This is a genomic window from Mesorhizobium hunchu, assembly GCF_040081975.1.
GTDB lineage: Bacteria > Pseudomonadota > Alphaproteobacteria > Rhizobiales > Rhizobiaceae > Mesorhizobium > Mesorhizobium hunchu.
Genome location: NZ_JBEBMG010000002.1, coordinates 168,965 through 396,311, shown reverse-complemented (window position 1 = coordinate 396,311; position 227,347 = coordinate 168,965). Strand labels below are relative to the sequence as shown.

The window sequence follows — 227,347 nt, the reverse complement described above, 5'->3', positions numbered from 1 at the left end:
GAACGCCGCGGCGCCAAGCTGAAAGACAATCCCGACCTGTTCACCGGTCTGTTCTGGACGGCCGGAAAGGGGCTGGATCTCGGATTGATCGACGGGCTCGGCGACATGCGCTCCACCCTCAAGCAGCGGTTCGGAGCGAAGACGCAGCTCAAGCTGATCACCGCGCAGCGCGGCCTGCTCTCGCGCTTCGGCCTGTTCGGCCAGAAGGCCCCGGCGAGCGCGATCGCCGGGGCCGCCGCATCCGGCCTAATGGATGCGGCGGAAGAACGTGCGCTATGGAGCCGCTTCGGCCTTTGAAAAGCCACGCGAAACGGCTACCATGTCGATATTGACCATCGAACGATCGCCCGGATATCCGGGCCGGTCTCACGGGAGACCCTGAATGCCACAGATGATCTTTCTTGCCCTGGTCGGCGCCGCGGCCTATTTCGGCTATCGCTCCTTCGTGCGCGAGGCCGACCGGGTGACCGCCAAGGTGCGCCGCACCGAGCGCCAGCACGCGACGGGCGCCAACGGCACGCTGGTGAAAGACCCGAAGACCGGCGAATACCGTCTGGCCAAGGATTGAGCGCCGACCTTCTCCAGCCGAGCGCGCCCCAGCCGGCCGCGGACGCCGCCTCGATCACGGAACTGGCTCCGGCCAAGATCAACCTGGCGCTGCACGTCACCGGGCAGAGGCCCGACGGCTATCACACGCTGGAGAGTCTGGTGATCTTCACGCGGTTCGGCGACCGGGTAGAGGTCCGACCTGCCGTGGAAGACCGCTTTTCGGTGACGGGGCCGTTCGCCGCCGACGTGCCGCCCGACGACGGCAATCTGGTGGTGAGAGCACGGGATTTGCTTCGGCGGTATGTTGAAAGCCGGTGCTCTACAGCGCCCCCCTCTGTCCTGCCGGACATCTCCCCCACACGGGGGGAGATTGGCAGTTCAACCGTTCGTGCTCCTTTCGCTACGATGGACAGTGGTAAAAGCAACGCGGACCAGGTGATCTCCCCCCTTGTGGGGGAGATGTCCGGCAGGACAGAGGGGGGCGTGAAGAAACGCGCCATCTCCGCCTTTCCCGTTTCCATTCATCTCCAGAAGAACCTGCCGGTCGCGTCCGGCGTCGGCGGTGGGTCGAGCGACGCCGCGGCCGTGCTGCGCGCGCTTGGCCGGTTGTGGGCCATCGATATCGGCGCCGACAGGCTGGCGGCCATCGCGCTCGGCCTCGGGGCCGACGTGCCGATGTGCCTGACGGCGAAGCCGTTGGTCGCGGGCGGCATCGGGGAGGAACTGATTATCGTGCCGCATGTGCCCGCGCACGGGCTGGTCCTGGTCAATCCGGGCCGGGCCATCGCGACGCCGCAGGTTTTTGCGGCACTCGCCCGTCGCGACAACGAGGGGCTGCCGCCTCTCCCCAAGGCTCATGATTTCCACGGCCTGCGCAACTGGCTGGAGCTGACGCGCAACGATCTGGAGTCAGCCGCCTGCGCCATCGAGCCGGCGATCGGGCGGGCGCTGGCGGCACTGAACCGCGCCGGCGCGGGGTTCGCGCGCATGTCCGGCTCGGGCGCGACCTGCTTCGGCCTGTTCGAGACCGGCAACGTCGCCAAGCGGGCGGCGCTTGAGCTGCGCGCGCGCCATCCCGACTGGTTCGTGGCGGCGACCAGAAGCATCGCCTCGGAGACGGAAGCTCATGGCAACGACTGAGGCGAAGCGCGCCTTCATTCCCATCCGCATCGCCGTGCTCACTGTCTCGGACACCCGCACGCTCGCCGACGACAAGTCCGGCCAGACGCTGGCCGACCGTATCGCGGACGCCGGCCATATCCTCGCCGACCGCGCCATCGTCACCGACGACCGCGAGAGAATCCGCGAAAAAGTGCTGGCATGGTCGAAGGACGAGAGCGTCGACGTCGTCATCACCACCGGCGGCACCGGCTTCACCGGCCGCGACGTGACGCCGGAAGCGCTGGAGCCGATCTTCGAGAAGCGCATGGACGGCTTCTCCGAGGTCTTCCACCGCATATCCTTCGACAAGATCGGCACCTCGACGATCCAGTCGCGGGCGACGGGCGGCGTCGTCAACGCCACCTTCGTCTTCGTGCTGCCGGGCTCGCCCGGCGCCTGCCGCGACGCCTGGGACGGCATCCTCAAGGCGCAGCTCGACTATCGCCACATGCCCTGCAATTTCGTGGAGATCATGCCGCGGCTGGACGAGCACCTGAAGCGCGGCGCGTCCGGTCCTTCCTGAGGGGTATCGGAGACGGCGGGCAGTCCCACGTTACAGACGCCGGAAACCCGTGGGGCCGCCGTACAGATAGCCGATGCGCTCCACCGCCTCGGCCAGCCCTTCGCGCGCCACCGTCATGGTGTGGCCGCTGGCGTGGATCATGTCCCTGTCGCCGGTCATGATGGCGACATGGCCCTTCCAGAAGACGAGGTCGCCGCGCCTGAGCCCGGCAAGGCCGGGTCCCGGCTCGAACGGCTCGCCGATCGAGGCCGCCTGCATGTCGGTATCGCGCAGCACGTCGGAGCCGGCCATGTGCAGCGCGAGCTGGACGAGGCCGGAGCAGTCGATGCCGAAACCGGAGGCCCCGCCCCACAGATAGGGCGTTTCGAGGAATTTTTCGGCGACGGCGACGTAATCGGCCGCATGCTCGCCGAGGGGGCGAAGGTGGCCGGCGATCACCGCCTCGCCCGAGGACAGCACGGCGTAGCGCGTGCCGCGCGTCTCGGCCGCGCCGGCCACGCAAACGCGCGAGCCCATGGAAAGACGGCCGCTGACGGGAAAGCGCAGGTCCGGACCGGGATAGAGGAACGTGCGCGGCATGCGGACGACATGCGTCGGCGGCGCGTCGCGTCCGGCCAGGCGATCCTGTGCGACATAGCCGACATAGCCGTCGCGCTCGCCCTGAACCCACGACCAGCCCTTCTCGGTCTCGAAGACCAGCACGTCGTCGCCGTAGAGGAATTGCGTGTTGACGCCGGCATCGCTGGACGCCGCCTTGCGCACGTCGGCCACGGCGACGCCGATGCGCGCCGGGCGGCCGGCGACGAAGCGGCCAGCCTCCACGGTGCCCTGCAGGCGGGCATCGGCGAGATCGGGTCGATAGGCATGGAGGCGGGGATCGCGGGCGGTCACGGCGTTTCCTGTTCGGGCGATGATGTGGTCAGATCGGCAGACCCAGAGCCTTGGCGATGATAGCATCGCCGAGGCGTTCGACATAGAGCGCACCCTCGACCGTTCGGCGGACCAGGACGTTGCGCCTGTCGAGTTCGTCGCGATGGCGCGACACCAGCTTGAGCGACCCCATCGTGTCGAGCGCGCGGGTGATGACGGGCTTGGTGACGCCGAGCCGCGCCGCCAGAGCGCGGATCGTGTGCGGCGGCGGGTCGAGGTAGATGGTGAGCAGGATCGCCATCTGGCGCGTGGTCAGGTCGAGCGCGTCGTCGCGCACCTCGGCCAGCAGAACCTGCTGCCAAAGTCGCAAGGCCTGGCTGGGACGCATGGTGATCGCCATGCCGCCACCATGACGAAAAGACGTTTCGCTTCCGTTACATTTTCGGCCGAGACGCGCGCCGCTGCCGGCGCGGTGTCGGAAGCTCAGTTGGTGCTGGCAGCTTTCTTGTCGCCCTTCTTGAGCTGGTTCCAGGCGTTCTGCTGCGACAGCATGGAGCGGAGATAGGCGACGTTGGCCTGCGCCTGGTCCGGCGGCAGTTCCTGCGCGGCGATCTTCTCGGCCTCGTCGAAGCGGCCCTGCAGGCCGACGGCCAGCGCCAGGTTCTGGCGGACGCGGCTGTCGGCGCCGGGCTGCGCGGCGGCCGAGCGCAGATAGGTCTCGGCGGTGCGCAAATCGCCTTCCAGCAGGTAGGACATGCCGAGATTGGACAGGACCGACGGCTCGTTCGGCTTCAGCTCCAGAGCCTTGCGGTAGAGCTGGCGCGCATCGTCCTTCTGGTTCATCTGGTCGAGAATGGCGCCTTCGGCCGAGACGAGCCGCCAGTCCGGATATTCGGGCGTCTGGGCGCGGCGCACGGCGTCCAGCGCCGGCGCGAGCTGGCCGTTGGCGGCCAGAGACTTGCCGTAGGCGGCGAGCACGTCGCGATCCTTCGGATAGGCGATGGCGAGCTTGCGCATCACCGCCAGCGACTGGTCGGCATCGCCGTCCATCTGCAGGACGGTGGCATATTTGATGGCGATGCGCTTGTCGCTGGGATTGCGCGCGTAGGTCTGGCCGATCGCGACGGCCGCCGCATGGATCTGGCCGCTGGACATCGTCTCGACCGGCTGGCTGCTCGTGCGGCCGATCGATCCAGTCGACATCTTGTCGGTGCCGCAGCCGCTGACGCCGAGCGCAAGCGCCATCAGGATCGCCGTGGCCGATAGTCCCCTGCTCAACCGGACCCGCCTTGCCCGCATGGACGTCACTCCGTTCCCGTTCCGGCCGCAAACGGCCTTGTCCCGGTTCGAGAAATATTCTGTTAACCCTAACGCATCGTTAAAATGCCCGAGTCGCGCACCGAGGAACGTCCATGCCCGTCGAGCTCATAGCCAGAAAGTCCAGGCACTCGCTGCCCATCCATGTCGTTTCCGGCACTGAGGACATGCCGGACGATGCGCGCGCGTGGGCGCGGGCCAACGGCTTTGCCGCGGAGAGCGGCAAGGCGTTGATTCTTCCCGGCGAAAAAGGCGCGCTGGCCGGCGCCCTGTTCGGCCTCGATCCCGCACAGGGCAATCTGGGGCTCGGAGCGCTGGCGAAGGCCCTGCCCGAAGGCGAGTGGCATTTCGCCGAGCCGCCCGCCGATCCGGATCTTGCCGCGCTGTCGGTGGTTCTGGGCGGCTACGGCTTCACCCGCTACGGCCGCAAGCCCGGCAAGGCGCTGCGCCTCGCCCTGCCCGCCGGTGCCGACGGCGACCGGGTGAAGCGGCTGGCGGACGGCGTCTTCCTCGCCCGCGACCTGATCAACACGCCGGCCAGCGACATGGGGCCGGACGACCTGGAAAAGGCCGTCCGCACGCTGGCGCGCGCGCACGAGGCCACCGTGTCCGTCGTCACGGGGGACGCGCTTCTCAAGAAGAATTTCCCGATGATCCATGCCGTCGGGCGCGCGGCCGCGCAGGCGCCGCGCCTCATCGACCTCTCCTGGGGGCCGAAGGCCGCGCCGAAGGTGACCCTCGTCGGCAAGGGCGTGTGCTTCGACACGGGCGGGCTCGACATCAAGCCGGCCAGCGGCATGCTGCTGATGAAGAAGGACATGGGCGGCGCGGCCAATGTGCTGGGCCTCGCCTCGATGATCATGGCGGCGGGCCTGAAGGTCCGGCTCAGGGTGCTGATCCCGGCGGTCGAGAACGCCATTTCCGCCAATGCCTTCCGCCCCGGCGACGTGCTGGCCAGCCGTAAGGGCATCACCGTCGAGATCGGCAACACCGACGCCGAGGGCCGTCTGGTGCTGGCCGACGCGCTGGCGCTGGCCGACGAGGAGGCTCCGCACCTGCTGATCGACATGGCGACGCTGACGGGCGCGGCCCGCGTCGCGCTCGGCCCCGACCTGCCGCCCTTCTACACCGACGACGAGGCGCTGGCGGCGGAGGTCGCGACGGCCTCGCATTCGCAGGAGGACCCGCTGTGGCGCATGCCGCTGTGGCAGCCCTACGCCGCCAGGCTCGCCTCCAAGATCGCCGACATCAACAACGTGACCACGGACGGCTTTGCCGGATCGGTCACCGCGGCCTTGTTCCTCAAGCGCTTCGTCGAGAAGGCCGATGCGTGGGCGCATTTCGACATCTACGGATGGAGCCCGTCCGACCGGCCGCATGGTCCTGCAGGCGGCGAGGCCCAGGGCATCCGCGCCCTCGAAAGGATGCTGTCCAACCGTTACCGGTAACGGTCTGATCGAGCCGCACCGGCCTACTGCGAGTTGTTCTCGGTCGTGTTGTGCTGGTCGCCGAAGATGCCGCGCTGGCTGATCTGGATGCCGGCCGGCCCCAGGATGATGGCGAACAGGACCGGCAGGAAGAACAGGATCATCGGCACGGTCAGCTTCGGCGGCAGCGCCGCCGCCTTCTTCTCGGCCGCGTTCATGCGCATGTCGCGGCTTTCGGCGGCCAGCACGCGCAGCGCGTGCGCCACCGGCGTGCCGTAGCGCTCCGCCTGGATCAGCGCCTGCGAGACCGATTTCACCGAGTCCAGGCCGGTGCGGTTGGCGAGGTTCTCATAGGCCTGGCGGCGCTCCTGAAGGTAAGACAGCTCGGCGTTGGTGAGCACGAACTCCTCCGCGAGATCGACCGACTGCACGCCGATCTCGTCGGCGACGCGGCGCAGCGCGGCTTCGACGGACATGCCCGATTCCACGCAGATCAGCAGCAGGTCGAGCGCGTCGGGCCACGCCATCTGGATCGACTGCTTGCGTTTCGTCGCCCGGTTGGAGACGTAGAGAACCGGCAGGTAGAATCCGGCATAGGCGCAGGCGATGCAGACGAACATGCGCACCAGGAACGGCTTTTCGGCGAGACCGCCGAGCACCATGATATAGACCAGCGCCAGCGCAAAGCCGACGAAGGGCAGCACGAGCCGGAAGAACAGGAACTTGGTCAGCGGGTTCTGGCCGCGGAAACCGGCCATCCTGAGCTTCTGCATCGTGCCTTCGTCGGCAAGGGCGCGCCTGAGGTCGAGCCGGTCGACGATGCTGCGCATGCCGAGCGATTCCTGCTCGCGCAGGCCCTTGCGGCGGCGATCCGCCTCGGCCGCGAGGCGCGCGCGCTGCTTGGCGCGCAATTCGTCGCGCTCCAGCGCCACCGATTTCATGCGGGCCTTGAGCGGATTGCCGCCGAAGGCGGGCAGCAGCGTGATCATGGTCGCGAAAACGGCGACGGCCACGAGCAGCGCGATCAGGAAGGACGGATCGACCAGGGTCTTGATGGCTTGCGAGGACATGCCTGCTCTTTCCGTTAGACTTCGAAATTCATCATCTTGCGCATGACGAAGATGCCGATCGACATCCACACCCCGGCCACGCCCAGGATCAGGTGGCCGATATTGGTGGTGAACAGCGGCATGATGTAGGTCGGGCTGGTCAGATAGACGAGAAGGGCGACGATGAAGGGCAGCGCGCCGATGATGGCGGCGGACGCCTTGGCCTCCATCGACAGCGCCTGCACCTTCGCCTTCATCTTCTTGCGGTCGCGCAGCACGCGCGCCAGATTGCCGAGCGCTTCCGACAGATTGCCGCCCGCCTGGCTCTGGATCTGGATGACGATGCCGAAGAATCCCGCTTCCGGGCACGGCATCGTCTCGGGCATGCGCAGCGCGGCGTCGGGAATGGACATGCCCATCTGTTGGGAGTCGACGATGCGACGGAACTCGGTCTTGACCGGCTCGCGCGCCTCGTTGGCGATCAGGCGGATGCCGTCGTTGAGGGGCAGGCCCGATTTGACGGCGCGCACGATGACCTCGAGCGCATTGGGGAACTCTTCGAGGAACGCCTTGACGCGGCGGGCGCGGCGGAAGGACACGAACCAGCGCGGCAGGCCCAGGGCGCCGGCAAGCAGCACGCCGGGCAGGACGATGAGCGGCGCGCCGACGATGTAGGCAAGCAGCGTCAGCACCAGCCCGCAGACGATCGAGTAGATGTAGAACCGCTCGATGGTCACGCTCATGCCGGCCTGGCGGATCTGCACCTTGAGGGGCGGCTTCTTGACGTTGGCGTCCCTGGCCTTCTGCTTCTCATCCAGGTCCTTGAGCGAATCCTGCACGGATTTGCGCCGCTTGGCGGCTTCGGCCAGCCGGTCGCGCGAGGCCTTGACGACGGCGCGGTCGGTCTCGGCCGCCTTGATCGTCTCGAGGCGCTTGCCGACCTGCTTCTCGCTGCTGATGCGGCCGAACAGCAGCGCATAGGCGACCGCGCCGGCGCTGAAGCCGGCGAGGACGACGAATGCCAGGACCGTGGTGTCAATTCCGAACATCGGCGAAAGCCCCTGCGCCTTGCGGAAACTCAGTCAGCGCGTTTCTCCATCGCTTCCAGCGCATTGGCGAGCCGCTGTTCCTCGCCGTAATAGCGGGCACGATCCCAGAAATGCGGCCGGCCGATGCCGGTCGAGACGTGCTCGCCGATGAGGCGGCCGTTCTGGTCTTCGCCCTTGATGTTGTAGACGACCAGGTCCTGGGTGATGACCACGTCGCCTTCCATGCCGACCACTTCGGTGATGTGGGTGATGCGGCGCGAGCCGTCGCGCAGGCGCGCCGCCTGGACGATGACATCGATGGAGCCGACGATGATCTCGCGCACCGTTCTCTGCGGCAGCGAGAAACCGCCCATGGCGATCATCGATTCCATGCGGTTCAGGCATTCGCGCGGGCTGTTGGAGTGGATCGTGCCCATCGAGCCGTCGTGGCCGGTGTTCATGGCCTGCAACAGGTCGAACACCTCGGGTCCGCGCACCTCGCCGACGATAATGCGCTCGGGACGCATACGCAGGCAGTTCTTGACCAGGTCGCGCATGGTCACCTCGCCCTCGCCCTCCAGGTTCGGCGGGCGGGTTTCCAGGCGCACGACATGGGGCTGCTGCAATTGCAGTTCCGCCGAATCCTCGCAGGTGATGACGCGCTCGTCGCGGTCGATATAGTTGGTCAGGCAGTTGAGCAAGGTCGTCTTGCCCGAGCCGGTACCGCCGGAAATGACGACGTTGCAGCGCACCCGGCCGATGATCTTGAGGACCTCGGCGCCCTGCGGCGAGATCGAGCCGAACTTGACCAACTGGTCGAGGGTGAGCTTGTCCTTCTTGAACTTGCGGATGGTGAGCGCGGTGCCGTCGATGGCGAGCGGCGGCGCGATGACGTTGACGCGCGAGCCGTCGGGCAGGCGCGCGTCGCAGATCGGCGAGCTCTCGTCGACGCGCCGGCCGACCTGGCTGACGATGCGCTGGCAGATGTTGAGAAGCTGCTGGTTGTCGCGGAAGCGGATGCCGGTCTGCTCGACCTTGCCGTTCACTTCGATGTAGACGTTGCGCGAGCCGTTGACCATGATGTCGGCGATGTCGTCGCGCGCCAGCAGCGGCTCCAGCGGTCCGTAGCCGAGAACGTCGTTGCAGATGTCCTCGAGCAGTTCCTCCTGCTCGGAGATCGACATCGCGAAATTCTTGATCGCGATGATGTCGTTGACGATGTCGCGGATTTCCTCGCGCGCGCTCTCGGGATCGAGCTTGGCGAGTTGCGACAGGTCGATCGTGTCGATGAGCGCGGAAAAGACCTGGCTCTTGGTGTCGTAGTAGCTTTCGGACTTCTCGCGTTGCGTCTTCCTCGGCTCGGCGGCGAGCGGCGGCGCCTCGACGGCACGCCGCGGCGCGACGGGAACCGCCGTCGGCGCCGGCGCCCTCGGGACGGTCAGCGCCTCGGCGGACGCAGCCGGCGCGGCCACCGGCGCCGGTTCGGGCGCCGCGGGCTGCCGGAACTCCGGGATCGCCCGGCTGCCGTCGTCATTGCCTCTTTTGCCAAACATGATCGATTACCGGTTTCTCGACGGGATCACTTCTTGTTGCGCTTGAGCTTGTCGATGAGGCTGCCGAGGCCGGGCTTCTTCCTGGCCTTGAGCTCGCTTCGGCCGGTGAGCACATGCGCGATCTCGCCGATCGTGCCGACGATCGGGCTCTTGGCGTCCATCTCGCCGAGCATGCGGCCGTTATTGGCGGCTTTGCCGAACAGGAGCGGCTCGAACGGAATGACCGCCATCGGCGTGATGCCCAGCGGCTCGGCGAAATCCTCGACGGAGATTTCGGGCCGCTTCGGCACGCCGGCCTGGTTGATGATCAGCTTCGGCGCGGGATCGTTGGGGCGCAGCTTGGCGAGCATGTCCACCAGGTTCTTGGCGTTGCGCAGGTTGGCCAGTTCGGGCGTGACGGTGATGACCACGTCGTCCGCCTTCATGAGGACGGTCTTGGACCATCCGCTCCAGATATGCGGCACGTCCAGGACCAGCATGGGCGCGCTGCGCTGCGCGGTGTCGATGATCTGCGTGAAGGCTTCCGAATCGAAGTCGTAGACCCGGTCGAGCGTCGAGGGCGCGGCGAGCAGCGACAGGTGCTCGGCGCACTGGGCCAGAAGACGGTCGAGATAGACCTCGTCGATCCGCTCCGGCGCGAACACCGCCTCGGCGATGCCCTGCGCCGGGTCCTGGTCGAAATTGATGTTGGCGGTGCCGAAGGCGAGGTCGAGATCGGCCACGACCACTTCCGACTTGAACAGCGAAGACATCGTCCAGGCGACGTTGTGCGCGATGGTCGAGGAGCCGACGCCGCCCTTGGCGCCGACGAAGGCGATCGACCGGCCGATCGGCTCGGCTTCCGGATCGACGAAAATGGTCGAGATGACGCTGACGATGTCGACCATCGAGATCGGCGCGATGACGTATTCCGAAATGCCGGAACGGATGAGCTCGCGGTAGAGCCCGACATCGTTGTAGTGGCCGATGACGACCACCTTGGTGGTCGGATCGCAATGTTCGGCAAGCCGGCCGAGCTGGGCCAGCAGTTCCTTCGGCTCGGCGCGGGATTCCAGCACGATCAGGTTCGGGGTCGGCGCCGACTGGTAGAATTCGATCGCCGTGGGTATCCCGCCCATATGCACCTTCAGATGCGCCTTCGCCATGCGCCGGTCCTCGCCGGCGCGTTCGATCGGGCCGGCGACGCCTTCCGTCTCGCAGAAGGCCTGGACGGAAATGCGCGGGATCGGCCGCAGCGCCTGCATGGCCGCCACGGTCTGCGCGGTGGTCTCTTCGGCTTCGGCGGCGGCGTCGTAGGCAACGTTGCTCATGGCTGCTCTCTCTTGGAGAAATGCGGCTTAGTAATCGACCTCGGAATTGCCGAGGAACTCGTCGGAAATCGCCCGGTTGCGGTAGACGTCGATCACCTTGTCGCGGTTCTCGGCATCGATCTCGGTCTGCTTGCGCGGTCCGAGCAGGTCGGCGGGATTGGCGACCTGGGCGGCGAGGTTGTTCTGGTAGGAGCAGCCGAAATCGGCGTAATGCTTGTTCTCGCTCGTCTCCAGCATGTCCGCCGGCCAGCGCCCGCATTTGTCGGTCTGGGCGCGCATCGAAACGAAGGCGACGCGCACCGGCGCGGAGAGCTCCGCCGAGGAGGCTTCATAGGAGATCATGGCGATGCGGTTGGCGCGAACGCCGCTGGCGACGGCCAGCCGCTTGAAGTCATGCGCCACCGCGCGCGCGGCCGACTGGTTGGCGGACCCCGACGGCGCCGCGATGGTCAGCACGGGTGCTGCGCTGCGGTCATAGCCGTCGAGGAAGCCGGCGAGCGTCTCGCGCTGCGACTTGGTCATGCCCCGGTCGCTGGCGCCCACCGGCAGGTCGATATGCTCGTCCTTCTCCGAAATGACGATCGGATGATTGGTCCGGTAGTCGTCCGGCACGGAGCCGACGGTGATGGAGTCGCGATTGGCGCATCCCGACAGAAGCGCGACCGCGCCGACCGCCAGGAGGGGAAGAACCAATCCGGATATCCGCAGCCGATCGGCGCTCAGCTGAGCGGCGAAGGCGCTTGCCTTGAAAGTTGAAACAGACATGTCCATTCCCCGCATTACTTGTAGATGAAGCCGACGACGCCGTGATAGCGCCCGGCAGGCAGGTCGGTCTGCATGGTGCCGTAGACGCGGTTGACGCGGCCAAGGAACATGCCCGCGCCGTCGCTTGCCGGCGTGAAGTTGTCGTCCGGCTTGGCCAGGTCGTTGCGCGCGACCGGGCGCGACAGGTATGGCGTCACGATGACGACGAGTTCCGTCTCGTTGCGGACGAAGTCGCGGCTGCGGAAGAGCGTTCCGAGCACCGGGATCTTGGAGACGCCGGGGAGGCCCGTCAGGACCTGGCGCACGTCGTCGCGAACCAGGCCGGCAATCATCATCGATCCGCCGGAGGGCAGCTCGATCGTCGTGTCGGCAAGGCGCTTGCGCAGTGAAATGACGCTGCCGCCGCCGGCCACCACGGCTCCCTCGTTGGTCGGTTCCGAGACGCTGGTCCTCACCTTCAGGCTGATGCGGCCTGGCGACAGGACGACGGGCTGGAATTCCAGACCGATGCCGTACTCGATCTTCTCATGGCTGTAGGTCGGGTCGCCGTCGCGGTTGTCGTCCGACTTGTTCTCGGTATAGCCCGAGATCATGTTGAACTCGCCGCCGACCTTGAACGTGGCCTTTTCGCCGGACACCGCTGTCAGCGTGGGTTCGGCCAGCGTCTTCATGGCACCGGCCTGCTCCATGGCGTTGAGGTAGCCGGAGAGGTTGCTCGATCCCAGCGAGAAGGTCGGGCTGGTGGACCCCGTCATCGGCATGCCGAGACCGAACTGCTGCGCGCTGACGGCGCCCCAGGTGATGCCGTTCGAGCCGCCGTTGCCGATCATGTTGACGCCGAGCTGCTTCATCACGTTGCGGCTGACCTCGGCGACCGTCACCTTCAAGGTGACCTGATCGTCGCCGATGATCTGCAGCAGGTTGATGATGGCGCTCTTCTGGCGGGTCGAGTCCGGGTTGTTGATGTCGACGCCGCTGTCGGCCGAACCGCCGGCGGCGGTCTGCGAATACTGGCCCGTCGTCGCCTCGCCGCCGGTGACGAAGGCGTTGGCGAGATCGACGGCGCGCTTGGCGTCCAGCGGGGTATCGACCGTGCCCGTCAGGACGACGTTGTCGTTGACGAGCTCGACATGGATGTCCGACCCCGGAATGAAGCGCTTGAGGTTGCGCTCAAGGCCGGCGACGTCGCGCTCGATATCGAGGTCGAGGCTGACGATCTGCTCGCCGTTGGGGCCGAACACGAAGATGTTGGTCTGGCCGACCGCCTTGCCGAACAGGTAGATGCGCCGCGACGTGCGCGTGACGGCGTCGGCGACCGCCGGATTGGCGACCAGGATGTCGTAGGCGTCGGCGGGCAGGTCGATGACCACCGACTTGTTGAGCCCCAGCTTGATGCGCTGCGACGCCACGGAGGTGCCTACTGCGGCCTTGCCGGCGGCCAGCGCATCGGAAACCGTCAGGGGGGCGCCTGCAAGAAGCAAGCCGACGGCGGCCAGCGCGACCCGCGTTTTAGCGTTCAACCTCATTTCCTTGCCCCTACTTCGGAAATTTCGCCGGATTTGATGAGACGTACCGTGCCCCGGCGGCCGTTGCCCGAAACCAGGTAGTCGGCCTCGTCGGTCACCTTCTCCTGCGCGTCGGTGATGGGGCGAAGCGCCAGCGTCAGGCGGTCGGCCATCTGCTGCGCGACCGTGATGATCTCGGCCTGCTGCGGGGTCAGCTCGAGCGTGGCGGTCTGGCCGACGCGCGTCTTCTTGCCTTCCTCATCTTCCTGGATCGTCTGGTCGATCGCCAGCACCTTGATGTTCTTCAGGATCGTCTCGGTGATGAAGCCGGAGGACGCGCCGCCGTTCTGGGCGTCGGCCCGCCGGGTCATGATGACGTCGACATAGTCGTTGGGCAGGATGAAGCCGCCCGCCGAGGTGTCTGCCGCGATCGACGTCGCCACGGCGCGCGTGCCGGACGGCAGGATCGACGACATGAAGCTCTGGCCCTCGCCGATCAGCTTGGAGCGGCGAACCGGTTCACCGCTGTACATCGCCACCCGCGCGACCGAATTCTTCAACTGGTCGACGGCTTCGGGATCGTTGGCGCGCGTTATGAAGTTGGCGTTGACGTTGTCGGCCGGCCAGCGCTCCCATCCGATATTGCTGCCCAGCGTGGTGCCCATCGGCACGTCGCCGGAAAGGACGAGAACGTCCTGCAGCGGGATCGACGGCTGCTTCTTGCCGCTCTCCACCACCGGCGGCGGGGGAACCACCATCTTCTTCGCCACGTAGCCGGCGCCGCCGGCCGCGGCGACCGCCACGCTCAATATTATCAGCCGAGATGCTGGCATCTGTCCGAACCTCGCCCCTGGCAAACCACCTAGCCAGGCCAGACATTGCAGCGCCAATCGTCAAATTAGGGTTAATGCAATGCTTACGATCGTGATTAATTTAACGTTTATACGAATTCTACTGATTGCCGCCGCAACAAAAAAGGCGGCCTTTGCCGCCCTTTTCTTGAAGAATACGTCGGACCTCAGCTCGCGAGCTGGTGCAAGGCCCACAGCATGAGCGGCGAATCGGGATAGGAAATCAGACCGCCCAGGCCAAGCGCGATGCCGTAGGGCACTCCGCCCTTCTCGTTGGCGAAATGATGCAGGACCGGGCTGTGACGCGTGAAGACCGCGATGGTGGACTTTCTATAGGCCAGGATACCGATGGTCAGCAGGCCGCCGAGCATCGCCGACGTGACCAGATACTGAAGCAGGCAGAAATTCAGCCCCATCCAGACGGAGGTCGCGGCCAGCAATTTCGCGTCGCCTCCGCCCATCCCGCCGAGGGCGAACAGGCCGAAGGTCACGACCAGGACGGCGGCGCCTGCCGCGAAATGCAGGCCGAAATCGGACCAGGCCATTCCCGTCAGCGGCGCGACCACCGCGAAGGCGGCCAGGAGCAGCAGCGGCACGCGGTTGGCGATCGTCATGGACAGGGCGTCCGAGATGGCCGCGAACAGCATGCAGAAAGGAAAGACGACGAAAATCAGCGCTTCGAGCATGGTACCCGCCGGACGATTGCGATCACGGTTCTCCTTCCTCCTAGCGCAATTCCGTTAAGGATCGATGAGCCGCGCGCTTGAAATTGCGCCGGTTCTGCCTGCCCTGACCCTTCGCTTAACGCTTGGTTCACCAATCTCGTTCATTGTCCGTTGAGCAGTTTTGTCGCGGGGTCGCAGATGAGCTTCTCGAGATCGTACCTGATCGCAGGCGCGGCGATTGCCGCGCTGTCGGTCGCGCCGGCGCATGCGCAAGCCGGCATCGAAGTGGTCATGAACCAGGCCAAGATCGTCAAGCTGGCGCGCGCCGCCGACACGGTCGTCGTCGGCAATCCCGCGATCGCCGACGCCGCGGTCCAGGACGCGTCGACGCTGGTGCTGACCGGCAAGGGATTCGGGGTCACCAATCTCGTGGTCCTCGACCAGGACGGCGCCCCCATCATCGATGAGCAGGTCACCGTCACGCGCGGAAGCAATTCCACAGTGCGCATCTACCGCCGCTCGCAGGTGCAGACGATGTCGTGCTCGCCCTATTGCGAAAGCTCCTACAAGTCGGACGCCGAAAAGGCCTCCGAGGCCGAGATGAGCGCGGGACAATAACGGGCCGACGCGACCCGCGCGCCCGCCGGCCGGGCTGGTTAACCTGTCGTAAGCGGACTTCCTGCAAGTTTACCGACCATCCAAACCGGACTTCAATCGGTTTCGTCTACAGTCCCGTCATTGTCGAACGGGACAGGCAACGGACATGGCTGACGAAAATCGATCGTCGAGGGCAACGCGTAGGATCGCCGGCTTTCTGCGCGATCGCAGCGGCAGCACGGCGATCGAATTCACCGCGCTGGCGATTCCCTTCGCCCTGCTGGTCTTCGCCATATTGGAAAGCTGCATCTCCTTCGCCAGCCAGGAGGTCATGGCCAACGCGACCGACGACGTGGCGCGCGAGCTTCGCACCGGCCAGCTCAAGGCCGCACAGGTCAATGGCGACCAATTGAAGGACCTGATCTGCGACAAGCTGAGCATCATGGCAGGGCAAAGCTGCACCCAGCGCCTGTCGATCGACCTGCGCCATTTCGACACGTTCACGGACGCGGCCTCCCTGCGCTTCACGATAGCCGACGGCGATGTCGTGCTGACGAAGAACGGCGCCAGGGACCCCAAGCAGTTCGTCGTCGATCCCGGCGTGTCGACGACCAAGAACATGCTGAGGGTCTTCTACAAATGGCCGGTGATGACCGATTTCATGGCCAAGTCGCTGGCCAATCTCAACGACAACGCGACGCTGCACTATGCGTCCGTCACCTGGCAGAACGAACCGTTCGACGACTAGAGCGCATTCAAGACTGGGACGCATTCAGAAAGCTTGCGGGAAGCGGGGAAAGGACAGGACGATGTCGTTTCGTGCGGGGGCACAGGAACTGTTTGCAAGGGTTCGCACGGGGGTCCGCGCCGGCGTCGCCGGCTTCGGGCGCGATCGCCGCGGCATCGCAGCGATCGAATTCGCCCTTATCGCGCCGATCCTGCTCGCGTTGTACTTCCTCACCATGGAGGCCTCGCAGGCGATCGAAACCAACAAGAAGCTGAACCGCGTCTCCTCGATGGTCGCCGACCTCGTCACGCAGCAGCAGGGCGCGGTCACCAAGGACGATCTCGACGCGATCATGAAGATCGCCGATTCGACGCTGCTGCCCTACCAGCGATCGAAGCCGACGATCATCATCACCGGAATCAAGATTTCCGACGAGGCCTCGCCGAAAGCCACCGTCGACTGGTCGAGAAAGGTCGTCAACGGCGCTTCGAGCGCCGCGGAGGCGAAGGACAGCAAGATCACCGTGCCGGCCTCGCTGCTGGTCAAGAACACCTTCCTGGTGCGTGTGGAAGGCCAGCTTGCTTACAAACCCGTCATCACCTGGTCCGCGAACGACAAATCCTTCCTCGGCCTGACCGGCGCATTCGACAGCATCTCGATGGGCGAGACCTATTACCTGCGCCCGCGCATGACCGCGGCCATCACCTGTTCCGACTGTTACAAGTGACGTCGCCCTCCCGGGCGCCGCGGCACGACCGGACGGCAAATTCATCCCGAGGCAGGCCGAGCCGGCTTCGCCTCCTGCCCCTCCGTCATTTGCCAAGCGCAGTCGGCGAGCCTATGTCTTGCACGTTTCATGGACATGATCCTGCATGGCGCGCGCTTTCGTCTTCGTTCTCGACTCCTTCGGCATCGGCGGCGCAGCAGACGCCGCACGCTACGGCGATGACGGCGCGGATACGTTCGGGCATATCGCGCAGGCCTGCGCCGCCGGCCGCGGCGACCGCGAAGGCTTGCGCAAGGGACCGCTGCGTCTTCCCGCCATGACGGCGCTGGGTCTGGTGGACGCCGCCAGGCTGGGCAGCGGATTTTCCTTCGACGGCGAGACCGGCCAACGGCTGGAGTCGAGCTTCCACGGCGCCGCGCAGGAAGTGTCCAGCGGCAAGGACACGCCGTCCGGCCATTGGGAGATCGCCGGCCTGCCGGCCCGCTTCGACTGGGGGTATTTCCCCGACACCGTTCCCGCCTTTCCGGCCGAACTGACGGAAGCGATGATCCGGGAGGGCGGGGTGCCGGGCATCCTCGCCAATCGCCACGCGCCGGGAACGACGGTCATCGAGGATTTCGGCGAGGAGCATATCCGCACCGGCATGCCGATCTGCTACACTTCCGTCGACTCCGTTCTGCAGATCGCCGCGCATGAGGAGCATTTCGGGCTCCAGCGCCTCTACGATTTCTGCAAGGTGGTGCGGCGCCTGTGCGACCCGCTGCATATCGGCCGCGTGATCGCCCGGCCTTTCGTGGGCGAGACCCGCGAGACCTTTATTCGCACGCCTCACCGCAAGGATTTTTCCGTGCCGCCGCCCGAGCCGACCCTGCTCGACCGGGTGGTCGCACAGGGCGGCAAGGTCATCGCCATCGGCAAGATCGGCGACATCTTCGCCCATCGCGGCATCTCGGAGGTGCGCAAGGGCGCCGGCAACATGGCCATGTTCGATCACGCCCTGACGGGCATCGCCGATGCCGCTGACGGCGACTTCGTGTTCGCCAATTTCGTCGACTTCGACACCGAATTCGGCCACCGCCGCGACGTGCCGGGCTACGCGGCGGCGCTGGAGGCGTTCGACCGGCGCCTGCCCGAGGCGCTGCAAATGCTGAAGCCCGGCGACCTCTTCGTGCTGACAGCCGATCACGGCAACGACCCGACCTGGCGCGGCACCGACCACACGCGCGAGCGCATCCCCGTCATAGGCATCGCGCCCGGAATGAAGGGCGGCGACGTCGGGCTGCGGCCCACCTTCTCCGATATCGGCGAAACGGTCGCCGAGCATCTGGGAATTCCCGCCGGCAAGCACGGCACCTCTTTCCTGAACACGCTGCGCGGCAATGCCTGAACTGCCGGAGGTCGAAACCGTCCGGCGCGGATTGCAGCCGGTGCTGGAGGGCGCGCGCATCGTGCGGGTGGAGGCGCGCCGGCCCGACCTGCGGTTTCCCCTGCCCGACCGTTTCGCCGCAAGGCTGGAGGGCAAGCGCGTGGAGGCGCTCGGGCGGCGCGCGAAGTACCTGCTCGTCCATCTGCAAGGCGGTCCGGTGCTGATCTGCCATCTCGGCATGTCGGGATCGTTCCGCATCGAGCAGGACCAGGACAGCCGGCAGCCGGGCACGTTCCATCACGAGCGCTCCAGGAACGCCGCGCATGACCATGTCGTGTTCCATGTCGAGCCGAGACAAGGCCCGCCGGCCCGCATCGTCTTCAACGATCCGCGCCGTTTCGGCTTCATGCTGTTTTCAGAAGGACCGCCGGACGAGCATCCGATGCTGCGCGATCTCGGCATCGAACCGACCGGCAACAGTCTCGACGGTGCCCACCTCGCCGCCATGCTGAAGGACCGCAAGGCCCCGCTGAAGGCGGCGCTGCTCGATCAGACGACCATCGCAGGGCTCGGCAACATCTATGTGTGCGAGGCGCTGTGGCGGGCGCATCTGTCGCCGCTCAGGGCCGCCGGCACGCTCGGCAAGGCGAGCGGCAAGTCGCGCGAGATGGCGGACGCGCTGGCAACGTCGATCCGCGCCGTCATTGCCGATGCGATCGCGGCGGGCGGCTCGTCGCTGCGCGACTATGCCCATGCGGACGGCTCGCTCGGCTACTTCCAGCACTCCTTCGCCGTCTACGACCGCGAGGGCGCGCCCTGCCCTACCCCCGGCTGCGGCGGCCATGTCGAGCGGATCGTCCAGTCCGGGCGCTCCACATTCTATTGTCGCACCTGCCAGAAGTGATGTAGGCCGAGAAAAACCGAAGACGGAGGACCGGGCATGGCCTACGAGACCATCATCAGCGAAACCCGCGGCAAGGTGGGCCTGATCACGCTCAACCGGCCGAAGGCGCTCAACGCGCTCAATTCGCAGGTGCTGGCCGAGCTCGTGGCGGCCGTGCAGGCGTTCGACGCCGACGAGAGCGTCGGCGCGATGGTCGTCACCGGGTCCGAAAAGGCCTTCGCGGCCGGCGCCGACATCAAGGAGATGCAGGCCAAGACCTACGTGGACGCCTATCTTGGCGACTTCTTCGTCGGCTGGGAAGAGCTGACGCGGGCACGCAAGCCGATCATCGCCGCGGTCGCCGGCTATGCACTCGGCGGCGGCTGCGAACTGGCGATGATGTGCGATTTCATCATCGCCGCCGACAGCGCCAAATTCGGTCAGCCCGAGATCACGCTCGGCGTCATGCCCGGCATGGGCGGCTCGCAGCGCCTGACGCGCTTCGTCGGCAAGTCGAAGGCGATGGACATGGTGCTGACCGGGCGCATGATGGATGCGGCCGAGGCCGAGCGCTCCGGCCTGGTCTCGCGGGTGGTGCCGGCGGCGGATCTTGTCGACGAGTCGCTGAAAGCCGCGCAGAAGATCGCCGAGTTCTCGCTGCCGGCCGTCATCATGGCCAAGGAGGCGGTCAACCGCAGCTTCGAGACGACGCTCGCCGAGGGATTGCGATTCGAGCGGCGCCTGTTCCACTCCATGTTCGCGCTGGAGGACCAGAAGGAAGGAATGGCGGCCTTCGTGGAGAAGCGCAAACCGGAATTCCGCAACCGGTAGGGTTCACCGGGACGGGGCAGTCATCGTGTTCCTGAATCCGGAACTGTGACGGCGATCCGACCCCCCGCTCCGTGCGCTTCGCGGCTACCTCTCCCCCGTTCGACGGCAGGGCTATCGCATATGGCGTTGTACCCCCACCCCTGACCCCTCTCCTCAAGGGGGAGGGAGACGCCGACACCCCGTTTCGTCTTAGATCGGCAACGTTGGTGGATTGTGGCAGCACCGCAAAATTCCCCTCCCCCTTGAGGGGAGGGGTCAGGGGTGGGGTTCCTGTCCGCGACCCTCGATGAAAATTTCATATGCGATAGCCCTTCGCTCGGCAGAGGAGAGGTCGTTTGCGAAGTAAACCGGAGTGGGGTGACTTGCCCCACCGCGAGTCCGCAAAAAGGCGCCTGTCGGCGTTGACGCGTCGATCAAGCTGCACTATAAGCCGCACCAACCGAGGCGGCCCGTGGCTGCCCGTTTGTTTTTTGCGCCTTGCGGCCTGCCGCGCGGCCACCCCAGAAGAGATCGGAAGAGAGGCATCATGGCCAATACCTCGTCGGCCAAAAAGGCAACGCGCAAGATCGCCCGTCGCGCCGCGATCAACAAGAACCGCCGCTCGCGCGTTCGTACCTATGTCCGCCAGGTCGAAGAGGCGCTGGCCTCCGGCGACAAGGCCGCGGCGGAAGCCGCCCTGAAAGCCGCACAGCCGGAATTGATGCGCGCCGCCACCAAAGGCGTGCTGCACCGCAACACGGCGTCCCGCAAGGTTTCGCGACTCGCTCACAGGGTCAAGACGCTGAGCGCCTGAGCCGCCTCGCAGCATATTCGAATTTCAGGAAGCCCGGCGCTCGCGCCGGGTTTTTCTTTTGCCGGCAAGGACTTAAAATTTTAAGCCGCAAGACCCGCTGAAGCGCCGTCCCGGACAGGCCCGGAATTTTGCCGGCATATTCAAAATTCCTTACATTTGATCGCGCCTGCCCGAGGTAATCCGCGGCAGAAAAACTATCGCATTTTCAATTTGTTACGAGAGGTCATCCACAAGTTACTCACGGCGGGTGTGACGGAAAGGGGACAATTCCGTGTCAAGAAAAATATTAAAATATTTTTTGCCCTGGGCGCGCTTTTTCACATTCCGGGAAAAAGGTTTTGAATCACAAGAGCTTTGTCTCGGGCAGTCGCCGGCAGGACGGATCGGAGACCTCTCAGGCTAACCAGATTCGTTAAAAATCCGTTAGACCCGACCTTGCCCTCTCCACAGCGATTTTTGTAGTGTCGGTCCATCGAAAGGGACGGGCCGTTGGCCCTCGACCCAGCCAAAATCGGTAACGTTTGTGGCGCGGACGAAAGTCCGTGAACGGGTGGGGTGTGCCTTTCGACATGCGTGGGGATCAGGGGGTCCGTAAGTACCTTGGCGGCATTTCGACCGGCATTCGCCGGAGGTTTTGTTGCGCCTTGATCCCACCGACGCGCCGCGCTTCGCGGGCGGCGCGTGAAACATGGCAGCGGCTTTTCGCCAGCGGCGGCGGGAGCCACGGTCGACAGGTGCCGGAAGAGAGCGGGCGCATAAGCCCGACGGTTCGGCGGACGAGGCAAGAAAAACGAGGAACACAATGCAGAACGCTATCGGCAGGGAGACAGGCGGCAACTTCGCTTTTGTTGAGAACATGGCGGAAGGAAACAACGCGGGCAGCGAGGCCGATCACCGGTTCGAGCGCGTCAGGACGCAGTTGAAGGCGCGGCTGGGCAGCGAGGTCTATTCCAGCTGGTTCGGCCGCATGAAGCTGGCCGAAGCCTCCAAGGGCGTGGTGCGCATGTCCGTGCCGACGGCGTTCCTGCGCTCCTGGATCACCGGCCACTATGGCGACCTGATCGCCGAATTGTGGAAGCACGAAGACCCCGACATCCTCAAGGTCGACATCGTGGTGCGCACCGCGACGCGCCAGACCAAGGCGATCGACGTCGAACCGGCGCCGGCCCGCAAGATCGCCAGCAAGGCGCAGACGGCGCTCGCCACCGGCACGCTCGGCGGCAGGCAGGATCGCGCACCGGCGCTGCATGGCGGGGCCGAGAGCGGCGAGCATCGCCACAGCGTCCTCGGCTCGCCCCTCGACGGCCGCTACACCTTCTCCTCCTTCATCGAAGGCCCGTCGAACCGCGTCGCCTTCGCGGCGGCCAAGGCCGTGGCCGAGCAGGCGCCGAGCGCCGTGCGGTTCAATCCGCTGTTCCTCCATGCCTCGGTAGGGCTGGGCAAGACCCACCTTCTGCAGGCGATCGCCGCGGAGTCGCTCAAGCAGAACCCGAAGTCGCGCGTCGTCTACCTGACGGCGGAGTATTTCATGTGGCGCTTCGCCACCGCCATCCGTGACAACAACGCGCTGACGCTGAAGGAGCAACTGCGTGACATCGACCTCCTGATCATCGACGACATGCAGTTCCTGCAGGGCAAGTCGATCCAGCACGAGTTCTGCCACCTGATCAACATGCTGCTCGACAGCGCCAAGCAGGTGGTGGTGGCCGCCGACCGGCCGCCGTCCGAGCTGGAGTCGCTGGAGCCGCGCGTGCGCTCGCGCCTCAATGGCGGCGTCGCGCTGGAAATGGCCGCGCCCGACTACGGCATGCGCCTCAGCATGCTGAAGCTGAGGCTGGCGGCCGCCAAGACCGACGATCCTTCGCTCGACATCTGCGAGGACATCCTGGCGCATGTGGCGCGCACCGTGACGGCCAGCGGGCGCGAACTTGAAGGCGCCTTCAACCAGCTGCTGTTCCGCCAGTCCTTCGAGCAGATCACGGTCGAGCGCATCGACGAGATCCTCGGCCATATCTACCGCAGCGGCGAGCCGAAGCGGGTGCGCATCGAGGATATCCAGCGCATCGTGGCGCGCCACTACAACGTGTCGAAGACGGAGCTGCTGTCCAACCGGCGCACGCGCACCATCGTCAAGCCGCGCCAGGTGGCGATGTATCTTTCCAAGGTGATGACGCCGCGTTCGCTCCCCGAGATCGGCCGGCGCTTCGGCGGCCGCGACCATACCACTGTGCTGCACGCGGTGCGCAAGATCGAGGGCCTGTCGGGCGCCGACAACACGCTGGCGCAGGAACTGGAGCTGTTGCGGCGGCTGATCAACGACCAGGCCTGAGGGGCTTTCGCAGGCGTCCTGGACGACAACCGGCGACGGCCGGGCATCGCCGCGCCGGTTATCCCCGACAAAGCCCGCGCGTTCGGTCGCAACCGGCGTCGCGGGCTTGCTTTTCAAGGGGTTTTCTTGTCAGTCTGACCGGAATTTCGAACGAGTTGGAAGCAAGTCGCGGGACCCCGCATGCCGGAGACCCGCTTTGTCAGTCGAAGCGAGCCTGTCGTCATGCGCGTCATCCTGGAACGGTCGAACCTTTTGAAGTCCCTCAACCACGTCCATCGCGTGGTGGAGCGGCGCAACACCATTCCGATCCTGTCGAACGTCCTGCTCTCGGCGGACGGCGCCAGCCTCGAGATGAAGGCGACCGACCTCGACCTCGAGATCACCGAGGCGACGCCGGCCAAGGTCGAGCAAGGCGGCGCCACCACCGTGCCCGCCCACCTGCTCTACGACATCGTGCGCAAGCTGGCCGAAGGCGCGGAGGTCATGCTCAAAACCGACGAGGACGGCAACGCCATGACGGTGACGTCGGGCCGGTCGAGCTTCCGCCTGCAGTGTCTGCCGCAGTCGGATTTCCCCGAACTTTCGGCCGGCTCGTTCTCCCACATCTTCCGGCTGGATTCGACGGCGCTCAGGACGCTCGTCGACAAGACCCAGTTCGCCATCTCCACGGAGGAGACACGCTACTATCTCAACGGCATCTATCTCCATGCCGTGGAAGCCGGCGGAAAGCTCAAGCTGCGCTCGGTCGCGACCGACGGTCACCGGCTGGCGCGCGCCGAGATGGAAGCGCCGGCCGGCTCGGAAGGCATGCCGGGCGTCATCATTCCGCGCAAGACGGTGAGCGAACTCCAGAAACTCCTCGACGATCCCGACGTCGCGGTGACGACGGAACTGTCCGACACCAAGATCCGCTTCACTATCGGCTCGGTGGTACTGACCTCCAAGCTGATCGACGGCACCTTCCCCGACTACCAGCGCGTCATCCCGACCGGCAACGACAAGCAGATGATCATCGACCGGCAGAGCTTCGCCGCCGCCGTCGACCGCGTCTCGACCATCTCCTCGGAGCGCGGCCGCGCGGTCAAGCTGTCGATGACGGAAGGCCAGATGACGCTGGCCGTCAACAACCCCGATTCCGGCAGCGCCACCGAAGAACTCGCGGCCGACTATTCCTCCGATCCGCTCGAGATCGGTTTCAACGCCCGCTACCTGCTGGACGTGGCGAGCCAGCTCGCCGGCGGCGACGCCAAGTTCATGCTCGCCGACGCCGGCTCGCCGACGCTCATCTACGACACCAGCGACGAGAACACGCTCTACGTTCTCATGCCGATGCGGGTGTAGCCCGCGATCCCTGTGCACGCCCCGCACATTACGCGCCTGACGCTGAGCAACTTCCGCAACTACGCGGCGCTTTCTCTCGACCTGTCGCCCGGCATGGTTGTGCTGACGGGCGACAACGGCGCCGGCAAGACCAATCTGCTCGAAGCCGTGTCGTTGCTGACGCCCGGCCGTGGCCTGCGCCGCGCCGCCTATGGCGAGATCGCGCGCGAGGGCGGCGACAGCGGTTTTGCCGTGCACGCCGGCCTGGAGAGCGAGGCGGGCGACGTCGAGATCGGCACCGGCGTGAGCGGCGGCGAGGCGGCGGGCGATGGCGGGCGCAAGGTGCGCATCAACGCAGCATCGGCGCGCTCTGCCGACGCGCTGCTGGAATGGCTGCGCGTGGCCTGGCTGACGCCGGCGATGGATTCGCTGTTCCGCGGCCCGGCGGGTGACCGGCGCCGCTATCTCGACCGGCTGGTGCTGGCGATCGACCCGCAGCACGGCCAACGCGCGCTCGACTACGAGAAGGCCATGCGCGGGCGCAACCGGCTTTTGGCCGAAGGCTCGCGCGACGACAACTGGTTCGACGCGATCGAGGCGCAGATGGTGGAGACGGGCGTGGCGATCGCGGCCGCGCGCGCCGAACTGGTGCGCCTGCTGGCGGCAATAATCGAAAAACTGCCCTCCGACGGCCCCTTCCCGCAGGCCGACATCGGCATTGCCGGCGACCTCGAAGCCGATGCCGGCCGGTTGCCGGCGGTCGAGATCGAGGAGAAGTTCCGCCAGGCGCTGGCGCATGGCCGCGCCCGCGACCGCGCCGCCGGGCGCACGCTGGACGGGCCGCACCGCTCCGACCTGATGGTGCGGCACCGGCCGAAGGACATGCCGGCGGAGCTTTGTTCCACCGGCGAACAGAAGGCGCTGCTGGTCGGCATCGCGCTGTCGCATGCGCGGCTGACCGGCGAGATGGCGGGCATGGTGCCGATCCTGCTGCTCGACGAGATCGCCGCCCATCTCGACGCCGGCCGCCGCGCGGCGCTGTTTTCCATCATCGAGGACCTCGGCGGCCAGACCTTCATGACCGGCACCGACGCCGCCCTGTTCTCCAGCCTCGAGGGCCGGGCGCAGTTCCTGACCGTGGGACATGGCGCGGTTTCGCCGACGGAAGGGTACTGATTCATTGCGGGTTCACCTCCTTAAACCCGGCCGTCCAGCACCCCCACCCCTAGCCCCTCCCCACAAGGGGGAGGGAGACGCCGACACCACTTTCGCCCTAATATCCCCAGCGTTGGCGCTCTGTAGCGCCGTCGCAAAGTTCCTCTCCCCCTTGTGGGGAGGGGCTAGGGGTGGGGGTGCATCGCCAAATGCGATTGCCTCAGAGGGTGGAGAGGTTCGCACGAGAACGACGGAGAGGTGGCAGAAGGAAGTTCAGGCAAGGCCAAGCCACTTGATACCCATTGCTCCTGACAGAACCGGAACAGCATTCTATGGTTCGCCCCATGACCATACCCCCTCCTCCGCTTTCCGATGAAGAACTCGAACGCTATGCGCGCCATATCGTGCTGCCGGAAATCGGCGGGGCGGGGCAGCAGAAGCTGAAGCGCGCGCGCGTGCTGGTGATCGGCGCCGGCGGGCTCGGCGCGCCAGTGCTGGCCTATCTCGCCGCCGCCGGCGTCGGCACGCTCGGCATCGTCGACGACGACACGGTTTCCCTGTCCAACCTGCAACGGCAGGTGATCCACGACACGCAAAGCGTCGGATCGGCGAAGGGTGAGAGCGCAAAGGTGGCGATCGGGCGCATCAACCCGCATGTCACCGTCGAACTTCACCAAGAGCGGCTGACGACGGACAGTGCCCCTGCCCTCGTCGGCGACTACGACATCGTCGTGGACGGCTCGGACAATTTCGAGACGCGCTATGCCGTGGCCGACGCCTGCGCGGCGGCGCGGAAGCCGCTGGTCCATGCGGCGGTCGGGCGCTTCGACGGGTCCATCACCGTGCTGATGCCCTTCGCAGCGGGAGCAGACGGCAGGCCCAACCCGTCCTATCGCGACCTGTTTCCCGAGCCGCCGCCGGCGGGCCTCGTGCCGTCCTGTGCCGAAGCCGGCATCGTCGGCGCGCTGACCGGCGTCATCGGCACCTTGCAGGCGATGGAGACGATCAAGCTGATCGCCGGCATCGGCGAGCCGCTGGTCGGGCAGCTGCTGCTCTACGACGCGCTGGCCACCCGCTTCGACACGATCCGCTACAGGAGCCGCCGGCCGTGAGCCTCGCGCTGACGCCGCAGGAGCAGGCCGTCGCCGCCGGACGGGACGGTGACGGCGCGGCGATGGCCATGCGCATCGTCATCGAGGCCGCGCGGCTGCTCGGCGCGCCGCGGCTGATTCGAATAGCCTCGGCGCATATCGACGGCGCGCTCTATCACGGCGATTCCGGCACGCTGTTCGCCGAAAAGCTGGTGCAAGGGCGCGCGACGGTCGCCGTGCGCGCTACGCTCAATGTCGGCGCGCTCGACCTCACGGGCTGCTCGAAGGTGCGGCTGGAAGGGCACGAGCGCGACATGGCGCAGCGCATGATGGGTGCCTACCGCGCGCTCGGCTGCGAGCCGAGCTGGACCTGCGCGCCCTATCAGGCCGGGCACCGGCCGGCGCGCGGAACCGACGCCGCCTGGGGCGAATCCAACGCCGTGGTGTTCTGCAATTCGGTGCTCGGGGCGCGCACCAATCGCTATGGCGATTTCCTCGACATCGCCTGCGCGATCGCCGGGCGCGCGCCCGATTACGGGCTGCACAGGCCGGAAAACCGCCGGGCGCGGCTGGTGTTCGACGTCTCCGCCCTGCCCCGCGCCTTTCTGGCTTCGGAAGCGGCATGGCCGGTGCTGGGCAGCCTCTATGGCCGCGAGACCGGCAGCGCCGTCGGCGTGGTGACGGGGGTGGACGCGCATCCGGGCGAAGACGCGCTGAAAGCCTTCGGCGCCGCGGCCGCGTCCTCCGGCGCGGTCGGCCTGTTCCACATCGCCAGCGTGACGCCCGAGGCGCCGGATGCCGAAACCGCGCTGGGCGGCGACACGCCGGAGGCTGTCATTCGCGTCACGCCGGAGATGGTGGCGGCGGCGCGCAGCGGCCTTTCGACTGCCGGCGGGGCCGAACGGATCGATGCCGTCGCCATCGGCAGTCCGCATCTGTCGGCGACGGAGTTCGAGGCACTGGAGCGGCTGATAGCCGGCAGGAAGCTCGCCGTGCCGCTTTACGCCTGTACTGGCCGCTACGCGCTGGCCGACCTGGACAGGAACGGCCGGCGCAAGGCGCTGGAGGCGACCGGCGTGGTCGTCGTCGCCGACACCTGCGTGGTGGTGACGCCGATCCTGCCCGACCTGCCCGGAGGCGGCGTGCTGATGACCAATTCGGGAAAATTCGCGCATTATGCGCCGGGCAATACGGGCTACGGCGTGGTGTACGGCTCGCTGGCGGAATGCGTGGAGAGCGCGGTGGCGGGCCGGCCGGTGTTTTCGGATGCCGTGCCTGAACTGAACAACCGGCGCACCCCCACCCCTAACCCCTCCCCACAAGGGGGAGGGGGACTTTTCGGTTCGGCCCATCGTCGACAGCCTGCATCAGGTTCGAGCGAGACGGCGGAGAAGGAATCCCCCTCCCCCTTGTGGGGAGGGGCTAGGGGTGGGGGTGCGCTATCTGAGACAAAACACAAAGACTATGAACACGAAGACGAAAGCCAGGACCGGAACATCGCCCCCCAAATCCTGGTTCCCGGCACACTCGCCACCGGCGAGGCCCTCATCCTTTCCGCACCGATCAGCTTCTGGGGCGGCGTCGATCCGAAGACGGGCCGCATCGCCGACGTGCGTCATCCGCAGCATGGCGAAACCGTCGCGGGAAAGGTGCTGTTCCTGCCCGGCACGATCGGCTCGTCGTCCGCATCCGCCGTGCTGCTCGAACTGGTGAAGAACGGTCACGCGCCGGCCGCACTGGTGCTGCACGAGCCGGACGCCATCCTGTTGCTCGGCCTGATCGTGGCGCGGGAAATGGGCTGGGAGACGCCGATGGCGGTGAGGATGGATCGGAGCCGGTTCGAACCGTTTCGCGGAAAGAGCGTGACCGTCGACGGCGAGGGGCTGGCAACAAAGGAAGGACCATCGCATATGGCGTCGCACCCCCACCCCTGACCCCTCCCCACAAGGGGGGACTCTGCGGTCCAGCCTCCGCCCGCCAGCCCGAATTGCTTCGAGCGAGATGGCGAGGCCTGAATCCCCTCCCACCTGTGGGGAGGGGTCAGGGGTGGGGGTGCGCCACGGCCAGGTTCCAGTGCAACCCAAATACGATGGATTGCCCTTCCCAGCGAGGGGAACGGCGAAGATCTAAGCCCGCGACGGCAGCACGCGGTCCGGCGGGCGGTGGCCGTCGAAGAAGGCGCGGATGTTGATGATGACCTTCTCGCCCATGTCGATGCGGCCTTCCAGCGTTGCCGAGCCCATATGCGGCAGGAGGACCACCTTGCCCTTTGCGGCGAGCTTCAGAAGCCTTGAATTCAGCGCCGGCTCGTTCTCGTAGACGTCGAGGCCGGCGCCGGCGATCTTGTCGTCCTGCAGGAGCTTGATCAGCGCTTCCTCGTCGATGATGTCGCCGCGTGCGGTGTTGACCAGATAGGAGGTCGGCTGCATCAGCGCCAGTCGCCGCGCCGACAGCAGGTGGAAGGTCGCCGGCGTCGAGGGGCAGTTGACCGAGATGATGTCCATGCGCGCCAGCATCTGGTCGAGGCTTTCCCAGTAGGTCGCCTCCAGCTCGTCCTCCAGCGCCGGCATGACGCGGTGGCGGTTGTGGTAGTGGATCGACAGGCCGAAGGCCTTGGCGCGCCGGGCCACCGCCGTGCCGATGCGGCCCATGCCGACGATGCCGAGCCTTTTGCCCCAGATGCGGCGGCCGAGCATCCAGGTCGGCGACCAGCCGGTCCATTTCTTTTCGCCCGGCAACACGTTGGCGCCTTCGGCGAGCCGGCGCGGCACGGCCAGGAGCAGCGCCATCGTCATGTCGGCGGTGTCCTCGGTGAGCACGTTCGGCGTGTTGGTGACCGTGATTCCGCGCTTGGCGGCGGCGGCGACGTCGACCTTATCGACGCCGTTGCCGAAATTGGCGATCAGCTTGAGATTGTCGCCGGCCTGCTCGATCAGGGCGGCGTCGATCGTGTCGGTGATGGTCGGCACCAGCACGTCCGCCTCCTTCACCGCAGCCACCAGCTCGGGCTGGGTCATGGGGCGGTCCTCGACGTTGAGGCGCGCGTCGAAGAGTTCGCGCATGCGCGTCTCGACCGGGTCCGGCAGTTTGCGCGTGATGACGACGAGCGGTTTCTTCTTGCCGGCCATTCCCACCCTCGGATTCGGGTCTGTTGAGACCTCTTTAACCAAGACGGGCCAAACTGGAAATCGGTCGCAGCCCGTTTGCCTCATGTAACAAGCGGGGCGACGGAAGACAAAGAAAAAGGGGCGTCTGCCGGCTCCGCCAGGCCCGCCCAGCAAGCAAAGGAAACGAGAGTGTCCGGTTCAGCGTCGTATCGTCTTCTTCTCGGCGCCGTCCTCGCGGGAATGGTCACGGGCGTGCCGCAGGTCTCGGCCCAGAGCGCCGCCCAGACCGTGACGCTCGGCCCCAGCGGCCTGCCGCTGCCGCGCTTCGTCAGCCTGAAATCGGGACGCGTCAATTCCCGGATCGGACCCGGCCTGAACTATTCGGTCGACTGGATGTACACAAAGGCCGGGCTGCCGATGGAGATCGTCCAGGAATACGACACCTGGCGCAAGGTGCGCGACGCCGACGGCGCGGAGGGCTGGGTCAACCAGTCGCTGCTGTCGGGCAAGCGCACGGCGCTCATCACGCCCTGGCAGCGCGACAAGGCCGACCACGTCAAGCTTCTCAGCGAGCCGGACAAGGATGCGTCCGTGGTCGCGCTGATCGAGCCCGGCGTGATGGGAACGATCAAGTCCTGCAACGGCGAATGGTGCGAAATGACGCTCGGCGGCCATACGGGCTGGCTCAACCAGTCACAGCTCTGGGGCGCCTATCCGGGCGAGAAGGTCAAGGACTGATCGCGGGACCGATACCGAACGGCTGAGCCCGGGCGATCAGGCCACCGGCCTGCCGAAGCCGCAACCGGCATGGCCGCGGATCAGCGCCGCTGTTTCGGCCGCAGGCGCACCACCACGTCGACATTGACGATTTCCATGCCTTCGGGAGGCTCGGGGAGATTGCCGACGGCGACCGGGCCGGTCTCGATGTCGAAGATGCGGTTCTCGCCCTCGACGAAGAAATGGTGATGGTCGGAGGTGTTGGTGTCGAAATAGGTCTTCGACCCTTCCACCGACAGGATGCGCAGCAGGCCGGCCTGGGTGAACTGGTGCAGCGCGTTGTAGACGGTCGCGAGCGAGACCGGAACGCCGGCGGCGGCCGCTTCCTCGTGCAATTCCTCCGCCGACAGATGACGCTCGCCCTTGGCGAACAGCAGCTCGGCCAGCGCGACGCGCTGCCGGGTGGGACGCAGACCCGCGTCGCGCACCTGCTTGTCGATCGGGTTCCTGTGCCTTGGCTGGCTCGAATCCATCAACTTCTCTTCAACGTCCGCTTTACTCGGCGAAAGACGCCATACCGGTATGGGCCAGATATATTCCGTCGCCCGAATACGATCAATAGCGCGCATTGACCCGGCCCGACCGGCAGGCTAATCGCAAACGTCGGTTTCCGGCCGCAAGCGGACCGTGTTAGGTAAGGGCCGAACGCGGCGTGCTGTTCGCCGGTCAGACGGGGAGAAGAAAATTCATGGCTGAACGGAAGTCGAGCTACGGCTACGAGGAACTGCTTGCCTGCGCCCGCGGCGAGCTGTTCGGACCCGGCAACGCCCAGCTCCCGGCGCCGCCGATGCTGATGTTCGACCGCATCACCGAGATCAGCGAGACGGGCGGCGCCTTCGACAAGGGCTTCATCCGCGCCGAATTCGACATCAAGCCGGACCTCTGGTTCTTCCCCTGCCACTTCATCGGCAATCCCATCATGCCCGGCTGCCTCGGTCTCGACGCGCTGTGGCAGATGACAGGTTTCTTCCTCGGCTGGCTGGGCGAAGAGGGCAAGGGCATGGCCCTTTCCACCGGCGAGGTGAAGTTCAAGGGCATGGTGACGCCTTCGGTGAAGAAGGTGGAATACGGCGTCGATTTCAAGCGCGTGATGCGCGGCCGCCTCGTTCTCGGCATCGCCGACGGCTGGCTGAAGGCGGACGGCGATCCCATATACGCGGCCACCGACCTCAAGGTCGGCCTGTCGAAACAGCCGGCCGCCTGAGCGGCAGGCCCCTCACGAGGAGCGAGAGCATGAGACGAGTCGTCGTAACGGGCCTCGGCATCGTGTCGTCCATCGGCAACAACGCCAACGAGGTGCAGTCCTCGCTTTACGACGCGAAATCCGGCATTTCCTTCTCGCCCTCCTTCGCCGAGCACGGCTTCCGCTGCCAGGTCTGGGGGGCGCCGACGCTCGACCCGACGCCGATGATCGACCGGCGCGCGCTGCGCTTCCTGTCGCAGGGCGCGGCGTGGAACCATGTCGCCATGGACCAGGCGATCGCCGATGCGGGGCTGGAGGAAGGCGACGTCAGCAACGAGCGCACCGGCATCGTCATGGGCTCCGGCGGACCGTCCACCCGCACCATCGTGGAAGCGGCCGAGACCACGCTGAAGAACGGCTCGCCGAAGCGCATCGGCCCCTTCGCGGTGCCGAAGGCGATGTCGTCCACCGCGTCGGCGACGCTCGCCACCTGGTTCAAGATCCACGGCGTCAACTATTCGATCTCTTCGGCCTGCTCGACCTCGGCGCACTGCATCGGCAACGCCGCCGAACTGATCCAGTGGGGCAAGCAGGACGTGATGTTCGCCGGCGGTCACGAGGATCTCGACTGGACGATGTCGGACCTGTTCGACGCGATGGGCGCGATGTCGTCGAAGTTCAACGACAACGCCGCGGTAGCGTCCCGCGCCTATGACGTCGACCGCGACGGGTTCGTCATCGCCGGCGGCGCCGGCGTGCTGGTTCTTGAGGAACTGGAGCGCGCCAAGGCGCGCGGCGCGAAAATCTACGCCGAAATCGTCGGCTACGGTGCGACCTCCGACGGTTACGACATGGTGGCGCCCTCCGGCGAAGGCGCGGTGCGCTGCATGCGCCAGGCGCTGGCGACGGTGAAGGGTCCGGTCGACTATATCAACACCCACGGAACCTCGACGCCGGTGGGCGACAGCAGGGAAATGGGCGCCATCCGCGAGGTGTTCGGCGACAAGATGCCCCACATCGCCTCCACGAAGTCCCTGACCGGCCATTCGCTGGGCGCGGCCGGCGTGCAGGAATCGATCTACTCCATCCTGATGATGCAGGGCGGTTTCATCGGCGAAAGCGCCCATATCCAAAATCTCGACCCCGAATTCGAAGGCATGCCGGTGGTGCGCAAGCGCATCGACAATGCCAGGATCGACACCGCGCTGTCGAACTCCTTCGGCTTCGGGGGCACCAACGCAACGCTGGTCTTCCAGCGCTACGCTGCATAGGGGCCGTTGCCATGACCGGATTGATGCAAGGCAAGCGCGGTCTCGTGATGGGCGTGGCCAACGATCACTCGATCGCCTGGGGCATCGCGAAGAAGCTGCGCGAACAGGGCGCCGACCTCGCCTTCACCTATCAGGGCGAGGCGTTCGGCCGCCGGGTGAAGCCGCTGGCCGAGCAGGCGGGCGCTTCGCTGGTCGTTCCTTGCGACGTCGAGGACAGCGCCTCCGTCGCCGCGACATTCGAGACGCTCAGACAAGAATGGGGCGGCATCGATTTCCTCGTCCACGCCATCGGCTTCTCTGACAAGAACGAGCTCAAGGGGCTTTATGCCGACACCACGCGCGACAACTTCGTGCGCACCATGGTGATCTCCTGCTACTCCTTCACGGAAGTCGCGCGCCATGCCGCCGCGCTGATGCCCGAAGGCGGATCGATGCTCACGCTGACCTATGCCGGCTCGGTGCGCGTGATGCCCAATTACAACGTCATGGGCGTGGCCAAGGCGGGGCTGGAGGCGAGCGTGCGCTATCTCGCCAACGACTACGGCCCGCGCGGCATCCGCATCAACGGCCTTTCGGCCGGGCCGGTGCGCACGCTGGCCGGCGCGGGCATTTCCGACGCCCGGTACATGTTCGGCTACCAGCAGCGCAATTCGCCGCTGCGCCGCAACGTGTCGATCGACGAGATCGGCGGATCGGCGCTCTATCTCCTGTCCGACCTGTCCTCGGGCGTGACCGGCGAGATCCATTATGTGGATTCGGGCTATCACATCGTTTCCATGCCGACCCTGAGCGAATTGAAGCGGATGGACGAGGCACACGACTGACGGCACCTGCCGTCTTCGCGCTCAGGTTGAGAGCGCGGTGACAGAAACCTGTTGGTAGGGGTTTTGCTGTTAGAAAGTCCCGTTGCGCAGGGACCTTCAAGCATGTCCGCGAGCCGGAATCCGAGCCGCACGCCTCTCTTCAGGCTGCTGACCATCGCCAGTTCCGGCACGGGCAGCTTCCTGCTCGGCATCTGGGGGCTGAAATTCGGATTCGGCGACGGCCTCGCCGGCATGCCGGCGTCCTCCATCGTCGGCATCATCGCGGCGCTCTGCGCCCTGGCCGCCGCCGGCGGCGCCATGTCGTTCTTCGCCGGCGTCGATGAATCCGCGGAATATGTCTACAACGAGACCAATTTCGACAAGCTGACCGGCACGTTCACGCGCGCCGCCATGATCGGGCGCATCGCCGAGGCGGCGGCCGAAACGATCCGGACAGGCAAGCCGATCTATCTCATCGACCTGGACATCAACCGCTTCAAGCAGATCAACGACGCCATCGGCTATACGGCGGGCGACGAGCTGGTGGCCCTCTTTGCCCGGCGGTTGAAAAGCGGTCTTCCCGACGACGTCGTCGTCGGGCGCATCGGCGCAGGCGAATTCGCCCTGCTCTATCCGGACCATCTCGTAACGGCGCCGATGGAAGAGCTGATTGAAAATCTCATCGAAAAGACGACGCGTCCGTACCAGCTTACCACCCATCTCCAGTCGATCAGCATCTCGGCCGGGTTGGTCGCCATGCCGAAGGACGGCGTGGACCCGATCCTCGTCATGCGCCGCTCGAACCTGGCGCTCCAGCATGCGCGCGCCGGTGGCCTCGGCAACTGGGCGATCTTCCATCCCGACATGGGCAAGGTCGCGGACCAGCGCCAATGGATCGAATCGGAACTCCATACCGCATTCGAGCGCGGCGACTTCGACCTGCATTACCAGCCGCAGTTCGACCTGCCCACAGGCCGTGTCGTCGGCTACGAAGCGCTGATCCGCCGGCGCCATCCCGAGCGCGGCATGATCGCGCCGATGGAGTTCATCCCTATCGCCGAGGAGACCGGCATGATCCTGCCGATCGGCGAATGGGTGCTGCGCAAGGCGTGCAACGACGCGCGCTACCTGCCGCAGGACTGCTTCGTCGCCGTCAACATCTCGGCCGCCCAGTTCATGGGCAGGAACTTCATCGGCCTCGTTCGGTCCATCATGGCTGCATCGGGCATCGATCCGCACCGCCTTGAACTGGAAGTCACCGAGACGGCGATGATGCAGGATCGCGACCATGCCGCCGATATTCTCAAGAACCTCGCGGAAATGGGGGTTTCGGTCGCCGTGGACGATTTCGGCACCGGCTATTCGAACCTGAGCTATCTGGTCGATTTTCCGTTCCGCAAGCTCAAGATCGACAAGTCCTTCGTCAGCCGCATGGATTCGGATTCCAGCTCAGGTGCCGTCGTCTCGACCATCGTGGGCCTGTCGCGCGCGCTGGGCGTCAGCACCATCGCCGAAGGCGTGGAGACCGAGCACCAGGCGACGCTGCTCAAGGCAGCTGGTTGCCAGGTGGTGCAGGGCAATTTCTACGGACGGGCCGCGCCGCTCATCAAGATCGAGGAAGCCCATCCTGTCGTCATGCCGGATGCCCTTGGGTCGGATGCCCCTAGGCCGGATGCCGCCCGGCCGGACAGGCAGCAGGCGCTGCGGGTCGCGAACCTGCATTGAGCGCAGCCCCGTCGCGGCGGGCCGGCACGCCGCCGATCAGCGGCGCGCCGACAGCACCTTGAAGCCGGAATCGCGCGCGACCTCGCCCGAGCTTGCGAAGCAGGTCTTCAGCACCGCTTCATAGGGCAGCTGCCGGTTCGCCACCATCACCAGCCGTCCGCCCGGCTTCAAGGCCTTCGCCGCCGCGTGGATCATGCCTGCGCCGATGCCGGGATCGGCGGCATGGCCCTTGTGGAAGGGCGGGTTCATGACGACGGTGTCGTAGCGCCGCTCCACCGGTTCGGCCAGCAGATCGGTCCAGAAGAATTCCTTCCGCTGCGGCGTCGCGGCGAGGTTCAGCTTCGCCGCTTCGAGCGCCTCGAAATCCGCCTCGTAGAGATCGAGCGCCGATACGGCAGGGCATCGGGCCGCGACCTCGGCGGCGACAAAACCCCATCCGGCGCAGAAATCGGCCACGGCGCCGGACAGGTCGGCGGGGAGGTTTTCGACCAGAAGCCTGGACCCGGCGTCGACGCGGTCGTGCGAGAACATGCCCGGCAAGGTATGGAAGCGGTTCTCGACCAGCAGGGCCGGATTGGCGGCACGCAGCGCCAGGGCAGCCTCCCCTGCCCCGCCCTCGCGGCGAAACCAGAAAGCAAGGCCGTGGTATTTCGGCAGCGCGCCTTCGATCCCGAGAAGCCCGGCCAGACGCTTGCGCAGGCTGGCGATGCCGTCGTCCTTCGCGCCGGCGACGACGATCAGCCCACCTTCCTTCGTGCGCCCGACGGCCTCCGCGATGCGCAACTCGTTCTGTCCGCGATGGCGGTCGGCGAGGATCAAGGCCACGTCATACCCCTCCTCTTCGGGCCGTGGCGTAACCGTAAGGCCCGAACGCTCGAGCGCCAGGAAATCCGGACGGAAGCCTTGCACAGCGCGGACCGGCGCCGCCCAGCCCTGCGGCAGGCGAAAACCCGGCGCGGCGCCGAGGAAGAGCACACGGTCTTCCTGTCGCTGCGGTTCGAGAGAACCGGCATCGAAGGGGTGAAAAAGCGTCTTCAGCGCATCATCGGCCATGACCGACACCTAACAGCAATCGAACTTCGGTTCACGCCGGCGGCCAAATGAAAACGGGCGCGGCCTTGCGGCCACGCCCATCGAAAGACTGCCGGAAAGCGCCGATCAGGCGGCGTCTTCCTCGCCTTCGGACTTCTTCTCCTTGGCGATCTCCTTGCCGGTCGCCTGGTCGACGACCTTCATGGAGAGGCGGACCTTGCCGCGCTCGTCGAAGCCCATCAGCTTGACCCAAACCTTGTCACCTTCCTTGACCACGTCGGTGGTCTTGGCGACGCGCTCGTTGGAAAGCTGCGAGATGTGGACGAGGCCGTCCTTCGGGCCGAAGAAGTTGACGAAGGCGCCGAAGTCGGCGGTCTTGACGACCGTGCCCTCGTAGATCTCGCCGACTTCCGGCTCGGCCACGATGGTGTGGATCCACTTCTTGGCCGCCTCGATCTCCTTGGCGTTCGACGACGCGATCTTGACCGTGCCGTCGTCCTCGATGTTGATCTTGGCGCCGGTCTTTTCCACGATCTCGCGGATGACCTTGCCGCCCGAGCCGATCACGTCGCGGATCTTGTCGGTCGGGATGTGCATGACCTCGATGCGCGGCGCGAACTCGCCCAGTTCATGGCGGCCCTCGGTGATGGCCTTGGCCATCTCGTCGAGGATATGCAGGCGGCCGTCCTTGGCCTGGCCGAGCGCGACCTTCATGATCTCCTCGGTGATGCCGTCGATTTTGATGTCCATCTGCAGCGAGGTGATGCCGCCGGCGGTGCCGGCCACCTTGAAGTCCATGTCGCCGAGATGGTCCTCGTCGCCGAGGATGTCGGAGAGCACCGCGAAGCGCTCGCCTTCCTTGATCAGGCCCATGGCGATGCCGGCCACCGGCTTGGACAGCGGAACGCCCGCGTCCATCAGCGCCAGCGACGTGCCGCAGACGGTCGCCATCGAGGACGAGCCGTTGGACTCGGTGATCTCGGAGACGACGCGCAGCGTGTAGGGGAACTGCTCCGCCGAGGGCAGCATCGGATGGACGGCGCGCCAGGCGAGCTTGCCGTGGCCGATCTCGCGGCGGCCGGGAGAGCCCATGCGGCCGGTCTCGCCCACCGAATAGGGCGGGAAGTTGTAGTGCAGCAGGAAGGTTTCCTTGCGGGTGCCGGTCAGCTCGTCGACGAACTGCTCGTCCTCGCCGGTACCCAGCGTGGCGACGACCAGCGCCTGGGTCTCGCCGCGGGTGAACAGCGCCGAACCGTGGGTACGCGGCAGGACGCCGACTTCGGAGACGATCGGACGGACCGTCTTCAAATCACGACCGTCGATGCGCGAGGAGGTGTCGAGGATGTTCCAGCGCACGACCTTGGCCTGGAGTTCCTTGAACACGGTGCCGATCTGCTCGGAGGTGTACTTCGCCTCCTCGCCCTCCGGAGCGGCGAACGCGGCCTTGACCTTGGCCTTGACGGCGTCGACGGCGGCGTAGCGGGCCTGCTTGTCGGTGATCTTGTAGGCGTCGCGCAGCTCGTCGCCGACGACCTTGAGCATCTCGCCCTCGAGCTCGGAATAATCCGGCGAGGTGAAGTCGCGCGGGTCCTTGGCAGCGACCTCGGCCAGCTTGATGATGGCGTCGATGACCGGCTGGAAGCCCTTGTGGCCGAAGGTGACGGCGCCGAGCATCACGTCCTCGGACAGCTCCTTCGCCTCGGACTCGACCATCATGACCGCGTCGGACGTGCCGGCGACGACCAGGTCGAGTTTCGATTCCGGCATCTCGTCGATGTGCGGGTTGAGCACGTATTCGCCGTTGATGTAGCCGACGCGGGCGCCGCCGATGGGGCCCATGAACGGCACGCCGGACAGCGTCAGCGCCGCCGATGTGGCGACGATGGCGAGGATATCGGGGTCGTTCTCCAGATCATGCTGGACGACGGTGACGACGATTTGGGTGTCGTTCTTGTAGCCGTCGGCGAAGAGCGGGCGGATCGGGCGATCGATCAGGCGCGAGGTCAGCGTTTCCTTCTCGCTCGGACGGCCTTCGCGCTTGAAGAAGCCGCCGGGGATCTTGCCGGCTGCGAAGGTCTTTTCCTGGTAATTGACCGTCAGCGGGAAGAAATCGAGGCCGGGCTTCGGCTCCTTCATCGAAACGACGGTGGCGAGAACCACGGTCTCGCCGTAGGTGGCGAGCACGGCGCCGTCGGCCTGGCGGGCGATCTTGCCGGTCTCCAGGGTGAGCGGACGCCCGCCCCATTCGATTTCCACTTTGTGGTGATTGAACATGTCTTGTCCTTGCATAATGCGGCCGGGCCGCCGCCGCCCTTTGCGACGCGGTCCCAACCTGCTGGCTTCGTTCGGGCAGCCACGGGCAAGACAACGGGAGGTCCGGGCTGTCGGCACCTTTGGTGCGTCCGGGCGTCCTGCAATCCTGCCCCATGACCGTCCATGGGCGGCTCCGCGCAATGGTGCGGCGGGAACCGGGTTCGGGCCGGCAGATGCCTAGGCCCGCATGCGCGACCGGCGGACCCTCCTCAGGAGAGCCCGCCGGCCAAAGGGTCAGCGACGCAGTTCGAGCTTTTCGATCAGCGTCTGGTAACGCGCCTCGTCCTTGCGCTTGAGATAGTCAAGCAGGCTGCGGCGCTGGGAAACGAGAGCGAGCAGGCCACGACGGGAATGGTTGTCCTTCTTGTGGTCCTTGAAGTGCTCGGTCAGGTTCTTGATACGCTCCGAAAGGATGGCGACCTGGACTTCCGGCGAACCGGTGTCGCCCTTGGCCGTGGCATACTGCGCCATCAATTCCTGTTTGCGTTCAGCAGTGATCGACATCGTGCTTTTCCTTTCTCGAATGGAGGAAACGGGACGCCTTGAGCCGGGATGTCGTCCAGCAAAGGCCGATGCAAAACATGCGCGTTTTCGCGATGTTGCGGCGCATATAGGGTATTTGGGGCGGAAAAGATAGGGGGATTTCGTGGGGGGAGGGGTTGGACGGCGGCTGAGGGGTGGAATGCGGACTGACAGCCTCCCGCACTCACTCCGCGAAAGCCGTCGTCAGGCCGACCGGTGGGATGCCTTAATCTCCCTAATGAACCCAAGGCCCATTTATAGACAAGTTGAAGATAATTTCTTGATTGAATTGAGCTCTCTTTAAGAAAGCCTACGCACAATGGGAGTATGACTAAGATACCGCACTCGGCGAGAGCGGAAATGGCGGTTGACCACCCGGCAAAATCGCTGATTGCCTTGCAAACGGATATTCTTGAGAAGGTAGCCTACGGGGAGCCGCTGGCATCGGTCACCGATCATCTTTGCAGGCAGGCCGAGACGATAGCCGCAGATGTTATCTGCTCGGTTCTCACCGTCGATAGAGATGGCAGGCTGCGGACGCTTGCAGGTCCAAGCCTTCCAGAGCAGTACTCGCGGGCGATCGACGGAATTCCGATCGGGCCTGACATTGGTTCCTGTGGCGCGGCGGCGTATCGCGGCATGGCAGTGGAAGTCACGGATATCGAGTGTGACCCGCTTTTTGACGACTACAGGTCGCTTTTACTCCCGCTTGGCTTGAAGGCCTGCTGGTCCAGTCCAATCAAGGCTCGGGACGGCCGCGTCGTCGGGACTTTCGCCTTTTATTTTCCTACCCCCCGAGGGCCGACGGACGTCGAAAGGGAAGTGGTTGCGCGCTGCACTCATATTTGCAGTATCGCCATTGAACACGACGAGAACCGGCGGCGCATGCATGAACTGGCGTTCGTGGACACCTTGTCGGGAGCACCTAACCGCGCCAGCTTCAATCTCCGTATCGGACAACTGACGGGAGCAACTCCAAAATCTTTCGCTCTGATGTTGATCGACCTCGATCATCTGAAGGAGATCAACGACACGTTGGGACATGCCGGCGGTGACATGCTGGTGCGTACTACCGCGCTGCGTCTCAAAACCGCGCCGATCGCTGTCGAGGTCTTTCGTATCGGAGGTGACGAATTTGCCGTGGTCGTGCCGGGTTGCAGCACGGCATCCGAGATGACCAAGGCGGCACATGGGTTGATCGAAGCGATCAGTATGCCATTCCAGTATGGCGAACACACGATCGTTTCTTCCGTGACCGTCGGCGGCGCACTTTACGGATGCGACGGCATCGACGCCGAAACCTTGTACCAGAACGCCGACTTTGCCCTCTATCACGCAAAGGCGGAATGCAGAGGCGGTTTCGTTCCCTTCGTGCCCGGGATGCGCACGGCTATCACACGTAGGATTCAAACCATACGTGAGGTCGGCGACGCACTATCCGAAGGCCGCGTCTTCGCGGCCTATCAACCGATCGTGCGGATCGACACTGCCGAGATCGTTGGCGTGGAGGCGTTGGTGCGCATGCGTACCCCGGAGGGGCGGATTGTACCGGCCAACGAGTTTCACGAAGCCATCTCGGACCCGCGTATCGGCGACAACCTGACGATGCAGATGCTGTCGGAGGTGACCGCTGACGTAAGAGCCTGGCTCGACAGCGGTATTTCACTCCAGCATGTCGGCATTAATGTTGCGAGCCCAGACTTCCAGAAAGGCGGTCTCGAAGACCGGATCGTAGAGAAGTTCGCAGCCGCCAACGTCCCGCTCGAGCATGTCATCCTGGAAATCAACGAAACGGTTTTTATGGGCGGTCACGACAATCACATCGCCCGAGCAGCGGAAAATCTGCGGGCCAAAGGAATGCGTGTTGCGCTCGATGATTTTGGCACCGGTCACGCCTCGCTTACCCATCTCCTGAACTTCCCCGTGGACATCATCAAGATCGACAAATCATTTGTCGACCGCATGATTGAAGACCACCGGAGCCTGGTAATCGTCGAAGGGTTGATCGAAGTGGCACATAAGCTCGATATGAAGATCATTGCCGAAGGAATCGAGACTGAGGAACAGGCCAACAAACTGGCATCCCTCGGCTGCATACTTGGCCAGGGGTACCGCTACGGGCGTGCCGCCTCAGCGGCGACCACCCTCGAACTCCTGCGTCGCTTTTCACAAAAGCCTGACAGTCCGTCAGCATATCAGGTGCCTTATCGGTTAACAGCATGACGCATTTCGGCGTTCGAGACGCACCGGGGGCCGTCTGCTGACAGTCCGCCTCGCGGTGGCATTTGTAGAAGCTGCCGTTCCGCATACAGCCCCGGCTCCGCCGTCCATGGGAACCGAGCGAATGGCAATTTTCGGGCGGCGGCGGAAGCGCCCAGAACGGCGACAATGAGGTCGGAGGCCGACATTCAACCTGTGACGCCATCTCGAACGCCCTTTTTATCCCCACCCTCTCCTCCCCTGCGATAATCCCGCCGCGTGAAAGGAGCGAGGTTTGGATAGTCGGGCGGGAATCGAGAGGAACGTCGAGGCGCTGAAGCGCATCCTTGTCTCGCTCGTCGCCATGGCCGGGTTCGCGGCCACTTTCACCTCCCCCTTGTGGGGAGGTCGAAGCGAAGCGTCGGGTGGGGGTAATTCTCAGCCCGACACCCCCACCCCTAACCCCTCCCCGCAAGGGGGAGGGGAACTCCGCCCTACCCTGCCGCGCCATCTGCACCGGGCCATCCTGCGGCTGCTCAGGCCGGCGGAATCGGCGGCGCGGCGGCTGATCATCGCAATGGCGATGACCGCGACGCCCGAGGCGCGCGAAACGGGACATGGCGCGACGCCGCTCGGAAACGGCGATGCCATAACAGTTCCGCGGTGGCGCGGGCCGGTGCAGCAGGTGGAGGTTCGGAGCAAGCGCCATTTCCGGCCGACATCGCCGCGCCAGCCGGATGCCCTTCCCGCCCCACGGCGGCTTTCGCTGCCGCTGCTCGACCCGATGACCCGTCCGTTTCGCAGCGCCGCGCCTGTGCGACCGACGACCCTTCCGCGCCTTTGGGCGCCGGGCATGACGGCGCCGCGATTTCCACTCCCCGCGCCGCCGGCGCCTCACGATCCGCTCGACGCCACGCGGCTGAGGCTGAGGCTCGACGCGCTCGGGCGCGCGCTGGACGATCTGCCGGGCCAGACGCTGCGCTTCGCGCGCTGGCGGGCGCGGCAGGCCTCCATGCGCGAGCGCGGCCGTTTTCGCCGGCCGCTCAGGCCGGGCCGTCCGCCCGGCGCCCTGCCGCCTGGAAACCGGCGGCGGGAACACGAGGTCCACGCGGTGCTCGCCCATGCGCATTCGCTCTGCTGGTGGGCGCTGGAGCGGCGGGACACGTCGTGACGGGCGGGGTGTGCCTGCATTCTGTTTGGTGGGCGCCGTACCCCCACCCCTAACCCCTCCCCACAAGGGGGAGGGGGAACTGCCGCGCGCCCGGATTCCCCTCCCTTGCGGGGGTCCGAAGGACGGGCGAGACCCGTGGCCCGCCCCGGCAAGGTTAGGGGTGGGGGTACTGGCTCCGCCCTGGCAAGGTTAGGGGTGGAGGGGCCAGCCTCTATCGCCAATCGTCAAACGAGGCACCTTCCTGCAAAGAAAGCGTGGTTTGGAAAGGCAGGCCGCTCGCGGGTTCCGGTTCCTCGCCCCTCTGGGGAGAGGTGGCTCGGCGAAGCCGAGACGGAGAGGGGCGGCACCTTACACAATGGGCTTCCCCTCAAGCAGAAAGGCTCACAGCCATTTCTTCCACTTGAAGAAGCCGACCAGCGCGAGCGCCACCGCGGCCATGAAGATGAGTGCTGCCGGGTAGCCGTAATAGGCGCGCAGTTCGGGCATGTTCCAGGGCGAGGCGTCGGGGTCGAAGTTCATGCCCCAGACGCCGACCAGGAAGGTCAGCGGGATGAAAATCGCCGAGACGATGGTGAGCAGCGAGATGACGTCGTTGGTGCGCGCCTGGGAGAGCGACAGGTGCATCTCGATCAGGCCGCTCATGGTGTCGCGCTCGGTCTCGACCATCTGGATCAGGCGGATGGCGTGGTCGAGCGTGTCGTTGAAGAACACCTTGGTCTCGGCCTGCACATAGGGCGCGTCGTTGCGGATCAGGGTGGCGAGCGCGTCGCGCAGCGGCCACAGCACGCCCTTCAGCATGTTGATGGAGCGGCGCATCTGCTGAAGCTCGGTCATCTGCTGCTTGTGCGGCGAGCGCAGCATGGCGTCCTCGATGCTGTCCGCCACCTCGGCCGAGGCTTCGATCGGCGGAAAGTAGCTGTCGACGATGGCGTCGATCAGCGCGTAGGCAAGGTAGTCGGCGCCGCGCGTGAGCAGACGGTTCGGCGCCGGACTGTCGATGCGCCTGCGCACCGGGTCGAACGGATCGCCCTCGTGCTCCTGGAAGGTGAGGACGAATTTCTCGCCGAAGAAAACGGAGACCTGCTCGTAGCGCAGCGTGGACACGTCGTCGATCATCGAGAGCGTCATGAAGGCGTGGTCGTCGTAGAAGTCCACCTTCGGGCGCTGGCCGGTATTGACCACGTCCTCGAGCGCCAGCGGATGCAGGCCGAAGGTCTTGCCGATCTCCTCGATCAGGGGAATGTCGGCGAGGCCGGTGCAATCCAGCCAGATCACCGGCCAGTGGTCGAGGTTCTTGACCACGTCGCCGATGGCGGCCTTGCGGATGGTCTTCGACTTCGCGGCCGAGATCAGCGTCAGTGTGAGGCGCGTCGGCTCAGCCGAGGGATCGGCGATCAGCGTGCCCGGCGAGGCACCGACCGGTGAGCGGCGTGTCTTGAAAACCCTGCGCTTCTTCTCGCCCGTCTTCGCCATGACCGCTCCGTCTCCCGACTCACCGGTCAATCTAGGGCCAACGCCTTATCCGGCAAAGACGCGCCGCGGCTTGAACATGCCGCGCTCGATGGAGCCGATGGCGACGAGGCGGCCATGCGCGGTGGCGCAGGCTTCGTCGGCCTCGACGGGGGCGTCGCGGCCGCGCACGATGACGGGATTGCCGAGCCTGATCTTGGTCGCCGTATCGTCGCTGACGGCGACCTGCGGCAGGCAGTCGAGCGCCGCGACCGTATCGATGACGAGACCGTCGATCGCCGCGAAATCCATCGGCAGGTCGCCCTCCTGCGGCTGGCCGGCCTCGCCGAAGCGCGCCGTCTCCAGTTCCTTGACGGTGACGAAATCGTCCGGCGTGAAGGGGTCGACCTCGGTGCGGCGCAGGTCCGCGATATGGCCGTAGCAGCCGAGGTCGCGGCCCATGTCGCGGGCCAGGCTGCGCACATAGGTGCCCTTGCCGCACTCGACCTCGAAGACCGTCCGGTCGCCGTCGTGGCTGACGATGTCGAGACGGCCGATCTCGACCTCGCGGGCGGGGATGTCCACCGCCTCGCCGCCGCGCGCCAGGTCATAGGCGCGCTCGCCGGCGATCTTGATGGCCGAGAACTGCGGCGGCGTCTGCATGATGACGCCGGTGTATTTCGGCATGACGGCGCGGATGTCCGCTTCCGAGGGACGCTTGTCGGAGTTGTTCGTCACCGGCCCTTCGAGGTCGTCCGTCGAACGCTCCTCGCCCCAGGCGACGGTGAAGCGGTAGATCTTGGCGCCGTCCTGGACATAGGGCACCGTCTTGGTCGCATCGCCCAGCGCGATCGGCAGCATGCCGGACGCCAGCGGGTCGAGCGTGCCGGCATGGCCTGCCTTCTCGGCCTGGAACAGCCACTTGACCTTGGAGACCGCCTCGGTCGAGCCCATGCCGACCGGCTTGTCCAGGATCACCCAGCCGGAAACCGGCCGGCCCTTCTTCTTGCCGCGACGGGCCATTCAGTCCTCTTTGTCGTCGTCGTGCTCCAGGTCACGCGCCACTTCGGGCGAATGCAGGAGCTCGTTGATCTTCTGGAAATTGTCGTAGCTGGTGTCGAGCCGGAAGCGGAACTCGGGCATGTACTTCATCTGCCTGAGCGCCGGCGAAATGCGGCCGCGGATGAACTTCGCGTGCCGGTTCAGGGCCTCGACCACGGCGGCATCGTCCTTGGCGCCCATCGGCGCGACGAAGGCGGTGGCGATCTTCAGGTCCGGCGACATGCGCACTTCCGACACCGAGATCACCGTCGCCTCGATCAGGTCGTCGCGCACCTCTGCGCGCTGCAGCATCTCGGCCAACGCGTGGCGCACCTGCTCGCCGACGCGCAGGACGCGCTGCGAGGGACCGGAATTATGGGAACGGGCCATCTTTCAATCCTGAAACCCGGCATGGAATGGAACCGCGCCGGAGGTTTCAAATATAGCGGGCGGCGGCTTCACGGCCACCGCCCGGACTCTGCAAAGTGCTCGAACTCAGAGCGTGCGCGTCACCATCTCGACGCGGAAACACTCGATGACGTCGCCGACCTGGATGTTCTCGTAGTTCTGGAACGCCATGCCGCATTCCTGGCCGACGGGAACCTCCGGCACCTCGTCCTTGAAGCGCTTGAGCGTCTTCAGCGTGCCTTCGTGGATGACGACGTTGTCGCGGATCAGGCGCACGCCCGCGCCGCGCTCCACCTTGCCTTCGGTGACGCGGCAGCCCGCGACCTTGCCGACCTTGGTGATGTTGAACACCTCCAGGATCTCGGCATTGCCGATGAAGGTCTCGCGCCGCTCCGGCGACAGCAGGCCCGACATCGCCGCCTTCACGTCATCCACGAGGTTGTAGATGATGTTGTAGTAGCGGATCTCGATGCCCGCCTGCTCGGCGGCGGTCCTTGCCTGCGCGTTGGCGCGGACGTTGAAGCCGATGATGACGGCTCCCGACGTCTCGGCGAGCGTCACGTCGCTCTCGGTGATGGCGCCGGCGCCCGAATGGACGATGCGCGCCCTGACCTCGTCGGTGCCGAGCTTCTCCAGCGCGGCATCGATCGCCTCGATGGAGCCCTGCACGTCGCCCTTGACGATGAGCGGGAACTCCTTGAGGCCGCTCGACTGCAACTGCGACATCATCTGCTCGAGCGAGCCGCGCTGGCCGGCGTGCTTGGCCACCGCCTTGTCGCGGGCGAGCCGCTGGCGGTACTCGGTGATCTCTCTCGCGCGCGCCTCGTTGGTGACGATGGCGAAGCGGTCGCCGGCATGCGGCGTGCCCTGAAGGCCGAGCACCTCGACCGGCATGGCCGGCGGCGCCTCGGGCACATGCTCGCCGCGGTCGTTGACCAGCGCGCGCACCCTGCCCCATTCGTTGCCAGCCACCAGGATTTCGCCCGGCAGCAGCGTGCCGGTCTGCACCAGCACGGTGGCGACCGGACCGCGGCCCTTGTCGAGGCGCGCCTCGATGACCACGCCTTCGGCGGTGCGGTCGGGATTGGCCTTGAGGTCGAGGATCTCGGCCTGCAGCAGCACGGCTTCCAGAAGCTTGTCGATGCCTGCACCCGTCTTGGCGGAGACCTCGACGTCGAGCGTCTCGCCGCCCATCTCCTCGACCACGATCTCGTGCTGGAGAAGCTGGGTGCGCACCTTCTGCGCGTTGGCGCCGGGCTTGTCGATCTTGTTGATGGCAACGATGATCGGCACTCTGGCGGCGCGGGCGTGGTTGATGGATTCCACCGTCTGCGGCATCACGCTGTCGTCGGCCGCGACCACCAGGATGGCCACGTCGGTAGACTGGGCGCCGCGCGCACGCATGGCGGTGAAGGCCTCGTGACCGGGCGTGTCGATGAAGGTGATCTTCTGCCCGTTCCTCTCGACCTGGTAGGCGCCGATATGCTGGGTGATGCCACCGGCCTCGCCGGACACCACATTGGCCTGGCGGATGGCGTCGAGCAACGAGGTCTTGCCGTGGTCGACGTGGCCCATGATGGTGACCACCGGCGGGCGCGATACCAGATCCTCCGGCCGGTCGGGAATATTGAACAGGCCTTCCTCGATATCGGACTCGGCCACGCGCTTGACCGTATGACCGAATTCGGTGGCGATCAGCTCGGCCGTATCGGCGTCGATGACGTCGCCCGGCTTCATCATCTGGCCCTGCTTCATGAAGAACTTGACGATGTCGACCGCCCGTTCCGACATGCGGTTGGCGAGTTCCTGGATGGTGATCGTTTCTGGAATGGTGACCTCGCGCATGACCTTTTCGCGCGGCTCATTGTGCATGGCGCGCTTGAATTTCTCCTGTCGGCGGCGGGCGGCGGCGAGCGAACGGCCGCGCGCCGAATCCCCGTCCTCGGACGACAGTGCCGAGGTCAGCGTCAGCTTGCCGCGGCGGCGATCGTCTTCGCGTGTGCGCGTCGGCTTGGGAACCTCCGGCGTGGGAAGGCGGCGCGGCGGCAGGGACGATGCGCCGCGGCTACGCGGCTTCTCCTCTTCCTCGGCGCCATCGGCGGTCTGCGGCGCGCGTCGGCGCGCCTCTTCCTCGGCGCGCTTGCGCGATTCCGCTTCCTTCTGCAGACGCGCTTCCTCCTCGGCCTGACGGCGCGCGGACTCCTCGCGCTCGCGCTGGCGGCGCTCCTCTTCCTCGGCGCGGCGCCTGGCATCCTCGGCCGCGCGGACACGGTCTTCCTGCTCGCGGGCGACGGAGCCTTCGAGCGCCCTGCGGCGGGCTTCCATCTCGTCGCGCGACAATTCGTTGAGTACCAGCCGTTCGGGCGGCGTCTGACGCGGCTGCTGCGGTTCGGCTGCCGGCTGCTGCGCAACGGGGGCAGGCGCGGCAGATCTCGCCTGCGGCTTCGGCGTGAAGACCGGGGCAGGTTCGGGCCGCTCGCCCGGCTTGACGAACTTGCGCTTGGTCTCGACGACGACCTGCTTGGTGCGGCCGTGCGAGAAATTCTGCCGCACGGTGCTCTGCTCCACACCCGGGCGCTTCAGCGTCAGCGTCTTTTTGGGCGTTACGCTCAGCGTCTTGTCGTCGCCCGATTTCGTATCACTCATTCCACATCCTCTGCGGCGTCTTCGTCGCCGGCAACGGCCGCAAGCATTGCCAGATCGTCCGGGGAACCGCCCCGGTATCGGTCGAGCGCAACCATGCGCTTCCCAACCGCCTTGCCCGCGTCACCCGCGAGAACGGCAGCATGTATCACATTTGTCGCCCCGAATGCCAAACCCAATTCGGCCTGCGAAAAAAGTTTGTAGGCAGGGATGGCCGGGCCGCCGAGATGAACGGTGGCCCGGCGGGCCTGGGCGATCTTGCGCACTCCGTCCTCGGCCGCTTCCACGGCATGGAGCACGAGCGAGGCCTTGCCGGACCGGACCGCCGCCTCGACCTTCGCGGCGCCGAGCACGACCTGACCGGCCTTGCGCGCCAGTCCCAGCGCGCCCGCTGTCGATTTCACCAGAAGGGAATCGACCATGCCGCCCAAATCCGGCGGCACGGCAACCGGCCGCTTGAAGGCACGGCTGAAATGGTTCTTCTGGGCCGCCTTTTCAACCGTGGCACGGTCGGCGCCCACCCAGCAGCCACGGCCGGGCAGGTTTCGCTTGAGATCGGGGACGACGGACGAATCCGGACCGACCACGAACCGGATCAATTCATCCGGCGCGGCGGTCTTTCGCGTGACGATGCAGGTGCGATCGTTCATTTCGTCCAAGGGCGGCCCCGATCCGTCTCATCTCAGGCGCCGACGGTTTCGGCTTCCGCAGCCTCGGCGGCTTCGGTCTGGGCTTCCTCTTCGGAAATCCAGCCGGCCTTGAGACGGGCAGCCAAAATCATCTGCTCTGCATCGGCCTTGGAGACGCCGTGATCGGCGAGAACGCCCGGAAAGACCTTGGTCTCGCCGTCCTTGCGCTCCTTCCAGCCGACGAGGTCGTCGGCGGCGTAGCCGGCGAAATCCTCGATCGTCTTCACGCCGTCTTCGCCGAGCGACACCATCATGGCGGTGGTGATGCCGGGAATCTCGCGCAACTCGTCCTCGACGCCGAGCTTCTTGCGCGCGGCGTCCTGCTCGGCCTCGACCTTTTCCAGATGCTCGCGGGCGCGGGTCTGGATTTCGGTCGCCGTGTCCTCGTCGAAACCGTCGATCGAGGAAATCTCGTCGGGCTCGACATAGGCGACTTCCTCGACGGAGGTGAAGCCTTCCGAAGCCAGCACCTGGCCGACCATTTCGTCGACGTCCAGCGCTTCCATGAACAGGTTGGAGCGCTCGGTGAACTCCTTCTGGCGACGCTGCGATTCCTCTTCCTCGGTCAGGATGTCGATGTCCCAGCCGGTGAGCTGCGAGGCGAGGCGCACGTTCTGGCCACGACGGCCGATGGCGAGCGAGAGCTGGTCGTCGGGAACCACCACCTCGATGCGCTCGGCATCCTCATCGAGCACCACCTTGGCGACTTCCGCCGGCTGCAAGGCATTGACGATGAAGGACGCGGCCGAAGGAGACCACGGAATGATGTCGATCTTCTCGCCCTGCAACTCGCCGACCACGGCCTGGACGCGCGAGCCGCGCATGCCGACGCAGGCGCCGACGGGGTCGATCGAGGAGTCGCGGGAAATCACCGCGATCTTGGCGCGGGAACCCGGATCGCGGGCGACCGACTTGATCTCGATGATGCCGTCGTAGATCTCCGGCACTTCCATGGTGAACAGCTTGGCCATGAACTGCGGATGGGTGCGCGACAGGAAGATCTGCGGACCGCGCTGCTCGCGGCGCACGTCGTAGACGTAGGCGCGGACGCGGTCGCCGTATTTGTAGTTCTCTCGCGGGATCAGCTCGTCGCGGCGGATGATCGCCTCGCCGCGGCCGAGGTCGACGATGACGTTGCCGTATTCGACGCGCTTGACCGTGCCGTTGACGATCTCGCCGATGCGGTCCTTGTATTCGTCGTACTGGCGGTCGCGCTCGGCCTCGCGCACCTTCTGGACGATGACCTGCTTGGCCGACTGGGCGGCGATGCGGCCGAAATCCATCGGCGGAAGCTGCTCGGCGATGAAGTCGCCGACCTGCGCGTCCGGATTGCGCTCGCGCGCCGAGGACAGCGCGATCTGGGTCGCGTAGTCTTCGACGTTCTCAACGACTTCCATCAAGCGCTGCAACTTCATCTCGCCGGTCTGCGGGTTGATGTCGGCGCGGATGTTGGTCTCCTGGCCGTAGCGCGAGCGCGCAGCCTTCTGGATCGCATCGGCCATGGCGGCGATGACGATTTCCTTGTCGATCGACTTTTCCCGCGCGACCGCATCGGCGATCTGCAGGAGTTCCAGCCTGTTGGCGCTGACTGCCATGTCTTTCTCCCTGAACGGGGCCGCGCGACGCGGCCGCTCAAAAATCCAAATCAGTTCTGTGCCGGAGCCTCTTCGACGCCGGTGTCTTCCTCGTCGTCGTGATGCTTCCTGGCTTCCTTGCGGGCGCGGTTGTCCTTGGACAGCGCGTCGCGGATAAGGTCGTCGGTCAGGATCAGCCGCGCCTCGGCGATGGCGTCCCACGGCACCAGCAGCGTCGGCGCCTCGCCATAGGCCGCCTGGTCGCGGCGGATGGTGACGCCGTCCTCGCCGCTTGCCTCGATCAGGCCGCGGAAGCGCTTGCGGTCGGCGACGAGCGTCGCGGTCTCCATCTTCACCAGATGGCCCGTCCAGGCGGCGAAGTCGGACTTGCGCACCAGCGGCCGGTCGATGCCGGGCGACGAGACCTCCAGATGGTATGCCTTCTCGATCGGATCGTCCACGTCGAGCGCGGGTGAGACGGCGCGGCTGACTTCCTCGCAGCCTTCGACATCCATGGTGCCGTCCTCGCGCTCGGCCATGATCTGCAGCGTCAGGCCGTTCTGGCCCAGCAGCCTGACGCGCACCAGGCGAAAGCCCATGGCGCGCATGACCGGCTCGACGATCATGGCGATGCGCGCATCGATGCCGCTTTCGCGGATGATGCGGTCGTCCTCAGCATTCGGATTCGGCGTCGCCGTCACTGCAACCAGGTCTCCCGAGGTCGGCGGGTAATAAAAAAGAGCGGGACCGGGTGGACCCACTCTTCGTCATACCGACCAAGAATTTGATGCCGATATAGACGATCATGCTCACCGATTCAAGCCTCGGCGAAAGCGGGCCGCCGAAACCTGCGCGAAGCCTTGCGCCCGACGCACGGCCGGTGTGCGCAAACGGCGGTTTTGGCCGCGCTTCCCCGTCCCTATTTATGTTGCAGCGCACACATCTTGTTGCAATGCAGAATCACGAAAGGCCAATATCATGAAGAAGCGGGCGAGATTTTCGGCAATCGGCAATTTCCTCTCCGTGTTCGACAGCGCCGTTTCCGTGTCGGCGGCGGTCGAAGCAGGCCGTCGGCCCAAGGCCAGCGACCTGCATACGCTGGGCATAGCACCGACCGCCTTCGACAACATGCGACTTCGCTGAAACCACCACGGGCCGGCGGCTTTCCCGCTGCCGGGCCGCACATCCCCCCGAAGACCTCCGCGCCGCGAAAGCGCGCCTGCGGGAATTCTCAGTCGTCGTCGCCGCTCATCGCGGCCAGCACCTTGCCCTGCCCGCGATAGCGCAGGTAGATCGGCAACAGCACGGCTCCGGCCGCAAGCGCCCACAGCACGACAGCGATCCAGGAATGGAACAGCGCGGTGGGGTCGCCCTGGCTGATGGCCAGCGCGCGGCGCAGTTGCTGCTCGGCCAGCGGGCCCAGGATCAGCCCGACGACCACCGGCGCGATCGGATAGCCGAACAGCCGCATCATGTAGCCCAGCAGGCCGAAGACAAGCAGCATCGCCAGTTCGAAGCTCGAGGGATTGGCGCCGATCGTACCGAGCGTGGCGAACAGCAGGATGCCCGCGTAGAGCCACGGCTTGGGCACTTCCAGCAGCTTGATCCACAGACCGACCATCGGCAGGTTGAGCACCAGAAGCATGAAGTTGGCGACGAGCAGGCTGGCGATCAGCCCCCAGACCAGCGAGGCGTTGTTGACGAACAGCAGCGGCCCGGGCTGGAGGCCGAACTGCTGGAAACCGGCCAGCATGATGGCGGCGGTGGCCGATGTCGGCAGGCCGAGCGTCAGGAGCGGCACCAGGGTGCCGGCGGCGGAGGCGTTGTTGGCCGCTTCCGGCCCTGCGACGCCCTCGATGGCGCCGTTGCCGAACTCCTCGGGATGCTTGCTGAGCCGCTTTTCCGCAGCATAGGAGAAAAACGTGCCGATCTCGGCGCCGCCGGCGGGCATGGCGCCGATCGGGAAACCGATGATCGTCCCGCGCAGCCAGGCCTTCCAGGAGCGCGCCCAGTCCTGCGCCGTCATCATCGCCGAGCCGCGGACCTTCTCGACCGAGCCGGGGCCGGATTCGCCCTGCCCGGCGACGTAGAGCGTCTCGCCGATGGCGAACATGGCGACGGCCAGCGTCGTCACCTCGACGCCGTCGAGCAGATCGGGGATGCCGAACGTCAGGCGCGCCTGTCCTGTCTGGAGGTCGATGCCGATCAGGCCGAGCGTCAGGCCGACGAACAACGCGCTGAGGCCGCGCAGCGCCGAATCGCCGAAGGCCGCCGACACGGTGACGAAGGCCAGCACCATCAGCGCGAAATATTCCGCCGGCCCGAAGGACAGCGCGAACTTCACGATCCAGGGGGCGATGAAGGCGAGCGCGACGGTGGCGATCAGCCCGGCGACGAAGGAGCCTATCGCCGCGGTGGCAAGCGCCGGCCCGCCCCGGCCCGCCCTCGCCATCTTGTTGCCTTCCAGCGCCGTGACGATCGACGCGCTTTCGCCAGGCGTGTTCAGCAGGATCGAGGTCGTCGATCCGCCGTACATGCCGCCGTAGTAGATGCCGGCGAACATGATCAGCGATCCGCCGGGATCGAGCTTGTAGGTCACCGGCAGCAGCAGCGCGACGGTAGTGGCCGGGCCGATGCCGGGCAGCACGCCGACGGCGGTTCCGAGCGTCACGCCGATCGCCGCGTAAAGCAGGTTCAGCGGCTGCAGCGCCGTCAGAAATCCCGCTCCCAAAAGGGCAAATGTATCCACCCCGGCCCCTCCCCTCTTTCAGCTAAATCAGACGCTCGATCGGGCCGGCCGGTAGGGACAGTTGCAGCCCCTTGGCGAACAGCACCCAGATGGCCAGCGACAGGACGATGCCGATGGGGATCGTCTTCCACAACGGACCGCGCCCGAAGCCGCGGGCCGTGGCGGCGAACAGCAGCCCCGTGCCGATCGAGAAGCCGACCGGCTTCAGCAGGATCATCTGAGCGAGCAGCCCACCGACGATCCAAAGCACTGGCGGCAGGCTTTGCGGCTCCCGTTCGGGAAACTCGCCCCGCCAGGCGGCAATTGCGGTCCAGACGGCCAGCGCGAACAGGCAGATCGCCACGACGTAGGGGACGGTCGCCGGCCCGACGCGCGCATAGCCTGCGGCGCCCGACATGGTCGAGGTGCTCCACGCCATGACGATCGAAACGACGGCCAGCCCCAGGGCAATGGCAAGCGCCGCCCGATCCGGGCGGCGCGTGGAGCCGTCGCTCTCGCTCATTTCACCAGGCCGATGTCTTTGAGGATCGTCTCGGTAGCTTCGGTGTCCTTCTTCAGCTCGGCATCGAATTCATCGCCGGCCAGGTACGTGTCGGCCCAGCCCTTGTCGGCGAGCGTCTTCTGCCATGTCGCCGACTTCGCCATCTTCTCGATATCGGCGCTGACGGCCGCCTTCTGCTCGGGCGTCAGGTCCGGTCCGGCCGCGACCATGCGCCAGTTCTGGATCGAGACGTCGGTGCCCGCTTCCTTGAAGGTCGGGGCGTCGATGCCGTCGATCCTGGCGTCCGACGAGATGCCGAGCAGGCGCAGCTGGCCGGCCTTGACCTGCGATTCGAACTCGCTGTAGCCGGAAATGCCGGCCGTCACCTGTCCGCCGAGGATCGCCGCGAGCGCCTCGCCGCCGCCGGAAAAGGCGATATAGTTGATCTTGGTCGGATCCACGCCGGAGGCCTTCGCGATCAGACCGACGGTGATGTGGTCGGTGCCGCCAGCCGAACCGCCGCCCCAGGCCACGGCGCCCGGATCGGCCTTCAGCTTCTCGACCAGGCCCTGCAGGTCCTTGATGTCGGAATTCGCAGGCACCACGATCGCCTCGTATTCGCCGGTCAGGCGCGCGATCGGCGTGACCTGGTCGAGGGTGACGGGGGAATTGTTGGTCAGCAGCGCGCCCAGCATCACATAGCCGCTGACGATCAGTTGCGAGGGGTCGCCCTTCGCCTGGTTGACGAACTGCGCCAGGCCGATCGCACCGCCGGCTCCGGGCACGTTGGTGACCTGCACGTTGCCGGAAATCTTCTCGTCCTGCAGGGTCGCCTGCATCGACCGCGCGGTCTGATCCCAGCCGCCGCCCGGCGCCGCCGGCGCCATGATCTTGTAGTCCGCGGCAAGGGCATGGCCCGTCGCCAGCCCCGTTGCCAGCAACGTCAATCCGGCGAACGCCGACAATAGTTTACGCATTGAATTCTCTCCCTTGAAAAAGACGAAAACCAAATCATCCGCCGCCTCTGCCGGACCGCTCCCTCGGCAATCCGTCGTTTCGCGTCCGCACGCAAACATTCGGCGCATGGGCAGATAAGCTTTGGCGGCGGGACCTTGTCAACCGCGTAACGGTTCTATCGCCGGATGAAGGTCAGATAGGCGGGACGGCGGCCTTCGCGCAGGGCCTTGGCCTCGTAGCGCGTTCCCGGCCACCCGGGATAAGGCTCGTTCCAGTCAACGGCCTCGCCTGCCCGCCAGGAAAACGCATCATGGCGACGACAGGCAAGCAGCGTCCAGTTGACGTAGCTGTCGATGTCGGAGGCGAAACAGAATTTTCCGCCGGGCTTCAGCACGCGGGCGAAGCGGTCGAGATTGGCGGGACCGACGAAACGGCGCTTCCAGTGCCGCTTCTTCGGCCACGGGTCGGGATAGAGCAGGTCGATCCAGTCGATCGACGCCGGCGGCAGCCAGTCCAGCAGTCGCGTGGCGTCGTCGTGATAGACCCTGGCGTTGTCGAGCGGCTGGCGCGCCAGCGCGGCCATCGTCTTGGCCATGCCGTTGACGAAAGGCTCGACGCCGATGAAGCCGGTCTGCGGATGCGCCGAGGCTTCATGAAGGAAGTGCTCGCCGCCGCCGAAGCCGATCTCCAGGCGAACGGTCGAAACGGGCGCGGTGAAGAGCACGCCGGGATCGGCCGGAGCCGGCTGGCCGAGGTCGACGGCGTAGCGCGCCAGTCCCGCCTCCAGCGCCTGTGCCTGGCCCGGCCGCAACGGCTTGCCGCGCCGGCGGCCGAAAAAGGCCTCGCTGGCGCGGCTCGGATGCTCTTGCGCTGGCGAGGCCATTTTTCCGGTCAGGCGGCGAGCGCCTGCTCGCGCGTGACGGCTTCCTTGAGGGCCTTGACCAGATCGGTCTTCTCCCAGGAGAACGAGCCGTCGCGGCCGGGCTTGCGGCCGAAATGGCCGTAGGACGAAGTCCGCGCGTAGATCGGCTTGTTGAGGTCGAGATGCTTGCGGATGCCGCTGGGCGACAGATCCATCACCTCGCGCAGGGCCTTTTCCAGCACCGCTTCGTCGACTTTGCCGGTGCCGTAGAGGTCGACATAGATCGACAGAGGCTGGGCGACGCCGATGGCGTAGGAAAGCTGGATCGAGCAGCGATCGGCCAGCTTGGCCGCGACCACGTTCTTGGCGAGGTAGCGCGCCGCATAGGCCGCCGACCGGTCGACCTTGGTGGTGTCCTTGCCGGAGAAGGCGCCGCCGCCATGCGGGGCCGCGCCGCCGTAGGTGTCGACGATGATCTTGCGGCCGGTGAGGCCGGTGTCGCCGTCGGGGCCGCCAACCACGAACTTGCCGGTCGGGTTGATGTACCAGTTGCAGTCATGAGCGATCCTGAGATCGCCGAGCGCCTCGCGGATGTAGGGCTCGACGACCTGACGGACCTTCTTCGAATCCCAGCTTCCATCGAGATGCTGGGTCGACAGGACAATCTGCGTGACCTCCACCGCCTTGCCGTTCTCATAGCGGACGGTGACCTGGCTCTTGGCGTCGGGGCCGAGCTTGCCGACCTCGCCCTTGCCCTCGTGACGGGCGGCGGCGAGCAGTTCGAGAATCTTGTGGCTGTAGTAGATCGGCGCCGGCATCAGGTCGGGCGTCTCGGTGCAGGCGTAGCCGAACATGATGCCCTGGTCGCCAGCGCCTTCCTCGCCCTGGCGGTCGGAGGCGTTGTCGACGCCCTGCGCGATATCGGCCGACTGCGGATGCAGGAGCACGTCGATCTTGGCGGTCTTCCAGTGGAAGCCGTCCTGCTCGTAGCCGATGGCCTTGATCGCCTTGCGGGCAGCCGATTTGAACTTGGCGGGATTGATGACCTTGTTGCCCTTCTTGTCGGTCTTGAAGAGCGTTTCGGGAATGCGTACCTCGCCGGCGATGACGACGCGGTTGGTGGTGGCGAGGGTCTCGCAGGCGACACGAACGTCGCGCGGATCCATTCCGGTTTTCCTGGCTTCGCGATAGACCAGATCGACGATCTCGTCGGAGATGCGGTCACAGACTTTGTCGGGATGTCCCTCGGAGACGGATTCCGAGGTGAAGAGATAGTTTTGCCGCGTCACGGGTGTCCCCACTTGAAAGAGGCCGGCGGGCTGCCGGCCAAGGCGGGGCACGTGTTACCGGGCCGGGCCACGCCTCGTCAAGACGAATGGCCCGGCTGGCTCAAGCGTTCGGCATGCAAAATGCGTAACGGGATGACACAGGCCGTGCCGGCGCCGCCGGCATTCGGCCGGCAGCGCCAGGAGGCGGCGCTCAGTCCGGTTCGTCGTCGGAAAGCGACTTCACGAGGTCGACGATACGGCGGCGCACCTTCGGATCGGCGATCCTGTAGAAGGCGCGATTGAGCTGCAGCCCCTCCGGCGTCGAGCAGAATTCGACCGCGAAGGCGGTGGGCGATTCTTCGGCAAAGCCGCCGGCGGCGGTGTCCTGTCCCGGCGCATCCTCGAAGAAGAAGGCGACAGGCACGCCCAGGATGGAAGCGATCGCCTGAAGCCGGCTTGCGCCGACCCTGTTCGTGCCTTTCTCGTATTTCTGGACCTGCTGGAATGTGATACCGAGATTCTCGCCCAGTTTTTCCTGGCTCATCCCCAGCATGTTGCGGCGTAGCCGGATCCGGCTGCCCACATGCGTGTCGATAGGGTTAGGCTTCTTCTTGTTTTCTTCTACCATTTTTTCCCTCGCCGAATTTGTCTCCGGCTGTGTGTTCTTTTCATGCATTCATGGGCGCGCGGCGGTTCCACGAGCCCATGAATCGACCGACTTCGAGAGAAACCAGACACTACAGTATGAGTTTCTAATATACCCCCTGTCAATTCAGCGGTAGCCGCTGCCTTACATTTAGAGCAACTGCCGCAAGGGCAAGGACGAGCAATAGAACAAACCCGTTAATACGGCGTTGGTCAGCCGAGACGACCCATTGCCGCACGACGGGCACGCGCACATCCAGAATGCCTTTCGCATCGATCGCCAGGGCATCGACGATCCTGCCGCGCGGATCCACCACCGCCGATATGCCGGTGTTGGCCGCCCGCAGAAGCGGTATGCCGTTTTCGACGGCACGGACCTGGGCTTGCCTGAAATGCTGGTAAGGCCCCGGCGTGTCCCCGAACCACGCATCGTTGGTGACGTTTACAATAAGCTCGCCTGACGTAACGTCAACTGCCACCAGTCGCGGAAAGATCACCTCGTAGCAGATGAAGGGCACGGCCTTGACGCCGCCCGGAACGGTGATCGCGTGGCGCGCCGCGCCGGCCGAGAAATCCATCGGGCCGGCGACGAACTGCTCGATGCCGAGCCGCTCGAGAAGTCCTGAAAGCGGCAGGTATTCGCCGAACGGCACCAGATGGACCTTGTCGACCGCATCGACGATCTGGCCGGTGTCGTCGATGGCCACCACAGAATTGTAGTAGCGGTCCTCTGCCCCCGTCCCGCTCTCCTCGCGCACGGCGCCGGCCAGCAGCAACTGGCCGGGCTTCAGCATGTCGCCGAGCGCCGTCAGCGCGTCGGGGCGCTCGTTGAACAGGAAAGGCACCGACGTTTCCGGCCACAGGATGAGCTGCGGCTCGGCATGGGTGAGATCCGGTTTCTGCGCCGAAAGCGTCAGCATGGTCTTGAAGATCCGGTCGCGCACCGCGGCGTCCCACTTCTCCGACAGGTCGACCGACGGCTGGACGATGCGGACGTCGAGGCTGCGGGACGCCGCCGGCTCGGGCTGCGTAAGCCGGAACCAACCAAAGCCGATATCGGCGCAGATCAGAACGACGAAGAGGACGATACCGAGGCGCAGATGGCGCCGCCCCGCCAGCAGGGCCGGCAGGGCGAAGACGACGACGGCCAGCACGTTCATGCCGACCATGCCGATCACCGACACGCCCTGCATGAGCAGCGGTACGGGCATCACGGCATAGCCGACCTCATTCCAGGGAAAGCCGGTGAAAAGGAAGCCGCGCAGCCATTCGGCGACGCCGAAGCCGAAGGCGAGTGCGGCGATCCTGCCGATATCGCTGCTCCAGAACAGGCGCGCCAGCGCCGTGGCGACGGCGTAGAAGAAGGCCAGCACCAGCGGGATGCCGACGACGGCGAGCGGCAAGGCCCAGGCGAACTCGTCCGCCTCGACCAGCAGCGCGGAGCCTATCCACCATAGGCCCGCCAGAAAGTAACCGAAGCCGAACCACCAGCCGACAGCGAAGGCGGGCCGCAGGCGCCTCAGCCGCCCGGCGGACGCATCGCCGGTGGCGCCGTCGAGCAGCCACACCAGCACCGGGAACGAGACGAACCCGACAGCCGGAAAGTCATAAGGCGCCTGCGCCAGGACCAGCAGGGCGCCGGCAAGGAACGCCGCCAGGGACCGGCGCCAGCCCCACAACAGAATTATCCGGCCGGCAAGGCGCTGCATGAAGCCGTCCCAAGGTCCCGCGAATCACCGCCTGATTTGTATCAGCCGGCGCGCCGCCCCCAAACCGCGCCGACGCGCCGATCCCCGACTTTCGCGCTCAATTTTCGCGGAGCGGCCGGTCAGGCGGCCTCCTGAGGAAGCGTCCTGCCGGTTCGTGCTTGGTCAGGCGTGGCCGACGGAGGAAACATTCGGTGCGGTCCCGTCCGCCTTGAGCCGCTCGCGGGCGACCGCCACGCTCGGCGCGAAAACGGCCGGGTCGCTGCCGAGGCCGTGGGTGGCCAGCATGTGCTCGACCTGCTGGGAGGCGCCGGCGATGACGAAGCGCACGCCTTCGCGCGCGGCTTTCCTGGCCACGCCCTCGATCACGTTAGCGGCGGTCGAATCGATAAACGGCACGCCCGAGCAATCGAGCACGAAATTGTGCCGCCGGTCGGCGATGCGGTCCAGCACATTCGCCAGGGTCGCCGCCGCGCCGAAGAAGAAGGCGCCGGAGATGCGATAGACCACCGTATCCGGGTCGGCGGCGCTGGCCGGATCGTAGGCGGCGCGCGCGCCGCCGGCGCCGTCACTGTCGTCGTCGGCGCGGTCCTCGGCGACCGGCGGCACATGCGTCTCGACCGCCACCTCGCGCGCCATGCGGCCGATGAACAGCAGCGCGCCCAGCGCGAAGCCGACCACGATGCCGGTCGTCAGGTCGCGGAAGATGACCAGCGCGAAGGTCGCCAGCAGAACCAGCGCATCGCCGCGCGACGATTTCACCAGCGCGGCCACCGCCGGCTTTTCGACCATGTTCCACGCAACGGTCGCCAGCACGCCGGCCAGCGCGGCCAGCGGGATGTAGCTGGCGAGCGGGGCGGCGACCAGCATGAACAGCAGGATGAACAGGGAATGGAAGATGCCGGACGCCGGGCCGTGCGCGCCGGCGCGGATGTTGGTCGCGGTGCGCGCGATCAGGCCGGTCACGCAGATGCCGCCGAACAGCGACGAACCGATATTGGCGACGCCCTGCGCCACCAGTTCGCAGTTCGAGCGGTGGCGGCGGCCGGTCATGCCGTCGGCAACGACCGCCGACAGCAGCGACTCGATGGCGGCCAGCAGCGCGAAGGAGAATGCGTCGGGAAGAACGGCGACCGCCTTGTCGAGGCTCAACGCCGGCAACGCCGGCTCGGGAAGGCTGCGCGGGATGCCGCCGAACTGGCTGCCGATGGTCTGGACGGGAAGATGGAGGATGGCCGCCGCCAGCGACGCCACCGCGACCGCGATGAGCAGGCCCGGCCATGTCGGCCGCCATCGCTTGAGGCCGACGATGATGGCCACGGTCAGCACGGCCAGCACGATCGCCGCCGGATTGGCCGTGCCGGCCGCGCCCGTCAACGCTTCCAGTTTCGGCACGAGATCGGCCGGCTCCTTGCCGGGCAACGTCAGGCCGAACAGGTCGTGCAGCTGGCTGGCGAAGATGATGACGGCGATGCCGGCGGTGAAGCCCACGGTAACGGGATAGGGAATGAACTTCACATAGGTCCCGAGCCGCAGATAACCGGCGGCGATCAGGAACACGCCGGCCATGAGCGTGGCCAGCAGAAGCCCGTCGAGGCCGTGGCGGTCAGCCGTCGAGGCCACCAGCACGATGAAGGCGCCGGCCGGCCCGCCGATCTGGAAGCGGCTGCCGCCGAGCGCACCGACCAGGAAACCGCCGATGATGGAGGTGTAGAGGCCGCGCGCCGGGTCGACGTGCGAGGCGATGGCGATGGCCATGGAAAGCGGCAGCGCCACGATGGCGACGGTCAGCCCGGCGATGAGATCGGCCCGCAATTGCGCCGCGCCGTAGCCTTCGCGCAGCACCGTCACCAGTTTCGGGGTGAACAGCTCCGCGAAGGTCGCGCGCGCCTGACCTGTTGGTACTTGTCCTGTTGGTGCCTGGCCTGTTGCCGCCTGCCCGCTTCGCGCCTGACTGATATCGCTCATCGCCTGCCTTCCGGACCGATGGCGGCGGGATCGTCGGCTGAAGCCTGCTGCGGCTGGAGGTCGGCGGTCGCCGTCGCGACTGGGACGCCGACTCGAAACGGAAATGCCGTTACGCGCTGCCCTTGAGCCGCACGCCGCGTCCGCCGCGCTCGCTGGACTGGTTCTCGCCGATGAGTTCCACCCCGGCCTCGTCGAGTGCCTGAATGACCTTCACCAGCGTATCGACCACGCCCCGCACCACGCCTTCGCTCGCCTCCATCCGCTGGATGGTCGGCAAGGACACGCCGGCGCGCTCGGCGAGCGTTTTCTGGTCGATGCCAGCCAGCGCCCTGGCGGCGCGCATCTGCGCAGCCGTGATCACCGGTCAGCACTCCCGTTTGAGTCTGCAAGATCAATGTATATTGTTGTCATAGTGATGTGTCAAACATTAGTATCGATAAACAAAACCTGACTAGTCCTCTTCCTCGGCGACGATGCGCCCACGCTGCAGGAATCGGGCCGCCAGCCAACACAGCAAAGCCCAGACGAGGCCGGCACACCAGCCGGCCAGCACGTCCGACGGCCAGTGGACGCCGAGATAGACCCGGCTGACGCCCACCATCAACGTCACCAGGATCGCCAGCGACAGTACGTAAATCCGCGTGACGCGGCCGCGCAGGAAGCGGGCAGCAAGCACTCCGAGGGTCAGGTAGGTCACCGTCGACAGCATCGCATGGCCGCTGGGAAAGGACATGGATGTCTCCGTCGCCAGATGCGACACGAGTTCGGGGCGCGGCCGGCTGACGCTGAATTTCAGCAGGCTGGAAATACCCTGGCCCAAAGCGACCGCGAGGAAGATGAACAGCGCGGTGCGTGCCTGTGCCGCCAGAAGGAAATAGATCACGGTCGCCGCGACGATGAGGACAAGCACGCTGACGCTGCCCAGCGCTGTGATGTCGCGCACCGCGCCTTCGAGCCAGGGAGGGCCGATCGGGATGTCGGGGTGACCCGGCTGACGGAAGGCGAGCAGGATACGCGTATCGAAATCATCCGGTGCGGACGCCAAAGCCACGTCCATCAGCCCGACCAGCGCCCACAGGCCCGCGGCGATCGCCAGGCAGGCCAGGAGGATGTCAAGCTCGATCCAGCGCGGCAGCCACGCTCCGCTTTTCGAGGGCGGCGTTTCGGGGTCGGAGGGTGTCGTCATCGTCCCTGAAGATAGGGGCCGAGCGTGATCAGCGCTACCGCCGCGATCGCCAAGACGACGCCGGCGCCCTGCAGCGCACCTATGCGCTCACTGTAGAAGGCAATCGCCACGATATTGACGGCGACGAGCTGGATGACCGCCGAGAGGCTGAAGGAGATCGACATGCCGAACTCGCGGATCAGCCGCAGCATCACGAGATTGCCAAGCGAATAGAGCGCCAGCGTCAGCACGATCTTGCCGAAGCTCGGCGACAGGCCCCATTGCTTGGCAGCGGTCGCGGCCAGCAGGAAGATGACGGTCGAGACAACAAGCTGCGCCAGCCCGAACAGACTCACGGAAGTGCCCTCCAGGCATGCCCGCCGACAGCGGAACCGGCTCAGGGACCGGGGCATGCGCGAAACCAGAATGACTGAAGCGTACAGGCCGATTTTGAAAGCGCGCGACGCGCCTCGGAAAACCGCCCTATCGCCACGCTTCTTTCCGAACCCGCGTCCACGGTCAAGAGGGTGCGGTGCGGATGTCGCCTGGAAAGCCCCGCGAAAGTCTGGTCCGATAGAGGTGAGCGCCCTATTTCGCTATCACGCGTTTCGGTATCGGAGCCGAAAGATGCCAAAGCCCATCCATGACAGGGGCCTTTTGAGGCCGGTCGACGTATCGCGCCTCCAAAGCGTCTTCGACGAGGTCTGCAGTCGCCGCAACATCGTTCCCGAGACCGAAGAGGCGCGCGAAGTGGCGCTGACGCTGCTGGCGCTCTACGAGGGCGGCATGACCGACAAGGCCATGCTGATTTCCGCGCTCGCCTTCAGGCGCCCCGAGCAGAATTCGGCCTGAGAGCCGGGTGTCGTCCGGGAGTCAGGTGCGCAGCCTGTAGCCGGTCCTGAATATCCAGGCGATGACCGCCACGCACGCAAGCAGGAACACCACCGTCATGCCGAGGCTGACGGAGACCGACACGTCGGAAATGCCGAAGAACGCCCAGCGGAACCCGCTCACCAGATAGACGACCGGGTTGAACAGCGTGATCGTGCGCCAGATGCCCGGCAGCATGTCGATCGAATAGAACGAGCCGCCGAGGAAGGTAAGCGGCGTCACGATCAGCAGCGGCACGAGCTGCAACTGCTCGAAGCTCGCGGCCCATATGCCGATGATGAAGCCGAACAGCGAGAAGGTGACGGCCGTCAGGATCAGGAACACCAGCATCCAGACCGGGTGCTGGATATGCAGGTCGACAAACAGCGCAGCGGTGGCCAGGATGATGAGGCCGATCGCAACCGACTTGGTGGCGGCGGCGCCGACATAGGCCACCACGATCTCCAGATAGGAAATCGGCGCCGACAGGATCTCGAAGATGGTGCCGACGAATTTCGGGAAATAGATGCCGAAGGACGCATTCGAGATCGACTGCGTCAGCAGCGACAGCATGATCAGGCCCGGCACGATGAAGGCGCCGTAGCTGATGCCGTTGATCTCGGAAATGCGCGAGCCGATGGCCGCGCCGAAGACCACGAAATAGAGCGATGTCGAGATGACGGGCGACACGACGCTTTGCAGGATGGTGCGCAGCGTGCGCATCATCTCGACCTTGTAGATCGCCCATATTGCCTGACGGTTCATGGCTCTTTTCTCACCAGCGAGACGAAGATTTCTTCCAGCGAACTTGCCTTGGTGTCGATGTCGCGGAACTGAACGCCGGCCGCCTCCAGGTCGCGCAGCAGCGAGGCGACGCCCGGCCGGTCCGCCTGATTGTCGTAGGTGTAGGTGAGCGCGTCGCCGCCGGGCGAAAGCTCCAACCCGTACTGCGAAAGCTGTTCCGGTATCGTATCGAGCGCCGAGCGCAGTTCGACCACGAGTTGCTTGCGCCCGAGCTTGCGCATCAGCTCGGTCTTGTCCTCGACGAGGATGATCTCGCCCTTGTTGATGACACCGACCCGGTCGGCCATCTCCTCGGCCTCCTCGATATAGTGGGTGGTGAGGATGATGGTGACGCCGCTGTCGCGCAGCCGGCGCACCAGCGCCCACATGTCCTTGCGCAATTCGACATCGACGCCCGCTGTCGGCTCGTCGAGGAACAGGACCTTCGGCTCGTGCGCCAGCGCCTTGCCGATCATGACGCGGCGCTTCATGCCGCCGGACAGCGTGATGATCTTGGAATCGCGCTTGTCCCACAGCGACAGGTCCCTCAACACCTGCTCGACGAAGGCCGGGTCGGCCGGCTTGCCGAACAGGCCGCGGCTGAAGGAAAGCGCGTTCCTGACCGTTTCGAAGGCTTCGACGGTGAGTTCCTGCGGCACCAGCCCGATCAGGCCGCGCGCCGCGCGGTAGTCGCTCGATATGTCGTGGCCGTCCACCGTGACGGTCCCGCCCGAACGGTTGACGATGCCGCAGACGATCGAGATCAGCGTCGTCTTGCCGGCGCCGTTGGGACCGAGCAGCGCGAAGATCTCGCCGCGCCTGATGTCGAGGTTGATGTCCTTGAGGGCCGTGAAGCCGGTGGCGTAGGTTTTCGAGACGCCGGAAATGGAGATGACGGAAGACATGGGACGAAAGGGCTTTTTGAAAAAGGGGAATGCCTTGTGCCGCTGAATGTCGGTCGGCACAACCCGGTTTCAATGCCCTTCCTGACATATCTCGCCAGTCCTGCCCATCCGGGCAGGAAGACCATACCGGTCGCTCCGGATCGCGTCTATCTACTGCTTCGGCGCCTGCGGCCTGACCTGGCCGGGCTTGATGATCGGCGTCTTGCCCTGGTCCGGGGCCGGCTCGGTCATGCCCTCGTCGCCCGTCGGCGGTGGCTTGAGGACGCCGTTGCACGGGTCGAGTTTCCCGCTCAGGCCGCCGGAGCGGTTGCCCTGCCCCGCTGACGCGCCAGCACCGCCATTGTCGTTGCCGGTGTTGGTGTTCGCATCCGGTTCGGCCTGGCACGGCGAAGCGGGCGCGGGTTGCGAACCGGTGCCCGTCTGGGCGCCGGCCGTCTGCGCCGAAAACAGGAGCACCGGAACCGCAAGCATGACGATCGGTCTCATGGTCGCCTCCATCGAATGACTGTCATCCTGGTCAAGACGGCCCGACCGGTTTGGTTCCGCGCCAGGCGCCGTCCATGATGCCGCAGCGGGGAACGAACAGGCGGCGGCGTAGTTGAAAGGGATCACGCGAGCGAAGGAAATTTCCATGGGACCTTTGAGAAAGCCGGTCGATCGCGACCGTTTCGACAGGGACAGGCCGCGCGGCGACCGGTCCGGCATCGAGGCAGGCATCGAGGACGATGCGCCCGAAATGACCGATCAGGACTGGGAAAGCCTTGAAGGCGCGGCGCCCGATGACGAAATGACGGAAGGTGACGGCGACGCGGGCGACGGCATCGAAAGCGCGGTGCGGTCCGGCATCGAGGTTGACGGCGATCTTCCCGAGGAGGACGACGACAATCCCGATCAGGACAGCGACGAGGCGCTGCCAGACGACGAGGAGGAACAGGCCCTGCGCCGCGACATGTCCGGCATCGGCACGCGCTACGAGCCGGAATGAAGAGACATCCGATCCAATTTCCGTGAAGACCATATGAGGGAAAACATGCTCAAGATCGTATCCGCCGCCGGCGTCGCTTCCATGCTTCTCGCCGGAACCGCGTTTGCGCAGGATGCCTCGCGCTTCCCGCCGCCGAACGCCAAGAAGCTGTCGGAAATCATCGCCAAGGTCGAGAAGCGGCCCGACTTCCGCTACATCCACGAGGTCGAGTGGGACGACGGCGGCTATGAGGTGACCTACTACACCACCGACAACGCCAAGGTGGAAATCAAGTTCGATCCCGTCAGCGCCGAGCCGCAGAGCCTGCGATAGCGCAGGGGTCGCGCTGAGGCTGCCTTTCACAGCAGCCGGTGCTACACGCAGGGCCGGCACTTCACGCGGGCCAGCACTTCACGCAGGCCGGCACTTCACGCAGGCTGGCACTTCACGCAGGCTGGCACTTCACGCAGGCCAGCACTTCACGCAGGATTGTGGAACGAGAGGCTGCGGACGCGGGAGAAGTCTGCCAGAATTACCGGATGGACGCTTCGACCGAACAGGCGCAGCACGCGCTTCTCAGCGATCTCCAGCGCCTCTCGCTCGACTATTTCGCCAAGGAAGCCAATCCGCAGAACGGACTGGTGGCCGATCGCACGGCGCCGGGCGCCCCGGCCTCGATCGCCGCGACTGGGCTTGCGCTGACCGCCTATCCGGTCGGCGTTGCGCGCGGCTTCATGAGCCGCGCCGACGCGGTCGCCCGCACGCTGGCCACGCTGCGCTTCTTCCGCGACGCGCCGCATGGCCCCGAGCCCGACGCCACCGGCCATAAGGGCTTCTACTACCACTTCCTTGACATGCAGACGGGGAAACGGGTCTGGAAGTGCGAGCTTTCCACCGTCGATACCGCCCTGCTCCTCGCCGGCGTGCTCGCCGCAGCCGCCTATTTCCGCGAGGACGATCCGGACGAAGCCGAAATCCGGCGGATCGCGGACGACCTCTATCGCCGCGCCGACTGGCGCTGGGCGCAGAACGGCGGTGCCATGGTCACGCATGGCTGGCGGCCCGAAAGGGGCTTTTTGCGCTATCGCTGGCAGGGTTACGACGAGGCGCTGATCCTCTATATACTGGGGCTCGGCTCGCCGACCCATCCGCTGCCGCAGGAGAGCTACCAGGCATGGCTGTCGGGCTACCGTTGGAAACGCGTCTATGGGCGCGAGTTCCTTTACGCCGGCCCCCTCTTCATCCACCAGCTCTCGCATATCTGGATCGATTTCCGCGGCATCCGCGATGCCTTCATGCGTGAGCGCGGCAGCGACTATTTCGAAAACAGCCGCACCGCCACCTATGTCCAGCGCGACTATGCGATCCGCAACCCGCGCGGCTTTGCCGGCTATGGCGAAAATTGCTGGGGCATCAGCGCCAGCGACGGACCGGGACCGCTGAGGCGCCGGATCGCGGGGCGCGAGCGCACCTTCTCAGGCTATCTGGCGCGCGGCGTTCCCCACGGCCCCGATGACGGCACGCTGTCGCCCTGGGCGACCGCCGCCTCGCTGCCCTTCGCGCCGGAGATCGTGGTGCCGGCACTGCAACATTTCCACGCGCTCGACCTCAAGGACGACAATCCCTACGGCTTCACGTCGAGCTTCAACCCGACGCTGCCGGCCGCCGACGGCCATCGCCGCGGCTGGGTGGCGCCCGACCATATCGGCATCAACCAGGGGCCGATGGCGCTGATGATCGAGAACCACCGCTCCGACTTCCTGTGGACGCTGATGCGGTCCTGCCCGCACGTCGTCCGGGGCCTGCGCCGCGCCGGCTTTTCCGGCGGCTGGCTGGACTGACCACGACCTTGCCCTCTCCCGGCGTTGCGCTAGACTTTCGGCGTTGATTCCGGCGTGGCCCGCGCCGCCTCCCTCCATCGGGAAGTGCCTGACGCACGGGGCGATCCGAACTCTCGACCAACTGTTTGAGCTCGAAGCATGAGGGGGGATTGCGTGACCGGCTCGCAACAGGAGGTTGCCATGAAACTGTCCAAACCCGTCCATCGGCTCAAGGACGAAGCCAGACGCCTGTCGCGCGACTTGCGCCTGCCGCTCCATGCCGCGCTCGACCGCATCGCCGCCCGCGAAGGCTTTGCGCGCTGGAGCCTGCTTGCCGCCAGGGCTTCGCAGCCGGAACCGGCAGCAGGTTTCCTTGCCGGGCTGCAACCGGGCAATCTGCTCCTGATCGGCGCCCGGCCGGGCCAGGGCAAGACGCTGATGGGGCTGCGGCTTGCCATCGAGGCCACGCGCCTCGGCCGGCGCGCCTTTTTCTTCACGCTGGAGTATACCGAGCGCGAGGTGCGCGAGCGCCTCGACAGGCTGGACGCGGACTGGACGACGCTTGCCCCGCTGTTCGAGATCGACGCCTCGGACGCCGTCAGCGCCGGCCATGTCATCGACCGGCTGGCCACCGCGGCAAGCGGCGATGTCGCGGTGATCGACTATCTGCAACTGCTCGACCAGCGGCGGGCAAATCCGGGGCTCGGCGAGCAGGTCCGCATGTTGCGCGCTTTCGCACGGACGCGAGGGCTGACAATCGCCTTCCTGTCGCAGATCGATCGCCGCTACGACCCGGCGGCGAAGGACCTGCCGGACCTGGAGGATATCCGGCTGCCGAACCCGCTCGACCTCGGCCTGTTCGACAAGGCCTGCTTCCTCGGCAACGGGCAGGCGCGGTTTCTTGCGGTGGCGTGAGAGGCTGGAGTTTCCGGCGACCGGCCCTGGCGCTTGTCACAACCCTGGCAGGCGGGCTTCCGGCCGTCGAGCACCCCCACCCCTGTCCCCTCCCCACAAGGGGGAGGGAGACGCAGACACCGCCCTTTCACCAAAGATCGCCAGCATTGACGCATGTGGCTCCACCGCAGAGTCCCCCTCCCCCCTTGCGGGGAGGGGTTAGGGGTGGGGGTACGCCGTCACCTGAACAGGTATCGAGAAGGCGCCCAAAGAGGCGCCTCAACTCTTGTTCTGCGCCATCACCAGCACCGGCTTGTCGCGGTAGAGGTTCGGAAAGAGCCGCTTCAGGGCCGCGACCTTGGGCAGGTCGTTGTAGACGATGTAAGGGTAGGTCGGGTTGAGCGTCAGGAAGTCCTGATGGTAGGCCTCGGCCGGATAGAAGGTCTTGCCGGTCTCGATGGTGGTGACGATCGGTTCGCCGAACAGCCTGCCTTTGCCGAGCTGGGCGATATAGGCCTCGGCGATCTTCTTCTGCTCGTCATTGGCGGCAAAGATGGTCGAGCGGTACTGGGTACCGTAGTCCGGCCCCTGGTAGTTCAGCTCGGTCGGATTGTGCGCCACCGAGAAATAGATCTGCAGCAGCTTGCCGTAGGTGACCTTGGCGGGATCGTAGGTGATCTTGACCGATTCCGCATGGCCGGTGCGGCCGGTGCCCACGGTCTCGTATTCGGCGTCGTCCTTTGCCCCGCCGGTGTAGCCCGAGACGGCATCGGAAACGCCGTCGACATGCTGGAAGACGCCCTGCACGCCCCAGAAGCAGCCGCCGGCCAGCACCGCCGTCTCGGTGCCCGACGACGCCTTCTCGTCAATGGCGGGCGGAGGAATCTTCACCGCCTCCTCGGCCGAGAGGGCCGGCGCCTGCCACAGCGCAAGGGCCGCGGCCGACAGGGCGAACAGGCCAAGGGCGCCGCGCGCCAATCCGGAGTTCGGACGTTTCAGAAACTTGATCGCGGTCATGACGAAGCTCCATCGAGTTCAGGAGGTATTGCATTGTAGGCCAGGAACGGCGCCGGCGCGCGTCACGATGCCGTGCATCAGGGGCCGTGCATCGAAGAACGGCGCCGGCGAGACGCCCTCAAGGGCGCATCAAGCGGATATCAGTTGGACTGCGCCGGCTTCATGGCGTCGCCGGACTTCATGGCGTCGGAGCCCATCGAATCCGACTTCATGCCCATGTCGTCGCAGGCCTTCATGGCTTCGTCCTTCTTCATCTGGTCGCTTTCCATGCCGGCCTTTTCCTTGCAGGCGGCCATCGCCCCTTCATCGGCCTTCATCGAGGAGTCGGACTTCATCATGGCATCGTCCGATTTCATCATGCCCCCGTCCGACTTCATGGCGTCGCCGGCAGGCTTCATGGCGTCGTCGGCGAAGGCGGCGCCAGACAGGGCGGACAGGCCGGCGAAAGCGGCGAAGGCCAGCATCGGCAGGGTCTTGGCGGTCAGAATGGTCATGTCGGTCTCCTCTTGCGTTGTGGCGCGCTCTTTCCGCGGGCCTCCTGGGTTCGGCCGCGAAACGGCCCTCTCCGTGCCACCGGTCCCTCTCGGAGAACGACCGCCGGCATCGAACTTCTATTCGGCCGCGGCGGCGGCCAGGATCGGGCCGCCGTCGTGATGCTGAACCAGAACGGCCGTCGCCAGCCCGCCCTCGCCGGACGGCAAGGGCAGCGCGGCCTTTGCGCCGGTCCACGATCCGAGGCGGACCAGCGAGCGCACGACATTGGCGTGGCCCAGCGTGTGGCCGCGGTTCTCGCCGCGGGCGACCGGGACCTGGACGACGCCGGGCCGGTAGCGCACCAGCCAGACATCGGCACCGCCGGCCGGGGCCGCGCCTGCTCCGATCTCTATCGCATCCTTGGCAAACCGCAGCGACGGGCCTTCGGCCGCCGGGCCGCGCTCCAGCAGCGCATCGATCTTGGAAAGCTCGTTGCCGACCGTATCGGCAGCGCCGTTGACCACGATCTGCGGGGTGAACGGCCCGGATTCGCCGAGCGCCGGCTCATAGGTGACCTGCCGCTCGGTGAACTCCTTCTTGCCGAAAGTGTCCTTCCAGCCGAGATAGTCCCAGTAGGTGACGTTGAAGGACAGCGCCAGCACGCCTGGACGGTCCTTGATCCTGATCAGGTTTGCATTGGCCGGAGGACAGGACGAGCAGCCCTGGCTGGTGAACAGCTCGACGACGGTCAGCGGCTGCGCGCGAACCGCGCCGGTCGCCGACACGGCTGCGAGGGCAAGGCCCGTTCCAATCAGGATACGCCCCAAGAGACGTCTGCCGGCAGCCTTCATGATGGATGTCTCCGCTCGCTCGGAGGCCGTCGCGACCTCGATTGCCACCGGTTCGCGGCGGACGTGGCGGGCGTTACAGCGATCACCGCTTCGTGATCCGCAAGGTCGAGGCGGCGGCCATACCAAACGAAAACGCCGCCCGGAAACCGGACGGCGCTTTATCTGGCAAGCCTTGCGTCGGTCGCCCGACGCTGCTGTGCAGGCGGGTGCTACCGTGTCAGCGCAACTTCCGAAGGCCGCTGGCTGAAATTGCACTTGCCGGTGACGTCGTAGAAGAAGTCGGCATTGCTGACGGGAGCGGGAACCGCATTGCCGCCGTCCTCCCAGGCTTGCGTGCTGGTATTGCCGCACGGCACGGCCGAGAAGATGTCGACGGTCTTGTTGGCCGGCGATTCGACGCCGTCGATATAGAGGCGGTCCGACGTGGCCGGATCATTGGTCTTCAGGAGCTTGGGATTGCCCGAAGGTACGTTCATTTCCAGATACATCGTGTTCATCTGGCTGACGTCGATAGTGGCGCCTGTTCCGTCGCCCTTGGTGAAGGTGCAGGTGACCAACCTGTTGCCATCCACGAAGGAGCCGGCGGGAACCGAATCCCAGGAACTGGCGCTCGTGCATTTCTGCTGCTGCTGAACGGTCTTCAACTTGCCGTTCTTGTTGGGCGTATAGACAGTGGTGGTGCCGTAGCCCTTGGAACCGCCGTTGCCGTTATACTCGTACGTGATCTGCATCAGCGGCTTGGGATCGGTCTCGCCGAACTCGACGCCGTAAAGCGTCATGGTCTTGTTCCAGTATCCAGAGACCTTGTTGATCTTGAAGGCCGCCTCGACCAGCGCCGGGTTCTTGCGCGCGGCGGCGGCGACGCTGATCGCCACCGTGTTGATTCCGGCCATCGACATGAAGTCGGTCGGCATGGCGTAGCTTGCGGAGGAAGTCATCGTGGAGGTGCCATCGGCGGTGATATCGAAATCGCCGAGGGTCGCCGTGCCGTTGCCGCCGTTGAGCACATAGGCGGCCTGCAGCGCCTTCTGGCGGTCCGCCTTGGCCGTGTCCTTCGACATCGTCATGATCGACAGAGACGCCGCATCGAGCGCGCTCTGCATGGATGTCCTTTCGGCCGTGCCGCGCGAATAGTCGGACACCATGCCGACGGCCGCGACCAGCGGCACCATCGCGACGGCGAGCGCCGGCGCGAACGAGCCGTCCCTGGATTTCAGAAAGCCTTTTTTCAGGCCGGACATTGCGATCCCCCGAGGCATATTTCACCTGTTCAGGCTGCCAGTAGCACATCAGCCGCAACCACATCGCTAAGGGAACGCTTAAAGATTTAACGGTCGATTACGCCGTCTCCCGCATCACGGGGGCGGGAGACGGTGATGGAGGGAACGCCGCCCGCCTAGCTGCCAGAATTGCCCGCCGCCCATTTGCCGCGTTCGCAAATGCAAAACCGGTTTCCCCTTTGGGCGCGAATGCTTTATAGGCCGCGCCCAGCAGAGGACCAGAATGACCACGCCGCTGAAGAACATCCGCAACTTTTCCATCGTCGCCCATATCGACCATGGCAAGTCGACGCTCGCCGACCGGCTCATCCAGCTCACCGGCGCGCTCGACGCGCGCGAGATGGCCGGCAAGGAGCAGGTGCTGGACTCGATGGACATCGAGCGCGAGCGCGGCATCACCATCAAGGCGCAGACGGTGCGCCTCGCCTACCCCGCCAAGGACGGCGAGACCTATATCCTCAACCTGATCGACACGCCCGGCCACGTCGACTTCGCCTACGAGGTATCGCGCTCGCTCGCGGCCTGCGAAGGCTCGCTCTTGGTGGTCGACGCCTCGCAGGGCGTCGAGGCGCAGACACTGGCCAACGTCTACCAGGCGATCGACAACAACCACGAGATCGTCGTGGTGCTGAACAAGATCGACCTGCCGGCAGCCGAGCCCGAGCGCGTCAAGGAGCAGGTCGAGGAGGTCATCGGCATCGACGCCTCGCAAGCCGTCGAGATCTCCGCCAAGACCGGCCTCGGTATCCCCGACGTGCTGGAGGCGATCGTCCACCAGTTGCCGCCGCCGCGCGAGGGCGATGCGTCCGCGCCGCTCAAGGCGATGCTGGTCGATTCGTGGTACGACGCCTATCTCGGCGTCATCGTGCTGGTGCGGGTCATCGACGGCGTGCTCAAGAAGGGCCAGACCATCCGCATGATGGGCACCGGCGCGAAGTACCCGGTGGAGCGCACCGGCTTCTTCACGCCCAAGATGATACAGGCCGACCAGATCGGCCCCGGCGAGTTCGGCTTCATCACCGCCTCGATCAAGGAGGTTGCCGATACGCGCGTCGGCGACACCATCACCGAGGACCGCCGCCCGACCGCGAAGGCCCTACCGGGCTTCAAGCCGGCGCAGCCCGTCGTCTTCTGCGGCCTGTTTCCCGTCGATGCGGCCGATTTCGAGGATCTGCGCGCGGCGGTGGGCAAGCTGCGCCTCAACGACGCTTCCTTCTCCTACGAAATGGAGACCTCGGCCGCGCTCGGCTTCGGCTTCCGCTGCGGCTTCCTCGGCCTGCTGCACCTGGAGATCATCCAGGAGCGGCTGGAGCGCGAGTTCGACCTCGACCTGATCGCCACCGCGCCCTCGGTCGTCTACCGCATGAACCTCATCGACGGCACGGTGAAGGAGTTGCACAACCCGGCGGACATGCCGGACGTGGTCAAGATTTCTTCCATCGAGGAGCCGTGGATCCGCGCCACCATCCTCACCCCCGACGATTATCTCGGCGGCATATTGAAGCTCTGTCAGGACCGGCGCGGCGTGCAGGTGGACCTTTCCTATGTCGGCAAGCGCGCCATGCTGCAATACGACCTACCGCTCAACGAGGTGGTGTTCGACTTCTACGACCGGCTGAAGTCGATCTCCAAGGGCTACGCCTCCTTCGACTACCACCTGACCGACTACCGCGAGGGCGACCTCGTGAAGATGTCGATCCTGGTCAACGACGAGCCGGTGGACGCGCTGTCCATGCTCGTCCACCGCACGGCGGCGGAAAAGCGCGGCCGCGCCATGTGCGAGAAGCTGAAGGAGCTGATCCCGCAGCACATGTTCAAGATCCCGATCCAGGCGGCCATCGGCGGCCGCATCATCGCCCGCGAGACCATTTCGGCGCTGCGCAAGGACGTGACCGCCAAATGCTACGGCGGCGACGTGACCCGCAAGCGCAAGCTGCTCGACAAGCAGAAAGAGGGCAAGAAGCGCATGCGCCAGTTCGGCAAGGTGGAAATCCCGCAGGCGGCGTTCATCGAAGCGCTGAAGATGGGGGATTGAGAAGCCGGTTGGCGCCAAGCGAAGCGCGGCGCCAAGTCATCGATCCGGCGGATCGATGACAGGCTTCGAAAGGGCGGGAGCTACCGGAGGCAGCGGGACCCGCCCCGGCGCGGCGCTGGAACTGCAGGGCGGAGGTAGGCAGAGACCTTGAAGAAGCTCATCCTGACCCACCACGCTGAAACTAAAATGCACGAACGTAGAATCCGGCTGGAATGGATCGAGCGCACGATCCGTAACGCCGACTGGATCGAACCGGAGCCACGCGACCCGTCTGCGGAACGTCGTTTCGCTCCGGTCCCGGAATTCGGTGGCCGCATCCTGCGCGTGGTATGCGTGGAGACCGAAAGCGCGATCCGTGTTATAACAGTGACATTCGACAGAGGCGCGAGGAGCGGCCGATGATTGACATGACCTACGATCCGGAAGCCGATGCCGTCTACATTTATCTCGGGCGCGGCAAGATTGACCACACCGAGGAAGCTGGCCCCTTCATTTACGACGTAGACGCAGAAGGTCGCATGATCGGAATAGAGATTTTGCATGCCAGCCAAGTTCTTGCGCAGGGCGATTGGCAGAAGGCGCGACTGCCCGGAAGACCCAACGAAGCAGCGGAATAGCAGAACACACAAACCAGATCAGCGCGGTGGCCACCGCCTTCCTCCCGCCACCATCCTCGCGCTAATCCTGCCGCGCCATGCTTCGCCTGCTCGCGCTGATTCCGCTCATCCTTTTGTCCGCCTGCGCCTCCTCCCGGCCTGTGCCGCCGGCGCAGATAGAGTCAGTCGCGCCCGCACCGCGGGTGGAGCCGGTAGAGCCGCCTGATCCACGCATCCATCCGCTCAGCCGGGAGGAAGAGGATTTGGCAAGATAGGCGTACAAACGCCGGTGTCGTCGCGCAGCCAACCTGGCGGGCGGGCCGCCCGACAGCGTAACTGGCCTAGCCAAGAGCGCTTCCGCAGCGCGTCGGGATGGTCTAAAGCCGGTCATCGTCCACGCCCGCAATGCCGCAGGAAATGACCGCTCAGCCAGACGCCGCCCGACCCGCTTCCGCCGCGCCCCTTCCCGGTCCGATCTCCCCCGGTCCCATTTTCCTGGGCATCGACACCGGCGGCACCTACACCGACGCAGCGCTCTGGAGCGAGGCAGGTGGGCCGAAAGGCACGGTGCTTGCGAAAGCCAAGGCGCTCACCACGCGGCATGACCTCGCCGTCGGCATTTCCGGCGCGGTCGACGCAGTTCTGGAAAAGGCGGGCGTCGATCCGGCGGCGATCAAGCTGGTGTCGATGTCGACCACGCTCGCCACCAACGCCCTCGTGGAAGGGCAAGGCGGACGGGTCGCGCTGGTGATGGTCGGCTTCGCGGAAGACGATCTCGCCCGCGACGGGCTGAAGAGCGCGCTCGGCACCGACCCGGTGGTGTTCTGCCCCGGCGGCCACAACGTCCACGGCGATGCCGCGGACCTCGATCTTTCGCCGCTGGAAGCTGTGTTGCCTGAATTGGCGGAAAGCGTGTCCGGCTTTGCCGTCTGCGGCTATTTCGCCACCCGCAATCCCGAGCACGAGCTTGCTGCGCGCGACCTGATCCGGGCCAGGACCGGCCTGCCGGTCACCGCCTCGCATGAACTGTCCGCCAAGCTCGGCGGGCCGCGGCGGGCATTGACGACGCTCCTCAATGCGCGGCTGATCGCCATGATCGACCGGCTGGTGGCGGCGACCGAAGGGTTCCTGGAGGCGAGGAACATCCATGCGCCGCTGATGGTGGTGCGCGGCGACGGCGCGCTGGTATCGGCGGCGTTCGCGCGCCAGCGACCCATCGAGACGATCCTGTCCGGTCCCGCCGCTTCCCTCGTCGGCGCCCGCCACATGACCGGGCTGGACGACGCGCTGGTCTCCGACATCGGCGGCACCACCACCGACGTCGCGGTGCTCGACAAGGGCCGGCCGCGGCTGGACCCCGAAGGCGCCACCGTCGGCGGCTACCGCACCATGGTCGAGGCGGTCGCCATGCGCACCTTCGGCCTCGGCGGCGATTCGGAAGTGGCCTTGCAGGAGGGCGCGCTCGATCCGCGGCTGGTGCTCGGGCCGCGCCGGCTGGTGCCGCTGTCGCTGGCGGCCGCGCAGCACGGCCGCACGGTGACCGACCAGTTGGAACGCCAGTTGCGGGCGCCGAACGCCGGCCGCATGGACGCCCGCTTCGCCTTCCGCACAGGCATTCCGGAGCGCTATGCCGCCGGGCTCGGCAAGTCGGAAGCGCGGCTCTACGCCGACATCACCGAAGTGCCGCAGCCGATCGATCTTCTGCTGTCCTCCAACGCCCAGAACGCGACGCTGAAGCGGCTGGTGGCGCGCGGGCTGGTGCATGTTTCCGGCTTCACGCCGTCCGATGCCGCGCATGTGCTGGGCAAACAGGCGAACTGGAACCGGGAGGCGGCGGCGCTCGGCGCCGAACTCTTCGCCCGCAAGCGCGACGGCCGCGGCCAACTCGTCGCCGCTTCGCCGGAAGCGTTCTGCGAGCGCGTGCTGAGGGCGCTGACGCGCTGGTCGGCCGAATACATCCTCGAAACCGCCTTCGCCGAGGACGGGCTGGACGGCGCCGCAACCGTGGCGCATGCGCTGGTGCAGCGCGCGGTCGATTCCTACGACGGCATCGTGCGCCTCAAGGTTGCGCTGGACCGCCCGGTGATCGGGCTAGGGGCGTCGGCGCCGCTGCATTACGCCGGACTGCCGGCCCTGCTCGGCAACGAGTGCATCGTGCCGGTGGACACCGACGTCGCCAACGCGCTGGGCGCCGTGGTCGGCCAGGTCAGGGTCACGGCCGAAATCCGCGTCAGCCAGCCGCAGGAAGGGCTGTTCCGCTTCTCAACCGCACGGGGCATGCACGATTTCGACGAGGAGGCGCCGGCGATAGCGGCCGCAGAGGCCGAGATGCGTGCCCTGGCCACCAGCCGCGCCAGTGAGGCCGGCGCGGATGACGCCGAGGTCGAGGTGGCGACCGAGTTCAAGGTCTCGACCATCGAAGGCCAGCGCATGTTCATCGAAGCCCATGTCGTGGCCACCGCCTCCGGCCGGCCGCGCATTGCGGTTTGAACGATGGCGTGGGACCTTAGCCGAATTGACCGCAACGGGCCGCCATGCCAAAGGCCGGCATCCATTCTTACGTCCTGGAAGTGAGACCAAATGACCGATCGCATCGAGATCGCCGGCTTACGCATCGCGCCCGAGCTCCACGCCTTCGTCGCCGGTGAGGCGATTCCCGGAACCGGCGTCGACGCCGACGCCTTCTGGAACGGCTTTTCCGAACTGGTCCACGACCTTGCGCCGAAGAACCGGGCGCTGCTGAAGAAGCGCGACGACATCCAGGAGAAGATCGACGCCTGGCATCGCGCCAACGGCGCGCCCAGCGACCTCGCCGCCTACAAGGATTTTCTCACTGAGATCGGCTATCTGCTGCCCGAGGGTCCGGCCTTCTCGGTCGAGACGGACAATGTCGATCCGGAGATCGCCATCGTCGCCGGGCCGCAGCTCGTCGTGCCGGTGATGAATGCGCGCTATGCGCTCAACGCTGCCAACGCGCGCTGGGGCTCGCTCTACGACGCGCTCTACGGCACCGACGCGATCCCCGAGAGCGACGGCGCGGAGAAGGGCAAGGGCTACAATCCGAAGCGCGGTGAGAAGGTCATCGCCTGGGCGAAGGGCTTCCTCGACGAATCCGCGCCGCTGGACGGCGCCAAATGGGCCGATGCGACCGGCCTGAAGATTGCTAAAGACGCACTCGAAGTCGCTACCAGGACGGGAACCGCGACACTCAAGGACGCCGCGCAGTTCGCCGGCTATCGGGGCGACGCGGCGCATCCGGACGCCGTGCTGCTTGCGCGCCACGGCCTGCATGTCGAGATCGTGATTGACCGCGCCAACACCATCGGCAAGACCGATCCGGCCGGCATCGCCGACATGATCCTGGAGTCGGCCGTCACCACCATCCAGGACTGCGAGGATTCGGTCGCGGCCGTCGATGCCGAGGACAAGGTGGCGGTCTACCGCAACTGGCTCGGCCTGATGAAGGGCGATCTCGAAGAGACCTTCGAAAAGGGCGGCCGCACGATGACGCGGCGGCTGAACGACGACCGCGCCTACACCGCGCCCGACGGCTCCACGCTCACGCTGCCGGGCCGGGCGCTGATGCTGGTGCGCAATGTCGGCCACCTGATGACCAATCCCGCGATCCTGCTGGAAGACGGCTCGGAAGTGCCGGAAGGCATCATGGACGCGGCGATCACCGCGCTGATCGCCTTGCACGACGTGGGTCGACCTGGGGGCCCGAACGGCCGCCATGCCAACAGCCGCGCAGGCTCCATGTATGTGGTGAAGCCGAAGATGCACGGACCGGAGGAAGTCGCCTTCGCTGCAGAGATCTTCGACCGGGCGGAGAAGCTGGTCGGCATGAAGCCGAACACGATGAAGATGGGCATCATGGATGAGGAGCGGCGCACCACCGTCAACCTCAAGGAGGCGATCCGCGCGGCGAAGGACCGCGTCGTGTTCATCAATACCGGCTTCCTCGACCGCACCGGCGACGAGATCCACACCTCGATGGAAGCCGGCCCGATGATCCGCAAGGGCGACATGAAGCAGGCAGCGTGGATCGGCGCCTACGAGAACTGGAACGTCGACACCGGCCTGGAATGCGGGCTGGAAGGCCGCGCCCAGATCGGCAAGGGCATGTGGGCGATGCCCGACCTCATGGCGGCGATGCTGGAACAGAAGATCGCGCACCCGAAGGCCGGCGCCAACACCGCATGGGTGCCCTCGCCCACCGCCGCCACGCTGCACGCCACGCACTACCACAAGGTCGACGTGCATGCCGTTCAGGACAAGCTCAAGTCACGGCCGAAGGCGAAGCTGGACGACATCCTGTCCGTGCCGGTGGCGGTGTGGCCGAACTGGACGGCCGACGACATCCAGAAGGAACTCGACAACAACGCGCAGGGAATCCTCGGCTATGTCGTGCGCTGGGTGGACCAGGGCGTCGGCTGCTCCAAGGTGCCGGACATCAACGATGTCGGCCTGATGGAGGACCGCGCCACGCTGCGCATCTCCTCGCAGCACATCGCCAACTGGCTGCATCACGGCGTCTGCACCGAGGCGCAGGTGATGGAGACGATGAAGCGCATGGCGGCGGTGGTGGACCGGCAGAACGAAGGCGATCCCCTCTACCGACCGATGGCGCCGGATTTCGATGCCTCGATCGCCTTCCAGGCGGCCTGCGACCTCGTCTTTAAGGGGCGGGTCCAGCCCAATGGTTATACGGAACCGGTTCTGCACAAGAGGCGGCTGGAGTTGAAGGCGAAGATGGCCTAGCGGCCGATTTTGAAGTCATGTCTGAGATGACGGCGCTCGACGTTGCCCCCCTCTGTCCTGCCGGACATCTCCCCCACAAGGGGGGAGATCAGCCCTTGCGTCGGCCTTTGCCAATCGCCAGCGTTGCAGGAAAAGCGGACAGGCGGAAGCTGCCGATCTCCCCCCTTGTGGGGGAGATGTCCGGCGGGACAGAGGGGGGCGCGACAGAGCGTCGGTCTCTTTTTGCGTTGGCAAGGTGGAGGTTACCCCTCCCGACCCACTGCGCGGGCCACCCTCCCCTCAAGTGGGAGGGGAGACGGTGATTCTCGCCATCGATTGCTCCGCCAATCTCTGCGCCGCCTGCGTGTATGACGCGGACGCCGCCGGGGAACTCGGCCGCGAGGTGCGCGACCTCGGCAAGGGTCATGCCGAGCACCTGATGGCGGTCATCGAAGAGGCGCTGGAAAAATCCGACAAGATCTTTGCCGACCTCACCGCCGTCGCCGTCTCGGTCGGCCCCGGTTCCTTTACCGGCATCCGCGTCGCCGTCGCCACCGCGCGCGGCCTGGCGCTGGCGCTGAAAATTCCGGCCATCGGCGTCACGACGCTCGAAGCGCTGGCGGCAGAAGCGCGGCAGGACTTTGCGGGTCGGGCCATCCTGGCGGCGCTCGACGGCGGGCGTGGCGACATCCACGCCGCGCTTTACGATGAATTGGCGGTTTTGCGCTACGGTCCGGCGGCAATCACGCTGGAGGAGGCCGTGGCCATGATTTCCGCCGCAGGAGCGCCGCCCGTACTGACCGGAACCGCCGCGCGCCGCATCAGCGAGGCGGCCGGCCATCCCTTCGACCTGGGGCCACTCGCGGCGACGGCCGATATCGCGACCTATGCGCGGCTCGCTGCCGGGAAGGGTCCGGGCGAAAAGCCGAAGCCGCTCTACCTGCGCGACGCCGACGCCAAACCGCAGGCCGGCTTCGTGCTGCCGAGGGTCGGGGGATGAGCGGCGCTACCCGCTCCATGGTCCGCTTACCCCCACCCCTAGCCCCTCCCCACAAGGGGGAGGGGAAGCTGCCGCACGCCAAGTCCCCCTCCCCCTTGTGGGGAGGGGTTAGGGGTGGGGGTGCCGGACTGCTCTCTTCATGCGCGTCCGGTTCGCCCCACGAAACCGGAACCGGCTGATGCGCATTCCCTTCCTCTCGCCGCGCGGCCGGGACTATGCGCTGGAGCGGCTGACCGTCGACGACGCGGCCGCCATCGCCGTCCTGCATGAGGAGGACTTCGTGCGGCCGTGGTCGGAAGCCGAATTCGCCAGCCTGCTCGAACAGGACACGGTGTTCGGCTTCGCGGCGAGGGAAGTGGGCAATCCGCGCGCCGGCATCGTCGGCTTCGTTCTGGCGCGGCTCGCAGCGGACGAAGGCGAGATCCTGACCGTGGCGACCGCCCGTTCGCATCGCCGCCAGGGTATCGGCTGGCGCCTGATGGACGCGGTGCTGCGGCAACTGCACGGCGACCGTGCCGAGGCGCTTTTCCTCGAGGTCGACGAGACCAACGCGGCCGCGATCGCACTCTATCGCCGCTTCGGCTTCCGCCAGGTCGGCCACCGGCCGAATTACTACCGTTCCGTCGAGCACGGCCCGACCGGCGCGCTTGTCATGCGGCGCGATCTCCGCTAGCCGCGATAGGCAAGCAGGACGATTGCAATTGAACATCTCATCGTTTGCATATGGCGATGTACCCCTACCCCTTCCCCTCAAGGGGGGGTGGACAGGGCAATCGCATATTGAATTTTCGACGCTCCCGCACCCCCACCCTTATTCCCTCCCCACAAGGGGGAGGGAGACGCCGACACTGCCGTCTCGTCCAAGATCGCCGGCGCTGGCGCGCTGTAGCACCGTCACAAAATCCCCCTTCCCCTTGTGGGGAGGGGTTAGGGGTGGGGGTGCATCGCTCCGTGCGATTGCCCTGCCCTTATGGGAATCCGAAGGACGGGCGAGACGACGAGCCGGCTCCGGCAAGGTCAAGGGCGGGGGTGATCCGGACGCAGCCGCCGCTGTTTCGAGACCTTCGGAAGCGCAATGATCGGAAAACTCAGGACAGGGCTGGCGGTGGTCTTTGCTGCGACAAGCACGCTGGTGCTGGCGCTGGCGCAGGCGGTTGTGCTGAAGACCGGCATCGGCAACCCGCACCGCCTGCCAAGGCTCTGGCATCGCTGTGTGCTCAAGGCGCTGGGCATCCGGGTCCATGTCGTGGGGTCGCCGGCCGCGCGACGGCCGCTGCTGATCGCCGCCAACCATGTATCGTGGACCGATATCGGTGTGCTCGGCTCCATTGCCGACGTTTCCTTCATCGCCAAATCGGAGATGGAAGGATGGCCGCTGATGGGCTGGCTGTCGACGCTGCAAGGCACTGTCTTCGTCGAGCGCGAGCGCCGGCACCGCTCCGGCGACCAGGCGGGCGAGATCGCGGGACGCCTCAACGACGGCGACGTGATGGTGCTTTTCGCCGAAGGTACGACAGGCGACGGCAACGCGCTCTTGCCTTTCAAGAGCACCCTGTTCGGCGCCGCGACGATGGCGCTCAGGCAGAGCGCGGGCGGGCGGGAAGAAGCCGGAGAGGAAGGGACCGGACAGACGGGTGCCAGGAAAGGCGGGCATGCCGAAATCGCCATTCAGCCGGTGTCGATCGCCTATACCGCGCGGCAGGGACTTCCGCTCGGCCGGGCCGGACGCATGGCGCTGTGCTGGATCGGCGACCAGGACCTCCTGCCACACATTTCGGGACTGCTGCGCGCCGGTGCCGTCGATGCCGAAGTGCGCTTCGGCGAGCCGGTGATCTTCGATGCGCGGTCGAACCGCAAGGAGACCGCGCGGCTGGTCGAAGCCCGCGTCAGGGACATGCTGGAAGCCTCGTTGCGCGGGAACGGGCGGCAAGGCTGACGCCAAAGCGGCGGAATCGGTTGTCCCTGCCCGCCAAAACGCGATAGAAGCCGCCGCATGGATATGCCAACGACACACCGGACGCCAGCCCGCGCAGCGGCCACGGGCGACGACACAACAGGCGACGACAGGGACCGCAAGGTCTTCATCAAGACCTATGGCTGCCAGATGAATGTCTACGATTCGCAGCGCATGGCCGACGCGCTGGCGGCGGACGGCTATGCCGCGACCGAGCGGATGGAGGACGCCGACCTGGTGCTCCTCAACACCTGCCACATCCGCGAGAAGGCGGCGGAGAAGGTCTATTCCGAACTCGGCCGCATCCGCGACCTGAAGACCGAGCGTGCGCTGGAGGGAAAGACGCTGACCATCGGCGTCACCGGCTGCGTGGCGCAGGCGGAAGGCAAGGAGATCATCCGCCGCGCGCCGGCCGTCGACCTCGTCGTCGGCCCGCAGACCTATCACCGCCTGCCCGACGTGCTTGCTCGCGTGCGCGGCGGCGCGCGGGTGGTGGAGACAGATTACGCCATCGAGGACAAGTTCGAGCACCTGCCCGCGCCGAAGAAGGCGGTGGTAGCGAAGCGCGGCGTCACCGCGTTTCTGACCGTGCAGGAAGGTTGCGACAAGTTCTGCACCTTCTGCGTGGTGCCCTATACGCGCGGCTCCGAGGTGTCGCGACCCGTCGAGCAGATCGTGGCGGAGGCCGAGCGGCTGGCGGCGGCGGGCGTGCGCGAGGTGACGCTGCTCGGCCAGAACGTCAATGCGTGGCATGGCCAAGGGCCGGACGGCAAGGCATGGGGCCTGGGACGGCTCCTGTTCAGGCTGGCTGAAATCCCCGGCATCGCGCGGCTGCGCTACACGACCAGCCATCCGCGCGACATGGACGACGAGTTGATCGCCGCGCATGGCGACCTTGAAACGCTGATGCCCTATCTCCATCTGCCGGTGCAGGCGGGCTCGGACCGCATCCTGAAAGCGATGAACCGCAAACATGCCGCGTCGGACTATCTGAGATTGATCGAGCGCATCCGCGCCGCGCGGCCTGACATCGCACTGTCGGGCGACTTCATCGTCGGGTTTCCCGGCGAGACGGACGCCGATTTCGAGGACACGCTGCGGCTGGTGCGGGAGGTCGGCTATGCCTCGGCCTTCTCGTTCAAATATTCGCCTCGCCCCGGCACGCCCGGCGCCGAGATGGATGGCCATGTGGCGGAACAGGTGAAGGACGAGCGGTTGCAGCGGCTGCAAGCGCTGCTGGTGGACCAGCAGCAGGCCTTCACCGTTTCCATGGTCGGCAGGACGATGCCGGTCCTGATCGAGAAGCCTGGCCGGCAGGCGGGCCAGCGGGTCGGTCGCTCGCCCTGGCTGCAGCCGGTGATTGTTGATGAAAAGGCCGGTGGAATCGGCGACATTATCGATGTGCGAATCATGGAAGCGGGCTTCAACAGCCTGCATGCCGTGCCCGCCTGAGGGCGGGCCAGACAGGAGAGACGGTTGAGCCCTGCCGAATTGAAGAACGCGCCTCCCCTCGCACCGTCAGTGCCGTCGTCGGGAGCGTCCTCTTCGGCGGCGACGTCTTCCGGCGCGTCGGACATGGCGCATATCGTGCTCACCTTCGACAACAACCGGCTGGCCAGCGCGCTCTACGGCCAGTTCGACGAGAACCTGGCGCGGCTGGAGCAGAAGCTCGGCGTGGATATCCGCTCGCGCGGCAACCAGTTGACCATCAAGGGCTCGTCCACGGCTGCCGAGCAGGCGCGGCGCGCGCTCGACAGCCTCTACGCCATCCTCCAGAAGGGCGCCGACATCGGCCAGTCCGACGTCGACGGCGCGGTGCGCATGGCGGTCGCCGCCGACGACCAGCTCACCCTGCCGACGCTGGAGCGCAAGGGCAAGGTTTCCGCCGCCCAGATCGCGACGCGCAAGAAGACCATCTACGCCCGCTCGCTCAACCAGGACGCCTATATGCGCGCGCTGGAGCGCTCCGAGCTGGTCTTCGGCATCGGCCCGGCCGGCACCGGCAAGACCTATCTGGCGGTCGCCCACGCCGCCATGCTGCTGGAACGCGGCATGGTCGAGCGCATCATCCTGTCGCGCCCGGCCGTCGAGGCCGGCGAGCGGCTCGGCTTCCTGCCCGGCGACATGAAGGAGAAGGTCGATCCTTACCTTCGTCCGCTCTACGACGCGCTTTACGACATGATGCCGGGCGACAAGGTCGAGCGCGCCATCGGCGCCGGCGTCATCGAGATCGCGCCGCTCGCCTTCATGCGCGGCCGCACGCTGGCGCATGCCGCCGTCATCCTCGACGAGGCGCAGAACACCACGACCATGCAGATGAAGATGTTTTTGACGCGGCTCGGCGAAAACTCGCGCATGATCGTCACCGGCGACCCCAGCCAGATCGACCTGCCGCCCAACACGCGCTCAGGCCTGGTGGAGGCGCTGCGCGTGCTCGACGGCGTGCCCGGCATCGTCACCGTACGCTTCAACGACACCGACGTGGTGCGCCACCCGCTGGTCGCCGAGATCGTCCGGGCCTACGATCGCGACGGCAAGGTTGCGCGCGGGCTGGGCGCAGAGGGGTGAGGATCGGTTCTTTTCCGATGCCTTTTATGGATACTGTCTGCGCACCTATAAATGCCGGCGCCGCACCCCCACCCCTAACCCCTCCCCACAAGGGGGAGGGGGAGCTGCCGCATGCCAAGTCCCCCTCCCCCTTGTGGGGAGGGGTTAGGGGTGGGGGTGCGCAAACGCTGCTCTTGGTGGGCTGCCATGTCCGCTGAGCCAAACTCTCCGATCGATTTCGACCTCACCGTCGAAGCCGGTGACTGGCCTGAGGAGGCCACTCTCGCCGCCCTGGTCGAGCATGCAATCACCGCGACCTTCGCCGAACTGTCCCCTGCCCGTCCCGGCGAATCCGAACTCGGCGTGATCTTCACCGACGACGCCCATATCCGAGACCTGAACGCCGGCTGGCGCGGCAAGGACAAGGCGACCAACGTGCTGTCCTTTCCCGCCTTTCCCGAGACGAAATCCGGACCCTTGCCGCCGCTGCTCGGCGATATCGTGCTGGCTGCAGAGACCGTCGCCGGCGAAGCCGCACTGGAAGACAAGCCGTTCGAGAACCATATCAGCCATCTGGTAGTGCATGGCTTGCTGCATCTGCTGGGCTACGACCACGAGACCGACGCGGAGGCGGAGGAGATGGAGGCGCTGGAGCGCCGCGTGCTGGCGAGGCTTGCCATTCCCGACCCTTATGCGTAACTACGAAGTCCAACCGATCGAAAGACGATGACCGAGAGACAAGACGCCGCCGCCCGTACAGACGCCGGCAGCGCGCCCAAAGCTTCCGAAGCGCCGGAAGACCCTTCCAGTCCGAGTACCAGCACGAGCGTTGCGGCCCACGAGCCCGCCGCCGGCCCCTCGCTGCTCGACCGCCTCCTCGGCCTGTTCCGGCAGCGCAACGGTACCAGCCTGCGCGAGGAGATCGCCGGCGCGCTCGCCGAGACGGGGACCAGCGACGCCGAATCCTTCTCGCCCGGCGAACGGGCCATGCTCAACAACATCCTGCGGCTGCGCGAGGTCCGCGTCGAGGACGTGATGGTGCCGCGCGCCGACATCGAGGGCGTGGAGATCGGCACGAAGCTCGGCGAATTGATGGGACTGTTCGAAAAGTCCGGCCACTCGCGCATGCCCGTCTATGCCGAGACGCTGGACGATCCGCGCGGCATGATCCACATCCGCGACGTGCTGGCCCATATCACCCGCACCGCCACCGCGAAGAAGGGGCGCGGCCGCAAGGCGCAGGCCGCCGTGGCGCTCGACCTCGCCCAGGTGGACCTGACGCGCACCATCGGCGACCTAGGCCTGATCCGGCCGGTGCTTTTCGTACCGCCCTCCATGCTGGCGTCCGACCTTATGGCGCGCATGCAGGCCGCGCGCACGCAGATGGCGCTGGTCATCGACGAATACGGCGGCACCGACGGACTGGTCTCGCTTGAGGACATCGTCGAAATGGTCGTCGGCGACATCGAGGACGAGCACGACGACGACGAACCGATGATCACCAGGGCCGGCGACGGCATCTATATCGTCGACGGCCGGGCGGAGATCGACGATGTCGCCGAGATGATCGGTGGCGATTTCGCGGCCGGCGAACATGGCGAATCCGTCGATACGATCGGCGGCATGATCTTCAATACGCTCGGCCGGGTGCCGGCGCGCGGCGAAGTGGTGCAGGCCATTCCCGGCTTCGAGTTCCATGTGCTCGACGCCGATCCACGCCGCGTGAAGCGGGTGCGCATCGTCGAGACGGGCAAGGGCGAGCGCCGCCGCCGCGCGGCGCGCGCGGAGCAGGCGTAGCACCGCTTTCCCGGCCTGCTTTCAGCCGTGGCCGATCGCCGCGGCGAAGGTCTCCAACGCCCCGCGCAACTGCGCCGACAGGTCCGGATCGGCGACGATGCCCTCTGCATCGAGATTGCGACCGAGCAGAGGCAGGGTGATCGAGGCGTCCTCCACCAGCCGGGCCGACATGGTGGTGAGGGTGAGCCTGAGCGCCGCGTCGGCGTCGGTGGCGCGCTGCGACGCGTTGATCACCGCTACCGGCTTATCCGGAAACTCCGAGCTCGATACCAGCCAATCCAGCGCGTTCTTCATGACGCCGGCGACGCCGCGCGCATATTCGGGGCTGCAGACGAGCAGGCCATTTGCGGCCCCTACCGCCTCGCGCAGCGCCTTCACCGATACAGGCGGCGTGTCGGTATCGATGTCGGGATTGAAATACGGCAGGCCTGCGAGACCGTCGAAAACCACGATGTCCATGCCCGCAGGCGCGAGCCGCCGCGCCGCCTGCAGCGCGGCGAGGTTGGACGAGCGGGCACGCAGGCTTCCGCAGATGGCAAGAATGCGCATTGTCGGGAGACTCAGATTTGACAGGCTTTTTATAGCGCACGGACCGGACAGGCCAAACCGGCCGGGATGGACGGCGCGTTGTTCCTCAGCCGGGCAATGCCGGGAACCGGCGCGGGCATGGCGAGGTTATCGGTTGAAAGGAGACCGCCATGATCCGCAAGCTCAAATCCGGCGAATACCGGCTCTATTCACGCAAGGTCGATCCGAAGACCCACAAGCGCCGCAATCTCGGCACGTTCAAGACGCGCGAGGCGGCTGAAAAGCACGAACGCGAGGTGCAGTATTTCAAGCGCCATTAGGAGTCCGTCCCACCCGACCGAGAGACTTGCCGAAAGCCCTGGTCGGTCACGGCGCCGGTTCCGGCGGCTCCGCTGTCTCGGCGGCTTTGGCGGCGGCAACCGCGATCTCGTCCTCGCTCCAGTGCAGTCGGCGGTAGTCGAAGCCGTATTCCAGGGTCGGCTTGACGATCAGGAAATAGGGCGACAGATCGAAATCCCGCGGAGTGAACAGGGAATGGTGGCGGATGTGCAGGATCTCGCCGCGTGAATAGCGCGACTTTGCCGAGGCGCGGCCAGGCGCATGGGTGACTTCGGGCAGGATCGGATAGCGGATTCGTTCGTAGGCCTCGGCGATCAGTGTCGAGCAGATCGCCCGCGTCGGATCGCCCGAGCCGAAGGCGATCATGCGGCGGCGCCAGCGCACCGGCACCGGCGGCGTCGGAAAGAAATAGCGCAGCATGTCGAGGATGTTCTTCAGATCGTATCTGAGGCCGATCTTGCCGATCATGAAGGAAACGACGGCGGCGCGATCCTCCGGCCCGAGTCCGCTCGCCCGGCAGATACGGGTGTTGTAGGTGCTGTAGCGCGACAGCGGCACGGCAACGCAGCCCTCGCCCAGCGTCACCTCGATCAGGCGCGGCCGTTCCGAGCCGTCCTCGGGCTCGGGCATTGCGTCGCCGACATAAAGGGCAGCGTGCGACCAGGTCGACTGGGTCAGGTATTTGATCGCCGCCGAGATCTTCTGGTTGCCCTCGACGAGCAGCACGTCGCCCGGCTGGAGCACGCGGCGCAGCGTTTCGGGATCGGAGGGCGTGTAGGGCTCGTAGCCGGAGGATTCGTCCTGAAGGCGGCCCGCCAGCCAGCGCCCGATGCGGTCGAGCAGCGTGTCGACGGGCGCGGTCATGAGCGGGCCGGCAATGACGCCCGGACCCGGCGCGCGCGCCTGCCGATTTCGTTGCCGGCAACAGGTATCGCCCCGACGCGCAAAAACCGTTGCGGGGCGATGCGGAAGCTCACGCGGTCATCTCCGGAAAGCCGTTCAGCGCGAGCGAGGCGTTGGAATAACGGATTTCTCCCGTCACCTCCCGCCCGAGCCAGCCGGGCAGGCGGCCGTCTTCGACGGTGTCGGCAGTCTCGAGTTCGGCAACGATCAGCCCGTCGAGATCGCCGTTGAACACGTCGATCTCGTAGAGATAGCCTTGATGGCGCACATTATGGCGCGTCTTGCGGATGAGCGTGCCGATGGCGAACTGCATCATCTCGCGCGCTTCATCCAGCGGCACCGGGTATTCGAACTCGTCGCGGATGCGCGTGTCGGAGCCGAATTTCAGCGTCAGCCTGGCGGTTCGGCCGTCCTTGATGCGGATGCGGACCGACCGCTCGGACGAAATGGCAAGATAGAACTGGACGATGAGCGCGCTGGATTCCACCGCCCCGCGCCATGCGTCGCCCTGCACCAGGAACTTGCGTTCGATTTCCTTGGCCATCGGCCGAACTAAAGCGTGGCCGGGGCCGCAAATCAACCGGTCTGCAATACGAGACCGCGTCGCCGCCGTATGATAGGGTCATGGGCATTGACTTTAATCATTCGATTGATCAACTTACGTGGATGGCCACCCCACTCCGCCCCGCAGGCTCAACCGGCAGGCAACCCGCCTCGCCCGCCGACATGACCCGGATCGCCCTGATCAGGGCGGCGCTGAAACTGTTCGGGAAGCAGGGCTTCGAGGGCACGTCCACGCGCGAGATCGCGGCAGCGGCGAGGGCCAACATAGGCTCCATCGCCTATCATTTCGGCGGCAAGGAAGGCTTGCGGGCGGCCGTCGCGGAACAGATCGTCGAAACGATCCAATCGATCGCCAGCCAAGCGCTCGGTCCAGGCGAGACCGCCGTGGCCGACACCATGACCGCAGAAACGGCCGGGAGCCAGCTCGTCGTCGCGCTGGAGCGCATGGTCGCCTTCATGGTGGCAAGACCGGAAGCCGGCGAGATCGTGCAGTTCATGCTGCGCGAAATGGCCAATCCGTCCGCCGCGCTCGACCGTATCTACGAGGGCGTTTTCGCACCCACGCACGAGCGCCTTTGCGAGATATGGGAAAAGGCGACGGGCGAGCCGGCCGAATCGGAGCGCACCCGCATAGCCGTCTTCACCATGATCGGACAGGTCCTCTATTTCCGCATCGGCCAGGCGGTGGTGCTGCGGCGCATGGGCTGGGACGCCATCGGCGACGCCGAGGCGGAAAAGATCCTCGACGTGACGCGCGACAACCTCCTGGCGATCCTCGCATCGCGCAAAGGGACAAGACCATGAGTTTCCTCTGTTCGCTGCCGCTTGCCGCCACCCTGTTTTCCGCCTGCGCACCGGCTGCGCCCTTCGCGGTCGGCTATGTCGAGGGCGACTACGTGCTGCTCGCGCCGACCGAGGTGGCGCAGGTCGAGGCCGTATCCGTCCGGCGCGGCGACAGGGTGGAGCCGGGCCAGGAACTGGTGACGCTGGAGAAGGACGACGCGACGATCGCCGTGGCGCAGGCCGAAGCCGCCTTGGCTGAGGCGCAGGCGCAGCTCGCCAACCTCAAGGTCGGCAAGCGCCCCGAGGAGATCGCGGTGCTGGAGGCCAGCGTGCGGTCCGCCAAAGCACAGGCCGACGAGGCGGACAGGGTACTTTCGCGCACCAGGGACCTGTCCGGACGCGGCATCTCCACCCAGGCGCAACTCGACGAAGCCACCACCTCCGTGGAGGTCGCACAGGCGGCGATCGGCCAGAGCGAGGCGAACCTCGCGGTCGCCAGGCTGCCGGCGCGGCCCGAGGAGATCAAAGCCGCCGAGAACCAGGTCAAGCAGGCCGAGGCGGCGCTGGACGAGGCACGCTGGCGGCTATCCAAACGCACGCTGGCGGCGCCTTCGGCCGGCCGCGTCGACGACGTCATCCGCAATCCGGGCGACACCGCCGGCCCGAGCGCGCCGGTGCTGTCGATCCTGCCGGACGGCGCGGTGAAACTGACCCTGTTCATTCCCGAGACCGCCTTCTCCTCCGTCAAGGTCGGCAGCGAGATCAGCGTGCGTTGTGACGGCTGCGGGCCGGACATCAGGGCGCGCGTCTCCTACGTCTCGCCCGATCCCGAATTCACCCCGCCGGTCATCTACTCGCTGGAGAACCGCCAGAAGCTCGTCTACCTGGTCGAGGCCAAGCCGGAAGGCGGCGCCGGGCCGCTGCAGCCGGGGCAGATCGTGGATGTGGAACTGTCGGGCGACGGCAATAAGGCAGTAGGGGAATAGGGCAATATGTTTGCTTCCCTCTCCTGCGGTGGCAATCTTCCTATTGCCCCAATGCTCTACTCCCCTAATGCCTTGCCGACCGCAGGTCGGCTGCCATGAACGTCATCGACGTCCGCAACCTCACCAAGCGCTTCGGCGACAGGACCGTGGTGGACCATGTCACCATGACGGTCGAGGAAGGCGAGATCGTCGGCTTCCTCGGGCCGAACGGGTCGGGCAAGACCACGACGATCCGCATCATGTGCGGCCTGCTGACCCCCGACGAGGGCGAAGGCACGGTGTTCGGCTTCGACATCCGCAAGGACGAGCTGAAGATCAAGCGCGAGGTCGGCTACATGACGCAGCGCTTCTCCTTCTACGAAGACCTGACCATCGAGGAGAACCTCCAGTTCGTCGCCCGGCTCTACCAGTTGAAACCTGTCGCGAAGCAGGTGGCCGACACGCTCGAGGACCTGGGCCTGACCTCGCGCAAGAACCAGCTTGCAGGCACGCTTTCGGGCGGCTGGAAGCAGCGGCTGGCGCTGGCGGCCTGCATCATGCACAAGCCGAAGCTGCTGCTGCTCGACGAGCCGACCGCCGGCGTCGACCCCAAGGCGCGGCGCGAGTTCTGGGACGAGATCCACCGGCTCGCCGGCGGCGGGCTGACGGTGCTGGTCTCCACCCACTACATGGACGAGGCGGAGCGCTGCCACCGCATCTCCTACATCTCTTACGGCAAGATGCTGGCCACCGGCACGGTGGAGGAGGTGGTGCGGAACGCCGGGCTGACCACCTTCGTCGTGCACGGCCCGCGCCTGGAGAACGTGGCGAACGAATTGCGTAAGAAGCCGGGCGTCGACCAGGTGGCGCCGTTCGGCGCGACGCTGCATGTCGTCGGCTCGGACGAAAAGGCGCTGAAGGCCGCACTGGCCGACGTGGAGAAGGAGCACAAGGGGGTAACGGTCGAGCCCGGCGAAACCAGCCTGGAGGACGTCTTCATCCAGTTCATGTCGGGATCGAAGGACAATATGGGATGAGGACGCACGGCTCGATCCTTTCTTCCGACGGCGCACCCCCACCCCTAACCCCTCCCCACAAGGGGGAGGGGGACTTTGCAGCGGCACCGCGACGCATCGACAATCTTGAGCGAAACGACGATGTCGGCGTCTCCCTCCCCCTTGTGGGGGTCCGCAGGACGGGCGAGACGCGTGGCTCGCCCCGGCAAGGACAGGGGTGGGGGTGCGCCGCCGAAGACAATTGCCCTGCCGCCTACGCGGAGAAGCGCGCTCTCAACGGGGCAGCCTCATGAACACCATCTTCTCCTTCTCCCGGCTCGGGGCGCTGCTGGCCAAGGAATTCATCCAGATGCGGCGCGACCGCGTCACCTTCGCCATGATGCTCGGCGTGCCGCTGATGCTGCTTATCCTGTTCGGCTTCGCCATCAACAATGACCCGAAGAGCTTGCCGGCGGCGCTTCTGGCCATGAGCAACGACCAGTACACCCGCGCCATCGTGACGGCGCTGGAGAACACCAACTACTACCGCTTCGACCATATCGCCGAGACCGAGGCGGAAGCCGATCTCCTGCTGGCGCGCGGCGACGTCGCCTTCGTGGTGACCATTCCGGCCGATTTCGGCACGCGGGTCCAGCGCGGCGACCATCCGCAGATCCTCATCGAGGCCGACGCCACCGACCCGGCCGCCGCCAGCGGCGCCATCTCGACGCTGGGCACCGTCGCCGGCCAGGCGCTGCTGCGGGCACAGGGCATGCAGGCCGCGGCCGAAGAGAACGCTGCCAGCCGGCTCGACGTGGTGGTGCACCGGCTCTACAACCCCGAAGGCATCTCGCAATACAACATCGTTCCGGGCCTGCTCGGCGTCATTTTGCAGATGACGATGGTGATGATGACGGCGATGGCGCTGACGCGCGAGACCGAGCGCGGCACGATGGAGAATCTGCTCGCCATGCCGTCGAGCCCGCTGGAGATCATGCTCGGCAAGGTGCTGCCCTACGCTGTGGTCGGCGCGGTGCAGGTGGTGGTGGTGCTGATCGCGGCCAAGCTGCTGTTCTTCGTGCCCTTCGTCGGCGGGCTGCCGCTGCTTTTGACCAGCATCCTCATCTTCGTGCTCGGGCTGGTGCTTCTCGGCTATACGATCTCGACCGTGTCGCGCACGCAGATGCAGGCCATGCAGCTCACCTTCTTCTTTTTCCTGCCGTCGATCCTGCTGTCGGGCTTCATGTTCCCCTATCGCGGCATGCCTGGCTGGGCGCAGTCGCTGGGCGAGATCTTCCCGCTCACGCATTTCCTGCGCATCATCCGCGCGGTGATGCTCAAGGGTGCGCAGTTCCCGGCCGTCGCCAACGAGATCGTGTGGCTGATCGGCTTCGTGGTGGTGTTCGCCACGCTTGCGCTGCTGCGCTTCCGGCGCACGCTGGACTGAGCCGAAGCGCCGCTTCAGGCCGCCTCGGCGATCAGCCGTGCATAGGTCGCGAAATCGACATTGCCGCCGGAGAGCACGACGACCACGCATCTGCCTTCGGTAGCGATGGCACCGGAGGCGAGCGCCGCCAGCCCCACCACGCCGCCCGGCTCGACCACGAGCTTGAGGCCCGCCATGGCGTCGCGCATGGCGGCGGCCACCGCCTTTTCCGACACGGCGACGCTGCCGGCCAGGGTGCGGCGGTTGATCTCGAAGGTGATGGCGCCCGGCTCCGCCGTCAGGATGGCGTCGCAGATCGAGTCATGGCCGGGATCGTTCGCCACGCGGCGGCCCTCGGCGAGCGAGCGGCGCGTATCGTCGAAATGCTCGGGCTCGGCCGCCCAGACCTCGGTGGACGCGGAAGCGTCCTTCACCGCGATCGATATGCCGCCGGCCAGCCCGCCGCCGCCGCAGGGCATGACCACGGCGTCGGGCGTTACGCCCAAAGCCTTCGCCTGGCGCATCAGTTCGAGTCCCACCGTGCCCTGGCCGGCGATGATGGCCGGGTCGTCGAAAGGCGGCACCAGCACCATGCCTTCGTCGAGCCAGCGCCTGACGACGGTCATACGGTCGTCTCGGAAGCGGTCGAACGGGATCACTTCTGCGCCCATGCGGCGCACATTGCCGACCTTCGCCTCCGGCGCATCGACCGGCATGGCGATGACGGCGCGGATGCCGAACAGCGCGGCCGACGCCGCCACGCCCTGAGCATGATTGCCCGAAGAAAAGGCGACCACCCCCCTCGCCCGTTCCGCGTCCGAAAGCGAGGCGATCTTGTTGTAGGCGCCTCGGAACTTGAACGATCCGGTCCGCTGCAAGGTCTCGGGCTTGAACAGCACCCGTCCGCCGAAGCGCTCGTTGAGCGCAGGCGATTCCAACAGCGGCGTCTCGACGATGAGACCCGCAAGGCGCCGTGCGGCGTCATGGATGGCGGCGATATCGGGAAGATCGGTCATGCGGGGCGATTCCATTGCGGGCGACGCATCATTTCCTCAAGCCGGCGAATGCACCAGTCAAAAGATGTGATGCTTCGCCAACCGCAACGCGACAGGCCGCCGATCGCCCGCGCGCGGCTCAGCCGAGCAGCGTCTTCTGACGCTTCGAGCCCCCCACCTTGCGCCATTGGTTGAAGCGATGGGTCGCGGCGGCGAAGGAAATCTTCATCTGCTGCGCCACGGTGTAGCGCGACTTGCCCTCGTCGAACATGCGGTAGCAGCATTCGACGCCTTCCTCCGTCAGCTTGCCGTCCGACGTCTTGTTGTGCGGGTTGGCCGGATCGAACTTCTCGGCCTGCTGCTCGATCATCGCTTTCAGGCGCTGCAGGTCCGCCTCGATGGAGGCGATCAGGTCGAGAACGGGCTTCGGGTCGAATTGCTGCTTGTGTTTGGCTGTCACGGCTGTGTCCTCGGGGGAAACGGAACAAGCTTCACTATATAGGCGAACGTTCGGCGATAAAAAGCCCATGCTTTATATCGATAAAGGTATCGTCGTGCGCGTGTCTACATTGACGGCCGGCTTCTGGAGTCATAGTTTAGAATTATTCTAAACTAGAGATTTGCCGTCATGCTTTCCCGCGTCTTCGGCTTCGGCCGCCGCTCCTTCGATTCGCTTTCCGAGCAGGAAATCCTCGCGCTCGCCATCTCGTCCGAGGAGGACGACGCGCGCATCTACCGCTCCTATGCGGACGGCCTGCGGCAGGAGTTTCCGCATTCGGCCGGCATGTTCGAGGCCATGGCGAAGGAAGAGGACGGCCACCGCGACGCGCTGATCGAGCTTCACCGCAAGCGTTTTGGCGAAACCATCCCGCTGATCCGGCGCGAGCACGTCAAAGGCTATTACGAGCGCAAGCCGGACTGGCTGGTGCGGCCGCTGGGCATCGACAAGGTTCGCGGCCAGGCCGAGGAGATGGAGCGGCAGGCGCGCCTTTTTTATCTCGAGGCGGCCAAGCGCAGCGCCGACGCCTCGACCCGCAAGCTGCTCGGCGACCTCGCCGCCGCCGAACAGGGCCACGAGAACCTCGCCGCGCATCTCGAAAAGGAGCATGTGCCGCAGGACGTGGCCGAAGAAGAGCGCGAGAGCGAGCGCCGGCAATTCATCCTCACCTATGTGCAGCCGGGGCTGGCCGGACTGATGGACGGCTCGGTCTCGACGCTGGCACCGATCTTCGCCGCCGCCTTCGCCACGCAGGACACATGGAGCACCTTCCTGGTCGGCCTGTCGGCCGCCGTCGGCGCCGGCATCTCGATGGGGTTCACCGAAGCCGCGCATGACGACGGCAAGCTGTCCGGGCGCGGATCGCCGCTGAAGCGCGGCATCGCCAACGGCGTGATGACGACGCTCGGCGGGCTGGGACACGCATTGCCCTACCTGATCCCGGACTTCTGGACGGCGACGAGCGTCGCGGTGGTCGTGGTCTTCTTCGAGCTTTGGGCGATCGCCTTCATCCAGAACCGCTACATGGAAACGCCGTTCTGGCGCGCCGCCTTCCAGGTGGTGCTCGGCGGTGCTCTGGTGTTCGCGACGGGCGTGCTGATCGGCAGCGCCTGACGCGCGACCTATCCATGCAGCACCCGGCTGTCGGCCGGCGCCTCGGCGCGCTCGGTCATGCCGTAGTCGCGCACCACATGGGCGATGCGCAGCCGGTAGCCGGAAAAGACGCCGCCGCGGCCGGCCTTCTGCGCCTGCCTGTGTTCCTCGGTGGTGCGCCAGGCCTTCACCGCGTCCTCGTCGCGCCAGAAGGAGAGCGACAGCACGCGATTTGGGTCGGCGAGGCTCTGGAAGCGTTCGATCGAGATGAAGCCGTCGATGCCGTCCAGCATGGGGCGCAGGTCGGCGGCGATACCGAGGTAGGCGTCGCGCTTTCCCTCGGCAGGCTGCACTTCGAAAATGACCGCGATCATAGTTCGATCCTCGCTGCATGGGGCGCCGAGGCCAACTTCAGGAAGATGCGGTCTTCCTTCAGGATGAAGCGCTCGCGCCGCGCGAATTCGTAATTCTCCCGGCCAAGCCTATGCTCGCGCAGCCGTTGGCGGTAGGCCTCGTAGGCCGCAAGACTGTCGATGGTATAGACGCCGTAGGCCGTCGTCGCAGACCCCTCATGCGGCGCGAAATAGCCAATCAGGTCGGCACCGCAAGACGGGATGGCCTGACCCCAGTTGCGGGCATACTCCTCGAACGCCTCCCGCTTGAACGGGTCGATCTCGTAGCGGATGAAGCAGGTGATGGACATTTGCGGTTTCTCCTTCGTCATATCGGGGACAGTTTGATCGGCATCGAAACGTCATTTGTCTGGAGCCGGTAGGGTCAGTCGCCGCGCCAGAACCGTTTCGCGCATTCCCGGCGGGCTTCCTGCCGGGTCACGCCGATGTCGCGCAGCAGGTGATCGTCGAGATCGGCGAGGTCCAGCCGCTGCTTACGACGGCCGGCCCAGACAGCCAGCGTGCGGAGCAGGAAGGCGACGATGCCGCGAGTTCCGGTTGCGGCGATGTGGTCGATCGAACGGGCGGACATGGTGGATACCTCTTCTTGATCCACCGCCAGAATAGTGGTTTGTTGGCGAGTATGCTTCGATGGAGATCGAACAATGAATGACAGCCTGAAGGACGGCCCCGACATCGCCCGCATCGCCAGCCTGGTCGGCGATCCGGCCCGCGCCAACATGCTGACCGCGCTGATGGCGGGGGCAGCGCTGACCGCCAGCGAACTGGCGCTGGAGGCCGGCGTGACGCTCTCGACCGCGAGCTCGCACCTGACCAAGCTGATGGAGGGCGGGCTGCTCACCGTCGCCAGCGAGGGCCGGCACCGCTACTACGGCCTCGCCGGGCCGCAGGTGGCCTCGATGCTGGAAGCGATCATGGGGGTCGCGGCAGGCGTCGGCCCCAAGCGGGCAAGGCCCGGTCCGCGCGAACCGAAGATGCGCGAAGCGCGCGTCTGCTACGACCACCTTGCCGGCGAGCACGCGGTCAGGATGCTGGATTCGCTGGTCGAGAGAAGAATCCTCGTCCGCGACGGCGGGTCCATCGGGCTCGGCAGGACCGGCGCAACGCATTTCGCCGCCATCGGCATCGACGTCGAGGCGGGCAGGAAATCCCGGCGCCCGGTCTGCCGCGCCTGCCTCGACTGGAGCGTGCGCCGCTCGCACCTGGCCGGAACGCTGGGCGCTGCCATCCTCGACAAGATCCTCGCCGAGAAATGGGCACGGCGGGAGAAGGACAGCCGGGTGGTGACGTTCTCGCCGAAGGGCAGGATGGAATTCGAACGGGTGTTCTTGGGGTGAACGTCCGCTCCCTGTTGCGGCTACGAAGCCCCTTGTCCCCCTGAATACAGGCGTCGCACACCCCCACCCCTGTCCCCTCCCCACAAGGGGGAGGGAGACGCCGACGCCGCCGTTTCACCGAACATCGCCCATGTTGGCGATCTGTGGCGCTGCCGCAAAGTCCCTCTCCCCCTTGTGGGGAGGGGTTAGGGGTGGGGGTGCGCGGCGGTGGAACCTATAGCTTCAACGCCTTCGCCTTCTCGAAAAAATCCTTCCAGGGATCGTCGCCGGCAAGGCGTTTCAGCGTCGTCCCGTCGCCGATGGGAAAGGCGTTGGGCGCCACGCCGGCCTCGACCTCCTTCCACGTCACCGGCATGGAGACGGTCGCGCCTTTCTTGGCGCGGGAGGAATAGGGCGCCACCGTGGTCGAGCCACGGCCGTTGCGCAGATAGTCGATGAAGATTTTGCCCGTGCGCGCCTTTTTCGACAGCGTGGCGGTGAAGCGGTCCGGCTCGGCCTGCTCGATGGCGCGGGCGAAGTCGTGCGCGAAATCCTTGACCTTGTCCCATTTGGCCGACGGCTTCAGCGGCACGATGACGTGATAGCCCTTGCCGCCCGAGGTCTTGACGAAGGTGGGCAGCGACAGGTCTTCCAGTTTGTCGCGGATATCCAGCGCGGCCCGGCGCACGTCGTCGACCGAGACGCCCTCGTCCGGATCGAGGTCGAAGACGACTTGGTCGGGGGTGTCTATCCTGTCCACCGTGCAGCCCCAGATGTGGATTTCCACCACGCCCATCTGCACCAGCGCCGCGACGCCGTCGAAATCCTTCACATAGAGGATTTCCTCGTTGTCTTCCGGGTCCTTCGACTTGAATATCGTGTCGCTCATGCCCGCTGAAGCGTGTTTCTGGAAGAACCGCTGCCCGCCAACGCCGTCCGGGGCGCGCACCAAAGCCAGCGGCCTGTTGACGACGAACCGTTCCATGCGCGGCCAGACGCGGTCGTAGTGCTCCAGCAGGTCCTGTTTCGATACTTTCTCGTCCGGCCACAGCAGCTTTTCCGGATGAGTGAGCTTGATCGAGGTTTTCACTTGGGATGTCCCCTTCCCTTTCGCTGCGGACTTCGCTGAAGACCCGCCGTCTGCCGGCCCGCTTTCGGTCGCCCTGCTGCGCGTCGCCTTGCCCTTGGTGTCGGCGGGTTGTTCCTGCACGACCTCGTCGGCCGGCTTGTCCTCGCGCAGGCCCTGGAAAGAGGCGTGGCGGATGATGCGGTCGGCCGTCCAGGAACGGAACTCCACTTCGGCGACGAGGTCCGGTTCGACCCACACCAACCCCTTGCCGCCGGGGACCTTGCCGGCGAAAGGCGACTTCTTCGCTTTCAGCCCGTCCAGCTTCTTCCTGAGATCGTCGCCCGCCTTGGTGGAAAAGCCGGTGCCGACGCGGCCGGCATAGTGCAGCTTGCCGCCTTCGTGATAGCCGACCAGCAGCGAGCGCAGGCCGCGCCCGGTCTTGTCGGAGGGCAGGTAGCCGCCGATGACGAATTCCTGCCTCTGCGTGCATTTCGACTTGATCCAGGCCCCTGTGCGGCCCGAGCGATAAGGCGCGTCCGCGCGCTTGGAGACAACGCCTTCCAGCCCCATGCGGCAGGCATGCTTGAGCATGACCCTGCCCGGCTCCACGAAGTGGTCCGAAAAACGCACAGCCGCATCGTCGGGCAGGGTGTCCAACAGTTCCGACAGCCGCTGCTTGCGTTCCACCAGCGGCTCGCCGCGCAAATCCTCGCCATCGAGCCGGAGCAAGTCGAACACATAGTAGATCATGCGGTTCGTGCGCTTGGCCGAAAGATCGGCCTGCAGCAGGGAGAAGGAGGACACGCCGTTGTCGGCGAGCACGACGATCTCGCCGTCGAGAATGGCGTCGGAACATTTCAGCGCAGCCAGCGCTTCCGGGATTTCCGCGCCGAAGCGCTCCGTCCAGTCCAGCCCGGTGCGGGTGAGCAGGCGGATTTCCGTGCCGGCGATCTGTGCCTGCATCCTATAGCCGTCGAACTTCACCTCATGCAGCCATTCCTTGCCGGGCGGCGCGTCGCGCTCCAGCGTCGCCAGCGCAGGCTCGACGAAATCGAGCTTCGCCGCCATCTCCCGCTTCGCCTTGGCCGTCGCGGGCTTGTTGGAGTGCCACACTTTCGGCTTCTCGCCCTTGGCAGCCTTGCCCTCGCCGACGTCTTCGACGGTCAGGCCGGATTTCACCGATTCCGGACGCTCCTTGAGGATGTCCTCGCCAGGTCGCGCGGCCGCGTCGTCGGACTTGATCAGGAGCCAGTTGTCCTTCTTCTCGCCGGGACGGGGCTTCAGCCGCACGAGATGCCATTTGCCGGTCAGCTTCTCGCCATGCAGCTCGAAGTCGATATGGCCCTTCTTCATTCCGGCGGCAGGGTCGTGCTCCGGCGTCCAGGTGCCCTCATCCCAGACGATGACGGAGCCGCCGCCATATTCGCCTTTCGGGATCGTGCCCTCGAAGGGCGCATAGTCGATCGGATGGTCCTCGACATGCACGGCCAGCCGCTTCTCGTGCGGGTCGAGGCTGGGCCCCCGCGTCACCGCCCAGCTCCACAGAACGCCGTCATGTTCGAGGCGCAGATCGTAATGCAGGCGCGTCGCCGCATGCTTGTGGATGACGAAGATGCCGCCGCCATCCTTCGCGGCCTTGCGGCGCGGCACCTTGCCGGCAGGCTCCTTCGTCTTGGAAAAATCGCGCTTGGCGCGGTATTTTACGAGGCTATCAGGCAAAGATACCCCCACCCCTAACCCCTCCCCTCAAGGGGGAGAGGAAGCTGCCGCATGCCAAGTCCCCCTCCCCCTTGAGGGGAGGGGTTAGGGATGGGGGTCGGCGCAAGCGTACCGGCATAGGGTCACGCCGACTTCTTCTTCGGCGCGGCCTTCTTCGCCGCCGGCGCCTTTTTCTTTGCCCCCTTCGTCGCCTTCACAGCAGGCGCGCTCTCGTCATTGTCGGCCGCAAGACTCTTCTTAAGCGCATCGAAGAGGTTGACGACGTTGGACGGCTTGGCGGCAGCCTTGGCCTTGGGTGCCTTCCTGCCGGCCTTCTTTGCGCGGATCAGCTCGATCAGCGCTTCCTCATACTTGTCGTCGAATTTCGAGGGATCGAATTTGGTCGCCTTCTTGTCAATGATGTGCTGGGCGAGATCGATCATCTCCTTGTCGAGCTTCACTGTCTTGATCTCGTCGAACACGGTATCTGGCTGGCGCACGGTGCTGTCATAGCGCAGCGTGGTCAGCACCATGCCCTTGCCGAGCGGCTCGATGACGACCGGCCGCTCGCGGCGATAGAGCACGATGCGCGCCAGCCCCGCCTTCTTCTTCGCGGACATCGCCTCTCGGATGACGGCGAAAGCGTCTTCGGAGACCTTGTCGGCGGGCGCGAGATAATAGGGCGTGTCGAGATAGATCTGCTGGATGGAGGATTTGTCGACGAAGCCGTCGAGGGAAAGCATGTTGGAAGAGTCGACCTGCACCGCCTCGATCTCGTCCTCCTCGATGTGGACGTAGTCGCCGCCCTCGACCTCGTAGCCTTTGATCTCGTCTTCGTTCTCCACCGGCTTGCCGGTCTCGGCATCGACATAGATGCGTTTGACCCGGTTGCCGGTGTCGCGGTTCAGCACATGGAATGAAACCTTCTCCGCATGGGTGACCACGTTGGTCAGTTCGACCGCACAGGTCACCAGCGAGAGCTTGAGATAGCCTTTCCAGGCCGGACGCGGCGCCATGACAGGTTCTCCTTACGGGCGGGCTTCACAGGCGGGATTGCCTCCGCAACGGGAAAGAACGCCTCCGGTTCCATGAAAGCCTGACTATCGCGCCGAGTGTAAGCGAAAAGGAAGCCAATGAAACGGCCCTCGCGCGGGGGGCCGATCCCGGCCGCTCCAACCCGTCCGGACCCGCTCCGGCAGATACGCGCCGCCGCTCGCGGCGACACGCACACGAAACCCATGTGATCCAAAAACCACAGCGGAACGAAAGCCGGCGACGGGCACGGAAAGACCGCCAGTTCGCCGCAATCCCGCCACGAAGTGACTGATTTCGGAGAGAAAATTAACATCGTATTCACGGGGGATTCACCTCTTTGAACTACGATACCTGGCAATTCGGAAGGGACTCCGAAAACGGGACAGGGACTGGTGTTCACATGCGTATCCTGAAGCACATCGCCTTCTATATCGCCGCCATGCGCGAATTCATTTCGCCGACCTATCGGCCGGAGCGCCACTATATGCGCGGCCCCGGACCGGCCTGCGCGCGCCGCGGCACGACCATCGGCGCCCACTGACCGGGCCGCCTAGGGATCATGACCGTCACAAGCCGTCACGACAGTCGGGTCTGCCGCCCGACGGCCGATCACCGCGCAACGATCTTCCGCGCACAGCGTCCAGCCGCCGCCCGTCGCCCCTGAGGCGGCGAGCACCAGCCTTTTCTGCGGCCCCACCGTGGGCCGGTAGACCCACCAGCCATCCTTGAAGACCGAGCCGTCGGGCGGGTCCATGCCCGCCCCAGACCCCTGGATGCGCGCCTCGACCACCTGCAGACCGGCCGGCGTGACGCGCCAGTGCTCTTCCCAGCGCGTCTTCTCCACCGAATGGGTCCAGGCCAGCGTGAAGGCCGACGCGGCATAGACCGTGGTCTTGCCCGCCGCGAGCAGGCAGAACCCCATCGTCACGCACCGTCCGGAGCGGCGGCCTTGTCGGACATGCCGCGGGTCCGATGCCAGTGCAGGCCGAAGAACACCACGGCCAGCGCGAAGCCGATCTGGTCCGAGATCGGGACCGCAGCAATCAGCGAGAACGCCGCCACTGTGGCCAGCAGCCGCTCCCACCAGGTGAGATGCGTACGCAGGTAGCCGACGACCGCCGCGCCCCAAAGCACGATAGCGAGCGATGTCTTGAACACGATGTAGACCACCGCCGGATAGAAGCCGATGGACGCTTCCAAGGCGCCTCCCGATTGCAGCATCAGCGCCGGCGTGTAGACGGCCATGTAGGGGATGACGAAGCCTGCCGCCGCCACCTTGATCGCCTCGATGGCGATCTTCAACCCGCTTTCCCTAGCGATCGGCGCCGCCGCGAAGCAGGCGAGCGCCACCGGCGGCGTCAGATCCGCCATGATGCCGAAGTAGAAGACGAACATGTGACTGACCAGCAGCGGGATGCCGAGCGACAGAAGCGCCGGACCGGCGATGGTCGAGGTGATGATGTAATTCGGGATGGTCGGGATGCCCATGCCGAGGATCAGGCAGGTGATCATAGTCAGGATCAGCGACAGGATCAGGCTCGATTTCCCGATCGAGACGATGTAGTCGCCGAAGGTGTTGGCGATGCCCGTCAGCGTCATGGTGCCGACGATGATGCCGACGATGGCGCAGGCAATGCCGACCGGCAGCGCCGTCTTGGCGCCTTCGGCCAGGGAGTCGCGGCAGGCGGCGAGCGTTGCCAGACCGCCCTTGATGAACAGATTGATGACGATGAGCACCGCGGCCGCCGCGAGCACGGCCCAGATGCCGAGTTTGAAGAAGGATGCCGCGACCAGTCCGAGGAATATCCAGAAGATCGCCCTCAGCACCATATTGGGCAGGCCGAGCGCCACCGAACCGCCGAGGATGAGCAGGCCCGTCATGGCGAAGCCGATGGTGCCGGCATAGAGCGGCGTGTAGCCCGAAAACAGCAGGTAGACGAGCGCCGCCAGCGGCAGCAGCAGATACCAGCGCTCCGTCAGCGCCCGCGCCGCCGAAGGCAGTTGCGCGCGCGGCAGGCCGACGAGGCCGGCGCGGCCAGCCTCCAGATGGACCATCCAGAAGGCCGAGGCGAAATACAGGATCGCCGGGATGACGGCCGCCTTGACCACCTCGCGGTATTCGACGCCGAGCGTCTCGGCCATGATGAAGGCGACAGCGCCCATCACCGGCGGCATGATCTGGCCGCCCATCGAGGAGGTCGCCTCGACGCCGCCGGCGAAGGCGGCGCGATAGCCGAACCGCTTCATCAGGGGAATCGTGAACTGCCCGACGGTAACGACGTTGGCGACGCCCGAGCCGGAAATCATGCCCATGAAACCCGACGAGATGACCGCCACCTTTGCCGGACCGCCGCGCATGTGGCCGACCAGACCCATGGAGACATCAGTGAAGAGGCGGATCATGCCGGCGCGTTCCAGGAAGGAACCGAACAGGATGAACAGGAAGATGTAGGTCGCCGAGACGTAGATCGGCGTGCCGTAGATGCCTTCGGTGCCGAAGGCCATGTGGTCGATGACCTGCGAGAAATCGTAACCGCGCGTGTCGAACGGAGCAGGCAGGTATTCGCCGAACAGGCAGTAGAGCAGGAAGATGCCGCAGATGATCGGCAGCGCCGGTCCCATCAGCGTGTAGGTGGCGGCGAACAGCACCAGCAGCGAGATGACGCCGACGACCGTGTCTATCGGCAGCGGCTCGCCCGCGCGCAGGATCAGCGCTTCATATTGGGTGAACTGATAGAGCGCCACCGCCATGCCGGCGATGCCGAGCGCCCAGGCGCAGGTCCGCAGCGGCCGGCTCGCACCGCGCAGCGTCGCCAGCAGCGGAAAGACGAGCAGCAACAGGAAGCCGAGATGGATGTCGCGGACCTGCTGGCTCGGCAGATTGAGAAGGCTGGCTGCCGTCGCCAACTGGAACACGGAGAACGCGACGGCGATCCAGAAGAGGATGCGCCCTTCGATCGTCGGCGGAAAGGTTTCGGCCAACGGGTCGTGGACCGAAACGGCCGCGCCTTCCGGAGGCGTATGAGTTGCAGTTTCGGTCATGGTTCCTCCCCAGGGACCTGATGGCGATGCAAAATTTGGACGACGCGCCGCATCTGTCGCCAGCGACAATACGATCGCAAAAGACGCAATCCCCTCTCCGTCTCGGCTTCGCCGATCCACCTCTCCCCACTTCGTGGGGGCGAGGAACCGCTGCCGCGACGCCGGCGCTTCTCCAGCCCAGGCTCCTCGCCCCGCTTGCGGAGAGAGGTGGCGCGCGAAGCGCGACGGAGAGGGTATTCTTCAAGCGGCTAGCCTGCCAAATTCGGCAAGGCTTTGCCGCTTCACTCCATCCTTACAGCAGGCCCTTTTCCTTGTAGTACTTCTCGGCGCCCGGATGCAGCGGGATCGGCAGGCCCTTCGGCCCGTTCTCCAGCTTGATGGCGGTCGCCGCCTTGTGCGCCGCCGTCATGGTGTCGAGGTTCTCGAAGAGCTGCTTGGTCATCTGGTAGGCTTCCTCGTCCGAGACGTCGGAACGGGTCACCAGGATATTGGTGATGGCGACCGTCGGCACGTCTGCCGTCTGGCCTTCATAGGTGCCCGACGGAATGGTCGCGGCGATGAACGGCGCGCCGAGCTTTTCGGGAATGGCGGCGGGAACGGCGACGACCGTGATCGGAAGCGAGGTGGCGAGATCCTTGATCGACGCCACGCCGAGGCCGGCGGACTGCAGCGTTGCGTCGAGCTGGCGGTTCTTGATCAGTTCGACCGACTCACCGAAGTCGAGATACTCGACCTTGGCGAGGTCCTTGTAGCTCATACCGGCGGCTTCCAGGATGGCGCGGGCATTGAGCTCGGTGCCGGACTTGGGCGCGCCGACCGAGACGCGCTTGCCCTTGAGGCTGGCGAGGTCGGTGATGCCGCTGTCCTTCGAGGCGACGATCTGGATGTAGTTGGGATAGATGGCCGCGATACCGCGCAGCTTGTCGAGCTTCTTCTTGAAGCCGGCCTCCTCGTTGCCTTCCCACGCGGCCTGTACCGAATCGCCCAGCGCGAAAGCAATCTCGCCCTTGCCCTGCTGCAACAGGTTGAGGTTCTCGACCGAGGCCTTGGTGGCCTGCACCTGGGTGCGGGCGCCTTCGATCTTGTCGCCGTAGATTTTCGCCAGCGCCGCGCCGAGCGGATAGTAAACGCCGCTGGTGCCGCCGGTGAGCACGTTGATGAACTCGCTCGCTCCGGCGGAGAAGGCGCCGGTACCGAGCGACAGGGCGACGGCCCCGGCGACGAACAGGTTTCTGATATGGTGCTTCATGGAAGTCCTCCCTTTCGATTCAACGATGCCCAATACGGACATGCCTCCACCCTGCGACTTTGCAGGTTGCGTGCCAAGTGGAAAAATCCAAGAAAAATTCAATCCTTTCAATGAATTGAAAATCCGGGCCGATTGCCGCCCGGCTGAATTGCGGCGAAATTCCGCCCGTCCGGCGGACGTTTCGGCGGAATCTTGCCGAACTCAGGAGGCGGCGCGCCGACGCAAGCGATAGCGCGCGATCTTCTCGTTGAGCGTGCGCAACGGGACGCGCAGATGATCCGCGGCCGCCTGCGCATTGCCGCCGGAAAGGTCGAGGGCCGCATGGATCGCCTGCGCCTCGAAGGCGGCGACGCGCTCGGGCAGGGACGCTGCCTCGTCCATGCCGAGGCTTTCGCCCGCTTCCACCGGCAGGCCCAGCACATAACGCTCGGCGGCAGCCTTCAACTCGCGCACATTGCCCGGCCAGTCGCGCGCCGCGAGCGCCGCCAGCAGCGCAGGCGGCGGGGTCGGCCGGTCGAATCCATGGCGAGCCGCCGCGTCGGCCGCGAAATGGCGGAAAAGCAAGGGAATGTCGTCGCGCCTGCGATCGAGCGGCGGGATCGCCACCTCGACGGTCGAGAGGCGGAAATACAGGTCCGAACGGAAGCGGCCGGCATCGCTCTCGGCCTTGAGATCGGCCTTGGTGGCGGCGACGAAGCGCACGTCGACCGGCACCTGCCGGTTCGAGCCGAGCGGCTCGACGATCCGGTCCTGGATGACGCGCAGGAGCTTGGCCTGCAGCGGCAACGGCATGGCGTCGATCTCGTCGAGGAAGACGGTGCCGCCGTCGGCGTGCTCGAGGCGGCCCACGCGCTTCGCCGCCGCGCCGGTGAAGGCGCCGCGATCGTGCCCGAACATCTCGCTTTCGAAGATGGTGTCGGGCACGGCCGCGCAGTTGATGGCGACGAACGGGCGGTGCCGCCGCTTGCCGAGATCGTGCAGGGCGCGCGCGGCGACCTCCTTGCCCGCGCCCGTTTCGCCGCGCAGCAGCACGTCGATGTCGAGGTCGCGCAGCTGCGTCAGGCGCTCGCGCACCGAGGCGGCCGCGCGCGACACGCCGACGAAGCGCTGCTCGATGTCGGGGCCGGCGCTCTCGCGCAGCCGTTCCAGCTCGTCGTTCATGCGCCGGGTCGCCACGGCGCGGCGCAGCACGGCGACCAGATGGTCGGCATCATAGGGCTTTTCGAGGAAGTCGTGCGCGCCGGCGCGCATCGCCTCGACGGCCAGCGCCACGTCGCCGTGACCGGTGAGCAGCACCACCGGCAGGCCGGGATCGGCCTCAAGCGCGGCGTTGAGCAGCGCCACCCCGTCCATGCCCGGCATGCGCACGTCCGAAACCAGCGCATCGAAGCGCCGCTGCGCCAGCCGCGCCAGCGCGGCGTGGGCATCGGCGGCCGTGTCGGTCTCGAAACCGCTCAGCGTCAGCCACTCGGCCGTGGACTGGCGCATGGTCTCCTCGTCGTCGACGATCAGCACGCTTCCCAGGCTCATTCGGCGGCCTCCGCCGTGGCCGTGACGGCCTCGGGCAAGGTGATGGTGAAGGTGCAGCCCTCGCCCGCTATCGAACGGAAGTCGAGCGAGCCGTCTATCTCGGTGACGATGGCCCGCGAGATCGACAGGCCGAGCCCCAGCCCCTCGCCGCCGACCTTGGTGGTGAAGAACGGCTCGGCGATGCGCTCGCGCACGGACTCGTCGATGCCGGAACCGTTGTCCTCGACATGGATGAGGATCTTGCCGTCCATCCGCTCGGGGATGATGCGGATAGCGGGCCGCTCGCGTTTCGCCACGGCGTCCAGCGCGTTGGCGATGAGGTTGAGGACCACCTGCTCGAGCCGGACGGCGTTGGCGCGCACCTCGGCGGGAACGGCCAGCGTCTCGACGCGAAGATCGACGTTTCCGGCCGTGAAGCGATGCGAGGCGACCTCCACCGCCGCAGCCACGGCGCGGTCCACGTCCACGGTTTCCAGCCGCTCGGGCTCGTTGCGGGCAAAGGATTTCAGCGATTTCACCGTGCGCTGGATGCGCCGCACCAGGTCGCGCGCCTGCCTGACCTTGCCGGCGACGGCTCCGGTCTCGCCACGTTCGGCCAGGAGGCCGGTGGAAGCGAGCGTGTTCTCCATCGCCGCAAGCGGCTGGCTCACCTCGTGCACGATCGCCGTCGACATGCGCCCGAGCGCGGCGAGCTTGGCGGCGTGGATGAGCGAAGCCTGCGTCTCGCGCAGCTCCTCCTCGGTGCGGCGGCGTTCCTCGATCTCGCGGTTGAGCTCGGCGGTGCGCTCGACGACGCGACGTTCCAGCAGTTCATGCTGCTCCAGCTTGGCGCGCAGCAGCAGCCGGCGCTGGCGCAGATAGAGGCCGACGCCGGAGGCGAGCATACCGGCCAGCGCCGCGATCAGGGCGAACAGGAAGGCGTTGGCGCGCACCGGCGCCAGGCTGGAGGCCGTCCACAGCCGCCAGCCGTCGGGCGCCATCTCGACGGAGCGCAGCAGATGCGCGCCGCCCGATTCCGCGATGTCGATGACCTCGCCGGTCCTGCCGGAGGTGAAGATCGGCGTGGCGTGCGCGAGGTCGACGCCGTCATATTTGCGCGTCGCCGCGATCTCGGAAAGCGTTTGCACCGACAGCGGATGCAGGGGACGATATTTCCATTCGCCGTGGCCGGTCAGGAAGACGACGTCGTCACGGTCGGAGACGGCGGCGAAGGTGCCGGCCCGCGACCATGTCTGCTCGAGCGGGCGCATGTCCACCTTGACCACGACGACGCCGATGATCCGGCCCTTCTCACGGATGGCGGACGACAGGAAATAACCCGGTTCGCCGGTGGTGACGCCGACCGCGTAGTAACGGCCCGCGCCGCTGTCCAGCGCATTGCGGTAATAGGGCCGGAAACGGTAGTTCTCGCCGACGAAGCTGGACGGCTCGGCATAGTTGCTGGCCGCGATCGTGAGCCCGTCGGCGGCCATCACATAGAGTTCGGCGGCATGCGAGTCCGTCCTTATGTCCATGAGATAGCGGTCGGCTGCCTCGATATCGCCGGCCGAGCGGGAGGCAAGTGCTGCGCGGATGCGGCCGTCGCGCGCGATGACGGAAGGAAGATAGCGGAAGCGCTCGATCTCGCTGTCCACCGAGCGCACCAGCACGGCGAGTTCCGAATCCATCTGGGTCAGCAGGCGCCGCTTGCCGGCTTCCATCGCGCCGAACCAGGCAAGCACCGCCGCCGCCAGCACGGCAACGACGACAAGAGCGCCAAGATAGGCTGAACGTGCACTCATGATCCTCCAGACAGTTTTCGCGCGCGGACCGAAAGGCGGCATTGTCCGCTATCGGCACCGCAATGCCAACGGCCAATGCGACAACGCACCCCTCTCCTCTCTTGCCGTATGGCGCGGGCGCTGCAAAGAATTTTCGTCTCGTCGTCGAAACAGCGGGGCGTCGCGCGACATCGTAGCGGCCGACGACAATGCGGCCCCAACCCGGAGATGAACTCATGCGCTACATGCTTCTGATCTACGGCAACGAAAACGCCATGGGCAGCGCGCCGCCGGAGGCGGTGACCAAAATGTCGGCCGCCTATTCCATCTACACGCAGGCCATGAAGGACGCCGGCGCGTTTCTCGCAGGTGACAGGCTGCAACCGACCCGGCTCGCCACGTCGGTCCGGACCGCCGGGGGCAAGCCGAACGTGATCGACGGGCCGTATGCCGACACGAAGGAGCAGCTGGCCGGCTTCTACATGATCGAGGCGCCGGATCTCGACGCCGCGATCTCGTGGGCCTCGCGCTGTCCCGGCGCGGAGCGCGGCACGATAGAGGTCAGGCCGGTCTGGGAATTGCAGGCCGGCTGATGCGGGACCCAGCCGAAGCGGCTGCGCGGGCGGCCGCCGAAAAAGCCGCCCGGCAGAGCTACGGAAAGCTGGTCGCCTATCTTGCCGCCGGCACCCGCGATGTGGCGGGCGCGGAAGACGCACTGGCCGAGGCCTTCGCCGAAGCGTTGCGGCGGTGGCCGAAGGCCGGAATCCCGGACCGGCCGGAAGCGTGGCTGCTGGCAGTGGCGCGCAGGCGCGGGATCGACGCGGCAAGGCGGCGGGCGACGGCCAGCGCCGGGCAGGCCCATCTCGAACTGCTGGCCGAGGAAGCGGAGGCCGACATGCACGGGCACCACATTCCCGACGAACGGCTCCGGCTGATGTTCGTCTGCGCCCACCCGGCGATCGATCCGGCGGTCCGCGCGCCGCTGATGCTCCAGACGGTCTTCGGCCTCAATGCCGCCGCCATCGCCCAGGCGTTCCTGGTGCCGCCGGCAACGATGAGCCAGCGGCTGGTGCGGGCCAAGGGCAGGATCCGGGACGCCGGAATTCCCTTCCACGTGCCTGAGCAAAACGACTTCGGCGACCGGCTCGACGCCGTCCTGGAGGCCATCTACGCGGCCTATTCGACAGGCTGGGCCGATCCGGCAGGCACCGACGCGCAGCGCCGCGATCTCGCGGAAGAGGCGATCTGGCTCGGCCGCGTCGCGGTGGCGCTGATGCCGGGCGAAGCGGAGGCGCTCGGCCTTCTGGCGCTCATGCTCCATGCCGAATCACGAAACCGGGCGCGCCGCGACGCGAGCGGCGATTTCGTGCCGCTCGCCGACCAGGATTGCGGCCTGTGGGACATCTCCATGATCGACGAGGCGGAGCAGATCCTCACCCGCGCCGGACAGTCGGGGACGATCGGCCGCTTCCAGATCGAGGCGGCGATCCAGTCCGCGCATGCAGCGCGCCGGCTGACGGGGGAAACGGATTGGCCGGCGATCCGGCAGTTCTACGAGATGCTTGCGGTGCTTTCCCCATCGCCGGTGGTGGACATCAACCGGGCGGCGGCGCTGGCCGAAACCGGCAATGCGTTGGCCGCGCTCGACCTGCTGGATTCGCTTGCCAGCGATCCGAAACTGGCCGGCTACCAGCCCTATTTCGCGGCGCGCGCGGCCGTGCTGGAAAGGCTCGGCCGCAGCGCCGATGCGGGCGAAGCCTATACGCGCGCCATCGCGCTGGAGCCCGACCCGGCCTTGCGCCGGTTTCTTGAGCAGCGGCGGGACCGGCTGACCGTGTGAGCGGTCAGCCCAGGCCGTCGAACAGGACGGTCGAGAGATAGCGCTCGGCAAAATCGGGAATGACGACGACGAGGGTCTTGTCCTTGTTCTCGGGGCGCGAACCGACGACGGCGGCGGCCTGCAAGGCGGCGCCCGAAGAGATGCCGACCGGCACGCCTTCCAGCCGCGCGACGAGGCGCGCATTGGCCACCGCGTCCTCGTTGGAAACCTTGACGATCTCATCATAGATCGAGGTGTCGAGCACCTTCGGCGCGAAGCCGGCGCCGAGACCCTGGATCTTGTGCGGGCCGGGCTGTCCGCCCGACAGGATGGCCGAGGCCTCCGGCTCCACGGCCACGATCTGCACCGAGGGCTTGCGCTTCTTCAGCACCTGGCCGACACCGGTGATGGTGCCGCCGGTGCCGATGCCGGCCACGACGATATCGACGCCGCCATGCGTGTCGTTCCAGATCTCCTCGGCGGTCGTGGTGCGGTGGATCTGAGGGTTCGCCGGATTCTCGAACTGCTGCGGAATGACGGCGTCCGGCAGCGAGGACACCAGTTCCTCGGCCTTGGCGATGGCGCCCTTCATGCCCTTGGCGCCCTCGGTCAGCACCAGTTCGGCGCCGAGCAGCGCCAGCATCTTGCGCCGCTCTATCGACATGGTCTCCGGCATGGTGAGGATCAGCTTGTAGCCCTTCGCCGCTGCCGTGAAGGCGAGCGCAATGCCGGTGTTGCCGGAGGTCGGCTCGATCAGCGTCGTCCTGCCGGGCGCGATGCGACCTTCGGCCTCCATGGCCTCGATCATCGCCACGCCGATGCGGTCCTTGACCGAGGCGATCGGGTTGAAGAATTCGAGCTTGGCGATCAGCTTGGCGACGATGCCCTTCTCCGCGGCGAACCTGTCGAGCCGCACAAGAGGCGTGTCGCCGATCGTCTCGGTGATGGACGCATAGACGCGGCCACGGCCGGGGACAGGGCCGGAATTGGCTGATTGGGTCATGGCTTCGCTCCCCCAAGGTTTGGCAGGCAGGATTGTTTCGGCCGAAGATAGGGTCGGGGGTGGCAAAATCCGAGTGCGGGACGTACTGAAAACGTCACTTCAAAGGAACAATATTCTATAAAATAACTCTTCTGCAGTATTTTTTGTCGCAAACAACAAGCAACACGAGCATCAGCGGCCTCAGGCGGACGGATTCGAATTGCGTTACCGTCGCTGTCTGGCGAGCAGCGCCTCGTCGCCTTACCCGGCGGCCGGTCTCGACATTTGCGCCCGTTCGGGTTAGGCGCGGCACCCCGGCGCCCGCCGCCGGCATTTCCACCGACGGGACTTCCCAGACAGGACGGGACGAGACGATGCGAACAGTCATCGGCGGCATCGATTTTGGCACGTCGAATTCGACCGTCGGCCTGGCGCAGGACGAGCGCGCCGGCCTCGTTCCGCTGGAAGGTGATGAGACGACGCTGCCCAGCGCCATCTTCTTCTCCTTCGACGGCGACCGCGCCCGTTTCGGCCGCGAGGCGATCACCAATTATGCCGATGGCGTGGAAGGGCGGCTGATGCGGGCGCTGAAGAGCGTCCTCGGCAGTTCGCTGGTCAATGAAAAGACGCGCATCCAGAAGCGGTCGATGGCCTTCATCGACATTGTCGGGCTTTTCATCGCCGAGTTGAAGCGCCGCACCGAGGCTTTCGCCGAAGCGCCTTTCGAAAGCGCCGTCCTCGGCCGCCCCGTGCATTTCGTCGACGACGACGCGCACGCCGACCGCAAGGCGCAGGACGAACTGGAAAAGGCCGCGCGGGCACAGGGTTTCACCGACATCGCCTTCCAATACGAGCCGATCGCGGCGGCGCTCGACTACGAGCAGGCCGTGCGCGGCGAGGAGACGGTGCTGATCGTCGACATGGGCGGCGGCACCTCCGACTTCTCCATCGTCCGCGTTTCGCCGGAGCGCGCCAGGGCCGCCGACCGCAAGGACGATATCCTCGCCAATCGCGGCGTGCATATCGGCGGCACGGATTTCGACCGGCTGGTATCGATCGCCCATGTCATGCCGGAACTGGGCTATCTGACGCCGACCAAGGACGGCAAGCGCAACCTGCCTGCCGGCTATTTCATCGACCTCGCCACCTGGCACCGCATCAACCTGCTCTATACGCCCAAGGCGATGAACGACCTCAGGCAAATCCGCTTCGAGGCGGCGCGACCTGATCTGGTCGAACGCATGATCACCATCGTCGACCATCGGCTGGGCCATGCGCTGGCCGGCACGGTCGAGCAGGCCAAGATCGCGCTGACCGACGCGGACGAGACGGTGATCGCGATGCCCTACGACATTGCCACCCCTCGCCTGACCCGGCGCGACTTCGACCAGACGATCGCGCAGGCGGTGCAGCGCGTCGCCGCCACCGTTTCGGCGACGATCGAGGATGCGGGGCTGAGCGCCGGAGACATCACCGCCGTGTTCCTGACCGGCGGCTCGACGGCCATTCCGGCGGCCCGGCAGGCGATCCTTCAGTTGGTGCCGCAGGCGCGGGTGGTCGACGGCGACCGCTTCGGCAGCGTCGGCATGGGGCTGGCGCTGGAGGCGCGGCGCAAGTTCGGTTAGCTTTTACTTACCATTGTAAGCCACGCGCCAGATCGTGCCCGACCCGTCCTCGGTGACGATCAGCGCGCCGTCCTTCGCGACAGCGACGCCGACGGGCCGGCCCCAGACGGCGGCATCGGAAACGACGAAGCCGGTCATGAAATCCTCATAGGCGCCCGTCGGCCTGCCATTGTCGAACTTCAGGCGCACGACCTTGTAGCCGGTGCGCGTGCCGCGGTTCCAGGAGCCGTGCAGGGTGACGAAGGCGTCGCCGCGATACTCCGCCGGAAACTGGCTGCCTTGGTAGAAGGCGATGCCGAGCGGCGCGGAATGGGCCTGTATGAGAACGTCCGGGACGGTCACCTTGCCAGCGAGGTCCGGCCGCGCGCCGGCATGGCGCAGATCCTCGTTGGACCCGATATAGTACCAGGGCCAGCCGTAGAACGCGCCCTGCTTCACGCTGGTGGCGTATTCGAAAGGCAGGTCGTCGCCCAGCCCGTCGCGCTCGTTGACGACGCACCAGAGCGCGCCGGTGGCGGGTTGCAGCGTCATGCCCGAGCAGTTGCGCAGGCCCGTCGCCACGACGCGGCCGTTGCCGCCGTCCGGATCGTAGGCGCGCACCTCGGCCCTGCCCTGTTCCGATCCCCACGCGGCTCCCGGCGCCTCGCCGGCCGCCCATGCCCCGATGCCGCCCTCGGGCGCCTTGCCGATGCCTTCGGCCACGTTGGAGCCGGACCCGACCGACAGGTAAAGCGTCCTGCCGTCGGACGAGAAGACGATGTCGCGCGTCCAGTGATGGTTGGCCGGGATGCCGGACACGATCGTCTCGGGTTTTCCGGACGCCTTCAGGTCGCCGTCGCGATAGGGAAACCGCACGATGCTGTCGGAATTGGCGACATAGACCCATTCCGGCCTGTCCGCTGGATGGAAGGCAATGCCATAAGGCTGGCGCAGGCCATCGGCGAAGGTTCCCTTTTCGGCGACCTTGCCGCTGCCGTCCAGACGATAGACGAGGACGCGGTTCGCACGGCTGTCGGCGACGAACAGGTCGCCGTTCGGCGCGACACGCACGACGCGCGGGCCGCGCAGGCCGGAGGCGATCATGGTCGCCGAGAACCCCTGCGGCAGTCGGGGAGCGGCCGCCTGCGGCACCGCCACCTTGTCCGCGCTGTTGGAAGCCGAGCCGCCGAGATCGGGCGCGGTCAGATCGCCGGGCCGGATCAGGCGCCACACTCCCGGCTTGTCGTCGCGCCAGCCGCCGAAGGCGTCCTTTCCCTGCAGGGGGCTCGCTTGCTGCTGGGCGCTCGCGAAGCCGGCAAATGCAAAGGAAGCCAGTATTGCCAGGGCGATTGTTTTCACGCTGCTCTCCCTTGCGTTCAGGGCAAGCTCGGATGCGCCCGCCGAAGGATCAGTCGTCGCTGTCGCCGTCCTCGGCGCGATCGAGCTTCGATTCCAGCGCCACCAGATCTGCCGGCAGCGGCATCCCCATCGCACGCAATTCGTTCAGCTTCTCGCGCACCTGCTCGCGAATCTCGCGCGCGTCCTCGGGCTGGTTGATCATGGCGGCCAGCAGCAGGTCGATTTCAGCCTTGATCGATTCGAACGCCATGATGTTGCTCCTTGCGCGGCAGGCCTGTCGGTCAACGCAGCATGCGCGAGATGAGTTGCGCCGTATAGTCCACCATCGGCACGATGCGGGCATAGTTCAGCCTTGTCGGGCCAATGACGCCGAGCGCGCCGATGACGCGGGCATCCTTGTCGCGGTAGGGCGCGACCACCAGCGAGGAACCGGAGAGCGAGAACAGCTTGTTCTCCGAGCCGATGAAGATGCGCACGCCCGAGCCCTGCTCGGCCACGTCGAGAAGCTGGATCAGGCCGTCCTGCGTCTCCAGGTCGTCGAACAAATGACGCAGCAATTCGATATCGGCCTGCGCAGTGACGTTCTCCAGAAGGTTGGCGCGGCCGCGCACGATCAGCCGTGCCGGCAGGCCGCTGTCGGCGCCGGCCCATACCGCAAGGCCCTTTTCCACCAAGTCCTGCGACAGCGAATCGAGCGCCTGGCGGGTTTCCTCCTTCAGCCGCTCGATCTCGCCGCGCGCTTCCGACAACGTGCGGCCACGGATGTGCGCGTTGAGGAAATTCGACGCCTCGTGCAGTTGCGAGACGGTGACGCCGGGCGGCAACTCGACGATGCGGTTCTCGACATCGCCGTTCTGGGACACCAGCACGCACAGCGCCTTGCCGGGCTCGAGCTGGATGAATTCGATATGCTTGAGCGCGGCCTCGCTCTTGCCCGCCAGCACGAGACCGGCTCCGCGCGACATGCCCGACAGCATCTGGCTGGCCTCGGTCAGCATATGCTCCAGCGACGCGCCCTCGCCGGACGCCTTGATCTGGGTCTCGATGACACGGCGCTCCTCATCCGCCAGATCACCCAGTTCCATGAAGGCGTCGACGAAGAAGCGCAGGCCCTGCTGGGTGGGCAGGCGGCCGGCCGAGACGTGCGGCGCGTAGATCAGCCCAAGATGCTCCAGGTCGCTCATGACGTTGCGGATCGTGGCCGGAGACAGCGACGAAGGCAGGATGCGCGAGAGCGAGCGAGAGCCGACCGGCTCGCCGTCGTGCAGATAGGAATCGACGATGCGGCGGAAGATCTCGCGCGAGCGCTGGTCGAGCGACTGCAAGGCGGGCGACTGCAGCGCCGCGGCCTGAAAGATGGGATCCGTGATCGGCTTCGTCATCGGTCAACCTCCGAGACAAGGATATAGACCTGGGCACAGGCGGCGCAAGCGCGGGCGGTTTTCCTTTGCGCCGTCTGCGCGGGGGGGCTACAAGCCCGGCACGATTCAGAACAGAGAGCGACCCGGATGCGTCCTTCCAAGCGCCAGAACGATGAAATGCGCGCCATCTCCTTCGAGCGCGGCGTGTCCAAGCACGCCGAAGGCTCGTGCCTGGTGAAATTCGGCGACACGCATGTGCTGTGCACGGCGAGCCTGGAGGAGAAGGTGCCGGGCTGGATGCGCAATTCCGGCAAGGGCTGGGTGACGGCCGAATACGGCATGCTGCCGCGCTCGACCGGCGACCGCATGCGCCGCGAGGCGTCGGCCGGCAAGCAGGGCGGCCGCACGCTCGAAATCCAGCGCCTGATAGGCCGCTCGCTGCGTGCGGTGGTGGACATGCAGGCGCTGGGCGAGGTTCAGATCACGGTCGACTGCGACGTCATCCAGGCCGACGGCGGCACGCGCACGGCCTCCATAACCGGCGGCTGGGTGGCGCTGCACGACTGCCTGCGCTGGATGGAGGCGCGCCAGATGGTCAAGGTGGACAGGGTGCTGAGGGACCACGTCGCCGCCATTTCCTGCGGCATCCATGACGGCCAGCCGGTGATCGACCTCGACTATCTGGAGGATTCGTCGGCCGGCACCGACGCCAATTTCGTCATGACCGGCAAAAGCGGGATTGTCGAAATCCAGGGCACGGCCGAGGGCGAGCCATTTTCCGAGGAGCAGTTTTCCGCGCTGATGGGATTGGCCAAGAAGGGCATCGCGCGGCTGGTGGATTTGCAGAAGCTGGCGGTTTCGTAGATCGGTCGATGAACTTTCCGACGTCCTACCACACACTCCCACCCCTGGCTCCTCCCCTCAAGGGGGAGCTGCCGCACGCCAAATCCCCCTCCCCCTTGAGGGGAGGGGCTAGGGGCGGGGGTAAGGTTCCTCGATCCGTGGGGATCTAGATGCAACCTTCCGCCATCCTCGAATCCGCCCTCTACGTCGCCGACCTCGATGCGGCCGAGGCGTTCTATGCCGATGTCCTCGGGCTGGAGCGGATCGCCAGGGCGGATGGCCGGCATGTGTTCTTCCGCTGTGGCGCGGGCGTGCTCCTGCTGTTCAACGCCGAGGCGACGAGAGAACCGCCCTCCCCCGATGCGAAGCTGCCGGTGCCGCCGCATGGCGCAGCCGGCGAGGGACATCTGTGCTTTGCAGCGACGGAAGATGAGATCAAGCGCTGGAAAGCGAAACTGGGCGAGCGTGGCGTCGCCATCGAAGCCGATTTCCACTGGCCGCCCAAACCGGGCCAGGAACAAGGCGGCCGCTCGATCTATTTCCGCGACCCATCCGGCAATTCGCTGGAATTCGCCGAACCGAAAATCTGGGGCCTTTAAGTCCGGAGACCATGATGCACCCTCTCGAAGGCAAACGCTTTGTCGTCGCCAGCCACAATGAAGGCAAGCTGCGCGAATTCGCCGATCTTCTGGCGCCGTTCGGCTTCGAGGCGAAGTCAGCCAGGGAATACGGCCTGCCGGAACCGGAAGAGACCGGCACGACCTTCGAGGAGAATGCCTACATCAAGGCCTTCGCCGCGGCAAAAGCCACCGGCCTGCCGGCCATGTCGGACGATTCCGGCTTGGTGGTCGATGCGCTGGACGGCGCGCCCGGCGTCTATACCGCCAACTGGGCCGAGAAGCCGGACGGCAGCCGCGATTTCGGCATGGCGATGCAAAAAACCGAGGACGCGCTGCAAAAGGCCGGCGCGACCGAGCCGGCGCAGCGCACCGGCCGCTTCGTCGCCGTCATCTGCCTGGCCTTCCCGGACGGCGAGGCGGAATATTATCGCGGCGAGGCGGAAGGAAAGCTGGTGTGGCCGCCGCGCGGCGAGCTCGGCTTCGGCTACGATCCCGTCTTCGTGCCCGACGGCTACGACAAGAGCTTCGGCGAGATGACGGCAGAGAAGAAACACGGCTGGAAGCCGGGAGACGCCGAAGCGCTGTCGCACAGGGCGCGGGCGTTCAAGAAATTCGCTGAGGCGCGGCTGGGTTCGGCCTGAATATGCTCCTATCGACGCTATTTACCCCCACCCCTAACCCCTCCCCGCAAGGGGGAGGGGGATTCCTGGCATGCGGCAGCTCCCCCTCCCCCTTGCGGGGAGGGGTTAGGGGTGGGGGTAGTCTGCTTTTGCAGAACGAAAGCTCCGGTCTCCTGGAGACGTTCAGTTGATCCTCGACCGCACGCCCGGTTTCGGGGTCTATGTCCATTGGCCGTTCTGCGCGGCGAAGTGCCCGTATTGCGATTTCAACAGCCATGTCCGCCATCAGCCGGTGGATCAGGAGCGGTTCTCCCGCGCCTTCGCGACCGAGCTTGCCACGATGCGCGCGCGTAGCGGGCCGCGCGAGGTGACGTCGATCTTCCTCGGCGGCGGCACGCCTTCGCTGATGAAACCGGAGACGGTCGGCGCCGTGATCGATGCGATCGCGTCCAACTGGACCGTGGCCGCCGGCGCGGAGGTCACGCTGGAGGCAAACCCTTCCTCTGTCGAGGCCGAACGCTTCCGCGGCTACCGGGCGGCCGGCGTCAACCGGGTGTCGCTCGGCGTGCAGGCGCTCAACGACCGCGACCTGAAGTTCCTCGGCCGGTTGCACAATGTCGAGGAGGCGCTGAAGGCGATCGGGCTGGCGCGCGACATCTTTCCGCGCCTTTCCTTCGACCTGATCTACGCCCGCCCCGGCCAGACGCCGGACGACTGGGCCGCCGAACTGGAGGAAGCGATCGGCCACGCCGCAGACCATCTGTCGCTCTACCAGCTCACCATCGAGGAAGGCACGCCCTTCCATGCGCTTCACGCCGCGAAGAAATTCGCCATGCCCGACGACGAGCACGCGGCGGAACTCTACGCCGTGACGCAGGCCATCACCGCCGCGCGCGGCCTGCCGGCCTACGAGATTTCCAACCACGCCAGGCCGGGAGCCGAAAGCCGGCACAATCTGACCTACTGGCGCTATGGCGAATATGTCGGCGTGGGGCCGGGCGCGCACGGCCGCTTCGTGGAGAACGGACGCCGAATCGTCACGATCACCGAGAAGATGCCGGAGACCTGGGCCAGTCTCGTCGAGGCGAAGGGACAAGGCGTCGTCGACGGCGAGGTGCTGACGCGCTCGGAAGAGGCCGACGAATTCCTGCTGATGGGGCTGAGGCTCGCCGAAGGCATCGACCTAGCGCGCTTCGAAGCCTATGCCGGGCGGCCGCTCTCGTCGTCGCGGCTCGCCATCCTGCAGGAGGAAGGGCTGGTTGCGCCCGTCGGCAATTCGCGCCTGCGCGCCACGCCCGCCGGCATGATCGTGCTGGACGCCGTGGTGGCGGATCTGGCGCGCTGAGCGCATATCCTGAAGCCTTTCAACAGGCCCTCAGCCGTGGCAAACAGGCATGGGCGAGGATACCATGGCCGACGAAGAAAGACCTCACAGCTATCTGATCGGCAGGACCGAGGTGGCGGCGCGCGCCCTGCCCGCCGCGCTTTACCTTGTGGCGACGCCGATCGGCAACCTGTCCGACATCACTTTGCGGGCGCTGGAGACGCTGGCCGCGGCGGATGTCCTCGCCTGCGAGGACACGCGGGTGAGCCGCGTGCTTCTGGAGCGTTACGGCATCCGCCGCCGCACCACCGCCTATCACGAACACAACGCCGCAGAGGCCGGGCCGCGCCTGATCGAGGCGATCGAAGCCGGGCAGAGCGTGGCGCTGATTTCCGACGCCGGCACGCCGCTCGTCTCCGATCCCGGCTACCGGCTGGTCGGCGAGGCACTGGACAAAGGCATCCGGGTCGTTCCGGTGCCCGGCCCGTCGGCCGCACTCGCCGCGCTCACGGCCTCTGGCCTGCCGTCCGACACCTTCTTGTTCGCCGGCTTCCTGCCGGTGAAGGCAGGCCAACGCGCGACGCGTCTCAAGGAATTGTCGCCGGTGCCGGCGACGCTGATCTTTTTCGAATCGCCACGGCGCGTCGCGGACACGCTGGCCGCGATGACGGAATGTCTCGGCGGCGAGCGCCAGGCGGCAGTCGGCCGCGAACTGACCAAGACCTTCGAGGAAACGCGTACCGGCACGCTTGCGGACCTCGCGGCCCACTATGGCCAAACCGATACGCCGAAGGGCGAGATCGTCATCTGTGTCGGACCTCCGCTCGCCAAGGACCAGGACGCCGGCGACGTCGACGCGCTGCTGGCCTCGCTGGCTGCCGAGATGCCGGCCTCGAAGGCGGCGGCGGAGGCGGCGAGGATGACCGGCCTGCCGAAGCAGGCGCTTTACCGGCGGCTGCTGGAACTCAAGGCGGATGGCGAAAAACCGGCCGACCAGCCGACCGGCGGCCGACGACACGGCGATGGCTGACGCCACGACCGCCAGGCGGCGCAAATCCTACCGGCGCGGCCATCGCGGCGAATGGCTGGCGGCGGCTGCCCTGATGGCGAAGGGGTTCCGCATCCTCGCCCGCCGTTACAGGACGAGGCTGGGCGAGATCGACCTGATCGCGCGCCGGGGCGACCTCGTGCTCATCGTCGAGGTGAAGGCGCGGCCCACCTTGCGCGCAGCGATGGAGGCGATCGCGCGCGAGTCCGAACGGCGCATCGAAGGCGCGGCGGACCTGTGGCTGTCGCGCCAGCCGGACTACGGACGGCTTTCCGTGCGCTTCGACATGGTGGCCGTGCTGCCCTGGCGCTGGCCGGTACATGTGGAGAATATCTTTCAGGGGCGGAACGGGTGACGGAGGAAGGGCTGTCTTTTTTTGGGGTAGCCACAACCGTACCCTCGCGTCTGCTTGCCTCGGCCGTGGGACGGTTGAAGGTTCGGAGACGTTCACGCATAAGCCGTCATTCCGGGGCCGCGTAGCGGAACCCGGAATCCAGGGCGGAACGCTGAGAATTCCGGATTGAACGAGCAAGGCCGGCGGACTGGGTTCCGGGTTCCGCTGCGCGGCCCCAGAATGACGCCAATCAAGATGCTTACGACACGATGCGGAACCCCGACAGGTCGGGCTCGTCGGTCTGGTGCCACATCACGTCCGTGACCGTCGCGAAATCGGGGCCATGCATGAAGGCCTCCAGCATGGCCGCGACGGCCTGATCGCTGCCGACGATCATCGCATGGACCGAGCCGTCCTGCTGGTTGCCGACCCATCCCTCGAGGCCGAGCCCGTCGGCTTGCCTGGCCGTCCAGGCGCGAAAGCCGACGCCCTGCACGTGCCCGGCGATGCGGACGCTGACGCAGCGCCGGTCCGCGTCCCCGCTCACGCCCCTGCCCGCCTCGTCACGCGCATCGGCAGGCCGCCTTGCGGCTGGGTCGTCAGTTTCTGCACCGGCCATGGGTTCGTCTCCTCCATCGTATCGAAGCGAAAGCGCGACAGGAGGACGGCCAAGGCGATGACGGCCTCCTGCATGGCGAAGGAAGCGCCGATGCACACACGGGGTCCGGCGCCGAAGGGCAGATACTGGAAACGGTCGATCTTCTCCCGGTTGGCGGGATGGAACCGCGCCGGGATGAAGGCGTCTGGCTCCGGCCACAGCTTGCGGTGGCGATGCACCACCCAGGGCATCACCAACACGGCAGCCTTCGGCGGAATATAAAGCTCCTGTCCCGATTTCGACCGGAAGGTTTCCGGTTCGATCGGCTCGCGGTTGATCGAGGGGGCCGGCGGATAGAGCCTCAGCGCCTCGTCGAAGGCGGCGCGGGTGAGCGGCATCAGGTCGAGCCACCTGGTTGGGTCCGGCTCGGCCGCCAGCACGGCGTCGATCTCGCGCTCGACCGGCTCGCGTTCCCACGGCGCCTCCGCCAGGCAATAGAGCGTCCAGCCGAGCGCGCGCGCCGTGGTCTCGTGACCGGCGCCGATGAAGGTGATGATGTTGTCCTCCACTTCGGCGCGGGTCAGGCCCTGCGGGCCTTCCGCCCGGAGCAGCAATGTGAGGAAATCCTGCGGCGCGCCTTCCGGGTCGCGCTTCAGCCGGTCCTCGCGCTGCCGGATCGTCTCGGCGACGACGCCGCGGAAATAGGCCATCACCTTGCGGCCGCGGATGCGGGTGAGGCGCGGCAGCCAGTCGGGCGCGCGCAGAAGATCGAGCGGGTCGACGCGGCCCATGGTTTCCAGGAGGCGATCGATGTCCTGCGCAAACGTCCCCTCCTCGCCCGCGATCTCGCCCGAGAACAGCGTCTCGGCCAGGATCTCGTAGGTCAGCATGGTCATGTCGTGGGCGATGTCGGAGACGCTGCCGTCCTGGTAGCGGTCGGCGAAATCGAGCGAACGTTTCAGCATGGCCGGCGCGAAGCCGAAGACGGTGCGCGGCGTGAAGACCGGCGCCATCGCCTTGCGCGAGCGCTTCCAGACGTCGCCCTCGGCCGTCAGCAGCCCGTCGCGCAGGATCGGGCGCAGGATCTTCTGGCGAACGGTGGCCATCCTGTAGTTCTTCGCATTGTCCACCAGCACATGGCGGATCAGCGCCGGATCGTTGGCGATGACCAGCGGCCCGCCGACGCCGGTCACCGAAATCCACGGCTCGTTGTAGGAAGGCTCGCCCCACAATTCGAGCGGATTGCGGTAGACGATGCGCATCATCTCCAACGTCGAGGGCGGCGTCGTGCGCGGTCTCGGCGCTGGCGGAACGAAAGGGGCGGGCTTTGTGTCCATGAAATCGGCCTTTCCGCCATTGTAATGGCACCGGATACGGGCGTCCATGTGGCGGCTTGAGACTGATCGGACTACGGTTTTCATGACCCTGCTTCTTTGAGGCAAGGGCATCGCATATGGAATTTTTCGTCCCGCACCCCCACCCCTGACCCCTCCCCGCAAGGGGGAAGGAGACGCCGACATTGCCGTTTCGCCCAAGATCGCCAGCGTTGGCGCACCGTAGCACCGTAGCAAAGTCCCTCTCCCCTTGTGGGGAGGGTGCGGCGCTCGTTGTATACTCGTCCCGATGCAATCCTCCGGCGATTTGTTCGGCAAAGACGAACGATCCGTCTACCGAAAGGCGTTGGTTTCCTCGACATGCCTGCTTGCCGACGGCGGCTCGCTGTCATAGGTCACGGTCACCATTGGATACCGTCAGGAGACCCGTCTTGAAACATCGCCTCACCATCATCGTCGGCTCGACCCGTCCCGGTCGCGTCGGGCCCGTCTTCGCAGAATGGCTGCGGGCCGCCGCCGACGAGCACGGCAAGTTCGAGCCGGTCCTCGCCGATCTGGTCGAGTTCAACCTGCCGATCCTGGACGAACCGCACCATCCCCGGCTCGGCAAGTACGAGAAAGCGCACACCAAGGCCTGGTCGCAGGCGGTCGGCGCCGCCGACGCCTTCGTCTTCGTCATGCCCGAATACAATTATTTCGCGCCGCCCTCGGTCGTGAACGCGGTCGACTACCTCGTGCGCGAATGGGCCTACAAGCCGGCCGGCTTCCTGTCCTACGGCGGCATTTCCGGCGGCATGCGTTCGGTGCAATCGCTGAAGCCGCTGCTGACCACGCTCAAGGTCATGCCGATCCCCGAGGCGATCGTCCTGCCGGCCTTCGCCCAGCACCTCGACGACAAGGGCCATTTCACGCCCAACGACATGGCTGCGACCAGCGCGACCACGATGCTGGACGAACTCCACCGCTGGAGCGTCGCCATGAAGCCGATGCGCCAGCCGGCCGCCTGACGCACTGGTCCGTCCACCCTTCGTCCCGGCCGCCCTCAGGGCGGCCGGCCTCCGATCGCCGGCGTTTACAGTCCGGCTTTTCGGGCGAGCGGCGCCGTCGCGGCCCTGTGCTGCCCGGAAGACTTTGGAAAACCCCGAGATCGGGCTCTAAACCTTTAAAATGCGGTCATAAAAGCCTATATCTGGTGTCTCCGCAGGCGTGCGATTCGGCGGCATTGGCCGCGCGCCCCTTTCGACATATTTTTGAAAGCAGTGCATGAGCGACGAGCTAGAAAACGGCAACGGCGAGAGCGCCGGTTACGGCGCTGATTCCATCAAGGTTCTCAAGGGCCTGGATGCGGTGCGCAAGCGGCCGGGTATGTATATCGGCGACACCGACGACGGGTCGGGCCTGCACCACATGGTCTACGAGGTGGTGGACAACGCCATCGACGAGGCGCTGGCCGGCCATGCCGACCTCGTCAGCGTCATCCTCAATCCCGACGGCTCCTGCACGGTGATCGACAACGGCCGCGGCATCCCGACAGACCTGCACCCGAGCGAGGGGGTCTCGGCGGCCGAGGTCATCATGACCCAGCTTCACGCCGGCGGAAAGTTCGACCAGAACTCCTACAAGGTGTCCGGCGGCCTGCATGGCGTCGGCGTGTCGGTGGTCAACGCGCTGTCGGTGTGGCTCAAGATCAGGATCCGCCGCGACGGCAAGATCCACGAGATGGGTTTCTCGAACGGCGACGCCGACGCGCCGCTCGCCGTTACCGGCAGCTATGTCGAGGACAGGCAGCCCGGCACCTATGAGGGCCGCAGCGGCTCCGAAATCACCTTCCTGCCCTCCACCGAGACATTCAAGGGCGTGACCGAGTTCGATTATGCGACGCTGGAGCACCGGCTGCGCGAACTCGCTTTCCTGAATTCCGGCGTGCGCATCGTGCTGACCGACAAGCGCCATGCCGACGTCAAGGTGCAGGAACTGCACTATGAGGGAGGGCTGGAGGAGTTCGTCAAATATCTCGACCGGGCGAAAAAACCGCTGATCGACAAACCGATCGCCATCAGCAGCGAGCGCGACGGCATCACGGTCGAGGTCGCGATGTGGTGGAACGACAGCTACCACGAGAACGTGCTCGCCTTCACCAACAACATCCCGCAGCGCGACGGCGGCACGCATCTGGCCGGCTTCCGCGGCGCGCTGACCAGACAGGTCAACGGCTATGCCGAAACATCCGGGATAGCCAAGAAGGAAAAGGTGACGCTGACCGGCGACGACTGCCGCGAGGGCCTGACCGCCGTGCTCTCGGTGAAGGTGCCGGATCCGAAATTCTCCTCCCAGACCAAGGACAAGCTGGTTTCCTCCGAGGTCCGCCCGGTGGTCGAGAGCCTCGTCAACGAGGCGCTCGGCACCTGGCTGGAGGAGCACCCGGGTGAGGCCAAGACGCTGATCGGCAAGGTTGTTGAGGCCGCCGCCGCCCGCGAAGCGGCGCGCAAGGCGCGCGAACTGACGCGGCGCAAGGGCGTGCTCGACATCACCTCCCTGCCCGGCAAGCTGGCCGACTGCCAGGAGCGAGACCCGGCCAAATCCGAAATCTTCATCGTCGAGGGCGATAGCGCCGGCGGCTCGGCCAAGGGCGGCCGCTCGCGCCAGAACCAGGCGATCCTGCCGCTGCGCGGCAAGATCCTCAATGTCGAACGCGCCCGCTTCGATCGCATGCTGTCGTCCGAGATGATCGGCACGCTGATCACCGCGCTCGGCACCTCGATCGGCAAGGACGAGTTCAACATCGAGAAGCTGCGCTATCACAAGATCATCATCATGACGGACGCGGACGTCGACGGCGCCCACATCCGCACGCTGCTCCTGACCTTCTTCTTCCGCCAGATGCCGGAAGTGGTCGAGGGCGGCTACCTCTACATAGCCCAGCCGCCGCTCTACAAGGTGACGCGCGGCAAGAGCTCGCAATACCTGAAGGACGAGGCGGCCTTCGAGGATTATCTCATCGATTCGGGCTTGGACGAGGCTTCGCTGACGCTGGGCGGCGGCGAGGTGCGCGCCGGACAGGACCTGCGCGCCACGATCGACGACGCGCTGGCGGTGCGCCAGCTCATCAACGGCCTGCACACGCGCTACAACCGCGCCGTGGTGGAACAGGCGGCGATCGCCGGCGGGCTCAACCCGGCGCTGTTCGACGATCTCGGCCGCGCGGGCGCGATGGCGCAGAAGATCGCCGAGCGCCTCGACTTGATCGCCGAGGACACCGAGCGCGGCTGGAGCGGCCGCACCGCCACCTCCAACGAAGGTCCCGGCGGCTACATCTTCGAGCGTACCGTGCGCGGCGTGAAGGAGCATGTCGCGCTCGACATGAGCCTGCTCAATTCGGCCGACGCGCGCGCCATCGACCGCTTTGCGGCGCGCCTCGGCGAGGTCTACGGCCAGCCGCCGGTACTCAGGCGCAAGGAGGCATCCGAGACGATCTCGGGGCCGATGGCGCTGCTCGACGCCGTCTTCAACGCCGGCAAGAAGGGCCTGACCATGCAGCGCTACAAGGGCCTCGGCGAAATGAACGCCGAGCAGCTCTGGGAAACCACGCTCGACCCGAACGTACGCTCGCTGCTGCAGGTGAGGATATCGGAGGCGACAGAAGCCGACGCCCTGTTCTCGCGCCTGATGGGCGACGAGGTGGAACCGAGGCGCGAGTTCATCCAGGAGAACGCGCTGTCGGTGGCGAACCTGGACGTGTGAGCACCCTTTCTCGGGCGGCCGGAGCGGCCGCTCCGGCCGGCGTTTTCTAGAAACCCGGCGACATATGGCCCGCCAGGCGTGACGATCGGCCGTTTCCGTCGAGGGCGAAGCGCTCGCAACGTTCGCCGTCCGACTCGTCGACGAAGCTTTCGACATGTCTGAAGCCGAGCTTCGCCAACAATCGCAGCGACGCCGGATTGCGTTCCACCGCCTCGGCCGTCACCTGTTCAAGCGACAGCGTTTCAAAGCCGTAGCGGAGGACTTCGCGCGCCGCCTCGGTGCCCAGCCCCTGCCCCCAGTGCGCGCGCCCCAATACAAATCCCAGGGTCGCCGCCTCGGCATACACAGCATCGAAAGACAGCGTGATCGTCCCGATCGCGCCAGCGACCCCATCGTGATCTATGGACCACTGGATCGCCTTCCCATCCAGAAACCGCCGACGCGAACGGGCGAGCCATCGCTTGCCGGCGCTTATGTCGGCTGGAGCAGGATCGCCGGCAAGCGACGCTGATTCGACGTCCGTGGCGCGCGCGAACCACGCCGGAATGTCCCGCTCTTCCGGAGCCCGGAGCACGAGCCTGGGTGTCGTGAGCCTTGGAAATCCAGCCGCTTCCATGCGGCCATCTTCACTCCGCAACGGCACCGATGCAACCGGACCGACCCACGACGCCGGGCCGCCAAGTGTCCCTCGCAGGCTCCTCCCTCGCGTGCGGCGGATCCGGTGCACCTCGATGGAACGAAACCCGCCTCAGCCGCATTGTCAGGCACCATCAACATGAAAAGGCGGAGGTTTTCCATGGGTCGCGGTATCTTGCTCTGGCTGCTCGGCGTGCCGATCCCTGTCATCATCCTGATCCTGCTATTCTGGCACTGAGGGAGCGGAGATGACGACGTTTTCAACCGTAGAGGTCGAAGCATTCCCGGCGTCGGAAGAGTCGGCTTCTTCCGCGATCAACTGGGGTCCGATCGTGGCAGGCGCACTGGTGGCGTCCACGCTCACTTTCATCCTCATGCTGATCGGCTCGGGCATCGGGCTGACGATGGTGTCGCCCTGGTCAGGCGAGAGCGCCGGACTTACCACTGTCGCTGTCTCCACGGCCGTATGGCTGGTCGTCGTTCAGTGGCTGTCTTCGGCGGCGGGCGGCTACCTGACCGGACGGCTCAGGACCCGGTGGGTCGGGGTCCACACCGACGAGACGTATTTTCGCGACACAGCGCACGGGTTTCTCGCCTGGGCGCTCGCGACGCTGCTCGTCGTCTTCGTGCTCGGTTCGGCGCTGACGGCGGTGATCGGCGGCGGGGTACGGGCGGCTTCGAGCATCGCTTCCGGGGCGGCCACGGCCGCCTCGACCGGTGCCGCCAGCGCCGGCGGTTCCTCAACCGCAAGCGACGCGGCCGGCTATTTCGTCGATTCGCTGTTCCGCCCCGCCGATCCGGCGAGGCTCGCCGCGCCGGGCGCGGAGGGCAATGCGGAGGCGGCGGCGCAGGCATCGCGCATTCTGGTCGAGGGCGCGGCGGCAGGCCAGATTCCGGACGAGGACAAGACCTATCTGGCGCAGCTCGTCGCGGCCCGCACCGGGCTTTCCGAGGCCGACGCCAAGGCGCGCGTCGATACGGTTCTCGCCAAGGCCGAAGACGCCAGGACCAAGGCGCAACAGGCTGCCGACACCGCCCGCAAGGCAAGCGCGACCTTCGCGCTGGTCGGCGCGCTGTCGCTGGTCATCGGCGCCTTCATCGCCAGCGTGGCCGCCGCGCTCGGCGGCATGCAGCGCGACGAGGACGAGGCGGTGTTCGTCAGCGATCGCTGAGCGGGCGCTCCATACCCAAGATACGAAGAAGCCCGGCGATGGTCGGGCTTCTTTTGTCGAGGAGCAGACTGCGGATCAGTGGTCCATGGCCTTGACGATCTCCTCGGTCATTTTCTTGGCGTCGCCGAGCAGCATCATGGTGCCGTCCTTGTAGAACAGCGTGTTGTCGATGCCGGCGTAGCCGGAGCCGAGCGAGCGCTTGACGAACAGGCAGGTGCGCGCCTTGTCGACGTCGAGGATCGGCATGCCGTAGATCGGGCTCGACTTGTCATCCCGCGCGGACGGGTTGGTGACATCGTTGGCGCCGATGACATAGGCGACGTCGGCCTGCGCGAACTCGGAGTTGATGTCCTCGAGCTCGAACACCTCGTCGTAAGGCACGTTGGCCTCGGCCAACAGCACGTTCATGTGGCCGGGCATGCGGCCGGCGACCGGGTGGATGGCGTATTTCACCTCGACGCCGTTGGCCTTCAGCTTGTCGGCCATCTCGCGCAGCGCGTGCTGCGCCTGGGCGACCGCCATGCCATAGCCCGGCACGATGATGACCTTCTGCGCGTTCATCATCAGGTAGGCGGCGTCGTCGGCCGAGCCCTGCTTGACGGTGCGCTCGATGCCGTCGTCGGCACCTGCGGCGGAAGTCTCGCCGCCGAAGCCGCCGAGGATGACGGAGACGAAGGAGCGGTTCATGCCCTTGCACATGATGTAGGACAGGATCGCGCCGGAGGAACCGACCAGCGCGCCGGTGATGATGAGCGCCAGGTTGCCGAGCGTGAAGCCGAGCGCCGCCGCCGCCCAGCCGGAATAGGAGTTCAGCATCGACACGACAACGGGCATGTCGGCACCGCCGATCGGGATGATGAGCAGCACGCCGAGCAGCAGCGACAGCAGCACGATCAGCCAGAAGACCAGCTTGGCCTCGGTGGCGACCAGCAGTACGATCAGCACGACGAGGGCGATGCCGAGCACGGCGTTGATGACATGGCGGCCGGAAATCATGATCGGCTTGCCGGACATGCGGCCGTCGAGCTTCAGGAAGGCGATGACCGAGCCGGTGAAGGTGATGGCGCCGATGGCGACGCCCAGGCTCATCTCGACCAGCGCCTGCGAATGGATGTCGTCCGGCGTGCCTATGCCGAAGGAGGCCGGCGCGTAGATCGCGGCGGCCGCCACCATGACAGCGGCGAGGCCGACCAGCGAGTGGAACGCCGCGACGAGCTGCGGCATCGAGGTCATGGCGATCTTCTTCGCCACATAGGCGCCGACGCCACCGCCGATGGCCAGCCCCAGTACGATCAAGCCGAAGCCGCCCGGCGACGGCACGGCCAGCGCAAGGGTGGTGAGGATGGCGATGCCCATGCCCACCATGCCGTAGAGATTGCCCTGACGGCTGGTCGTCGGATGCGACAGGCCGCGCAGCGCCAGGATGAACAGGATGCCGGAGACGAGATAGAGGAAGGAAGCGAGGTTCACCGACACGTCACTTTTCCTTCTTCTTGTACATGGCGAGCATCCGCTGGGTAACCAGGAAGCCGCCGAAGATATTCACCGACACCAGGCAAAGCGCGATGAAGCCGAAGCCGGTGGCAGCTCCCGCCGCCGACACGCCGACGGCCAGCAGCGCGCCGACGACGATCACCGAGGAGATGGCGTTGGTGACGGCCATCAGCGGCGTGTGCAACGCCGGCGTCACCGACCAGACCACGTAATAGCCGACGAAGATCGCCAACACGAAGATGGCAAAGCGGAAGACGAAGGGGTCGATCGCACCGCCCGACAGCGTGTGCGCGGCCGCGCCCGCCGCATCGGCCGCGCCGCCGGGCGCATGGGCCAAATCCTGCACGGCGAGGCGCACGGCGGCGCTCGCCTGGTCGAGCTGGTCGAGGGCTTTCTGAAGGGTGTCCATCACGCAGTCCCCTTACCGGTTGAAGGCTTCTTCACGGCCGCAGTCCTGCGCGCCGCCGGTTTCTTCGCCGCGGGCTTCGCGGCAGCGTCGGCCACAAGGGTCTTCGCCGGGATCGCCGCCGGCTCCTCGTAAGGCTCAGCCGCCTTGGCGAAGGCAGGATGCACCACCTTGCCGGCGTCGGTCAGCATGGTCGCCTTGACCAGTTCGTCGTCGCGCTTGATGGCAAGCTGCTTCGTCTCCTTGTCGACCATCGTCTCCAGGAAGGCGTAGAGGTTCTTGGCATAGAGCAGCGAGGCGGAAGCGGCGATGCGGCCCGCGACGTTCAGGTGACCGACGATCTTGACGCCGTTGGCGGTGGTGACGACCTTGCCGGCAACCGCGCCCTCGACATTACCGCCGCGCTCGACGGCGAGGTCGACGATCACCGAGCCCGGCTTCATCGACGCGACCATGGCGGCCGACACCAGTTTCGGCGCCGGACGGCCGGGAATCAGCGCCGTGGTGATAACGATGTCCTGCTTGGCGATGTGGTCTGCGGTCAGCGCCGCCTGCTTGGCCTGGTAGTCCTTCGACATTTCCTTGGCGTAGCCGCCCGCCGTTTCGGCCGCCTTGAACTCCTCGTCCTCGACGGCGAGGAACTTCGCGCCGAGCGACTGCACCTGCTCCTTCACCGCCGGCCGGACGTCTGTCGCCGTGACGACGGCGCCGAGGCGGCGCGCCGTGGCGATCGCCTGCAAGCCGGCGACGCCGACGCCCATGATGAAGGTTTTCGCCGCCGGAACGGTGCCGGCCGCCGTCATCATCATCGGCAGCGCCCGGTCGTATTCGTAGGCGGCGTCGATCACCGCCTGGTAGCCGGCGAGGTTGGCCTGCGAGGACAGCACGTCCATCACCTGCGCGCGGGTGATGCGCGGCATGAACTCCATGGCGAAGGCGGTGATGCCGGCCTTCGCCATCGCGGCCACCACCGCATCGTTGCCATAAGGGTCCATCGTGGCGAGCACGGCGGCGCCCTTCCTGTAGCCCTTGAGTTCCGCGTCGGTCGGGCGGCGCACCTTGAGCACGACATCCGCCCTGCCGGCGTCGGCGGCCTTGCCGATCGCGGCGCCTACCTTGGCGAATTCCTCGTCGGGTATGCGCGAGTCGGCGCCCGCGCCGGCCTCGACGACGACGTCGAATCCCAGCCCGACCAGCCGTTTCGCCGTTTCCGGCGAAGCCGCCACGCGACCTTCCGTTGGGTCAACCTCACGGGGAATGAAGACTGTCTGTCCCACCGCCTTGTCCTTTCGGTTGGAACTCTCGCTCGCGGGGCATGGACTGCGCGCCGGCCGGATTCCCGGCCGGCATAGAGAGCTAGCGCAGGATGAAGCCGCCGACGGCGCAGATGATGACGAAGAGAATGAAGGAAGAAATGAAGCCGGCTGCGGTGAAGAAGCCGAACGCCATCGAGATCAGGATGGCGGCGACGACCAGCGAGCCATATTTTGCGAGCCCGACGAAACCGCGGTAGGTCCGATCGTGCTCGGCATAGTCCATCTCGGCGCCCAGTTCGACTGGACCGGTCGGCGTGTGGTCGGCCATGCTGTACCCCTCCGGAAAAAGCTCTGAAGCGAAATAGCGAAAAGCCGGCACAAGGGCAATGGCGCTATTGCCGCATCACCAGGGAACTCAATCAATGAAAACTTGAAAGCGGGCAATGAAAACCTGGAAACGGGCACAGGCCGAGCCCGCTTCCGTACCAACCTAGGCTAGCCGGCCAGATGCGGGAACAGGCCGAGCAGGCCCGCGACGATGAGATAGATCGCCACGATGTAGTTGAGCAGGCGCGGCATGACGAGAATGAGCACGCCGGCGATCAGCGAGATCAGGGGCGTGAGCGTGATGGCCGAGACGGTCATGGTCTTTCCTTTCGCAGACAGGTCCATCGCGACACACGCGATCGAGCCGGCAGGGAAACGAACGTGGAGGCAAAAAGCTCCCTGAAAGGTGCCTGCCGCCGGCGCGTCGGCGTTCGCCAGACCGTCAGGCGGCCTCGCGCAGATATTTGGCCGTCGGCACGATAGAGAGCGGCGTCAGCCTGTTGATCGCCGGATTGGCGAACATCATCCTCTGCTCCATCGGCGTCGACTTGAAGAACGGAAACCGCTCCAGCGTCTGGCGCAGGTTCTCGCCGCACGGGATTTCGAACAGGGCGATCGGCGCCAGAACGCCCGGAAACACCTTGCCCTCGGTCTTCTGCTCGGCATGGAAGATGCGGTGGTAGTAGGCGGAATGCTCGACCTTGACCGGCGTCAGCACCGCGGTCTGGCCGAAATAGGACGAAGCCACCATGCCGAGCCTGAGCGTGAGGAAAGGCAGGACGCCCGGAGCCGGCGCGCTGAAAGGATCGGTCGCGAAGCGGGTCCCGTCGATGAAACTCTCGCCTCTGGCGAGCCGCTCCCTCAGGATTTCGGGATAGGCGTCCACAGACGGCGAATAGGGATGCTCGCTGGAGATGTAATGCAGCCTGAGCGTACTGACGAGCCGGCCGTCATAATACACGCCGAACCGGTAGGAGTTCGGCAGATCGTCCCATCGATCCTCGAACATGCCGCTGGCGATCGGACCGCACATGCCGGATTGCAGATAGGACTGATAGCGGAGGCGGTAGATTTCCTCCAGGTCCTCTCCGCCGGTCACGAGCCTGTATTCGACATGCTCCAGCATCTGCATGATCGACCGATTCAACGCCGATCCACCCTGTGCCGCGGACGACACATTTTGCCCTTCGGTACTCATGTCTGCTTGCCCTCGAAGTCCGCCTGAAGCAACGCTACTCCAGATGGGTCTCGAGACAAGCTGAAACTGCCGCAGATCCTATTTACCTTCGGTTAACCTTAACGATGCCGCGCCTTCGATTGCGGCAGGCGTCGACAACGCCAGCACCTTTTCTTCGTACGGATCATGTCCGACGACGGCGCTTGGCCGGCGGGCATTGCGCCGGACGCAGCCTGTGCTCCAGCCTGGTGTCCTTGACCGGGGCGTGCGGGGGCGGCTGATTCCGTCCGGCGGCAAAATTCCCTAACGGCGGGCGGACGCTGTGTTCAGCGCCTTGACCTGGTTCTGGAAAGGCCAGGTCACGTTCGACATGGTCTCTATGCCCGACGCACTGAGGGCGGCGCCGAACAGAAATCCCTGCACCAGGTCCGGCTTGACCTGAAGAGCGAGGATCTTGAGCTGTTCGAAGGTTTCGACGCCCTCCACCGTCACCTGCAGACCGAGCGGTCGCGACAGGCTGACGATGCCTTTCAGCAGTTCGAGCGAGCGCGTGTTCTGCGCCATGTCGACAAGGAACGAGCGATCGATCTTCACCTTGTCCAGCGGCAGTTTGTGCAGATAGCTCAGACTGGAATAGCCGGTGCCGAAATCGTCGAGCGCGATGCGGACGCCCAGCCCCCGGATCTGCTCGACGAGATCGCGCGTCGAGGACTTGTCGTCGAGCAAGGCCGTCTCGGTCACCTCGATCTCGAGCCGGTGAGCGGCGAGCGAGGACAGGGCCAGCGCGTCGCGCACCTTCTGGACGACATCGCTGTTGCGGAAATCCTTGGCCGAGAGATTGACCGAAACAGTCGTGGCTTCCGGCCATTTGGCGCATTCCAGACAGGCGGCCTCCAGCACGAAGGTGCTGATATCGGCGATGATGCCCATTTCCTCGGCGAGCGGAATGAAGATGGCCGGCGAGATCGGCCCGAGGTCGGGGTGGTCCCACCGGCAAAGCGCCTCGCAGCTTGCTATGCGCATGGTCTCCATCGACACGATGGGCTGGTAGACCACGCGCAACGCCTTGGCTTCGACGGCGCTGCGCAGGTCCGCCTTCATGAGCTGGCGGTTGCGGAAGGCGGCGTCCATCGCCGCCTCGAACAGGCGCCATCCGTTCTTGCCGAGTTCCTTGGCCTTGTAGAGCGCCAGATCCGCCTTGACGATCATCTCGTCGACACCGGCCCCGTCGACCTTCGAAATGACCGCGCCGGCGCTCGCCTGGATGCGCAGGTCGTGGCCGGCGACATCGACCTGGCCCTGCAGGCCGGCAAATATCTCGTCCATTGCCATCGAGAACTGGCTCTCGTCCTCGACGCGGTCGAAGAACAGCATGAATTCGTCGCCGCCGAAGCGGCTGACATGAATGCCGTCCTCGGAGAAGACCGCCAACCGTTCGGCGACCGCATAAAGCAGGCCGTCGCCGACGGGATGGCCCAGCGTGTCGTTCACGCTCTTGAAATCGTCCAGGTCGATGACGGCGATCGCGCACAGGCGGTCGCGATCCCCTCCGGCCATCGCCTCCAGGACAGTCTCGTGGAAATAGGCGCGGTTGATCAGGCCCGTCAGGCTGTCATAGCGCGCCATGGTGCGGATCTTCTCTTCCGCCTCGACGCGCGACGTCACGTCCTCGAAGGTGATGACGCCAAGTTCCTGATCGCCTTCGCGGGCCGAGAACTCATAGTACTGGCCGTTGGTGAAAGGGACGAGGACCTTGCGATTGCGGCCCTCCCGGAGCGCGCGGGTGAGCTGCGCCTCGACATAGCGGCAGTCCTTCGACGCCAGCATGCCGCCGGCGACGCCGCGCAGCAGCAGGGAGTGGATGGAACGGCCAAGCAGCGCGTCCGGACCGTCGAGCGACATCAACCTGGCCGCCTCGGCATTGGCGACCACCACCTTGCCTTCCGGCCCCAGCATGATCAGCCCGTGCGACATGGTGTTCAGCGCGCGGTCGAACCTGTGGGCAAGCTTGCGTGCCTGCTTATGGCCGATGACCGCCGAGAACAGCACGTCGCGGACGTGGTCGGCGCTGTTGACGGTGATGAACGTCATCGGAATGATCATCAGGCCGAGAGAGACGGAGGGCAGGTCCATGCGCAGCAGCAGCGCCAGCGCCGCAGGGCCGATGAAGGTGACCGAGAAGATGCGGACCATGACGGGCGAGCCGTAGTTGCGGCCGACCACCGTCACCAGCGTCGCCAGCGTCAGCGACATGGCGGCGAGTTCCGCGAACGGATCGGGATAGACATAGATGGACAGGAAGCACAGCGTTCCCAGGCCCAGTCCCTGCAGGCTGCCCTTGAGGATATAGCTGCGCTCCCATTGCCGCGCCTCCTCGACGCTGGCGATCGTTCCGCCCAGCCTGTGGAAGGTGCGGATGCCGAAATAGCGGAAGAGGCTGACGGAAAGGAGGATGAAGGACAGGGCCAGGAACAGCGGATTGTTCGTCCGCAGATAGATCATCAGGCAGAGGATCCAGTAGCAGGCGCCGCCGATAACCAGCATCTGGGCGTTGTCGAACAACGACCGCACAAACTGGATATAAACATCCGCCGGGATGTTTTCGATCTTCGGTTTGCCCATTTCGGCGGCCCAATGCTACGCCTTGTTATGACATATGGGCCTTAAGAAAGGCTTAGACGTGCCGTTTGCGGCCAGCGCAAAAGCCAATGGCGGGATGCGTTTGCAAGCCGGCAGGCCTGCTACTCGGCGGCGTGCAGCGTCGCCTGCCCACCGGCAGCGGTGAAGCGCTCGAGCAGGCGCGCGCGTTCGCCGGCCGCCTTCTCCATCGCGGCCAGCCGGACGTGGCCATAGCCGCGCACAAGCGCCGGCACCGACGCCAGCGCGGCGGCGGTTTCGATGCGATCTGGCGTGAGGCCGGTCCGGATCGTCTCGAGGTCCTGCTCATAGCGGTCGAGCAGGGCGCGCTCGGCGCGCCGTTCCGATGTGCGGCCGAACAGGTCGAAGGCCGTGCCGCGCAGGCCCTTCAGCGCCGCAAGCAGGCGGAAACCCTTTATCATCCACGGTCCGAAACTGGTCTTGCGGGGCTGGCCGTCGGCGTCGCGACGGCCGAAGACGGGCGGCGCGAGATGGAACTCGAGCCGGTCGTAACTCTGGAACTGCCGCGCCAGGTCGCGGGCGAAGGCGCCATCGGTGTAGAGCCGCGCAACCTCGTACTCGTCCTTGATCGCCATCAGCTTGAACAGGTTGCGGGCGGCAGCCTCGGCGACCATTGTCGAACCGGCGGACACCGCCGCCTCGGCGGCGCGAAGAGCGGCGATGCGTTCGGCATAGCGGCGCGCATAGGCGCCGTTCTGATAGGCGGTGAGGAAGGCGACGCGGCGCGCAACGATGTCGTCCAGCGTCTCGGCCAGCGGTCTGGGCGTTTCGCCCGCGCGCTCGACCGTGGCGCGAACGAAATCCGGCTCGTGCGCCGCCCGGCGTCCCCAGCGAAACGCGGCGAGGTTCATGGCGACCGCCTGTCCGTTCAGTTCGATGGCCTTTTCGATCGCCGCGGCCGACAGCGGCAGGCCGCCATTCTGGAAGGCGAAGCCAAGCAGGATCATGTTGGCGCCGACGGAATTGCCGAACAGCACCGTGGCGGCGCGCGTCGCGTCGAAGAAATGCGCCTTCTCTTCGCCGACGGCGCCGCGGATCGCCTTCTTCAGCCGCTCTGTCGGCAGGGAGAAATCGGCCGAGCGGGCGAAATCGCCCGGCATGACCTCGGCGGTGTTGGCGACGAACAAAGTGTGCCCGGATCGCGCGGCGCCAAGCACTTTCCGCGCTCCCGAGACGACGAGGTCGCAGCCCAAAATCGTATCGGCCTTGCCGGCGGAGACGCGGATGGCGTGGATGTCGGCCGGCGTCGTCGCGACCCGCACATGGGTGAAGACCGCGCCGCCTTTCTGGGCGAGGCCGGCCATGTCGATCATGCCGCAGCCCTTGCCTTCCAGATGCGCGGCCATGCCGAGGATCGCGCCGATGGTGACGACGCCGGTGCCGCCGACACCATCGATGATCGCCGCCCAGCCGGCCGGCCCCAGCGGGAACGGTGCCGGCTCCGGCACGCCTTTCAGCGGATCGGCCGAACCGGCGACGCCTTCGGCCTTCCTGACCTTCGCGCCATGCACCGTCACGAAGGACGGGCAGAAGCCGTTCACGCAGGAAAAATCCTTGTTGCAGGAGGACTGGTCGATACGCCGCTTGCGGCCGAACTCGGTCTCGACGGGTTGGATGGAGACGCAATTCGACTGGACGCCGCAATCGCCGCAGCCTTCGCACACCAGTTCGTTGATGAAGACGCGCCGGTCGGGGTCGGGGTAGGCGCCGCGCTTGCGGCGGCGGCGCTTCTCGGCCGCGCAGGTCTGGTCGTAGAGCAGCACCGACACGCCCTCGACATCGCGCAACTCGCGCTGGATGCGGTCGAGATCGTCGCGATGACCGATGGTGACGCCAGCGGGAAACGTCAGGCTACCAGCATATTTTCCCGGCTCGTCCGTCACCACGGCGATGCGCTCGACGCCCTCGGCGCGCACCTGCCGGGCGATCGCGTCGACGGTGAGACCGCCCTCGTGCGGCTGGCCGCCGGTCATGGCGACGGCGTCGTTGTAGAGGATCTTGTAGGTGATGTTGGTGCCGCTCGCGAGCGCGAAGCGGATCGCCAGCGAACCGGAATGATTGTAGGTGCCATCGCCCAGATTCTGGAAGATATGGCCGCGCCGGGTGAACGGCGCCTGGCCGACCCATTGGGCGCCCTCGCCGCCCATCTGGGTGAAACCCTGCGTCGAGCGGTCCATCCACAGTGCCATGAAATGACAGCCGATCCCGGCGGCGGCGAGCGACCCTTCCGGCACCTTGGTGGACGAATTATGCGGGCAGCCGGAGCAGAAATAGGGCGCGCGCGCGCCGACGTCCTGCGTGTCGGCCAGCATCGCCTGGAACTGCCTGAGACCGGCGACGCGGGCGGCGATCTCCTCCGAGGGGCCGATGGTGCGCAGGATGCGCTCGCCGAGCGCAACGGCGATATCGTTGGGGTCGAGCGCGCCCTTGGCGGGAAACAGCCAGTCGCCGCCTTCGTCCTTCTTGCCGACGATGGCGGGCTGCATGGCGCTGCCGTAGAGGTTCTCGCGAAGCTGCACCTCGATCAGCGAACGCTTCTCCTCGACCACGACGACCGTTTCGAGGCCGCGGGCGAAATCGGCGACATGCTGGAAATCGAGCGGCCAGGGGCAACCGACCTTGAAGAGGCGCACGCCGATGCGGTTGGCGGTCGCCTCGTCGATACCGATGTCCTCCAGCGCCTGGCGGACGTCGAGATAGCTCTTGCCGACGGTGACGATGCCGAGCTTCGGATTGGCGCCGCCGGAATAGATCGTGCGGTTCAGACCGTTGGCGCGGATGAAGGCGGCGGCCGCGGCGCGCTTGGCCTCGTGCAGCCGCTCCTCCTGGCCGAGCATGTCCAGTTCGTTGCGGATGTTGAGGCCGCCGGGCGGCATGTCGAATTCGGGCAGGACGATCGAGACCCTGTCCAGCGCGGCATCGACGCTCGCCGTCGATTCGATGTTGTCCTTGACGCATTTGACGGCGCCCCACAGGCCGGCGAAACGCGACAGCGCGAATCCGTAAAGGCCGTAGTCGATGATCTCCTGCACGCCGGCGGGATTGAGGACCGGGATCATGGCATCGACGAAATGGTATTCCGTGGCGTGGGCGTTGGTCGACGATTCGGCCATATGGTCATCGCCCATCAACGCCAGCACGCCGCCATGCTTCGAGGAGCCCGCCAGGTTGGCGTGGCGGAAGACGTCGCCCGAGCGGTCGACGCCCGGCCCCTTGCCGTACCAGATGGAAAAGACGCCGTCGTAGCGCCCCTCGCCGGTGAGTTCCGCCTGCTGCGAGCCCCAGCAGGCGGTGGCTGCGAGTTCCTCGTTCAGCCCCGGCTGGAAGACGATATCGGACGCCGCAAGCTGCCGTTTCGCTTTCCACAGTTGCAGGTCGAGCCCGCCGAGCGGCGAGCCGCGATAGCCGGAGACGAAGCCTGCCGTGTTCAGCCCCGCTTGCCGGTCGCGCTCGCGCTGCATCAGGAGCATGCGCACGACCGCCTGTGCGCCTGACAGGAAGACACGCTCTTTGGAAAGATCGAATTTGTCGTCGAGCGCGACGTCGTGCAGCGTCATCGAACCTTCCTCTGCGTAGGCGGCTTTCGAAGCAGCAGCCTGCGTCGAGTTCGGCGTCCACTCTTCCTTCCCTTGGCAATGAGGTCAAACGATTTCGGCTGCGCCACGTCCGCGCGGCGTCGGCTAGCGATGGCAGGCCTTCCGCCTTTTCGCCGTCTCAACCCGCCTTGGAGCAGTCGGGTTTCGGCGCATTCGGCAGCCTGCCGTCGGGATGGCCGGCAAGGACCGGGTTGAGGACGTAGCGCGAGCCTGTCACCAGCGGCGCGTCCGGCAGGTCGGTCTGGTCCTGGTTCGATATCAGCGTGGTCTTCAGTTCCTGCAGCACGGCGCCGTCCTTGTCCTTTATGTGGATGGCGACCGCATAAGGCTTGTCCTTGACCACGCAGGTAAGCGGCGGACTGGTCAGCGTCAGATGCGGCAGCTTGGGCCAGATTTTCTGCTCCACGACCAGCGGATCGCCGCCGGCCGGGTTTTCGAAATCGACCACCGCGACATTGCCCTCGCCCACCGGCCGCAAAGGATGCAGCGTGATGACGTAGGTGGCCCGTGCCAGCCGATAGTTGAACTCGAACAGCCGGCCGGAAATCTCGTAGAGCGCTTCCTTGCCGGTGTCGCGACAGGCACCGAGGACCATGGCGGCAAAAAGCACGGCGGCGCCGACGACGGCGCGTGAAACCCTGCTAGACATCTTCGACCTCCTGCGCCGCCTTGCGGCGCCTGTAATGCCGGCTCGCCTTGCGCCGGTTGCCGCACACCGCCATGTCGCACCACAGGCGGCTGGCGTTGCGGCTCCGGTCGATGAAGAGCCAGTTGCAGTTGGGACAGATGCGCAGCCGCGCCAGGGCGCCTGCCGCGAGCAGCGACAGCGCCGAGACGGCCAGCGCCGCCTCGAAGGCGAGCGGCGTAGACGGATCGCCGAACGGCCTTTCCGGCGCGCAAAGCCTTTTATCGCTTCGCGCCAGGCCGTCGGCGCAGGCGCGCAGGAAGGCGGCCAGATCATCGCAGGCCAGCGCTCTGTGTTCCACGGCGCCGCGAAACAGACGGTCCGTGGTCTCGCGGATCGACAGGACGAGCGGCGCGACGGCGTGCGGATCATCGGCCGCCAGCGGCCTGCCGCCCAGCTCGGCAGCACGAAAAATGCTTGCAGCTTCAGCGAAGCGGGCAATTTCCGCCGCATCCGCGAAGCGGTCGAATGCCCGTGTTGCGTCGCCGCGCAGAACGACCGTGTTGGCCGTATCCAGCGCCAGAATGCCGCCCACAAAGCGATGAGGGATCCAGGAGACCGTCATACCTCTTAGACTAACCTGTAAATGACGTTTGACAAGTTAGATTCGCCGGTGCAAACCTGACGGGAGCGCGGATCGGTCCGCGCCGGCGGATCGGCCATGCTCTATTTCCTGCAGCAGGTTCTGAACGGCGTGCATACCGGCGCGCTCTATGCCCTGCTCGCCTGCGGCTACGCGCTGACCAATGGGGTGCTCCACCGCACCAACCTCGCGCATGGCGCAATCTTCGCCTTTGCCGGGCAGACGATGATCCTGGCCGCCGTCTTTGGCTGGCAGGTGCTGTGGCTGACGCTGCCGGTCACCGTCGCCTTCGGCATCGCGCTGGCCTTCGCCTATGCCCTGCTTGTCAGCTATTTGCTGTCGCGCACCGTGTTCGAACCGCTGGCCGACCGCTCCGCCAACACCGTCGTCGCGGCGACGCTCGGCGTACTGCTCGTGCTTAGCGAACTCGCGCGCATCGCCGCCGACACGAAGGATATGTGGCTGTCGCCGATTCTGGCGCACCCTGTCGTGTTCGTCGAGCGCTCCGGCTTCAAGGTCACGCTCACCGTCATCCAGCTCATCAACTGCGCGCTCGTCGTGGCTGCCGTGCTGGGCGTTCACGGAATGCTCGCCCGCTCCCGCTTCGGCCGCGAATGGCGGGCCGTCTCCGACGATCCGCATGCCGCGCGGCTTTGCGGCGTCGATACGCGCGCGGTGTTCCGCAAGTCCGTGCTGGCCGGCGGGCTGACGGCGGCCCTCGCCGGGGTGCTTGCCGGCCTCTACTACGGAAACATCTCGTTCGGCACGGGGCTGGTGTACGGGTTGAAGATCCTGTTCGTCACCGCTGTTGGCGGTTATCTGTCGCCGGTCAGGGCGGCTTTCGGCGGCGCCGCGTTCGGCCTCGCCGAATCGCTGTGGGCAGGCTATTTCCCGATCGAGTGGCGCGACGTGTGGATGTTCCTGTTCCTGGTCGCGCTGCTTGTGCTGATCGGCGCCGGGCGCGACGGCCGCACGGCAAGCCTGCCCTGATCCTTTCCCGGCGCGTGGGCCTTTCGACCGACGACAGCGCCGCCTGTCCTCGGGCCGACAATTCTCACCGGATTTGCGGGCCTCTCGATGTTGACCGCTGTGGCCACCCACGGCATAGGGTTGGGCCACGACGCTTCCAAGAAACAAGGGGCTGGGAGCGACAGCCTATGGGAGGATACGGATGGAAGGGCTTATCGCTCTGTCCCGCGGCATCGACCGTCTCAACGAATTCGTCGGCAAGTCGGTTTCCTGGCTGATCCTCGTTTCGATCGTGGTCAGCGCCGGGAACGCGATCATCCGCAAGGCCTTCAATGAATCGTCGAACGCCTGGCTCGAGCTGCAATGGTATCTGTTCGGGGCCGCCTTCCTGCTGGCAGCCGCCTACACGCTCAAGCAGAACGAACATATCCGCATCGACATCGTCTACGGCCGGTGGTCGCGCCGCGTGCAGCACTGGATCGACCTGATCGGCCATCTCCTGTTCCTGATGCCGTTCACATTGCTGATGGTCTACTATCTCGTTCCCTACGTGCTGAGATCCTACGGAAGCGGCGAGATGTCGACCAATGCGGGCGGCCTCATCATCTGGCCGGCAAAGGCGATGCTGCTCGCCGGCTTCCTGCTTCTGGCCCTGCAGGGCATCTCGGAAATCATCAAGAAGATCGCCGTCATGACCGGCCGCCTGGAAGACCCGACGCCGTTCGAGCCGACGCATCCGCCGCTCGAAATGGAAGTCGAGAGCGAGGAGGCGCGCCGATGATGGAACTCATCGCGCAGAACATGGCGCCGATCATGTTCGTCTCGCTGATCGTCTTCCTTCTGATCGGCTATCCCGTCGCCTTCTCGCTCGCCGCCAACGGGTTGCTCTTCTTCGTCCTCGGCGTTTGGCTGGCGCCCCATTCGGCCGGCTCGATCAACCTGTCCTGGCCGCTGCTGACCGCGCTTCCCGACCGCTTCTACGGCGGCGTCATGGCCAATGACACGTTGCTGGCGATCCCGTTCTTCACCTTCATGGGCATCGTGCTCGAACGCTCAGGCATGGCCGAGGACCTGCTCGACACGATCGGTCAATTGTTCGGTCCGATCCGCGGCGGCCTGGCCTACGCAGTTATCCTGGTGGGCGCGCTGCTGGCCGCGACGACCGGGGTGGTGGCGGCTTCCGTCATCGCGATGGGCCTGATCTCTCTGCCGATCATGCTGCGCTACGGCTACGACCGGCGGCTCGCTTCCGGCGTGATCACCGCTTCGGGCACGCTGGCGCAGATCATCCCGCCGTCGCTGGTGCTGATCGTGCTGGCGGACCAGCTCGGCCGCTCGGTCGGCGACATGTATAGCGGCGCGCTGATCCCCGGCCTGGTGCTGACCGGCCTCTACATGGGCTATGTGCTGATCGTCTCGATCGTGCGGCCGGATTGGACGCCGGCCCTGCCGGCGGAAGCACGCACGCTCGGCCACGGCATCACCTCGCTCCTGCTCGCGCTGCTGGCGGCCGTGGCCATCGCCTACGGCGCCTACCGCTACCTCGAACCGGCGCACGGCGAGAACGCCGACATCCTCGCCGCCGCGGTCGGCATCATCGCCATCTACATCGTCGCCATCCTCGACAAGGCGCTCAACCTCAACATGATGTCGCGACTGGCGCAGCAGGTCGTCATCGTGCTGATCCCGCCGCTGGCGCTAGTGTTCCTGGTGCTGGGCACGATCTTCCTCGGCATCGCCACGCCGACCGAGGGTGGCGCCATGGGCGCGGTCGGGGCGCTCGTCATGGCGGCGGCGAAGCGGCGGCTGACGCTGGACGTCGTCAAGCAGGCGCTGGCCTCGACGACAAGGCTGTCGTCGTTCGTGCTGTTCATCCTGGTCGGCTCGCGCGTCTTCTCGCTGACCTTCTACGGCGTCAACGGGCACCTGTGGGTCGAGCACCTGCTGGTCTCGCTGCCTGGCGGCGAGCTCGGCTTCCTCGTCGTCGTCAACCTCCTGGTGTTCTTCCTCGCCTTCTTCCTCGACTTCTTCGAGCTGGCCTTCATCATCGTGCCGCTGCTGGCGCCGGCGGCGGAGAAGCTCGGCATCGACCTGATCTGGTTCGGGGTGCTGCTGGGGATCAACATGCAGACCTCCTTCATGCACCCGCCTTTCGGCTTCGCGCTGTTTTATCTGCGCTCGGTCGCCGCGCGCGTGCCCTATCTCGACCGCATCACCGGCCAGCAGATCGCGCCGGTGACGACCGGCCAGATCTACTGGGGCGCCGTGCCTTTCTTGCTGATCCAGGTGCTGATGGTGGCCATCACCCTGCTGTTTCCGCAGATGGTGCTGCGCTACAAGGGCAAGGTCGTCGATCCCGGCGCCATCGAGATCAAGATGCCGGACCTGCCCGGCCTCTCGCTGCCACCCCTCGGCGCGCCAGCCGCACCGCACGGCGGTGCGACACCGACGGCGCCGGCCGCGCCCAATCTTTCGCAGCCGCCGAGCTTCGGCGGAGCACCTGCGCAACCGGCAACTCCAGCGACACCAGACCTGTCCCAGCCGCCGAACTTCGGCGCGCCCGCGCCATCACCGCAGACAGCACCGGCGACACCCGATCTTTCGCAGCCGCCGAACTTCAACTGAGCAGGCCTGCACCTCCTCGACGCCTGCAGCGCGATATAAAGAAAACCCCGGAGCACCGCTCCGGGGTTTTCGTATCGGGACGACGCGTGCGGCCTACAGCTTGCCGGCCCGCTGCTGGATCATCATGAAGGTGTCGAAATTGTATTCGGCCACCTGATCCCACAGATAGGCCTCCTTGCGGAAGGCGACGATGGATTCCCAGATCGTCTTGAAGTCCGCGTTCGAGGCCATCATCTCGTCATAGGTCTGGTTGGCGGCGTCGAAGCAGGCGGCCAGGATTTCCTGGCTGAACGGCTTCAGCTTGGCGCCGTTGGCGACGAGCGACTTGATCGCCTTGGTGTTCAGGTAATCGTATTTCTGCAGCATGTCGGCGTCTTCAGCCTGGCAGGCGGTGCGCAGCAGCGACTTGTAGGCGGCCGGCAGGGCTTCGTACTTGTCCTTCGCGAACAGGAAGTGCACGGTCGGACCGCCTTCCCAGAAGCCGGGATAATAGTAGTAGGGCGCGACCTTGTAGAAGCCGAGCTTCTCGTCGTCATAGGGGCCGACCCATTCGGCCGCATCGATGGTGCCCTTCTCCAGCGCCGGGTAGACGTCGCCGCCGGCGAGCTGCTGCGGCACCAGGCCGAGCTTTTCCATGACCTTGCCGGCGAAGCCGCCGATGCGCATCTTGAGGCCCTTCAAGTCCTCGACAGTGTTGATCTCCTTGCGGAACCAGCCGCCCATCTGGGTGCCCGTGTTGCCGCCCGGCAGGCCGAACAGGCCCTGCTTGGCGAGGAAGGTGTTGAACAGGTCGATGCCGCCGCCGTGATACTGCCAGGCGTTGCGGCCGCGCGCGTTGAGCGCGAAGGGCACGTCCGAGCCGAGCGCCCAGACCGGGTCCTTGCCCCAGAAGTAATAGCAGACGGTGTGCGCTGCCTCGACCGTACCGGCGGTCACGGCATCGGCCGCCTGCAGGCCGGGGACCAGTTCGCCGGCGGCGAAGACCTGGATCTGGAAATTGCCGTCGGTCGCTTCCGAAACCATTTTCGACAGCACTTCGGCGCCGCCATAGATCGTGTCGAGCGACTTCGGGAAGGACGACGTCAGCCGCCAGGTGACCTTGGGGTTGGATTGCGCGATGGCCGGGGCCGCCAGCGTCGTCGCGACGGCCGCAGCCCCTGCGCCGGTGGCACCAGCCTTGCGAATGAATGAACGACGATCCATGAAATACTCCTCCCAATTGAAACCGGACGCGCCATAGCCCGGAAATCCTTGATTTCCTAGCCGTCTCCAGCGCGAACAATACACGCGGAAGTGACCGAGTCCAGCGCACACGGACAAGCGCGGCGTCCGCCGGAAAGGTTCTGCCCGCCACATGCGACTTTGGTTCATTTCCCGGAGATCGATCGCGAAAACTTGCCGTGGCAATCAGCCTTGCAATCGCCTATTTTACAGGCAAAGCAGTCGCATTCTTCACCGGAGCCATCATGCTTCAGCCGCTCGTCGCCGTTTCCACCGATGTCCGCCAGTTCGAGAACTACACGTGGCATGCGGCGCCGCAGCAATATCTCGAAGCGGCTATCTCGGGCGCCGGCGTGTTTCCGGTGCTGGTGCCTTCCTTCGGCGACCGCCTCGACCTCGACGAGCTTCTGTCGTCCGTCGACGGCGTCATGCTGACGGGATCGAAATCCAACGTGCACCCGTCGCTCTACGGCGGCGACGCGTCCGAGGCCAACGGCCCCTACGACGAAGCTCGCGACGCGACCACCCTGCCGCTGATCCGCAAGGCGATCGAGCGCGGTGTGCCGCTGCTCGCCATCTGCCGCGGCATCCAGGAGATGAACGTCGCGCTCGGCGGCTCGCTCGCCACCGAAATCCAGGACCGTCCCGGCTCGCTCGACCATCGGGCGCCGGCCAGCGACAGGCAGGACGAACGCTTCGCCATCCGCCAGCCGGTTTCGATCAAGCCGGGAAGCTGCCTTGCCGGCGTGTTCGGCGCCGGCGACATCATGGTCAATTCCGTGCACCGGCAGGCCGTGGAGCGGCTGAGTCCGAAGCTTCAGGTCGAGGCGGTCGCGGAGGACGGCACGGTGGAGGCGGTGTCCGTGAAGGATGCCCGCGCCTTCGCCGTCGGCGTGCAGTGGCACCCCGAATACTGGGTGAATTCCGACAGCGCCTCGGCGACGATCTTCCGCGCTTTCGGCGACGCTGTCAGGGCGCATGCGGGCGCACGGCTCGGCGCGCGCACCGCCGCCGAATAGGCGAGCGGCCTTTCCGCACGACCGTCCGGCTATTTCCGCGCCAGTTGGAGCAACGGCGTCGCAGGTGCGTAGGACAGGTATCCATCGCCATCGGCGACGGAAAACGCGATCATCCTGGTAGCGTCGTCGCGATCGAAAGCGACCGTCCCGTCCTCCGTCTCGCGCCAGACGGCGGCGCGCGCAAGACCGGGCAGGAGCGCGTCGCAATCGGCGGCCGGGCGGATCGCGAACGTGCCGGGAGACAGCGCTTTTCCGCGCGTCACCAGGCAGCTTTCGCTGCCGTCCGCCGTCAACCGGTAGACGATCCCGGCCGGAGGCTGGCGGGCGGCGGCTGTCGTCGACCCAAGCGCCGGCTCGGGCGCCTGGAAGAAATTGGTGCCGCCATAGAGCGCGACGCCGGCGGCCAATATGGAAAGCAGCTTCATGCCCAGTCCCGAACGAAAAGTTCCGAGACAGGATGCCGCCTTATGGCTAACGGTCCGTTAAAAGGGCGCCGCCGGCGTTAATCAGTGTGGCGGGCGGGGACACTCGCCGTCTCGGCAACGGGCGTCAGCGGCTTTCCCTTGCCGAACCAGGCGATCAGATTGTCGACGACGAGATCGGCCATGGCGCGTCTCGTATATTCGGACGCCGAGCCGACATGCGGCAAGAGCACGGTGTTTGGCGCGTCGAGCAGCGCCTGCGGCACGTTCGGCTCGTCGGCGAAGACGTCGAGCCCGGCCGCGGCGATGGTGCCGTCTGAAAGCGCGGCCGCGAGCGCCGCCTCGTCCACGGTCGAACCGCGGCCGATATTGACGAAGACGCCGTCCGGTCCCAGCGCGGACAGCACCTTCGCATTCACCGCCTTCGCCGTCGCCGGCGTGCCGGGCGCTACCGAAACCAGCGTATCGACGGCGGACGCCAGCCCCTCCAGCGTATCGTGATAAGCGTAATCCAGCCCCTCCACCTGGCGGCGGTTGTGATAGGCGATGGGCAGGCCGAACGCCTCCAGGCGCTTGGCGATGGCAAGGCCGATGCGGCCCATGCCGAAGATGCCGACCTTGCGGTCGCGCAGGGTCAGCGGCGTCAGCGGATAGTTGCCGTCGCGCTTCCAGCGCCCGTCGCGCAGCCATGCCTCCGCCTTCGTCAATTCGCGCACCGTGTTGATGAGAAGGCCGACGGCGGTGTCAGCGACCTCTTCGGTCAGCACGTCCGGCGTGTTGGTGACGACGACGCCGTGCTCGCCGGCCCAGCGCGCGTCAACGCCGTCGTAGCCGACGCCGAAATTGGCGACGATCTCGAGGCCGGGCAGAGCGGACATGAAGGCGCGGTCGATCATGCCGCCGCCGATCGCCGGCGAGGCGGCGACGCCGCGCACGGACGCCTTCAATTCCTCGCCGATCAGCGCCGGATCGATGCGATCGAGCTCGACGAGATTGAAGGTGTCACGGATGCGCGCGACCGAATGGCCATGCAGCTTTCCCGGAATCAGGATCGTGACGGAGCGCAGATCGGTCATTCAAGGACCCTTTCGTTATTGTCGGTGGCGGTTGGAGATCAGCCCTGCAACGGGCGGCCGGTCGACTGGCGCACATGCAGTTCGGGTTTGATGAGGTCCTGCGACAGGTGGACAGGCTGGCCGTTGAGCTTGTCCAGCAAGGCGCTGGCGGCGCGGCGGCCGACCTCGCGCTGGCCGTTCCAGACCGTCGTCAGCGCGGGCGTGGCGATCGCCGCCTCCTCGAGATCGTCGTAGCCGGTGACGGAGATGTCGACGCCCGGCACGAGGCCGGCGCGGGCGATGCCGTTCATCAGGCCGATGGCGACCAGGTCGTTCCAGCAGCACGCCGCCGTCGGCTTGTCCTTCAGCGCCAGGAACTGGCCGGCCGCCTCGAAACCGCCCTGCTTGGTGCGCGGCCCGGGAATGCGCCATGCCGGCCTGACCTCGAGTCCCGCCGCCTCCATCGCGTCGACATAGCCCTGGTAGCGGTCGCGGCCGGTAGAGGTCTGGTCGGTGCCGCCGATCATGGCGATGCGGCGGTGGCCGAGCGAGATCAGGTGGTTGGTGGCAAGCGCGGTGCCGTAGGCGTCGTCGCCGCGGAAGACAGGCACATGCGAGCCCTCGACATCACGGGCGATCAGCACCGCCGGCAGCCCGTTCGTCTCGGCCGTGATGATGTCGGAGGCCGGCGTGCCGATCGCCGGCGACATGATCACGCCGTCGGCGCCGAGTTGCAGCAGCGTGTCGATGAAGATGCGCTGCTTGTCGAGCTGGTCGTAGTGGTTGGAGAGGATGAAGGTCTGCCGGCTGCGGTCGAGCTCGTGCTCGATCGAACGCAGGATTTCTGCGTAGAACGGGTTCATGATGTCGTGCACCACGACGCCGACGATGCCCGAGCGCGAGGTGCGCAGCGAGGCGGCGCGGCGGTTGTAGATATAGCCGATCTCGCGCGCGTGGTCCTTGATGCGCTCGCGCGTGGAGCCCGCCACGAGCGGGCTGTCGCGCAACGCCAGGGAAACGGTGGCGGTGGAGACGCCGAGCGCGTCCGCGATCGTCGACAGCTTGATCTTCTGTGCCAGCGCGCAGCCTCCCCCACCGCTTTTTAAACAGTTTAAAAAGGCTTATGCCATCCTTGCCGGCCAATTCAAAGCTTTTTTGCCGGCGGCGGCCTGTCGACCCGCACGCCCCGGCAGAGGGCCTTCAGCCGTGCATTTTCGCGCCTTTGGTGATCTTGTCGGCCAGCTTCCGGTCGGCGCGCAAAGCCAGCCCCACGACCTTCGCGCTGTCGGGATCGAATTCGGCGAACACGGCGCGGTTGGCGGTGTCATGGCCGGTCGCGAACATCTCCTCGATGTAGAGCGACGTCGTCACGCCACGCTCCAGCGCGCGGCGGTGAATGGCCGACAATCCAGCCTGATCGGCCGACAGGACGATGACCGGCTGGATCGACATCGGATTGTACAAATTACCGACGGCGTCCCGATACGGCTCGCCGATGACAGCGGGAAACTGCGCCACGATGCCGCTGACGAGGAAGGCGGTGACGTTGAGCTTCTGCCAGACCGCCAGGTCTTCGCGCAGGACGATTGCAATCTTGGTATCGAACATGGGAGACTCCGTGAATGGCGATGGCGGTGTCTCTAGACATGCGACCCCAGACAGGTCTTGGACGTTTGTGCGCGGACCGCGCAGGCGACCGCATCGTCCCGGCGCCGGCGTCCGGTGGCATGGAACGGATCGAGGCATGGTTCTCCGGCAACGCCTACGATCCGCACAGGCACGACACCTACGCCATCGGCCTGACGATCGAGGGCGTGCAGGCGTTCCGCTATCGCGGGGCGCTGCGCCGCAGCCTGCCGGGGCAGATCATCGTGCTGCATCCCGACGAGGTGCATGACGGCGGCGCAGCAACCGAAGCGGGCCTGCGCTACCGGATGCTCTACCTGGAGCCGTCACTGGTCGCCGGCAGCCTCGCCCGCCGCGGCCGGGCGCTGCCTTTCGTCAGGGACGGCGTCGTCAGCGACCCGTCCTTCCGCAAGACGCTGCTCGGCGCGCTCGGATCGCTGGACGCGCCCATGGAAGACCTCCAGCTCGACGATTTTCTGGTCCGGCTGGCGGACTGCCTCGCCAGGCACTCGGGCGAGCCGGAACGCCCGCTCTCGCGACCGTCGCTCAGGGCAGCGATGCTGGCGCGCGACCATCTGGAGGCCAACGCGCTTCGCCTGGTCCGGTCGCAGGAACTGGAGGCGGTCACCGGCATGGACCGCTTCCAGCTGGCGCGCCATTTCCGCGCCGTCTTCTCGACCAGCCCGCACCGCTTCCAGACGATGCGCCGCCTGCAGCAGGCGCGCCGCATGATCGAAGCCGGCGAAGCGCTGGCATCGGTGGCGCCGGCGACGGGCTTCAGCGACCAGAGCCACCTCAACCGTCAGTTCAGGAAGGCGTTCGGCGTCACGCCCGGCCGCTGGGCGGCGCTGGTGCGCGGCTGATCAGTCCTCGGCGTCGTCGCCGTCATCGTCGGCCAGCACGATTTCCTCAGCCGACAAATTGGCCTCGATGCGGGCCAGCAGCTTGAACAGCGCCTTCTGTTCCTTCTTGTCGAGGCCCTTGAGCGCCTGTTTCTCGGTCTTCTTCACCGATTTCTCGATGGCGCGGATCGTCTCGCGGCCGGTATCGGTGAGGAAGATGTGCGCCTGACGCGCGTCGGAATTGGAGGCGCGCTTCTCCAGGAAGCCCTGCGCCTGCAGGCGGTTGATCGTCTTGGTGATGGTCGGCGGGCGCACGCCGAGGCGTTCGGCGAGGTTGCCCGGTGTCTGGCCATCCTCGCGGTCGAGCGCCAGCATGATCTGGTCCTGTCCGGCATAGAAACCGTGCGCGAGCAGCCGCGCGGCGAGCGCCGTGCGAGCGAGCCGCGCCGCCGAATGCAGCCGGCTCATCGTCGCCGCCTTGTCAGCCTTGGCCATGGTCATTCCCTCATCTCGACCGCGCCGGCCGGTCACAATAACGGCGGACGGCGAATTGACAATCGGCATCATGCCGCGAAACCGCAAGCCGCTTTGCCGGCAACAGGTCCCGCCGGCCAAGGCTAATGGCAGACATTTGTTTCAGTTAGATGACAAACTATTTTTCCCTGACCGGCGTCCCGCCGCCGCGTCCGGTACGTCGGCGGATTTCTCCGTCAGCGAAACGGACCAGCGGTTTTGCGGGGTGCAAAACGGCGAGCGGCATCCTATATGAGAGGCCGAATTTTCCCGAAGAGGTCCTCCCCATGAGCGAAGCCCAGACGCAGATCCCGGTAACCGTGCTGACCGGCTATCTCGGCGCCGGCAAGACGACGCTGCTCAACCGCATCCTGTCGGAAAACCACGGCAGGCGCTACGCCGTCATCGTCAACGAGTTCGGCGAGATCGGCATCGACAACGACCTGATCGTGGAATCCGACGAGGAGATCTACGAGATGAACAATGGCTGCGTGTGCTGCACGGTGCGCGGCGACCTGATCCGCGTCGTCGAAGGGCTGACGCGCCGGCCCGGCCGCTTCGACGCCATCGTGGTCGAGACGACCGGCCTGGCCGACCCGGTGCCGGTGGCGCAGACCTTCTTCATGGACGACGACGTGCGCTCCAAGACCCGGCTCGACGCCGTGGTGGCGCTGGTCGATGCCAAGCACCTGCCGCTGAGGCTCAAGGATTCGCGCGAGGCCGAGGACCAGATCGCCTTCGCCGACGTGGTCGTGCTCAACAAGACCGACCTGGTGACCCCGCAGGAACTCGCCGACGTCGAGGCGACGATCCGCGCCATCAACCCGACGGCGAAGATCCACCGCACCCAGCGCTCGGGCGTCGATCTCAAGGACGTGCTCGACCGCGGCGCCTTCGACCTGAAGCGCACGCTCGAGAACGACCCGCATTTCCTCGACGCCGAGGAGCACGACCATGACCACGATCATGTCTGCGGCCCGGACTGCGATCACGATCACCACCATCATGACCACGACCATCACGACGGCCACGACCATGCGCATCCGGCCGCGATCCACGACGTGACGGTGCAGTCGGTGTCGCTGCGCGCCGGCGAGATGGATTCGAAGAAGTTCTTCCCCTGGATCGAGAAGGTCACCCAGCTCGAAGGCCCGAATATCCTGCGCCTCAAGGGCATCATCGCTTTCAAGGACGATCCGGATCGCTACGTGCTGCAGGGCGTGCACATGATCATCGAGGGCGATCACCAGCGCCCCTGGAAGGACGGCGAGACGCATGAGAGCCGGCTGGTGTTCATCGGCCGCGAACTCGACGCCGAGCGACTGCGGAAAAGCTTCGAGGCCTGCCAGGCGGTCGCCGCGGCCTGACGCGCCCGTCCAATTGATGCGCCAGGCCACCGGCCCGCTTGCCGAAGCCGGGCGGGTCGGATAGTCACCCGGTCATGCCCACAGTCGCACCGCTCGATCTCGAAGGCCATTGCGTGGCCGCCGTCTTCCTCAACGACGTTCCGTTCTTCGCCATGGCGGACGGCGCGGTCCACAGGCTGGATCACGGCCACAAGACCGTCCAGGCCAATGACGGCCTGCTCGCCGTCGCGCATGACGAAACCAACAAAAGGCTGGTGACCGGCGGCGAGGATGGCAAAGTGTTCGCCGTCAAGGCCGACGGCACGGCGGAAGAATTGGCGAGTGCCGGCAGGAAATGGATCACCAGCGTCGCCGCCGGCCCGCAGGGCGCGGTCGCCTTCGGTGCGGGCCGCAGCGCCTTCGTGCGCTTCAACGACGGCAAAGTGAAGGAATTTACCCATCCGCGTTCGGTGGAAGGCGTCGCTTTCGCGCCTAAGGGCCTGCGCATCGCGGTCGCCCGCTACAACGGCGCGACGCTGCATTTTCCCGCCGCCGAGGGCAAACCGGTGGAGTTGGAATGGGCCGGCGCGCATACCGGCGTCACCTTCTCGCCGGACGGCAATTTCCTGGTCACCACCATGCAGGAGAACGCGCTGCACGGCTGGAAGCTGGCCGACGGCAAGCACATGCGCATGTCGGGCTATCCGGCCAAGGTGAAATCGCTGTCCTGGGCGGCGAAGGGCCGCTGGCTGGCGAGTTCCGGCGCGCCGGCGGCGATCGTATGGCCTTTCCAGGCCAAGGACGGACCGATGGGCAAGGCGCCGCTGGAACTCGGCACGCGCGGCGACGCGATGGTCACCTGCGTGGCCTGCCATCCCAGTCAGGAAGTGGTGGCGATCGGCTACGACGACGGCATGGTTCTGGCCTCCCGCTTCGCCGACCAGAAAGAGGTGCTGCTGCGCCGCCCGGGCAAGGGCGCGGTCAACTCGATGATGTGGGACCGCGAAGAGCGCCGCATCGTCTTCGGCAGCGCTGCCGGCGACTGCGGCGTGATCGATATTGCCGCATAGACCGAGCTTTGGACCAACCGGCCAGTGAAGGCCGGAGCCAGGATATGCTTTGAACCCGGCTTCGCCGATGTTATCTTCGATCTGGAGGTCATCGATGAACAGTCTTCAGAAATTCAGCGTCAGCCTTCCCGGTGAAATGGCGAGCGAACTGGAGGAAAAAGTTCGATCCGGCGCTTACGCCTCGGTCGAAGACGCGCTTCTGGAGGGCGCCCGCGACCTCCTTCAACGCGAGGCCGAGATCGACCATTGGCTCCGTCGTGAGATCGTGGCGGGACACGAGGAATTTCTAGCCGATCCCTCCGCCGCCGTTCCTGCAGACTCGGTACTTGATCGGATAAAGGCGCGTCGCGCTGCCCGCCGGACTGCATGAAGGTCGAATTTACACCGCTGGCCGAGCGACAGATCGAGGACCTATACAACTACATTGCCGACCATTCGAGCGAGCGAATAGCAGAAGACTACGCCGCGCGCATCGGTCTCTTCGTGCATGAAGCTGCGGGACTTCCCGCGCCGTGGAACGAAGCATGACGACATCCTGCCGGGGCTGCGAACCATCGGGTTCGACCGTCGGGTGACCATCGCTTTCCTGGTATTGGAAGAGAGCGTGCTGATAGAAGGCATCTTCTATGGCGGCCAGGAATTTTCCGTCGCGTTCGATCGATAGGCGCCGCGCTGGAAAGGCAGCATGACCGCATCTGTTGGCTTGTTCCTAGAAATTGCCACCAACTGAGCCAGATTCGCCTCTTCCTGTGGCGCTGGTGTTGCCGGCCGGCATCGCGCGCGGCTAGATTGCCGTGCGAGGGCAATCATGAATTCATGCAACGCCGCCAGCCAAGGCGGGATAGCCGGTTCCAGAATCGCGCGATTAAGGGAGGAAGAGGCGCAAGCCTTCCGTGCGGCCCGGCCGAAATCGTGGGCCGCGCTCGGCAACGGCATCGAGGGCTTTCTCGGCGGCGTGCCAATGCACTGGATGAGCGACTGGCCGACGCCGTTCCCGATCCTGGTGGAGCGGGCGCGCGGCGCCTCGATCACCGACGCGGACGGCAACACGCTGGACGATTTCTGCCTCGGCGACACCGGCTCCATGTTCGGCCATTCGCCGCCGCCGGTGGCGCGCGCCATCCGCCGCCAGGCCGGGCGCGGCCTGACCTACATGCTGCCTTCCGAAGACGCGCTGGCGCTCGGGCGGCTGCTCGAGGCGCATTTCGGCCTGCCCTTCTGGCAGATCGCCACCACCGCCACCGACGCCAATCGCTTCGCGCTGCGCGTCGCCCGCGCCGTCACTGGCCGCGACACGATCCTCGTCTTCAACGGCTGCTACCACGGCTCGGTAGACGAGACGATGGTGCGGCTGAAGGACGGAAAAGCGATCAACCGGCCGGGGCTGGCCGGCGAATTCCGCGATCTCACGGCACGGACGCGGATCGTCGAATTCAACGACCTGCCCGCACTGGCGGCAGCGCTCGCCGACAGGACGGTCGCCTGCGTGATCACCGAGCCGGTATTGACCAATTCCTGCATGGTATTGCCCGATCCCGGTTTCCATGCGGAACTGCGCCGGCTGACCCGCGAGGCCGGCACGCTGCTGCTGATCGACGAGACGCACACGATCTCGACCGGGCCGGGTGGTTACACCAAGGCGTTCGGGCTGGAGCCGGACCTGTTCGTTCTCGGCAAGCCCGTGGCCGGCGGCGTGCCTGCGAGCGTCTGGGGCCTGAGCGACCATGTCGCGTGCCGCTACGAAGCTTACGCCACCAACAAGGAGCCGGGCTATTCCGGCATGGGCACGACGCTCTCGGCCAATCCCCTGCAGTTCGCCGCCATGGAGGCGACGCTGGAAGAGGTGATGACCGAGAAGGCCTACGCCCATATGGACCGGTTGGCGCGGCGGCTGGATGCGGGCCTGACCGCCGTCATCGACCGCTTCCGCCTGCCCTGGCACGTCGCGCGGGTCGGCGCGCGGGTGGAGTTCATCTGCGCGCCGGGGCCGCTCAGGAACGGCGGCGAGGCGGAAGCCGCGCACGCGCCGGACCTGGAGGCGGCCATCCACGTCGCGCTGGTCAACCGCGGCGTGCTGATCGCGCCTTTCCACAACATGATGCTGATTTCGCCCGCGACCAAAGCGTCCCAGGTGAACCGGCTGATCGCCGCCTTCGCCGACGTTGCGGCGAAGCTGACGGCATGAGAGAAGCATAATGACGATCCATCAGAGTTCCATCATGAGTTCACCCTCCGGGACAAATGTGGCGGGTTCGACGCCCGCCGAGGCCACGGATTTTCTCGACGCCCATCCCGACATCGAAGCCATCGACATCGTGCTGACCGACGCGAACGGAATCGGCCGCGGCAAGATCATCCGCCGGCACGAACTGGAGGCGATCTACAAAGGCGGCCGGCACATGCCGATCTCGATCCTCGGGCTCGACATCACCGGCGAGGACGTGCACGAGACCGGGCTGGTGTGGGATACCGGCGACGGCGACCTTCGCGCGTGGCCCGTGCCCGGCACGCTGGTTCCGCTGCACGGCACCGATCCCGCGCGCGCGCAGGTGCTCACCACCATGTACCATCTCGACGGTTCGCCGATGATGTGCGACCCGCGTCACGCGCTTGCCCGTCAGGTTGCGAAGCTGGCGGACAAGGGCCTGCACCCGGCCGGCGCCTTCGAACTGGAGTTCTTCCTGCTGGCCAACGAGCGCGACGCCGACGGCAAGGTGCAGCCGGCGCATGCCGTGCTGGACGGGCGCCGGTCGGCCAAGACGGAGGTCTATTCGGTTGATCACCTGCACGGCATGGAGCCGCTGTTTTCCGACATCTACGCGGCGGCCAAGGCGCAGGGCATTCCGGCCGAGACGGTGATTTCCGAATATGCGCCGGGCCAGTACGAACTGACGCTGAACTACCGTACCGACGTTATGCGCGCGGCCGACGATCTGGTCATGCTCAAGCGCATCGTGCGCGCTCAGGCGCGGCGCCACGGCGTCACCGCCTGCTTCATGGCCAAGCCGATCGAGACATACGCAGGCTCAGGCATGCACTTCCACGTCTCGCTGCTGGACGATGCGGGTCGCAACGTGTTCGCGGAGGCGGACGGCGAAGAATGGTCGCCGAAGCTGCTGCACGCCATGGGCGGCCTTGCCGCCACGATGGCCGAATCCATGCTGGTGTTCGCGCCGCACGCCAATTCCTGGCGTCGGTTCGTGGCGCAATCCTATGCGCCGATCGCGCCAAGCTGGGGCGTCAACAACCGCTCGGTGGCGTTGCGGGTTCCGGCCGGCGACGTCAAGGCGCGACGCGTGGAACATCGCCCCTCGGGCGTCGACGCCAATCCCTACCTCGTCGCCGCGACAGTGCTGGCAGGCATCGCCAAGGGATTGGCCGAAAAGCTCGATCCCGGCCCGCAGGTCACCGGCAATGGCTACGAGGCGGGCAACGGCCAGAATACGATGCCGGTGGACTGGCGGGCGGCGATCGAGGCGGCGGAAGCGTCCGCCTTCCTCAAGGAAGCGCTCGGCCCCGATATGCACAAGAGCTTCACCGCCATCAAGCGGGCCGAATGGATGCGCGTGGCGCGCACCATCAGCGAGCTGGACTACCAACTCTATCTGCACGAAGTTTGAGCCATGGCCATGGTCGCGGACCTCGCGCCGCGTCCAGCGCTGAACCGGGATCAACGCAGGCCGAATCGCTGCGTCTTGACTCGGGAGTCCCTGCCCGACAGGGCCTGTCGCACATGAATTTACCCCCACCCCTGGCCTCCCCTCAAGGACGAGGGGGATTTTGGAACGGCATCTCGATGCGTCGGCGTCGGTGATTTCGCGAAAGCGACTGTGTTGATGTCCCCCTTGAGGGGAGGGATCAGTGGCGGTGCGGCGGAACCCGCCGAGGGTCCGCCCGTTCCTGATTGATCGCAGGAGCGGACAAGGCCGCGAAAAAGATGATTGCCAGGATGCCGACGCAAGCCAGCCCCCATCATGTCAAAGTGCACGCGAGGCACCGGTCCGCCAAGGACGCGCCGCTCCGCGAAGACGAGGGAGACTACGCATCCATCGAGGAAGCGCGCGAGGCGGCGGCGGGATGCCGGCGCTGCCCGCTGTGGCGCGACGCGACCCAGATGGTGTTCGGCGAGGGGCGTGAGACGGCGGAAGTCGTGTTCGTCGGCGAGCAGCCGGGCGACCAGGAAGACATCGCCGGAAAGCCCTTCGTCGGGCCTGCCGGCAGGGTCTTCGACGCCATCCTCGACGAAGCCGGCATCGCGCGGCAGAAGACCTACGTCACCAACGCGGTGAAGCACTTCAAGTTCGAGCCGCGCGGCAAGCGCCGCATCCATTCCAAGCCGAATGCAGGCGAGATCAAGGCGTGCCGCTGGTGGCTCGATCACGAACTTTCACTGGTCGGGCCGAAGCTCGCCGTGGCGCTGGGCGCGACCGCCGCGCAATCGCTGCTCGGCAAGGCGGTTGCGGTGACGAAGATGCGCGGCCGGACGATCGAGCGCGAAGACGGGCTGCGGGTCTTCCTCACCGTCCACCCTTCCTTCATCCTGCGCATTCGCGACGAGGCGGACAAAGAGGCCGAGCGAGGCCGGTTTCTGGAGGATTTGAAGGCGGTGAAAGCGCTGATGGAGTGAATTGGTTCATTCCAGGCCGCCATTCCGAGTTCCGCTGCGCGGCCCCGGAATGACGCACATAGAAGCGGCCGACCGGCGCGCTCTGGACTGCTGGGAAACCAATTGCCCGAGGAGCCTACCTTATCAGGATTGCCCTGAGATCGTTCACGTTCGTTCCCGTCGGGCCGGGCACGAACAGATCGCCGACGGCCTCGAACGCCGTCCAGGCGTTGTTGGCGGCCAGCATCGCCTTGGCATCGACCCCGGCGGCGCGCATCCGTACCACTGTCGTGCCGTCGCAGAAGGCGCCGGCATTGTCCTGCGACCCGTCGATGCCGTCCGTATCGGCGGCGAGCGCGTCGATGCCACCCACACCGCCGATGCCGATGGCGAAAGCGAGCAGAAATTCGGAGTTGCGGCCGCCCTTGCCCTTGGCGCGCAGGGTGACGGTCGTCTCGCCGCCGGACAGGATCAGCACCGGCTTCCTGAACGGCCGGTCGCGAATTGCCACCTCGCGGGCGATCGCGGCATGCACGGCGCCGACCTCGCGCGCTTCGCCCTCGATGGCGTCGGAGAGGATCACCGCTTCCATGCCCTGCCGCTTCGCTTCATCCGCCGCCGCTTCCAGCGACACGGCGGCGGAGGCGATCAGGCGCACCTCGTTGCGCGCAAACTTCTTGTCGTCGGGCGTCGGCGCATCGCCGGCGCCCGAGCGGATATGTGCCATCACCGCGGCGGGCAGCTTCATGCCATAGGCGGCGATGGCCGCCAGCGCGTCCTCGCGGCTGCCGGTGCTCGGCACCGTCGGCCCGGACGCGACCAGCGCCGGGTCGTCGCCGGGAATATCGGAGACGACCAACGACACGACCCGTGCCGGCCAGGCAGCGGCCGCGAGCCTGCCGCCCTTGATGGTCGAGACATGCTTGCGGATCGTGTTCATCGCCGAAATCGGCGCGCCCGAGGCCAGCAGCGCCTCATTGACTGCGATCTCGTCGGCGAGCGTCAGCCCTTCGGCCGGAGACGGCAACAGCGCCGAGCCGCCGCCGCAGACCAGCGCCACCACGAGGTCGTCTTCCGTCAGCCCCGAAACGGCGTCCAGCAGCCGGCGCGAGGCTTCCAGGCCGTTCTCGTCAGGCACTGGATGCGCGGCCTCGACCACCTCGATGCGTGTCGTCGGCGCGCCGTAGCCGTAGCGGGTGACCACCAGTCCCTCCAGCGGGCCGTCCCATGCTTTCTCGAAAGCGGCCGCCATCTGCGCGGCGCCCTTGCCGGCGCCGACGATGACGGTCCGTCCCTTGGGTTTTTCCGGCAGATGTGCGCGGATGGTCCTTTCGGGATCGGCCGCAGCGACGGCGGCGTCGAAGACGGAGGTGAGGAAGGCTTTGGGATCGAGAGCCGCCATCGTGGTCACTTGCCTTGCCCATCCCGGGTCAGCGCCAATGCCGCCCGGTCCCTGCCGAGATGGTCGCACAGCGCGTCGACGACAAGACAATGATCGTCCCGCTCCGGCAGGCCGGAGACGGTGATCGCACCGATGACGCCCGTGCCCTCCAGCCTGATCGGGAAGCCGCCGCCGGCAAGCGCGTAGTCGGCCATGTCCAGCCCGTAACGCGGCGCAAAGGTGCTGTCCGCGCTATTCTGCTCCAGCACCATGCGATAGGTGCTTTTGTGAAACATCTTCACCGTGTTGATCTTGCGGCGCACCCAGTTCGCGTTGTTGGCGCTGGAACCCGGCAACGCTGCATAGAAAAGCTGCCTGTCGAAGGTGCGGATGTCGATGACGATCGGCAGGGTTTCCTTCAGGCCGCGCGCGCGGAGCGCGGCACCGATCTCGAAGGCCGTCGCCTCGTCGAACCGGCCGAAGACCAGAACGGCTTCCTGGCGCTTGATCGTCTCGATGTCGTCCGCCGTCGCCATATCGACCTCCCTCGAAGCCCGCCCGCTTTGGACGACAAAGCCGCCCCGGTCAAGCATCGGGATCGACGGCAACCGCTCAGACCGAAACCATGTCGCTCTTGGCCGGGCGCCCCGCGACATAGACCTCGCGCACGGCGCGGTCGTCGCCGAGCGTCTGCAGCAGGAACAGTTCCTCGGCCAGCGTCTTCACCGTTTCCATCCGCAGCTTCATCGCAGGGATCGCGCCGGAATCGAGGACCACGATGTCGGCGTCCGTGCCAGCGTCCAGCGTGCCGACCTTGTCGGCAAGCGAAAGCGCCTCGGCATTGCCGCGCGTGATCTGCCAGAAGGACTGGAACGGGTTCAGCTTCTCGCCCTGCAGCGCGATCACCTTGTAGCCTTCGTCCATGGTGCGCAGCATGGAGTAGTTGGTGCCGCCGCCGACATCTGTGGCAGCGGCGATGCGCAACGGCTTTTCGCGGCTGCGATAGCGCTGGTAGTCGAACAGGCCCGACCCGAGGAACAGGTTGGACGTCGGGCAGAAGACGGCGACCGAACCGGTCTCGGACAGCACGTCGGCCTCGCGCTCCGACAGGTGGATGCAGTGGCCGAGCAACGCCTTTTGGCCCAGCAGGCCGTAGCGGGCGTAGACGTCGGTATAGTCCCTCGCCTCGGGGTAGAGTTCGCAGGTGTAGGCGATCTCGGCATGGTTTTCCGACAGATGCGTCTGCATGTGCAGGTCGGGAAATTCCTTCACCAGCGCGCCGGCCATCTCCATCTGCTCCGGCGAGGAGGTGATGGCGAAGCGCGGCGTGATCGCATAGTGCTGGCGGCCCTTGCCGTGCCATTCCGCAATCAGCGCTTTCGTGTCGTCATAGCCGGATTGCGGCGTATCGAGGACGCCGTCGGGCGCGTTGCGGTCCATCATCACCTTGCCGGCGATGTTGAGCATGTTGCGGCCGTGCGACTCGGCGAAGAAGGCTTCGGCCGAGGATTTGTGGACCGAACAGTATGCCGCCACCGTGGTGGTGCCGTGGCGGATCACCTCGTCCAGGAACAGGCGGGCGATGCGGCGGCCATGCTGGGCGTCGCGGAATTTTTTCTCTTCGGGGAAGGTGTAGGTGTTGAGCCAGTCGAGCAGTTCGGCGCCGTAGCTGGCGATCACCTGCATCTGCGGGAAGTGCATGTGGGCGTCGATGAAGCCCGGCAGGAGGAGATGCGGCCGATGATCGATGGTCTTTACGCCGTCGTCGGCCTTCTTCACCACCTCCGCGTAGGATCCGGCGGCGACGATCTTTCCGTCGCGCAACAACAGGCCGCCGTCTTCCTCGTAAGCGTAGGCGGAGACATCGTCGATGGTCTGCGGCCAACGCAGAAAAGAAAGCGTGCGGCCGCGCAGGAGGGTTGTGGTCATGGCGCTACCTTTCCCCTCCCCCTCGAGGGGAGGGTGGACGATCGCCGCTGGCGATCGGACGGGTGGGGTCGCCGAACATGTGCTCGACGTTTGATCTGCGTCGGGTCCAGCGGAGAGGCCCCCTCCCACCTCGCTGCGCTCGGCACCCTCCCCTCAAGGGGGAGGGGAAGTCCGCAACCCTGCCTCACTCCCCCGCTCCCTCGAACCAGGTGACGATCAGCCTGCGCTCCTCGTCGGTGACATGGGTGAGGTTGGCGGGCGGCATGGCGTGGCTGCGGCCGGCCTGCAGGTAGATTTCGCGAGCGTGCTCGGCGATGCGGGCGTCCGTGTCCAGCATGACGCCCTTGGGCGCGTGGTAGATGCCTTCCTGCACCGGCTCCTCAGCATGGCACATGGAGCAGCGACCCATCACCGTGTCGCGCACCTTCGGGAAGTGGGCGTCGGCCAGGTAGATCTCGGCCTGCGCGGACGGCTTGGCGTCCGCCTCGCCCGTCAGCACCTTCGGCACCGTCGACAGCCAGATGATGACCACGAACAGGATCGCCGCGACCAGCCAGGTCCAGGTCGGGTTGCCCTTGCGCGCATGGATGGAGTTGAAATAGTGCCGGATCAGCACGCCGATCATGAACACGATCGAGGCGATGACCCAGCTGAACTGGGTGCCGAACGCCAGCGGATAGTGGTTCGATAGCATCAGGAACAGGACCGGCAGCGTCAGGTAGTTGTTGTGCAGCGAGCGCTGCTTGGCGATCTTGCCGTATTTCGGGTCGGGCTTGCGGCCGGCGATCAGGTCCGCCACCACGATCTTCTGGTTCGGGATGATGACCATGAAGACATTGGCCGACATGATGGTGGCGGTGATCGCGCCCAGATGCAGGAAGGCAGCGCGGCCGCTGAAGATGTGCGTCAGCCCCCAGGCGATGAAGACGAGGATGAAATAGAGCAGGACCATCAGCGCCGTATCGGCCTTGCCGATCAGGAACCGGCACAGCACGTCATAGACGAGCCAGCCGCCAGCCAGGCAGCACAGCGAAACGAGGATGGCGACCGGCACCGACATGGGCAGCACGTTCGGGTCGATCAGGAACAGATTGGCGCCGGCGTAATAGACGATCGCCAGCATGGCGAAGCCGGAAAGCCAGGTCATGTAGCTTTCCCATTTGAACCAGGTCAGGTGCTCCGGCATCTCACTGGGGGCCACCAGGTATTTCTGGATGTGGTAGAAGCCGCCGCCGTGGACCTGCCACTCCTCGCCGAAGGCGCCGGCAGGCAGGCCGGGACGCTGGCGCAGGCCGAGGTCGAGCGCAACGAAGTAGAAAGATGAGCCGATCCAGGCGATGCCGGTGATGACGTGCAGCCAGCGCACGGCAAAGGCCAGCCAGTCCCAGAAGATGGCGAAATCCAGCATCGCGAGCGTTCCCTGTCTTTCAGCCGACTTTAAGCGCTGGCGCGCAAACCGAAAGATGCGGGCCGCACGATGACTTTCAAAAAAAGTTAGAAAATACTAGGGTCGTTTTCACGCAGCCGCAGAGCCACGATCCAGAATGGCCTATCTCGACAACATCGCCGTCTTTGTCCGCGTCGTGGAGCTCGGCAATCTGTCGGCTGCCGGGCGCGACATGCGCATCTCGCCGGCGGTCGCCTCGAACCGCATCAAGGAACTCGAAAAGCACCTCGGCGTGCGCCTGTTCAACCGCACGACGCGCCAACTCACCACCACGGAGCACGGCGCGGTGTTCTACACCGGCGCGAAGCAGGTGCTCGACGCCATCACCGAAGCGGAAGCGGCGGTCTCTGCGTTGTCGGGGCAGCCGCGCGGCACGATCAGGGTGACGGCGCCGCTCGGCCTCGGGCGGCGGCTGATCGCCTCCGGCATTCCCGACTTCCACGACAAGTACCCGGACATCGAGGTCAGGCTGAGGCTTTCCGACCATAATGTCGATATCCTCAAGGAAGGCATCGACGTCGCCTTCCGGCTCGGCGTGATCGAGGATTCCAGCCTGCGCATGCGCGGCATCATGGAATGCGAGCGGGTGCTGGTCGCCTCGCCGAAATATCTGGAAGCGCGCGGCGAGCCGGAAACGGTCGCCGACCTGATCGGCAGGAAGCACGACTGCCTGATGCTGCGCTATCCCGGCAGCCGCGAATTCTTCTGGATGATCCAGATGCCGAACGGCCCGCAGAAATTCGAAGTGCACGGTCCCTTCGACAGCGACGACGGCGACGTTCTGACCGGCTGGGCGCTGGCCGGGCGCGGCATCATCAACAAGCCGCGCTTCGAGGTGGAGCCCTTCATTCGCGACCGGCGGCTTCAGGTCATCCTGCCCGACACGCCGCCGACACCGGTGCAGTTCGCCGCCGTCTACCCGCACAAGAAGCTGCAGGACCCGAAGGTGCGCCTGCTGCTCGATTTCATGGCGGAACGCTGCCAGCGCCTGATCCGCGACCTCCTGGCCGGGCGCTGACGGAACCCGGCGCGCAACGCCGGCGTTATCGCTTGCCGCCCTGCAGGGCGGCATCGCAGCGATTTCCACCGATACCGGCCGACGCCGTGTTCCCTACCGACGAGGATGTCCCATGGATACGATCCCGACCAAGAACGACCTGAAATCCAATGCCAAGAAGGTGTCGATCGAACTGCTCAACGCGCGACTGGCCGATGCCATCGACCTGGCGCTGATCACCAAGCAGGCGCACTGGAACATCAAGGGGCCGCAGTTCATCGCCATCCACGAGATGCTGGACACGTTCCGCACAGAACTGGACGTCCATGTCGACACCATCGCCGAGCGCGCCGTGCAGCTCGGCGGCACCGCTTTCGGTACCTCGCAGGTGGTGGCCGAGAAGACCACGCTGAAGCCCTATCCGACCGGCATCCACAAGACGAAGGATCATCTGGCCGCGCTGATCGAGCATTATGCGGCCGTCGCCAAGGGCGCGCGCGCAGCCATCGACGAAGCCGACGAAGCGGGTGACGCCGACACGGCCGACATCTTCACCGCCTATTCGCGCGCGCTCGACAAGTCGTTGTGGTTCCTGGAAGCCCACACGCAGGAGAAGGAGTGAGGGTCCGGTCCGTCCGCAGAGCGGATCAAAAGATCCGATGGACCTTTTGAGGGAGCCGAACGCCCGAGGCCGTAGCCGAGGGCTGGCGGCGGTACTCAACGCCCGGCTTCTACAACCTCCGAAGCCGCCCTGACCTCATGCAGCGCCAGCGCGGTCATCATTTCAGCGGTGGCAAGCGCCGCGATGACCTGCGGGCGCTTGTCCTTCACGGCATCGCCGCCGATGGGCGACACCAGTTGCGCGAATTCCGCCTCGGTGCCGCCTGCCGTCTTCAGGAACCAGCTCCTGAACGTCGCCTTCTTGGTCTTCGAGCCGATCATGCCGACATAGGCGGCATCCTCGCGCTTCAGGGCCTCGGCGACGATGAGGAAATCGAGCGCGTGGTCGTGGGTGAGCACGGCGAAAGCCGAACCCGCCGGCGCCTCGCGCACGGCCTGTTCCGGCACGGGCGTGAGGCGCTTTTCGACGCCGTCCGGCATATCTTCGAGTTCGTCCGCGCGGGTCTCGACCACGATGGCGCGAGCCGGCAGCAGCGCGACGGCGGCGGCGAGCGCCTTGCCGACATGGCCGCCGCCGAAGATGTAGAGATGCGGCAGGCGCTCTTCCTGCAGCTCGGCTGCCGCGACCAGGTCGGCGGCGATCCTTCCATCGACAGGGGTGATCGCCACCTCGACGCGGCCGCCGCAGCACTGGCCGATTTCCGGGCCGAGCGGAATGTCGAGCGTGGCGCAGACCTCGCGGACGTCGAGGCGCATGCCGTCAGTGTCGGCGCCGTTACCCCCACCCCTAACCCCTCCCCACAAGGGGGAGGGGAAGCTGCCGCGAGCTAAATCCCCCACCCCCTTGTGGGGAGGGGTTAGGGGTGGGGGTGCTGCGGGCAGATTTCCCAGCATCTGCCGCGCCTTGTCAATGGCCATGTATTCGAGTTGGCCGCCGCCGATCGTGCCGTGGATCGCTACCGGAGACACCAGCATGAAGGCCCCCCTCTCGCGGGGGGTCGAGCCTTTCGTGCCGGAAACCTCGACGAGCGCGAGCGGGCCGGCGCTCGCCAGAAAATCCTTCAGATCCTGCACTGTTGTGGTCATTGTTCTCATTCCCACAGGGCAAATATAGCGCTTCCGGCGTGAATTTGCAGGACGGCGCCAGCTAGAGCATTTCCGGCGAAAACAGAATCGCCTTCAATGCTCTACCCCTTTGTTTCTACGCAATTCCGGACGCAAAACCGCTTCACACTTTTGCTGGAATTGCTCTAGACGCCGGCTTTCGCCTCGCGCCTTAGCCGTTCCATCGCCATCAGCACGCGTTCCGGCGTCGCCGGCGCGTCGAGGCGCGGCGAAATCCTGTGATCCGCCACGCTCGCCACAGCGTCCGACAGGGCCTGCAGGACGGAAATGCCGAGCGGCAGCGGCGGCTCGCCGACCGCCTTGGAACGGTGGATGGTCGGCTCGTAGGCCTCCGACCAGTCGACCAGCGTGGTGTTGAAGACCTTCGGCCGGTCCGACGCCAGCGGGATCTTGTAGGTCGAGGGCGCATGGGTGCGCAGCCTGCCCTTGTCGTCCCACCACAGTTCCTCCGTGGTGAGCCAGCCCATACCCTGTACGAAACCGCCCTCGATCTGGCCGATATCGATGGCGCGGTTCAGCGAGCGGCCGGTATCGTGCACGATGTCGGTGCGCTCCACCACATATTCGCCGGTCAGCGTGTCGACCGAGACTTCCGAGCAGGCGGCGCCGTAGGCGTAATAGTAGAAGGCGTGGCCCCTGCCCTTGGCACGGTCCCAATGGATCTTCGGCGTCTTGTAATGGCCTGCCGCCGAAAGCTGGATGCGCCCGACATAGGCCTGCCGCACCAATTCGTCGAAGGCGATCTCCTGGTTGCCGATGCGCACCCGGTTGGGCAGGAACACCACCTGGTCGCGTGGAATCTGGTGTGTCTCGGCGGCGAAATCGATCAGCCGGTCCTTGATCTGGCGGGCCGCGTTCTGCGCAGCCATGCCGTTGAGGTCCGCACCGGACGAGGCGGCCGTCGGCGCGGTGTTCGGCACCTTGGCCGTCGTCGTCGCGGTGATCTTCACCCGCGAAATGTCGATCTGAAACTCTTCCGCCACTACCTGCGCCACTTTCATGTGCAGGCCCTGCCCCATCTCGGTGCCGCCGTGGTTCATGTGCACCGAACCGTCGGCATAGACATGCACCAGCGCGCCGGCCTGGTTGGATTCGGTCTTGGTGAAGGAGATGCCGAACTTGACCGGGGTGAGCGCGATGCCGCGCTTGATCAGCCGGCTGTTGGCGTTGAAGGCGGCGATCTGGCGCCGGCGGCCGGCATAGTCGGACTGTTCTTCCAGTTGCGAGACGATACGCTGGATGACGCAGTCCTCGACCTTCTGGTGATAAGGCGTGACGTTACGCTCGCCCTTTTCCCCCATCGGATCGTAGAAATTGAGCTTGCGTATCTCCAGCGGGTCCTTGCCGACCGCGAAGGCGACTTCCTCGATGACGCGCTCGGCGCCGACCATCCCTTGCGGTCCGCCGAAGCCGCGGAAGGCGGTGTTCGACACCGTATTGGTGTAGAGCGGCGCGGACTTGGCATGCACGTGCGGATAGAAATAGGCGTTGTCGCAGTGGAACAGCGCGCGGTCGCCGACCGGCCCGGACAGGTCGGCCGAGAAGCCGGCGTTGAGCGCGAACATGAAGTCGACGCCGAGGATGCGGCCCTCGTCGTCGAAGCCGACATCGTAATCGATGACGAAATTGTGCCGCTTGCCGGTGGCGGTCATGTCCTCGTCGCGGTCGAGCCGGACTTTTACCGCGCAGCCGTATTTCTTGGCGGCGATGGCGGCGATGGCGGCGCACTGGTTGGCCTGCGTCTCCTTGCCGCCGAAGCCGCCGCCCATGCGGCGCACCTCGACCTGCACGGAATGGCTCGCCACACCGAGCGCGTGGGCGACGAGATGCTGGGTCTCGCTCGGCCCCTGGGTCGAGCAATAGACGACGACTTCTTCGTCCTCACCCGGAACGGCCAGCGACACCTGCCCTTCGAGATAGAAGTGATCCTGCCCGCCGAGCGTCATGCGCTGCGTGATGCGGCGCGGTGCCGCGGCAATGGCCTTCGTCGCGTCGCCGCGCTTCAGCGTCAGCGGCGTGGTGACCTGCCTGTCCTTTTCCGGGTCGAGCACGGCTATGTCGAGAACCGGCGGCAGTTCTTCGTACTCGATCTTCGCCAGTCGCGCTGCGCGGCGCGCCTGATCGCGCGTTCGGGCGACGACGGCGAAGACCGGCTGGCCGTGGAACTGAACCCTGCCCTCGGCCAGGATCGGATCGTCGTGCATACCGCTCGGCGAAATGTCGTTTTCGCCGGGCACGTCCTCATGGGTGAGCACGCCGACGACGCCGGGGGCGGCCTTGACCGCCGAGAGGTCGACCGACCTAATCGTGCCGTGCGCGACCGCGGCCAGACCAAGTCCGACATGCAACGTGCCGGCGGGTTCGGGAATGTCGTCGATATAGACGGCGGCGCCGGAGACATGCTTATGCGCGGAATCGTGGCGCTGGTCGGTGTGGACGCCGCCGACGATCTTTTGCGCCTTCAGGTTGGGAACGTGTCTGGTCATTGGTCGCACCCCACCCGGAACGACGAGGGATTACCCCCACCCCTAACCCCTCCCCTCAAGGGGGAGGGGAAGCTGCCGCGCGCCAAAGATTCCCCTCCCCCTTGAGGGGAGGGGTTAGGGGTGGGGGTACATCTGCCCATCACGCAGCCCTTTCCCGCGACACCTGCACCGGCGCTTTCGCTCCTGTCGTCTCGACATGGAAGCGCAGCAGCAGGTTCTTCGCCGCCAGCGCACGGTATGCGGCGGTGGCGCGCATGTCGGTCAGCGGCGAGAAATCCCCGGCGTATCTTTCCATCGCCGCCAGAACGGTCTCTTCCGTCCACGGCTTGCCGATCAAAGCCTGCTCGACCGCGGTCGCCCGCTTCGGCGTCGCCGCCATGCCGCCATAGGCGATGCGGATTTTCTCCACCGTGCCGTCCCCGGCCTGTTTCAGCAGGAACGCGCCCAGCGTGGCGGTGATATCCTCGTCGCGCCGCTTGGTGACCTTGTAGATGGCGAATTTTTCATCCCCCGCCGGAACCGGGACCGATACGCTTTCCACAAATTCGCCCGGCTGGCGATCCTGCTTGCCGTAGGCGATGAAGAAGTCTTGCAGTGGGATGGTGCGTCTTGACTTACCTTTTCTCAAGGTGAGCGTTGCGCCGAGCGCGATCAGCGGCGGCGGCGTGTCGCCGATCGGCGAGCCGTTGGCGATGTTGCCGCCGATGGTGCCCATGTTGCGGACCTGTTCTCCGCCGATGCGATCGATCAGCGAGCCGAGCGCGGGAATGCGGCCGGACAGAACCTTGAAAGCCTCGGTGTAGGTGACGCCGGCGCCGATGATGATGGCGCCGTTGTCTTCGGCAATGGATTGCAGCCCTTCCAACCCGCCGATGAAGATGACCGGGCTGATGTCGCGCATGTGCTTGGTCACCCACAGGCCGACATCGGTCGAGCCGGCGACCACGGTGGCATTCGGCTCGGCCTCGCGAAGCGCCGCGAAATCGTCGACGTCGGCCGGCACGACCAACCGGTGTTGTCCGCTGCCGATCTCGACGCGCGCACCGTCGTGCAGCGAAGTCAGGCGTTCGGTGACCGCCTTGCGTTCGGCAACAAGCGGATCCTTCGCGGCCTTGCCATAGGTGGAAATAGCGTGCGCGGCGCGCATGATCGCCTCGTAGCCGGTGCAGCGGCACAGATTGCCCTGCAGCGCCTTCTCGATCTCGGCATTGGACGGGTCGGGCGAACGCATCCACAGGCCGTAGAGCGACATGACGAAGCCTGGCGTGCAGAAGCCGCATTGCGAGCCGTGGAAATCGACCAGCGCCTGCTGCACCGGATGAAGTTTTCCGCCGACGCCCGCCAGATGCTCGACGGTGACGACATGGGTGCCGTCCAGCGAGCCGAGGAAGCGGATGCAGGCGTTGACGCTCTCATAGACGAGCTTGCCGGCCGAAAGCCTGCCGACCAGCACCGTGCAGGCGCCGCAATCGCCTTCGGCGCAGCCTTCCTTGGTACCTTTGAGCGACCGGGAAAGGCGCAGGAAGTCGAGCAGCGTCTCGTCCGGCTTGACGCTGGACAGCGCGACGGCCTCGCCGTTGAGGAGAAAGCGCAGTTCGGAACGGATTTTCGCCATGATCAGCTCCCCCGGTAGGTCGAGTAGCCGTAGGGCGAGATCAGCAACGGGACATGATAGTGCTTTTCCTCGGCCATGCCGAAGCGGATCGGCACGTTGTCGAGGAACATCGGGTCGGGCAGATCGAGGCCGATGGCGCGGAAATAGTCGCCTGCGAAGAAGATCAGCTCATATTGGCCGAGCTGGAAATCCTTGCCTTGCAGAAGCGGCTCGTCGCAGCGGCCGTCGTCATTGGTGCGGACCGTCTTCAGCTTGCGGTGCGAGTTGCCGCTGACCCGATAGAGAGCGATGGCGAGACCCGCCGCCGGCTTGCCGGTTGCGGTGTCCAGCACGTGGGTAGTCAGCCGCCCACCTGCCGTATGCGCTCCTGCCAACTGCCGCCTCCCTTCACGGTACAATCGAACATGACGATGAATTGTGCATCAATTAAAGGCCAAGCATAAGGCATGGTCGAGCCGGGACCGACAAAAACACTTTCAAATTTTTCAGTGGGATGGCAGCCACGGGCTTTCGACTATCCTTGGCATCGCGCACCGGGCAGGAGGAACAATGCGTTACGTCAGAGACATGCGCGGCTACGGCGCCAATCCGCCGGACCCGAAATGGCCCGGCGGCGCGCATGTCGCCGTGCAGTTCGTCGTCAACTACGAGGAAGGCGGCGAGAATTGCATCCTGCACGGCGACAAGGCCTCGGAGGCCTTCCTGTCGGAAATCACCGGTGCCCAGCCCTGGCAGGGCCTGCGGCACTGGAACATGGAATCCATCTACGAATACGGTGCGCGTGCCGGCTTCTGGCGTCTGCACCGCCTGTTCACGGAGCAGGGCGTGCCCGTCACCTGCTACGGCGTCGCCTCCGCGCTCGCCCGCTCGCCCGACCAGCTTGCCGCCATGCAGGAAGCCGACTGGGAAATCGCCTCGCACGGCCTGAAATGGATCGACTACCGCGATCATTCGCCGGAAGACGAGCGTCACGACATCGAGGAAGCGATCAGGCTGCATACGCAAGTGACCGGGCAGCGTCCGACCGGCTGGTACACCGGCCGCACGTCCGACAACACCGTTCGGCTGGTGGCCGAGGCCGGCGGTTTCGACTACTGCTCCGACACCTATGACGACGACCTGCCCTACTGGCTCGACCATGACGGGCACGGCAGCGCCATCGATCCGCTGCTGATCATTCCCTACACGCTGGACGTCAACGACATGCGTTTCGGCATCCAGGCGGGCTTCTCGAACGGCGAGCAGTTCTTCACCTACATGAAGGACAGCTTCGACACGCTCTACGACGAAGGCAAGGGCGGCCACCCGAAGATGATGACGATCGGCCTGCACTGCCGCCTGATCGGCCGCCCCGGCCGCTTCGGCGCGCTCAGACGCTTCATCGACTATGTGAAGAACCACGACAAGGTGTGGCTCGCCCGGCGCATCGACATCGCCCGGCACTGGCATGAGACGCATCCGTACGAGGCGCCGTCACTCAGGCCCTCGCGCATGGAGTTCGAGGAATTCGTGCACCGCTTCGGCGGCGTGTTCGAGCATTCTCCCTGGGTCGCCGAACGCGCCTACGAACTGGAGCTCGGGCGCGCGCACGACACGGCCGGCGGCCTGCACAACGCGCTCTGTCGCGCCTTCCGCTCAGCCAGCGAGAGCGAGCGGCTCGCCGTGCTGAAGGCCCATCCGGACCTCGCCGGCCGGCTGGCGGCGGCGAAGCGGCTGACGCCGGAATCGGAGAAGGAGCAGGCTTCGGCGGGGCTGGACGCGCTGACCGACAAGGAGCGCGAGCTCTTCTCCAAGCTCAACGCCGCCTATGTGACGACCTTCGGCTTTCCCTTCATCATCGCGGTGAAAGGGTTGAGCAAGGAGGAAATCCTGCACGAATTCGAGCGGCGCATCGGCAATGGCCGCGCCGAGGAATTCGCCACGGCCTGCAACCAGGTGGAGCGCATCGCGCTGCTGCGCCTCAAGGACATTCTGCCTCAGTAAACTTTCCCATGAGGGAGCGAGCGATGGACATGCTCAAGACAGCGAACCGCACCTACTACGCCCCCAGAGGCGGCCTGCCGCCGCAGAGCGACCTGATCAGCGACCGTGCCGTCTTCACCGAAGCCTATGCGGTGATCCCGAAGCGCGAGTTCTCGGACATCGTCACCAGCTTCCTCCCGCATTGGGAGAAGACGCGGCTGTGGGTGATCGCCCGCCCGCTGTCGGGCTTCGCCGAGACCTTCTCGCAATATGTCATGGAAGTGCAGCCGGGCGGCGGCAGCGACAGGCCGGAGTCCGACAAAGGCGCCGAAGGGGTGCTGTTCGTGGTCGAGGGCGAGGTCACCGTGACGATCGCCGGCGTGGCGCACCGCCTAACGCCGGGCGGCTATGCCTACCTGCCGCCGGCGAGCGGCTGGACGCTGCGCAACGAAGGCGGCGAGACGGCACGCTTCCACTGGATCCGCAAGGCCTACGAGGCCGTCGAGGGGCTCGACGCGCCGGAACCGCTGTTCCTCAACGAGAACGATATCGCGCCCTCGCCGATGCCCGACACCGAGGGCGGCTGGGCAACGACCCGCTTCGTCGATCCGGCCGACCTTCGCCACGACATGCATGTCACCGTCGTGACGCTCGCACCGGGTGCCGTGATCCCCTTCCCCGAAACGCATGTGATGGAACACGGCCTCTATGTGCTGGAAGGCAAGGCCGTCTACCGGCTCAACCAGGACTGGGTGGAGGTGCAGGCCGGCGACTTCATGTGGCTGCGCGCCTTCTGTCCGCAGGCCTGCTATGCCGGCGGGCCGGGCAATTTCCGCTACCTGCTCTACAAGGACGTAAACAGACACGCCAAGCTTGGTGGTTTCGGAAAGTGAAGGTGACTTTGAGAGGCTTTTCACCCCCACCCCTAACCCCTCCCCACAAGGGGGAGGGGGAGCTGCCGCATTCCAAGTCCCCCTCCCCCTTGTGGGGAGGGGTTAGGGGTGGGGGTAATTTTGACGGGCAACACGGTCAGGTGCGGCAATGACCCGCATCATCACCGCCCGGCCCCTCACCCGTGGAAGCTTTGCGCCGTTCGGCGAGGTGATCGATTTCGACACCGACAGCCACTATTCCATCAACGGTGGCCGCTGCGAGCGCTATCACGCGCTGGCGAAACCGGAGGCGACCGGCCCGAACGGGCACGTGCTGATCAACCTGTTTCGCGGCACGCCCTACGACTTCCCGCTCAAGCTCACCATGGTCGAGCGCCATCCGTTCGGCAGCCAGGCGTTCATTCCGCTGTCACCCCGACCGTTCGTCGTGGTGGCATGTCCCAACGGGCCGGATGGACCGGGTGAGCCCGCCGCCTTCCTGACAGCGCCCGGCCAGGGCGTGAACTATCCGCGCGGCCTGTGGCACGGCGTGCTCACCCCGATCGGCGAAGCCCAGGATTTCGTCGTGGTGGATCGCGGCGGCGACGGCTCCAACGTCGAGGAATTCCATTTCTCGCATCCTTACGAGATCCATCTGCCGCAGGATTTCAGACCTTGAGCGACGTTTCCCTGATCGACCGCCTGCTCGACGTCATCGAGGACGACATCGTGCCGAAGACGGCCGAAGGCGTTCAGCAGGGCAACAAGCTGTTCGGCGCGGCGATCCTGAGAAAAGGCGACCGCTCGCTGGTGATCGCCGAGACCAACAACGAAATCGAGAACCCGCTCTGGCACGGCGAGGTGCATTGCCTGAAACGCTTCTACGAAATGCCCCGAGCCGAGCGTGTCGACACCAAGGACGCGATCTTCCTCGCCACGCACGAGCCCTGCTCGCTGTGCCTGTCAGCCATCACCTGGGCCGGCTTCGACAATTTCTATTACCTCTTCAGCCACGAGGACTCGCGCGATTCCTTCGCCATCCCGCACGATCTCCGCATCCTCAAGGAGGTCTTCACGCTCGATCCCGGCGGGTACAATGCCGAGAACGCCTACTGGAAAAGCTATTCGATCCGCCGGCTCGCGCGCGCTTTGCCCGACGCCGAGCGGAAGCGGCTGGAGGAGCGCATCGATGCGATCTCGAAGCGTTACGACGACCTGTCCGAGGCCTACCAGTCCGGCAAGGCCGACAACGACATTCCACTGAACTGAGAGCAGCACGCCGCTCCCGTCTTGTGGGTGTGCAGGCATCGGCACCCAACGGGCTAACCCGGCCGGCTCCCGTCGGCGCGCAGCGAATGCGCCGAATGCAACTCGCGACATGACCGGCCTGTAGGGCTGGGCCGACAGGAACATGCGCCGGGACGCGCAAACCCTCCGTTCGACAGGCCGCGTCGCGCCCCGTAACGAAGAAAAGCTGGTATCCGGCCTCGATTCCGGGGAAACGACACCGCGCCTGCCTCTTCAGCCTCGCTCGGCCAGACGTGCGATTGGTCCAAAAGCGACATGCGATTTACGCCACGGCATGTCGCATTCGGTCTTGCGCCGGCCTTTCCCTTGCGGCCATTATCTCTGCTGACAAAAAACATCGGCCGATCCAAGGTCGAACCAACAGAGTGAGGAGCACCATACATGTCCAGTGAACTCGAATTCCTGAGCCGCTACGTGGCGAAGGGAAAGCTTAGCCGGCGCGATTTCCTCGGCCGGGCGGCGGCTCTCGGCGCCAGCGCCGCGTTCGCCAACAGCCTGCTGTCCAGCGCGGCGCATGCGGAAGGCCCGGTCAAGGGCGGCACGCTCAAGGCCGGACTGCAGGGCGGCGAATCCTCCAACGTGCTGGATCCGGCGCTCAACCTGAGCCAGGTCAACTTCAACTTCGGCAAATGCTGGGGCGAATTGCTCGTGGAATTGAAGCCGGACGGCAGCCTCGAGCAACGCATCGCCGAATCGATCGACTCGTCGCCCGACGCCAAGACGTGGACGATGAAGATCCGCAAGGATGTCGAATTCCACAACGGCAAGACGGTCACCCCCGACGACGTGAAGGCGACGATCGAGCGCCACGCCGACGCGAAATCGAAATCCGCCGCGCTCGGCATCCTGGGCGGCATCGACACCATGAAGGTGGATGGCGAGACAGTCGTCGTCACCCTCAAGGACCCGAACGCCGACTTCCCCTACCTGATGGCCGACTATCACCTCGTCATCCAGCCGAACGGCGGCAAGGACGATCCGAACGCAGGCATCAGCGCCGGCCCCTACAAGGTGACGGCCAACCAGCCGGGCGTGAAATACGGCGGCGAGAAGTTCGCCAACTACTGGCAGGGCGACAAGCTCGGCCATGCCGATCAGATCGAGATCATCGTCATCAACGACGCGACGGCGCGCATGTCTGCGCTCCAGGGCGGCCAGGTCAACATGATCAACCGGGTCGAACCGAAGATCGTCGACCTGATCAAACGCGTGCCGGGCGTGACGGTGCAGACGGTTTCGGGCCGCGGCTTCTATCCGTTCAACATGTTCTGCGACACCGCGCCCTTCGACAACAACGATCTGCGCATGGCGCTGAAGCTCGCCATGGACCGCGACGAGATGCTGGAGAAGATCCTGCGCGGCTACGGCGAGGTCGGCAACGACATGCCCGTCAACAAGGCCTATCCGCTGTTCTCCGACGATTTCGAACAGCGCAAGTTCGATCCCGACAAGGCTGCCGAGTTCTACAAGAAGTCCGGCCACTCCGGTTCTATCCTGCTTCGCACGTCCGACGTCGCCTTCCCCGGCGCCGTCGACGCCGCCCAGCTCTACCAGCAGAGCTGCGCCAAGGCCGGCATCAAGATCGAGATCAAGCGCGAGCCCGGCGACGGCTACTGGTCGGAGGTGTGGAACAAGCAGCCGTTCTCGTTCTCCTACTGGGGCGGCCGGCCGACGCAGGACCAGATGTACTCGACCGCCTACGTCTCGAACGCCGACTGGAACGACACGCGCTGGAAGCGGCCCGAGTTCGACAAGATGGTCGTCGCGGCGCGCGGCGAGCTCGACGAAGCCAAGCGCAAGAAGATCTACCGCGACATGGGTCAGATGATGCGCGACGAGGGCGGACTGATCGTGCCGTTCTTCAACCAGTATATCGACGCCAGCGGCAAGGGCGTGGAAGGCTGGGAGGCCAATCCCGCGCAGGAAATGTGCAACGGCTACGCGCTGGCGCGCTGCTGGCTGCAGGCCTGAGTAAGATCGAAGGGCCGGTGAAAACCGGCCCTTCTGCGCCTCGCGGTCTCCGTCAAGGCCGCACCTTCCCATTTCAAGAAGGTTATCGATGTCATATCCAATCGTGAAGCTGATCGGCCAGCGCGTCGCGCTCGGCATCGTGCTGCTTTTCGCCGTTTCGATCCTGATCTTCGCCGGCACGCAGATCCTGCCCGGCGACGTCGCGCAGGCGATCCTCGGCCAGTCGGCCACGCCGGAAGCGCTGGCCAATCTGCGCGAGCAGCTCGGGCTCAACGACCCCGCCTGGCTGCGCTACCTGCACTGGCTGGGCGGAATCCTGCACGGCGACTTCGGAACCGCGCAATCGAGCGGGCTCGACATCGCCAGCTCGATCGGGACCCGGCTGAAGAACACGCTTTTCCTCGCCGCCTGCGCGGCGATCGTCGCGGTGCCGCTGGCGATCGTTCTGGGCCTCATCGCGGTGCGCTACCGCAACGGCTTCGTCGACAGGCTGATCTCGGGTCTGGCGCTCGCCTCGACCTCGTTTCCGGAGTTCTTCATCGGCTATGTGCTGATCTTCCTGTTCGCCGTGCACTGGCAGATCTTCCCGTCGATCTCGACCGTCGACGAGACGACGCCTTTCCTGCAACGGCTGGAAGCGGTGGTCCTGCCGGCCACGGCGCTGACCCTGGTGGTGCTGGCGCACATGATGCGCATGACGCGCGCGGCGATCCTCAACGTCATGCAGTCGGCCTATATCGAAACGGCGGAACTGAAGGGACTCAGGCCCTTCGACATCATCCGAAAGCACGCCTTCCCGAACGCCATCGCACCGGTCGTCAACGTGGTGATGCTGAACCTCGCCTATCTCATCGTCGGCGTGGTCGTGATCGAGGTGATCTTCGTCTACCCCGGCATGGGGCAGTATCTGGTCGACCATGTCGCCAAGCGCGACGTGCCGGTGGTGCAGGCGGTCGGCCTGATCTTCGCGGCGGTTTACATCACCTTGAACATCATTGCCGACATCGCGGCGGTCCTTGCCAATCCGAGGCTGAGACATCCGAAATAAGGGGATGCGGATGCCAACAGAAAAAGAGGGGATACGGGGATGATGGCGCTGAGACAGATACCGATCACGGCCTGGATAGGCCTCATCCTGACGGGCGCCTTCCTGTTCTGCGCGATCTTCGCGCCCTGGATCGCGCCGCACGGCAATGGCGAGATCGTCGGCGACGTGTGGGAGCCGATGTCGTCAACCTACCTGCTCGGCACCGACAATCTCGGCCGCGACCTGCTCTCGCGCATGATCTACGGCGCGCGCATCACCATCTTCATCGCCGTGATGGCGACGGCGCTGTCGTTCTCGCTGGGCGCCATCCTGGGCTTCACCGCCGCCGTGGTCGGCGGCTGGTTCGACACGCTGATGTCGCGCTTCGTCGACCTCCTGATGTCGATCCCGACGCTGATCTTCGGCCTGGTGGTGCTGTCGGTGCTGCCCACCAACATCCTCACCCTGATCCTGGTCATGGGCATTCTCGATTCCACCCGCGTCTACCGGCTGTCGCGCGCGGTGGCGGTGGACATCAACGTCATGGACTATGTCGAGGCGGCCAAACTGCGCGGCGAGGGTAAGCTGTGGATCATCTTCCGCGAGATCCTGCCCAATGCGCTGTCGCCGCTGATCGCGGAACTCGGCGTGCGCTTCATCTTCGCGGTCCTGTTCCTGTCGGCGCTCTCCTTCCTCGGGCTCGGCGTGCAGCCGCCGGATTCCGACTGGGGCGGCATGGTGAAGGAAAACAAGGACGGCATCGTCTTCGGCATACCCGCCGCGCTCATTCCGGCGGCGGCGATCGCGGTGCTCGCCATCTCGGTCAACCTGGTGGCCGACTGGGTGCTCAACCGCACCACCAGCCTCAAGGGAGGACGCGGCTAATGGCGAACGCTGCAACCGAACGCAAGACGCCCCGGCAGGACCTCCTGCTCGACATCCGCAACCTCAAGATCGAGGCCAAGGTCTATCCGCCGGGCGAAGCGCCGAAGACGATCACGCTGGTGCACGACGTCTCGCTGAGCCTCAAGCCGGGCAAGGTACTCGGCCTGATCGGCGAATCGGGCGCCGGCAAATCGACCATCGGCCTGTCGGCGATGGCCTACGGTCGCGGCGGGGTGCGCATCACCGGAGGCGAGGTGCTCCTCAACGGCCGCGACCTCCTGAAGCTCGGCCAGGGCGGCGTGCGCGCCGTGCGCGGCCGCGAGGTGTGCTACGTCGCGCAGTCGGCGGCGGCCGCCTTCAACCCCGCGCACAAGTTGATGGACCAAGTGGTCGAGGCCACACTGCTGCATGGCGTGGCGACGCGCGCCGAAGCGGAGAAACGGGCGCGGGCGCTGTTCAGGAAGCTGTCGCTGCCCAATCCCGACACGATCGGCGAGCGCTATCCGCACCAGGTCTCCGGCGGCCAGCTCCAGCGCGTCATGACGGCGATGGCGCTGTGCTCCGAGCCCGACCTGATCATCTTCGACGAGCCGACCACCGCGCTCGACGTCACCACGCAGATCGACGTGCTGTCGGCGATCAAGGACGCCATCCGCGACACGCATGTCGCCGCGCTCTACATCACCCACGACCTCGCCGTGGTGGCGCAGGTCTCCGACGAGATCATGGTGCTGCGCCACGGGCGTCTGGTGGAATGGGGCGGGACGCGCCAGATCATCAAGGAGCCGCGCCAGGAATACACCAACGCGCTGGTCTCGGTGCACGAGATCGAGCATCAGGAACACGACCAGCAGGGCACGCCTTTCCTGTCGGTCAAAAACGTGACCGCCGCCTATGGCGGCAGCGCCGTCAAGGTGCTCAAGGACGTCTCGGTCGACATCTACCCCGGCCAGACACTGGCCGTGGTGGGCGAATCCGGCTCCGGCAAGTCGACGCTGGCGCGCGCGATCACCGGTCTGCTGCCGCCCGAACAGGGCTCCGTCACCTTCGATGGCCGCAAGCTCGCCAATCGGCTGGCGGACCGTCCGAAGGAGGATCTGCGCCAGCTTCAGATGATCTACCAGATGGCCGACGTGGCGATGAACCCACGCCAGACGGTCGGCACCATCATCGGAAGGCCCCTGGAGTTCTATTTCGGCATGAGGGGCCGCGAGCGCGACCGGCGCGTGGCGGAGCTCCTCGAAGAAATCGAAATGGGCAAGGGTTTCCTCGACCGCTATCCGGCAGAACTGTCGGGCGGGCAAAAGCAGCGCGTGTGCATAGCCCGCTCGCTCGCCGCCAAGCCCAAGCTGATCATCTGCGACGAGGTGACCTCGGCACTCGATCCACTGGTGGCACACGGCATCCTCAAGCTGCTGCTCAACCTGCAAGCCCAGGAGAACGTGGCCTATCTGTTCATCACGCATGACCTCGCGACCGTGAAGTCGATCGCCGATTCCATCGCCGTCATGTATCGCGGCGAGGTGGTGCGCTACGGGTCCAGGAGCAAGGTGCTGACGCCACCCTTCGACGCCTATACCGACCTTCTGCTCTCCTCCGTTCCGGAGATGGAGATCGGCTGGCTGGAAAAGGCGATCGCGGGACGGCGCATGGAAGCCGCAGGAAATTAGAAGGCATTCATCGCTCGGTCATAATACCAAGGTCAGTTGGGGCGCGCAAACGCGACACAGGGGAGAATGCGACGTGACGAAAGAACTCGAAAACATGGCCCGGCTTGCAGGCCGGGGCCAACTCAGCAGACGTGATTTTCTCGGCAGCGCCGCAGCGCTCGGCCTTTCGGCCGCGATGGCTTCGACGCTGGCCGACAAGGCCTTCGCCCAGGCGCCGGTCAAGGGCGGCGTACTGAAAGCCGGGCTGCAGGGCGGCGAATCCTCCAACAGCCTCGATCCGGCTTTGAACCTCAGCCAGGTGACCTTCTCCTTCTGCAAGCAATGGGGCGAGTTCCTGACGCGACTGACGCCGGACGGCGGCGTGGAAAACCTGATCGCCGAAGAGATCAACGCCTCCAAGGACGCCAAGACCTGGACGGTCAAGGTGCGTGACGGCATCGAGTTCCATAATGGCAAGACCGTCACCGCCGACGACGTCGCCGCCACGATCGAGCGCCATGCCGATGCAAACTCCAAGTCCGGTGCGCTCGGCATCCTCAAGAATATCAAGGGTATCAAGCCGAACGGCAAGGAAGTGGTCTTCACGCTTGCCGAGGGCGACGCCGACTTCCCCTACCTGATGGCGGATTACCATCTCGTCATCCAGCCCAACGGCGGCAAGGACGATCCCAACGCCGGCATCTCGGCGGGCCCCTACAAGGTCAGCGTGAACCAGCCCGGCGTGCGCCACGGCGGCGAGCGTTTCGCCAATTACTGGCGCGGCGACAAGGCCGGCCATGCCGACCAGATCGAGATCATCGTCATCAACGACGCAACCGCCCGTCTTGCTGCCCTGCAGGGCGGACAGGTGCACATGATCAACCGCGTCGAGCCGAAGGTCGTGGACCTGGTGAAGCGGCTGCCGGGCGTCTCCATCGAGAACGTCTCGGGCCGCGGCTTCTATCCGTTCAACATGTTTTGCGACACCGCGCCTTTCGACAATTACGACCTCAGGATGGCCCTCAAACTCGCGATGGATCGCGAGGAAATGCTGCAAAAGATCCTGCGCGGCTATGGCGACGTCGGCAACGACTATCCGATCAACAAGGCCTATCCCCTCGTTCCCGAAGGCATCGAGCAGCGCAAGTTCGATCCCGAGAAGGCGGCCGAGTTCTACAAGAAGTCCGGCCACTCCGGCTCGGTCCTGCTCAGGACCTCCGACGTCGCCTTCCCCGGCGCCGTCGATGCGGCGCAGCTCTACCAGCAGAGCTGCGCTAAGGCCGGCATCAAGATCGAGATCAAGCGCGAGCCCGGCGACGGCTACTGGTCGGAAGTGTGGAACAAGAAGCCGTTCTCGCTCTCCTATTGGGGCGGTCGGCCGACGCAGGGCCAGATGTACTCGACGGGCTATGTCTCGACCGCCGACTGGAACGACACGCGTTTCAAGAACGAGAAATTCGACAAGATGCTCTATGCCGCGCAGGCGGAACTGGACGAGACCAAGCGCAAGCAGATCTACCACGACATGGCCGTGCTGATCCGCGACCAGGGCGGGCTGATCGTGCCGTTCTTCAACCAGTTCATCGACGCGGTCGCCACCGACAAGGTCAACGGCTGGGGCAAGAACCCGCAGGGCGAGATGATGGACGGCTATGCACTCAATGAGTGCTGGCTGAACGCCTGATCGCCGCTGTGCTTTGACAATCGTAAGGCGGGACGGCCTTGTTCGTCCCGCCTCTTTCCTGCCCGGATAATGTCATGGCCCTGAAATCAAAACTCCTGCTCATCATCCTCGACGGCGTACCGTATCGCAACTGGCGCCGGCTGTTCGGCAATCTCGAGGGCTGGGTGCAGTCGGGCGATGCCAGGGTCTGGACGATGCGCTCGGTGCTGCCGTCGACCTCCGCCTGCTGCTACGCCTCGATCCATACCGGCGTGTCGCCACAGGTGCACGGCATCCGCTCCAACGAGGAGCGCTTCCGCGTCGGGCAGCCGGACCTGTTCTCGGAGATCACCGGAGCGGGCGGCAAGACCGGCGCGGTCACGCATTCCTACTGGTCCGAATTCTTCAACCGCTATCCGTTCGACCTGGTACGCGACATGGAGTACGACGAGCCGGGCGGGCCGATCACGCATGGCCGCTTCCACACCATGACCGGCTACAATGCCCGCAACCAGATGACGCCGAGCGACGTCGATCTGTTCGCGACGCTGACCATGCTGACCGAGCGCTTCGCGATCGACTACGGCATCCTGCACACCTGCACGCTGGATTCGATGGGCCACCGCTTCGGCCATGACTGCCACGAGATGGACCACGCCTGCTACGCCATGGACGGGATGCTGGCCGCCTTCCTGCCGCGCTGGCTGGACAGCGGCTACGAAGTGATCGTAACAGCCGACCACGGCCAGACCGACCGCGGCCATCACGGCGGCCGCGAGGATTTGCAGCAGGATTTCGCACTCTATTATTTCGGCGCGGCGAAAGGCCCGAAGGAAGAAGTCCTGCTCGACCAGCTCCAGCTCGCGCCGTCGATCCTGAAACGCCTCGGCGTCAAGGCGCCGGCGACGATGAAGGCGAAGGCGTTCCTGGGATAATTTTTCTCTCCCCGTTCACGGCCTTGAGGGCAGGCAATAGCATAGGGCACTGCACCCCCACCCCTGTCCCCTCCCCACAAGGGGGAGGGAGACGCTGACATCGCCGTTTTGCCCCAAAATATCGGTTTCCGGGCATTTTGCCGCTGACATAGAGTCCCCCTCCCCCTTGCGGGGAGGGGTCAGGGGTGGGGGTATGCAACCGCCGAACATTTCATATGCGATTTGCCTTGGCCTCCGGGGGAACGGACTAGGCGGGGACTACTCCACCCCTTCGCCTCGACCGAGCGCCGCCAATGCCTCGACGATGCGTGTGAAGGATTGTCGTGCCCGCGCGACGCTGTGGCGGGCGCGCAGGTAGCCGTGCACGAGACCCTTCTCCTCATGCCAGAGGGCGCGGCCGCCGGCGGCCAGAATGCGGTCGCGGTAGGCCTCGCCGTCCGACGATAGCGGGTCGCATTCGGCGGTGACGATGACGGTCGGCGGCAGGGCTGAGAAGTCCGCATCCGCCAGCGGCGAGAGCGTCGGGTCGCCTGACAGGCTTCGACCGCCGGTGCGGGCCTGCCTGTAGAAGTCAAGGTCGCGGACGCTCAGCATCGGCGCTTCGGCATGGGTCACGTAGGAGCCTTTCGACTGGTCGCCGCCAAGGCCGGGATAAATCAGCACCTGACCGACAGGTCGGCACAGACGGTCGCGCACGGCGTGCGATACGGCGGCGGCGAGATTGCCGCCGGCGGAATCGCCGGCAAGCAGGATCGGGCGCTCATACGTCGCGGCCGCCCATTCGAACGCAGCCAGCGCATCCTCGAACTGGGCCGGATGCACATGCTCCGGCGCCAGCCGGTAGTCGACCGACACGATCTCGTGGCCCGTGCGCGCGCACAGCTCGGCGCAGACGTCGTCATGGCTTTCCAGCCCGCCGACGACGAAGCCGCCGCCATGGAAATAGAGCGTCACGGCGGGCGGATCTTCGCTCGCGCGATAGACACGGACCGGAATGTCGCGGCCGGGGGCGGAAATCGCCTTCGTTTCGACGCCCACGCCTTCGGGATAACCGGCGAAGAACGCGCGGCACATGCGATCGTAGACGGCGCGCTGCTGCTCGATGGTGCCGTCGGCCGTATCGGGCGGATAGTATGAATTGGTCCGGTCGATGAACGCCCAGGTTTCGGCATCGATCAAGGCGCGATAGTCGGTCATGGAAGCCGGCGCCGGAGGGAGGTTGCGACGAGCGCCGACATTGCCGGAAAGACTATCGCCCCTTCCACACCGGGTCGCGCTTCTCGGCGAAGGCCTTGAAGCCCTCCATATTGTCCTCCGAACCATAGAGCACATCGACGGTGGCCAACTGCCGGCGGGTGACGCGGTTCATGATGTCCTGGAATTTTTCTCCTTCCGCCTCGCGCGCCGTTTCCTTGATGGCGGCGAAAACCAGCGGCGGGCCGCTTTCCAGCAGGCGGGCGATTTCCCAGACGCGGTCTTCCAGCTTCTCCTTCGGCAGCACTTCGTTGACGAGGCCCCAACGCTGCGCTTCGGCCACGTCCATCCAGCGGCCGGTGAAGAGAAGATCCATGGCGATATGATAGGGGATGCGCTTCGGCAGCTTGATAGTGGCGGCGTCGGCCAGCGTCCCGGCGCGGATTTCCGGCAGCGCGAAGGAGGAATGGTCGGAGGCGTAGATCAGGTCGCAGGAGAGCGCGAGCTCGAAGCCGCCGCCCACCGCCATGCCGTTGACGCAGGCGATGACAGGCTTGTTGAGACCGCGCAGTTCCTGCAAGCCGGCGAACCCGCCGACGCCGTAGTCGCCGTCCACCGCGTCGCCGGAGGCCGCCGCCTTGAGGTCCCAGCCGGCACAGAAGAACTTGTCTCCCGCAGTCTTGACGATGGCGACGCGGAGTTCCGGATCGTCGCGGAAGGCCTTGAAGGTCTCGCCCATCAGCCGCGAGGTCTTCAGGTCGATGGCGTTTGCCTTCGGCCTATCGAGCGTGACTTCGAATATGCCGCCTTCACGGCGGGTTTTTATCACGTCGGTCATGATGTCCTCCTTCTAACGAGCAGGGCGTCGGCGATCCAGGCGCCCTCGCCCTGTTTGCAGACGATAAGCGGGTTGATGTCCAGTTCCTCGATCGCATCGGCATTGGCGGCGACGAAAGCGCCGATCGCCGACACAGCGTCGATGGCCGCCTCGACATCGGCTTTCGGCCGGCCGCGGTAGCCGTCGAGCAGCGGGAACAGTTTCAACCCGCGCAAGGCGGCCTCGATCTCGTCGCGCGATGCCGGCAGCAGCAGCGTCGCACTGTCCTGGAGCAGTTCGACCAGCACGCCGCCGGAGCCCAGCGTCATGGTCGGGCCGAAGACCGGATCGCGCGTGAAGCCGACGATCAGTTCCGCCACGCCGCCGACGACCATTCTTTCGACATAGAGACCGGAACCGAGCGGGAGCAGCGCCGCGGCGGCCGCGCGCACCTCGTCCGCTGTCCTCAGGTTGAGCTTCACCGCGCCTGCCTCGGACTTGTGGGCGACGCCGAGCGTCTTCAGCGCGACAGGGAAGCCGAGATTTTCAGCGGCCGAGACGGCTTCCTGCACAGTCTCGGCACGCAGCCCCGGCGGCACCGGCAGGCCGGCTTCGGCGAGCAACGCCTTGGCCTGTGCCTCGTCGGGATGGCGGGGTTCGACGGTGCTCTTGTCGGAGAGGGTCGTGGGCTTCATACCCCCACCCCTAACCCCTCCCCGCAAGGGGGAGGGGGACTCCGAGACGCTGGCGTCCCCCTCCCCCTTGCGGGGAGGGGTTAGGAGTGGGGGTTCCAACGCGCCAGCGCTCGACGAATTACCCTCGCCCGCGCCTTCGCGGCCTCTCCATAATGGAAAGGGAGAACGACGCGCCCACGCCTCGCCGATGAACGCCGCCGCTTCTGCAGCATCGAACGCCTCGGCGATGCCGTGGATCGGCACGATGCCGCGCCGGACGAGGTCGGCCGCATGGGCTTCGGGCAGGTTCTCCAGCATCGAGGCGACGACGGCGCCCTTGGCGCCGTTGGTCTGCAACGCCGCCTCGAAGGCCGCCACCGCCGTCCACCAGTCCGCATCCGAGCAGCGGTCGAGACGCGGGAAATCCAGCACCAGCATGTTCAGATCGAACCCGCCGGAGACGAAAGCGCCGAAGGCGTCCGTCATGGCAGGCTGGTCGTTCCAGATGAAGGTGTTGTAGTCGAGCGGGTTGGCGACGGCCACCAGCGGTCCCAGCGCCTTGCCGACCCGCGCGCGATGAGCCTCGGCGAGCGCCGGAAAGCTCACGCTGCGCCGGCCCTCGGCGGCGTCCGCCATCACCGAGGCTTCGCCCCCCGAGCAACTCATGGAGGAAAGCCGTCCGCCCGCCATCGGGCCGATCACATGCAGGAGCTTGAGCGTTTCGAGGAAGGACGGGATGGTGTCGACCCGCGCGATGCCGAGCCGCTTCAGGAACGCATCCGAGCCGGCGTCCGAGCCGGCCAGCGAAGCGGTGTGCGAGATCGTGGCGGCGCGCGCCTGTTCGGAGCGGCCGACCTTCATGGCGACGATGGGTTTCTTCAATTCCCGCGAGCGTTGCGCAAGCCGCTCGAAGCCGGCGACCGAGTCGAAGCCTTCGATATGCAGGCCGAGCGCGGTGACGCGGCTGTCCTCGATCAACCCGAGCGCCATCTCCGACAGGCCGGTCTGGGCCTGGTTGCCGGCCGTCATCAGGAAGGCGATGGGCAGGCCGCGCTGCTGCATGGTGAGATTGCAGGCGATGTTGGAGGATTGCGTGATGATGGCGACGCCGCGCTCGCCCACCCCCAGGCGCTGCCCGCCATGCTGGTCGGGCCACAGAAGCGCGCCGTCGGCATAGTTGATCAGGCCGTAGCAGTTCGGGCCGATGATCGGCATCGCGCTCGCCGCCTCGACCAGATCGCGCTGGAGCCTGTCGCCGTCGGCGTCGTAACCGCCCGTTTCGCGGAAGCCGGCGGCAAAGCAGATCGCCCCGCCCGCGCCCATCGCCGAAAGCTGGCGGATGATGTCGATGGTGAGGTTGCGGTTGACCGCCACGAAAGCGGCATCCGGCGGCGCCGACAGATCGGCGACCGACTTGAAGGCGGGCACGCCGTGCACGTCGGGCCGGCTCGGATGTACCGGCCACAGCGCGCCGGCATAATTCATCTTCAGGCACTGCTCGACCACATTGGTGCCGAAGGCGCCGCCGCCGATGACCGCGACGGATTTGGGGCGCAGGAGGCGGTCGAGCCTATGCATGAGGCACCCCCGCCGATTGGAAAGCCCCGCGTTTCTTCGCGCCCCCCTCTGTCCTGCCGGACATCTCCCCCACACGGGGGGAGATTGGCGGTTTCATCGCCATCGCTCCGTCTCCAGCGCTGGCCGTTGGCGAAAACCGGCGCGACGGCTGATCTCCCCCCGTGTGGGGGAGATGTCCGGCAGGACAGAGGGGGGCGCGAAGGAATGCCGCCGTATCCATCATCCACCCACCGCCCGCAGCAGCGCGCGCGAGATGATGTGGCGCTGGATTTCGCTCGTGCCTTCCCAGATGCGCTCGACGCGGGCGTCGCGCCAGATGCGCTCCAGCGGCAGGTCGTCCATCAGGCCCATGCCGCCGTGAATCTGGATCGCCTCGTCGGCGACGAAGGCGAGCATTTCCGTGGCCTTCAGCTTGGCCATCGCCATGTCCTCGTCGGTGACGGTGCCGGCGTCGTATTTCCAGCCGGCCTCGAACACCAGCAGGTTCGCGGCCTTCAGTTCCGTCGCCATGTCGGCGAGCTTGAAGGACACGCCCTGGAACTTGCCGATCTGCTGGCCGAACTGCCGGCGCTCGGCCGCATATTCGATAGCGTGCTGCAGGGCGCGCTCGGCGCGGCCGAGGCAGGTGGCGCCGACCTGCAGGCGCGTCGCGCCGAGCCACGAATTGGCGACCTCGAAGCCCTTGTGGACCTCGCCGAGGATCTGCTCCTTCGGCAGGCGGCAATCGTCGAATTCGAGGACAGAGTTGCTGTAGCCGCGATGCGAGACGTTGCGGTAGCCGTCGCGCACGGTGAAGCCCGGCGTGCCCTTGTCTACGAAGAAGGCGGTGATCTTCTTGCGCTTACCGCGCGGACTGTCTTCCTCACCGGACGCCATGAAGCAGATGGCGAAATCGGCATGATCGGCATGGGAGATGAAATGCTTGGTGCCGTTGAGGATCCAGTCGTCGCCGTCCTGCACGGCGCTCGCCTTCATGCCGCGCAGGTCGGAGCCGGCGCCGGGCTCGGTCATGGCGAGGCAATCGGCCTTTTCGCCGCGCACGCAGGGATAGAGGTATTTTTCCTTCTGCTCGTCGGTGCCGGCCAGCAGGATATTCGACGGACGCGCCACGCAGTTCCAGTGCAGCGCATAGTTGGCGCGGCCGAGTTCCTTCTCATAGAGCAGCCAGGTGACGGTATCGAGCCCTGCCCCGCCGACCTCGGCCGGCATGTTGGCGGCGTAGAGCCCGGCCTGGATGGCCTTCGCCTTGATCTCTTCCAGAAGATCCTTGCGCAGCACGCCGCTACGCTCGACCTCCAGCTCATGTGGATAAAGCTCGTTCTCGACAAAGGCGCGCGTCGTGTCGACGATCGCCTGCTGTTCTTCGCTGAGGCCGAAATTCATCAGGGGCTCCTGTCAAACCTGTTCATGCGCCGCGGCAAGCATCGCGTCGACCTCGGCGCGCGTCGGCGCCCCGGTGCGGCCGCCATAGCGGGTGCATTTGATGGCGGCGGCGGCGCTGGCGAAGCGCACCGCCTCTGCCGGCTCCATGCCTTCCACGATCGCGACGACATAGGCGCCATGAAAGACGTCGCCCGCCGCATTGGTGTCGACGGCGTTCACCGCAAACGCCGGAACATGAACGGTCTTGTCGTCACCTGTCGGTCGAACCCAGGCCCCGTTCCCGCCATCGGTCACCACGACGGTCGCTGCGTATGTTGCGGCCAAGGCCTCGACGCAGTCCGCCGGCCCGGTCCCGCCGGTCAGGGTGCGCGCGCCGGCAAGTGAAGCGACGATGTGATCCGCCCGCCCGGCCAAGTGCTCGAGCACCGGCTTGCGGCCGACATCGAGATCGAGCACGGCGGGAATGCCGGCCTCGCGCGCGCCGTCGAGCGCGGCCGCGGCCGCAGTCGGCCAGCGGACATCCACCAGCACCGCTGCGAAATCCTCGAAGTTCGGAATGACCGACGGCGCCGCCAGCAGCGGCTCGTCGTAGCGCGGCACGACCATGCGCTCGCCCCGCTCCTCGACGAGGATGGCCGAAACCGCCGTCATGACGCCGTCGAGCCGGCGGACGTGGCGCGTGTCGATGCCGTCGCGCTCGATCTGCGCGATCACGAAGTCGCCGAGAAGACCGATTCCCGCCGAGGCCCACAGGCGCACGTCGCGACCGAGCCGCGCGATCGCCGTGGCAGCACTTGTCGCCATGCCGGCGGCGACAAGCGCCGCGCCCTGCGCCGGATACTTGCCGGGCAAGGCCGGCAGGGTATCGACCTGCATCATCAGATCGGCCGTCAGGGCGCCGACGCACAGGATCGGCGGCCCGGACATGCGGACGCCATCGCCTTCGAGATCGTCACGCGCGCCCAAGCTCAGCCCTTCTTCGCCGCCTTCTTGGCCGACTTCGCAGCCTTTTTAACAGGCTTGTTTGCTTTCGCCCTGGCGGCGGCGACCGACACCGGCTTCTTCGCCAGCGTCGAGAGTCGCTTGACATAATCCTTGTGCAGCGCGCCCGCGCCCCAGCCCTTGCCCTTGTTGGTCTTCGACAGCACGTCCATGATGCCAACGAGGTTCTCGTCGCGGATCTTTTCCAGTTCGCGGATCGACCATTTGTCCGACTGCTCGTCCGATTGCGCGGCGATCAGGTCGACCAGTTCGTCGTTGAATTCCGGCACATCCATCAGTTTGGTCCAAGGCCATTTCAGGCAGGGCCCGAACTGCGCCATGAAGTGGCGCATGCCGGCCTCGCCGCCGGCGACGCGGTAGACCTGGAACATGCCCATCTGCGCCCAGCGCAGGCCGAAGCCGTAGCGCATGATGTCGTCGAGTTCCTCGACCGAGCAGATGCCGTCCTTGATCAGCCACAGGGCCTCGCGCCACGCCGCTTCGAGCAGGCGGTCGCCGACGAAAGCCTCGATCTCCTTGCGGATGACCACCGGCTTCATGCCGATCGAGGCATACATCTCCTTCGCGACCTCGATGGCCTCCGGATAGGTCTGCGCGCCGCCGACGATCTCGACGATCGGCAACAGGTAAACCGGATTGAACGGATGGGCGACCACCAGCCGCTCGGGGTGCTTCTTCATCGCCACCTGCATGTCCGACGGCTTGATGCCCGATGTGGAAGAACCGACGATGGCGTTGGCTGGCGCATGCAGGTCGATCTCGGCCAGCACCTTGTGTTTCAGGTCGAGCCGTTCGGGCACGCTTTCCTGGATGAAATCGACGTCGGCCACCGCCTCGGCTATGGTTTTTGCGTAGGTGAGCTTGCCTTCCCTCGGCAAACCGTCGGGCAGCATCTGCTTATAGGCGCGGCGCGCGCCCTTCATCACCTCGCCGACCTTGCGCGACGCTTCCGGGTCGGGATCGAAGATCGCCACGTCGATGCCGTTGAGCAGAAGGCGCGCGACCCAGCCGGCACCGATGACACCGCCACCGATGGCGGCCGCTTTGGAGATGGTCATTGTCTGAATTCCCTCTTATGGAGGGTGTCGAACCCTACGGCGCCCCCCTCTGTCCTGCCGGACATCTCCCCCACACGGGGGGAGATGCGCTGTTTCGATGTTTCGCGCCTCTCTGCAATTCCGGCGATTGGCGAAAGCCGAGCCGACGGCCAATCTCCCCCCGTGTGGGGGAGATGTCCGGCAGGACAGAGGGGGGCGCGAAGGAACGCCACGTCCGCGATCTCGCTAAGCCGCCAGCGGCGCGCGCTTGGTGAGGTTGAGCTTCTTGCGCACTTCCTCCGGGCCGATCACGCGCGCGCCCATGTTGGAAACGACCGTAACCGCGCGCTCGACGAGCTGGGCATTGGTGGCGAGCACGCCCTTGTCGAGCCATAGATTGTCCTCCAGCCCGACGCGCACATTGCCGCCGGCGAGCACGGAGGCCGCCGCATAGGCCATCTGGTTGCGACCGAGCGAGAAGGCCGAGAAGGTCCATTCCGCAGGCACGTTGTTGACCATGGCCATGAAGGTGTTGAGGTCGTCCGGCGCGCCCCACGGCACGCCCATGCAAAGCTGCACCAGCGCGTCGGGCTTCAGCACCTTTTCCTCGACGAGTTGCCTGGCGAACCACAGATGCCCGGTGTCGAAGGCCTCGATCTCGGGCTTGACGCCCATGCCGGTCATCAGGCCGCCCATGGCGCGCAGCATGCCGGGCGTGTTGGTCATCACGTAGTCGGCTTCGTTGAAATTCATGGTGCCGCAGTCGAGCGTGCAGATCTCCGGCAGACACTGGCGGACATGCTCGACGCGCTCGGAGGCGCCGGCCATGTCCGTGCCCTGCTCCTTCAGCGGCAGCGGGCTTTCGACGTCGCCGAACACCATGTCGCCGCCCATGCCGGCGGTGAGGTTCAGCACCACATCGACGCTTGCGGCGCGGATGCGCTCAGTCACCTCGCGATAGAGCGAGACGTCGCGGCGCGGCTTGCCGGTCTCGGGATCGCGGACGTGACAGTGGACGATCGCCGCGCCGGCCTTTGCCGCCTCGATGGCCGAGTCGGCGATCTGCTTCGGCGAACGCGGGACGTGCGGGCTGCGGTCCTGCGTGCCGCCGGAGCCGGTGACGGCGCAGGTAATGAAGACTTCCCGATTCATGGCGAGCGGCATGATGATCCTCCCTGTCTATCGCGATCATCGCGCCGCTTGCGCCGAGCTGCTTCACACTTTACGAATTTGAAATGCCAAAAAGCGAAAAGCCGACGATCTTCCGACCCGAGCGAGCGACTCTCAAGGTGACGCTGCTTGTGTTCTCCGGCTCCTCCGTCATGTGCGTGGCCTCGACAGTCGATCCGCTGCGCGCCGCGAACCGCATCAGCGGCGACACGCCGTTCGATTTCAAGTTCGTGTCCATGACGGGCGAGCCGGTCGGCACGACCTGCGGCCTGCCGATTGCCGTATCCGGCCGGTTCGATCCTGCCGAGCCGACCGACATGCTGGTGGTGATCGCCGGCTTCGGCACGCAGAACTACGCGACGGCCGCCCTGCTGGCCGGCATGCGCCGCGCGGCGCGCGCGGCACGGGCGGTCGGCGGCGTCGAGGCCGGCACCTGGCTGGTGGCGCGCGCCGGTCTGCTGGAAGGCCGCGCGGCGACGACGCACTGGGAAGACATGGAGGATTTCTCCGCCGCCTTTCCCGGCGTCGACGTGCGCCCGGACCGCTATGTCATCGACGGACCGGTCTTCACCTGCGGCGGCGCCTCCCCGACCTTCGACCTGATGCTGCACCTGATCCGCGCGCGGCTCGGCATGGCGGTGGCGCTCGACGTGGCGAGCGTGTTCATCTACGACCAGTCGCGCGCGGCGACCGACGCGCAGCCGCTGGTGTCGCTGGGGCGGCTTGACGGCTACGATCCCCGCCTCGCGCAGGCGATCCGGCTGATGGAAGGTCATGTCGACCGCCCGCTGACCACGGCCGCCATCGCCAAGCGCGCCGGCGTCACCTCCCGCACGCTGGAGGCGATCTTCCGCCGTTCGATCGGCGAAACACCCGGCGCCTACTATCTCAGGCTGCGGCTCAACGCGGCCCGCAAGCTCGTCACCGATACGCGCGTACCGATGGCCGACATCGCCGGGCGAACGGGCTTTTCCTCGGCCGCGGCCTTCTCGCGCGCCTTTTCGCGCGCCTTCGGCACAGCGCCGGTCAGGCTGAGACGCAGGTAGGGCAGGAAATCAGGCTCAGGCGGCGTCCCTGGCATCGTCGTCGGCGCGCTCGATGAGCGCCCGCATCTGCCGCACGAGATGCGCCTCGAAGCGGCCGGACAGGGCGCGCGTCCATTCGTCCGGCGCCTGGACGCCTTCGCCGGGTTGAGGAAGGGCCATCAGCCGGTCGAAGACCGATGCGGCCTGATCGGGTGAGAGCAGAGCGTCGATATCGCGTTCGTGCTGCATTGTCGTCGCCTCCTTCTGCCAGCCGCCGCACCCTGCAGACTATACGGCTTGCGTGACGGCTGTTTGAAGGCAAGAGAAAGGCGTTTGCGCGACAGGAAAGGGCAAAGTTTTGTCCTCTCCGCAGCAATTTCGAAACGCGCGCAGGCATAAGCCACCCGAAAGTCGGAGGCCGTCGCCGGCTCAGACGTAGCGGTTGACGACGTTCTCCAGATATTCCTGCCGGCCCGAGCGCGGCTGCGGCTCGATCGTGTCCTTGACGACGCGGGCGGCGATCTCCTCCAGCGTCCGCCGGCCGGACAACATCGCTTTGCCCTCCGTCGAATCCCAGCCCGCATAACGGTCGTCCAGCGGCCCGGACAGCGCCTTGTCCTCCAGCATCCGCGCCGCCGCCTTGAGGCCGCGGGCGCAGCAGTCCATGCCGCCGATATGGGCGATCAGCAGGTCCTGCGGATCGAGCGACTGGCGGCGCAGCTTGGCGTCGAAATTGGTGCCGCCGGTGGTGAAGCCGCCAGCGCGCAGCACATAATAATAGGCCAGCGCCATCTCCGGCACGTTGTTGGGGAACTGGTCGGTATCCCAGCCCGACTGGTAGTCGTTGCGGTTCATGTCGATCGAGCCGAAGACGCCGAGCGCGTCGGCGAGCGCCAGTTCGTGCTCGAAGGAATGGCCGGCCAGGATGGCATGGCCCTGCTCGATGTTGAGCTTGACCTCCTTTTCCAGGCCGAAATCCTTGAGGAAGCCGTAGACCGTGGCAACGTCGTAGTCGTACTGGTGCTTTGTCGGCTCCTGCGGTTTCGGCTCAATCAGGATCGTGCCCTCGAAGCCGATTTTCTTCGCGTAGTCCACGACCAGCGACAGGAAGCGGCCGGCCTGCTCGCGCTCGCGCTTCAGGTCGGTGTTGAGCAGCGTCTCGTAGCCTTCGCGGCCGCCCCAGAGCACGTAGTTGCGGCCGCCGAGTCGCTGCGTGACATCGAGGCATTTCTTCACCGTCGCGGCGGCATAGGCGAACACGTCCGGGTCCGGATTGGTGGCTGCGCCGGCCATGAAACGCCGGTGCGAGAACAGGTTGGCCGTGCCCCACAGCAGCCCGACGCCGGTCTCTTCCTGCTTGGTCGCGAAAATGTCGGCGATCTCGTCGAGCCGCGCCGCGCTTTCCGCGAAGGTCTTGCCCTCGGGGCGCACATCGGCGTCGTGGAAACAGTAGAAGGGCGCGCCGAGCAGGGAAAACATCTCGAAGGCGACGTCGGCCTTCAGCCGGGCCTTGTCCATGCCATCACCAAACCACGGCCGGTCGAAGGAGCGCCCGCCGAACGGATCGCCGCCCTCCCAGGCGAAGGAATGCCAGTAGGCGACCGAGAAGCGCAGATGGTCCTCCATGCGCTTGCCGAGTACGACCTCGTCCCTGTCGTAGAACCGGTAGGCGAGCGGATTGGTCGAGTCCGGCCCCTCGTATCTGACCGGCTCGACGTCGCCGAAAAATCCAGTGCCCATGCCTTCTCCTCCTCGACTGCGTTCAAGTGGCGGCGGCGCCGCGATTACCCCGGACGTAATTGGTTTGCCAGTTGCGATGGACGAAAACCGTCCCGTCAAAACCCGAACACGGAGAACGACGATGACGGACCTGAAGACAATCGCCGGAAACTATATTGCCGCCTGGAACGAGGCGGCGCCGAGCGCGCGCGAGGCCCTGCTTTCCAGGGCATTCACCGCGGATATCCGTTACCGTGACCCGATCATGCAAGGCGAAGGGCATGACGGCATCGCCGCGCTGATCGACGGCGTGCAGCAGCAGTTCTCCGATTTCCGTTTTTCGCTGAGGGGCGAGCCGGACGGGTTCGGCGACGCCATCCGCTTTTCCTGGAGCTTCGGTCCGGCCGACGGCGCGTCGGTCTTCGAAGGAACCGATATCGGCGTCATCGAGAACGGCCGGCTGAAAAGCGTCACCGGCTTCCTCGACAAGGCGCCGGCACAATAAAATCCGCGACGATCGCGACAGGAGGCGAATCACATCGTCCCCCGGATCGCCGGATAAAGCGCGCGGTAGCGGCCATAGGCATCGGCATAGGCCCGGGAAAGGCCGGCGTCGGGGTCTATGGTCGCTTCGGTTCCCGGAGCGGTGCACACGGCGAGTGGATCGGCGCCGGTCGCGGCGATCATGCCGAGGCGCGCCGCGCCGAAGGCCGCGCCGAAATCGCCGTCGGCCGGAATATCGACCGGAATGCCGAGCGCCGTCGCGATTGCCTTGAGCCAGTAGCGCGAGCGCGATCCGCCGCCGATGGCGGTGACGCACTCGAGCGTCGTGCCGGCCTTCCGCAACGCTTCGAGGCAATCGCGGAAGGCGAAGGCGACCCCCTCCAGCACGGCCTGCGTCAGCGCGGCGCGGCCGGATTCGTGCTCAAGTCCCGCGAACGCGCCGCGCATGACGGAATCGTTGTAAGGCGTGCGCTCGCCCGAGAGATAGGGCAGGAAGGTGACGCCGGTCGGCGCCCGCAAGCTCTCGCCGAGTTCGCCGGCGAGATGCGCGGGGTCCTTGCCGGTGACAGTCGACAACCAGGTGAGGGAATCGGCCGCGGACAGGATGACGCCCATCTGGTGCCATGTCTGCGGCAGGGCATGGCAGAAGGTGTGCACGGCGCTTTCAGGGTTGGGCAGGTAGGCCGTGTTGGCCGCGAACAGCACGCCGGACGTTCCCAGCGAGACGAAGGCGTGGCCTTCGCCCACCGTTCCCATGCCGCAGGCGGACGCCGCGTTGTCGCCGGCGCCGCCGGCAATGGGAATGCCCGCCGTCATGCCCCAGCGCGCGGCGAGCTCGGCGCGCAGCGCGCCCGCTTTTTCGGTGCCTTCCACCAGCGAGGGCATGTGGCTTTCGTCGAGATCGGTGGCGGCAAGCAGGTCCGGCGACCAGCGCCTCTCCGCCACGTTCAGCCAGGAGGTGCCGGCCGAATCCGACATTTCCGACAGGTGCTCGCCGGCGAGCCAGAGCCTGAGATAATCCTTGGGCAGCAGCACCTTCGCGACCTGCGCGAAGATGGACGGCTCGTTGTTCTTCACCCAGGCCAGTTTGGGCGCGGTAAATCCCGGGAAGACGATATTGCCGGTGATATCGCGAAAGCGGGGATCGGCGTCGAGCGCCGCCGCCTCCGCATGGCTGCGGGTGTCGTTCCACAGGATACAGGGCCGCAGCACCTTGTCGTCGGACCCGAGCAGCGTGGCGCCGTGCATCTGGCCGGACAGGCCAATCCCCTTGATGGCTGCCAGTTCCCTCGGATGCGACGCCTTCAATTCGGCGATCGCATCCTCGCTCGCCCTGATCCAGCCGGCCGGGTCCTGCTCCGACCATCCGTGATGCGGCCGCGAGACCTCCAGCGCACCGTGCCCCGCCGCGACGACGGCCTGGGCCTCATCGATCAGCAGCGCCTTGACGCCCGACGTGCCGAGGTCAAGCCCGAGATACATGCTCTTCTCTCCTCCTCACGAAAATCCCGGATCTGACGATCACCCGACGCCCGGGATTTTTCGGCAGCCAGCATAGGCGAAATCGGTTGGGTGGCCAGCCGTGCCGACTGTTGATCTGTATTTTCGAGTTCCGGCAAAATTGCAAGAAAAGTCACGCCCGGTCACGCCGGTCACACCTGACGCGTCAACGTGGGGCCGGGTTCCTCAGCTGCCGCGCATGGCGACGGTGGCGATGCCTGCTCCCACCAGCAGCGTGCCGCCGGTGCGGTTGAAGATGCGGATGGCGCGCTCGTTGCGCACGACGGCGCGGGCGCGCGAGGCCGCAACCGCATAGCCTAGCGCATTGAGGAAGGCGAGCGCCAGGAACGTCGCCTCGAACACCACCATCTGGGTCATGAAGGGGCTGTGACGATCGAGGAACTGCGGCAGGAACGCGACGAAGAAGGTGATGCTCTTCGGGTTCAGCGCCGTCACCAGCCAGGCATGAGCGATCATTTTCAGCGACGGAACAGAATCCGCGCGCGGCTCGGCCCGCAAGGTCCCGCCGGCACGGAACAGCTTTATCCCGAGATAGACCAGATAGGCCGCGCCCACGATCTTGAGGGTGGTGAAGACGGCGGCCGAAGCGGCCAGCAGCGCGCCGACGCCGAGCATCGACAGCGTCATGGCCGTGAAATCGCCGAGCGCGACGCCGAGCGCCATCGGCAGCGCGGTTCGCCAGCCTTGGCCGAGCGCATAGGACACGACCAGAAGAACGGTCGGGCCGGGAATCATGAGAAGGATCGCGGATGCGGCGGCAAAGGCCGCCCAGTTCTCGACAGACATGGTATTTCCTCGCGCAAAGAAAAGGATAAATCCCTCTCCGCGCGAGGATGTAAAGAGGGGTTCGGCCGACGCCCCCCTGTCGCGGGAAACGGCGAAAATCCTTCTTCACCGTTTATCAACCATGATTGCTGAAAATCCGCATCATTCGGCTGCGGTGTCAGGCGCGGCGCTTGCTTGGGGTAGGGAATTTGACAGTTTCGACGAACAGGAAAGAGCCGGCGCGCCTCGCGACCGATATGGATATGCTTTCGCGACGGGCCGTGCTGGCCGGCATGGGCGCCGTCACGCTCGTCGGGCTCGGCGGCTGCTCGCAGACGGCCATGGACATGCCGGCGCTCGGCCTGGACGACATCACCACAGGCTCGATCCGCGCCGACCGGCCCGTTCCGCGCATCAGCGTCGACAAGCACATCACCAGCCCTGACGTGATGTACGCCTCGCTGACCGACGGCGGCTTCGTGGTGCCGGAAGTGCCGTATCTGAAGATCAAGCCGGAGTTCCGCCGCCAGATCGTTGTCGATCCGACGGGCGAAGCGCCCGGCACCATCGTCGTCCATACCAAGGAGCGGCTGCTCTACCTGGTGCAGCCCGGCGGCGAGGCGATCCGTTACGGCGTCGGCGTCGGCAAGGACGGGTTCCGCTGGTCGGGCCGCGCCAACATCCAGTACGGACGGGAATGGCCGACTTGGACGCCGCCGCCCGAGATGATCCAGCGCAAGCCGGAACTGGTCAAATGGCAGCACGGCCAGCCTGGCGGCCTGATGAACCCGCTCGGCGCGCGCGCGCTCTACATCTACCAGAACGGCCAGGACACGGGCTACCGGCTGCACGGCTCGCCGGAATGGTGGTCGATCGGCAAGGCAATGTCTTCGGGCTGCGTGCGGCTGATCAACCAGGACATCATCGATCTCTACAGCCGCGTTTCGAAGCGCAACCCGGTCGTGGTTGTTTGAGAGGAAACAGGGCAGTAAGGCAGTAGGGCAATAGAGAACAAGACCTTGCTGCCTTACTGCCCTACTGCCCTATTCTCCTACTCACCTCCCCTTCGCCATTGCGTCCGGCGGCGAGAAGGGCGATTGTGCCGGCCTGCAGGCAGGAGCGGCGCATATGAGTGAAACCTTCATCATCGCACAGGGCGGCGGTCCCACCGCCGTCATCAACCAGACTGTCGTGGGCGCCGTGCTCGAGGTCAGAAAGCGCCATGCGGGCGCCCGCGTGCTGGGCGCAAGGCACGGCGTGCGGGGCGTGCGCGACGGCGACTTCGTCGATCTCACCGACATGAGCGAGGACGAGTTGCGGCTGATCGGCAATACGCCGAGCGCCGCGCTGGGCTCCACCCGCGACAAGCCGGACGCCGCCTATTGCGAGCAGGTCCTGAAGGGCCTGCAGAAAGCCGGCGCCGACGCCTTCATCTATATCGGCGGCAACGACACGTCCGGCACCCAGCAGATTCTCACCGACGCCGCCGGGGGCAAGATCGCCTTCGTGCATGCGCCCAAGACCATCGACAACGACCTTGTCGAGAACGACCACACGCCGGGCTTCATGTCGGCGGCCGAATTCGTGGCCGGCGCCTTCCTGTCCGTCGATCTCGATTTCCGCGCATTGCCCGGCATCTATGTCGGCATCGTCATGGGCCGGCACGCCGGCTTCCTCACCGCCGCCTCGGCGGCCTGGCGGCTGGACGAGGACAGCGGCCCGCATCTCGTCTACGTGCCGGAACGCGCCTTCTCGGTCGATCGTTTCATCGACGACGTCAAGGCGGCGCTCGGCCGCCACCAGCGCTGCGTTGTCGCGGTCTCGGAGGGCGTGTCGACCGGCGACGGGCGCTCGCTGGTCGAGTCCATCGTCGGGTCGGACAGGATCGAGCGCGACGCGCACGGCAATGTGAAGCTCTCGGGCAGCGACCTCAACCGGGCCTTCGAGCAGGCGCTTTCGGACCGCTTGCCGGGCAAGCGCGCGCGCGTCGACGCCCTCGGCTACATGCCGCGCGGCTATGTCGGGGCGATCAGCGCGGTCGACGCGCAGGAGGCGTTCGATGCCGGCGCCTTCGCTGTGCGGGTCGCCGCCGAGGGCGGCGGCTCGGTCGCCTTGCAATATGACGGGGACAAAACGGTCCTGAAGAAAGTGCCGCTCGACGCGGTCGCCGGCAAGACCCGGCATATGCCGGAGGATTTTCTCCAGGCCGACCGCAACGACCTGGCCGAGCCGGGGCTCGCCTATCTGAGACGGCTGGTTCCGGCGAAATACAAGGTCGGCAAGCCTTTCGTCTGAGCGCCGCGATGGACCGGCCCTGGTTCCTGAAAATCGTCGTCGACGACAGCACGACGATGCTGACGGAGCCTTTCGTCCATCCTTACATGCGCGCCAATATGTGGCACGTCAGGGGCCGCGACGCGGATCTGCTGGTCGATACCGGAATGGGGATCTGTCCGCTGGCGCCGGAGATCGACACGCCGCCCGGCAAGCCGCTCCTGGTCGTGGCCACCCATATCCATCTCGACCATGTCGGCTCGCTGCACGAATTTCCGCAGCGGCTCGGCCCGGCGCGGAGCGCCGCCGCCTTTGCCGCCATGCCCGACGCCGTCACCTACGCCGACGAATTCCGCCACCTCGACGCGGCCGTCTCGGCCCTTCCGCGTCCCGGCTGGAGTGCCACGACGTACGCGATCACGGCTGCGCCGCTGACCCGCACGCTTGCGGAAGGCGACAGCGTCGACCTCGGCGACCGCCGTTTCACGGTGCTGGACCTGCCGGGGCATTCGCCGGATTCGATCGGCCTGCTGGACGAGCGGGACGGCCTGTTTTTTTCCGGCGACGCTATCTACGACGACACGCTGCTGGACGAGTTGCCGGACTCCGACCGGCCGGCCTATCGCGAAACGATGAAGCGCCTGATCGACCTGCCGATCCGCCTTGGCCACGGAGGACACGGCCCGAGCTTCGACCGCTCGCGCATGCAGGCGATCGCGCGGGCCTATCTCGCCGGCACCGACGGACCCTGAGCGCCGGAACGGTTTCCGTGCCGACCGATACCAACGGCTTTCCGGACCGGTGATGACGGTTAACGATTCGTGAGTTGGCGCATGGATTCCAAAGCAAATCGAACCGAACGGTTCGGTTTTTATTGACGCTGTGTCCAACACGTCGTGAACGATGAAGCGGGTATGCTTTCGCATATCGGCCAGGATGGATCTTGTATCCGCATGAATTCAAACAAAAAAAATTGCCGATAGATGCCTGTCTCGACGTTTCAAGAACAAGCGTTCTGGACCAGCCGGAACATTTTCGTGATTGGAATCCGACGCCCCCGCCACCCAGATCAGCGTTGTCCGAACGACGCGAAATCCTCCCAAGGGCACGCCGCTTGACGGACGAGATAAAAATCTGGAGTACCTAAAAATGAAGAAGATCGCTCTTACCGCTGCCACCCTCCTCGCCCTTAGCGGCGTAGCCCTCGCCGAGGACCAGAACGGCGGCGGCCCCGACATCAACGCGATCGCTGCGCAGCAGCGCATCGATACCGTGCAGACCTCGTCGGTCAGCCAGTCGCCGGTGGCCTACGAACTGCGCAATTCCAACGGCACAATCGCCGAAAAGAATTCGCAGGCGGCCCTGGAGGGCGTGCGGACCTTCGGCAGCAACTAAGCCTCGGTTCTGCCTGAACCCGGGAGCGGCGGGCTTGCCCGCCGCTCTTTTTATGTCCGGCTCAGGCGAGGCGCCCGAACCACGCTCCGTAACCGCCAGGCTCGACGCGCCCGGCGTCCGCCTCGCTGGCAAAGCCGTGCCCGGCGAGGGGCTGGACCGTCAGGCCCGCGCCGAGATCGACAGCCGCAGGCCGGTTGCCGAGATTGAAGACACAGACCAGCCGCTCGTTGCCGTAGCCACGTGTGAAGGCGACCGTGTCGCCCCCGCTCGGCAGGAATTCGATATCGCCCTTCACCAACGCCGGATGGGCACGGCGGAAGGCGAGGAAGCGGCGGTAGTGCTCCAGCAGCGAGTTTTCATCACCCTGCTGAACATCGACCGCCCCGGCGAGATGCTCGGCCGGCACAGGCAGCCACGGCTTGGCCGTCGAGAAACCGCCGTTCTTCGCGCCGGCCTGCCACACCATCGGCGTGCGGCAGCCGTCGCGGCCCTTGAATTCCGGCCAGAAGCGGATGCCGTAGGGGTCCCGCAGATCCTCGAAGGCGAGATCGGCTTCGGTCAGCCCCAGTTCCTCGCCCTGATAGAGGCAGACGGAGCCGCGCAGCGACATGAGAAGCGCCGACACGAGTTTGAGATAGGCGGCCGGGTCGGGTTCGTCGACAGCCCAGCGCGAGGCGTAGCGCACCACGTCGTGATTGGAGAAGGCCCAGCACGACCAGCCGTCGACAGCCACGCGGCCGAAATCCTGCAACACCTGCCTGACCTTCGGCGCGCTGATCTTTTCGGGCGCGAGGAAATCGAAGGCGTAGCACATCTGTACGCGCCGGCCGCCCTCGGTATAGGCGGCGACGATCTCCAGCCCGCGCTGTGAATCACCGACCTCGCCGACGGCGGCAGCGGCCGGATATTCGTCGAGCAGAGCGCGGAAGCGTTCGAGGAAGGCGAGGTTCTCCGGCCGGCTCTTGTCGTAGAGATGATCCTGGTAATTGTAGGGATTGACCGAGGGCGCGGTCTGGTCGTTGCGTTCTTCCAGCGGCAAGGCCGGATTGTCCTCAAGACCCTGCGAGTGGAAATAGAAATTGATGGTGTCGAGGCGGAAGCCGTCGACACCGCGCTCCAGCCAGAAACGCGTGACATCGAGCAGCGCGTCCTGGACTTCGCGGTTGTGGAAATTCAGGTCCGGCTGCTCGGACAGGAAATTGTGCAGGTAATATTGCTGGCGTCGCGTGTCCCATTGCCAGGCCGAGCCGCCGAAGATCGACAGCCAGTTATTGGGCGGCGTGCCGTCCGGCCTGGCGTCGGCCCAGACGTACCAGTCTGCCTTGGGATTGTCGCGGCTCGACCGGCTTTCGGCGAACCAGGGATGGCTGTCGGCGGTGTGCGACAGAACCTCGTCGATCATCACTTTGAGGCCCAGCCGATGCGCCTCGGCGACCAGCGCGTCGAAATCGGCGAGCGTGCCGAACATCGGATCGACGTCGCAATAGTCGGTGACGTCGTAGCCGAAATCCTTCATCGGCGACTTGAAGAAAGGCGAAATCCAGATCGCGTCGACGCCCAGCGAGGCGATGTAGCCGAGCCTTTTCGTGATGCCTTTCAGGTCGCCGATGCCGTCGCCATCCGTGTCCTGGAAGGAACGCGGATAGATCTGGTAGATGACGCAGCCACGCCACCAGTCGCGATCGACGGGTCCCGAAGAGGTCAGTTCCGGCATAGGTTCGAACTCCAATGCGTTGTCCCGCGATCTCCCACCCCCGACGCCTCAAGGGCTGGGGAACTTGGTGCCGATACATCCGCCTCGTTCATCGAGGCGAGGGATTCCGTCGATAGACGCCGATGCCCGCTTTCGGGAGACACGCTCCAGCCATTCCGTGCCGCTTCTATTTCTGCGCCTGCAACCAGGCCGCCAGTGCCACGGCGTTGTTGTGCCTCTCGTCATGGGCACCATAGAGAAGCGTCACCCGGCCGTTGTCCAGCAGGTTGCCGAGCTGGCGCAGCGGCTCGTCCTTGCCGGCAAGCTCGGCGGCGTAGCGGCGCTGGAACTCTTCCCAGCGCTCCGCCTTGTGGTCGAACCAATGGCGCAATTCGTCGCTCGGCGCGATGTCCTTCAGCCACAACGTCAGCGCCGCCTTCTCCTTGGAAACGCCCCGCGGCCACAGCCGGTCGACGAGCACGCGCTGGCCGTCGGCCGGTTGCGCCGGCTCGTAGACCCGTTTCACGCGGATATCGATTGCACCTGCCATCGGCTCCTCCCGGGCGCGACTGTCCGGAAACGAGTTCCGGTCCCTATACCCATTCGCCCCGGCGCATGACGGGCACGGTCGAGCCGTCGGCATTGACGCCGTCGATATCGACCTCGCCCGAGCCGATCATCCAGTCGATATGGATGAAGCTCTTGTTGCCGCCACGCGCCGCGATCTCTTCCTGTGTCAGCTCGGCGCCGCCGACGAAGCACTTCGAATAGCACTGGCCGAGCGCGATGTGGCAGGAGGCGTTCTCGTCGAACAGCGTGTTGTAGAACAGGATGCCGCTTTTCGAGATCGGCGAGGAATTGGGCACCAGCGCCACCTCGCCCAGCCGGCGGGCGCCCTCGTCCGTATCGAGCACCTTCTGCAGCACGTCCTCGCCCTTGGCCGCGCGGGCCTCGACGATGCGCCCTTCCTCGAAGCGGACGGAAATCTCGTCGATCAGCGTACCCTGGTAGGAGAGCGGCTTGGTGCTCGAGACATGGCCGGAGACGCGGCGGGCATGCGGCGTGGTGAACACCTCCTCGGTCGGGATGTTGGGGTTGCAGATCACGCCGTTCTTCGCCGTCGAAGCGCCGCCCATCCATTCGTGGCCGTCCGCCAGCCCGACGGTGAGGTCGGTGCCCGGCCCGGTGAAACGCAGCGCATGGAAATTGTGGCCGTTCAGCCAGGCCGAGCGCTTGCTCAGCTCGGCATTGTGCGCCTTCCATGCGCCGATCGGATCGTCGCCGTCGACCCGGCTGGCGGCAAAGATGGCGTTCGCAAGCTTCGCCACGGCAACGTCGTCGTTCTCACCCGGAAACACCTGCTTCGCCCAGGCAAGCTCGGGATAGGCGAGGATCGTCCAGTTGATGTCGAAGCCGGTGATCTTCTCCATTGCCGGCTTGGAGGCGATGGAGGCCGCCTTATTGGCGCGGGCGACCTTCTGCGGATCCTGCCCCGACAGGAGAGACGGATCGTCGCCGCGCACGGCAAGCCGCGCCGCGCCATCGCCATAGGCTTTCGCCATGCCCTCGTAGAGCCATCCGGCCGCCCGGTCGAAGCCGGCGTCCTGACCGTGACGGAACCGCGTCAGCGTGATCTCGTCGTCGGAGAAGATCGGCGTCACCAGTCCGGCGCCTGCCTTGTAGGCCTGCTCGATGATCTTGCGCGTCAGCGGCAGGGCGGCGATCGAGGAGGTCAGCACGAGGTCCTGCCCCGGCTGAAGTTGCAGGCCGACTTTGATGGCCACCTGCGCCAAACGGTCGAGCTTCACCGGATCGATGGAAGCGGAAAAATCGCGCTGATGCGTCGTCATGGTCCTGCCTGCACTGGTTTGCGAAAAGGATTACATAGACCCCGGACGCGGCGCTTTCCATCCCGGGCCGTGCCATTGGCCCAACGCATGCCCGTTGTGTGCGTGCGCAGCATGAATAGTGTGCGCTGCAATGAACGCACCGGCCAATCCGCTCCGCTACGCCTTCGCCGGCATGATCGCCATGGCGGCGGCGATGGGCATCGGCCGCTTCGTCTACACCCCGATCCTGCCCGGCATGATGGAGGAACTGCATCTCTCCGCAGGCGACGCGGGCCTGATCGCGTCGGCCAACTATCTCGGCTATCTCGTCGGCGCCTTCGCGGCCGCGGGCGGCTGGGCGCACGGGCGGGAGCGCTTGATCATGCTGGCCAGCCTCGCGCTCAGCACAGTGCTGGCGGCCGCCATGGGGCTGACGGACCAGCTTGGCCCGTTCATCGCCATCCGCTTCCTTGCCGGTGTCGCCAGCGCCTTCGTCATGGTGTTCCTGGCGTCGATCGTGTTCAGCCATCTCGGTGCGCGCCAGCGTGGCGAATTGCAGGCGCTGCATTTCGGCGGCGTCGGCCTGGGCATAGCACTGTCGTCCGCCCTCATGGCCATTCTCGTCGGGGAACATGCGGGCTGGACCGCCGGCTGGTTCTGGTCGGCAGCCCTGTCGGCCGTGGCCTTCCTCGCAGTCCTGGTGATGATCGACCGTGGGCCGCTGACGGACGGCACCGTCCGGCGCGAGCCAAGCCTGCCGAAGAACCCGGCGCTGACCCGGATGATCGTCGCCTACGGCCTGTTCGGCTTCGGCTACGTCGTGACCGCCACCTTTCTCGTCGCCATCGTGCGCCAGGGCGGCGCGGGCCGAGTCTTCGAGACGATGGTGTGGCTGGTCGCCGGCCTTTCGGGGATTCCCTCGGTGTGGCTGTGGCAGAAGATCGCCGGACGGATCGGCATCTACGGCGCCTATATCGCCGGCTGCCTGACCGAAGCGGTCGGCGTTGCCGCCAGCGTGACAGTGGGCGGCATGACCGGGCCGCTGATCGCGGGCGTGCTGCTCGGCGGCACCTTCATCGCCGTCACGGCGCTGGGATTGCAGGAAGGGCGGCAGCTGGCGCCGCTCGCGCCGCGCCGGGTCTTCGCCCTGATGACGGCCGTGTTCGGCATCGGCCAGATTCTCGGCCCCATCGTCGCCGGCATGCTGGCCGAGCGCTCCGGCAGCTTCGTCGCGCCCTCGCTGCTCGCCGCGCTCGTGCTCGTCGCCTCAGGGGCGGCCGCCTGGTCGGCCCGGATGGCGGGCAGGCCGGCCGGAAGCGCAACATGACGATAAAGTAATGGGCGGATCTCCCACCGAACCATTTCTTTGCCGCAAAATGTGTGACTTTATGCGCGCGACTCGAAACGCCGCGCCCGCGCCGAAGGAATTGCCCGAGTGTTCGTATCCTTTTTTCCGAAACCCAAGCTGTTCTTTCTGAGCGCCGCCGGCTGGTCGCTCTTTCTGATATTGCTGTGGTTCTTCGGTGGCGAACAGATGGGCGCACTGATCGGCCTGCCGCCGGCCGCGCCGGGAACGCCGCCGATCATCGGCATCGCGGTGCTCGTATCGAAGCCGTTCCTGTGGTTCTACATCTACTACGTCCTCGGGGTGGCGATCTTCTATGCCTTCTGGCGCTGGTACGCGCCGCACCCCTGGCAGAACTGGTCGATCCTCGTCTCGTCGGTGATTTTCTTCCTGATCTATTTCAACGTCCAGATCAGCGTTGCGGTCAACAACTGGTACGGGCCTTTCATGGACTACGTACAAGGCTTGATGGCCAGCACGACCAATTCGACGGCCAGCGAGTTTTACAAAGGCGCGGCCAGCTTCGCATGGCTTGCTCTGGTCGGCATGAACGTCTCGGTCATCAACGCCTTTATCGTCAGCCACTGGATCTTCCGCTGGCGCACGGCGATGAATGACTATTTCATGAATTACTGGGGCCGGCTTCGCCATATCGAAGGCGCGTCGCAGCGCATCCAGGAAGACACGATGCGCTTTTCCCAGATCATGGAGGATCTCGGAACGTCGTTCGTCCAGTCGATCATGACGCTGATCGCTTTCCTGCCGGTTCTGATCGCCTTGCAGAAACACATCACCGAACTGCCGATCATCGGCGCCGTTCCGCAACCGCTGGTCGTTGCTGCCCTGGCCTGGTGCCTGTTCGGCACGCTTTCCGTCATGCTTGCCGGCATCAAATTACCCGGCCTTCAGTTCCGAAATCAGCGGGTCGAGGCCGCCTATCGCAAGGAACTCGTCTATGGCGAGGATCACGACGACCGCGCCCAGCCGGCCACCACGGCCGAGTTGTTCGAGAACGTACGCCGCAATTACTTCCGGCTTTATGGCCACTACATTTATTTCAACGTCGTGCGCTACACCTATCTCCAGGCAGACAACATCTTCTCATTCATCATCCTCGGTCCCTCGCTGGTCGCGCACAAGATAACGTTCGGTCCGCTGAACCAGATTTCCAACGCCTTCGGGCGGGTCACCGGGTCGCTCCAGTTCCTACTCAATTCATGGTCGACAATCGTCGAGCTGCAATCCGTCCACAAGCGCTTGCGCGCCTTCGAGGCGACGCTGGAAGGTGCGCCGCTGCCGGAGATCGACCAGCACTACCTGGAGCGGAAACGCGCCGTGCTGGAACCGAAGGAGCAGGTCGGCTGACCTGCCGGAGAACCGTTCGGGCTCGTCAGGAGTTCTTGCCGCCCGGGACCGGTTCGCCGGATTGGCCGTCGGCGGGCGTGGTAGCACGCTCACGCTCGACATAGTCGCGATAGGAGATGCAGGCGACGTCCGGCCTGACGCAGACCTCGCCGGCGAAACGCTCCAGCGCGTCCCAATAGGCGCCGCCGTTCATCAGCGTGAAATGGAAGCCGATCTCCAGCGGGATGCGCTTGCCTTCATATTGCGCGTCGAAGGCGTGGCGGAAAGCGTGATAGGCCCGTTCGGAAAACGCCTTCGCCTTCGACGGAGTCTCGACGGCGCCGGAATGGCGCGCGAAGAAATTGTAGTCCATGGCGATGACCGGCCGGTCCTTCGGCCCTTCCGGCACCAGCGGCAGCGAGAAGCGTATCAGCCCGCCCCGTCGCTCCGGTTCGGCCGGCCCCTTCGAGACGCCGCTCGCATCATAGAGGAATCCGGCCTCGGGCAGCGCCTCGTAGAGCGCCTTGCTGGTCGAGAGATAGGGTGCGCGGAAACCGACGACGGCGCGGGCCGCGAAATCGCGCCAGTCCTTCGGCTCCGGCGCGATGCCGTTCAGTTCGTAGGCGTCGGCGAGGACACGGCGGGCAGACGCCAGTTCCGAGAGCCAGTCCGCCTTCGACCAGTCCTTGCCGTCGAAATGCCCGCAGGCGTGGCTGGCGATGTCGTGGCCTTCGGCTGCCGCCAGGTGGATCTGCCCGAGCCGGGCGGCCACCTCTTCCTTCGACTGGGCAAAGCCGATGTTCGAACTGCCCGCCGCCTTGTGCGGCGGCTTGTAGCTGTCGCGATTCTCACGCGTCAGCAGGAAGACGCAGGACAGGAAATAGGTGAAATGCGCGCCCGTGCGGCGCGCCAGGTCGCGGCTGCGCTGCCATTGGGCAATGTCGCGCGCGCTGTCGAAAGAGATGATGACCACCTGTTTCGGGCGTCCCGGCACATGCGCGTGCGGCGGGTCGGCCAGGGCGGGACCTGTGGCGAGCAGGACGAACAGAGAAGCAAGGACGCGCGAACCGAGAGACTGAAACACGACGGGACCGACCGTGGTAGGAGGAAGTTTCCAGCCTGACGGGAAAATGTGGCCTCCATAGGATAAGGTCTTGGTCGTGTGCATCGGTAGCTTAAGACGAGGTTCGGTCACCTCTCATCTGCGTCATTCCGGGCCGCGCAGCGGGACCCGGAATCCAGAGCGACAAGGTTAGCAATCCAATTTTTAACGAGTGAGGTCGACGTGCTGGATTCGGGGTCCCGCTGCGCGGCCCCGGAATGACGGACGGCGTAGACGTTGCCAATCTCCGACTGCTCACACTTAGCCAACCGTCATTGTCCATCAAGCAAACAGCGCTTTTTGACGGTTGCCCCTTCCCTGCCGGTAAAATTCCGCTAAAACGCGGGCTCATCACAGGGTGCGGCGGCAGAAACGGTTCCATCGATGTCGGACGACAGCTTCATTCGCGAAGTCAATGAGGAATATCGCAGCGATCAGGCCAAGGCGCTGTGGGAGCGCTACGGCATCGTGGTTGCGGGCCTCGCTTTGCTGATCGTCCTCGGCACGGCCGGCTATGTCGGCTACCAGTATTGGGACGAAAGCCGGGCCAATGCCTCCGGCGACAAGTTCCTGGCCGCGCTCCAGCTTGCCAACGACGGCAAGTCCGACGAGGCGATCACGGCCTTCGACCAGCTCGAGAAGGACGGCTACGGCGCCTATCCGGTGCTGGCCAGAATGCGCGCGGCCACCGTCAAGGCGAACAAGGGCGACTTCGACGGCGCGGTCAAGGATTTCGATGCGGTCGCGGCCGACACGGCCATTCCCTCCGCCCTTCGCGACATGGCCAGATTGCGCGCCGGGCTGCTCCTGGTAGACCACGGCGCCTATGCGGACGTCTCGTCGCGCGTCGAGGCGCTGACGGGCGACACCAATCCGCTGCGCCACAGCGCGCGCGAGGCGCTCGGCCTCGCCGCCTGGAAGGACGGCAAGCCGGCCGACGCGCTCAAGCTGTTCGACCAGATCAGCGCCGACGAGGCGGCGCCGCGCAACCTGCGCCAGCGGGCGACGCTGATGGCCGAGCTGATCCGCGGTTCGGGCGACGTGCCGGCGAACGGCGCCTCGTGAGGACCCATGGGCTTCACCGTCGCGATCATCGGCCGGCCTAACGTCGGCAAGTCGACGCTTTTCAACCGCCTTGCCGGCAAGAAGCTGGCGCTTGTCGACGACACGCCGGGCGTGACGCGCGACCGGCGCAGGCACGAGGCGCGGCTCTACGACCTTTCCTTCGACGTGATCGACACGGCCGGCTTCGAGGACGCGCCGGCAGCCTCGTTGCCGGGCCGGATGCGCGCGCAGACCGAGATCGCGATCGGCGAGGCCGACCTGATCTTCTTCCTGATGGACGCCAAGACGGGCCTGGTCCCGGACGACCGCGCCTTCGCCGAAATCGTGCGTCGCTCCGGCAAGCCCGTGGTGCTCGTCGCCAACAAGGCCGAGGCGCGCGGTGCGCAGGGCGGCTTCCTCGAATCCTGGGAACTCGGGCTCGGCGAACCGGTGCCGATCTCGGCCGAACACGGCCAGGGCCTGCCGGACCTGCGCGAGGCGATCATCGCGGCGCTCGGCGAAAAGCGGGCGTTTGGCGAGGACGAGGAAGCGGCCGGCGACGAGCTCGCGGCGAGCGAGGTGCTGATCGGCGAGGACATCGCCGATCCCGATGCGGAAGAGGCGCCGGCCTACGACGAGACCAAGCCGCTGCGCATCGCCGTGGTGGGCCGCCCCAACGCCGGCAAGTCGACGCTCATCAACGCCCTGATCGGCGAGGAACGGCTGCTGACCGGCCCCGAGGCCGGCATCACGCGCGATTCCATCTCCGTCGACTGGGACTGGCGCGGGCGACGGATGAAGCTGTTCGACACCGCCGGCATGCGCCGCAAGGCCAAGGTGCAGGAGAAACTGGAGAAGCTCTCCGTCGCCGACGGCCTGCGCGCCGTGCGTTTCGCCGAGATCGTCGTCATCGTGCTCGACGCCACCATTCCCTTCGAGAAACAGGACTTGCAGATCGCCGACCTGATCATGCGCGAGGGGCGCGCGCCGGTGATCGCCTTCAACAAGTGGGACCTGATCGAGCACCCGCAGCAGGTGTTGGCCGAGCTTCGCGAGAAGACGGAGCGGCTTCTGCCGCAGGCGCGCGGCGTGCTGGCCGTGCCGGTCTCCGCCGAAACCGGGCGCGGTCTCGACAAGCTCATGGACGCGGTGGTGCGCACGCACCGCGTCTGGAACAGCCGCGTCTCCACCGGCCGGCTGAACCGGTGGCTCGAAGGCATCCTCGCCCATCATCCGCCGCCGGCGGTGGCCGGGCGCCGTCTCAAGATCAAATATGTGACGCAGGCCAAGACGCGGCCGCCGGGTTTCATCCTGTCCTGCTCGCGGCCGGACGCCATGCCGCAATCCTATATCCGTTACCTCGTCAATAATCTGCGCGACGCCTTCGATATGCCCGGCGTTCCGATCCGGATGGCGCTGCGCGCTTCGGACAATCCCTTCGCGGGACGCGCGAGGAAGCGCTGATGCGCAGAGGCCGGCCGCCACGGCATGGTTAAGAATCAATTGGCAATTTCAGCCGGACGGTGGTCGGTCCGTTAACGCTCCATCAAGGTTAACGGGGCATGGTGATCCCTCAGTTGGGGTTAGTCTGCGTCCTGGAGAGTTTTCGTGCATCGACGTCTTGTTGAGCGGCTCGTCGCTGCCTTTGCCGGCGAGAAGAAGCGGTCCCTGCTCACGCCCTGCCTGCTCGGCCTCGGCATCTGGGTCGGCTTTCCCACCGTCGCCGCCTATCAGGACATGACCAGCCTCGTTTCCGGCCTCGAACGCGACGGCACGCGCTGGAACGCGGTGATCGAGAAGTCCGTCGCGGGATCGGTGCATGCCGCGGAAATGCCGTTCGTCGACGGCGACGCCATCACCGGCTCGATCTCGGGATCGGGCGTGGAACTGCCGGGCATCGGCGCCGTCGCCTTCAAGGGAAAGAGCGGCATCACCAGCGAGATACCGGACGAAGACCGCATCGTGCGCTCGGACAAGCAGGGCCGGCTGCTGCAGGTCGCCCCTGTCGCGCCGCCGAAGAATTTTTCCGCCGGGTCGATCTTCGAACGGACCTCATCGCTGCTGCGTCCGACGATGGACAGCGGCCTCAAGCTCGCCTTCGCCAAGCCTGCGATCAAGGGGCAGGAAGTGCAGATCGCTTCCGCCTTCCACCTGCGCGAGGAGGAAAGCAACGACGCCGGCGTGCCGGCGATGCTGGCGTCGCTGGTGACCAACGACAAGGCCGACGTCCTGGCGACAGCCTATGCCGCCGACGAGCCCGACTACGCCACCCGCTCGCCCTTCGAGGCGCTGCTCAAGGACGAAGACCCGGATGACGGGCGTTTCATTCCGCCCGTCGGAAAGGGCGATCATTCCTGGATGCAGACCCCCTTGCCGGCCAGCGTCTTTTCGAAGAAGGAGCAGGCCTGCCTCGCCAACGCCATCTATTTCGAGGCACGCTCGGAACCGCTGCGCGGACAGGCCGCGGTGGCGCAGGTGGTGCTGAACCGCGTGCGCAACCCCGCCTATCCGGATTCGGTGTGCGGCGTGGTGTACCAGAACTCGAACTGGCGCAACGCGTGCCAGTTCTCCTTCGCCTGCGACGGCAAGAAAGACCGCGTCACCGAACCCGGCCATTACAAAACCGCCAAGGACGTCGCCATGGCGGTGACGGCCGGAAAGATATTCCTGCCCGAAGTCGGCTCGTCGACCCATTACTATGCCAATTACGTGCATCCCGGCTGGGCCCGGTCGATGCACAAGATGGTCAAGATCGGCTTGCACATCTTCTACCGCACCTATGGCGGCGGCTGGAGCTGACGGCACGGAATCGCCGTTTCCAGGCGGCCTGGAGCGCGCCGCGGCGCCAAGCTTTGCGCGCGCAATCGCCGGGCACGATGTCGCACCTGGCTAAGCGATTGATTATCAATATAAAAGCACATCTGCATTGTTCTGACCCTGTGGCTTGACGCGGACAGGCCCTCTAACTATGTTGCGCGCGACTTGAAGGCGGGCCGACGATGACGTCTGGCTCGGGCGTGGAGGTTGCGATGGCCGGTTCGAAAAGGCCAGACGGAACCGGAGAGACAAGCCCGGGACACCAGAGACGCGCCGACGACCGCGATGACGATCTTGAGCGCCGCCGGCGTGAACTTGCAGCATCGCTTGCGACAAGACTGCCGGACCGGCTCGAGGGGGAAGACGGAACCACAAAGGCCGTTGGCGTCGGTTACGCCCAGGCCTTCAAGCTGTCCAGCGAGTTCATCGCCGGGATAGCGGTCGGCGCCGGCATCGGCTGGTTCGTCGACCGGATGGCGGGTACTTCGCCATGGGGTCTGATCGTTTTCCTGCTCCTCGGCTTCGGCGCCGGCATCCTCAACGTCCTGCGGTCGGCAGGACTGGTTGCCGAGTTCGGACAGGGCGACAAGCCGCGCCCGAAGAAGTAAGAATCGGCGCCACGGCGCCGCAAACACACCAAGCCGCTTGCGGCTCGATGAGGACGAAAACGTGGCAGCCGACAAGGTCGATCCGATCCACCAGTTCCATATCAACCCGATCGTGCCGATCCACGTCGGGGGTTACGACCTGTCCTTCACCAATTCCTCGCTGTTCATGGTCGTGGCCGTGGTGGTCGCCTCCGGCTTCCTGTTCTTTGCGACCTCCGGTCGCGCGCTCGTGCCGACGCGCATGCAGTCGATGGCCGAGATGACATATGACTTCGTCGCCTCGATGCTGCGCGACGCCGCCGGCAACCAGGGCATGAAGTTCTTTCCCTTCGTGTTCTCGCTGTTCATGTTCGTGCTCACCGCGAACCTGCTCGGCCTGTTCCCCTATTTCTTCACCGTCACCAGCCACATCATCATCACCTTCTCCCTGGCGTTGCTGGTGATCGGGATCGTCATCGTCTACGGCTTCGCCAAGCACGGGTTCCGCTTCCTGAAGCTGTTCGTGCCGAGCGGCGTGCCGCTGGTGCTGATGCCGCTGGTGGTGGCCATCGAGATCGTATCTTTCGTCTCCCGCCCCGTCAGCCTCTCCGTCCGTCTGTTCGCCAACATGCTGGCCGGGCACATTACGCTGAAGGTCTTCTCCGGTTTCGTCGTCTCGCTGGGCGCCATGGGCGTGGCCGGCATGGCAGGCGCGGTGCTGCCGCTGGCGATGGCGGTCGCGCTGTCGGCGCTCGAACTGCTGGTAGCTGCGCTGCAGGCCTACGTCTTCGCGGTGCTGACCTGCATGTATCTCAACGACGCCCTGCATCCTTCGCACTAGTCAACCGGCGATCCGTCGCCACAACAGTTACAGCCTTTCCAATTCAAGGAGTGATCAAATGGAAGCTGAAGCAGCAAAGTACATCGGCGCCGGCATCGCCTGCCTCGGCATGGGTGGCGCAGGCATCGGCCTGGGCCATATCTTCGGCAACTACCTGGCGGGCGCGCTGCGCAATCCGTCGGCTGCCGACGGCCAGTTCGGCCGCCTGATCTTCGGCTTCGCCGTCACCGAGGCCATGGGCATCTTCTCGCTGCTCATCGCGCTGCTGGCGCTGTTCGGCTGAACCGGGACCGATCGCGGCCCGCCCCTCGGGGACGGGCCGCCGGCTGATAGAGGCACTCATGTTCGTGACACCTGCCTATGGGCAAGAGGCGGCTCCGGCCGCCGGCGACGTGCATGCCGGCACCGAGGTGCCGCATGACGCGGGACACGAAGGCGGCGGTTTTCCGCCCTTCAATCCGGCGACGTTCCCGTCGCAGATCCTGTGGCTGGCGATCACCTTCGGGCTGTTCTACCTGTTCCTGAAGCAGGTGATCATGCCGCGCCTCCAGGGCATACTGGACACCCGTTCGGGCCGCATCGCCGCCGATCTCGACCAGGCCGCGAAGCTCAAGGAAGAGGCGGACGCGGCGGCCGCGGCCTATGAGCAGGCGCTGGCGGAAGCCAGGACCAACGCTCACGCGATCGGCCAGCAGGCCCGCGACGAGGCGAAAGCCGAAGCTGACGAAGCGCGCAAGAAGGTCGAGGCCGGCCTCGAGAAGAAGCTGGCAGAGGCAGAGAAGCGCATCGCCACCATCAAGGCCGGCGCCATGAAAGACGTGGGGTCGATCGCTGAGACCACGGCGCAGGCCATTCTCGAACGCCTGGTCGGCAAGGCCGACAAGGCGCAAGTGAGCGCCGCCGTCAAAGCGGCACGCTAAGGGAGACTGCACGAGATGGACGCAACTTCCCTTGCAACGATGTGGGCAGCGATCGCGCTGCTGATCTTCCTCGGCATCATGATCTACATCAAGGTTCCGGCCATGGTGTCGAAGTCGCTCGACGAGCGGGCCGGGCGTATCCAGAAAGAGCTCGACGAGGCCAAGCGGCTGCGCGAAGAAGCGCAGGCCCTCCTGGCCGAGTACCAGAAGAAGCGCAAGGAAGCCGAGCAGGAGGCCGAAGCGATCGTCGAGGCCGCCAAGCACGAGGCCTCCGTTCTGGCCGAGGAAGCGCACAAGCGCACCGAGGACTACGTCGCCCGCCGCACCGTGGTGGCCGAACAGAAGATCGGCCAGGCTGAGCGCGAGGCGATCGCCGAGGTTCGCTCCAACGCCGTCGACCTCGCCGTCGAGGCGGCGCGCAAGGTGCTGGGCGATAAGGTCGATACCAGGGCGGACGCCGACCTGTTCAAGGCATCGCTGGCCGAGGTCAAGGCCAAGCTGAACTGAGCCTTTCGTCCCGCCGTTAGACAAACAAGCCGCCGTTTACAGGCGGCTTTTTTGTTTCGGCCGGTCTTCGGGGATTCGATCGAAATCCTATCGGAGCCCATCTGGCGCAGTCATCCTCGACCTGGCGCCGTAGATCTGCCGATGCAGGCCGACAGCATCTACTCCTCCACCCTTTCGGCACCCAGCCTGAACGGGGCGAAGGACGTGCGATGGAGGCGCGCGACAGGTCCGTGCAGGTCGATCGCGGTGCGATGCCGGACCGTGGCATAGCCCATATGCACTTCGAAGCCGTACTGGACATGCAGCCGGCCGCAGCCGGCCATCATGCGGTCGCGCATGACCTTGGCGACGATCGAGGCGGCAGCGATCGACTGCGAGCGCTGGTCGCCCTTGACCAGCGCCCTGCCCTCGCACGGCAGACCAGGCGGCACGTCGCGGCCGTCGGCCAGCGCAAGCTTCGGCCTGACCGGCAACCCGCAGGCGGCGCGGCGCATCGCTTCCAGGCTGGCACGCAGGATGTTCATGTCGTCGATGCCTTCGGCACAGACCGACGCCATCGCGACGCCGATCGCGCTCGAGACGATCCTGTCGAACAGCGCCTCGCGCTGGTCGAAGGTGAGGCGCTTCGAATCGTCCAGCCCGTCCGGAATGCGTGCCGGATCGAGCACGACGGCGGCGGCGACGACCGGGCCGGCGAGCGGCCCCCTGCCCGCTTCGTCCATGCCTGCGACCGGCCAGAGACCCTGGGCCATCGCCCTTGTCTCCACCGAGAAATCGGGCTTTTCGACAATTTCGAAGAGAAGCGGAGAATCGGAACGCGGGCGAGCCATGTGCGGCAGACTCGCACCGGCTCCGATTCTCCGCAAGACCCTTCCGGTCGGGTGGGGTGACAACCGGAAGGCACCGTCAGGGCCGGGGGACAGGGGCCGGACGGGATTTCATCGGGTATGCGGCGAACCCCGCCGCACACCTGTTCACAGCAGCATCAACTGCTCGTTCTTCTTCGCCGGCGGCACGAACAGGTCGGTGCGAAGCGTCCGCCGCTCCAGATTGAAGCCGAGGCGCTTGGCCGCCAGTTCGAAACGCCGGCCGATCTGCCAGGCATAGGGACCGGCGCCCTTCATGCGCTTGCCCCATTCCGAATCGTAGTCCTTGCCGCCGCGCATGGCGCGCACCAGCGACATGACGTGCCTGTAGCGGTCGGGATAGTGACGCAGCAGCCAGTCCTTGAAGATCGGCGCGACCTCCAGCGGCAGGCGCAGCAGCACATAGCCGGCCTCGCGCGCGCCGACAGCACGCGCGGAATCCAGAATGCGCTCGATCTCCGGGTCGGTCAGGCCGGGAATGATCGGCGCCACCATCACCGAGGCCGGGATACCGGCATCGGCAAGCTGCCGGATCGCCTCCAGCCGCTTCGTCGGGGTCGACGCGCGGGGTTCCATCGTCCTGGCCAGCTTCCGGTCCAGCGTCGTCACCGACAACGCCACCTTGGCCAGCCCGCGCTCGGCCATGCGCGACAGAATATCGATGTCGCGCGTCACCAGCGCCGACTTGGTGACGATGCCGACGGGATGGCTGCGCGCCTCCAGCACTTCCAGTATCTCGCGCATGATGCGCCACTGGCGCTCGACCGGCTGGTAGGGGTCGGTGTTGGTGCCGATGGCGATGGTGCGCGGCTGGTAGCCTTCCTTCGACAGTTCCTTGTCCAGGAGCCTTGCTGCGTCAGGTTTGGCAAACAGCTTCGATTCGAAATCCAGCCCCGGCGACAGGCCCATGAAGGAATGCGTCGGCCGCGCAAAACAATAGACGCAACCGTGCTCGCAGCCGCGATAGGGATTGATAGACCGGTCGAAGGAGATGTCGGGCGAGGTGTTGCGCGTGATGATGGTGCGCGGCTTCTCCACCTGCACCTCCGTCTTGAACGGCGGCAGGTCTTCCAGGCTCTCCCAGCCATCGTCGAAGACATGACGGGTGACCGGCTCGAACCGGCCTGACGGGTTGATGCCCGCCGACCGGCCGCGATTGCGATCCGGCCGGACGCGTACCCCGCTCTGTTCTATCATCGCATTGGCCATGTCGGCGCGTCCTGCTCCGAAAGCTGCAATGTCCGCGCGCACGATCTGTTCCATCTTGGCCCTCTCGAAGGGGCTGTCGGCGCCATGTCGAATCGCTTTGTTCATGAAATTATTCCTATTCGCGTGGATGGAACAAATCAAGAACAATCTATCGGAAATGCCGTCCCGCTGGCGTGGCCGCGCCGTTTCGGTTATGCGGCGTATGATGCTGAGCGTCCTGATCGAGACCCGCAACGACGAGGAAGCCCTGGCGCGCACGCTGGCGACGCTGGTGGGCGGTGCGGTGGAGGGGGTGGTGCGCGACGTCGTCGTCCTCGACCGCTGCTCGACCGACGCGACGCGGCGCGTGGCCGATCACACGGGATGCACGCTGGTGACGGGTGAACTAAGCGCTGCGATCGCCCAGGCCAAGGGCGACTGGCTGCTCGTGCTGGAGCCCGGCGCGCGGCTGGTCGACGGCTGGGGCGACGAGGCTGCCGCCCATGCGGCGCGTTTCACCATGCCGGCGCGGTTCTCGCGCGCCCGCGCCGGACGCACGCCGTTCCTGGCGCGTGCCTTCAAGCGCTACAGCGCGCTGGCGCAGGGCCTGCTGATTTCCAAACGCCAAGCGTCCAGCCTGGCGAAAAAGGCCGACACAGCCGAAGCGCTGGCGCGCGGGCTGGCGATGAGGGCCCTGCCGGCCGAAATCTGGCCGGCAGAGCGGCGATAGACGACAGCGAAGCTGTCTTGCCGCAACCGGCTATGCGCCGGGAAAGGCCCCGGCGTAGATTTCGGGCTTGAACCCGACCAGCAGCCTGCCGTCAAAATCGAGGACCGGGCGCTTGATCATGGTGGGGTTGGCGATCATCAACGCCTTGGCCCTGGCGGCGTCGATACCCTGCCGGTCCCTCTCCGGCAACGCACGGAAGCTGGTGCTCGCCTTGTTGAGCAGGACCTCCCAGCCGAGCCGTTCCACCCATTTGTCCAACGTCTCCGGCTCCAGCCCCGAGGCACGGTAATCGTGGAAGGCATAGGCGACGCCGTGGCCGTCCAGCCAGGCGCGCGCCTTCTTCATCGTGTCGCAGTTCGGAATGCCGTAGATGGTGACGAGCAAGGGAGGCTTCCTTGGATTAGTATCGATACTGGATATTCGATTCGGGACTGTCGCGCACCCCCACCCCTAACCCCTCCCCACAAGGGGGAGGGGGACGCCGACACCGACGTTTCGGTCAAAATCGCTTAAGCAGATGCGGCGCGTCTACCGCTAAGTCCCCCTCCCCCTTGTGGGGAGGGGTTAGGGGTGGGGGTGCGCTGCGATATTAGATACCCGCCTACGGTGAGAGGAACCTACTCTCCATAAGGCACCCAGATGTTCTTGACCTGCGTGGCGCGGGTCAGAAACTCCCTGCCCTCGCCTTGCACGGGCGAATACCAGTCGCGGCTGACGGTCTCGGCCCACACCTGCTTGAGGTTGCCGGCGGACGCCTTCTCGACCTTGCCGGCGCCGGCGGCGTTACCGAACCACCAGACGCCGTCGACCTCCTCGTGCTTCGCAAGCTCCAGCGCCAGCGCTGCGCGGTCGCCGGTGACGATGTTGACCACGCCGGCCGGCACGTCGGAGGTCTCCAATACCTGGTAGAAGTCCGTCGCGGCGAGCGCCTGAGACGAAGACGGGATCGCCACCACCCGATTGCCGGCGCAGATTGCCGGCGCGAAGGTGGAGACGAAGCCGAGCAGGCCGTGCTCTTCCGGGCAGGCGACGCCGATGATGCCCAATGGTTCGTTCATGGCCAGCGCCACGCCGCGCAGCGGCGGCTTGTGCACGGCGCCCTCGAACTTATCGGCCCAGGCGCCGTAGGAAAACAGCCGCGAGACGGAGGTGGCGACTTCCTTGGCCGTTTCGGATTTGCGCTTGCCGGTCATGGCCGCCAGCCGCTCGGCGAACTCGCCGGCGCGGGCCTCGAGGTTCTCGGCTATGTAGTAGAGGATCTGCGCGCGGTTGTGCTCGCTGGCGGTCGCCCAACCAGTCGCCTTGCGCGCGGCTTCCACGGCGTTGCGGATATCCTTGCGGTTGCCCTCGCCGACTTCGCCGACCAGCACGCCGGCAGGCGAGACGACCGGCCGCGAATAGCCGCCGTCCGGCCGCGCCTGCTTGCCGCCGATGTAGAGTTTCGCCGTGCGGTCGATGAAGTACGTCGACACCACGTCGCCGCTCGGTTGCGGGGCAGGTTTCTCCACGATCGGCTTGGCCTTCGCCAGCCATTTCGGCGTCGAATAAGCAACAAGCCCTTCGCGACCGCCCTCGCGGCCGAAGCCGGACTCCTTGTAGCCGCCGAAGCCGACCCCGGCGTCGAACATGTTGGTGCCGTTGACCCACACCACGCCGCATTTCAGCTTCGGCGCGATATCGAGGGCGAGCGAAAGGGTTTCGGACCACACGGAAGCGGCCAGGCCGTATTCGGTGTTATTGGCAAGCTCTACCGCTTCCGACGGCGTGCGGAAGGTGGTCGAGACCAGCACCGGCCCGAAGATTTCCACCCGCGCCACGGTCGAGGCCGGATGGACGTTGGTGAGCAGCGTCGGCGGATAGAAGCAGCCTTTGCCGGGCATGGCGGCCTTGGGCTGGTGGAGTTCAGCCCCTTCTTTCACACCAACATCGACCAGTTCGCGGATGCGCTTCAGTTGAACCGAATGGACGATGGCGCCGATGTCGATCGCCTTGTCGAGCGGATCGCCGACGCGCAATGTTTCCATGCGCGCCGTCAGCTTGGCGACGAAGCGATCGGCGACGCTCTCCTGCACCAGCAGGCGCGAACCGGCGCAGCAGACCTGGCCCTGGTTGAACCAGATGGCGTCGACCACGCCTTCCACCGCCGCGTCGAGGTCGGCGTCGTCGAAGACGATGAAGGGCGACTTGCCGCCGAGTTCCAGGGTCAGGCTCTTGCCCGATCCTGCCGTCGCCTCGCGGATCTTCCTGCCGACCTCGGTCGAGCCGGTAAAGGCGATCTTGGCGATGCCGGGATGATTGACGATGGCCTCGCCGGTGGAACCGTCGCCGGTGACGATGTTGACGACACCATCCGGCAGCCCCGCCGTCCGGCACATCTCGGCGAACAGCAGTGCGGTCAGCGAGGTGTATTCGGCCGGCTTCAGCACCACCGTGTTGCCGAGCGCGATGGCCGGCGCGATCTTCCAGGCGAGCATCAGCAGCGGGAAATTCCACGGGATGATCTGGCCGCAGACGCCGAGCGCCTCGCGGTCGGAGAGTTCGCTATCCATCAACTGCGCCCAGCCGGCGTGATGATAGAAATGGCGGGCGACGAGCGGGATGTCGATGTCGCGCGTCTCGCGGATCGGCTTGCCGTTGTCGAGCGATTCCAGCACGGCGAAGAGACGGCTGTGGCGCTGGATGAGGCGGGCAAGCGCGTAGAGGTAGCGCGCCCGCTGGTGGCCGGAAAGCGCGGCCCAGCCGGGTTGCGCCTTGGCCGCCGCCTTCACCGCGACATCAATATCGGCGGCACCTGCCTGCGCGATCTTCACCAGCACTTCGCCGGTGGCCGGCGAGGCCGTTTCGAAGCTCTCGCCGGACTTCGCCTTCTTCCACTGGCCGCCGATGAACAGTTTCGTCTCGCCGCCAAGCGCCTTGATCCAGGCGCGGGCTTCCTTGTCGCTCTCGGGTGCCGGGCCGTAGTCCATCGTGTCCAGGATTTCTGCAATCGACATCTTGAGAACCCTATATTTGCGTCATTCGGGGACCGCGCAGCGGAACCCGGAAACCAGAACGCCGGCCTTGCTGGTCCAGATTCGGATTGGCAACGTTACCACTCTGGATCCCGGGTTCCGCTGCGCGGCCCCGGGATGACGGCCTGCATGAAAACAGCTTCGATTTCCAACCATCCACATGGCTCACGCCATCGCATGGTGGCTGAAGGCCGCGTAGCGGCCGGTGACATGATGTTCGAGCTGGCGCTCGATGTCGGCGAGCAGCGAAGACGCGCCGAAGCGGAACAGGTTCGGCTGCAGCCAGTCGTTGCCGAGCTCCTCCTTCATCAGCGCCAGATAGGCCAGCGCGTCCTTGGCGGTGGAGATGCCCCCGGCCGGCTTGTAGCCGACGACATGGCCGGTCATCTCGCGATAGTCGCGGATGGCGCGCAGCATCACCAGCGTCACCGGCAGCGTGGCGTTGGTGCCCTCCTTGCCGGTCGAGGTCTTGATGAAATCGGAGCCGGCCATCATCGCCACCCAGGAGGCACGGGCGACGTTGCGCAAGGTCTGCAGGTCGCCGGTGGCGAGGATGGTCTTCATATGCGCGGGGCCGCAGGCTTCCCTGCAGGCCTTCACTTCGTCGTAGAGCGCGGCCCAATTGCCGGTCAGGACGTGCTCGCGGGTGATGACGATGTCGATCTCTTCGGCGCCATCGGCGACGGACGCCTCGATCTCCTTCAGCCGCGTGGGAAGCGGCGACAGGCCTGCCGGGAAGCCGGTGGAGACGGCGGCGACCGGGATGCCGGAGCCCTGCAGGGCCTCCACTGCCGTGGCGACGAAGCGGTGGTAGACGCACACCGCACCGGTGGTGATCGAGCGGTCGGCCAGTCCGAGCGCCTCCTGCAGGTCCGCTCCAAGCGGGTTGCGCGCCTTGGCGCAGAGCCGGCGCACGCGGCCGGCGGTGTCGTCGCCGTTCAGCGTGGTAAGGTCGATGCACTGGACGGCGCGCACCAGCCAGGCCGCCTGCCAGTCCTTTTTGACGGTGCGCCGCCCGGCCAGCGCCGCAGTACGGCGTTCGGCGGCGGAGAGGTTCACCCGCACGGAATCGACCGGATCGAGCGAAAACGGCACGCCCGGATTCCAGGGCTGCGGCCGGTTGGCGAAGGGCGCCGCCCGATGAACGGTATTGGCCGCCTGCTTCTCGACGATATTCATCCAACGAACTCCTCACCCGCGCCGGACGGCTCTCATCCGCCGGCACCTGCACCTTATAGCGGCTCACACACAGGGCCAATGCCGATCATCCAGATCGGGATGTCTATCTGTCATTTTACTACCAAACCGGATTGCTGGCGCAATCGAAGATGACGCTTATCCGCAAGCCTCGCAGCGTCGATTGCCCTATGCTGGCGCAAAATCGCAACCGATCGGAGCGGATTTCATGAGCAACCATCATCTGGATTTCTTCATCGACGGCAAATGGACGGCGCCCGTCGTACCGGCGGCGCTCGACGTGATCGACCCGTCGACCGAGGAGGCCTATACGCAGATCTCCGTCGGCTCCAAGGCCGATGTCGACAAGGCAGTGGCGGCTGCCAAGGCGGCGTTTCCCGCCTTCTCGCAGACGACGAAGGCGGAGCGGCTGACGTTGCTCAGGCGCATCCTCGAGGTCTACAACGAGCGCTACGAGGACATCGCGCAGGCGGTCAGCCAGGAAAACGGCTCGCCCATCACCTGGGCGCGCGAGGCGCAGGCCTGGGCCGGGCGGGCGCATCTGGAATCGACGATCAAGGCGCTGGAGGACTACGAATTCTCCGAGAAGCGCGGCACGACGATGGTGGTCAAGGAGGCGATCGGCGTCTGTGCGCTGATCACGCCGTGGAACTGGCCGCTCAACCAGATCGTCTGCAAGGTGGCGCCGGCGATCGCCGCCGGCTGCACGGTGGTGCTGAAACCCTCCGAGATCGCGCCGATCAGCGGCATCGTCTTTTCCGAGGTCATGGAGGCGGCCGGCACGCCGAAGGGCGTCTACAACATGGTCAACGGCACCGGACCGGATGTCGGCCAGATCATGGCCGGCCATCCGGACGTCGACATGGTTTCCTTCACCGGCTCGACGCGCGCCGGTATCATCGTCGCCGAGACCGCCGCCAAGACGGTCAAGCGCGTCGCTCAGGAACTCGGCGGCAAATCGGCCAACATCATCCTGCCGGACGCCGATTTCGAGACGGCTGTGCGAAAAGGCGTGGAAGGCTGCTTCGGCAATTCAGGCCAGTCCTGCGACGCGCCGACGCGGATGCTGGTGCCGGCGGCGCGCCACGACGAGGCGCTGGCGGTCGCGAAGAAAGCCGCCGAGGGCCACAAGGTCGGCGATCCGCGCAACGAGGACACGCAGCTCGGCCCGGTGGTGAGCCAGGTGCAGTTCGACAAGATCCAGCGGCTGATCGAGGCCGGCATCAAGGAAGGCGCCACGCTCGTCACCGGCGGTCCCGGCCGGCCGGAGCACCTCAACCGCGGCTATTACGTGCGGCCGACGATCTTCGGCCATGTCAGGCCCGGCATGGCGATCGAGAAGGAAGAAATCTTCGGCCCCGTCCTGTCGATCATCTCCTATGACGACGAGGACGAGGCGGTGAGGATCGCCAACGACACGGTCTACGGGCTGGCCGCCTATGTGCAGTCTCAGGATATCGGGCACGCCCGCAAGGTCGCGGCCCGGATGCGCGCCGGCCAGGTGTCGATCAACTATCCCGAGTGGGACACGTTCGCGCCCTTCGGCGGCTACAAGCAATCCGGCAACGGTCGCGAATACGCCGACTGGGCGATCCACGACTTCCTCGAGACCAAGGGCATCATCGGTTACGGCGACTGATTGCTTGTGAAGCGCTGCCGACGACCTTCGCACCGTCGGTCAGGGCAATCACATATCCCTCAATTGCCGCCGCCGCTCACCCCCACCCCGTCCCCTCCCCACAAGGGGGAGGGAGACGCCGACGCCCTCGTTTCGTCTAAAATCGCCAACGTTGGCGCATTGTAGCGCCGGCACAGAGGTCCCCCTCCCCCTTGTGGGGAGGGATTAGGGGTGGGGGTGCGCCGTCACATGCGATTGCCCTGCTTCCGCCGGCGGCGGCTTTTTCAGTCCAGCTTCCAGAGCTTACGGGCGTTGGCCGACAGCAGTTTTTCGCGCTCGGCTTCGCCGGCGCCGGCCAGCAGCGCGTGGGTCGCGCTTACCCAGGCGAGCAGCCCGCCGCCCAGCGTGCAGACCGGCCAGTCGCTGCCCCATACGACACGATCCCAGCCGAAACTCTCGATCGTGTGCTCGACATAGGGCCTCAGCGTCGCCACCGTCCACGTGTCCGGATCGGCATAGGCGACGACACCGGAGATTTTCGCCATCACGTTGGGGCGGCGCGCCATTTCGGTGATGTGCTGGCGCCATTCCCGCCCGGCACCGGCCCTGATGTCGGGATTGCCGCAATGGTCGAGAATGAACTGCACGTCGGGCGCGCTGTCCGCCAGCGCCCTCGCTTGGCCGGTCTGGCGCGGGAATATGCACAGATCGAAGGTGAGGCCGCTGCCGGCGAGGCGCCTGACATTCTCCCGGAACAGGGCGCCCTCGGAGACGGCGTCCGGCACGACATGCAGCACGCGGCGAAAGCCCTTCACGAACGGGTCGGCCTTCGCCTTTTCCAGCCAGGCCGCAAACCCCTCCTCTTCCGGGCGACAGGAGACGATGGCGCCGCAAAGCAGGCTGCCCGGTTCCCTTGCCAGCGCCTCGACATGGTTCGTTTCGGCCTCGATGTCGGAAGGCGCCACATCCACTTCCATGTGCAGCGCTGCCTCGATGCCGGCGCGGCGCGCCTGGACGGCGTAGTCCCGGTGGAGGAAATCGTGATCGAGCGCCGGCTCGCCGGCCAGCCACGGATAGCGCAACGCCGTCCTGTCGATCAGGTGAAGATGGGTGTCGATGATCATGAGCTTGCCCGCCTTCCCGTCCCGCCTGCCTGCATCGCCTCATGCATGTCGAGCATCCGCCGCGCCGTCTCCTCGTCGGTGATGAGCACCGTCGGCGCGATCAGCGTCATGGCGCCGAGCAGCGCCTCGGTCTTCTCGGCGCCGCCGGAGGTGAGGATGCGCAGCGGCGCGCGGCGCAACCTGTCGACCTCGACCGACATGACACGGTCGTTGATCGGATGGTCGACCAGTCGGCCGGCGCGGTCGAAGAAATGAAACAGCAGATCGCCCACCGCGCCGCGCTCCACCAGGGCCTCCCGGTCAGCCTCGCTGAGGAACCCCTTGCGATAGAAGGTCGTCGCGGAGGCGATGCCGCCGATGGACACGACAAGCGCGTCCAGTTCATCCGCCAAGCTGAAGATCTCCTGCAGGCCGCAGCGTTCGACCAGGGCCTCCTTGGTCGCGATGCTGTCAACGACCGCCGGCGTCGGGATCAGATAGCCGTCGCCCTGGAAAGCCTGGGCGAAGCGCCAGGCGAATTCGGCCGGATTGAGGCGACGGGCCACGCCGACACCGCCGAGCAGCGAGACCACCTCGAAGCCGGCGAGCGAGCGTGTGCCGATGAACGGCAAGGTCGCCATCAACGTGTTTCCCCAGCCGACGCCGACGCGCATTCCTGGCCGCATCGTCTCCGAGAGATAGGCGCCGGTCCGCGCGGCGATCCCCGGGATCGGGTCCGCCTCGGGGTGGGAAAGCGGCGAGACGAACGCCTGCTGCAGGCCGAAGGTCAGTTCGAGCGCACGTTCCAGCCGTACGATCTCGGTCAGTTCGCTTTCGATGGCGATCCGAACCTCGTTGCGGGCGCGTGCCTCGGCAAGCATCCTGACCACGGAAACCCGGCCGACGCCCAATATGTCGGCGATTTCGTTCTGGGTCTTCTGCTCGATGAAATACATCCAGGCGGCGCGGATGCGCAGCCGGTCGGCCTTGCTTTCGGCCATCGGAACAACGCCGTCGGCCGGCGGCCGCCGTTCGATCGATGCGCCCCGGTCTGGCTGCGGTTTTCTTGCCACGCGGTTCCCCTCCCGGACTCAGTCGATTTCAAGCGAGCAGGCAATATCTCCTATTGACCCGAAAACGGCCGTGGAAACAATGGTCCCGCGCCGCCGGCTCTTCCGGCGCGGGCGCGGCGACCGAAGAGGCCAGGAAAAATGCTCCGCGAAATCTCCGAAGAGGTCCGCGTCAATCTCAAGGACAGGCTGCGCGAGGCGCGCCAGTCGATCCGCAAACACCGCCACGACGCGGCCGGCGCGCCGCGCATGGGCACGCCTTTTCCCCTCAACGGCATCGAGGATCTGCTCGGCCATGCCGCCAGCGCCTTCGACGATGTCATGACGATGGCGCAAACGCTGGCGCCGCGCCGGTTCGCCGGCGGAACCTCTGGCATGACGGCGCAATCTTTCAGCGTCTATTTCCCGACGCGTGAGCCGCTTGCCGGCGAGCGGGCTTTCCGGCGCGATCTCTATGCCTTGACCAAGGCCGTTCTGGCCGCGCGAGGCATGGAAGGCGGCGCGCGCATCGCCGAGACGGCGCTCGCGTCCGTTCATGCAAGCTTTGCCCGCCAGCAGGCGCAGGAGCTTGACGCGTTGACGCGCGCGCAGGGCTGGACGGACCGTGTCGCGGTGACAGCCCGGCTGACTGCCGCGCTTCTTGCCGAACTGATGCGGCGCCCGCCGCTGCATTTCGACGGCACGGCCGGCAAACGCATGACGGCCGAAGAGGAGCGCGACACGCTCGCAAGATGCCTGGCGCCGGTCGCGGTCGCCTGCGGCCTCGCGACGATGGAAGCTGGGCAGCGATCCCAATCGGACATGCTGGAAATCTCGACGCTTGCGGTGGACGCCCGCTTTGAGCGCATCCACGCAGCCTTCGCCGGTAAAGATATCGAAGGCGACCTGACGGCGCTCTTCGCGGTGCTGCTGGCGCACCTGCCGTAGCCCGCCGTCGCGTTGCAGGCGCGGCCCCCTGCCCACCGGTGAACCGGCAGCAACGCTCCTGCAACCGGGCCGCTCAGCTGCACATGCCGGCAATGGTCTTCTTGGCGCGCGGGATCGAGGCCGGGCTCATCGACAATTCGGTCAGGCCCATTTCGATGAAGCGCGGAATGAGGTCCGGACGGCCGGCCGCCTCGCCGCACATGCCCACCATGATCCCAGCCTCGACGCCGGCGCGGGCCGTCATGGCGATGGCGGCCATCACGGCCGGGTTGGCGACGTCGTTGAGCGCCGCCACCGCCGGGTTGAGGCGATCGGCGGCCATGACGTACTGGGTGAGGTCGTTGGTGCCGATGGAAAAGAAGGCGACTTCCCTTGCCAGGTCGGGCGCGATCAGCACCGCCGCCGGCGTCTCGATCATCACGCCGAGATCGAAGCGGGCGTAGGGCGTTCCGTCGAGGTCGAGTTCGGCGGCGCATTCGTCGATCAGCGTGCGGGCGCGCCGGACCTCGGCGACATCCGACACCATCGGCAGCATCACCTTCACATTGCCATGGACGGCAGCCCTGAGCAGCGCCCGCAACTGCCGCTTGAAGATGTCGGGGCGGTCGAGGCACATGCGGATGCCGCGCCAACCGAGGAAGGGATTGTCCTCCTCGGGAAAATCGATGCCGGCGACCGGCTTGTCGCCGCCGATGTCGAGGGTGCGCACGATGACGGGATGCGGCGCGAAGGCCTTCGCCAGCGCCGCATAGGTCTCGGCCTGCATGTCCTCGGACGGCATGTGCATGTGGCGCATGAACAGAAGCTCGGTGCGGAACAGGCCGACGCCCATCGCGCCGGCTTCTTTCGCCGCGTCGATCTCCTCCAGCGAGCCGAGATTGGCCGCGACCTCGACGACGGCGCCGTCCGCGCGTTTCGGCACCGTGTCGACGAAAGCGCCGAGCGCCTCGCGCTCCCGCGCGGCGGCGTCCATGCGGGTGAGGAAAGCGGCCCGCGCCTGTTCGTCGGGGTCCGCCAGCAGATGGCCCGTATCGCCGTCCACGGCGACCTCGCGCGCGTCCTTGAGTTCGAATATCCTGTCACCGACACCCAGCACGGCGGGGATGCCGTGCGAGCGGGCGATGATGGCGATGTGGGAGGTGGCGCCGCCCTTGCCGCAGACGATGCCGCCGAGCCGCTTGAGCGGCGCGCGCGACAGGTCCCAGGCGCCGATGTCCTCCGCCACCAGCACCGCGCCCTCCGGAACGGCGGCGAGATCGACATCGTTCTCGCCGAGCAGCACGAGGCATATCTGCCGGCCGACGGCGCGCACGTCGTCGGCGCGCGCGTTGAGATAGGCGTCGTCGACGCCGCCGAAATCGGCCGCCACCTTCTCGGAAGCGGCGACCATCGCCGAAACGGCGTCGAGCCCCTTGCGGATCGCGGCTTGCGCCTCTTCGATAAGGGTGTCGTCAGCGGCGATGTCGCGAAGCGCAGCGACGATGCCGCGGTCGCCGGCCGCGAGGCTCTGGTCGGCCAATGCGGCGTCCATGCGCTTCTGCACGGCGGCGACGGCTTCACGCAGGCGGGTAATCTCGCTCTCGACCTCGCCCGCGTCGAGCCGGCGGGCGGCGGGCTCGATCTTCGGCGGGAAAAGCGCGAACACCGGACCGAGATGAACGCCCTCGCTGGCGGCGATGCCGCGCAGGTCGCCAGAAGAAGCGGTAGCAGCGACGGAAGCCGCTTGCGGATCTTCCGCCTGCGGCGATGCCGGTTTCTCTTGCCCGGAACCGGGCTTCGCCGCTTCGTCCTCCTCCAGCCCCGAGCGGGGGTTCTCCAGATAGCCGATCAGCGCTTCGACCGCCTCGATGGCGTCGGCGCCGTCGGCCTTTACGGTCACCTCGTCGTTTTCCTTGACGCCGAGCAGCATCAGCTTCACCGGGCTCTTGGCGCTGACCGACTTCTCGCCCTTGGCGATC

The 227,347-nt window shown here is 65.9% G+C and carries 215 protein-coding genes (2 of these 215 cut by a window edge); 105 read left to right on the top strand and 110 right to left on the bottom strand.

What is annotated here, in order from left to right; all coding sequences use genetic code 11:
- The 4 genes from ABMA46_RS05405 to moaB form a co-directional block, all read left to right on the top strand.
- On the top strand, positions 1-297 hold the 3' portion of the coding sequence (locus ABMA46_RS05405; protein ID WP_348998283.1) for a S49 family peptidase. Its footprint begins 561 nt before the window's first position; 297 of the gene's 858 nt are visible here — the last part of the coding sequence; its start codon lies off the left edge, out of view; its stop codon occupies positions 295-297.
- Between the two features lie 85 nt (positions 298-382).
- Positions 383-568, top strand: coding sequence for a hypothetical protein (locus ABMA46_RS05400; protein WP_348998282.1), 186 nt, complete (start codon positions 383-385; stop codon positions 566-568).
- On the top strand, positions 565-1,689 hold the full coding sequence (locus ABMA46_RS05395) for a 4-(cytidine 5'-diphospho)-2-C-methyl-D-erythritol kinase (RefSeq protein ID WP_425475691.1): 1,125 nt from the start codon (positions 565-567) through the stop codon (positions 1,687-1,689). Before ABMA46_RS05400 ends, ABMA46_RS05395 begins: the two co-directional genes overlap by 4 nt.
- The gene (gene moaB, locus ABMA46_RS05390) at positions 1,676-2,233 is read left to right on the top strand and encodes a molybdenum cofactor biosynthesis protein B (protein WP_348998281.1); all 558 of its coding nucleotides are present in this window, start codon (positions 1,676-1,678) and stop codon (positions 2,231-2,233) included. The genes ABMA46_RS05395 and moaB overlap by 14 nt, the downstream gene beginning before the upstream one ends.
- A 30-nt stretch (positions 2,234-2,263) precedes the next feature.
- Here moaB and ABMA46_RS05385 read toward each other — a convergent pair whose 3' ends face one another.
- The 3 genes from ABMA46_RS05385 to ABMA46_RS05375 form a co-directional block, all read right to left on the bottom strand.
- The gene (locus tag ABMA46_RS05385; RefSeq protein ID WP_348998280.1) at positions 2,264-3,124 is read right to left on the bottom strand and encodes a C40 family peptidase; all 861 of its coding nucleotides are present in this window, start codon (positions 3,122-3,124) and stop codon (positions 2,264-2,266) included.
- A 28-nt stretch (positions 3,125-3,152) separates the two neighbouring features.
- The gene (locus ABMA46_RS05380) at positions 3,153-3,503 is read right to left on the bottom strand and encodes a MarR family winged helix-turn-helix transcriptional regulator (RefSeq protein WP_348998279.1); all 351 of its coding nucleotides are present in this window, start codon (positions 3,501-3,503) and stop codon (positions 3,153-3,155) included.
- A gap of 83 nt (positions 3,504-3,586) precedes the next feature.
- Positions 3,587-4,402 (bottom strand): tetratricopeptide repeat protein, encoded by an 816-nt coding sequence (locus tag ABMA46_RS05375; protein ID WP_348998278.1) that lies wholly within the window; start codon positions 4,400-4,402, stop codon positions 3,587-3,589.
- Between the two features lie 113 nt (positions 4,403-4,515).
- Here ABMA46_RS05375 and ABMA46_RS05370 point away from each other — a divergent pair, with 113 nt between their 5' ends.
- Positions 4,516-5,868 (top strand): leucyl aminopeptidase family protein, encoded by a 1,353-nt coding sequence (locus ABMA46_RS05370; RefSeq protein WP_348998277.1) that lies wholly within the window; start codon positions 4,516-4,518, stop codon positions 5,866-5,868.
- 23 nt (positions 5,869-5,891) lie between these two features.
- Here the strand turns inward: ABMA46_RS05370 and ABMA46_RS05365 are convergent, their stop codons facing one another.
- From ABMA46_RS05365 to ABMA46_RS05330, 8 genes are all read right to left on the bottom strand, one after another.
- Entirely contained in the window at positions 5,892-6,917 is a 1,026-nt protein-coding gene (locus tag ABMA46_RS05365; protein WP_348998276.1) for a type II secretion system F family protein, read from the bottom strand.
- Between the two features lie 14 nt (positions 6,918-6,931).
- Positions 6,932-7,945 carry a type II secretion system F family protein gene (locus ABMA46_RS05360; protein WP_348998275.1) on the bottom strand — a complete coding sequence of 338 codons (1,014 nt, stop codon included), beginning with the start codon at positions 7,943-7,945 and terminating at the stop codon, positions 6,932-6,934.
- A 29-nt stretch (positions 7,946-7,974) separates the two neighbouring features.
- Positions 7,975-9,477, bottom strand: a complete 1,503-nt coding sequence (locus ABMA46_RS05355; protein WP_348998274.1) for a TadA family conjugal transfer-associated ATPase — start codon at positions 9,475-9,477, stop codon at positions 7,975-7,977.
- 26 nt (positions 9,478-9,503) lie between these two features.
- On the bottom strand, positions 9,504-10,787 hold the full coding sequence (locus tag ABMA46_RS05350) for a CpaE/TadZ family protein (protein WP_348998273.1): 1,284 nt from the start codon (positions 10,785-10,787) through the stop codon (positions 9,504-9,506).
- Between the two features lie 27 nt (positions 10,788-10,814).
- A complete protein-coding gene (locus ABMA46_RS05345; RefSeq protein ID WP_425475690.1) occupies positions 10,815-11,552 on the bottom strand; it encodes a CpaD family pilus assembly protein in 738 nt (245 codons plus the stop codon).
- 14 nt (positions 11,553-11,566) lie between these two features.
- Complete coding sequence (locus tag ABMA46_RS05340) at positions 11,567-13,078, bottom strand: type II and III secretion system protein family protein (RefSeq protein ID WP_348998271.1); 1,512 nt, start codon at positions 13,076-13,078, stop codon at positions 11,567-11,569.
- Positions 13,075-13,890: a Flp pilus assembly protein CpaB gene (cpaB, locus tag ABMA46_RS05335; protein ID WP_348998270.1), complete on the bottom strand. Its 816-nt coding sequence runs from the start codon at positions 13,888-13,890 to the stop codon at positions 13,075-13,077. The genes ABMA46_RS05340 and cpaB overlap by 4 nt, the downstream gene beginning before the upstream one ends.
- Before the next feature lie 185 nt (positions 13,891-14,075).
- Complete coding sequence (locus ABMA46_RS05330; protein WP_348998269.1) at positions 14,076-14,594, bottom strand: A24 family peptidase; 519 nt, start codon at positions 14,592-14,594, stop codon at positions 14,076-14,078.
- Positions 14,595-14,771: 177 nt separating this feature from the next.
- On the opposite strand from ABMA46_RS05330, the gene ABMA46_RS05325 reads away from it, so the two are divergent.
- The 12 genes from ABMA46_RS05325 to ABMA46_RS21350 all read left to right on the top strand — a co-directional run bounded on the left by ABMA46_RS05325 (position 14,772) and on the right by ABMA46_RS21350 (position 28,326).
- Complete coding sequence (locus tag ABMA46_RS05325; protein WP_348998268.1) at positions 14,772-15,191, top strand: pilus assembly protein N-terminal domain-containing protein; 420 nt, start codon at positions 14,772-14,774, stop codon at positions 15,189-15,191.
- Between the two features lie 145 nt (positions 15,192-15,336).
- Positions 15,337-15,918, top strand: coding sequence for a TadE/TadG family type IV pilus assembly protein (locus ABMA46_RS05320; RefSeq protein WP_348998267.1), 582 nt, complete (start codon positions 15,337-15,339; stop codon positions 15,916-15,918).
- Between the two features lie 61 nt (positions 15,919-15,979).
- The gene (locus ABMA46_RS05315; RefSeq protein WP_348998266.1) at positions 15,980-16,624 is read left to right on the top strand and encodes a TadE/TadG family type IV pilus assembly protein; all 645 of its coding nucleotides are present in this window, start codon (positions 15,980-15,982) and stop codon (positions 16,622-16,624) included.
- A gap of 145 nt (positions 16,625-16,769) precedes the next feature.
- Positions 16,770-18,011 (top strand): phosphopentomutase, encoded by a 1,242-nt coding sequence (locus ABMA46_RS05310; protein WP_348998265.1) that lies wholly within the window; start codon positions 16,770-16,772, stop codon positions 18,009-18,011.
- Positions 18,004-18,894: a bifunctional DNA-formamidopyrimidine glycosylase/DNA-(apurinic or apyrimidinic site) lyase gene (mutM, locus tag ABMA46_RS05305; RefSeq protein ID WP_348998264.1), complete on the top strand. Its 891-nt coding sequence runs from the start codon at positions 18,004-18,006 to the stop codon at positions 18,892-18,894. Before ABMA46_RS05310 ends, mutM begins: the two co-directional genes overlap by 8 nt.
- Positions 18,895-18,930: 36 nt before the next feature.
- Positions 18,931-19,704 carry an enoyl-CoA hydratase gene (locus ABMA46_RS05300; RefSeq protein WP_348998263.1) on the top strand — a complete coding sequence of 258 codons (774 nt, stop codon included), beginning with the start codon at positions 18,931-18,933 and terminating at the stop codon, positions 19,702-19,704.
- 526 nt (positions 19,705-20,230) lie between these two features.
- On the top strand, positions 20,231-20,497 hold the full coding sequence (gene rpsT / locus ABMA46_RS05295; RefSeq protein WP_348998262.1) for a 30S ribosomal protein S20: 267 nt from the start codon (positions 20,231-20,233) through the stop codon (positions 20,495-20,497).
- Positions 20,498-21,353: 856 nt separating this feature from the next.
- Positions 21,354-22,826, top strand: coding sequence for a chromosomal replication initiator protein DnaA (gene dnaA / locus ABMA46_RS05290; RefSeq protein WP_425475699.1), 1,473 nt, complete (start codon positions 21,354-21,356; stop codon positions 22,824-22,826).
- 222 nt (positions 22,827-23,048) lie between these two features.
- Positions 23,049-24,167 (top strand): DNA polymerase III subunit beta, encoded by a 1,119-nt coding sequence (gene dnaN / locus ABMA46_RS05285; protein ID WP_348998541.1) that lies wholly within the window; start codon positions 23,049-23,051, stop codon positions 24,165-24,167.
- 12 nt (positions 24,168-24,179) lie between these two features.
- A complete protein-coding gene (gene recF, locus ABMA46_RS05280; protein WP_348998260.1) occupies positions 24,180-25,322 on the top strand; it encodes a DNA replication/repair protein RecF in 1,143 nt (380 codons plus the stop codon).
- 323 nt (positions 25,323-25,645) lie between these two features.
- The gene (locus tag ABMA46_RS05275) at positions 25,646-26,413 is read left to right on the top strand and encodes a molybdopterin-synthase adenylyltransferase MoeB (RefSeq protein ID WP_348998259.1); all 768 of its coding nucleotides are present in this window, start codon (positions 25,646-25,648) and stop codon (positions 26,411-26,413) included.
- Positions 26,410-28,326 carry an aconitase X gene (locus ABMA46_RS21350; protein ID WP_425475689.1) on the top strand — a complete coding sequence of 639 codons (1,917 nt, stop codon included), beginning with the start codon at positions 26,410-26,412 and terminating at the stop codon, positions 28,324-28,326. The genes ABMA46_RS05275 and ABMA46_RS21350 overlap by 4 nt, the downstream gene beginning before the upstream one ends.
- A 192-nt stretch (positions 28,327-28,518) precedes the next feature.
- Here the strand turns inward: ABMA46_RS21350 and ABMA46_RS05260 are convergent, their stop codons facing one another.
- The gene (locus tag ABMA46_RS05260) at positions 28,519-29,520 is read right to left on the bottom strand and encodes a 2-hydroxyacid dehydrogenase (protein ID WP_348998258.1); all 1,002 of its coding nucleotides are present in this window, start codon (positions 29,518-29,520) and stop codon (positions 28,519-28,521) included.
- A 168-nt stretch (positions 29,521-29,688) separates the two neighbouring features.
- Between ABMA46_RS05260 and ABMA46_RS05255 the strand changes: the two genes are divergently transcribed.
- Positions 29,689-30,237, top strand: a complete 549-nt coding sequence (locus ABMA46_RS05255; protein WP_425475688.1) for an SH3 domain-containing protein — start codon at positions 29,689-29,691, stop codon at positions 30,235-30,237.
- Positions 30,238-30,317: 80 nt separating this feature from the next.
- On the opposite strand, the gene irrA is transcribed toward ABMA46_RS05255, so the two are convergent.
- Complete coding sequence (gene irrA / locus ABMA46_RS05250; RefSeq protein ID WP_348998257.1) at positions 30,318-30,749, bottom strand: iron response transcriptional regulator IrrA; 432 nt, start codon at positions 30,747-30,749, stop codon at positions 30,318-30,320.
- Between the two features lie 215 nt (positions 30,750-30,964).
- Between irrA and fabA the strand changes: the two genes are divergently transcribed.
- The 4 genes from fabA to ABMA46_RS05230 all read left to right on the top strand — a co-directional run bounded on the left by fabA (position 30,965) and on the right by ABMA46_RS05230 (position 35,258).
- Entirely contained in the window at positions 30,965-31,480 is a 516-nt protein-coding gene (gene fabA / locus ABMA46_RS05245; protein WP_348998256.1) for a 3-hydroxyacyl-[acyl-carrier-protein] dehydratase FabA, read from the top strand.
- Positions 31,481-31,509: 29 nt separating this feature from the next.
- Positions 31,510-32,730 (top strand): beta-ketoacyl-ACP synthase I, encoded by a 1,221-nt coding sequence (gene fabB / locus ABMA46_RS05240; protein WP_348998255.1) that lies wholly within the window; start codon positions 31,510-31,512, stop codon positions 32,728-32,730.
- A gap of 11 nt (positions 32,731-32,741) precedes the next feature.
- Positions 32,742-33,554: an enoyl-ACP reductase FabI gene (gene fabI, locus ABMA46_RS05235; protein ID WP_348998254.1), complete on the top strand. Its 813-nt coding sequence runs from the start codon at positions 32,742-32,744 to the stop codon at positions 33,552-33,554.
- A gap of 102 nt (positions 33,555-33,656) precedes the next feature.
- The gene (locus tag ABMA46_RS05230) at positions 33,657-35,258 is read left to right on the top strand and encodes a putative bifunctional diguanylate cyclase/phosphodiesterase (RefSeq protein WP_348998253.1); all 1,602 of its coding nucleotides are present in this window, start codon (positions 33,657-33,659) and stop codon (positions 35,256-35,258) included.
- A 36-nt stretch (positions 35,259-35,294) separates the two neighbouring features.
- Here ABMA46_RS05230 and ABMA46_RS05225 read toward each other — a convergent pair whose 3' ends face one another.
- The 3 genes from ABMA46_RS05225 to rpsO all read right to left on the bottom strand — a co-directional run bounded on the left by ABMA46_RS05225 (position 35,295) and on the right by rpsO (position 39,107).
- Entirely contained in the window at positions 35,295-36,311 is a 1,017-nt protein-coding gene (locus tag ABMA46_RS05225; RefSeq protein WP_348998252.1) for a class I SAM-dependent methyltransferase, read from the bottom strand.
- A gap of 105 nt (positions 36,312-36,416) precedes the next feature.
- Positions 36,417-38,564 carry a polyribonucleotide nucleotidyltransferase gene (pnp, locus tag ABMA46_RS05220; protein ID WP_348998251.1) on the bottom strand — a complete coding sequence of 716 codons (2,148 nt, stop codon included), beginning with the start codon at positions 38,562-38,564 and terminating at the stop codon, positions 36,417-36,419.
- Positions 38,565-38,837: 273 nt separating this feature from the next.
- A complete protein-coding gene (rpsO, locus tag ABMA46_RS05215; RefSeq protein WP_348998250.1) occupies positions 38,838-39,107 on the bottom strand; it encodes a 30S ribosomal protein S15 in 270 nt (89 codons plus the stop codon).
- A 378-nt stretch (positions 39,108-39,485) separates the two neighbouring features.
- On the opposite strand from rpsO, the gene ABMA46_RS05210 reads away from it, so the two are divergent.
- Together ABMA46_RS05210 and ABMA46_RS05205 are read left to right on the top strand one after the other, a co-directional pair.
- Positions 39,486-41,348 (top strand): putative bifunctional diguanylate cyclase/phosphodiesterase, encoded by a 1,863-nt coding sequence (locus ABMA46_RS05210; protein WP_348998249.1) that lies wholly within the window; start codon positions 39,486-39,488, stop codon positions 41,346-41,348.
- A gap of 271 nt (positions 41,349-41,619) precedes the next feature.
- Entirely contained in the window at positions 41,620-42,495 is an 876-nt protein-coding gene (locus ABMA46_RS05205; protein WP_348998248.1) for a hypothetical protein, read from the top strand.
- A 381-nt stretch (positions 42,496-42,876) separates the two neighbouring features.
- Here the strand turns inward: ABMA46_RS05205 and corA are convergent, their stop codons facing one another.
- The 7 genes from corA to rimP form a co-directional block, all read right to left on the bottom strand.
- Positions 42,877-43,968, bottom strand: a complete 1,092-nt coding sequence (gene corA, locus ABMA46_RS05200; protein WP_348998247.1) for a magnesium/cobalt transporter CorA — start codon at positions 43,966-43,968, stop codon at positions 42,877-42,879.
- Positions 43,969-44,013: 45 nt separating this feature from the next.
- A complete protein-coding gene (gene truB, locus ABMA46_RS05195) occupies positions 44,014-44,967 on the bottom strand; it encodes a tRNA pseudouridine(55) synthase TruB (RefSeq protein ID WP_348998246.1) in 954 nt (317 codons plus the stop codon).
- Positions 44,968-45,375, bottom strand: a complete 408-nt coding sequence (gene rbfA, locus ABMA46_RS05190; RefSeq protein WP_348998245.1) for a 30S ribosome-binding factor RbfA — start codon at positions 45,373-45,375, stop codon at positions 44,968-44,970.
- Positions 45,376-45,480: 105 nt separating this feature from the next.
- On the bottom strand, positions 45,481-48,039 hold the full coding sequence (gene infB, locus ABMA46_RS05185; protein ID WP_348998244.1) for a translation initiation factor IF-2: 2,559 nt from the start codon (positions 48,037-48,039) through the stop codon (positions 45,481-45,483).
- On the bottom strand, positions 48,036-48,686 hold the full coding sequence (locus ABMA46_RS05180; RefSeq protein ID WP_348998243.1) for an RNA-binding protein: 651 nt from the start codon (positions 48,684-48,686) through the stop codon (positions 48,036-48,038). Before ABMA46_RS05180 ends, infB begins: the two co-directional genes overlap by 4 nt.
- 32 nt (positions 48,687-48,718) lie before the next feature.
- Positions 48,719-50,320 (bottom strand): transcription termination factor NusA, encoded by a 1,602-nt coding sequence (nusA, locus tag ABMA46_RS05175; protein ID WP_348998242.1) that lies wholly within the window; start codon positions 50,318-50,320, stop codon positions 48,719-48,721.
- Between the two features lie 50 nt (positions 50,321-50,370).
- Entirely contained in the window at positions 50,371-51,000 is a 630-nt protein-coding gene (rimP, locus tag ABMA46_RS05170; protein ID WP_348998241.1) for a ribosome maturation factor RimP, read from the bottom strand.
- A 277-nt stretch (positions 51,001-51,277) separates the two neighbouring features.
- Here rimP and ABMA46_RS05165 point away from each other — a divergent pair, with 277 nt between their 5' ends.
- Positions 51,278-51,442, top strand: a complete 165-nt coding sequence (locus ABMA46_RS05165) for a hypothetical protein (RefSeq protein WP_348998240.1) — start codon at positions 51,278-51,280, stop codon at positions 51,440-51,442.
- An 88-nt stretch (positions 51,443-51,530) separates the two neighbouring features.
- Here ABMA46_RS05165 and ABMA46_RS05160 read toward each other — a convergent pair whose 3' ends face one another.
- The 11 genes from ABMA46_RS05160 to ABMA46_RS05110 form a co-directional block, all read right to left on the bottom strand.
- Positions 51,531-53,048: a tripartite tricarboxylate transporter permease gene (locus tag ABMA46_RS05160; RefSeq protein WP_348998239.1), complete on the bottom strand. Its 1,518-nt coding sequence runs from the start codon at positions 53,046-53,048 to the stop codon at positions 51,531-51,533.
- 22 nt (positions 53,049-53,070) lie between these two features.
- A complete protein-coding gene (locus tag ABMA46_RS05155) occupies positions 53,071-53,550 on the bottom strand; it encodes a tripartite tricarboxylate transporter TctB family protein (protein WP_348998238.1) in 480 nt (159 codons plus the stop codon).
- Positions 53,547-54,506, bottom strand: a complete 960-nt coding sequence (locus tag ABMA46_RS05150) for a Bug family tripartite tricarboxylate transporter substrate binding protein (RefSeq protein WP_348998237.1) — start codon at positions 54,504-54,506, stop codon at positions 53,547-53,549. The genes ABMA46_RS05155 and ABMA46_RS05150 overlap by 4 nt, the downstream gene beginning before the upstream one ends.
- A 155-nt stretch (positions 54,507-54,661) precedes the next feature.
- Positions 54,662-55,369: a tRNA (guanine(46)-N(7))-methyltransferase TrmB gene (gene trmB, locus ABMA46_RS05145; RefSeq protein WP_348998236.1), complete on the bottom strand. Its 708-nt coding sequence runs from the start codon at positions 55,367-55,369 to the stop codon at positions 54,662-54,664.
- An 8-nt stretch (positions 55,370-55,377) separates the two neighbouring features.
- A complete protein-coding gene (metK, locus tag ABMA46_RS05140) occupies positions 55,378-56,637 on the bottom strand; it encodes a methionine adenosyltransferase (RefSeq protein WP_348998235.1) in 1,260 nt (419 codons plus the stop codon).
- A 190-nt stretch (positions 56,638-56,827) separates the two neighbouring features.
- Entirely contained in the window at positions 56,828-57,244 is a 417-nt protein-coding gene (locus tag ABMA46_RS05135; protein WP_348998234.1) for a helix-turn-helix domain-containing protein, read from the bottom strand.
- Between the two features lie 139 nt (positions 57,245-57,383).
- Entirely contained in the window at positions 57,384-58,970 is a 1,587-nt protein-coding gene (gene lnt / locus ABMA46_RS05130; protein WP_348998233.1) for an apolipoprotein N-acyltransferase, read from the bottom strand.
- Between the two features lie 162 nt (positions 58,971-59,132).
- Positions 59,133-60,935: a SulP family inorganic anion transporter gene (locus tag ABMA46_RS05125; RefSeq protein ID WP_348998232.1), complete on the bottom strand. Its 1,803-nt coding sequence runs from the start codon at positions 60,933-60,935 to the stop codon at positions 59,133-59,135.
- 109 nt (positions 60,936-61,044) lie between these two features.
- Positions 61,045-61,296, bottom strand: a complete 252-nt coding sequence (locus ABMA46_RS05120; protein WP_348998231.1) for a helix-turn-helix domain-containing protein — start codon at positions 61,294-61,296, stop codon at positions 61,045-61,047.
- A 90-nt stretch (positions 61,297-61,386) separates the two neighbouring features.
- Positions 61,387-62,121 carry a phosphatase PAP2 family protein gene (locus tag ABMA46_RS05115; protein ID WP_348998230.1) on the bottom strand — a complete coding sequence of 245 codons (735 nt, stop codon included), beginning with the start codon at positions 62,119-62,121 and terminating at the stop codon, positions 61,387-61,389.
- A complete protein-coding gene (locus ABMA46_RS05110; RefSeq protein WP_348998229.1) occupies positions 62,118-62,456 on the bottom strand; it encodes a hypothetical protein in 339 nt (112 codons plus the stop codon). Before ABMA46_RS05110 ends, ABMA46_RS05115 begins: the two co-directional genes overlap by 4 nt.
- 271 nt (positions 62,457-62,727) lie before the next feature.
- Here ABMA46_RS05110 and ABMA46_RS05105 point away from each other — a divergent pair, with 271 nt between their 5' ends.
- Positions 62,728-62,952: a hypothetical protein gene (locus tag ABMA46_RS05105; protein WP_348998228.1), complete on the top strand. Its 225-nt coding sequence runs from the start codon at positions 62,728-62,730 to the stop codon at positions 62,950-62,952.
- Positions 62,953-62,973: 21 nt separating this feature from the next.
- Here the strand turns inward: ABMA46_RS05105 and ABMA46_RS05100 are convergent, their stop codons facing one another.
- The 3 genes from ABMA46_RS05100 to ABMA46_RS05090 all read right to left on the bottom strand — a co-directional run bounded on the left by ABMA46_RS05100 (position 62,974) and on the right by ABMA46_RS05090 (position 65,144).
- Positions 62,974-63,735 carry an ABC transporter permease gene (locus ABMA46_RS05100; RefSeq protein WP_348998227.1) on the bottom strand — a complete coding sequence of 254 codons (762 nt, stop codon included), beginning with the start codon at positions 63,733-63,735 and terminating at the stop codon, positions 62,974-62,976.
- Positions 63,732-64,658: an ABC transporter ATP-binding protein gene (locus tag ABMA46_RS05095; RefSeq protein ID WP_348998226.1), complete on the bottom strand. Its 927-nt coding sequence runs from the start codon at positions 64,656-64,658 to the stop codon at positions 63,732-63,734. The genes ABMA46_RS05100 and ABMA46_RS05095 overlap by 4 nt, the downstream gene beginning before the upstream one ends.
- A 150-nt stretch (positions 64,659-64,808) precedes the next feature.
- On the bottom strand, positions 64,809-65,144 hold the full coding sequence (locus ABMA46_RS05090) for a hypothetical protein (protein WP_348998225.1): 336 nt from the start codon (positions 65,142-65,144) through the stop codon (positions 64,809-64,811).
- A 145-nt stretch (positions 65,145-65,289) separates the two neighbouring features.
- On the opposite strand from ABMA46_RS05090, the gene ABMA46_RS05085 reads away from it, so the two are divergent.
- The 4 genes from ABMA46_RS05085 (at position 65,290) to ABMA46_RS05070 (ending at position 68,357) form a co-directional block, all read left to right on the top strand.
- The gene (locus ABMA46_RS05085; protein WP_348998224.1) at positions 65,290-65,643 is read left to right on the top strand and encodes a hypothetical protein; all 354 of its coding nucleotides are present in this window, start codon (positions 65,290-65,292) and stop codon (positions 65,641-65,643) included.
- A 45-nt stretch (positions 65,644-65,688) separates the two neighbouring features.
- Entirely contained in the window at positions 65,689-65,955 is a 267-nt protein-coding gene (locus tag ABMA46_RS05080; RefSeq protein ID WP_348998223.1) for a PepSY domain-containing protein, read from the top strand.
- Between the two features lie 206 nt (positions 65,956-66,161).
- Positions 66,162-67,463 (top strand): glucoamylase family protein, encoded by a 1,302-nt coding sequence (locus ABMA46_RS05075; RefSeq protein ID WP_348998222.1) that lies wholly within the window; start codon positions 66,162-66,164, stop codon positions 67,461-67,463.
- A 180-nt stretch (positions 67,464-67,643) separates the two neighbouring features.
- Positions 67,644-68,357, top strand: coding sequence for a DNA helicase (locus ABMA46_RS05070; RefSeq protein WP_348998221.1), 714 nt, complete (start codon positions 67,644-67,646; stop codon positions 68,355-68,357).
- A gap of 258 nt (positions 68,358-68,615) precedes the next feature.
- Here the strand turns inward: ABMA46_RS05070 and msrA are convergent, their stop codons facing one another.
- The 4 genes from msrA to ABMA46_RS05050 all read right to left on the bottom strand — a co-directional run bounded on the left by msrA (position 68,616) and on the right by ABMA46_RS05050 (position 71,919).
- Positions 68,616-69,353 carry a peptide-methionine (S)-S-oxide reductase MsrA gene (gene msrA, locus ABMA46_RS05065; RefSeq protein ID WP_348998220.1) on the bottom strand — a complete coding sequence of 246 codons (738 nt, stop codon included), beginning with the start codon at positions 69,351-69,353 and terminating at the stop codon, positions 68,616-68,618.
- 140 nt (positions 69,354-69,493) lie between these two features.
- Positions 69,494-69,847: a hypothetical protein gene (locus tag ABMA46_RS05060; RefSeq protein ID WP_425475687.1), complete on the bottom strand. Its 354-nt coding sequence runs from the start codon at positions 69,845-69,847 to the stop codon at positions 69,494-69,496.
- Positions 69,848-69,964: 117 nt separating this feature from the next.
- The gene (locus ABMA46_RS05055) at positions 69,965-70,678 is read right to left on the bottom strand and encodes a DUF1223 domain-containing protein (protein WP_348998219.1); all 714 of its coding nucleotides are present in this window, start codon (positions 70,676-70,678) and stop codon (positions 69,965-69,967) included.
- A 209-nt stretch (positions 70,679-70,887) separates the two neighbouring features.
- Complete coding sequence (locus ABMA46_RS05050) at positions 70,888-71,919, bottom strand: TadE/TadG family type IV pilus assembly protein (protein WP_348998218.1); 1,032 nt, start codon at positions 71,917-71,919, stop codon at positions 70,888-70,890.
- A 262-nt stretch (positions 71,920-72,181) separates the two neighbouring features.
- Here ABMA46_RS05050 and lepA point away from each other — a divergent pair, with 262 nt between their 5' ends.
- From lepA to ABMA46_RS04990, 12 genes are all read left to right on the top strand, one after another.
- The gene (lepA, locus tag ABMA46_RS05045) at positions 72,182-73,993 is read left to right on the top strand and encodes a translation elongation factor 4 (protein WP_348998217.1); all 1,812 of its coding nucleotides are present in this window, start codon (positions 72,182-72,184) and stop codon (positions 73,991-73,993) included.
- A 147-nt stretch (positions 73,994-74,140) separates the two neighbouring features.
- Entirely contained in the window at positions 74,141-74,395 is a 255-nt protein-coding gene (locus tag ABMA46_RS05040) for a DUF4258 domain-containing protein (protein ID WP_348998216.1), read from the top strand.
- A complete protein-coding gene (locus ABMA46_RS05035) occupies positions 74,392-74,610 on the top strand; it encodes a DUF2283 domain-containing protein (RefSeq protein ID WP_348998215.1) in 219 nt (72 codons plus the stop codon). Before ABMA46_RS05040 ends, ABMA46_RS05035 begins: the two co-directional genes overlap by 4 nt.
- Positions 74,611-75,006: 396 nt before the next feature.
- Positions 75,007-77,079 carry a hydantoinase/oxoprolinase N-terminal domain-containing protein gene (locus ABMA46_RS05030; protein ID WP_348998214.1) on the top strand — a complete coding sequence of 691 codons (2,073 nt, stop codon included), beginning with the start codon at positions 75,007-75,009 and terminating at the stop codon, positions 77,077-77,079.
- Between the two features lie 90 nt (positions 77,080-77,169).
- Positions 77,170-79,350, top strand: a complete 2,181-nt coding sequence (locus tag ABMA46_RS05025; protein WP_348998213.1) for a malate synthase G — start codon at positions 77,170-77,172, stop codon at positions 79,348-79,350.
- A gap of 298 nt (positions 79,351-79,648) precedes the next feature.
- Entirely contained in the window at positions 79,649-80,329 is a 681-nt protein-coding gene (gene tsaB / locus ABMA46_RS05020; RefSeq protein WP_348998212.1) for a tRNA (adenosine(37)-N6)-threonylcarbamoyltransferase complex dimerization subunit type 1 TsaB, read from the top strand.
- 178 nt (positions 80,330-80,507) lie between these two features.
- Positions 80,508-81,002 (top strand): ribosomal protein S18-alanine N-acetyltransferase, encoded by a 495-nt coding sequence (rimI, locus tag ABMA46_RS05015; RefSeq protein WP_348998211.1) that lies wholly within the window; start codon positions 80,508-80,510, stop codon positions 81,000-81,002.
- A gap of 402 nt (positions 81,003-81,404) precedes the next feature.
- A complete protein-coding gene (locus ABMA46_RS05010) occupies positions 81,405-82,265 on the top strand; it encodes a lysophospholipid acyltransferase family protein (RefSeq protein ID WP_348998210.1) in 861 nt (286 codons plus the stop codon).
- Between the two features lie 57 nt (positions 82,266-82,322).
- Positions 82,323-83,735 (top strand): tRNA (N6-isopentenyl adenosine(37)-C2)-methylthiotransferase MiaB, encoded by a 1,413-nt coding sequence (gene miaB, locus ABMA46_RS05005; RefSeq protein WP_425475686.1) that lies wholly within the window; start codon positions 82,323-82,325, stop codon positions 83,733-83,735.
- 123 nt (positions 83,736-83,858) lie between these two features.
- Positions 83,859-84,851 (top strand): PhoH family protein, encoded by a 993-nt coding sequence (locus ABMA46_RS05000; protein ID WP_348998538.1) that lies wholly within the window; start codon positions 83,859-83,861, stop codon positions 84,849-84,851.
- Positions 84,852-85,037: 186 nt separating this feature from the next.
- On the top strand, positions 85,038-85,529 hold the full coding sequence (ybeY, locus tag ABMA46_RS04995; protein ID WP_348998209.1) for an rRNA maturation RNase YbeY: 492 nt from the start codon (positions 85,038-85,040) through the stop codon (positions 85,527-85,529).
- 27 nt (positions 85,530-85,556) lie between these two features.
- Positions 85,557-86,627: a hemolysin family protein gene (locus tag ABMA46_RS04990; RefSeq protein WP_348998208.1), complete on the top strand. Its 1,071-nt coding sequence runs from the start codon at positions 85,557-85,559 to the stop codon at positions 86,625-86,627.
- A gap of 21 nt (positions 86,628-86,648) precedes the next feature.
- Here the strand turns inward: ABMA46_RS04990 and ABMA46_RS04985 are convergent, their stop codons facing one another.
- Positions 86,649-87,176: an NADPH-dependent FMN reductase gene (locus ABMA46_RS04985; protein WP_348998207.1), complete on the bottom strand. Its 528-nt coding sequence runs from the start codon at positions 87,174-87,176 to the stop codon at positions 86,649-86,651.
- Positions 87,177-87,325: 149 nt separating this feature from the next.
- Here ABMA46_RS04985 and ABMA46_RS04980 point away from each other — a divergent pair, with 149 nt between their 5' ends.
- Complete coding sequence (locus ABMA46_RS04980) at positions 87,326-87,475, top strand: hypothetical protein (protein ID WP_348998206.1); 150 nt, start codon at positions 87,326-87,328, stop codon at positions 87,473-87,475.
- Between the two features lie 46 nt (positions 87,476-87,521).
- On the opposite strand, the gene ABMA46_RS04975 is transcribed toward ABMA46_RS04980, so the two are convergent.
- Both ABMA46_RS04975 and ABMA46_RS04970 read right to left on the bottom strand, forming a co-directional pair.
- Entirely contained in the window at positions 87,522-88,358 is an 837-nt protein-coding gene (locus ABMA46_RS04975; RefSeq protein ID WP_348998205.1) for a C40 family peptidase, read from the bottom strand.
- A gap of 109 nt (positions 88,359-88,467) precedes the next feature.
- The gene (locus ABMA46_RS04970) at positions 88,468-88,941 is read right to left on the bottom strand and encodes a CYTH domain-containing protein (protein WP_348998204.1); all 474 of its coding nucleotides are present in this window, start codon (positions 88,939-88,941) and stop codon (positions 88,468-88,470) included.
- 182 nt (positions 88,942-89,123) lie between these two features.
- Between ABMA46_RS04970 and ABMA46_RS04965 the strand changes: the two genes are divergently transcribed.
- The 4 genes from ABMA46_RS04965 to ABMA46_RS04950 all read left to right on the top strand — a co-directional run bounded on the left by ABMA46_RS04965 (position 89,124) and on the right by ABMA46_RS04950 (position 93,151).
- Positions 89,124-89,765 carry a CerR family C-terminal domain-containing protein gene (locus ABMA46_RS04965; RefSeq protein ID WP_348998203.1) on the top strand — a complete coding sequence of 214 codons (642 nt, stop codon included), beginning with the start codon at positions 89,124-89,126 and terminating at the stop codon, positions 89,763-89,765.
- Positions 89,762-90,730: an HlyD family secretion protein gene (locus ABMA46_RS04960; protein ID WP_348998202.1), complete on the top strand. Its 969-nt coding sequence runs from the start codon at positions 89,762-89,764 to the stop codon at positions 90,728-90,730. The genes ABMA46_RS04965 and ABMA46_RS04960 overlap by 4 nt, the downstream gene beginning before the upstream one ends.
- 95 nt (positions 90,731-90,825) lie before the next feature.
- Positions 90,826-91,746, top strand: a complete 921-nt coding sequence (locus ABMA46_RS04955) for an ABC transporter ATP-binding protein (RefSeq protein WP_348998201.1) — start codon at positions 90,826-90,828, stop codon at positions 91,744-91,746.
- 268 nt (positions 91,747-92,014) lie between these two features.
- On the top strand, positions 92,015-93,151 hold the full coding sequence (locus ABMA46_RS04950) for an ABC transporter permease (RefSeq protein WP_348998200.1): 1,137 nt from the start codon (positions 92,015-92,017) through the stop codon (positions 93,149-93,151).
- Positions 93,152-93,165: 14 nt separating this feature from the next.
- Here ABMA46_RS04950 and ABMA46_RS04945 read toward each other — a convergent pair whose 3' ends face one another.
- Positions 93,166-94,146 (bottom strand): threonine ammonia-lyase, encoded by a 981-nt coding sequence (locus tag ABMA46_RS04945; protein ID WP_348998199.1) that lies wholly within the window; start codon positions 94,144-94,146, stop codon positions 93,166-93,168.
- A gap of 118 nt (positions 94,147-94,264) precedes the next feature.
- Positions 94,265-94,585, bottom strand: coding sequence for a hypothetical protein (locus ABMA46_RS04940; protein WP_348998198.1), 321 nt, complete (start codon positions 94,583-94,585; stop codon positions 94,265-94,267).
- Between the two features lie 168 nt (positions 94,586-94,753).
- Here ABMA46_RS04940 and mbfA point away from each other — a divergent pair, with 168 nt between their 5' ends.
- Complete coding sequence (mbfA, locus tag ABMA46_RS04935; RefSeq protein WP_348998197.1) at positions 94,754-95,737, top strand: iron exporter MbfA; 984 nt, start codon at positions 94,754-94,756, stop codon at positions 95,735-95,737.
- Between the two features lie 8 nt (positions 95,738-95,745).
- Here the strand turns inward: mbfA and ABMA46_RS04930 are convergent, their stop codons facing one another.
- The 3 genes from ABMA46_RS04930 to ABMA46_RS04920 form a co-directional block, all read right to left on the bottom strand.
- On the bottom strand, positions 95,746-96,090 hold the full coding sequence (locus tag ABMA46_RS04930) for an antibiotic biosynthesis monooxygenase family protein (RefSeq protein WP_348998196.1): 345 nt from the start codon (positions 96,088-96,090) through the stop codon (positions 95,746-95,748).
- Positions 96,087-96,419, bottom strand: a complete 333-nt coding sequence (locus ABMA46_RS04925) for an NIPSNAP family protein (protein ID WP_348998195.1) — start codon at positions 96,417-96,419, stop codon at positions 96,087-96,089. Before ABMA46_RS04925 ends, ABMA46_RS04930 begins: the two co-directional genes overlap by 4 nt.
- Positions 96,420-96,493: 74 nt before the next feature.
- Positions 96,494-96,700 (bottom strand): YjiS-like domain-containing protein, encoded by a 207-nt coding sequence (locus ABMA46_RS04920; protein ID WP_348998194.1) that lies wholly within the window; start codon positions 96,698-96,700, stop codon positions 96,494-96,496.
- Positions 96,701-96,785: 85 nt separating this feature from the next.
- Between ABMA46_RS04920 and ABMA46_RS04915 the strand changes: the two genes are divergently transcribed.
- Positions 96,786-97,466, top strand: coding sequence for an ArsR/SmtB family transcription factor (locus ABMA46_RS04915; RefSeq protein ID WP_348998537.1), 681 nt, complete (start codon positions 96,786-96,788; stop codon positions 97,464-97,466).
- Between the two features lie 214 nt (positions 97,467-97,680).
- On the opposite strand, the gene ligD is transcribed toward ABMA46_RS04915, so the two are convergent.
- Together ligD and ku are read right to left on the bottom strand one after the other, a co-directional pair.
- Complete coding sequence (gene ligD, locus ABMA46_RS04910; protein WP_348998193.1) at positions 97,681-100,233, bottom strand: DNA ligase D; 2,553 nt, start codon at positions 100,231-100,233, stop codon at positions 97,681-97,683.
- Positions 100,234-100,355: 122 nt separating this feature from the next.
- On the bottom strand, positions 100,356-101,228 hold the full coding sequence (gene ku / locus ABMA46_RS04905; RefSeq protein ID WP_348998192.1) for a non-homologous end joining protein Ku: 873 nt from the start codon (positions 101,226-101,228) through the stop codon (positions 100,356-100,358).
- Between the two features lie 419 nt (positions 101,229-101,647).
- On the opposite strand from ku, the gene ABMA46_RS04900 reads away from it, so the two are divergent.
- Positions 101,648-101,788, top strand: a complete 141-nt coding sequence (locus tag ABMA46_RS04900; protein ID WP_348998191.1) for a hypothetical protein — start codon at positions 101,648-101,650, stop codon at positions 101,786-101,788.
- A 9-nt stretch (positions 101,789-101,797) separates the two neighbouring features.
- On the opposite strand, the gene ABMA46_RS04895 is transcribed toward ABMA46_RS04900, so the two are convergent.
- From ABMA46_RS04895 to ABMA46_RS04875, 5 genes are all read right to left on the bottom strand, one after another.
- Positions 101,798-102,169: a DUF1850 domain-containing protein gene (locus ABMA46_RS04895; protein ID WP_348998536.1), complete on the bottom strand. Its 372-nt coding sequence runs from the start codon at positions 102,167-102,169 to the stop codon at positions 101,798-101,800.
- Between the two features lie 2 nt (positions 102,170-102,171).
- Complete coding sequence (locus tag ABMA46_RS04890; RefSeq protein WP_348998190.1) at positions 102,172-104,289, bottom strand: TRAP transporter permease; 2,118 nt, start codon at positions 104,287-104,289, stop codon at positions 102,172-102,174.
- Between the two features lie 292 nt (positions 104,290-104,581).
- Positions 104,582-105,538 (bottom strand): TAXI family TRAP transporter solute-binding subunit, encoded by a 957-nt coding sequence (locus ABMA46_RS04885; RefSeq protein ID WP_348998189.1) that lies wholly within the window; start codon positions 105,536-105,538, stop codon positions 104,582-104,584.
- Between the two features lie 201 nt (positions 105,539-105,739).
- Complete coding sequence (locus tag ABMA46_RS04880) at positions 105,740-107,068, bottom strand: sigma-54-dependent transcriptional regulator (protein WP_348998188.1); 1,329 nt, start codon at positions 107,066-107,068, stop codon at positions 105,740-105,742.
- The gene (locus tag ABMA46_RS04875; protein WP_348998187.1) at positions 107,065-108,849 is read right to left on the bottom strand and encodes a sensor histidine kinase; all 1,785 of its coding nucleotides are present in this window, start codon (positions 108,847-108,849) and stop codon (positions 107,065-107,067) included. The genes ABMA46_RS04880 and ABMA46_RS04875 overlap by 4 nt, the downstream gene beginning before the upstream one ends.
- A 215-nt stretch (positions 108,850-109,064) precedes the next feature.
- On the opposite strand from ABMA46_RS04875, the gene ABMA46_RS04870 reads away from it, so the two are divergent.
- Both ABMA46_RS04870 and ABMA46_RS04865 read left to right on the top strand, forming a co-directional pair.
- Positions 109,065-109,421, top strand: coding sequence for a YciI family protein (locus ABMA46_RS04870; RefSeq protein ID WP_348998186.1), 357 nt, complete (start codon positions 109,065-109,067; stop codon positions 109,419-109,421).
- Complete coding sequence (locus ABMA46_RS04865) at positions 109,421-110,668, top strand: RNA polymerase sigma factor (protein ID WP_348998185.1); 1,248 nt, start codon at positions 109,421-109,423, stop codon at positions 110,666-110,668. The genes ABMA46_RS04870 and ABMA46_RS04865 overlap by 1 nt, the downstream gene beginning before the upstream one ends.
- A gap of 4 nt (positions 110,669-110,672) precedes the next feature.
- Here ABMA46_RS04865 and cysK read toward each other — a convergent pair whose 3' ends face one another.
- Positions 110,673-111,650, bottom strand: coding sequence for a cysteine synthase A (gene cysK, locus ABMA46_RS04860; protein WP_348998184.1), 978 nt, complete (start codon positions 111,648-111,650; stop codon positions 110,673-110,675).
- Positions 111,651-112,003: 353 nt separating this feature from the next.
- Here cysK and ABMA46_RS04855 point away from each other — a divergent pair, with 353 nt between their 5' ends.
- A complete protein-coding gene (locus tag ABMA46_RS04855) occupies positions 112,004-113,254 on the top strand; it encodes an Hsp70 family protein (RefSeq protein ID WP_348998183.1) in 1,251 nt (416 codons plus the stop codon).
- Positions 113,255-113,257: 3 nt separating this feature from the next.
- On the opposite strand, the gene ABMA46_RS04850 is transcribed toward ABMA46_RS04855, so the two are convergent.
- From ABMA46_RS04850 to hrcA, 3 genes are read right to left on the bottom strand one after another with little or no spacing between them, the layout of a single operon-like run.
- Positions 113,258-114,592, bottom strand: a complete 1,335-nt coding sequence (locus tag ABMA46_RS04850) for a PQQ-dependent sugar dehydrogenase (protein WP_348998182.1) — start codon at positions 114,590-114,592, stop codon at positions 113,258-113,260.
- A gap of 49 nt (positions 114,593-114,641) precedes the next feature.
- Positions 114,642-114,842: a hypothetical protein gene (locus ABMA46_RS04845; protein WP_348998181.1), complete on the bottom strand. Its 201-nt coding sequence runs from the start codon at positions 114,840-114,842 to the stop codon at positions 114,642-114,644.
- Positions 114,843-114,873: 31 nt separating this feature from the next.
- On the bottom strand, positions 114,874-115,974 hold the full coding sequence (hrcA, locus tag ABMA46_RS04840; RefSeq protein ID WP_348998180.1) for a heat-inducible transcriptional repressor HrcA: 1,101 nt from the start codon (positions 115,972-115,974) through the stop codon (positions 114,874-114,876).
- A gap of 126 nt (positions 115,975-116,100) precedes the next feature.
- Between hrcA and rph the strand changes: the two genes are divergently transcribed.
- The 6 genes from rph (at position 116,101) to ABMA46_RS04810 (ending at position 120,763) form a co-directional block, all read left to right on the top strand.
- Positions 116,101-116,817: a ribonuclease PH gene (gene rph / locus ABMA46_RS04835; RefSeq protein WP_348998179.1), complete on the top strand. Its 717-nt coding sequence runs from the start codon at positions 116,101-116,103 to the stop codon at positions 116,815-116,817.
- Positions 116,818-116,966: 149 nt separating this feature from the next.
- Complete coding sequence (locus tag ABMA46_RS04830) at positions 116,967-117,395, top strand: VOC family protein (RefSeq protein ID WP_348998178.1); 429 nt, start codon at positions 116,967-116,969, stop codon at positions 117,393-117,395.
- A gap of 14 nt (positions 117,396-117,409) precedes the next feature.
- Positions 117,410-118,057 (top strand): RdgB/HAM1 family non-canonical purine NTP pyrophosphatase, encoded by a 648-nt coding sequence (rdgB, locus tag ABMA46_RS04825; RefSeq protein ID WP_348998177.1) that lies wholly within the window; start codon positions 117,410-117,412, stop codon positions 118,055-118,057.
- 166 nt (positions 118,058-118,223) lie between these two features.
- Positions 118,224-119,381, top strand: a complete 1,158-nt coding sequence (hemW, locus tag ABMA46_RS04820) for a radical SAM family heme chaperone HemW (protein ID WP_425475685.1) — start codon at positions 118,224-118,226, stop codon at positions 119,379-119,381.
- Between the two features lie 64 nt (positions 119,382-119,445).
- On the top strand, positions 119,446-120,390 hold the full coding sequence (rsmI, locus tag ABMA46_RS04815) for a 16S rRNA (cytidine(1402)-2'-O)-methyltransferase (RefSeq protein ID WP_348998176.1): 945 nt from the start codon (positions 119,446-119,448) through the stop codon (positions 120,388-120,390).
- Positions 120,383-120,763, top strand: coding sequence for a YraN family protein (locus ABMA46_RS04810; protein WP_348998175.1), 381 nt, complete (start codon positions 120,383-120,385; stop codon positions 120,761-120,763). Before rsmI ends, ABMA46_RS04810 begins: the two co-directional genes overlap by 8 nt.
- A gap of 238 nt (positions 120,764-121,001) precedes the next feature.
- On the opposite strand, the gene ABMA46_RS04805 is transcribed toward ABMA46_RS04810, so the two are convergent.
- Positions 121,002-121,289, bottom strand: a complete 288-nt coding sequence (locus ABMA46_RS04805) for an acylphosphatase (protein ID WP_348998174.1) — start codon at positions 121,287-121,289, stop codon at positions 121,002-121,004.
- The gene (locus ABMA46_RS04800; protein WP_348998173.1) at positions 121,286-122,677 is read right to left on the bottom strand and encodes a cytochrome P450; all 1,392 of its coding nucleotides are present in this window, start codon (positions 122,675-122,677) and stop codon (positions 121,286-121,288) included. The genes ABMA46_RS04805 and ABMA46_RS04800 overlap by 4 nt, the downstream gene beginning before the upstream one ends.
- 428 nt (positions 122,678-123,105) lie before the next feature.
- On the opposite strand from ABMA46_RS04800, the gene ABMA46_RS04795 reads away from it, so the two are divergent.
- Together ABMA46_RS04795 and gyrB are read left to right on the top strand one after the other, a co-directional pair.
- The gene (locus tag ABMA46_RS04795; protein WP_348998172.1) at positions 123,106-123,681 is read left to right on the top strand and encodes an NADPH-dependent FMN reductase; all 576 of its coding nucleotides are present in this window, start codon (positions 123,106-123,108) and stop codon (positions 123,679-123,681) included.
- A 256-nt stretch (positions 123,682-123,937) separates the two neighbouring features.
- Complete coding sequence (gene gyrB, locus ABMA46_RS04790; RefSeq protein WP_348998171.1) at positions 123,938-126,415, top strand: DNA topoisomerase (ATP-hydrolyzing) subunit B; 2,478 nt, start codon at positions 123,938-123,940, stop codon at positions 126,413-126,415.
- 46 nt (positions 126,416-126,461) lie between these two features.
- On the opposite strand, the gene ABMA46_RS04785 is transcribed toward gyrB, so the two are convergent.
- Positions 126,462-127,031 (bottom strand): GNAT family N-acetyltransferase, encoded by a 570-nt coding sequence (locus ABMA46_RS04785; RefSeq protein ID WP_348998170.1) that lies wholly within the window; start codon positions 127,029-127,031, stop codon positions 126,462-126,464.
- A gap of 268 nt (positions 127,032-127,299) precedes the next feature.
- Between ABMA46_RS04785 and ABMA46_RS04780 the strand changes: the two genes are divergently transcribed.
- Positions 127,300-128,223, top strand: a complete 924-nt coding sequence (locus tag ABMA46_RS04780) for a hypothetical protein (RefSeq protein ID WP_348998169.1) — start codon at positions 127,300-127,302, stop codon at positions 128,221-128,223.
- Between the two features lie 75 nt (positions 128,224-128,298).
- Here ABMA46_RS04780 and ABMA46_RS04775 read toward each other — a convergent pair whose 3' ends face one another.
- From ABMA46_RS04775 to ABMA46_RS04730, 10 genes are all read right to left on the bottom strand, one after another.
- Complete coding sequence (locus tag ABMA46_RS04775; RefSeq protein WP_348998168.1) at positions 128,299-129,699, bottom strand: NAD(P)(+) transhydrogenase (Re/Si-specific) subunit beta; 1,401 nt, start codon at positions 129,697-129,699, stop codon at positions 128,299-128,301.
- A gap of 1 nt (position 129,700) precedes the next feature.
- Positions 129,701-130,129: an NAD(P) transhydrogenase subunit alpha part 2 gene (locus ABMA46_RS04770; protein WP_348998167.1), complete on the bottom strand. Its 429-nt coding sequence runs from the start codon at positions 130,127-130,129 to the stop codon at positions 129,701-129,703.
- Positions 130,126-131,400, bottom strand: a complete 1,275-nt coding sequence (locus ABMA46_RS04765) for a Re/Si-specific NAD(P)(+) transhydrogenase subunit alpha (RefSeq protein ID WP_348998166.1) — start codon at positions 131,398-131,400, stop codon at positions 130,126-130,128. Before ABMA46_RS04765 ends, ABMA46_RS04770 begins: the two co-directional genes overlap by 4 nt.
- A 79-nt stretch (positions 131,401-131,479) precedes the next feature.
- Positions 131,480-131,707 (bottom strand): aa3-type cytochrome c oxidase subunit IV, encoded by a 228-nt coding sequence (locus tag ABMA46_RS04760; protein ID WP_348998165.1) that lies wholly within the window; start codon positions 131,705-131,707, stop codon positions 131,480-131,482.
- Positions 131,708-131,874: 167 nt separating this feature from the next.
- Positions 131,875-132,024, bottom strand: a complete 150-nt coding sequence (locus ABMA46_RS04755) for a DUF3096 domain-containing protein (protein ID WP_348998164.1) — start codon at positions 132,022-132,024, stop codon at positions 131,875-131,877.
- Between the two features lie 124 nt (positions 132,025-132,148).
- The gene (locus tag ABMA46_RS04750) at positions 132,149-132,853 is read right to left on the bottom strand and encodes an N-acyl amino acid synthase FeeM domain-containing protein (protein WP_348998163.1); all 705 of its coding nucleotides are present in this window, start codon (positions 132,851-132,853) and stop codon (positions 132,149-132,151) included.
- Between the two features lie 333 nt (positions 132,854-133,186).
- The gene (locus ABMA46_RS04745; protein ID WP_348998162.1) at positions 133,187-135,505 is read right to left on the bottom strand and encodes a putative bifunctional diguanylate cyclase/phosphodiesterase; all 2,319 of its coding nucleotides are present in this window, start codon (positions 135,503-135,505) and stop codon (positions 133,187-133,189) included.
- A 119-nt stretch (positions 135,506-135,624) separates the two neighbouring features.
- Positions 135,625-139,098, bottom strand: a complete 3,474-nt coding sequence (locus tag ABMA46_RS04740; RefSeq protein WP_348998161.1) for an indolepyruvate ferredoxin oxidoreductase family protein — start codon at positions 139,096-139,098, stop codon at positions 135,625-135,627.
- A gap of 157 nt (positions 139,099-139,255) precedes the next feature.
- Entirely contained in the window at positions 139,256-139,786 is a 531-nt protein-coding gene (locus tag ABMA46_RS04735) for a hypothetical protein (protein WP_348998160.1), read from the bottom strand.
- Positions 139,779-140,387: a CGNR zinc finger domain-containing protein gene (locus tag ABMA46_RS04730; RefSeq protein ID WP_348998159.1), complete on the bottom strand. Its 609-nt coding sequence runs from the start codon at positions 140,385-140,387 to the stop codon at positions 139,779-139,781. The genes ABMA46_RS04735 and ABMA46_RS04730 overlap by 8 nt, the downstream gene beginning before the upstream one ends.
- A gap of 96 nt (positions 140,388-140,483) precedes the next feature.
- Between ABMA46_RS04730 and ABMA46_RS04725 the strand changes: the two genes are divergently transcribed.
- The 3 genes from ABMA46_RS04725 (at position 140,484) to ABMA46_RS04715 (ending at position 143,999) form a co-directional block, all read left to right on the top strand.
- On the top strand, positions 140,484-141,395 hold the full coding sequence (locus ABMA46_RS04725; protein ID WP_348998158.1) for a branched-chain amino acid ABC transporter permease: 912 nt from the start codon (positions 140,484-140,486) through the stop codon (positions 141,393-141,395).
- Positions 141,396-141,576: 181 nt separating this feature from the next.
- Positions 141,577-142,155, top strand: coding sequence for a TRAP transporter small permease subunit (locus ABMA46_RS04720; RefSeq protein ID WP_348998157.1), 579 nt, complete (start codon positions 141,577-141,579; stop codon positions 142,153-142,155).
- Positions 142,152-143,999, top strand: a complete 1,848-nt coding sequence (locus ABMA46_RS04715) for a TRAP transporter large permease (protein WP_348998156.1) — start codon at positions 142,152-142,154, stop codon at positions 143,997-143,999. Before ABMA46_RS04720 ends, ABMA46_RS04715 begins: the two co-directional genes overlap by 4 nt.
- A 93-nt stretch (positions 144,000-144,092) precedes the next feature.
- On the opposite strand, the gene ABMA46_RS04710 is transcribed toward ABMA46_RS04715, so the two are convergent.
- Positions 144,093-145,202 (bottom strand): TRAP transporter substrate-binding protein, encoded by a 1,110-nt coding sequence (locus ABMA46_RS04710; protein ID WP_348998155.1) that lies wholly within the window; start codon positions 145,200-145,202, stop codon positions 144,093-144,095.
- A 263-nt stretch (positions 145,203-145,465) separates the two neighbouring features.
- Here ABMA46_RS04710 and ABMA46_RS04705 point away from each other — a divergent pair, with 263 nt between their 5' ends.
- Positions 145,466-146,239, top strand: coding sequence for a gamma-glutamyl-gamma-aminobutyrate hydrolase family protein (locus ABMA46_RS04705; protein WP_348998154.1), 774 nt, complete (start codon positions 145,466-145,468; stop codon positions 146,237-146,239).
- A 29-nt stretch (positions 146,240-146,268) separates the two neighbouring features.
- Here the strand turns inward: ABMA46_RS04705 and ABMA46_RS04700 are convergent, their stop codons facing one another.
- The 4 genes from ABMA46_RS04700 to ABMA46_RS04685 form a co-directional block, all read right to left on the bottom strand.
- Complete coding sequence (locus tag ABMA46_RS04700; RefSeq protein ID WP_348998153.1) at positions 146,269-146,664, bottom strand: hypothetical protein; 396 nt, start codon at positions 146,662-146,664, stop codon at positions 146,269-146,271.
- 77 nt (positions 146,665-146,741) lie between these two features.
- Positions 146,742-147,737, bottom strand: a complete 996-nt coding sequence (locus tag ABMA46_RS04695) for a 2-hydroxyacid dehydrogenase (RefSeq protein WP_348998152.1) — start codon at positions 147,735-147,737, stop codon at positions 146,742-146,744.
- Positions 147,738-147,775: 38 nt separating this feature from the next.
- Complete coding sequence (locus ABMA46_RS04690; RefSeq protein WP_348998534.1) at positions 147,776-148,795, bottom strand: LacI family DNA-binding transcriptional regulator; 1,020 nt, start codon at positions 148,793-148,795, stop codon at positions 147,776-147,778.
- 121 nt (positions 148,796-148,916) lie between these two features.
- Positions 148,917-149,324, bottom strand: coding sequence for a DUF2000 family protein (locus ABMA46_RS04685; protein WP_348998151.1), 408 nt, complete (start codon positions 149,322-149,324; stop codon positions 148,917-148,919).
- A gap of 20 nt (positions 149,325-149,344) precedes the next feature.
- Between ABMA46_RS04685 and ABMA46_RS04680 the strand changes: the two genes are divergently transcribed.
- Positions 149,345-150,205, top strand: coding sequence for an AraC family transcriptional regulator (locus ABMA46_RS04680; RefSeq protein WP_348998150.1), 861 nt, complete (start codon positions 149,345-149,347; stop codon positions 150,203-150,205).
- On the opposite strand, the gene ABMA46_RS04675 is transcribed toward ABMA46_RS04680, so the two are convergent.
- Entirely contained in the window at positions 150,206-150,679 is a 474-nt protein-coding gene (locus ABMA46_RS04675) for a MarR family winged helix-turn-helix transcriptional regulator (RefSeq protein ID WP_348998149.1), read from the bottom strand.
- A 305-nt stretch (positions 150,680-150,984) separates the two neighbouring features.
- Between ABMA46_RS04675 and ABMA46_RS04670 the strand changes: the two genes are divergently transcribed.
- The 7 genes from ABMA46_RS04670 to ABMA46_RS04640 all read left to right on the top strand — a co-directional run bounded on the left by ABMA46_RS04670 (position 150,985) and on the right by ABMA46_RS04640 (position 157,740).
- Positions 150,985-152,064, top strand: coding sequence for a CobW family GTP-binding protein (locus tag ABMA46_RS04670; protein ID WP_348998148.1), 1,080 nt, complete (start codon positions 150,985-150,987; stop codon positions 152,062-152,064).
- Between the two features lie 74 nt (positions 152,065-152,138).
- Positions 152,139-153,113: a WD40 repeat domain-containing protein gene (locus ABMA46_RS04665; RefSeq protein WP_348998147.1), complete on the top strand. Its 975-nt coding sequence runs from the start codon at positions 152,139-152,141 to the stop codon at positions 153,111-153,113.
- Positions 153,114-153,162: 49 nt separating this feature from the next.
- Positions 153,163-153,483, top strand: coding sequence for a ribbon-helix-helix domain-containing protein (locus tag ABMA46_RS04660; protein ID WP_348998146.1), 321 nt, complete (start codon positions 153,163-153,165; stop codon positions 153,481-153,483).
- A 117-nt stretch (positions 153,484-153,600) separates the two neighbouring features.
- Complete coding sequence (locus tag ABMA46_RS04655) at positions 153,601-153,777, top strand: type II toxin-antitoxin system RelE/ParE family toxin (RefSeq protein ID WP_348998145.1); 177 nt, start codon at positions 153,601-153,603, stop codon at positions 153,775-153,777.
- 144 nt (positions 153,778-153,921) lie between these two features.
- On the top strand, positions 153,922-155,298 hold the full coding sequence (locus ABMA46_RS04650; RefSeq protein ID WP_348998144.1) for an aspartate aminotransferase family protein: 1,377 nt from the start codon (positions 153,922-153,924) through the stop codon (positions 155,296-155,298).
- Between the two features lie 34 nt (positions 155,299-155,332).
- Positions 155,333-156,733, top strand: a complete 1,401-nt coding sequence (locus ABMA46_RS04645; RefSeq protein ID WP_348998143.1) for a glutamine synthetase family protein — start codon at positions 155,333-155,335, stop codon at positions 156,731-156,733.
- A 329-nt stretch (positions 156,734-157,062) separates the two neighbouring features.
- Positions 157,063-157,740 carry a UdgX family uracil-DNA binding protein gene (locus tag ABMA46_RS04640; protein ID WP_425475684.1) on the top strand — a complete coding sequence of 226 codons (678 nt, stop codon included), beginning with the start codon at positions 157,063-157,065 and terminating at the stop codon, positions 157,738-157,740.
- A 115-nt stretch (positions 157,741-157,855) separates the two neighbouring features.
- Here the strand turns inward: ABMA46_RS04640 and ABMA46_RS04635 are convergent, their stop codons facing one another.
- The 4 genes from ABMA46_RS04635 to ABMA46_RS04620 all read right to left on the bottom strand — a co-directional run bounded on the left by ABMA46_RS04635 (position 157,856) and on the right by ABMA46_RS04620 (position 162,437).
- Positions 157,856-159,121, bottom strand: coding sequence for a glycerate kinase type-2 family protein (locus ABMA46_RS04635; RefSeq protein ID WP_348998533.1), 1,266 nt, complete (start codon positions 159,119-159,121; stop codon positions 157,856-157,858).
- A 5-nt stretch (positions 159,122-159,126) separates the two neighbouring features.
- Positions 159,127-159,636: a heme-degrading domain-containing protein gene (locus ABMA46_RS04630; protein ID WP_348998141.1), complete on the bottom strand. Its 510-nt coding sequence runs from the start codon at positions 159,634-159,636 to the stop codon at positions 159,127-159,129.
- A 76-nt stretch (positions 159,637-159,712) separates the two neighbouring features.
- A complete protein-coding gene (gene guaD / locus ABMA46_RS04625; RefSeq protein ID WP_348998140.1) occupies positions 159,713-161,029 on the bottom strand; it encodes a guanine deaminase in 1,317 nt (438 codons plus the stop codon).
- 184 nt (positions 161,030-161,213) lie between these two features.
- Positions 161,214-162,437, bottom strand: coding sequence for a urate hydroxylase PuuD (locus ABMA46_RS04620; protein WP_348998139.1), 1,224 nt, complete (start codon positions 162,435-162,437; stop codon positions 161,214-161,216).
- Between the two features lie 136 nt (positions 162,438-162,573).
- Here ABMA46_RS04620 and ABMA46_RS04615 point away from each other — a divergent pair, with 136 nt between their 5' ends.
- Together ABMA46_RS04615 and dps are read left to right on the top strand one after the other, a co-directional pair.
- Positions 162,574-163,494, top strand: a complete 921-nt coding sequence (locus ABMA46_RS04615; RefSeq protein WP_348998138.1) for a LysR family transcriptional regulator — start codon at positions 162,574-162,576, stop codon at positions 163,492-163,494.
- Positions 163,495-163,606: 112 nt separating this feature from the next.
- Entirely contained in the window at positions 163,607-164,095 is a 489-nt protein-coding gene (gene dps, locus ABMA46_RS04610) for a DNA starvation/stationary phase protection protein Dps (RefSeq protein WP_348998137.1), read from the top strand.
- Positions 164,096-164,190: 95 nt separating this feature from the next.
- Here the strand turns inward: dps and xdhC are convergent, their stop codons facing one another.
- From xdhC to uraH, 4 genes are all read right to left on the bottom strand, one after another.
- Positions 164,191-165,180: a xanthine dehydrogenase accessory protein XdhC gene (gene xdhC / locus ABMA46_RS04605; protein WP_348998136.1), complete on the bottom strand. Its 990-nt coding sequence runs from the start codon at positions 165,178-165,180 to the stop codon at positions 164,191-164,193.
- Between the two features lie 164 nt (positions 165,181-165,344).
- Positions 165,345-167,705, bottom strand: coding sequence for a xanthine dehydrogenase molybdopterin binding subunit (xdhB, locus tag ABMA46_RS04600; protein ID WP_348998135.1), 2,361 nt, complete (start codon positions 167,703-167,705; stop codon positions 165,345-165,347).
- A gap of 139 nt (positions 167,706-167,844) precedes the next feature.
- Positions 167,845-169,320: a xanthine dehydrogenase small subunit gene (gene xdhA / locus ABMA46_RS04595; RefSeq protein WP_348998134.1), complete on the bottom strand. Its 1,476-nt coding sequence runs from the start codon at positions 169,318-169,320 to the stop codon at positions 167,845-167,847.
- Between the two features lie 2 nt (positions 169,321-169,322).
- Complete coding sequence (uraH, locus tag ABMA46_RS04590) at positions 169,323-169,694, bottom strand: hydroxyisourate hydrolase (RefSeq protein WP_348998133.1); 372 nt, start codon at positions 169,692-169,694, stop codon at positions 169,323-169,325.
- Positions 169,695-169,869: 175 nt separating this feature from the next.
- Between uraH and puuE the strand changes: the two genes are divergently transcribed.
- The 10 genes from puuE to ABMA46_RS04540 all read left to right on the top strand — a co-directional run bounded on the left by puuE (position 169,870) and on the right by ABMA46_RS04540 (position 181,592).
- Positions 169,870-171,303 carry an allantoinase PuuE gene (gene puuE, locus ABMA46_RS04585; protein WP_348998132.1) on the top strand — a complete coding sequence of 478 codons (1,434 nt, stop codon included), beginning with the start codon at positions 169,870-169,872 and terminating at the stop codon, positions 171,301-171,303.
- Between the two features lie 29 nt (positions 171,304-171,332).
- A complete protein-coding gene (locus ABMA46_RS04580) occupies positions 171,333-172,175 on the top strand; it encodes a bifunctional allantoicase/(S)-ureidoglycine aminohydrolase (protein WP_348998131.1) in 843 nt (280 codons plus the stop codon).
- 148 nt (positions 172,176-172,323) lie between these two features.
- On the top strand, positions 172,324-172,833 hold the full coding sequence (locus ABMA46_RS04575; protein WP_348998130.1) for an ureidoglycolate lyase: 510 nt from the start codon (positions 172,324-172,326) through the stop codon (positions 172,831-172,833).
- Complete coding sequence (locus ABMA46_RS04570; RefSeq protein ID WP_348998129.1) at positions 172,830-173,423, top strand: nucleoside deaminase; 594 nt, start codon at positions 172,830-172,832, stop codon at positions 173,421-173,423. The genes ABMA46_RS04575 and ABMA46_RS04570 overlap by 4 nt, the downstream gene beginning before the upstream one ends.
- 420 nt (positions 173,424-173,843) lie before the next feature.
- A complete protein-coding gene (locus ABMA46_RS04565; protein ID WP_348998128.1) occupies positions 173,844-175,433 on the top strand; it encodes an ABC transporter substrate-binding protein in 1,590 nt (529 codons plus the stop codon).
- Between the two features lie 88 nt (positions 175,434-175,521).
- On the top strand, positions 175,522-176,481 hold the full coding sequence (locus ABMA46_RS04560; RefSeq protein WP_348998127.1) for an ABC transporter permease: 960 nt from the start codon (positions 175,522-175,524) through the stop codon (positions 176,479-176,481).
- A 42-nt stretch (positions 176,482-176,523) separates the two neighbouring features.
- Positions 176,524-177,345 carry an ABC transporter permease gene (locus ABMA46_RS04555; protein WP_348998532.1) on the top strand — a complete coding sequence of 274 codons (822 nt, stop codon included), beginning with the start codon at positions 176,524-176,526 and terminating at the stop codon, positions 177,343-177,345.
- Positions 177,345-179,015 (top strand): ABC transporter ATP-binding protein, encoded by a 1,671-nt coding sequence (locus ABMA46_RS04550; protein WP_348998126.1) that lies wholly within the window; start codon positions 177,345-177,347, stop codon positions 179,013-179,015. The genes ABMA46_RS04555 and ABMA46_RS04550 overlap by 1 nt, the downstream gene beginning before the upstream one ends.
- A gap of 73 nt (positions 179,016-179,088) precedes the next feature.
- Positions 179,089-180,678: an ABC transporter substrate-binding protein gene (locus ABMA46_RS04545; RefSeq protein ID WP_348998125.1), complete on the top strand. Its 1,590-nt coding sequence runs from the start codon at positions 179,089-179,091 to the stop codon at positions 180,676-180,678.
- Positions 180,679-180,752: 74 nt separating this feature from the next.
- Positions 180,753-181,592 carry an alkaline phosphatase family protein gene (locus ABMA46_RS04540; RefSeq protein WP_348998124.1) on the top strand — a complete coding sequence of 280 codons (840 nt, stop codon included), beginning with the start codon at positions 180,753-180,755 and terminating at the stop codon, positions 181,590-181,592.
- Between the two features lie 258 nt (positions 181,593-181,850).
- On the opposite strand, the gene ABMA46_RS04535 is transcribed toward ABMA46_RS04540, so the two are convergent.
- The 7 genes from ABMA46_RS04535 to bcoG all read right to left on the bottom strand — a co-directional run bounded on the left by ABMA46_RS04535 (position 181,851) and on the right by bcoG (position 190,441).
- Entirely contained in the window at positions 181,851-182,789 is a 939-nt protein-coding gene (locus tag ABMA46_RS04535) for an alpha/beta hydrolase (RefSeq protein ID WP_348998123.1), read from the bottom strand.
- Between the two features lie 52 nt (positions 182,790-182,841).
- On the bottom strand, positions 182,842-183,624 hold the full coding sequence (locus ABMA46_RS04530; RefSeq protein WP_348998122.1) for a carnitinyl-CoA dehydratase: 783 nt from the start codon (positions 183,622-183,624) through the stop codon (positions 182,842-182,844).
- Entirely contained in the window at positions 183,621-185,855 is a 2,235-nt protein-coding gene (locus ABMA46_RS04525) for an acetate--CoA ligase family protein (RefSeq protein ID WP_348998121.1), read from the bottom strand. The genes ABMA46_RS04530 and ABMA46_RS04525 overlap by 4 nt, the downstream gene beginning before the upstream one ends.
- 219 nt (positions 185,856-186,074) lie before the next feature.
- Positions 186,075-187,238 carry an acyl-CoA dehydrogenase family protein gene (locus tag ABMA46_RS04520; protein ID WP_348998120.1) on the bottom strand — a complete coding sequence of 388 codons (1,164 nt, stop codon included), beginning with the start codon at positions 187,236-187,238 and terminating at the stop codon, positions 186,075-186,077.
- A gap of 12 nt (positions 187,239-187,250) precedes the next feature.
- On the bottom strand, positions 187,251-188,204 hold the full coding sequence (locus ABMA46_RS04515) for a PfkB family carbohydrate kinase (RefSeq protein WP_348998119.1): 954 nt from the start codon (positions 188,202-188,204) through the stop codon (positions 187,251-187,253).
- Between the two features lie 2 nt (positions 188,205-188,206).
- Positions 188,207-189,298 (bottom strand): 3-hydroxyacyl-CoA dehydrogenase NAD-binding domain-containing protein, encoded by a 1,092-nt coding sequence (locus ABMA46_RS04510; RefSeq protein ID WP_348998118.1) that lies wholly within the window; start codon positions 189,296-189,298, stop codon positions 188,207-188,209.
- A gap of 225 nt (positions 189,299-189,523) precedes the next feature.
- Positions 189,524-190,441 carry a 3-dehydrocarnitine:acetyl-CoA trimethylamine transferase BcoG gene (gene bcoG, locus ABMA46_RS04505; RefSeq protein ID WP_348998117.1) on the bottom strand — a complete coding sequence of 306 codons (918 nt, stop codon included), beginning with the start codon at positions 190,439-190,441 and terminating at the stop codon, positions 189,524-189,526.
- Between the two features lie 71 nt (positions 190,442-190,512).
- Between bcoG and ABMA46_RS04500 the strand changes: the two genes are divergently transcribed.
- Positions 190,513-191,493, top strand: a complete 981-nt coding sequence (locus ABMA46_RS04500) for a GlxA family transcriptional regulator (RefSeq protein WP_348998116.1) — start codon at positions 190,513-190,515, stop codon at positions 191,491-191,493.
- Between the two features lie 15 nt (positions 191,494-191,508).
- On the opposite strand, the gene ABMA46_RS04495 is transcribed toward ABMA46_RS04500, so the two are convergent.
- Together ABMA46_RS04495 and xylA are read right to left on the bottom strand one after the other, a co-directional pair.
- Entirely contained in the window at positions 191,509-191,721 is a 213-nt protein-coding gene (locus ABMA46_RS04495; protein WP_348998115.1) for a hypothetical protein, read from the bottom strand.
- A 180-nt stretch (positions 191,722-191,901) separates the two neighbouring features.
- Positions 191,902-193,212 (bottom strand): xylose isomerase, encoded by a 1,311-nt coding sequence (gene xylA, locus ABMA46_RS04490; RefSeq protein WP_348998114.1) that lies wholly within the window; start codon positions 193,210-193,212, stop codon positions 191,902-191,904.
- A 121-nt stretch (positions 193,213-193,333) separates the two neighbouring features.
- Between xylA and ABMA46_RS04485 the strand changes: the two genes are divergently transcribed.
- On the top strand, positions 193,334-193,696 hold the full coding sequence (locus ABMA46_RS04485; protein ID WP_348998113.1) for a nuclear transport factor 2 family protein: 363 nt from the start codon (positions 193,334-193,336) through the stop codon (positions 193,694-193,696).
- A gap of 29 nt (positions 193,697-193,725) precedes the next feature.
- Here ABMA46_RS04485 and xylB read toward each other — a convergent pair whose 3' ends face one another.
- Positions 193,726-195,177, bottom strand: a complete 1,452-nt coding sequence (gene xylB, locus ABMA46_RS04480) for a xylulokinase (RefSeq protein ID WP_348998112.1) — start codon at positions 195,175-195,177, stop codon at positions 193,726-193,728.
- A gap of 204 nt (positions 195,178-195,381) precedes the next feature.
- A complete protein-coding gene (locus tag ABMA46_RS04475) occupies positions 195,382-196,002 on the bottom strand; it encodes a LysE family translocator (protein ID WP_348998111.1) in 621 nt (206 codons plus the stop codon).
- A 236-nt stretch (positions 196,003-196,238) separates the two neighbouring features.
- Here ABMA46_RS04475 and ABMA46_RS04470 point away from each other — a divergent pair, with 236 nt between their 5' ends.
- The 4 genes from ABMA46_RS04470 (at position 196,239) to ABMA46_RS04455 (ending at position 199,650) form a co-directional block, all read left to right on the top strand.
- Positions 196,239-196,955 carry a L,D-transpeptidase gene (locus ABMA46_RS04470; RefSeq protein WP_348998110.1) on the top strand — a complete coding sequence of 239 codons (717 nt, stop codon included), beginning with the start codon at positions 196,239-196,241 and terminating at the stop codon, positions 196,953-196,955.
- Between the two features lie 154 nt (positions 196,956-197,109).
- On the top strand, positions 197,110-198,276 hold the full coding sequence (locus ABMA46_RS04465; RefSeq protein WP_348998109.1) for a diphosphate--fructose-6-phosphate 1-phosphotransferase: 1,167 nt from the start codon (positions 197,110-197,112) through the stop codon (positions 198,274-198,276).
- Between the two features lie 8 nt (positions 198,277-198,284).
- Entirely contained in the window at positions 198,285-199,007 is a 723-nt protein-coding gene (locus ABMA46_RS04460) for an MBL fold metallo-hydrolase (RefSeq protein WP_348998108.1), read from the top strand.
- Positions 199,008-199,404: 397 nt separating this feature from the next.
- Positions 199,405-199,650, top strand: coding sequence for a hypothetical protein (locus ABMA46_RS04455; RefSeq protein ID WP_348998107.1), 246 nt, complete (start codon positions 199,405-199,407; stop codon positions 199,648-199,650).
- Positions 199,651-199,711: 61 nt separating this feature from the next.
- Here ABMA46_RS04455 and bglA read toward each other — a convergent pair whose 3' ends face one another.
- From bglA to ABMA46_RS04440, 3 genes are all read right to left on the bottom strand, one after another.
- Positions 199,712-201,364, bottom strand: coding sequence for a beta-galactosidase BglA (gene bglA, locus ABMA46_RS04450; protein WP_348998106.1), 1,653 nt, complete (start codon positions 201,362-201,364; stop codon positions 199,712-199,714).
- Between the two features lie 166 nt (positions 201,365-201,530).
- Complete coding sequence (locus ABMA46_RS04445; protein WP_348998105.1) at positions 201,531-201,893, bottom strand: DUF488 domain-containing protein; 363 nt, start codon at positions 201,891-201,893, stop codon at positions 201,531-201,533.
- 43 nt (positions 201,894-201,936) lie between these two features.
- Positions 201,937-203,193: an aminopeptidase gene (locus ABMA46_RS04440; protein WP_348998104.1), complete on the bottom strand. Its 1,257-nt coding sequence runs from the start codon at positions 203,191-203,193 to the stop codon at positions 201,937-201,939.
- A 130-nt stretch (positions 203,194-203,323) separates the two neighbouring features.
- On the opposite strand from ABMA46_RS04440, the gene ABMA46_RS04435 reads away from it, so the two are divergent.
- Together ABMA46_RS04435 and sbmA are read left to right on the top strand one after the other, a co-directional pair.
- Positions 203,324-204,499 carry a YbfB/YjiJ family MFS transporter gene (locus tag ABMA46_RS04435; RefSeq protein WP_348998103.1) on the top strand — a complete coding sequence of 392 codons (1,176 nt, stop codon included), beginning with the start codon at positions 203,324-203,326 and terminating at the stop codon, positions 204,497-204,499.
- A 108-nt stretch (positions 204,500-204,607) separates the two neighbouring features.
- Positions 204,608-205,882, top strand: a complete 1,275-nt coding sequence (gene sbmA / locus ABMA46_RS04430; protein WP_348998102.1) for a peptide antibiotic transporter SbmA — start codon at positions 204,608-204,610, stop codon at positions 205,880-205,882.
- Between the two features lie 25 nt (positions 205,883-205,907).
- On the opposite strand, the gene ABMA46_RS04425 is transcribed toward sbmA, so the two are convergent.
- Complete coding sequence (locus ABMA46_RS04425) at positions 205,908-206,945, bottom strand: polysaccharide deacetylase family protein (protein ID WP_348998101.1); 1,038 nt, start codon at positions 206,943-206,945, stop codon at positions 205,908-205,910.
- A 402-nt stretch (positions 206,946-207,347) separates the two neighbouring features.
- On the opposite strand from ABMA46_RS04425, the gene ABMA46_RS04420 reads away from it, so the two are divergent.
- From ABMA46_RS04420 to ABMA46_RS04385, 8 genes are all read left to right on the top strand, one after another.
- Entirely contained in the window at positions 207,348-208,028 is a 681-nt protein-coding gene (locus ABMA46_RS04420) for a tetratricopeptide repeat protein (RefSeq protein WP_348998100.1), read from the top strand.
- A 6-nt stretch (positions 208,029-208,034) separates the two neighbouring features.
- Entirely contained in the window at positions 208,035-209,471 is a 1,437-nt protein-coding gene (der, locus tag ABMA46_RS04415; protein ID WP_348998099.1) for a ribosome biogenesis GTPase Der, read from the top strand.
- 144 nt (positions 209,472-209,615) lie between these two features.
- Positions 209,616-210,806, top strand: a complete 1,191-nt coding sequence (locus ABMA46_RS04410; RefSeq protein ID WP_348998098.1) for a cell wall hydrolase — start codon at positions 209,616-209,618, stop codon at positions 210,804-210,806.
- Positions 210,807-211,036: 230 nt separating this feature from the next.
- The gene (locus tag ABMA46_RS04405) at positions 211,037-211,432 is read left to right on the top strand and encodes an AtpZ/AtpI family protein (RefSeq protein ID WP_348998097.1); all 396 of its coding nucleotides are present in this window, start codon (positions 211,037-211,039) and stop codon (positions 211,430-211,432) included.
- 61 nt (positions 211,433-211,493) lie between these two features.
- Complete coding sequence (locus tag ABMA46_RS04400) at positions 211,494-212,252, top strand: F0F1 ATP synthase subunit A (protein ID WP_348998096.1); 759 nt, start codon at positions 211,494-211,496, stop codon at positions 212,250-212,252.
- Between the two features lie 58 nt (positions 212,253-212,310).
- Positions 212,311-212,535: a F0F1 ATP synthase subunit C gene (locus tag ABMA46_RS04395; protein ID WP_136354606.1), complete on the top strand. Its 225-nt coding sequence runs from the start codon at positions 212,311-212,313 to the stop codon at positions 212,533-212,535.
- Between the two features lie 58 nt (positions 212,536-212,593).
- Positions 212,594-213,172, top strand: a complete 579-nt coding sequence (locus ABMA46_RS04390; RefSeq protein WP_348998095.1) for a F0F1 ATP synthase subunit B — start codon at positions 212,594-212,596, stop codon at positions 213,170-213,172.
- A 15-nt stretch (positions 213,173-213,187) separates the two neighbouring features.
- The gene (locus tag ABMA46_RS04385) at positions 213,188-213,679 is read left to right on the top strand and encodes a F0F1 ATP synthase subunit B (RefSeq protein ID WP_348998094.1); all 492 of its coding nucleotides are present in this window, start codon (positions 213,188-213,190) and stop codon (positions 213,677-213,679) included.
- 158 nt (positions 213,680-213,837) lie between these two features.
- Here the strand turns inward: ABMA46_RS04385 and ABMA46_RS04380 are convergent, their stop codons facing one another.
- Entirely contained in the window at positions 213,838-214,509 is a 672-nt protein-coding gene (locus ABMA46_RS04380) for a ribonuclease HII (RefSeq protein WP_348998093.1), read from the bottom strand.
- A 144-nt stretch (positions 214,510-214,653) separates the two neighbouring features.
- Positions 214,654-215,808, bottom strand: coding sequence for a PA0069 family radical SAM protein (locus ABMA46_RS04375; RefSeq protein ID WP_348998531.1), 1,155 nt, complete (start codon positions 215,806-215,808; stop codon positions 214,654-214,656).
- A 151-nt stretch (positions 215,809-215,959) separates the two neighbouring features.
- Between ABMA46_RS04375 and ABMA46_RS04370 the strand changes: the two genes are divergently transcribed.
- A complete protein-coding gene (locus tag ABMA46_RS04370; protein WP_348998530.1) occupies positions 215,960-216,463 on the top strand; it encodes a glycosyltransferase family protein in 504 nt (167 codons plus the stop codon).
- A 30-nt stretch (positions 216,464-216,493) separates the two neighbouring features.
- On the opposite strand, the gene ABMA46_RS04365 is transcribed toward ABMA46_RS04370, so the two are convergent.
- From ABMA46_RS04365 to deoC, 3 genes are all read right to left on the bottom strand, one after another.
- The gene (locus ABMA46_RS04365) at positions 216,494-216,847 is read right to left on the bottom strand and encodes an ArsC family reductase (RefSeq protein WP_348998092.1); all 354 of its coding nucleotides are present in this window, start codon (positions 216,845-216,847) and stop codon (positions 216,494-216,496) included.
- Positions 216,848-217,080: 233 nt separating this feature from the next.
- The gene (locus ABMA46_RS04360) at positions 217,081-219,456 is read right to left on the bottom strand and encodes an aldehyde dehydrogenase family protein (RefSeq protein WP_348998091.1); all 2,376 of its coding nucleotides are present in this window, start codon (positions 219,454-219,456) and stop codon (positions 217,081-217,083) included.
- A gap of 183 nt (positions 219,457-219,639) precedes the next feature.
- The gene (gene deoC / locus ABMA46_RS04355) at positions 219,640-220,653 is read right to left on the bottom strand and encodes a deoxyribose-phosphate aldolase (protein ID WP_348998090.1); all 1,014 of its coding nucleotides are present in this window, start codon (positions 220,651-220,653) and stop codon (positions 219,640-219,642) included.
- Positions 220,654-220,879: 226 nt separating this feature from the next.
- On the opposite strand from deoC, the gene ABMA46_RS04350 reads away from it, so the two are divergent.
- On the top strand, positions 220,880-222,310 hold the full coding sequence (locus ABMA46_RS04350; RefSeq protein ID WP_348998089.1) for an aldehyde dehydrogenase family protein: 1,431 nt from the start codon (positions 220,880-220,882) through the stop codon (positions 222,308-222,310).
- Positions 222,311-222,573: 263 nt separating this feature from the next.
- On the opposite strand, the gene ABMA46_RS04345 is transcribed toward ABMA46_RS04350, so the two are convergent.
- Both ABMA46_RS04345 and ABMA46_RS04340 read right to left on the bottom strand, forming a co-directional pair.
- Positions 222,574-223,413, bottom strand: a complete 840-nt coding sequence (locus ABMA46_RS04345; protein ID WP_348998088.1) for an amidohydrolase family protein — start codon at positions 223,411-223,413, stop codon at positions 222,574-222,576.
- Positions 223,410-224,393, bottom strand: coding sequence for a sugar-binding transcriptional regulator (locus ABMA46_RS04340; RefSeq protein ID WP_348998529.1), 984 nt, complete (start codon positions 224,391-224,393; stop codon positions 223,410-223,412). Before ABMA46_RS04340 ends, ABMA46_RS04345 begins: the two co-directional genes overlap by 4 nt.
- Positions 224,394-224,603: 210 nt before the next feature.
- Between ABMA46_RS04340 and ABMA46_RS04335 the strand changes: the two genes are divergently transcribed.
- Entirely contained in the window at positions 224,604-225,389 is a 786-nt protein-coding gene (locus ABMA46_RS04335; RefSeq protein ID WP_348998087.1) for a hypothetical protein, read from the top strand.
- A gap of 73 nt (positions 225,390-225,462) precedes the next feature.
- Here the strand turns inward: ABMA46_RS04335 and ptsP are convergent, their stop codons facing one another.
- Positions 225,463-227,347, bottom strand: the 3' portion of a protein-coding gene (ptsP, locus tag ABMA46_RS04330) for a phosphoenolpyruvate--protein phosphotransferase (protein ID WP_348998086.1). It continues 98 nt past the right edge of the window; 1,885 of the gene's 1,983 nt are visible here — the last part of the coding sequence; its start codon lies off the right edge, out of view — the gene reads right to left on this strand; the stop codon is at positions 225,463-225,465.

Bases quoted from the DNA above. Each gene is read 5' to 3' on its own strand.
- dnaN (WP_348998541.1), top strand. From the start codon at position 23,049: ATGCGCGTCATCCTGGAACGGTCGAACCTTTTGAAGTCCCTCAACCAC.
- ABMA46_RS04725 (WP_348998158.1), top strand. From the start codon at position 140,484: ATGCTCTATTTCCTGCAGCAGGTTCTGAACGGCGTGCATACCGGCGCG.
- xdhB (WP_348998135.1), bottom strand. From the start codon at position 167,705: ATGACCAGACACGTTCCCAACCTGAAGGCGCAAAAGATCGTCGGCGGC.
- ABMA46_RS05090 (WP_348998225.1), bottom strand. From the start codon at position 65,144: ATGAGACCGATCGTCATGCTTGCGGTTCCGGTGCTCCTGTTTTCGGCG.
- ABMA46_RS04565 (WP_348998128.1), top strand. From the start codon at position 173,844: ATGTCCAGTGAACTCGAATTCCTGAGCCGCTACGTGGCGAAGGGAAAG.
- ABMA46_RS04740 (WP_348998161.1), bottom strand. From the start codon at position 139,098: ATGACGCTGCACGACGTCGCGCTCGACGACAAATTCGATCTTTCCAAA.
- rdgB (WP_348998177.1), top strand. From the start codon at position 117,410: ATGCACCCTCTCGAAGGCAAACGCTTTGTCGTCGCCAGCCACAATGAA.
- nusA (WP_348998242.1), bottom strand. From the start codon at position 50,320: ATGGCAGTCAGCGCCAACAGGCTGGAACTCCTGCAGATCGCCGATGCG.
- xdhC (WP_348998136.1), bottom strand. From the start codon at position 165,180: ATGACCACAACAGTGCAGGATCTGAAGGATTTTCTGGCGAGCGCCGGC.
- ABMA46_RS04645 (WP_348998143.1), top strand. From the start codon at position 155,333: ATGAGTTCACCCTCCGGGACAAATGTGGCGGGTTCGACGCCCGCCGAG.
- ABMA46_RS05340 (WP_348998271.1), bottom strand. From the start codon at position 13,078: ATGAGGTTGAACGCTAAAACGCGGGTCGCGCTGGCCGCCGTCGGCTTG.
- ABMA46_RS04955 (WP_348998201.1), top strand. From the start codon at position 90,826: ATGAACGTCATCGACGTCCGCAACCTCACCAAGCGCTTCGGCGACAGG.
- ABMA46_RS05030 (WP_348998214.1), top strand. From the start codon at position 75,007: ATGACCGCTCAGCCAGACGCCGCCCGACCCGCTTCCGCCGCGCCCCTT.
- pnp (WP_348998251.1), bottom strand. From the start codon at position 38,564: ATGTTCAATCACCACAAAGTGGAAATCGAATGGGGCGGGCGTCCGCTC.
- truB (WP_348998246.1), bottom strand. From the start codon at position 44,967: ATGGCCCGTCGCGGCAAGAAGAAGGGCCGGCCGGTTTCCGGCTGGGTG.
- ABMA46_RS05315 (WP_348998266.1), top strand. From the start codon at position 15,980: ATGTCGTTTCGTGCGGGGGCACAGGAACTGTTTGCAAGGGTTCGCACG.
- ABMA46_RS04475 (WP_348998111.1), bottom strand. From the start codon at position 196,002: ATGTCTGTCGAGAACTGGGCGGCCTTTGCCGCCGCATCCGCGATCCTT.
- ABMA46_RS04670 (WP_348998148.1), top strand. From the start codon at position 150,985: ATGAGCGAAGCCCAGACGCAGATCCCGGTAACCGTGCTGACCGGCTAT.
- ABMA46_RS04950 (WP_348998200.1), top strand. From the start codon at position 92,015: ATGAACACCATCTTCTCCTTCTCCCGGCTCGGGGCGCTGCTGGCCAAG.
- ABMA46_RS04575 (WP_348998130.1), top strand. From the start codon at position 172,324: ATGACCCGCATCATCACCGCCCGGCCCCTCACCCGTGGAAGCTTTGCG.
- ABMA46_RS04780 (WP_348998169.1), top strand. From the start codon at position 127,300: ATGACGACGTTTTCAACCGTAGAGGTCGAAGCATTCCCGGCGTCGGAA.
- der (WP_348998099.1), top strand. From the start codon at position 208,035: ATGGGCTTCACCGTCGCGATCATCGGCCGGCCTAACGTCGGCAAGTCG.
- ABMA46_RS04470 (WP_348998110.1), top strand. From the start codon at position 196,239: ATGGATATGCTTTCGCGACGGGCCGTGCTGGCCGGCATGGGCGCCGTC.
- ABMA46_RS05260 (WP_348998258.1), bottom strand. From the start codon at position 29,520: ATGGCCGGCAAGAAGAAACCGCTCGTCGTCATCACGCGCAAACTGCCG.
- ABMA46_RS04965 (WP_348998203.1), top strand. From the start codon at position 89,124: ATGACCCGGATCGCCCTGATCAGGGCGGCGCTGAAACTGTTCGGGAAG.
- ABMA46_RS04455 (WP_348998107.1), top strand. From the start codon at position 199,405: ATGAAGAAGATCGCTCTTACCGCTGCCACCCTCCTCGCCCTTAGCGGC.
- ABMA46_RS05115 (WP_348998230.1), bottom strand. From the start codon at position 62,121: ATGACGACACCCTCCGACCCCGAAACGCCGCCCTCGAAAAGCGGAGCG.
- ABMA46_RS04345 (WP_348998088.1), bottom strand. From the start codon at position 223,413: ATGATCATCGACACCCATCTTCACCTGATCGACAGGACGGCGTTGCGC.
- ABMA46_RS04370 (WP_348998530.1), top strand. From the start codon at position 215,960: ATGCTGAGCGTCCTGATCGAGACCCGCAACGACGAGGAAGCCCTGGCG.
- ABMA46_RS04385 (WP_348998094.1), top strand. From the start codon at position 213,188: ATGGACGCAACTTCCCTTGCAACGATGTGGGCAGCGATCGCGCTGCTG.
- infB (WP_348998244.1), bottom strand. From the start codon at position 48,039: ATGAGTGATACGAAATCGGGCGACGACAAGACGCTGAGCGTAACGCCC.
- ABMA46_RS05325 (WP_348998268.1), top strand. From the start codon at position 14,772: ATGAGCTTCTCGAGATCGTACCTGATCGCAGGCGCGGCGATTGCCGCG.
- ABMA46_RS04530 (WP_348998122.1), bottom strand. From the start codon at position 183,624: ATGACCGACGTGATAAAAACCCGCCGTGAAGGCGGCATATTCGAAGTC.
- ABMA46_RS04580 (WP_348998131.1), top strand. From the start codon at position 171,333: ATGCTCAAGACAGCGAACCGCACCTACTACGCCCCCAGAGGCGGCCTG.
- ABMA46_RS04485 (WP_348998113.1), top strand. From the start codon at position 193,334: ATGACGGACCTGAAGACAATCGCCGGAAACTATATTGCCGCCTGGAAC.
- bcoG (WP_348998117.1), bottom strand. From the start codon at position 190,441: ATGCCGCTCGCCATGAATCGGGAAGTCTTCATTACCTGCGCCGTCACC.
- ABMA46_RS05035 (WP_348998215.1), top strand. From the start codon at position 74,392: ATGATTGACATGACCTACGATCCGGAAGCCGATGCCGTCTACATTTAT.
- ABMA46_RS04535 (WP_348998123.1), bottom strand. From the start codon at position 182,789: ATGACCGACTATCGCGCCTTGATCGATGCCGAAACCTGGGCGTTCATC.
- ABMA46_RS04560 (WP_348998127.1), top strand. From the start codon at position 175,522: ATGTCATATCCAATCGTGAAGCTGATCGGCCAGCGCGTCGCGCTCGGC.
- ABMA46_RS04730 (WP_348998159.1), bottom strand. From the start codon at position 140,387: ATGACGGTCTCCTGGATCCCTCATCGCTTTGTGGGCGGCATTCTGGCG.
- ABMA46_RS04870 (WP_348998186.1), top strand. From the start codon at position 109,065: ATGCGCTACATGCTTCTGATCTACGGCAACGAAAACGCCATGGGCAGC.
- ABMA46_RS05000 (WP_348998538.1), top strand. From the start codon at position 83,859: ATGGCGCATATCGTGCTCACCTTCGACAACAACCGGCTGGCCAGCGCG.
- ABMA46_RS05365 (WP_348998276.1), bottom strand. From the start codon at position 6,917: ATGTCCTCGCAAGCCATCAAGACCCTGGTCGATCCGTCCTTCCTGATC.
- ABMA46_RS05375 (WP_348998278.1), bottom strand. From the start codon at position 4,402: ATGCGGGCAAGGCGGGTCCGGTTGAGCAGGGGACTATCGGCCACGGCG.
- ABMA46_RS04925 (WP_348998195.1), bottom strand. From the start codon at position 96,419: ATGTCCATCACCTGCTTCATCCGCTACGAGATCGACCCGTTCAAGCGG.
- ABMA46_RS05330 (WP_348998269.1), bottom strand. From the start codon at position 14,594: ATGCTCGAAGCGCTGATTTTCGTCGTCTTTCCTTTCTGCATGCTGTTC.
- ABMA46_RS04465 (WP_348998109.1), top strand. From the start codon at position 197,110: ATGAGTGAAACCTTCATCATCGCACAGGGCGGCGGTCCCACCGCCGTC.
- ABMA46_RS04620 (WP_348998139.1), bottom strand. From the start codon at position 162,437: ATGCTGGATTTCGCCATCTTCTGGGACTGGCTGGCCTTTGCCGTGCGC.
- ABMA46_RS04630 (WP_348998141.1), bottom strand. From the start codon at position 159,636: ATGGCGACGGCGGACGACATCGAGACGATCAAGCGCCAGGAAGCCGTT.
- ABMA46_RS04420 (WP_348998100.1), top strand. From the start codon at position 207,348: ATGTCGGACGACAGCTTCATTCGCGAAGTCAATGAGGAATATCGCAGC.
- xdhA (WP_348998134.1), bottom strand. From the start codon at position 169,320: ATGGCGAAAATCCGTTCCGAACTGCGCTTTCTCCTCAACGGCGAGGCC.
- ABMA46_RS04980 (WP_348998206.1), top strand. From the start codon at position 87,326: ATGATCCGCAAGCTCAAATCCGGCGAATACCGGCTCTATTCACGCAAG.
- ABMA46_RS05210 (WP_348998249.1), top strand. From the start codon at position 39,486: ATGGCGGTTGACCACCCGGCAAAATCGCTGATTGCCTTGCAAACGGAT.
- lnt (WP_348998233.1), bottom strand. From the start codon at position 58,970: ATGCAGCGCCTTGCCGGCCGGATAATTCTGTTGTGGGGCTGGCGCCGG.
- ABMA46_RS05050 (WP_348998218.1), bottom strand. From the start codon at position 71,919: ATGTCCGGCCTGAAAAAAGGCTTTCTGAAATCCAGGGACGGCTCGTTC.
- ABMA46_RS04810 (WP_348998175.1), top strand. From the start codon at position 120,383: ATGGCTGACGCCACGACCGCCAGGCGGCGCAAATCCTACCGGCGCGGC.
- irrA (WP_348998257.1), bottom strand. From the start codon at position 30,749: ATGGATTCGAGCCAGCCAAGGCACAGGAACCCGATCGACAAGCAGGTG.
- ABMA46_RS05155 (WP_348998238.1), bottom strand. From the start codon at position 53,550: ATGAGCGAGAGCGACGGCTCCACGCGCCGCCCGGATCGGGCGGCGCTT.
- cpaB (WP_348998270.1), bottom strand. From the start codon at position 13,890: ATGCCAGCATCTCGGCTGATAATATTGAGCGTGGCGGTCGCCGCGGCC.
- fabA (WP_348998256.1), top strand. From the start codon at position 30,965: ATGGCTGAACGGAAGTCGAGCTACGGCTACGAGGAACTGCTTGCCTGC.
- bglA (WP_348998106.1), bottom strand. From the start codon at position 201,364: ATGCCGGAACTGACCTCTTCGGGACCCGTCGATCGCGACTGGTGGCGT.
- mbfA (WP_348998197.1), top strand. From the start codon at position 94,754: ATGCTTTCCCGCGTCTTCGGCTTCGGCCGCCGCTCCTTCGATTCGCTT.
- ABMA46_RS04525 (WP_348998121.1), bottom strand. From the start codon at position 185,855: ATGCATAGGCTCGACCGCCTCCTGCGCCCCAAATCCGTCGCGGTCATC.
- ABMA46_RS05150 (WP_348998237.1), bottom strand. From the start codon at position 54,506: ATGCGTAAACTATTGTCGGCGTTCGCCGGATTGACGTTGCTGGCAACG.
- ABMA46_RS04380 (WP_348998093.1), bottom strand. From the start codon at position 214,509: ATGGCTCGCCCGCGTTCCGATTCTCCGCTTCTCTTCGAAATTGTCGAA.
- ABMA46_RS04900 (WP_348998191.1), top strand. From the start codon at position 101,648: ATGCGTATCCTGAAGCACATCGCCTTCTATATCGCCGCCATGCGCGAA.
- ABMA46_RS04800 (WP_348998173.1), bottom strand. From the start codon at position 122,677: ATGGACACAAAGCCCGCCCCTTTCGTTCCGCCAGCGCCGAGACCGCGC.
- ABMA46_RS05025 (WP_348998213.1), top strand. From the start codon at position 77,170: ATGACCGATCGCATCGAGATCGCCGGCTTACGCATCGCGCCCGAGCTC.
- xylA (WP_348998114.1), bottom strand. From the start codon at position 193,212: ATGGGCACTGGATTTTTCGGCGACGTCGAGCCGGTCAGATACGAGGGG.
- ABMA46_RS05055 (WP_348998219.1), bottom strand. From the start codon at position 70,678: ATGAAGGCTGCCGGCAGACGTCTCTTGGGGCGTATCCTGATTGGAACG.
- ABMA46_RS04685 (WP_348998151.1), bottom strand. From the start codon at position 149,324: ATGTTCGATACCAAGATTGCAATCGTCCTGCGCGAAGACCTGGCGGTC.
- ABMA46_RS04405 (WP_348998097.1), top strand. From the start codon at position 211,037: ATGGCCGGTTCGAAAAGGCCAGACGGAACCGGAGAGACAAGCCCGGGA.
- msrA (WP_348998220.1), bottom strand. From the start codon at position 69,353: ATGACCGCGATCAAGTTTCTGAAACGTCCGAACTCCGGATTGGCGCGC.
- ABMA46_RS04540 (WP_348998124.1), top strand. From the start codon at position 180,753: ATGGCCCTGAAATCAAAACTCCTGCTCATCATCCTCGACGGCGTACCG.
- ABMA46_RS04720 (WP_348998157.1), top strand. From the start codon at position 141,577: ATGGAAGGGCTTATCGCTCTGTCCCGCGGCATCGACCGTCTCAACGAA.
- ABMA46_RS04395 (WP_136354606.1), top strand. From the start codon at position 212,311: ATGGAAGCTGAAGCAGCAAAGTACATCGGCGCCGGCATCGCCTGCCTC.
- ABMA46_RS04675 (WP_348998149.1), bottom strand. From the start codon at position 150,679: ATGGCCAAGGCTGACAAGGCGGCGACGATGAGCCGGCTGCATTCGGCG.
- ABMA46_RS05350 (WP_348998273.1), bottom strand. From the start codon at position 10,787: ATGAGCAACGTTGCCTACGACGCCGCCGCCGAAGCCGAAGAGACCACC.
- ABMA46_RS05060 (WP_425475687.1), bottom strand. From the start codon at position 69,847: ATGACCATTCTGACCGCCAAGACCCTGCCGATGCTGGCCTTCGCCGCT.
- ABMA46_RS05355 (WP_348998274.1), bottom strand. From the start codon at position 9,477: ATGTTTGGCAAAAGAGGCAATGACGACGGCAGCCGGGCGATCCCGGAG.
- deoC (WP_348998090.1), bottom strand. From the start codon at position 220,653: ATGAATATCGTCGAGAAGCAGGCGGCCAATACCGTTCATCGGGCGGCG.
- rsmI (WP_348998176.1), top strand. From the start codon at position 119,446: ATGGCCGACGAAGAAAGACCTCACAGCTATCTGATCGGCAGGACCGAG.
- rimI (WP_348998211.1), top strand. From the start codon at position 80,508: ATGCGCATTCCCTTCCTCTCGCCGCGCGGCCGGGACTATGCGCTGGAG.
- ABMA46_RS04440 (WP_348998104.1), bottom strand. From the start codon at position 203,193: ATGACGACGCATCAGCGCGATTTTTCCGCTTCCATCGATCCGGTGAAG.
- ABMA46_RS04710 (WP_348998155.1), bottom strand. From the start codon at position 145,202: ATGGATCGTCGTTCATTCATTCGCAAGGCTGGTGCCACCGGCGCAGGG.
- ABMA46_RS04635 (WP_348998533.1), bottom strand. From the start codon at position 159,121: ATGGCGGCTCTCGATCCCAAAGCCTTCCTCACCTCCGTCTTCGACGCC.
- ABMA46_RS04550 (WP_348998126.1), top strand. From the start codon at position 177,345: ATGGCGAACGCTGCAACCGAACGCAAGACGCCCCGGCAGGACCTCCTG.
- moaB (WP_348998281.1), top strand. From the start codon at position 1,676: ATGGCAACGACTGAGGCGAAGCGCGCCTTCATTCCCATCCGCATCGCC.
- ABMA46_RS04650 (WP_348998144.1), top strand. From the start codon at position 153,922: ATGAATTCATGCAACGCCGCCAGCCAAGGCGGGATAGCCGGTTCCAGA.
- ABMA46_RS05125 (WP_348998232.1), bottom strand. From the start codon at position 60,935: ATGAGCGATATCAGTCAGGCGCGAAGCGGGCAGGCGGCAACAGGCCAG.
- ABMA46_RS04760 (WP_348998165.1), bottom strand. From the start codon at position 131,707: ATGGCCGACCACACGCCGACCGGTCCAGTCGAACTGGGCGCCGAGATG.
- ABMA46_RS05165 (WP_348998240.1), top strand. From the start codon at position 51,278: ATGAAGAAGCGGGCGAGATTTTCGGCAATCGGCAATTTCCTCTCCGTG.
- ABMA46_RS05095 (WP_348998226.1), bottom strand. From the start codon at position 64,658: ATGTCTTCCGTCATCTCCATTTCCGGCGTCTCGAAAACCTACGCCACC.
- gyrB (WP_348998171.1), top strand. From the start codon at position 123,938: ATGAGCGACGAGCTAGAAAACGGCAACGGCGAGAGCGCCGGTTACGGC.
- ABMA46_RS05070 (WP_348998221.1), top strand. From the start codon at position 67,644: ATGAAACTGTCCAAACCCGTCCATCGGCTCAAGGACGAAGCCAGACGC.
- ABMA46_RS05320 (WP_348998267.1), top strand. From the start codon at position 15,337: ATGGCTGACGAAAATCGATCGTCGAGGGCAACGCGTAGGATCGCCGGC.
- ABMA46_RS05010 (WP_348998210.1), top strand. From the start codon at position 81,405: ATGATCGGAAAACTCAGGACAGGGCTGGCGGTGGTCTTTGCTGCGACA.
- ABMA46_RS04920 (WP_348998194.1), bottom strand. From the start codon at position 96,700: ATGTCCGCCCGTTCGATCGACCACATCGCCGCAACCGGAACTCGCGGC.
- ABMA46_RS05230 (WP_348998253.1), top strand. From the start codon at position 33,657: ATGTCCGCGAGCCGGAATCCGAGCCGCACGCCTCTCTTCAGGCTGCTG.
- ABMA46_RS04785 (WP_348998170.1), bottom strand. From the start codon at position 127,031: ATGGAAGCGGCTGGATTTCCAAGGCTCACGACACCCAGGCTCGTGCTC.
- ABMA46_RS04745 (WP_348998162.1), bottom strand. From the start codon at position 135,505: ATGGGCAAACCGAAGATCGAAAACATCCCGGCGGATGTTTATATCCAG.
- ABMA46_RS04970 (WP_348998204.1), bottom strand. From the start codon at position 88,941: ATGGCCAAGGAAATCGAACGCAAGTTCCTGGTGCAGGGCGACGCATGG.
- ABMA46_RS04885 (WP_348998189.1), bottom strand. From the start codon at position 105,538: ATGAAGCACCATATCAGAAACCTGTTCGTCGCCGGGGCCGTCGCCCTG.
- ABMA46_RS04855 (WP_348998183.1), top strand. From the start codon at position 112,004: ATGCGAACAGTCATCGGCGGCATCGATTTTGGCACGTCGAATTCGACC.
- ABMA46_RS05075 (WP_348998222.1), top strand. From the start codon at position 66,162: ATGGACGCTTCGACCGAACAGGCGCAGCACGCGCTTCTCAGCGATCTC.
- ABMA46_RS04845 (WP_348998181.1), bottom strand. From the start codon at position 114,842: ATGGCGTTCGAATCGATCAAGGCTGAAATCGACCTGCTGCTGGCCGCC.
- ABMA46_RS05370 (WP_348998277.1), top strand. From the start codon at position 4,516: ATGCCCGTCGAGCTCATAGCCAGAAAGTCCAGGCACTCGCTGCCCATC.
- ABMA46_RS05180 (WP_348998243.1), bottom strand. From the start codon at position 48,686: ATGAACGATCGCACCTGCATCGTCACGCGAAAGACCGCCGCGCCGGAT.
- rpsT (WP_348998262.1), top strand. From the start codon at position 20,231: ATGGCCAATACCTCGTCGGCCAAAAAGGCAACGCGCAAGATCGCCCGT.
- ABMA46_RS05080 (WP_348998223.1), top strand. From the start codon at position 65,689: ATGCTCAAGATCGTATCCGCCGCCGGCGTCGCTTCCATGCTTCTCGCC.
- ABMA46_RS05345 (WP_425475690.1), bottom strand. From the start codon at position 11,552: ATGTCTGTTTCAACTTTCAAGGCAAGCGCCTTCGCCGCTCAGCTGAGC.
- ABMA46_RS04375 (WP_348998531.1), bottom strand. From the start codon at position 215,808: ATGGAACAGATCGTGCGCGCGGACATTGCAGCTTTCGGAGCAGGACGC.
- ABMA46_RS04500 (WP_348998116.1), top strand. From the start codon at position 190,513: ATGCCAAAAAGCGAAAAGCCGACGATCTTCCGACCCGAGCGAGCGACT.
- guaD (WP_348998140.1), bottom strand. From the start codon at position 161,029: ATGACCACAACCCTCCTGCGCGGCCGCACGCTTTCTTTTCTGCGTTGG.
- fabB (WP_348998255.1), top strand. From the start codon at position 31,510: ATGAGACGAGTCGTCGTAACGGGCCTCGGCATCGTGTCGTCCATCGGC.
- rbfA (WP_348998245.1), bottom strand. From the start codon at position 45,375: ATGGCCCGTTCCCATAATTCCGGTCCCTCGCAGCGCGTCCTGCGCGTC.
- ABMA46_RS04680 (WP_348998150.1), top strand. From the start codon at position 149,345: ATGGCGGTGTCTCTAGACATGCGACCCCAGACAGGTCTTGGACGTTTG.
- ABMA46_RS05225 (WP_348998252.1), bottom strand. From the start codon at position 36,311: ATGGCCGATGATGCGCTGAAGACGCTTTTTCACCCCTTCGATGCCGGT.
- ABMA46_RS04495 (WP_348998115.1), bottom strand. From the start codon at position 191,721: ATGCAGCACGAACGCGATATCGACGCTCTGCTCTCACCCGATCAGGCC.
- puuE (WP_348998132.1), top strand. From the start codon at position 169,870: ATGCGTTACGTCAGAGACATGCGCGGCTACGGCGCCAATCCGCCGGAC.
- ABMA46_RS04830 (WP_348998178.1), top strand. From the start codon at position 116,967: ATGCAACCTTCCGCCATCCTCGAATCCGCCCTCTACGTCGCCGACCTC.
- ABMA46_RS04715 (WP_348998156.1), top strand. From the start codon at position 142,152: ATGATGGAACTCATCGCGCAGAACATGGCGCCGATCATGTTCGTCTCG.
- ABMA46_RS04705 (WP_348998154.1), top strand. From the start codon at position 145,466: ATGCTTCAGCCGCTCGTCGCCGTTTCCACCGATGTCCGCCAGTTCGAG.
- ABMA46_RS05105 (WP_348998228.1), top strand. From the start codon at position 62,728: ATGCCAAAGCCCATCCATGACAGGGGCCTTTTGAGGCCGGTCGACGTA.
- ABMA46_RS04335 (WP_348998087.1), top strand. From the start codon at position 224,604: ATGCTCCGCGAAATCTCCGAAGAGGTCCGCGTCAATCTCAAGGACAGG.
- rph (WP_348998179.1), top strand. From the start codon at position 116,101: ATGCGTCCTTCCAAGCGCCAGAACGATGAAATGCGCGCCATCTCCTTC.
- ABMA46_RS05135 (WP_348998234.1), bottom strand. From the start codon at position 57,244: ATGGTAGAAGAAAACAAGAAGAAGCCTAACCCTATCGACACGCATGTG.
- rpsO (WP_348998250.1), bottom strand. From the start codon at position 39,107: ATGTCGATCACTGCTGAACGCAAACAGGAATTGATGGCGCAGTATGCC.
- ABMA46_RS04460 (WP_348998108.1), top strand. From the start codon at position 198,285: ATGGACCGGCCCTGGTTCCTGAAAATCGTCGTCGACGACAGCACGACG.
- ABMA46_RS05360 (WP_348998275.1), bottom strand. From the start codon at position 7,945: ATGTTCGGAATTGACACCACGGTCCTGGCATTCGTCGTCCTCGCCGGC.
- ABMA46_RS04880 (WP_348998188.1), bottom strand. From the start codon at position 107,068: ATGAGCCTGGGAAGCGTGCTGATCGTCGACGACGAGGAGACCATGCGC.
- ABMA46_RS05310 (WP_348998265.1), top strand. From the start codon at position 16,770: ATGGCGCGCGCTTTCGTCTTCGTTCTCGACTCCTTCGGCATCGGCGGC.
- ABMA46_RS04990 (WP_348998208.1), top strand. From the start codon at position 85,557: ATGACCGAGAGACAAGACGCCGCCGCCCGTACAGACGCCGGCAGCGCG.
- xylB (WP_348998112.1), bottom strand. From the start codon at position 195,177: ATGTATCTCGGGCTTGACCTCGGCACGTCGGGCGTCAAGGCGCTGCTG.
- ABMA46_RS04445 (WP_348998105.1), bottom strand. From the start codon at position 201,893: ATGGCAGGTGCAATCGATATCCGCGTGAAACGGGTCTACGAGCCGGCG.
- miaB (WP_425475686.1), top strand. From the start codon at position 82,323: ATGGATATGCCAACGACACACCGGACGCCAGCCCGCGCAGCGGCCACG.
- ABMA46_RS04615 (WP_348998138.1), top strand. From the start codon at position 162,574: ATGGCCTATCTCGACAACATCGCCGTCTTTGTCCGCGTCGTGGAGCTC.
- ABMA46_RS04340 (WP_348998529.1), bottom strand. From the start codon at position 224,393: ATGGCCGAAAGCAAGGCCGACCGGCTGCGCATCCGCGCCGCCTGGATG.
- trmB (WP_348998236.1), bottom strand. From the start codon at position 55,369: ATGGCCTCGCCAGCGCAAGAGCATCCGAGCCGCGCCAGCGAGGCCTTT.
- ABMA46_RS04895 (WP_348998536.1), bottom strand. From the start codon at position 102,169: ATGGGGTTCTGCCTGCTCGCGGCGGGCAAGACCACGGTCTATGCCGCG.
- corA (WP_348998247.1), bottom strand. From the start codon at position 43,968: ATGGCGAAGACGGGCGAGAAGAAGCGCAGGGTTTTCAAGACACGCCGC.
- ABMA46_RS04700 (WP_348998153.1), bottom strand. From the start codon at position 146,664: ATGAAGCTGCTTTCCATATTGGCCGCCGGCGTCGCGCTCTATGGCGGC.
- ABMA46_RS04520 (WP_348998120.1), bottom strand. From the start codon at position 187,238: ATGAATTTCGGCCTCAGCGAAGAACAGCAGGCGATCGTCGACACGACG.
- ABMA46_RS04695 (WP_348998152.1), bottom strand. From the start codon at position 147,737: ATGACCGATCTGCGCTCCGTCACGATCCTGATTCCGGGAAAGCTGCAT.
- ABMA46_RS04390 (WP_348998095.1), top strand. From the start codon at position 212,594: ATGTTCGTGACACCTGCCTATGGGCAAGAGGCGGCTCCGGCCGCCGGC.
- ABMA46_RS04555 (WP_348998532.1), top strand. From the start codon at position 176,524: ATGGCGCTGAGACAGATACCGATCACGGCCTGGATAGGCCTCATCCTG.
- cysK (WP_348998184.1), bottom strand. From the start codon at position 111,650: ATGACCCAATCAGCCAATTCCGGCCCTGTCCCCGGCCGTGGCCGCGTC.
- ABMA46_RS04655 (WP_348998145.1), top strand. From the start codon at position 153,601: ATGAAGCTGCGGGACTTCCCGCGCCGTGGAACGAAGCATGACGACATC.
- ABMA46_RS04890 (WP_348998190.1), bottom strand. From the start codon at position 104,289: ATGACCGAAACTGCAACTCATACGCCTCCGGAAGGCGCGGCCGTTTCG.
- ABMA46_RS05275 (WP_348998259.1), top strand. From the start codon at position 25,646: ATGACCATACCCCCTCCTCCGCTTTCCGATGAAGAACTCGAACGCTAT.
- ABMA46_RS04510 (WP_348998118.1), bottom strand. From the start codon at position 189,298: ATGACCATCTCCAAAGCGGCCGCCATCGGTGGCGGTGTCATCGGTGCC.
- ABMA46_RS04875 (WP_348998187.1), bottom strand. From the start codon at position 108,849: ATGAGTGCACGTTCAGCCTATCTTGGCGCTCTTGTCGTCGTTGCCGTG.
- ABMA46_RS04945 (WP_348998199.1), bottom strand. From the start codon at position 94,146: ATGACCGATCTTCCCGATATCGCCGCCATCCATGACGCCGCACGGCGC.
- ABMA46_RS04665 (WP_348998147.1), top strand. From the start codon at position 152,139: ATGCCCACAGTCGCACCGCTCGATCTCGAAGGCCATTGCGTGGCCGCC.
- ABMA46_RS04755 (WP_348998164.1), bottom strand. From the start codon at position 132,024: ATGACCGTCTCGGCCATCACGCTCACGCCCCTGATCTCGCTGATCGCC.
- ku (WP_348998192.1), bottom strand. From the start codon at position 101,228: ATGGCGCCGCGTCCGGCCTGGAAAGGCTATCTCAAGCTCTCGCTGGTG.
- fabI (WP_348998254.1), top strand. From the start codon at position 32,742: ATGACCGGATTGATGCAAGGCAAGCGCGGTCTCGTGATGGGCGTGGCC.
- ABMA46_RS05100 (WP_348998227.1), bottom strand. From the start codon at position 63,735: ATGAACCGTCAGGCAATATGGGCGATCTACAAGGTCGAGATGATGCGC.
- ABMA46_RS04975 (WP_348998205.1), bottom strand. From the start codon at position 88,358: ATGACCGCGCCCGTCGACACGCTGCTCGACCGCATCGGGCGCTGGCTG.
- ABMA46_RS04985 (WP_348998207.1), bottom strand. From the start codon at position 87,176: ATGCGCATTCTTGCCATCTGCGGAAGCCTGCGTGCCCGCTCGTCCAAC.
- hrcA (WP_348998180.1), bottom strand. From the start codon at position 115,974: ATGACGAAGCCGATCACGGATCCCATCTTTCAGGCCGCGGCGCTGCAG.
- ABMA46_RS05380 (WP_348998279.1), bottom strand. From the start codon at position 3,503: ATGGCGATCACCATGCGTCCCAGCCAGGCCTTGCGACTTTGGCAGCAG.
- dnaA (WP_425475699.1), top strand. From the start codon at position 21,354: ATGGCGGAAGGAAACAACGCGGGCAGCGAGGCCGATCACCGGTTCGAG.
- ABMA46_RS04640 (WP_425475684.1), top strand. From the start codon at position 157,063: ATGCCGACGCAAGCCAGCCCCCATCATGTCAAAGTGCACGCGAGGCAC.
- mutM (WP_348998264.1), top strand. From the start codon at position 18,004: ATGCCTGAACTGCCGGAGGTCGAAACCGTCCGGCGCGGATTGCAGCCG.
- ybeY (WP_348998209.1), top strand. From the start codon at position 85,038: ATGTCCGCTGAGCCAAACTCTCCGATCGATTTCGACCTCACCGTCGAA.
- ABMA46_RS04865 (WP_348998185.1), top strand. From the start codon at position 109,421: ATGCGGGACCCAGCCGAAGCGGCTGCGCGGGCGGCCGCCGAAAAAGCC.
- ABMA46_RS05400 (WP_348998282.1), top strand. From the start codon at position 383: ATGCCACAGATGATCTTTCTTGCCCTGGTCGGCGCCGCGGCCTATTTC.
- ABMA46_RS04360 (WP_348998091.1), bottom strand. From the start codon at position 219,456: ATGTCGATTGCAGAAATCCTGGACACGATGGACTACGGCCCGGCACCC.
- ABMA46_RS04350 (WP_348998089.1), top strand. From the start codon at position 220,880: ATGAGCAACCATCATCTGGATTTCTTCATCGACGGCAAATGGACGGCG.
- ABMA46_RS04930 (WP_348998196.1), bottom strand. From the start codon at position 96,090: ATGATCGCGGTCATTTTCGAAGTGCAGCCTGCCGAGGGAAAGCGCGAC.
- ABMA46_RS04735 (WP_348998160.1), bottom strand. From the start codon at position 139,786: ATGTCTAGCAGGGTTTCACGCGCCGTCGTCGGCGCCGCCGTGCTTTTT.
- ABMA46_RS04435 (WP_348998103.1), top strand. From the start codon at position 203,324: ATGAACGCACCGGCCAATCCGCTCCGCTACGCCTTCGCCGGCATGATC.
- ABMA46_RS04960 (WP_348998202.1), top strand. From the start codon at position 89,762: ATGAGTTTCCTCTGTTCGCTGCCGCTTGCCGCCACCCTGTTTTCCGCC.
- ABMA46_RS05085 (WP_348998224.1), top strand. From the start codon at position 65,290: ATGGGACCTTTGAGAAAGCCGGTCGATCGCGACCGTTTCGACAGGGAC.
- ABMA46_RS05300 (WP_348998263.1), top strand. From the start codon at position 18,931: ATGGCCTACGAGACCATCATCAGCGAAACCCGCGGCAAGGTGGGCCTG.
- lepA (WP_348998217.1), top strand. From the start codon at position 72,182: ATGACCACGCCGCTGAAGAACATCCGCAACTTTTCCATCGTCGCCCAT.
- dps (WP_348998137.1), top strand. From the start codon at position 163,607: ATGGATACGATCCCGACCAAGAACGACCTGAAATCCAATGCCAAGAAG.